We start from the raw sequence: 227,717 nt of genomic DNA, 5'->3' as shown, positions 1-227,717 counted from the left end.
TCAGCGGCGCATCGGCCGGCGGCATCGGATAGTCGCGCATCTGCTTTGGCCGCACCCATTTCAGCGCCTGCCCCTCCCTGGGCTGGGCGATGCCGCGAAAGCGGCGGCAGATGAACAGCGGCATCAGCAGGTGGAAATCATCATAGGAATGACTGGCGAAGGTGAGCGGCGCCAGGCAGGGGATGTCGGTCTCGATGCCGATTTCCTCGTGCAGTTCGCGGATGATGCATTGTTCCGGCGTCTCGCCGGGCTCGACCTTGCCACCCGGAAATTCCCACAGGCCGGCAAGTTGCTTGCCCTCGGGGCGCTGTGCCAGCAGCACCCTTCCATCGGCATCGACCAGCGCACAGGCGGCGACCAGCAGCAGGCGCTTGCCGGCGATCGTCACATCACTCATGCCCAATTTCACTCCTGAACAGGCGGCCGGCGATAGTGGTAGCGATAGACCTCGTCGAAGCCGAGCGAGCGATAGAGCGCCAGCGCCGGCACATTGCCGGCCTCGACCTGCAGCCAGGCGTCGCGTGCGCCACGCAGCCGCGCCCATTTCAGCGCCGACAGGATCAGGTTGCGGCCGTGGCCCTTGTTGCGCGCCGACTTGTCGGTGGCGATCTCGAACAGGCCGGCAAGATCGCCGTCGTGCACGCAGATCAGCGTCGCCAGCGGCTCGGCTCCGTCTTCGAGCGCGAACAGCCCGGCCTCGGGCTGGATGGCGCCGATGATCTCCGACAGGCCGGGTCGCAGCGAAACGTCCGAACCGCTGACCTTGAGCGACGCGCCGATGAAGCGGCTGATGTCCTTCAGCGGGATCTGGTCCATGGCGGCGTCGAGTTGCGCGTCGGCCAGCGGCAGCCGCATCACCAGCGACTCGTCGAATCGGCTCCAGCCCTCGCGGTCGAGATGACTGGCGAGATCGGGACCCGACAGTGGCGACATGCGGAACGTCAGCGGCCTGCCATAGGCGTCGAAACGGCGGCTGGCCCGGCCGATCCGGTCGGCAATGTGCTGGGTGTCGCCCGGATCGAGCGGATTGACCGAATTCAACCGCTTGGCCGGATGGCCGGCGGTCAGCCGTACAACCCAGGTGCCGTCATAGTGGACCGCCGCTGCCGGCCAGGCGCGGAAGCCGGCCGCCTCGTAGCGGCGCACGATCGCCAGCATGCTTGCAGGATGCCTGGAAGCCAAAGCCATCAGCTCCGGTAATCGCCATTGATGGCGACATATTCCTTGGTGAGATCGCAGGTCCACACCGTCGCCTTGCCGCGGCCGATGCCGATGTCGGCGCGGATGCGGATGTCGTCGCGCCTCATGTAGGCCGAAGTCGCATCCTCGGAATAGCCGGGGTCGCGCTCGCCCTCATGCGCCAGCCGGTTGTCACCGAACCAGATCGACAGTCGGTCGCGATCGGCGGGCTCGCCGGCCTTGCCGACGGCCATGACGACACGGCCCCAATTTGCGTCCTCGCCGGCGACCGCCGTCTTGACCAGCGGCGAATTGGCGATCGATAGCGCGATGCGCTTGGCCGAGCGCGCCGATTTGGCGCCGGTGACGGTCACTTCGACCTGCTTGCGGGCACCCTCGCCGTCGCGCACCACCTGCAGCGCCAGCGATTTCAGCACCTTGCCGAGCGCCCGGCGGAACGCGCCGAGGCGGGCATCCTTCGGGTCGGTTATCTCTGGCGCGCCGCGGCTGGCGGCCTTGCCGGTGGCGAAGATCAGCAGCGTGTCGCTGGTCGAGGTGTCGCTGTCGACAGTGACCGCGTTGAAGGTCTTGGCGGTGCCGCGCGACAGCAGGTCCTGCAGGACAGGGGCAGCGATCGGCGCGTCGGTGGCGATGAAGGACAGCATCGTTGCCATGTCGGGCGCGATCATGCCGGCGCCCTTCGATATGCCGTTGATGGTGACGTCGGTGTCGCCGAGCTTGACGGTTGCGGTCGCGACTTTCGGATAGGTATCCGTGGTCATGATCGCCTTCGCCGCTTCGGTCCACAAATCAGGCTTGCCGTTGCTGACCAGCCCGGCCAGCAAATGGCGGAACTTGCCGGTGTCGAGCGGCTCGCCGATGACGCCGGTCGAGGCCAGGAAAACCTCGCTGGCCTTGCAGCCGGCCGCCTTGGCCGCGGCTTCGCCCGTCAGCGCGGTGGACTCGCGACCCTTCTTGCCGGTGAAGGCGTTGGCGTTGCCGGAGTTGACGACCAGCACCCGCGCCTTGCCGGCGCCGAGATTCTGCCGGCAGAAATCGACCGGCGCCGAGGGGCATTTCGATTTCGTGAACACGCCGGCGACCGCGGTGCCTTCATCGAACACCATGGTCAGCAGGTCGGTGCGGTTCTTGTATTTTATCCCCGCCTCGGCGGTGGCTATGCGCACCCCCTCGATGGCCGGCATCTTGGGGTATTTCTTCGGCGCAAGCGGCGAAATCGTCGTGGACATGGGGACCTCGGGCGGGAAAATCGCAAGGGAAGGCCGGTTTGCCCGATACGACGCGCGGGCGCAAGGGCGTTTTCGCATGTCACCTGGGCGGAAACCCGATCGGAATTAAGCCTGCATTTCAAATCCGTTGGCATCGCCGGCGCCGATGGCATTATGATCTTCCCCATGGGCAGGCTTGCGATACTCGCATGGGCATTTCTGGGACTTTTGCTGCTGAGCGCCGATGCACAGCCGCAGCGGCGCGTGGCGCTGGTCATCGGCAACGGCACCTATTCCGAAGCCGGCACGCTGGCCAATCCAGTCAACGACGCGCTCGACATCGCCGACAAGCTGCGCTCCATCGGCTTCGAGGTCATCGAAGGCAATGATCTCGGCAAGCGCGAGCTTGAACGCAGCATCGGCGAGTTCTCCGATGCCCTCGAAGGCGCCGGCGTCGGGCTTTTCTACTATGCCGGCCACGGCCTGCAGGTCGAAGGGCGCAATTACATCGTGCCGGTCGACGCCAGGCTCGACATGCCGGTCAAGCTGCAGCTCGAGGCCGTGCCGATCGATGAAGTCCTCGACATCATGGAACAGCAGACCAAGGTCAGCCTGGTGTTTCTCGATGCCTGCCGCAACAACCCGTTTGCCCGCAGCCTGAGCCGCACCGCCACCACCCGCTCGGCGACGGCGCTGGCCGGGCTGGCGCAGTTCGATTCGACGCGCGGCTCGTTCATCGCCTTCTCGACAGCACCCGGTGCGGTCGCCATGGACGGAAGCGGGCGCAACTCGCCCTTCGCCGAAGCCTTGCTGCGGCACATCGCCGAGCCCGGCCAGAGCATCAACGACATGATGATCGCGGTGCGCCGCGACGTGGTGTCGCAAACGCGCGAGGCGCAGCGCCCCTGGGAGCAGGGATCGCTGCTCGAGCGCTTCGAATTCGTCCCGGGCGGACAACCCGCCCAGCCGCAGAAGCCGGCCGCGGCTCCGGCGCCCCCCACGGAAGTTGCAGCACTCGAACGATCCGTCGGTGACGACAAGGGATCGATCGAGAAATTCCTGCGCCACGATTATCTGGCGCCGGACACCAAGGCGATGAACGAGACCGTCAAGCGGCTCTACGGCCCCTCCGCGACCATTTTCGGCACGCGCTACGACGCCGACGCCATCGCCAGGGTCAAGGCCGACTGGTTCGCGCAGTGGGTCTCGTGGTCGCTCGGCCTGGAGCCCGGCAGCCTGGAGGTCACCCCGCACGGCGAGGATCGCGTCGAGGCCGTCTTTGCGATGCGCTATGACTATGTCCCGAAGGACAAGTCGGCGGCGCGCCTGACCGGCAAGGCACGCGTCACGCTTGGCCTGGTCAAGGCAGACGACGGCTGGCGCATCGAGTCCGAGACATCACAAGCGATGCAATAGAGATCGGCGGCGGCCAATCCAGCGGTGTCGGCAGCTCTTGTGCCGCGCGCGCTTCATGTCGATAGGAATTTTTTCTTGACCCGGTGAGGGCAACTATGCTACATATTTGTCGATGGTGTTGATTTGCGCCACTGACCCGCCGCCCAGGCGGGTTTTTTGCTTTTTGGTGCTTCGTCAACCAACGCTCCGGGATCGTTGCCCCTGCAGCCGCCACTGCCTGTAGCAGCTTGAAAACGGGCCGTTCCGTTTGATGACCCGGTCGGGTATATTGCCGGCGAAATTGTTGGCGAGGACGACAGAGATGGGCGTAGACGTCGATCCGGCGCGCAAATCGATCGGTGCGCGGCGCAACCCCGACAGCGCCGACGCCATTCTCGAAGCCGCCGAGGCCGTGCTGGTGGAGGCCGGTTATGCCGGTTTCTCGATCGAGGCGGTGGCGCGGCGGGCTCGCGCCGGCAAGCCCACCATTTACCGCTGGTGGCCGAGCAAGGCCGCATTGCTGCTCGAAGTCTACCAGCGCCAGAAACGCGTCGATGTTCCCGATACCGGGCGGCTGGAGGAGGATCTCGTCGGCTTCCTGAAAAACCTGTTCGCCCACTGGCGCGAGACATCGTCTGGCAGCGTGTTCCGGTCGCTTGTCGCCGAGGCACAGTCGGATGACGCGGCGTCCGCGGCACTTGCCGGCTACGCGCTGGGCCGAAGGTCGCATACCGGCCAGATCATCGAACGCGCCAAGGCAAGGGGCGAAATCGGCGTCGACATCGATTCAGCGCTGGTGGCCGACCTGATCGCCTCATTCGCCTGGAAGCATCTGTTGACCAACCAGCTCGACGAGGACGAAGCCACGATAAGCAAGACGGTCAGCTACGTGATGCGAGGCATAGCAGCGCCTGGGAAGTAAAAGCGGCCGGCGCCGGCCGAAAAAAAAGAGCGCGGCAACCCTTGGCTGCCACGCCCTTCAAAAAATTTCTTCAGGCTTACTTCCTTCAGACTTACTTGGCGCTTTCCAGCGTATCGACCGCCTTCTTCAGCTTCTCATCCGGGATCTCGACCTTGGCGCCGCCGCGCAGCGACTTGACCAGCGCAAAATACTTGTCGCGGATGACCGCCTGCCTGGCCTGATCCTTGACGTCGTCGAAGGCCGGCGGCTGCTTGGTGCGCTTGTCCTCGAGCTTGATGACATGCCAGCCGAACTGCGACTGCACCGGCTGCTCGGTGTATTTGCCGACCTCGAGCGCGAAAGCCGCCTTGTCGAACTCCGGCACCATCTGGCCGGGTCCGAACCAGCCGAGATCGCCGCCGCTGGTCTTGCCGGAGGGATCGCTGGTGTGCTCGTTGGCAAGCTTCTGGAAGTCGGCGCCGCCGTCGAGCTGCTTGATGATGGCCTCGGCCTCTTCCTTCGTCTTCACGAGGATGTGACGGGCATGCACCTCATTGGTGGGCGGGGTGTTGGCGATCTCCTGGTCGTAGCGGGCGCGAACCTCGGCGTCGGTGACCTTGTCGACGACGCCCTTCTCGACCATCTCGCCATGCAGCGCACGCTGCTGCAGGAAGGCCATGCGGCGCTGGAAGTCGGGATCCTTGTCGAGGCCGGTGGTGACCGCCTGGGCGGCCATGACGCGGATTTCGATGGCCGCCGAAAGGGCCGCGGCGCGGCGCTGCTCGGGCGGCAGCTGCGCGAACTGCTGCGACAGCTCGCCTTCGGCAAGCACAAGGTCGGCTTCGGTCAGGGGCTGGCCGTTGATCGTGGCGATCACGGTGTTCGGATCGACCGGTGCCGCGGCAGGGGCTGCCGCATCCGCCGGGGCGGCGGGAGCGGTCTGCTGGGCCATCAGCGGCGACAGCGAAAATGCCGACAGGCCGAAAGCCAGGCCAAGGCTGGCGAGCGACGCACGGCGGAACAACAAGGACATAAGATGACTCCGGTAAAGGGATTATGAGGGCGGGAAGGTTTCCAGATCAGCCGGATTGTGGCGGAATTTGGCGCGACCGGCAGGGCCAGCGCGGCGTTGACATCAGTTGAGCCCCCTCTTATCTGTCCAACGACTTTGCGTCCAGAACCGTTTTCCGGGCGCTTTTTGTGTTTGCCCGTGTTCAGGCGGTGCGGTCACGTGGATTTGATGGGGCCAGCCGGCGCCCATCTCAAGATTGAGAATTCTATCGAAAGGACCATTGTATGGTCAGTCTCGGCGGTCTCGCCCGTAAGGTTTTCGGTTCCTCCAACGACCGTCGGGTCAAATCGACCCGGCCCCGTGTCGAGGCGATCAACGCCATGGAAAACGAGATGCGGGCACTCTCCGACGAGGAGCTGGTCGCCCGCACCGCGAAATTCCGCCAGGACATCGCCAACGGCGCCACACTCGATGACCTTCTGGTGCCTGCCTTTGCCACCGCCCGCGAGGCGGCACGCCGCGTGCTTGGCATGCGCCCCTTCGACGTCCAGCTGATCGGCGGCATGGTGCTGCACAATGGCGGCATTGCCGAGATGCGCACCGGTGAGGGCAAGACCCTGGTCGCGACGCTGCCGGTCTACCTCAATGCGCTCGCCGGCAACGGCGTCCACGTCGTCACCGTCAACGACTATCTCGCCAGCCGCGACTCCGAATGGATGGGTCGCGTCTACAAGTTCCTCGGCCTTTCGGTCGGCGTCATCGTCCATGGCCTGTCCGACGAGGAGCGCCGCGTCGCCTATGCCGCCGACGTCACCTACGCCACCAACAACGAGCTCGGCTTCGACTATCTGCGCGACAACATGAAATACGAGCGCGCCCAGATGGTGCAGCGCGGTCACAATTACGCGATCGTCGACGAGGTCGATTCCATCCTGGTTGACGAGGCGCGCACGCCGCTGATCATTTCCGGTCCGCTCGAGGACCGTTCGGAAATGTACAACACCATCGACACTTTCATCATCCAGCTGCAGCCGCAGGATTATGAGATCGACGAGAAGCAGAAGACCTCGATCTTCACCGAGGAAGGCACCGAGAAGCTGGAGAACCTGCTGCGCGATGCCGGCCTGCTCAAGGGCGAGTCGCTTTACGACGTCGAGAACGTCGCCATCGTCCACCATGTCAACAATGCGCTGAAGGCTCACCGGCTGTTCCAGAAGGACAAGGACTATATCGTCCGCAACGACGAGATCGTCATCATCGACGAATTCACCGGCCGCATGATGCCGGGCCGCCGCTATTCGGAAGGCCTGCACCAGGCGCTCGAAGCCAAGGAGCATGTGGCGATCCAGCCGGAGAACCAGACGCTCGCCTCCGTCACCTTCCAGAACTATTTCCGCCTCTACAAGAAGCTCGCCGGCATGACCGGCACGGCGCTGACCGAGGCCGAGGAATTCGGCAACATCTACAATCTCGATGTCACCGAGATCCCGACCAACCTGCCGGTCATCCGCAAGGATGAGGACGACGAGGTCTACCGGACGGTCGAGGAAAAATACAAGGCGATCGTCAAGGAGATCCGCGAAGCCAGCGCCAAGGGCCAGCCGACGCTGGTCGGCACCACCTCCATTGAAAAGTCCGAGCAGCTGGCCGAACGCCTGCGCAAGGAAGGCTTCAAGGATTTCGAGGTGCTGAACGCCCGCCACCACGAGCGTGAGGCGGCGATCGTCGCCCAGGCCGGCAAGCCGGGCGCCATCACCATCGCCACCAACATGGCCGGCCGCGGCACCGACATCCAGCTCGGCGGCAATGCCGAGATGCGCATCGCCGACGAGTTGGGCGACATGCCTGAAGGCCCCGAGCGCGAGGCCAAGGAAAAGGCCATCCGCGACGACATTGCCAAACTGAAGGAAAAGGCGCTGGCCGCCGGCGGCCTCTACGTGCTCGCCACCGAACGCCACGAATCGCGCCGCATCGACAACCAGCTCAGAGGCCGTTCCGGCCGCCAGGGCGACCCCGGCCGCTCGAAATTCTTCCTGTCGCTGCAGGACGATCTGATGCGCATCTTCGGTTCCGAGCGCATGGACGGCATGCTGCAGAAGCTCGGCCTCAAGGAAGACGAGGCGATCATCCATCCATGGATCAACAAGGCGCTGGAAAAGGCGCAGAAGAAGGTCGAGGCGCGCAACTTCGACATCCGCAAGAACCTGCTGAAATACGACGACGTCTCCAACGACCAGCGCAAGGTGGTGTTCGAGCAGCGCATCGAGCTGATGGACGGCGAAGGCCTCTCGGAAACCATTGCCGAGATGCGCGAGGGCGTCATCGACGAGATCGTCGCCAAGGCCATTCCCGAAAACGCCTATGCCGAGCAGTGGGATGTTGCCGGGCTGAAGGCCGAGGTCGCCGAATTCCTCAATCTCGACCTACCGGTCGAGGAGTGGGCCAAGGAAGAGGGCATCGCCGAGGACGACATCCGCGAGCGCATCACGCAGGCCGCCGACGCCGCCGCCAAGGAGCGCTCCGAGCGCTTCGGCCCCGAGGTGATGAACTATGTCGAGCGCTCGGTGGTGCTGCAGACGCTCGACCATCTGTGGCGCGAGCACATCGTCAATCTCGACCATCTGCGTTCGGTCGTCGGCTTCCGCGGCTACGCCCAGCGCGATCCGCTGCAGGAGTACAAGGGCGAGGCGTTCGAGCTGTTCCAGGCTATGCTGGGCAATCTGCGCCAGGCCGTCACCGCGCAACTGATGCGCGTCGAACTGGTGCGCCAGGCCGCCGAAGCACCGCCGCCCGAGGCGCCCGACATGTTCGGCATGCATATCGACGGCACCACCGGCGAGAATGATTTCGACGGCGGCGAGACCGCGCTCCTGGTCCGTCCGGAGACGACCGCCATTGTCGCCCCGGAAAACCGCGACCCAAACAACCAGGCGACCTGGGGCAAGGTCGGCCGCAACGAAGCCTGCCCCTGCGGCTCCGGCAAGAAATACAAGCACTGCCACGGGGCTTTTGCGTAAGCGCGCCCTCTCCCCTTCTTCCCGTCTCTATACGGGGAGAAGGACAAGCTCACCCAACCGTTTCTTAATGTGTCTTTGCTACACAACAGCCTGAAAAGAAGCGGAAAACGGAGAGTAATCGGGGTGCGCTTTTCCGCGGCCACGACAGCCGGGCGGTTCTTGCCGCAGCGCTTGGCGCTGCGCATCGGGCCGTTGCTTGGCCGCATCGATGCCGTGCTGTTCACCGCCGACGAGCGCGGCGAGGCCGGCCGCATGTCGGTCATCGCTTTCTCCATCCGCATCATCAGCGCCGTCATCGCCTTCGTCAGCCAGGTGCTGATGGCGCGCTGGATGGGCTCGTTCGAATACGGCATCTTCGTGCTCGTCTGGGTGACGATGGTCATCGTCGGCAACCTCGCCTGCCTCGGCTTCCACACCTCGGTCATCCGCTTCATCCCCGAATACCGCGAGCGCGGCATGCTGGCCGAACTGCGTGGCATCGTGCTGGCCAGCCGGCTGTTCGTGCTGATCGCCTCCACGCTCATCGCCGGGCTCGGCGCGCTCGGCGTCTGGCTGGCCGCGCCATGGATCGAAAACTATTACGTGGTGCCGTTCATCCTCGGCGTCATCTGCCTGCCGATGATCGCCATGTCCGATTTGCTCCAAGGCCTGGCGCGCGCCAATTCATGGGCGCTGTTCGCGCTGTCGCCGACCTATCTGGTACGCCCGGTGCTGATCCTGCTGTTCATGGCGCTGATGCTGATCGCAGGCTATGCGCCCGACGCCAGGACCGCCATCTTCGCTTCGATCGCCGCCACCTATGTCACCACGCTCGGTCAACTCATCGGCGTTACCCAGCGCATGGAAAGGCGGATCCCGGCCGGGCCGATGAAGGTCCATTTCGCGCAATGGTTCCTCGTGTCGCTGCCGATCTTCCTGGTTGAAAGCTTCTTCTTCCTACTCACCAACGCCGACGTGCTGATGGTCGGCGCCTATATGGATCCCAACGACGTCGCCGTCTATTTCGCCACCGTCAAGACACTGGCGCTGGTGCATTTCGTCTATTTCGCCGTCAAGGCCGGCGTTGCCCAGCGCTATGCGCAGTTCACCCATGGCGAGCCGCAAAAGCTCGCCGCCTTCGCCCGCGAGACTGTATCGTGGACGTTCTGGCCCTCGCTGCTGATGGCGATGCTGGTGCTGGCGCTGGGTGAGCCGATGCTGGTGTTGTTCGGCCCAGAATTCAGCAGTGGCTATCCGCTGCTTTTCCTGCTGGTTTTCGGCGTCGTGGCGCGGGCCGCCGTCGGTCCGTGCGAAAGCCTGCTGACGATGAGCGGCAACCAGAACATCTGCGCAGCCGTCTATGCCATGACGCTGGCCTTCAACATCGGCCTCAACGTGATGCTGATCCCGCATTTCGGCCTGTGGGGCGCGGCGATGGCCACCGCCTTTGCCATGATCTTCGAAGCCTGTGCGCTATCCTTCACCGTATGGCGCAAGCTCGGCATCGTCATGCTTATCTTCGTGCCTGCGAAAGGAGCCGCGTGATGGCCGCCATCCCGTTGCTTGAGGAAACCAGCGGCGGCACGGCGGGCGCCATGGTGTCCGGCCTTGCCGGGCTGACTCGCGACCCCGACCCCGCCCATATCGAGATCCTCGCCAACAACCGGCCGGAGCGCAAACTCGCCATCTACCCGGCATCGGCCGGCTTCGACCTGGTCGAGGAGCTGGATTACCTCTGCACCCGTACCGTCGAGCCGAACGTCTTCTTCAACCCGCGTTTCCTGGCGCCGGCCATGCCCCGGCTGGAGGATCGCGAGGTGCGGCTGGCGGTGATCCGCGACGGCGACGAATACCGCAACCGGCTGCGCCTTCTGGTGCCGTTCTCGGTGGAACGACCGGGGATGCCGCTCGGCGTTCCGGTCATGCGCACATGGTCGAGCCCGTTCGGTCCGCTCGGCACGCCGCTGGTCGACCGTGACGACCCGGTGGGCGTCGTCGAGGATTTTTTCTCGATGCTGTCGCGCCCACACCTGAAGCTGCCGAAAGTCTTCGTCCTGCCTGACATCCGGCTTGATGGCCCGGTGGCGAGCCTGTTTGCCACCGTGGCCGAGACGCGCGGCCTGATGCTGGTCACCACCGGCCAGAGCCAGCGCCCCGCGCTGGAGAGCCAAGCCGACGGGGACGAGTATCTGAAGGCCTCGCTGCGCGCGCACCATTTTCGCGAGTTTCGCCGGCTGAAGCGGCGCCTCGGCGACCTCGGCAAACTGGAGCATGTCGTGGCGCGCGGCCCTGAAGAGATCCGCCACGCCATCGAAAGCTTCCTGACGCTGGAAGCGGCCGGCTGGAAAGGCCGCGAACGCACCGCCATGGCGATCGACCGCTACCGCGCCGCCTTCGCCCGCGAGGCCGTGCACCGGCTGGCCGAACAGGACATGTGCCGCATCCATTCACTCACGCTGGACGGCCGCACCATTGCTTGCCTGATCGTGTATGTCGAAGCCAGCGTCGCCTACACCTGGAAGACCGCCTATGACGAGACGCTGGCTGCCTATTCGCCCGGCACATTGCTGATGATCGAGGTGACCAGGCAGCACCTCGACGATCCCAACATCGTGATGACCGATTCCTGCGCCATGCCCGACCATCCGGTGATGAGCCGGCTATGGACCGAGCGCAAGCCGATGGGCACGCTGGTGATAGGCCTGACGCCGGACGCCGACCGCCTCACCCGCCAGGCCGCCTCGCAACTGCACCTCTACCGCGAGACCCGCAACATGGCCCGCCTGCTGCGCCTCCGGATGAAGAGCTTGCTGGGACGGCGGTAAGGGCGAAGGGGTGCCGTGCTGCCTAGTCTGAGCGTCAAGTGCCCAGGAGGCCAACCCTGTTTTGAAAGCTAATGTGATCGACCTCTCCGCGAAAACAGTTCGGCAGTGATTTCGTCTCTGTCCCCATTATGCCTAGCAATCAAAGCCAGCGCTTCCTGGCGGCCAATGTTGCCGAGCTTCATGAGGTACGGAACCTCAAACGTTCTCTTGTTGAGGCGCCACTCTGGCACACGCCGTTTTCCTGCTTTTCGCGCTGTTGTTCCATCTTGACGCATCATCTTTCACTCCTCTCCCCTACATGATGATGCCGTCGCATATTCCGCGCCACGTCCCGCTTCGGAGGTAAGGCAACGTGTGGTCGCAATGACATTCTACCGCCAATAGGCGTAATTGCGCAGTTGCTAATATACCCATAAATTAATCAGTGCGGCAGTAACAAACCCACCGGAGTGGCCGGTACGCTGCATGACTTTGGCAATTGGCATTGGAGATCTGGTGGGAGTCACGGCCACTGTGCGCAGGCGGATTGACGATGAGCGCGTCAGCGTGTCGGTCCCGAACTATGATTGCCCGCAATCGATCCGAAGCTATGATTTTGCGCATTCGATCCGCACCGAGGTGCAGCGGGGAGATCAGATCGAACTTGTTGGCGAGGTCACCCGGATCGATGGCGAGACGGTGACAATCGACCTGGGGCCACTGGTGACGGTCGAAATCGATATGGTCAGGCTCATCGAGAGATACCGGCCAAAGCAGCGCAGGACGCCACTCTGAGGCCCTTTCTTTCTACGGATTCCTCAATCGATCCGCAACGCCAGCATCGTGATGCACGATGGGCCTGATCCTGCTTCGACCTCGTACGCACGGCTATGGGTTTGAGCGATCCTTCGCCAAAGCGTTGAAAAGCACCGTGCACGCCAACAGCGATACGAGCCCGGCCAACAGGTCGTCGCCCGTCAGGCCGAAAAGATAGACCGTCTCAAATGCCAACGCTGCCATTGCTTTTCACCCAGGCGCGAATTGATCAGCCTTCCTGTCCATCACCAGGGCTACACCGCGAGCCGCAGCTATCTTTGCGATAAGAGCCTCTAAATCGGCATCCGATCGCATCGATCCGGTTTTCTGTCGGAGTCGGGAAACCGCCAGTGTGACAGAAAGGGGAGCCTTCCCCTTCGCCTCGCTCATAATTTCGTCGGCCGCCGCCGCAACGTTACAGAGCTCTGGTGCAACTTTGATCCTCATGGCTAGCCACCTCCTTACAAAGGTCGCGCGCCATAAACTCTCGAACCCAATCCAAGTTCCAACCAAACCGAGCCGGCTGGTGTCGCGCCTCGGAGCGGCAGCGGGCCAGTCACGGATGCGGGGGATCAAAACCAGCATAGGGTCATCGAGCCGCTGCGCGGTTGGTTGCGGACCGATCATTTTAGAGAAATTGAATATTCGAATAAACGGCCTATAATTTGCCAGCCGGCAAACCCACCCCTCTTTGCCGGTAAGGCCCGGCGGTCAAACCCCGAGCCACCGCTATGGCCGCCGGACCGCCGGAAGACGGTCGGCAACGCTACGACGTTGTGCCGGGGTGAGGCAGGCACGAATCGGTGGCGGCGCCCAGCCAAGGGAGGTTATTCGCATGCACACGGCAGCACTGCAGCTTCGATCGCTCCGAGAAGCTTTATTGCCAATGATGGGGTTTACCGCCTGGCACGAAAGCGTCAGCGAAGAAGGCAGGCCCATTTGGACACGTTACATCGCGAAAACGGACTCATGGGAGGTCCGTCCGATGACGCCTGAAGAGGAAGCCAAGGCTTTCTGGTGGTATTGTCCACCATTTATTTGAACCCGTCCGAGGCGCCGCAGCCACTGTCTGGCCTCAAAGCCCGCGCCACGGAGGGACCGCTGGCGCGGGCCGGCCGATGTGCCCACCAGCCTGCGACGGAGCCAAGCAGCGGCGTCCGAAGCATGAACTCAACAATTCAAGCCAGCTAATGTTCCAGCCTCTTTTGTCGGGTTCGATCCAACCAGGTATCTGCCAACGCAAAAGGCCGCCACCTTGCGGCAGCGGGCCAAGTCATGGGCGACCGGCGCGCAAAACGAAATCGTCAAGGTGATCTCGGCCAATTTCGGCAGGCTGTGGACAGCGCCGTTGGCGAAATAACTGACAAAATCAGCGCCTGAAAAATGGGGTGGTGCCCCTAGCCGGGATCGAACCAGCACTCCTTGCGGAACTCGATTTTGAGTCGAGCGCGTCTACCAATTCCGCCATAGGGGCTCAGGCCGGGCGGCCTGGATGGGCGCGGACTATACGGTTGGAGGCCTGTTCGTCAACTGGCCAATTGTCGATGGCCCGGATGCGACCAAACTTCACCTTTCGATTTCGTGACGGCGCTGCCATTGTGCAGCGCGGAAAATCTTTCTAGACAGGCGGCGCATCAAAGTGCGGCGCGTCTGACGGGATGGATGGCGCGCGCTTTGGGTCTTTGTTTTGTGCATGCCCGTTGGTTGTGCATGCCGATGTCCCGAAACCGCTGCGCATTTTTGGGCGACACGCATAGGAGTGCCGATGCTTCGCGGACTTTACGACTGGACCTTGTCGCTGGCGGCAAGGAAATCCGCGGAATGGTGGCTTGCCATCATCGCCTTCATTGAAAGCTCGTTCTTTTTCGTACCGGCCGATGTGCTCTATCTGCCGATGGCGTTGGCACGCCCCGCCCGCGCCTACCGCTATGCGCTGACCGCCACGGCCGCCTCGGTGCTGGGCGGCATCGCCGGCTGGATGATCGGCTACTTCGCCTACGACGCCGTCGCCCGTCCGATCCTGGAGCATTTCGGCGGCCTGTCGACCTTCGAGCGCTGGCAGAATTCTGGCACCGGCCTGATGCTGGTGCTGCTCGTTACGTCCGGTCTCGCGCACCTGCCGCCGATCAAGGTCGTCACCATCCTTGCCGGCGCCCTGCACGTCAATTTGCTGATCTTCATCGTCTCGGCCATCGTCGCGCGCGGCGCGCGCTTCCTGCTGCTGGCCTGGCTGCTGCGCCGCTATGGCGAGCCGATCCGCGAATTCATCGAAAAGCGTCTCGGACTGATCGCCGGCGCCGGCGCAGCTGCCCTGATTTTGCTCTATATCCTCGTCAAATACGCGTTCTAGTCCTTTCGCCCAAAAGTGCCCGGCGCTGTTGGGACAAGGACAGGGACAAAGAGCGCGGCGAACTCAACGGACGAAGAACACGATGACAGCGACGATGAATGCCGACACCGGACGCCAGCGGACGCGCACCGCCTTGTTTCTCGCCGTCGCGATGGCCGCTACCGTGGGCTCGGCGCTGGGCTTCCAGTATCTCGGCGGCTACATCCCCTGCCACCTCTGCCTTGAACAGCGCACCCCCTACTACATCGGCGCACCGCTGATGCTGCTGGCGGTGATTGCATCGATGCTGCGCGCGCCAGCCTGGCTGACGCGCGGCCTGCTGGCCATAGGCGGCCTGCTGATGCTCTACGGCCTCTATCTCGGTGTCTATCACTCCGGCGTCGAATGGCAGTGGTGGGCCGGCCCGACCGATTGCACCGCCGGCGCCGGACCGGTGGACACCGGCGGCAAGGGCGTTCTCGACGCGCTCGACAAGTTCGTGCCGCCTTCCTGCGACAAGGCGGCGCTGCGCATCCTCGGCCTGTCGCTGGCCGGCTGGAACGCCATCGCCAGCCTCGTCCTCGCCGCCGTCGCCTTCCGCGGCGCCCTCACCCGCGACTGAGCAAATTCGTTTGGCCGGGGCGACGCAGAGTTCGCGCAAAAATTCGGCAGGCTGAGTCGGATGGAGCGGCTTTCGACGTCCGAGCCAGATCGACCCCCACTCCGTCTCGGCTTCGCCGTGCCACCTCTCCCCCGATCGACGGGGTAGAGGAAGGGCGCGAGGCTATTGTTGCCAGCGCCCATCCAACAGGCTCCCTTCCTCCAGCCTCCAACAGGCTCCCTTCCTCTCCCTCCGGGGGGAGAGGTGGCGCTGCGAAGCAGCGACGGAGTGGGGGAAGACGGTCCTTACCCGCGAAGCCGCTGATAAGTGAGCGCGACCGAGCTGGTTCGATATCGAGGAGTGTCAGGTCTGCTAGGCATGCGAGCATCGGAAGCGCAGAAAATTGCTTCAGGCGACCAGCCTCCCGAATTCTCGGATGATCTCAAGGCTCCAGTTCGACATCCCAGTAGAGATAATCCATCCAGCTTTCATGCAGATGGTTGGGCGGGAACAAGCGGCCATTGTTGTGCAAATCGTGTACCGTCGGCTGGAAGGGTTTCTGCAGCGGCCACATCTTGGCATGCGCGGGCATCAAGCCGCCCTTCCTGAGATTGCAGGGCGAACAGGCGGCAACGACATTCTCCCACGTCGTGGCGCCACCGCGATGGCGTGGGATGACGTGATCGAAGGTCAGGTCCTCCGGCGTCCCGCAATACTGGCACTGGAAGCGGTCGCGCAGGAAGACGTTGAAGCGGGTGAAGGCCGGGTGCCTGGACGGCTTCACGTAGGCCTTCAGGCTGACGACGCTCGGCAGCTTCATCGAGAAGGTCGGTGAGGAGACCGCGTGCTCGTATTCGGCGACGATGTTCACCCGGTCGAGGAACACCGCCTTGATGGCATCCTGCCAGGACCAGAGCGACAGAGGGTAATAGCTGAGCGGACGGTAATCCGCATTCAGCACCAGTGCTGGAAGCCCATCCGGAGATACGGCGACCGTCACGTGTTTACCTCCTTGGTTCTAGACCCGAACGGCGCGGATACTGTAAGCCTGACATGACAGGGATGTGAAGCGGATTGTCGCGTCGCTGAAGCGCCAAAAATGCGTGATTTTCATGCCTTTTTGCGGATTAAGCCGGCGGCGCGGCGTCCCGCCCTCTGGTTTCGCGATAGTAGGACCAGAAAAGCCGTGATGCGACACCTCGCCACGGACTCCATGATTCGGCCAGCGCGATCAGTATTTTCTCCGGCGGACGCGGCTCGATGCCGAGCGCGTGACCGACCGCGCTCTGCAAGGCGACGTCGCGCGCTGGAAAAATGTCGGGGTGGCCGGCGGCGAACAAAAGATACACTTCCGCCGTCCACGGGCCAATTCCGGACACCGCCGTCATCGTCGTGATCGCCTCCTGGGCGTCGAGCGAACAGAGATGATGGAGGTCAAGGCCATCGGACACCGCCTGGGCAATGGCGATCAGCCCACGCTGCTTCGGCCGCGACAGGCCGGCCTCGCGAAACATGTCTTCGCCGGCGGCAAGAATCGCCTGCGGCGTCAGCGGATCGACCAGTTTGACCAGCCGGCCGAAGATCGCATCGGCGCTGGCGCGGGACACTTGCTGCGAGACGATGATCGAGGCCAGGCTCCGGAACCCCGGCTCCGAAAGCCGCAGCGGCACCTCGCCGGCCATGCCGCGCACCTTTTCCAGGCGCGGGTCGATCACGCAAAGCGCGTCGAGCCCCCTGGCAATGTCGTCTGATGTGGCGATGCGCTGCATGTTTCTTGTTCCTTGACCCTCGACAGGGTAGCAATTGGCGAAGCGCCGCAAAACCTGATTGCCGCCGGACAAATGACACTCCTGACATTCCGTTTCGCCCCCAGCCCCAACGGCGACCTGCATCTCGGCCACGCCTATTCTGCGCTGCTCAATCAGAAATTGACTGACGCCACCGGCGGCCGGCTGCTGCTGCGTATCGAGGACATCGACACGACGCGCTGCACGCCGAAATTCGAGGCCGGCGTGCTTGCCGATCTGAAGTGGCTGGGGCTTGGCTGGGAACAGCCGGTGCGCCGCCAATCCGAGCATTTCGCTGAATACGAGACGACGCTTGACTGGCTCATTCGGGACGAACTCGTCTATCCCGCCTTCATGAGCCGTGGCGAGATCCGGGCCTTCATCACCGACAGCGAAGAGCGCGGACGCGACTGGCCTCGCGATCCCGACGGCGTGCCGCTCTATCCCGGCGCCGACAAGGCGCTGCCGCTGAAGGAACGCAAGCGACGGATCGCCGATAACGCGCCCTTCGCCTGGCGGCTGGATATCGACGCCGCCCTGGCGCGTGCCGGCAAGGACCTCGCATGGGCCGAATTCAGCGACGAGACGCTCGTCGCGACACGCGCGATCGAAGCCCGGCCGCAGGACTGGGGCGACGTGATCGTGGCGCGCCGCGACATCCCGACCAGCTATCACCTCGCCGTCGTCATGGACGATGCCCTGCAAGGCGTCAGCCATGTCGTGCGCGGACAGGACCTGTTTTCCGCCACCGGCGTGCAGCGCCTGCTGCAGGAACTCCTCGGACTGCCGCAGCCGGCCTATTTCCATCATCGCCTTATCCTAGGGCCGGATCGACGGAAGCTGTCCAAGAGCCTCGGCGACACCGGCCTTGCCGCGTTGCGCCATGCCGGCGCATCTGTGGACGACGTCAGGCGGATGGTCGGGCTTTGAGCCTGGCGAGGCCAGAAGAAACCGCGTGGCGAATTCGGGTCATGTCGGTTTGGAATTTACCGCGTCGTCATCGCCATCAACCGATTGTCGCGTGACGGCCAAAACTTCTGTATGCTTGGCGCAAAGCGGTGGAGGCTTCCGTGAAGCGACATCTGACTGATGAAGAAAAGGCGCGCGTTCGCGACAGGCTGACGGCAATCGAGGGCGCCAAGTACCCGGACCATATCATTTCGGTCATGGTGAGCAACGAGACCGACGACAACGGCGATCCGGTATGGTCGGTGGTCAAGTCGTTTGACGACAGGGAAGCTGTCTATGGGCACAGCCCGCTTATCAAGTGGCCGGGGTGCAACTGGTAGCAAAAAATCAGTCCCCGAAATCTTAGCAGAGCCGAATTCGCCGTCGGTTGAATTCCAGTGATGTATGGATCAATCGTTTCGTTTTGCGCGCCGGCTTGAACCGCATTAGAGCAGCGCCACGATCAACTCTCCCCAGCGCGGCGGCCTCCCGAACATGCACAGCATCAAGCGGTTCATCCCCGCCACCTTCGTTGTCCTGTGGGCAACCGGCTTCATCGGCGCGCGCTACGCCATGCCGTGGGCCGAGCCGTTCACCTTTCTTGCCGCGCGTTTCGTGCTGGCAGCGATCCTGCTCGCCGTCCTGATGCTTGTGCTGGGTTCGACGAGAGCCACCCGCACTGAAGCACTGCACGCCACCGGCGCCGGCATCCTGATGCATGGCGTCTATCTCGGCGCCGTCTTCTGGGCCATCCACCGGGGCATGCCGGCCGGATTCTCAGCCCTCATCGTCGGCCTGCAGCCGCTGATCACGGCCGTGCTTGCCGGCAAGTTCCTCGGCGAGGCGATCCTGCCGCGTCACTGGGCAGGCCTTGGCATCGGCCTCATCGGCATCGTCATCGTGCTGTGGCCGAAACTGGGCGCGCTCGGCGGCGGCGTGACGGCGGCGACGCTGACCGCCTCGCTGGTCTCGGTGCTCGGCATGAGCGCCGGTACCATCTGGCAGAAGCGTTTTGCCTCCGGCGGCGACCTCGTCGCGGCGACCATGTGGCAATATGTCGGCGGCGCCTCTTTGATGATCCTGGCTTCGCTCGCCTTCGAGACACGCAGCGTCGTCATCAACGGCGAATTGATTTTCGCCATGGCCTGGCTGGTGCTGGTGCTGTCGCTCGGCGCCATCTTCCTACTGATGGTGATGATCCGCGACGGCGAGATGTCGAAAGTGGCCTCGCTGTTCTACCTGGTACCGGCGGTGACGGCCATCATCGCCTGGGCCCTGTTCGACGAGCAGCTCAATGCGCTGCAGATTGTCGGCATGGCGATCACAACATTCGGCGTCGGCCTGGCAACGGCTCGTCCGGCCAAGCCTCGGCCTGTCAATCAACCGACCCGGGCGCGCGCCTCCAGATAGCGGCTGATCGCGGCATTGAGTTCGCCGCCGAGGATGAAGATCGCCGAGAGCATGTAGAGGAAGACCACCGCGATCATGATCGAGGCGAGGCCGGCATAGGTCGTCACATAAGACGAGAAGTGATCGAGATAGGTGGCGAAGACGGTCGAACCGACGAGCCATGCCGCCAGCGTGAAGATGATGCCCGGTACGATCGAGACCAGGCGGCGCCTGCCCGCCGGCAGCCAGAAATGCACGGCAAACAATCCGCCGACGATGACTGCCGAGGCGATGACATACCGCCACAGCGTGATCGTGCCCATATAGGGCTTGATCCCTTCGATATGGGCTTCGGCTAGCCGCGCCAGCAGTGGCGCGAACACCAGGAGCACGCTGATCGCCAGGAAACCGGCCGTCGCGATCAGAACGAAGATGATGCTCTGCACCCGGCGGTAGATGATGCCGCGCGTTTCCGAGACGCGATAGGCGCGGTTGAGCGATGTGCGCAACGCCTCGATGCCGTTCGAGGCAAAGTAGGCGGCAAGCAAAACGCCGTAGGTCAACAGGTCGGTGCGCCTGACGGTCAGCACATTGAGCACCTCGCGCGCGATCGGCTTGGCGATCTGCTCGGGCCAGGTGTCGAAGACCAGATGCACGGCCGTGTCTGAGAATGCCTGCGCACCGAGGAAGCTCGCCAGCGTCGTGGCGAAAATCAGGAATGGAAACAGCGCCATCAGCGAGGTGATCGCCAGATGGCTGGCCATCGCCCAGCCGTCATCGGTGTTGAAATGGCCGAGCGCGTCGTAGAGCACGCGGCGCAGGGCGACAATATTCCGCAGCAAGAACCCGCGCTCCCTTCGATTGTCTCGACGCCGCGAATATGGGAAGGGATTGCGGCAAATGGCAACCCTTAGCGAAACCACGAACAGTCAGGCGCAAGCGATGCGCTCGATCATCGTCACCGGCGCCTCTTCGGGAATAGGCGCCCACTGCGCCCGCGCGTTGAAGGCGGAAGGCTGGCGGGTGTTCGCGACGGCACGCAAGCCGGAGGACATCGCCGCACTAGAAGCGGACGGCATCGAGGCCTTCTATCTCGACTACAGTGAAGCCGCATCCATTGAAGCGCTGGTGGCATCGGTTCTGGATCGCACAGGCGGCCGGCTCGACGCCTTGTTCAACAATGGCGCCTACGCGCAACCCGGCGCCGTCGAGGACCTGCCGGTGGCCGCGCTCAAGCAGCAATTCGAGGCGAATTTCTTCGGCTGGCATGACCTGACCCGGAGGCTGGTGCCGGTGATGCGCCGCCAGGGGCAAGGCCGCATCGTCCACTGCTCGTCGATCCTCGGCCTCGCGCCGGTGCGCTTTCGCGGCGCCTATTCGGCTTCGAAACACGCGCTGGAGGGTCTGATGCTGTGCCTGCACCAGGAACTTCGAGGGAGCGGCATCCATGTCTCGCTGATCGAACCCGGGCCGGTAACGTCGAAGATCGCCAGCAATGCGCTGCCATGGTTCCTGCAGAACATCGATCACGAGAATTCGGTCCACCGCCTCGACTATGAGACGCAACTGGCAAGGCTGCGGGCCGGCGGCAGCCAATCGGCACTGAAGCCGGGGCCGGAAGTGGTTCATGCGGCGCTGCGCCATGCGCTTCTGTCGCGGCGCCCGCGCCCGCACTATGTGGTAACAGTGCCGGCTAAGATCGGTGCGGCTCTCAAACGCATCCTGCCCGCATCGCTGCTCTACCGCTTCCTTGCCAAACGCGCCTGAACCAACCGAACTGGGAACACACCATGGCAACCGTCTTCAACATCCTCGCCATTCTGGTCATGGTCGCCGTGGTGATCGTGCTCGTTCGCGGCCTCGTCAACATGATGCGTGGCGGGTCCGGCGTCACCTCGAACAAGCTGATGCAGGCGCGTGTTCTGCTGCAGGCCGTGGCGCTGGCGCTGATCCTGCTGGCGGTGTATTTCACCCGCAAGTGAGGCCGTTCGGGAGGCGATGTGGTCAAGTTAAACAAGATCTACACCCGCACCGGCGATGACGGCACCACCGGTCTCGGCACCGGCGAACGGCGGCTGAAATCGGACCTGCGGGTGGACGCCTACGGCACGGTCGACGAAGCCAATGCCTGCATCGGCATCGCCCGGGTCCACACGGCAGTCACCCACCCGGTGATCGACGCCATGCTTTCCCGCATCCAGAACGATCTCTTCGACCTCGGCGCCGATCTCGCCGTGCCCGATGACGGCAACCCGCTCGGCTATGAGCCGCTGCGCATCATCGCCACGCAGACCGACCGGGTCGAAAAGGATATCGACCTGCTCAACAAGGATCTTCAGCCGCTCAGGTCCTTCGTGCTGAACGGCGGCACGCCGGCCGCCGCCGCCCTGCATCTCGCCCGCACCGTGGCGCGGCGGGCCGAACGGCTGATGGTGGCCCTGGCCCAGGATCCCCGCGAGCACGTCAACCCCGACGGGCTGAAATACATCAACCGCGTCTCGGATTTCCTGTTTGTCGCCGCCCGGGCGGTCAATGACAATGGAAATGCCGACGTGCTATGGGTTCCCGGCAACAACCGCTGAACTGTCCGAAAGCGCGAGGGGGCAGGGGACCGATGTTCATCCCGCTTTACGACACCAACAGGCTGCGGCACATCCGCCTGCAATATGTGACGATCGGGTTGATCGTGGTCAACGCCCTGGTCTACTTCGCTACCGCGCTCGGCGGCGAGAATTTCTCCAATGCCGCCGTGCTCGGCCTCGGCTTCATCCCGGCCGTCGTCCATGACACCGCTGAGCTCGATCCTCGCTTTGTCGTCGTCCCCGAAAGCCTGAGCTACCTCACCTATTCCTTCCTCCATGCCGACATCTTCCACCTCGGCGGCAACATGTTGTTCCTGTGGGTGTTCGGCGACAATGTCGAGGACGCCCTCGGCCACGTCCGCTACCTCATCTTCTATCTGTTGTGCGCGACCGCCGGAGCCGCCTTCCAGGGCCTCATCGCCTGGGATTCGCAGGTGCCGCTGATCGGTGCGTCCGGCGCCATCGCCGGCGTGGTTGTCGCCTATCTGATCCTTTATCCGCGCGTGAAGGTGTGGGTGCTGGCCTTTGCCCGCATCCCGCTGCGCATTCCGGCCTTCATCCCGCTGATCCTGTGGGTGGCGTTCCAGGTGGTGATGTTTGCCGCCGGCGGTGAGGACCGGATTTCATGGGCCTGCCATATCGGCGGCATCATCGCCGGCGCCATTTTGGTGCTAGTCTTGCGCAGCCGCGGCGTGCCGCTGTTTGCCGGCCCCGACGAGGATGTCACTGTCGCTCCCGCCGACCAGCCTGCCGTCGCCGCCGAACCGGTGACCCCCGACCCGCCTGCCGCGACGCCGCGCTGGGGGCGGGGAAACGCTTCCGGCTCGGACTGAACCGATTTGAGCGCCTTGCAACGTATTGACGTGCAGGGTTGCCGCAACTACGGAAACGTCTCCGTCCCAGCCTAAGGCGGTCAAAGACCAGAATTTCCATCCGGAATGTCGGCTTTCGACAACTCAGAAAGGGCGCAGGCTGTTATAGCGCGCCTAATTATCTTGAAGAGGTGACAGGCAATGAAGATCCTTGTGCCCGTAAAGCGGGTTGTGGATGCGAACGTCAAGGTTCGCGTGAAGGCTGATGGTTCGGCGGTGGAACTCGCCAACGTCAAGATGGCGATGAACCCGTTCGACGAGATCGCGGTTGAAGAGGCGATCCGGCTGAAGGAGGCCGGCAAGGCCGAAGAGATCATCGTTGTTTCGATCGGTCCGCAGCAGGCGCAGGAAACCTTGCGCACCGCGCTTGCCATGGGTGCCGACCGCGCCATCCTGGTCAAGACCGACGAACAGACCGAGCCGCTCGGCGTCGCCAAGGTGCTGAAGGGCGTTGTTGACGCCGAACAGCCCGGCCTCGTCATCCTCGGCAAGCAGGCAATCGACGACGATTCCAACCAGACCGGCCAGATGCTGGCGGCCCTGCTTGGCTGGGCGCAGGGCACCTTCGCCTCCAAGGTGGTGATCGACGGCGACAAGGCCAAGGTGACGCGCGAAGTCGACGGCGGCCTGCAGACGGTGGAGCTGAAGATGCCGGCGATCGTGACCGCCGACCTTCGCCTCAACCAGCCGCGCTACGCCTCGCTGCCCAACATCATGAAGGCCAAGAAGAAGCAGCTCGACGAGAAGAGCCCGGCCGACTACGGCGCCGACGTCAAGCCGCGGCTGAAGGTCATCAAGACCGAGGAGCCGAGCGGCCGCAAGGCAGGCGTCAAGGTCAAGAGCGTCGCCGAACTGGTCGACAAGCTCAAGAACGAAGCCGGCGTTTTGTAAGCGATCGGGAAAGGAACACGAAAATGGCTATTCTTCTGATTGCTGAACACGACAACGCCACCCTTTCCGACCAGACCGCCAAGGCACTCTCCGCAGCCCTGCAGATCGGTTCGGACGTGCATGTGCTGGTTGCCGGCAAGGGCGCCAAGGGTGCGGCCGACGCCGCAGCCAAGCTGAAGGGCGTGAGCAAGGTGCTGCTGGCCGAGGCCGAAGAGCTTGCCGAGCGCCTCGCCGAACCGACCGCAGCACTCGTTGTGTCGCTCGCGGGCGGTTACGACACCATCATCGCGCCGGCGACCTCGTCGGGCAAGAATGTCGCGCCGCGCGTGGCGGCCCTGCTCGATGTCGCGCAGGTTTCCGAGATCATCGAAGTCGTCTCGCCCGATACGTTCAAGCGGCCGATCTATGCCGGCAACGCCATCCAGACGGTGCAGTCGACCGACGCCAAGAAGGTGATCACTGTCCGCACCGCCTCCTTCCAGGCAGCCCCCGAGGGCGGATCGGCCGTTGTCGAGACCGTGAAGGCGGCGGCCAACCCCGGCCTCTCCACTTTCGTCGAGAACAAGCTCTCGGAGACCGACCGTCCGGAACTGACTTCGGCCAAGATCATCATCTCGGGTGGTCGCGCGCTGGGCTCGGCGGAAAAGTTCCAGGAGGTCATCCTTCCGGTCGCCGACAAGCTTGGTGCCGCGGTCGGTGCTTCGCGCGCCGCAGTGGACGCCGGCTATGCGCCGAACGACTGGCAGGTCGGCCAGACCGGCAAGGTCGTCGCTCCCGATCTCTACATTGCGGTGGGCATCTCCGGCGCCATCCAGCACCTCGCCGGCATGAAGGATTCGAAGGTCATCGTCGCCATCAACAAGGACGAGGAGGCACCGATTTTCCAGGTCGCCGACTACGGCCTCGTCGGCGACCTCTTCGTCATCCTGCCGGAACTGCAAAAGGCGCTTTGACGCTGTCTGCCAAAGCGTATTAAATAGTGAAGGGTGGGGTAGACGAAGTCGCCCCGCCCTTTTAGTTTGCACCGCACAAAAAGCAGGCCGCAAAGGCCTTTTGACGGGATCGGTGTAATGAGCAAGATCGAGACGATCGGCATCATCGGCGCGGGCCAGATGGGCGGCGGCATCGCCCATGTCTCCGCCCTTTCGGGCTACAAGGTGCTGATCTACGACATATCGCCCGACCGCATCGAGAAGGGTATCGCCACCATCAGCGGCAACATGGCCCGCCAGGTAGGGTCCGGCAAGCTCGACGAGAAGGTGCGCAACGATGCGATGGCGCGTATCGCCTCCGCCCCGGCGATGGCCGATCTTGCCGGCGCCGATCTGGTGATCGAGGCCGCGACCGAGGACGAGACGGTCAAGCGCAAGATCTACGCCCAGCTCTGTCCGCAGCTCAATCCCGAAGCCATCCTGGCGACCAACACCTCGTCGATCTCGATCACGCGGCTTGCCGCGCAGACCGACCGGCCGGAGCGCTTCATCGGCATCCATTTCATGAACCCGGTGCCGCTGATGAAGCTGGTCGAGCTGGTGCGCGGCATCGCCACCGAGGACCAGACCTTCGAGGCGGCAAAGACCTATGTGAAGCAGCTCGACAAGACGATCACGGTCTCGGAGGATTTCCCGGCCTTCATCGTCAACCGCATCCTGCTGCCGATGATCAACGAGGCGATCTACACGCTCTATGAGGGTGTCGGCTCGGTCGACGCCATCGACACCGCCATGCGGCTCGGCGCCAACCATCCGATGGGCCCGCTGCAGCTGGCCGATTTCATCGGGCTGGATACCTGCCTGTCGATCATGCAGGTGCTGCATGACGGCCTGTCGGATTCGAAATACCGCCCCTGCCCGCTGCTGGTCAAATATGTCGAGGCCGGCTGGCTCGGCCGCAAGACCGGGCGCGGCTTCTACGACTATCGCGGCGAGCATCCCGTTCCGACGCGCTAATCAGGTCTGAGGCTGATCGGCCGGGATCACGAGGCCGCGGCCAGCGGCTCGGGCGGTTCCATCCTGTCGTCCATGACCTCGCCGTCCAGCGCCACGCAAACGCAGCCGCGGCCGGCCGCCTTGGCCGCATAGCAAGCGGCGTCCGCCCTGGCGATGATCTCGTCGACCTCGCCGCAACTGGCACCGATCGCAGCCAAGCCGATGCTGGCGCCGATTACGTGAGGACGGCCATCCCAGGCGAAGTCCAGGCCGCGTATCGCATCGATGATGGAACGCGCCGCGATCTTGGCGCCGGCAGCCGAACCCGATTTCAGGATGACCGCGAATTCGTCGCCGCCCAGGCGCGCGACCATGTCTTCGGGACCAAGCACGCCGCGAATTGCCTCGGCAACCCGCTTTAGCAAGGCGTCGCCGGCTGCATGGCCGCCGGTGTCGTTGACCAGTTTGAAGTGGTCGAGGTCAATGAACATGAACTGATGTCCGCTGCCCGAGGTGCCTTCCTTGCGCGCCTGATCGACCAGTTCCTCCATGGCGCGGATGAAGTTCGAGCGATTGGCAAGGCCGGTCAGTGCGTCATGCGCCGCCGCATGGGCGAGCTGACGCTGCAGCGCGCGCGCATCGGTGAAGTCCTGGAAGACGATGACCAGTCCGCAGAATTCGTTCCGCTCGTTGATGATCGGCGACACCACCTGGCGGATGCTGCAGCGTGTATCGTCGCGCCGGATCAGGACGGCTCGACTGTTCTGGTCGGCGGGCGCCTGGCCGCCGATGGCCGGCCGGGTGACGCCGATCCTGTGCCCCGTCTCCTCGTCGACCGCCCAGTAGACATGTCCAAGCATCTTGCCGAGGGCCTCGCCGCCGGCAACCCCGGTCAGCTTTTCGGCGACCGGGTTCATGAAGGTGACGCGGTTTGCGGCATCGGTGCAGATGACTGCATCGCCGATCGACTGCAGCGTCACCCTCAGCCGCTCCTTCTCATCGGCCAGCATCGCCGCCGATACGGTGAGGCGCGCTTCCGCCTCCTTGCGCCGGGTGATGTCGGTCAAGCTGCCGATGGCCCTGACCAGCCGCCCCTCCTCGTCACGCTCGATGGCCTTGCCGCGGTCGAGGATCCATATCCAGTGGCCATCCCTGTGGCGCATCCTGAATTCGGCTTCGAAGTAGGGCGTGTTGCCGTCGAGATGGGCGCGATCCGCCTCGGCGACGGTCTCGCGATCGTCGGGATGGATCATCGTCAGCCAGCGGTTGGGATCACCGTCGAGCTCACCATCCTCAAAGCCCAGCATCTTGCCCCAGGTCTCGGAGTACGTCGTCCCGCCCTTGCGCATGTCGAGATCCCAGACGCCCTGGCCGGCGCCGGCAAGCGCAAAATTCCAGCGCGTTTCCGCTTCGGCAATGCGCGCCTCGGCCTGCTTGCGCGCGTCGATGTCCTCGATCTGCGAGACGAGATAGAGCGGACGGCCGCTCCTTTCGTCGCGGATGACGGAGCCCGCAAGATGCGCCCAGACGGGTGTGCCATCCTTCCTGAGATAGCGTTTCTCGAAGTGGAAGGAATTGACCGTGCCCGCTTTCAGACCAGCCATCGTTTCCCGGCCGATCTGGATATCGTCGGGATGCGTGATCTGGAAGAAGGTCAGCGCCTCGATCTCCTCGCGGCTGTAGCCGAGCATAGCGGCAAAGGCCGGATTGGTTTGGAGAATGCGCCCGTCGAGGCCGACAACGGCGATGCCGATCGCCGAATCCTCCATGGCGCGGCGGAAGCGCTGCTCGCTCTCCGCGATCTGCCGGCGGTCCTTGCTGATCCGGCGGTTGAACAGGGCTGCGAGGCAAAGCGCACCCACCGCCACCGCCACCGATATCTGCAGGCAGAATTTCAGCACCTCGGTGCCGGGATCCAGTCGCGACAGCAGAATCGAGGCTGCCCCAACACAAAGGCCGGCCACGAGCAGCACCAACCCTGCGTGCCCAAAAGATCTTCGGCCGGTCAATCCTCGCCCCATCACGATACGTGCCACCCCCGTGCGCAAACGCATGTTGTCCCGCCGACCTTGGCGGATCGATTTTAAAGAATGGTTGCGTGCGGCATGCCGGCGCGATCAGTAACCGACAAACAATTGCCGGCATGATTAAGGATCGGTGAGCAGGGGGGCGCGACCGAGCAATCCCAGGAAAAGTGTGAAGCGCTTTTCCGTCCGGAATTGCGTCAAACAAAAAAGATGGAGCGGTTCGGCGTTTCCGTGAACCGCTCCGGGCGCCACACTACCAGCGTACGAAAAACCGCCCGCCGAGCGCGCCAAGCAGCGCGAGGATCGCGATCGCTATCGTGTACCAGGTGGCGACGAAAAGCGGCGAATCGTCGAAGCAGTGCGCGGCGTAGAAGGTTGCCGCCAGCCCGCCCGCAAGCAGCCCCGCGACCGCACCGGCAAGGACCGGCCGTGTCGGCGCGCCGTAGCGCAGCATCCATAGGAAAATGGCAAGCGGGCCAATGCCGATCAGCGGAATGAAGCCCATGCAGATCATCATGTTGGAGCCGACCATCCTTGTGCCCCAGTCGGCCTCGGGCAAGGCAAACAGCTCAAGAACCACGGCCAAGGCTACCAACAGCGGCGCGGCGATCATCCCAGCCATTGCCCTGCCGGTCGGCGCACCGGGTGTCGACAAGGCGCGGATCAGGGCAAATGCGCTGACGGCAAGCACGATGGTGAAGACGAATTTGGAAAGAAAGCGCATCGTGTGCGCGGCCGCCATGAAGTCGGGGCGCGGGCCGATCGTCAGCAGGAAAACGATGGCCGCGATCACCGCTGCCACACCGGCCGCCATCCACCAGGCCGATTGCAGCGGCATCGCCTTGCTGCGGGCATCGGCGTCCAGCGCCTTGATGAGATCGTCAGTCCTCATGTCATTCCCGCCCGAATCGCCCCTGCCCGAATCGCTTGGCTATCGCGGCAAGCCCCCGATGCAGCGACACCCGCACCGCCGTTTCGCTGATACCGAACTTGGCCGCCGTCTCGCCGATCGACCGCCCCTCCACCGACACGGCAGAGACCACGGAACGCTGTGCCGGTGACAGGCCGTCCAATGCCCGGTTGATGTCGCGTTCGCTAACGCTCTCCTGTTCCGGTTCGGCGAAGGTCTCGGCGATATCGTCAACATCGATCTCGATGCGCCGTCCGCGCCGCCGGAACGCGTCGATCAGCTTGAAGCGGGCAATCGCATAGACCCACGGCAACACCGGCGCATCCTGGCGCCAGGTATGTCGTTTCACATGAATGGCCAGCAAGGTTTCCTGCACGACATCCTCGGGATCGACCCCGCCCTGCACGATCTTGCGCCTGACAAAACCGCGAACCAGCGCGGCAATCCGGTGCAGAAAGTCGGCGTAAGCCTTTTCGTCTCCCGCGATCGCGGCCCGCATCAGCCGGGAAAGCTCGGCCTCATCCTTGCCGGTCACAAGAGTTACTCCCCGATTTTCGCGTCTCGGCGGTGATTTGTTACGTGGCCGGCGAAATAATGTCCAAGCCAAATTACCGGCAAATCACGAAAGTTTGCGTCTCGGCGCTTGATCAAAATACGCAAGACAATGTTGACTATCCCTGTCAGGTATTGATAGGTGCAGCCGTCGCAGACGCAAGACCCCGAAATCCGAGGACAATGCCATGAAATATGCTCTTTCCACCCTCGTCGGCGCCGCCGCGCTGGCAATCAACCTGATCGCCGGCCCGGCGATGGCGGAAGATGATGGCATCATTGTCTACAACGCCCAGCACGAGAACCTGACCAAGGCGTGGGCCGAAGGCTTCACCAAGGAAACCGGCATCAAGGTCACTGTCCGCAATGGCGGCGACAGCGACTTTTCCAACCAGATCGTCGCCGAAGGCGCTGCCTCGCCGGCCGACGTGTTCCTGACCGAAAACTCGCCGGCCATGGCGCTGGTCGAAAGTGCCGGCCTGTTCGCGCCGGTAAACGCCGACACGCTGGCGCAGGTTCCCAACGACTATCAGCCGGCCAGCGGCAAATGGGTCGGCGTCGCCGCACGCAGCACCGTCTTTGCCTACAACAAGACCAAGCTGACGGCCGACCAGCTGCCCAAGTCGATGCTGGATCTCGCCGGTCCGAGCTGGAAGGGCCGTTGGGCCGCCTCGCCGTCGGGCGCCGATTTCCAGGCCATCGTCAGCGCGCTTCTGCAGCTCAAGGGCGAGGCCGCCACGGTGGACTGGCTGAAGGCGATGAAGACGAATTTCACCGCCTACAAGGGCAACAGCACGGTGATGAAGGCGGTCAATGCCGGCGAGATCGAAGGCGGCGTGATCTACCACTATTACTATTTCGGCGATCAGGCCAAGACCGGCGAAAACAGCAAGAATGTCGAACTGCACTATTTCAAGAACCAGGATCCGGGCGCGTTCGTCTCGATTTCCGGCGGCGGCGTGCTGGCCTCGAGCAAGCATCCGAAGGAAGCCCAGGCGTTCCTCAAGTGGGTGACCGGCAAGGGCGGCCAGGAGATCTTGAAGACCGGCGATTCCTTCGAATACGCGGTCGGCAAGGGCGCCGAGTCCAATCCGAAGCTGGTGCCGCTGGCCGATCTGGAGGCACCCAAGGTCGATGCCACGACGCTGAACTCCAAGAAGGTCACCGACCTGATGACGGCAGCCGGCTTGCTTTAGTTGCCATTCCTCCTAAAAGGACAACCAACCACGCTCCCGCGGGAATTGGCCTTCCGCGGGAGTGATTTTGTTTTTCGAGATGGCATTCGTCGATGACGACACGCTGTGTTCCCGACCGCAATTGCGGTCCCTCAACTGCTGCCGCTGGACGGCACCGGCACGGCGTCTGACCTGATGCAGTCTGCGGTCGATCTCGCGCGCTCGGGCCTGCCTGCGGGCACAGGCCGCAGAGCTAGGCGACGCGCGGCACCCTGGCTGGTCATCGCCGCCATCTTCGTTTCGCTGCTGGCGCTGCTGCCGCTCGCCTTCATCATCTGGATCGCGGTGCAGACCGGTTGGGAAACAGTCTCGGCTCTGGTCTTCCGGCCGCGTGTCGGCGAGCTTCTGGTCAACACGGTCCTGCTGGTTTTGCTGGCCGTGCCGATCACCGTCGTGCTGTCGGTGGCGCTGGCCTGGCTGACCGAGCGCAGCGACCTGCCTGGCGCCCGGCTCTGGGCCTGGCTGTGCGTGGCGCCGCTCGCCATCCCGGCTTTCGTGCACAGCTACGCATGGATCACCATGGTGCCCAGGCTGCACGGCCTGTGGGCCGGCGTGCTGGTTTCCGTCATCGCCTATTTCCCGTTCCTCTATCTGCCGGTGTCGGCGGCGTTGCGCCGTCTCGATCCCGCCCTCGAGGACGCCGCGGCGGCACTCGGCCTTGGCCCGTGGCGCGTATTCTGGCGCGTCGTGCTGCCGCAACTCAGGCTCGCCATCTGCGGCGGCTCGCTGCTGGTCGGGCTGCATCTGCTGGCCGAGTACGGCCTCTATGTCTTCATCCGCTTCGACACCTTCACCACCGCGATCGTCGACCAGTTCCAGTCGACCTTCAACGGACCGGCGGCCAACATGCTGGCCGGCGTGCTGGTGAGCTGCTGTTTCGTGCTTCTGGGCCTCGAAGTGCTGGTGCGCGGCGAGGAGCGTTATGCGCGCGTCGGCTCCGGCGCCGCACGACACCAGCAGCGCGCGCCGCTCGGACGCGCCACAATCCCGTGCCTGGCCGTGCTTGTCGCAACCACGCTGCTGGCGCTTGGCGTGCCTTTCGTCACCATCGGCGGCTGGCTGGCCGCCGGCGGCACCGCCGTCTGGCGCTTCGACGAGATCGGCCTGGCGCTCGGCCAGACGCTGTTCCTGGCGCTCGCCGGCGCATTGCTCGCCACCGTCGCCGCCATGCCGATGGCCTGGATATCGATCCGCGCGCCCGGGCCATTGCAGCGCCTGCTCGAGGGCTGCAACTACATCGTCGGCTCGTTGCCCGGGGTCGTCATCGCGCTGGCGCTGGTCACCATAACCGTGCGCATCGCCATGCCCCTCTACCAGACCTTGTTCACCATCCTGGTGGCCTACGCGCTGATGTTCCTGCCGCGCGCACTGGTCAGCCTGCGCGCGTCGATCGCGCAGGCGCCGGTCGAACTCGAGCGCGCTGCTTCCAGTCTCGGCCGGCCGCCGCTGCAGGCGCTGTGGTCGACGACGATCCGCCTGTCGGCGCCAGGTGCCGCGGCCGGCATGGCGCTGGTGGCGCTCGGCATCATGAACGAACTGACCGCCACCCAGATGCTGGCTCCGAACGGCACCCGCACGCTGGCGATGGCGTTCTGGTCCTACAGCGGCGAGATTGATTACGCCTCGGCGGCCCCTTACGCCTTCATCATGGTGGCGATGTCGCTCCCCTTGACCTGGCTGCTCTATGTCCAGTCGAAACGGATGGCCGGACGATGAGCTTTCTCGAAATCAGCGGCCTGCACAAGCATTACGGCCCGGTGGCGGCACTTGCCGGCGTCGATCTGAGCGTCGTCAGCGGCAGCCGCACGGCGATCGTCGGCCCATCCGGTTGCGGCAAGACGACCTTGCTGCGGCTGATCGCCGGCTTCGAGGCGCCGGACCAGGGCCGCATCACGCTCGACGGCGAGGTGCTGGCTAAGGACGGCAGCGCGGTGCCGGCGCATCGTCGAGGCATCGGCGTGGTGGCGCAGGACGGCGCCCTGTTCCCGCATCTGACCATTGGCGACAATATCGGCTTCGGCATGGGTCGCGGCGAGGACAAGCGCGCCGAGCGCATCGTCGAACTCGCCTACATTGTCGGGCTCGACAAGGCGATCCTCAAACGCCGCCCGCATCAACTCTCCGGTGGCCAGCAGCAGCGCGTGGCGCTGGCCCGCGCGATGGCGATGAAGCCGCGGCTGATGCTTCTCGACGAGCCGTTCTCAGCCCTGGATACCGGCCTGCGCGCCTCCATGCGCAAGGCCGTGGCCGAACTCCTGGAGGCAGCCGGCATCACCACCATCCTGGTGACACACGACCAGGCCGAGGCGCTTTCCTTCGCCAGCCAGGTGGCGGTAATGCGCGACGGCAAGTTCTCGCAGGTCGGTACGCCGCGCGAGCTCTATCTCAAGCCGAAGGACAGGATGATCGCCGAGTTCCTCGGCGACGCCATCATCCTGCCGGCAAAGATATCAGGCGGCTTCGCCTATTCTCCGCTCGGCCGCATCGCCGTCGATACACCGGACAGCCGCGATGTCGTCCGCATCATGCTGCGGCCAGAGCAGATTGCCTTGAAGCGCACATCGCGCGAAGGCATGTCGGGCACCCCTGACATGCTGTTCGGCGAAGTGACGGAATCCGAATTCGCCGGCTCGATGTGCACGGTCGCGGTGCGGCTTCTGAACAGCGCCGATCCGCCCGACGCCGCCGCGATCGGCAACACGCCGCTGATCCTGCGCAAATCGGGCATGGACGCGCCAACGGTCGGCGAGATCGTCCGGCTGACCGTATCGGGAACGGCGCACGTGTTCGCCTGAAAGGTCGAAGGCTTAGCGACGCTGCGCCTCGACGCAGCGTAAGCGGACTCACGCCGTGATGCGTTCGCCGGTTTCGCCGGAATAGATCGGCCATTGTTCAAGAAAATCGCAGCCATGCACGACCACGCGCCCGTTGGCGCTGTCGACGAGGATGACCGCGTAGGAGGGTGGCGCCTGCTCGACGATCTCGCTCGATCTGTCGAGGGCGAGCTCGAACCTTGCATGCAGGCCGCGCTGCGCCGAGAACGGAATGCCGGCGACCGTGCCGGCAATGTCGCGATGGACGTGACCGAAGAATATGTGGCGGACGTTGCCGTGGCGCCGTAGCAGGCCGAGGAAGCGTTCGGGCTGCTCGAGCGCCAGCGGATCGAGCTGCGGCAGGCCGAGCGCGACCGGCGGATGGTGCATGAAGACATAGGCAGGCCTGCCTGCGGTCTCTTCGAGCCGGGCGTCGAGCCAGGCAAGCCGCCTTTCGCACAATTCGCCTTCGATGCGTCCTTCCGCCAGGCAGTCGAGGAACAGAAGCACCTCGTCGGCCATCTGATGCGCCGACTGCACGAAACCGTTCTCATCGACCGGAACTTCAGGAAATGCCGCGGCAAGATTGGCCCGCCGGTCATGGTTGCCCGGCAGCAGTCGCCAGGGCACCGACAGCGCGTTCAGGGTTGTCCTGAGATCGGCATAGCTCTCGGGCGCTCCGGTCTCGGTCAGGTCGCCAGTGAAGACGCAAAGCGCCGCGTCGGCGTGATTTGCGTTGATGTGCGCGATGCATGAAGCCAATCGCTGATGCAGGTCCACGCCATAGCGGCGCTCGCCCTGCCGGCCAAGATGGACATCGGTGACCTGGATTATTTTCATCGTACAACCGTCTTGCCAGTGCCGGCTGCCCCATCTTCGGCGACAGCGACTGCCTTCAGAAATCAGAGTGCCGGCTCCGGCACCGAGGCCTTGAAGACCTCGAGACGGGTTCCCGTCTCCGACGAGAAGAAATGCAAGTCATCCGGCGAAAACCGCAGACCGACAGTGCTGCCTGGTTCGGGGTGGACGGCCTCCGAAGTCATGACGGAGAACGACGCGCCGTCGAGATCGACATAGATGACCCGTCCAGCGCCCAGCTCCTCGACGAGGTCGACGGTGGCGTCGAGCGCGCCAGCGGTGCCGGGCGCCACCAGACGGACGGCCTCCGGCCGGATGCCGACGGCCACCTGCGTGCCGACAGCCAGACCGGCGCGTTGAACGGCAAGGCGCCGGCTGCCGCCGAGCAGCGAAAGCCCGTCGAGCTCGACCGTGCCTTCGAGCATGTTCATCGCCGGCGCACCGACGAAGGTGGCGACGAAACGGCTGGCCGGACGGCTGTAGACCTCACCGGGCGTGCCGACCTGTTCGACACGTCCGCCATTCATCACCACCAGCCGGTCGGCCAGTGTCATCGCCTCGACCTGGTCATGCGTGACGAACACGGAGGTGGCGTTCAAGCGGCGATGCAATTTGCGGATCTCCGAGCGCATCTGGACGCGCAGTTTGGCGTCGAGGTTGGACAGCGGCTCGTCGAACAGGAACACCTTGGGTTCGCGGATCATCGCGCGGCCCATGGCAACGCGCTGCCTCTGGCCTCCGGAAAGCGCCATCGGCTTGCGGTCGAGCAGATGTTCGAGCTCCAGCGTACGGGCAACCGCCTGGATGCGCTGCGTACGCTCGGCGGCTGGAACACCCGCGACCTTGAGCGAATAGCCGATGTTCTGCGCCACGCTCATATGCGGATAGAGCGCATAGTTCTGGAACACCATGGCGCAGCCGCGCTCGCGCGGTTCCAGCTTGTTGACGACGGTGCCGTCGATCGCGATCGTGCCGCCGGAGATATCTTCCAGTCCGGCGATCATGCGAAGCAATGTGGACTTGCCGCAGCCGGACGGCCCGAGGATGACGACGAACTCGCCCGACGCGATGTCGAGGTCGACGCCGTGCACGACCTGCGACTTGGCGTAGCTCTTCTTGACGTCGCGAATGGTGATGGAGGCCATTGGCCGTCTCCTTGTTACTTTTCGGTGGCGATCAGGCCGCGCACGAACCAGCGCTGCATGGCGACCACGACTATCAGCGGCGGTAGCATGACGATAAGCGTTCCGGCCATGGCGATGTTCCATTCCGGGATGCCACCGACATTGGGGATAAGCTGCTTCAACTCGGTGACCGCTGTCGCATGCGACTGGTCGGTGGTGATGAGCAGCGGCCACAGATACTGGTTCCATGCCCACAGGAACATGATGGTTCCAAGCGCGGCCATGTTGTTGCGCGACAGCGGCAGCAGGATGTCGATGAAAAAGCGCAGGGCACCGGCGCCGTCCATGCGCGCGGCCTCGGTCAGCTCATCGGGAACCGTCAGGAAGAACTGCCGGTAGAGGAAGGTGCCGGTTGCCGTCGCGATCAGCGGCAGGATAAGTCCGGAATAGGAATTGAGCAGCCCGAGGCTGAGCGAGACCTGCACGCCCGAGACTTTCTCGATGAGCCAGCTCAGACCAGTCAAATCCAGGATGGTCTGATAGGGCGACAGAACGTTGGCGACCACTGCGTAGGTCGGCACGATGCGCACTTCCAGCGGCAGCATCAGCGTGACGAAGATCAGCCAGAAGATGAAGGTGCGGCCGGGGTAGCGGAAATAGACGATCGAAAAGGCGGTGAGCGCCGAGATCATCACTTTGCCCGCCGCGACGCCGGCAGCCATGATGAAACTGTTCAGAAGCTTGGGGCCAAGGTCGGCGGTCGTCCAGGCCGTCTTGATGTTGAGCCAGAAGTCGCTGCCCGGCAGCAGCGACATCGGCACGTCGTTGACATCCTTGAGATTATGCGACGCGGCAATGGTGACGACCACGAACGGCGCGATGCAAAGCACGAAGCCGACGAACAGGATCACATGTGTGAAGAAATTGAGGAAAGGGGTGCGCTCTACCATATCAGCCTCATCTGTAGTGCACACGCCGCTCGATGAAGCGGAACTGGAAAATGGTCAGCACGATGATGAGCAGCATCAGGATGATGCTCTGCGCGGCGGCACCCGAGTAATCGAGCCCTTTGAAGCCGTCGGAATAGATCTTGTAGACCATCAGGTTGGTGGCGTTGGCCGGGCCGCCGGAGGTCATGATGTCGACGATGCCAAAGGAATCCTGGAAGCTTTCGGTGATGTTGATGACCAGCAGGAAGAAGATCGTCGGCGTGATCAAGGGGAACTGGATGTCCCGGAAACGCCTCATGACGCCCGAGCCGTCCATCGCCGCCGCCTCGATCAGCGAACGCGGGATGGCTTGAAACGCGGCGAGGAAGAAGATGAAATTATAGCCGACATATTTCCAGGAGAAGGCGATGATGATCGAGGCCATGGCGTCGGCGCCATCAAGGCCAGGGTCCCAGAAGCCGGGCCAGACCTGGTTGACGACGGCCATGAAGCCTGCTTCCGGCGCGAGGATGAATCGGAACGCCATTGCCAGCGCCGGAGCGGCGATGCCATAGGGCCAGATCAGAACCACGCGATAGAAGCGCGAGCCGGCAAGCTGCCGGTCGGTCAGCGCCGCGAGCACCAGCGCGATGAACATCGCAAGCCCGGTGCTGATCCCGGCAAAGACCAGGCTGGCGGTGATCGAGTTCCAGTAATCGGCGTTGGACAGGATCGAGCGGAAATTGTCGAGCCCGACCCAGATGTTGCCGCCGCCCCAGGGCTGCTGCAGCGTCAGCGACCAGTAGACCGCCTGACCGGCCGGCCAGTAGAAGAACGTGAAGATCAAGAGGAGCTGCGGCACCGCGAAAAGGATGCCGATCGTCCAACTGCTGAAGGTAACGCGTTTTTCCATCGGTCCGCCGACGCCGCTTTACAGCTAGCTTAGAGCAAGGGAGACTAGTCTACGAAATGGCCGCCCGTCGACCCAAGCATGATCCCGAAAGTGGAGACCGGTTTTCGGAAAAGATCATGCTTGGACAAAACCGCAGGGCGGCCACGTAGATCCGAGATCAGGGCAGGGTCTTGCCCGGATAGGTCTGCTGGAAGCGGTCAAGGATGGCATCGCCATTCTTGACCAGCGTGTCGAGGCCTTCCTGGACGCTGACCTTGTTGGCGAAGATCGCCTGCATCTGCGTGCCGAACTCGGCGCGGATCTGGGTGAAATTGCCCAGACGGATACCGCGGGTGATTTCGGTCGGCTCGGACGCGGTCAGGCTGGCGATCGCGGTTTCACGGCCCTTGAAGGGCGCCTTGTCGTAGAAGCCATTCGACTTCATGTAGTCGAAGCCCGACTTGGTCACCGGGATGTAGCCGGTGTTGGTCGACCAGAACAGCGCGGTCTTGGGATCGTGGATGAAATTGAGGAACGCGGCCGCGCCCTTGTATTCCGCGTCCGACTTGCCTGAGAGCACCCACAGCGAAGCGCCGCCGACCAGCGAATTCTTGCGCTCTGTGCCGGCGTAGGCCGGCAGTTCGGCGACATCCCAGTTCATGCCTTGTTTCTGGGTCTTGCCGACGGTGCCGTGGTCGCCGACCGAGGTCATGATGACCTGGCAGGTGCCCGAGGCGAAAGCCTGGACCATGTCTTGGCCAAGGTCCTTCGACTTGATCTTGATCAGGCCGGCGTCATACCACTTCTTGAGGTCGGTGACGTACTGGACGAACTTGGTCTTGTTGACTTCCAGGCGGGCGTCGAGGCCGTCATAGCCGTTGTTCTTGGTGGCGATCGGCTGGTTGTGGATGGCCGAGAACTGCTCCATCAACTGCCAGCTTTCATTGGCCGAGATGTTGATCGCCATCGGGCATTCGTAGCCGGCGTCCTTCATCGCCTGCAGGTCGGCGCCGACATCTTCCCAGGTCTTCGGCGCCTCGGTCTTGCCGATCTTGGCGAAGGCGTCCTTGTTCCAGTACATCAGCGCCGTCGAGGAATTGAACGGGAACGACAGCATCTCGCCCTTCGACGTCGCGTAGTAGCGCGCGATACCGGGGAAATAGTCGGCGTAATCGATCTTGTAGCCGTTTTCTTCCATCAGCTTGTCGGCCGGCTTGTAGGCGCCCGACAGCATCATCGTCGCGGTGCCGACGTCATAGACCTGGACGATGGCGGGCTGTTTGCCGGCGCGGAAGGCGGCGATGGTGTTCTGCAGCGTGGCGTCGTAATTGCCCTGGCTGGTGCAGACGACTTCATAGTCGGACTGCGAGGCGTTGAAGTTCTTGCAAAGCGTGTCTACGACACGTGCGAGGTCGCCCGAAAGGCCGAACCAGAAATCGAACTTGGTGGGCGCGGCAGCCGCTGGCAGCGCCATCGAAACGCTGATTGCGCCGGCGGCAAGAGCCGCCAGGCCATTTTTGATCATCGACATGAATCTCATTCCCTGTTGAGTGGCTCGTTTCAAGGATCGTTGCGCAGGTCCCGGGCCGTCTCATAGAGAAAGTATGTGACAGTTCTGCTGTGCCTTTTCAGGCCTGTGGACAGCCAATCTCTCCTCCCTCGACGGCTTGCACCGGCATGAAATGAAACCGTCATATCGGCGCCCTAGGTACCTAGGGCGTCGAAAACTGGCGTAAAGGCCCGCATCGTTAACCGGCTAAAAATGGATAGACGAAATGCTTGTCTCGCAGCTGACACATGTGCCGATCGCCGACCGCGAGGCGATGCGCAAGGGGCCGCGTGATAGCGCCACCCATCTGCGCCTCGCTGCAGCCATTCCCGCGCTCGGTCAGATCGAGATCGGCGGCAGGGCCTCATGCGAAAGCGCCAGCGAGACGCTCACCGTCGTGGCCTGGAACGTCGAGCGGCTCCGCCACGGCGACGCCATCGCGGCCACGCTTATCGGCCAGTCTCCCGACGTCGTGCTGCTATCCGAGGTCGACGAAGGCATGGCGCGCTCCGGCAACGGCCATCCACTGCGCGCGCTTGCCGACCGGCTCGGCCATGCTTTCGCCTATGGCGTCGAGTTCGTCGAGCTCGGTGCCGGCAACGCGGTGGAACGGTCGGCGGCCGGCGGCGCATCCAATGCCGAAGGTTTTCATGGCAATGCGGTCGCCAGCGCCGTCCCGCTGCTTCGTCCTTTCCTGGTGCGTCTCGACGCCGCCGGCGGCTGGTTTCGGCCGGAGCGCGGCCAGCCGCGCATCGGCGGACGCATGGCGATCGGTGGTCAGGTGCAGATCGGCAACCGCAGGGTAACGGTGGTCTCGGTGCATCTCGAAAACCGTACCGATCCCGCCGGCCGCGCCGTCCAGACCCGCCATCTCCTCGATGCCATCGACAAATATGATCCACAGGCACCGGTGCTGCTGGGCGGCGACTTCAACACGCTGACGGCCAGCCATGAGGACCGCCACGTCGATCTCCAGGCCTGGGCGGCCCGCATCGCCGCCGAGCCCAACCGGCTGATCGATGTCGAGCCGCACGAACCGCTGTTCGCGATCCTCGCCGGACGCGGGTACGACTGGAAGGCCGCCAACAGGCTCGACCTGCCTACCCAACGACGCGAGGCCGGCGATCCCACTCCCATCGGCCACATCGACTGGTTCTTCACACGCGGCCTCGTCGCGAGCGCTCCCGCCATTCTTCCGGCCGTGCTGCCGGATGGCCGACCGAGTTCCGATCACGAGGCACTCGTTGTGACGGTTCGCATCACGTGACGGGCCAGAGCTTTTAAGAATCGTGGGCTCAATCTGCGACCGGTTGGCCGGCCTCTGAAGCATCCGGCCCATTGAAACCGCATCCACCCGGACGACGGCCTGATTTCCCGCAGCCGCCCTGCCCTTGAAAGGCACGCCAGAGTTGCAGGCCCGCTTAATCGATCCTTCAACCGCCAAGGGCTAGTCAATCATATTGCCTTGTTTTATTTCCGATAAATCAGGTGAAATAAGATGCTGACGGTCTACAATTGTATCGTCAACGAACACGATTTGAGACTGGTCGCACTCGCCGCGCTGATCTGCGGGATATCTTCTTTTTCTGCCGTCAACCTGCTTCACCGTGTCGGCAGGTCGACAGATCGAAACCGGCTTGCCTGGCTGATGATCGCGGCGACGTCGACCGGCTTCGGTATCTGGGCAACGCATTTCATCGCCATGCTTGCGTTCACGCCGGGAATACCAAACGCATACAATCCGGAACTCTCGGTGCTCTCGCTTGCCGCCGCCGTTGTCCTGACAGCCGCCGGCATGTGGGTCGCCACGCTGCGCAACGGGCTCGACCACTATCTCGTCGGCGGCGCCATTCTGGGCGGTGGCATTGCCACCATGCACTACATCGGCATGGCGGCATTCGAGGTGCAGGGCCGGATAGAATGGAACCCGCTGCTTGTGGCGGCTTCCCTGCTGGCGGGGATGACGCTTGCCGCGCTGGCGCTTGTTGTTGTCCTGTGTCGCCCATCGCTGTCTGCGACACTGGGCGGAGCAGTGGTGCTGACGCTGGCGATCTGCACCTTGCATTTCATCGCAATGGGCGCGGTGTCGATCGTTCCGGATTCCTCGATCGAGATCTCGCAATACACGATCGCGCCCACTTCGCAGGCCTTTGCCGTGGGTGTCGAGACGCTCGGCGAGCTGAAATTCCTGGATGCCGAAGCCTGCGAGATCGGCCAGGGTTACTATATCGGCAGGCCTGGCCTCATCGAGGAGTTCGGCGAGCTGACCGGTGTCGACGCAGCCACGGTCAGCAACGACGCCGTCGGCCAGCGCAACAGAAGCGTCCTGGCCTTCGCACCCGCGCCTGCACTGAGTGTGGACAGAGCCTAGCTTTCGGGCTGGAGCGCGGCCTCGACCAGTCGCTTTGCGTCCGGCCCCGACCATTCGGCAGGGCCGTTCATATGAGCGATCAGGCAGCCTTCACCGTCGATCAGCATAGTGGCGGGAAGGCCGAGCGCCAGGCCGCGCGTCTTGAGATCGTTGAACACGGCCATCGTCGAATCCCGGTAGTAGCCGAGCGTCTCGACGCCTGTCTCGCTGAGGAACTTCTTCGGCTTCACATCGTCGCCGGCATCGACATTGACGGCGACCACCTGAAAGGCGTCGCTGCCCTTTTCCTTCTGCAGCGCATCGAGCGCCGGCATTTCGGCACGGCACGGCGCGCACCATGTCGCCCACAGATTGAGCAGCACCGTCTTGCCGGCAAGGTCGGCGAGCGTCATCGGCTTGCCGTCCGGCCCATTGAAGGCAAGGCTCTTCAACGATTGCGGCGGATCGGCCGGCAACAATGCCGCGACCTCGCCGGTGGCCGCTGCCGCCACCTTCTTGGCGCGCTCGCCCTTGGCGGCGCAGGCGACATCGTTCTTGCTGTCGCCGACAGCCACCTGGTGCTCGGCGTTGTTGCCAGACCGGCTCTCGCTGACATATACCGCGACCGCGCCGGCCAGCGCGCCCGCCACCAACGCGGCGAGGATCAGGCGCGGGGCCGGGAAGAATCTATTACCGTCTGCCATTTTCTCAAAACTGCTCCGAAGCACGGGTTATAGCCATGAGCGACAAGAAGACCAGCAACCAGATGTGGGGCGGACGTTTTGCCTCGGGTCCGGCCGCGATCATGGAAGCGATCAACGCGTCGATCTCGTTCGACCGCAAGCTCTATGCGCAAGACATCCGAGGTTCGATCGCCCATAGCGAGATGCTGGCGCAAACGGGCATTATTTCGGCGGCCGATCAAGAAAAAATCGCTCACGGGCTGAACACGGTTCAGAAAGAGATCGAGGCCGGCACATTCGAGTTCTCGACCCGGCTGGAAGACATTCACATGAATATCGAGGCTCGCCTCGCCGACCTGATCGGACCGGCGGCCGGCCGCCTGCACACCGCCCGCTCGCGCAATGACCAGGTCGCCGTCGACCTGAGGCTGTGGGTCAAGGACGAGTGCCTCCGCGTCGCCGGGGCGTTGAAAGGGCTGATCGAGGCGCTTCTGGCACGCGCCGAGGAGCATGCGGCGACGGTGATGCCGGGCTTCACCCATATGCAGGCGGCGCAGCCGGTGACCTTCGGCCATCACTGCATGGCCTATGTCGAGATGTTTGCGCGTGACCTTTCGCGGGTTCGCGACGCGATCGAACGGATGGACGAGAGCCCGCTCGGTGCCGCGGCCCTTGCCGGCACCAGCTTCCCGATCGACCGCCACAGAACCGCCAAGGCACTCGGCTTCCGCGAGCCGATGCGCAATTCGCTGGACAGCGTTTCGGATCGCGATTTCGCGCTTGAGTTCCTCGCCTTGGCGGCAATCTGCGCCACGCATTTGTCGCGGCTGGCAGAGGAGATCATCATCTGGTCGACGCCGCAATTCGGCTTCGTCAGGCTGTCGGACAGCTTTTCCACCGGCTCGTCGATCATGCCGCAGAAGAAGAACCCCGACGCCGCTGAATTGGTGCGCGGCAAGACCGGCCGCGTTACCGGCCATCTGGTCGGCCTGCTAACGGTGATGAAGGGCATGCCGCTGACCTATGGCAAGGACATGCAGGAAGACAAGGAATCGGTGTTCGATGCCGCCGAGACGCTCGACCTGATGCTGGCGGCGATGACCGGCATGGTCTCGGACATGACAATCAACGCAGCGGCGATGAAAAAGGCGGCCGGCTCGGGCTACGCGACCGCCACCGATCTTGCGGACTGGCTGGTGCGCACGCTCGGATTGCCGTTCCGCGAGGCGCATCATGTCACCGGCCGGGCGGTGGCGCTGGCCGAAGACAAGAAAGTGGGGCTGGAGAAGCTTTCCCTGGAAGACCTGCAGGCGATCAATCCGGGTATCACGGCGGATATTTTTTCGGTGCTGGCGGTGCAGAACTCGGTGAAGAGCCGCACCAGTTTCGGCGGCACCGCACCGTCGGAAGTTAGAAGGCAGATCCGCGGCTGGAAAAAGCGCATCGCCAAGGCATGATCCGGGATATTGCGACCAGCAATATCCGGGGTGCAATGCTCTGAGAACTCGGCTAAAAGCGGCGGCTGGAAAAAGTTTCGGACGGATGGATCGATGACCGGAAGCAGGATTTTGGTGACGCTGACGCTGCTGGTGGCGATTGCGGCCGTCTCGGCCTGCGGCAGGAGGGGCGCCCTCGACTCGCCCTATGAGGCAGCCGTCCAAGCGCGCAAGGATGCTTCAAAGGCGCACCAGCCCGTGCCGCCGGAGCCGGAAAAACCGGTCATGGACAAGAAGTTCTTCCTCGACCCGCTGATCTAGGCCGATGACACCCGGGTTGTTCGTTTAAAACCCGGTCTCATCGTGCTCCAACTTCCGGAACCACTCTCGTGAACCATTTCGACTACCGCGACGGCGTGCTGCATGCCGAGGACGTGGCGATCCCCGATATCGCTGCACAGGTCGGCACCCCATTCTACTGCTATTCGACGGCCACCTTGACCAGGCACTACCGGGTGTTTGCCCAGGCCTTTGCCGGGCTCGACGCGCTGGTCTGCTATGCCATGAAGGCCAATTCCAACCAGGCGGTGCTGCGAACGCTGGCCAGGCTCGGCGCCGGTGCCGACGTGGTGTCGGAAGGCGAATTGCGGCGGGCGTTGGCGGCCGGCATCCCGGCAAGCAAGATCCTGTTTTCGGGCGTCGGCAAGACCGCGCGCGAACTGGACTTTGCCCTCGCCGCCGGCATCCTTTGCTTCAACGTCGAATCCGAGCCGGAACTGGAGCTGTTGTCGGCCCGTGCCGCCGCCCTTGGCAAGGTGGCGCCGATCTCGCTGCGCATCAATCCGGATGTCGACGCCAAGACCCACAAGAAGATTTCCACCGGCAAGGCCGAGAACAAGTTCGGCATTCCGTGGCAGCGGGCGCGTCAGGTCTATGCCCGTGCTGCACAGCTGCCGGGGGTCAAGGTCACCGGCATCGACACCCATATCGGCAGCCAGATCACCGAGCTGCAGCCCTTCGACGACGCCTTCGCCCTGCTTGTCGATCTGGTCGGCGCGCTGCGCGCCGACGGCCATGCCATCGAGCATATCGATCTCGGCGGCGGCCTCGGCATCCCCTACCGTATCGACAACAACCCGCCGCCCTTGCCCGACGCCTATGCCCAGATCGTCAGGAAGCATGTCACCAAGCTGGGGCTCAAGGTGATGTTCGAGCCCGGCCGGCTGATCGTCGGCAATGCCGGCATCCTCGTCTCCGAAGTGATCTTCGTGAAGGAAGGCGACGCCAAGAATTTCCTCGTCGTCGACGCCGCCATGAACGACCTGATCCGGCCGACGCTCTACGATGCCTTCCACGACATAAGGCCGGTGGTGCAGCCGCCGGCCGACACGCCGCGCATGATGGTCGATGTCGTTGGCCCGGTCTGCGAGACCGGCGATTATCTCGGCCTCGACCGTGACCTGCCCAGGCTGAAGGCTGGCGACCTGATTGCCGTTTCCACCGCCGGCGCCTATGGCGCGGTCCAGGCCGGCACCTACAACACGCGCCTGCTGGTGCCCGAGGTGCTGGTCGACGGCGACCGTTTCCACATCGTGCGCCCGCGCCTGACCTATGACGACCTGATCGGGCTGGATTCGGTACCCGACTGGCTAAGGTAGACGCTGCCCGGTGTCGAAGCCCGGACGGCGGCGCTACAGCCGATTCTGGATGAGCGCCCTGGTGGCGGCGATCCTGTCCTCGTCGCGGCGGTAGAACGTCCACTGCTTGATGCGCTTGGCGCGCAGCAGGCCGGCCTGGGTGAGCACGCGCATGTGCTCGCTGAGCGTCGCCTGCGTGATGCCGAGCTTCTCGGCGATCAGCAGGGCGCAAACGCCGTCGTCGACCAGATCGCCATCGGCTTGGCGCGGGAAATGCGCGCACGGATCCTTCAGCCAGTCGAGAATCTGCAGCCTGCGTTCGTTGGCGATCGCCTTGAAGACGTCAACCTCTTGCATTTAGCCATTTTGCCAAGTTACTAATTGCTGTCAATCCCGAGGAGACGTCGATGAGCAACGGCAACACCGTCACACGCGAACGCATTGCCGCGATGGAACCGCGCATCCGGCCCTATGTGCGGCACACACCGGTGCTGCGCGTCGACATGGCCGACTTCGACCGCCCGCCGCTGACCGTCGACCTGAAGCTCGAATGCCTGCAGCATTCCGGCTCGTTCAAGGCGCGCGGCGCCTTTACCAACCTGCTGGAGCGAACGGTTCCCAAGGCCGGCGTCGTCGCCGCGTCGGGCGGCAACCATGGTGCTGCGGTCGCCTACGCCGCCATGCGGCTCGGCCACAAGGCGACCATCTTCGTTCCCGAGGTGAGCCCGCCGGCCAAACTTGAGCGGATCCGCAGCTACGGCGCTGAACTCATCGTCGGCGGCGCCCGCTACGCCGAGGCGCTGGCCGCCAGCGAACGCTTCGCCGAGGAAACCGGCGCCTTGCAGATCCATGCCTTCAACCAGGAGGAGACGCTGGTCGGCCAAGGCACGCTCGGGCTGGAAATCGAGAGCGATTTGCCTGAGATCGACACGCTGCTGGTCGCCGTCGGCGGCGGTGGCCTGATTGGCGGCATCGCCGCCTGGTTCGCCGGCCGCATCCGCATCATCGCCATCGAGCCGGAGGGGGCGCCAACGCTTTACCGCGCTTTCGAGGCCGGCCGCCCCGTCGACGCGCCGGCCGAGGGCATCGCCGCCGATTCGCTGGCGCCCAAGCGCGTCGGCGAAATGATGTTCCCGATCGCCGAGGCCTTTGTCGAACGCTCGATCCTGGTTAGCGACGACGACATCGTCGCTGCCCAGAAGGCGCTGTGGAACCGGGTGCGCATCATCTCGGAACCGGGCGGTGCGGCCGCCTTCGCGGCCCTGCTGTCCGGACGGTACGAGCCTGCGCCCGGCGAAAGGGTCGCCGTACTGGTCTGCGGTGCCAACGCGAACCCCACCACGTTCTGACAGCGACGGGTCCGGCAGCTTCACGTTTTCTCAAACTGCCTCGCCTTTGCCGTGTTTGCTGGTATTCTTCGAGTCGTGAGGATCGGGCTATCCTGCCCGCCCATGGAAGGGCCGATGACGCAACGACCCACCTTCAGCAGCCATCGCGGCCTGGCCCGGCGCCTTGCCTTGAGCCGGATGGCGACGCGGGTCTCGATGATGGTCGAGCGTGGCTGGCCGTTGCTGCTTCCGCTCGTCATCGTCGCCAGCCTGTTCCTCAGCGTCTCCTGGCTCGGCATCTTCTCGCGCCTGCCGGACGTGGCGCGCATCGGCCTGGTCGCCGCATTCGGTGTGGCGGCGCTTGCGGCACTCTATCCGCTGCGTTTCTTCCGCTTGCCGGGCGCCGCCGAAATCGACCGCCGGATCGAAGCGGCCAATCAATTGCTGCACAGCCCGGTGCTGGTGCAGACCGATCGGCCGAGCGGCAGGGAAAGCAGCTTCTCGCAGGCACTGTGGCGCGAACACCAGAAGCGCATGGCCGGAAAGCTCGACAGCCTTGGCGCCGACCTGCCGCGAACGCGCGTGCCGGAGCACGACCGCTGGGGTCTGCGCGCGGTGGCCGCACTTTTGCTGGTGACCGCCTTTGCCTTCTCCTTCGGACCGAGCGGCGGCAGGATTGTCGACGGATTCAGCGCCCATGGCGTCCACGATGCCATACCACCGCGCATCGACGCCTGGGTGACGCCGCCGGCCTATACCGGCAAGCCGCCGATCTTCCTGACCGCCGACGTCAACCAGGCGACGCCGACCTTCATCATTCCCGAAGGCAGCGACGTCTCGCTGCGCGTCACCGGCGGCTCGGGCGGGGAAACGCTCGCCTATGCCGACAAGAACGGCAATTCCCGCGCCATCGACCCCGCCGGCCCGCAGGCCCCCTCGGCCAAGCCGGCGGCAAACCCGGCAACGCCATCCAAGGTCCGGCAGTTCACCGGCAAGCTCACCGGCGACGGCACCCTGACGCTGACGTCGGGCGAGGACCAGCTCGGCCGCTGGGCCTTCTCGGTCATGCCGGATAAGCCGCCGCAGATCCGCTTCGTCGGCGAGCCGAAGCGTGCCGCCAACGGCGCCTTCGAGCTCAACTACCAGATCGACGACGACTATGGCGCCGCCAATGCCAAGGCGGTTTTCGCGCTCGCCGATCCGCAGGCGCCCAATGCACATCCGCTCTATGGTCCGCCTGAAATGCCGCTGTCACTGCCGCGTCGCGGCGGCAAGTCGAATGCCGCCCGGACGACGAAGGACCTGACCGAACATGTCTGGGCCGGCAGCAGCATCAAGCTGACGCTGGTCGCCACCGACGATGCCGGGCACACGGCGTCGAGCGAAACCAAGACGCTGGTTATGCCGCAGCGGCCTTTCGCCAATCCGCTGGCGCGCGCGGTGATCGAGCAGCGCCGCCTGCTGGCGCTCGACGCCAACATCAAGTCGCGCGTGCTCGACCTGATGGACGCGATCACGCTGCGGCCAGAGGACACGTTCGACAACATGTCCCACTACCTTGCCATCATGAGCGCCCGCAGCCGGCTGAAGATGGCCGTCAATGACGACCAGCTGCGCAGCGAGGTGTCCTATCTCTGGGAAATCGCGCTCGGCATCGAGGAAGGCAATCTCTCGGCCGCGGAAAAGCGGCTGCGCCAGGCGCAGCAGGCCCTGCAGGACGCCATCAAGAACGGCGCCAGCGATGCGGAGGTCGAAAAGGCGATGAAGGAACTGCGCGAGGCGATGAACCAGTTCCTGCAGGAATTCGCTGAACGCGCCAAGCAGAATCCCAACGCACCGCAGATGCAGCAGAACGGCCAGGAACTGCGCCAGAGCGATATAGATCGCATGATGGACCAGATCGAGAACCTGGCGAAGTCGGGCGATCGCGACAAGGCGCAGCAATTGCTATCGCAACTGCAGGACATGATGAACAACCTCCAGGCCGGCCGTCAGCAGCAAGGCGGTCAGCAGGACAGCGAGATGCGCCAGCAGATGGACAAGCTCGGCGAGATCCTGCGGCGCCAGCAGGAGATGATGAACGACACCTTCCGCATGGACCAGATGCAGCGCGGCGAGCGCCAGCGCGGGCAGAACCGCGAAGAGCAACTCGGCCAGGACGGTGAGCAAGGTCAGTCGGGCGAAAACGGCAAGCCCGGCGAGGATGGCCAGCAGAAGCCGATGACGCCGCAGGAATTCGCCGATGCGCTGAAGCAGCTGCAGCAGGGCCAGGGCCAGCTGAAAAGCGACCTCGAGCAGCTGAAGAAGGGGCTCGAAGGCATGGGCATGGAGCCCAATGAGGGATTTGGCGAGGCCGGCAAATCCATGGGCAATGCCGAACAGGCGCTCGGCGAAGGCGATGGCGATCAGGCGGTCGGCCACCAGGGCCGGGCGCTGGAAGCGCTGCGCAAGGGCGCCAAGGACATGATGAAGCAGATGCAGGCCATGCAGGGCGATCAAGGCGGCAGCGAGGAAGGTGGCCGCCAGCAGAACGCCGACCGTGACCCGCTGGGCCGGCCACGTGCCAGCCAGGGCCCTGATTTCGGCGATTCGGTGAAAGTGCCCGACGAGATCGACGTGCAGCGCGCCCGCCAGATTCTGGAAGCGATCCGCAAGCGGCTCGGCAACGCGCTCAGCCCCGACATCGAACGCAGCTATCTGGAACGCCTGCTCGAGCTGAAATAGGGATCGCCGCCCCGCTTCCAACCTCACCCGAAGACACTCGAACGGTTGCAACACCATGCCGAAACTTGGCGCCGTCACGCCCATCCTGCGCATCTTCGACATTGCCAAGGCGCGTGAATTCTATGTCGGCTTCCTGGGCTTCGAGGTGCAATGGGAGCATCGTTTCGACGACAGCGCGCCGCTCTACATGGCGGTCGGCCGCGACGGCTGCGTGCTGCATCTGAGCGAACATCACGGCGACGGCGCGCCCGGCATTGCCGTGCGCATCAAGGTCGAGGACATCGCCGCACTTCATCGCGAACTGATCGGCAAAAACTACCGCTTCGCCAGGCCGGGCCTGGAGGAGACGCCTTGGAAATCCCGCGAAATATCGGTTGCCGATCCGTTCGGCAACCGCCTACATTTCTACGAGGAAGTGGCCGCCTGAGTCTTTGTTTTGTGCATGTCGTTATCCCAACACCGCTGCACATGGACGACAGGCACTAAATCTGCCTGTTGACGAACGCCTCGCGGATTGCCTCTTGCATGCCGTCGATCGCCTCGCCGGAGGCATTCGGGTTGCGGTGCATCACCACATTCGAGGAATCGATGTCGCCGAACCCGTCCGCCGACGTCAGTTCGCGACAGCCGGCCGGAATGTTGCTGCGTGAGATCGGCGCGATCGCCAGCCCGGAGGTGACGGCGAGCTTCAAGCCGCCAGTGGTGTCGCTGGTATAGGCGACGCGGTAGGCAAGACCGCGCTGCTCCAGTGATTTGACGGCAAAATCCTTGCACCAGCCGGCCCGATTGTAGAGCGCGATCGGCACCGGCCGCTCCTCATGCATGTGGTGCAGCGTTGATGTCACCCATACGGTCGGATCGTGCATCAGCACTTCCCCGCCGGACGGATCCTGCCATTCGAAGACCACGCACAGATCGAGTTCGCCGGCGGCGAGCGCTGCCATCTGCGCCCCCGAATGCGCATAGCGCACGGTGACCTCGACCTGTGTGTGTCGCTTCGAAAAAGCCCCGAGCGCGCGCGACAGGATCGCGTGGCCATACTCCTCCGGAATGCCGATGCGCACCGGCCCTCCAAGCGGCGCCGCCGCCATCGACGCCGCCGTCTCGTCGAGCAGCGAAACGATGCGGCGAGCATTGACGATGAGTTCGCCGCCGCGCCGCGTCAACACGACCCCGCGCGAGCCGCGCTCGAACAGGCTGTCGCCGATCAGGTCCTCGAGCTTCTTCATCTGCATCGACACCGCCGACTGGGTGCGGCCGGCCTGCTCTGCCGCCCTGGTGAAATTGCCGGCTTCGGCAATAGCCACGAAGGTGCGCAGGAGGTCGCTGTCGAGGGTCGGTCGCATGAAATCCGCCATAAGCAAATTTGATCGCTGATATCATTCCAATTCGTTTGCAACATGTCAAACGCCGAACGATAGTCGCTTCACCCATTGGATATGCGGCTGCCAAAATCGGCCGCGGACCAATTCGAAGAGTCCTCACTCATGCCCGCTGCCCGAAACGGTGGCGGGTTCTTTTTCGCTTGCAGGGAGCCCCGAAGGCACATGCAGAACCGGATGGTGCTTGGCATCCTGAGCCTGTGCCTTGGCGTGCTGGTCTTCTCGCTGCAGGACCCGCTCGTCAAAGCCGTGTCGAGCGGCTATCCGGTGACCGAGGTGATGGCGATCCGCTCGATCGTCGCCTTGCCGATCCTGATTGTTCTCGTCCATGTCGATGTCGGCTTGCCGGCGATCCTGTCGAGGCGATTCGGCATGCTGACGATGCGCGCCTTCATCCAGTTCACCTCCTATACGGTGTACTATCTGGCTATCGCCGCACTGCCGCTGGCCGACGCCGTGGCGCTCTATTTCATGGCGCCGCTGTTCATCATGGTGCTGGCCGGGCCTTATCTTGGCGAGCGCGTCTCCTGGCAGACGCTGGCGACCGTGCTGATCGGGCTGTTCGGCGTCCTCGTGATGCTGCGCCCGGGTGCCGGTCTGTTCGACTGGGCGGCGCTGCTGTCGCTGGGCTCGGCGGCGCTCTACGGTTTTTCGCAGCTGATGGCCCGCAAGATCGGCGATACCGAATCGTCCACCGTCATGGCCTTCTATCAGAACGGCGCCTATCTGGTCGGCGCCGCCGTGGTTGCCGGCGCGTTTCACCGCGCCGGCATCACCCACGCCGTCCACCCGAGCCTCGAATTCCTGGTGCGGCCCTGGCTCTCGCCGACACTGCCTGATTTTCTCAAGATGGCGGCCTGCGGTTTCGTCGCCTCCGCCGGCATGATCCTGCTGTCGCAGGCCTACCGGATGGCACCGGCCAACCGCGTTGCCACCTTCGAATACACCGGCATCCTGTGGTCGCCGCTGTGGGGTTTCCTGTTCTTCGCCGAGGTGCCACGGTCGACGACCGTGATCGGCGCGGCGCTCATCATCGGCGCCGGCCTGCTGGCGCTCAACCTCGAACGCCGCAAGGGCGCTCTGCCCGTGCTCGCTGCAGCCGATCCAGCCTGATCAGGCGAAGCAGATCAGCGCCCGTTCGACGCGAGAGCGGATTTCGGCAAGCGTAAACGGCTTCTGCACGACATCGAGGATAACGCCGTTCAGTTCCTCGGCGCGCTCGCGCTGGTCGGCATAGCCCGTCATCAGCATGATCTTCATCGACGGGAAGAGGGCCGCCGCCGCAATCGCCATCTCGATGCCGTCCATCTCCGGCATGCGGATGTCGGAGACGACGAGATCATAGCCGCCATTGGCTGCTCGGATCAGCGAAAGGCCTTGCGCGCCGTCCGCGGCGATATCGATTGTGTGTCCGGCGCGTTCAAGCGCGCGGGCGGCCAGGGTGCGAACGGACTCATCGTCCTCGACGATTAGAAGCTTTGCCATGGCAGGCATATTTGGCTGCGAAAAGTTGACTTTTTCTGAAGGCGCCGGAGGCCAACAAGCCTTTTTGGACGTCGCTTACACGTCGCCTTTGACGACACCGACAAACGGCAATTCGCGAAAGGCATGCGCAACGTCCATGCCGTAGCCGACGACGAAATAGTCGGGACAGTCGAAGCCGACATAGTCGGCGTTGAGTGAGGTCTGGCGGCGCATGCGCTTGTCGAGCAGCACGGCGATGGCGCAGCTCTTGGCGCCGCGCGACAGCATCAGGTCGCGGGTGAAGCTCAGCGTCTTGCCCGATTCGAGAATGTCGTCGATCAACAGCACGTCGCGGCCGGCGACCTCATTGTCGATGTCGCGCAGCACCCTCACCTCGCCACTGGTCGTGCCGGCGCCATAACTGGAAATGAAGATGAATTCGACCTCCGGCGACAGGCCGACATCATGCATGGCGCGGATCAGGTCGGCGGCGAAGATGAACGAGCCCTTCAGTACCGAAATCACCAGCAGATCATGGTAGTCGTGGCCGGCGATCTCCTTGGCGAGCTCTAAATTGCGCCTTGCGATCGCTGATGCCGAAAACAGGACCTCGATGTCCTTGCCGCGTACGATTGGCATTGGTGGTCTTCCCCGGTGATCGCCTATTGGGCGAAAGTGACCAAAACGGTTCTTACGCCGTTCTTAGGCACGTCGAGCCGGCTGGCAAAGCCGAATCTTTCGCCTGACGCCAGCGCCCGACCGGATGTCCCCAACGTATAGCGCGTCGTGCGCCCGTCATTGCCGGTCACCCGGATTTCGAGCGGCGGCAGCGGTGCCGGTTTCGCTCCGTCATTGCCGGCCTCGCCATCGACGAACAGCACCGGATTCGGCCCGGAGGTGTCGACGCGTGAGGTGACGCCTGAAATGCTCAGCGCCGACGCCTGCGCGCTGGACAGGAACGGCGCCTGGCGCACCAGCGCATGCCCTCCGGAGACCCAGAAGGCGGCCAAGGCGGCGCCAATGCCGGCGATCCAGAAGATCGGCCCGCCGCGTGAAGCCGGTGGCCGCTCCGCCGGGGCCTCGGGCTTGCGCAGCATGTCCATTCCCTCGATGGGCGGCGTGACGATCGCGCGCGGCAGCGGCGAAACGCTTTCCGAGGCCGGGACAAGGCGCGGCATCACCACATAGTCGGCATCGACGATGTCGGACGTTGGAGCGCGCATGAACCGGTCCGTTGCGGCAATTGCCGCCGGATCGGTCATGATTTCGCCGGAAACCGGGCGCGCGGTTCTATCGTCAGCCATCATGGCCCCAGCATTGCAGCAGGTGTTCGCTTTTCGTTTCTTTTGCGTAAACACAAATGGTTAACGCTTCCCCACCGGAGCCCTCGTGAAGAGCCGAAAAAGCCCAAGAATTAACCGCCGGTTAACCATGCCGGCCGATGGTCATTGCCCAGAACAGGCTGGCTCGCTGCCGCCGCGAATTTCAGGTCGCCGAAATTGATTCGCTTCGAAAATGTCGGCCTCCGCTATGGCATGGGTCCGGAAATCCTCCGTGACATCTCCCTGCACATTCCGGAGCGCTCCTTCCAGTTCCTGAGCGGGCCTTCGGGTGCCGGCAAGACGACGTTGCTGCGCCTGCTGTTCATGTCGTTGAAGCCGACGCGCGGGCTGATCACCATCTTCGGCAAGGACCGCTCGCGCATCTCGCGCGCCGAACTGCCGCATCTGAGGCGCCGCATCGGCGTGGTGTTCCAGGATTTTCGCTTGCTCGACCATATGACCACCTACGAGAACGTGGCCTTGCCACTGCGCGTGCGCGGGCGCGAGGAGGCGAGCTACCGCACCGATGTCACCGAGCTGTTGAAATGGGTCGGGCTGGGCGAGCGCATGCATGTGCTGCCGCCGGTCCTGTCCGGCGGCGAGAAGCAGCGCGCGGCGATCGCCCGTGCGCTGATCGAGCAGCCGGAGATCCTGCTGGCCGATGAGCCGACCGGCAATGTCGATCCGCCGCTGGCGCGACGCCTGCTGCGGCTGTTCATCGAGCTCAACCGTCTCGGCACCGCCGTGGTGATCGCGACCCATGACCTTGGCCTGATGGAACAGGTCGACGCGCGCCGCATGATCCTGGCCGGCGGAAGGCTGGACATCTATGACTGAGCTGTCTGCCGAACATCTTGAACACCAGGAGCAGGACGCCGAGGCGACCGAAGCGAGGCCGCGTGCCCAGCGCCGGATGGCGCCGATCGTGCCGGCACAGAACATTGCCGGCCGGGCACTGGTGCTGGTGATCGCCATCATGACCTTCCTGTCCTGCCTGACCTTCGGCGCGGTGACGCTGGTGCGTGACACCGCCTCGGTCTGGGAGAACCAGATCTCGCGCGAGGCGACGATCCAGATCAAGCCGGTCGACGGCCTCGACATGGAAGCCGCCCTTGCCCAGGCCTCGCAGATGGCCAGCGAGTTTCCCGGCGTGAAGGCGACCCGGATCATCGATCGCGACGCGACCGCGAGGCTTCTGGAGCCGTGGCTGGGCTCCGGCCTCAACATCGATGAACTGCCGGTGCCGCGCCTGATCATCGTCACCATCGACGAGAGCAACCCGCCCGATTTCGCCGCCATGCGCGCCGCGATCACGCCAAAATTGCCAAGCGCATCGCTCGACGATCACCGCACCTGGGTCGACCGGCTGGTGGCCATGGCCCGCACCACTGTGACCATCGGTATCGCCGTGCTGGCGCTCATGCTGTCGGCGACCGTGCTGACCGTGGTGTTCGCGACGCGCGGCGCCATGGCAGGCAATGGCCACATCATCGAGGTGCTGCATTTCGTTGGCGCCGAGGCGAGCTTCATCGCGCGTGAATTCCGCAGGCATTTCCTGGTTACCGGCATGAAGGGTGCCGCCGCCGGCGGAGCCGCGGCTGTGCTCGTGTTCATCGTCTTTTCATGGTGGTCGTCGCGCAACATGGCGACGCCGCAGGCCGACCAAGCGACCGCGCTGTTCGGCAATTTCGCAATCGGGTCGGCAGGCTATCTCGGCGTCTTTCTCATGGTGCTGGTGATCGGCGCACTGACGGCGGCAACCTCGCACGCCACCGTCGTCGCCTATCTCAGCGACATCGAAGTTCGCCAGCCGGATGCCGGCTAATTCACGTCGTTTGAAAGCAGAAACCAGTTCGGGACAATGACATCGATAGAAACAGGATGATCACGGATGGAGAATTCGCGTAACGCAAAGTGCGTCTTTCTACTACCCAAAGCCACATTTGGGGATTAACCATATGGCGATGGACGCGCGGCAAACGACCGGGACGGCTGGGCAGATGCCAGTGGTGGTTGCCCATTCGCGCGACCACGGCAAGCTCAGCCGCCTAAAAGCTGTTCTGCGCCTCTCCGCGCTTTCCCTGCTCATCCTCGCAACTCTGTTTGCCGGCGGCTTTGGCTGGTTCGCCAACAAGGTCAGCCACCTGACGACTCCCGCCAATCCAGCCAAGGCCGACGCGATCATCGTTTTGACTGGCGGCCAGTCCCGCCTTGACGCCGCGATGGATCTGCTGGCGTCCGGCAAGGGCGAGCGGCTGTTGATCAGCGGCGTGCATCCTTCCGCCAGCCGCCGCCAGCTGCAGGCGGCGATCGGTGGCGACAAGCGCTTGTTCTCCTGCTGCGTCGACATCGACCGCGCCGCGCTGGACACGATCGGCAATGCCGAGGAGAGCGCCAAATGGGTGGAGAGCCATGCCTACGGCACGGTGATCCTGGTCACTAACAACTATCATATGCCGCGCAGCCTGCTGGAAATGGGCCGGCTGCTGCATGGCGCCAAGCTCGAACCGTATCCGGTGGTCAACACCAACCTCGACAATGGCAGCTGGCTGACCAAGCCGCGCGCATTGCGCGTGCTGTTCACCGAGTACAATAAATATCTGCTGGCGCTGGCGCGCGGCATCGTGCCGATGAAGCCGACGCCGGACGGCATCGCACTGGCCGAGACCGCGGCCGGCGGCTGAACCATCATTCCCCGGTGGCGGCGCCTGCCCCGGCTGCAGCGCCTGAAATCCCCATGAGGCGCGCGATCTCCTGTTCGAGGCGCTCGATACGCCTGTCCCGTTCACCAAGCGCCGCTGCCACGTCCGCCGCCTCGAACCGCTGCGGGATATGTTGCGGGCAATTGGAGTCCCAGGCCGAGACCGTGAACAGGATAACCTGCTCGGGGCGCGCCTTGTAGTCCTGCGGCATCAACCTCGCCATCAGCTCGGCATCGTTCTCGACGACGCGGGCCGTGCCCCAGATCTTGATGCGTTGCCGGTGGGCATAGTCGATCAGGAACAGGAAGGCCTGCGGATTGTCAGCTAGGTTGCCCTGCGTGATGAACTGCCTGTTGCCGGCAAAATCCGCAAAGCCGATCGTGTGTTGATCCAGCACCTTGAGAAACCCGGCGGGTCCACCGCGATGCTGGATGTAGGGCTGGCCATCGCCATTGGCCGTCGACAGAAAGACGCTGGTCTGCATCTCGATGAAGGCGGCAAGGTCGGGCGTGATATCGGCCTGCCAGCCACCACGCTCCTCGACGCGGGCATAGGACTGGCGTGAGCCCTTGCGGGCCTGGATCGCCTTGACGGTCGGCGTGAAGGCGACGTCGCTGGTGAAAGCATGAGCGTTCATGAAAGCCTCCTTGCCCGGGCGACCCTAGAGCCCAAGCTCCGATAATGACGGGTGGTCGTCCGGGCGCCGACCGAGCGACCAGTGATATTTGCGATCGGCCGCACCGATCGGCAGGTCGTTGATGCTGGCGATGCGCAGGCGCATCAGCCCGTGTTCGTCGAATTCCCAGTTCTCGTTGCCATAGCTGCGGAACCATGAGCCGCTGTCGTCGTGCCATTCATAGGCGAAGCGCACGGCGATGCGGTTGCCGTGGAAGGCCCAGACCTCCTTGATCAACCGATAGTCGAGTTCGCGGCTCCATTTGCGCGTCAGGAAAGCCTCGATGGCATCGCGGCCTTGCAGGAATTCGGCGCGGTTGCGCCAGCGGCTATCTGTTGTGTAGGCAAGCGCCACCCGGGCCGGATCGCGCGAATTCCAGGCATCCTCGGCCATGCGCGCCTTCTGCGCAGCGGTCTCGGCTGTGAACGGCGGCAGCGGCGGCCGGCTTTCGGACATGGTAGCTCCTTGCTCGTTGAGGCCACGCTGCAGGCAGGCCAAGGATACTCATATAAAGCCTTCCATCCCTCAAATGCAGATGACATATTCGCAATCCGTCCTTCCATTTTCTGGAAGAAGCTATGGATCGTCTCGAAGCCATGTCGCTCTTTGTCGCTGCGGTGGAAGCCGGCAGCCTTTCCGCCGCGGCCCGCCGTTTCGGCATTCCGCTGGCGACGGTCAGCCGCAAGGTTTCCGATCTCGAACGACATCTGAACACACGCCTGTTGAACCGCTCGACGCGCCGGCTGACGCCGACCGATGCCGGCCAGGCCTATCTTGCCGCCTGCCGCCGCATCCTCGACGATGTCGGTGAGGCCGAACGCACGGCGGCCGGCGAATACAGCGCTCCGACCGGCGAGCTGGCCATCACCGCGCCGGTCGTCTTTGGCCGCCTGCACGTGCTGCCGGTCGTCACCGGTTTTCTCGCGGCCTATCCCGACGTGAACATTCGCCTGACGCTAGCCGACCGCATAACCCAGCTGGTTGAGGACCATTTCGATCTCGCCATTCGCATCGGCCAGTTGCCTGATTCGAGCTTGGTCGCCATTGCTGTCGGCTCGATCCGCCGCATCGCTTGTGCGAGCCCGGCCTATCTGGCCGAGCATGGCACGCCGATGACCCCGCAGGATCTGGAAACACACAGTTGCATCACCTTCGAGGGACTTGCTTCCGCCGCCACCTGGAGCTTCGCCCAGGGCAGGACGGAAATCCCGGTTCAGGTCCGCTCGCGGCTTCAGGTCAATACCGCCGAGGCGGCCATCGATGCCGCGATTGCCGGCATCGGGGTGACAAAAGTGCTTTCCTACCAGATCGAAGCCGCGCTGCGGTCAGGCGCGCTGCGCATCCTGCTGCAGGAGTTCGAGCCTGAACCATGGCCGGTAAGCCTGGTGCATGCCGGCCACGGCCTGCTGCCGGTCAAGCTGCGGGCCTTTCTCGATTTCGCTGCCCCGCGTCTGAAGGAGCGGCTGGCGCGATTGACCTAGCTGAACGGGCCGCCCGACCATCGTTCTTCTTCGCCGGTCAGAGCTGCTTGCGGCCATTTCCTTTTTCGCCGCGCTTGGTGTAACCAACGCACACCTCTCACCGGGCCTCCCTCCATGCTGTATGTCCGATCGCTGGCGTTCAATTTCGTCTTCTACGTCAATCTGATCGTCCAGATGATCCTCTGGACCCCCTACTATTTCTTGTCGCCCCGTCACCGCGCCTGGTTCGTGCCGAAATTCTGGTCACGCACGTGCATGTGGCTCTATGACAAGATTGCCGGGACCAAGAGCGACATCACCGGCCTGGAAAACCTGCCCGACGGTTCCTTCATCCTGGCGCCCAAGCATCAATCGTTCTGGGACGCGATCGCCTTCTTCCCCTTCCTCCAGGATCCGCTCTACATCCTCAAGCGCGAGTTGACCTGGATCCCGTTCTTCGGCTGGTACATCATGAAGATGCGCATGATCCCGGTCGACCGCGGCAGCCGCTCGAAAGCGTTGAAGGCGGTGGTCGCCGCCACCAGGCAGGAAATGGCGCGCAACCCACGCCAGCTGATCATCTATCCCGAAGGGACGCGCCGCGCGCCGGGCGACGAACCGGCCTACAAATACGGCATCGTCGAAATCTATTCGCAGCTTGGCGTTCCGGTGGTGCCGGTCGCCCATGTCGCCGGTCTCTACTGGCCGCGGCGCAAATTCCTGCGCTACCCCGGCACGATCAAGGCGCGGTTCCTACCGCCGATCCCGCCCGGCTTGGGCAAGGACGAATTCATGGCCCGGCTGATCGGTGAGACGGAGGCTGCCTGTGACCAGCTTCTCATCGAGGCATCCCGCGCGCCCAACCCGCCGGCCTTGCCCTCGACCGCAGTGAACCGGTTGCGGGAACTCGGCGCGAAAGCCTGAAAAGCTCCGAGCCAACAATCAGCCGAACACGGCCAGCGCGGTGGTCAACACAAGCGTCGCGGCAAAGACCAGATTGATGATCCGCGAGGCAGCAGGCCTGCGCAGGAAGCGGGCGAACGCCGCCCCTGCGACGAGCCACAAAGCGTGGATGGCGACGATCATCAGCGTCAGAACGGTCAGCTTGAGCCACAGGCCAATATCGTCGGCGCTTTGGCTCGACGAAGCGCCGGCGAACACGGCGGCGATCGCCACATAGGCTTTTGGGTTGGCGACGGCCAGCAGAAACCCGGCCAGCCATGTTGGGCGCGTAGCCTCGGCCGCGTGCGCCGCCAATGGCGGAGCCGTGGCGATCTTGAACGCAAGATAGAGGATGTAGGCGCCGGATGCGAAAGCCAGCAGCGGCGCCAGCTTCGGCATCGATGTGAGCACCGCCAGGACCCCGGTGGCTACCACCAGCAGCACGGCGATCGTGCCGAGGACGATTCCCCAGGCGTACCGCAATGAATCACGAAAGCCGAAGGCAGCTCCGACGGCGGTGACGCTTATCGTTGCCGGCCCTGGGCTGCCCATCACCACTGTAGCGGCAAGCACCAGCGCGAACAGCTGGCGCCAAAGATCCGGCTGCGAAGGAAAAAGTTCGGCCATCTCACCCTCTGCCTTGCCCCGTGCGAAGGACGGTATGGCAAGACAGGAGCGTGGTCTTGGACGTTCGTGCGGCGGCGGCCGGATGTTTCAGCCGCTTGCCTTGTCGAGCTCGGCCATGTCGTCGGCGGTCAATTTCATCGACGCGGCCTTGATCAGGCTATCCATCTGCTCAGGCCTGGTGGCGCTGGCGATCGGCGCGGTGACGCCTGGCCGTGCGATAACCCAGGCAAGCGCCACCTCCGCCTGCTTGGCCGAATGTCTGGCCGACACCGCATCGAGTGCCGCAAGGATGCGCGTGCCGCGCGCGTTGAGGTAGTCTTTCACCCCGCCGCCACGTGGGCTTTGGCCAAGATCGGCCTCGCTGCGGTATTTGCCGCTCAGGAAGCCCTTGGCCAGGCTGAAATAGGTGATGACGCCGATATCCTCGGCCACGCACAGATCGCGCAACGGCCCGTCGAAGGAGGAGCGATCGTAGAGATTGTATTCCGGCTGCAGCACCTCGTAGCGCGGCAGGCTGCGCAGGCTCGCCACATCGAGTGCCGCGCGCAACTGGCCGGCGTCGAGGTTCGAGCAGCCGGCATAGCGGATCTTGCCCTTGGCGAGCAGCTTCTCGTAGGCGCCGAGGGTTTCCTCATAGGGCGTGGTCGGATCCGGCCAGTGCGACAGATAGAGGTCGATGACGTCCGTCTGCAGCCGCTTCAGCGACGCGTCGACGGCTTTTTCGATATAGGCGGCGGACAGGTCCTTGTGGCCTTGTCCCATATCCGAACCAACCTTGGTGACCACCACGACATGATCGCGATTGCCGCGGTCCTTCATCCACTTGCCGATGATGGTTTCCGATTCGCCGCCCTTGTGGCCGGGCACCCAGCGCGAATAGGCGTCCGCCGTGTCGACGGCGTTGAGACCGGCCCCGACGAAGCGGTCGAGCAGATCGAACGAGGTTTTCTCGTCGGCGGTCCAGCCGAAGACGTTGCCGCCCAGGACCAGCGGCGCGATGGAAAGATCGGTGCGACCAAGACGGCGTTTCTGCAAGGCGTATCTCCGGGATGATTAGGGGGCCGGTGAATGCAGCCCTGGCTGAGGTTCAAAACCTAACCTAGTCCTTGCCATATCGAGGTCAAAGGCCTGGCGACGTTTTCCGCAGAGCCAGCGCTTCACAAAGGCGCTACCCGGCGCGCGACATCCTCCAGCCAGTGGTCGCTTATGCCCAGCGCCTCGAGGTGTTCCAGCGTGCTGATCACATAGTCCTCATTGTTGCCGGACAGGCCGACCGCGCCGCGCACCACGGCCGCTGCATGCGCCGCGTCGAGCGCGCCGGCATATTGCTCATGCTGGCGGTCGACGATGTAGGCCACGGCTTCGACCGTCCGGCCGCCGTCAAGGCGAATCTTGAGCGTACGTTCGAGATAGACGTTGGTGACCAGCTCGCGCTCGCGCAGATAGGCGATGACCTCATCGCGCAATTCGCCGGGCACGCGGAACGCCAAACCGACGCAGGAGCCACCACGGTCGAGACCGAGCACCAACCCCGGGCGCTGACGCGTGCCGCGATGCACGAAGGAATAGACGCACAGCGAGCGCCGGTAGCCGTGCAGGCGGGCGCGCTGTGTCTCGACATGCGCGAAACCCGGACGCCAGATCAGCGACCCATAGCCAAACACCCAAAAATCGCCCATATCGCCGCGCCTGATTGCAAAGAATGGCAGCACCACACCGGAATCGGTGTTTTTTCCGTCCGCCTCTGTCTACCTATTGTTGTCGGAATCGTGAGTCCGCCTGCAACACCCATGCGTTAACGAGAGCCAAAGCATGACGTCAAGTGACGAACGCCAACCGAAGCGCCGACGCCGCCTGTTCTGGCTTGCCGCGTTCATCGTCGTGTTGTTCGCCATTTACAGCGCTGGCTGGTTCTATCTCGCTGACCGGGTCAGAAGTGAAGCCGACAAGGCCGTTGCCGCGCTCAACAAGAGTGGTGTCGAGGCCGGCTGCGCCAATCTCCAGGTCAGCGGCTATCCGCTGAGCTTTGCCGTCTCCTGCGACAATCTCGCCTATGAGGACGATGCCAAGAACATCGCGGCCTCGGCCGGCAGCTTCAATGCGGTCGCCCAGATCATCCAGCCGCTGTCGCCGGTTGCCGATCTGCGCGGTCCGCTCAGGACCTCCGTTCCGGGCATGATGCCGTTGTGGATCGACTGGGACAACCTGCAAGCCAACGTCAAACTGTCATGGCCGCTGCCACGGCGGATTTCACTGCAGGCCGAGGGCCTGTCCGGCCAGACCGATCCCGCTGATGACACCGATCCGGTCGAACTGTTCAGTGCCGGCAAGGCGGACAGCCAATTGCAGCCGAACGGCGGGGATATCAACTATCTCGGCAATTTCAGCGATCTCGAGATCGATGCCGAGGCGATCGGCGGACGGGTGCTGCCGGCGCTCGATGCCAGCGGCGACGTGACGCTGAAGAATGGTGTCGCGCTGATCGGCAGGCAAGTGAAGAGCCTGCGCGGCCAGGCGATCGAGATCCGCAACCTCGACCTGTCGTCAGGCACGGCGCGCGTCACCGTTTCCGGACCGCTGTCGGTCGATGCCGATGGTCTCATCGACGCCGACCTGACGATCACGCTGAAGGATCCGAAGGCCGTGGCGGCGATCCTCGGCGGTGCCATCCCCGAGCAAAAAACGCAGATCGAGCAGGGCTTTGCTGGCCTGGCGCTGCTCGGCAACCAGCCGTCGATGCCGCTCAAGGTGGTCAAGGGCAAGGCCTCGCTCGGCTTCATTCCGCTGGGCAAGATCAAGCCGGTGGAATAGCGCATCGATGGCAAAAACCGTGAGACTGCTGAGTGTCGGCGCGCTGACGCTGGATACGATCCTGCGTGTCGAGACGCTGCCCGGCCACCAAGGCAAGTTCATCGCCTCCGACGGAGTCCAGATCGCCTCGGGCATGGCGACGAGCGCGGCCTGCGCTGCACGTCGCCTGGGCGCCGACGTATCACTGTGGGCGAGCGCCGGTGACGATTCCGTCGGCGATCAGTTGATCGCCGGGATCAAGGCGGAAGGGGTCGATTGCAGCTTCGTGCGCCGCGTCAGTGGCGCCCGCTCGGCTCTGGCCTCGATCCTGGTCGACGCGCATGGCGAGCGCATCATCGTGCCCTTCTACGACAGCCAGGCCCAGGCCGATCCCGAGGCTCTGCCGCTCGCAGACCTCTCAGCATTCGATGCCGTGCTGGTCGACGTCCGCTGGCCCGGTGCCGCAGCGCTTGCCCTGGAGGCGGCGCACGCCATCGGCCGGCCGGCGATCCTTGATGCCGATACCGCGCCGAGGGACGTGCTGGAACTGCTGCTCCCGCTGGCTTCCCATATCGTGGCTTCCGAGCCGGCGGCGCGCATATTGTGCGGCGCGGAACTGGATTCGCGCCAGGCCTGTGAGGCACTTGCCCGGCGCGGCGATGCGTTTGTCGCGGTTACCGGCGGCGCGGCTGGAACCTGGTGGTTCGATCGCGCGACGGGATCATCGCGCCATGTCTCGGCGCCAAAAATCAAGGCGGTCGACACGCTGGCCGCCGGCGATGTCTTTCACGGCGCCTTCGCCGTCGGGCTGGCGGAAGCCATGCCGGTGGAGCAGGCTTTGCGCTTTGCCAGTGCGGCCGCCGCGCTCAAATGCCTGCGCTTCGGCGGCAGGCTGGGCGCGCCGGATCGGGCCGAGACGCTGGCGATGATGAAAAGCCACTGGCCAGCAGGCTGAAGAACCGATCTATGCCTTCGCCGGGTGCTCGACCGCCTGACGGCCGAAATCGGGGACGTCGATGTCCTGGCCGGCCTCGATGATCGAACGGCGCACAGCGCGGGTGCGGGTGAACAGATCGAACAGCTTTTCGCCGTCGCCCCAGCGGATCGCCCGCTGCAGCGACGCCAGATCTTCCGAGAACCGCGCCAGCATTTCAAGGATGGCGTCCTTGTTGTGCAGGCAGACGTCACGCCACATGGTCGGATCCGAGGCGGCGAGACGGGTGAAATCGCGAAAACCTGAAGCCGAATATTTGATCACTTCGGACTTTGTCACCGACTGCAGATCGTCGGCGGTGCCGACGATGTTGTAGGCGATGATGTGCGGCAGGTGCGAGACGATGGCCAGCGTCATGTCGTGATGCTGCGGATCCATGGTGTCGATGTTGGCGCCGCAGCGGCGCCAGAATTCCGACAGCCTTTCCAGCGCATCCGGATCGGTGTCGGGCAGCGGGGTGAAGATGCACCAGCGATTGTCGAACAGGTCGGCGAAGCCGGCATCCGGGCCGGATTTTTCCGTGCCCGCCAGTGGGTGGCCGGGAATGAAATGCACGCCATCGGGCACATAGGGCTGCATCTGCGCAATCACCGATGCCTTGGTCGAGCCGACATCGGTGAGGATCGCGCCCTGCTTCAGAGCCGGCGCGATTTCCTCGGCCACAGCGCCCGACGAGCCGACCGGCACCGAGACGATGACCAGATCGGCATCGCGGACCGCTTCCTTCGCATCGGTGGAGTAGGAGGAGCCGAGCCCAAGCTCTTGCGCCCGCGCCAATGTCGCGGCACTGCGGGTCGAGATGGCGACGTGGCGGGCGAGGCCCTCGCGACGGATGACGCGTGCCAGTGACGAGCCGATCAGGCCGATGCCGACCAGCGCGATCTTTTCAAACATCGGTGATGCCATGGTGTTCTAGCTTTTCAGGAATGTCGTGAGAGCAGCGACAACGCCGCGATTGGCCTCTTCGGTGCCGACGGTCATGCGCAGCGCGTTGGGAAAGCCGTAGCCGGAAACGCGCCGCAGGATATAGCCGCGCGCCGTCAGATAATCGTCCGCCGCGGCAGCCGAATGGTTCTGGTCGTTGGGAAAATGGATCAGAATGAAATTGCCGACGCTTGGCGTCACCCGCAGCCCGAGCTTGCCAAACTCCTCGCTCAGCCATGTGAGCCACGTTTCGTTGTGCATCACGCTGCGTTGGACGTGGTCGCGGTCACGGATCGCGGCGATGCCGGCCTCGATCGCCGTCGCATTGACGTTGAATGGGCCACGCACACGGTTGATGGCATCGACGATGTGCATCGGCGCGTACATCCAGCCGATCCGCGCCCCGCCGAGGCCGATCTTGGAGAAGGTGCGGGTCATCACCACGTTCTCGGCGCCGCCGACCAGTTCGATGCCGGCTTCATAGTCGTTGCGGCGGACATATTCGGCGTAAGCCGCGTCGAGCACCAGAAGCACATTTCTGGGTAAGCCGGCATGCAGGCGGCGCACTTCCTGGAACGGCACATAGGTGCCGGTCGGGTTGTTGGGATTGGCGAGGAATACGATTTTCGTGCGCGGCGTGACGGCGGCCAGCATCGCATCGATGTCGGCACGCTCATCGGTCTCCTTGACCGCGACCGGAGTTGCGCCGGCCGACTGGATGTAGATCTTGTAGACCATGAAAGCGTGTTCGGTGAAAATCGCCTCGTCGCCGGGAGCGAGATAGGTCTGCGCCAGAAGGCCGAGAATTTCGTCGGAGCCGTTGGAACAGATGATGTTCTGCGCGTTGAGACCATGCACCTCGGCGATCGCCTCACGCAGCCGCCTGGCGGTGCCGTCGGGATAGACGTCGAGCTTCGCAGCAATCTCCCGCGCGGCCTCGATCGCCTTCGGTGACGGACCCAGCGGGTTCTCGTTCGACGACAGCTTGTAGACCTTGGCGACGCCGGCGGGCGCGGTGCTCTTGCCCGGCACATAGGCGTCGATGTCCATGATGCCCGCGCGCGGGGTTGGACGTGCCTTGTCCGGTGTCTGGCTCATATCGCAAAATCCGTCGAGAACGCTTCCGTCTGGAAGCCGCAGCGGAAATACAAGCCACGGCCCGCAATGTCGAGAGGTGGCAATCTCCGGACCGCGGCTGGCCGTTGACGCGGGCGCGCCACAGTCCTAGAAGAGGTGCGAAATTCCGTGGTGATTTGGCCGGTCGGCTTGCAGCCACGTTAAACAACTTGCTAAAGGGCCGTTTGCATCCTGTAACCGGCTTTGCGACAGCAATGCCGGTTTTTTGTTGTCCGCGCCGGCCGGACACCGCATTGGCCTCGAATTTCGAAAGCACCGTGCGGAATTCAAAGTGTGAGATGGATGCAATGGCCGCTCTGCGCGCTGGAAAAACCAACAACGAGGCTGATCAACCGTCGAGCCCGGTTCTCCGTTTTGGGCCCGACAAGCCGCTCAAACTCGATGCAGGCACGCTGCTGTCGCCGTTCCAGATCGCCTACCAGACCTACGGCACGCTGAACGACGCCCGCTCAAACGCCATCCTCGTCTGCCATGCGCTAACCGGCGACCAGCATGTCGGCAGCACCAATCCGGTGACCGGCAAGCCGGGCTGGTGGGAAGTGCTGATCGGCCCCGGCAAGATCATCGATACCAACCGATTCTTCGTCATCTGCTCCAACGTCATCGGCGGCTGCCTGGGTTCGACCGGCCCGGCCTCGACCAATCCCGCCACCGGCAAGCCCTATGGGCTCGACCTGCCGATCATCACCATCCGCGACATGGTGCGCGCCCAGCAGATGCTGATCGACCATTTCGGCATCGAAAAACTGTTTTGCGTCCTCGGCGGCTCGATGGGCGGCATGCAGGTGCTGGAATGGGCGTCGAGCTATCCGGAGCGCGTCTTCTCGGCGCTGCCGATTGCCACCGGCGCGCGCCATTCCTCGCAGAACATCGCCTTCCATGAGGTCGGCCGGCAAGCCGTGATGGCCGATCCGGACTGGCACGGCGGCAAATATTTCGAGCACGGCAAACGCCCGGAAAAGGGCTTGGCGGTGGCGCGCATGGCCGCCCACATCACCTATCTGTCGGAAGCCGCCCTGCACCGGAAGTTCGGCCGCAATCTGCAGGATCGCGAGGCGCTCACCTTCGGCTTCGACGCCGACTTCCAGATCGAGAGCTATCTGCGCCACCAGGGCATGACCTTCGTCGACCGCTTCGATGCCAATTCATATCTCTACATGACGCGGTCGATGGATTATTTCGACCTCGCCGCCGACCATGGCGGCCGGCTGGCGGATGCGTTCGCCGGTACGAAAACCCGCTTCTGCCTGGTGTCCTTCACCTCGGATTGGCTGTTTCCGACCGAAGAGAGCCGCTCGATCGTGCATGCGCTCAATGCGGCCGGCGCGTCGGTGTCCTTTGTCGAGATCGAGACCGATCGCGGCCACGACGCCTTCCTGCTCGACGAGCCGGAACTGTTTGCCGCCATCAATGGCTTCATCGGCTCCGCGGCACGGGCGCGAGGGCTGGCCTCATGAACGTCACCCGCAACCAGCGCGTCGACCTCGAAGTCGTCGCCAACCTCATCCCGCCACAGTCGCGCGTGCTCGACGTCGGTTCGGGCGATGGCTCACTGCTCGAATTGCTGCAGGACACCAAACAGGTCGACGGCCGCGGCCTTGAACTGTCGCAGCGTGGCGTCAACGAATGCGTGGCACGCGGCTTGAGCGTCATTCAGGGCGACGCCGACAAGGATCTCGAGTTCTATCCCGACAAGGGCTTTGACTTCGTCGTCCTGTCGCAGACCTTGCAGGCCACCCGCAACCCGAAGCTGGTTCTCAAGGAACTGCTCAGGATCGGCAATCGCGCCATCGTGTCCTTCCCCAATTTCGGCCATTGGCGGGTCCGCATGTCGCTGTTCCTCAATGGCCGCATGCCGGTGACCACGGACCTGCCCTATTCCTGGTACGACACGCCCAACATCCATTTCTGCACCATCCGCGACTTCGTCAATCTGTGCGACGAGCTTGGCGCCACCGTGGAAAAAGCAACCGCGCTCGACGCCAATGGCCAGAAGATCGGCCTGTCGATGCCATGGTGGTTCTGGAACTTCTTCGGCCAGCAGGCGGTGTTCTTGCTGAAACGGTAATCTCGCTGCTCTATCTCTTTGTTTGGACGCAATTCCCTCAGGGAAAGCGCTACGCGCTTTTCCTGTCGACTTCACGCTGGGTCAAGGACATCCGTGGCCTTATGCGGATGTTCTACGCCGTCAACGAAGATCACATCGGCTTCCGAGTTGTCGGTCCTCAACGACAGTATCGCCTGGTAAGCGGCCGAATTGTACCATCCGCATACGTGCTGCCTGTCAGGAAATTCGATGATGATCAGGTGGCCCGGCCAGGTGTTTTCGATGACCTCGACATCGCCGCCATGGACCAGGAAACGGCCGCCGAAAGGGGCCAGCGTTGCATCGATCCTTTGGAGATATTCAACGAGTTGGGGACCCCTCCCGGCTTGGCGCATATGGGCAACGGCGTAGGCTGTCATGACAGGTACTTCCTCTGGAACCGAAGCCGACCAGCCGACCTCGCCACGGCAATCTGCCCAAACACCGGCCGCGATGCGATTACGTCTTACGTAGTGGAATGCATTCGGATTCTAGACGCGTCATTCATCGCAAGAGCGATTCGCAAGCAAAACGCGCGGCAATAGTGTTGCAGTTGAAGCGCTAGATTCTGGAATTCGTCATTTCACGCGCATTGAGTAGCATCCCGGTGGGGTGACAGGTGCGCTTGTTTTTTGTAGCGTCGTGACCAATACGGGGGATATGGAAGGGGGAGTTCGATCCATTTGACCGTCCTGAAGATCGAAAGATCTGGCAGGAAGCGTATTTTTTGCGCTGGAAATGGCTGACGCAGTATGACCGGGAAGACAGTGCACGCTCCTCTCATCACGGTGATTACGCCGACTCACAACAGGCGTGAGGCGGTATTGCGCGCCGTGGAAAGTGTACTTTCCCAGAGCATGCCGAGGTACGAGCATGTTGTCGTCGACGATGGCTCGACGGACGAAACAGCGGCGGCGCTGGCCGGCATTCGCGATCCGCGACTGATCTATGTCGGCGCGAAATGGCGAGGCGCCAATGCCGCCCGCAATGCAGGCATCGAGCGCGCGCGCGCGCCCATCGTGACGTTCCTCGATTCCGACGATGTCTATCTGCCGCACAGGCTCGAACGGACACTGACCTTGTTCGATGCCGATCCCGCGCTCGAAGTGCTGATCAGCTCCTATGTCTCCCTGAAGGGCGGACACGCCACCAATTGCATCAATCGCGATGCATTCCTTAACTCTGCCACGCTGGAGCGAACGCTGGTCGCGGAGACAATCTTGATCGCAGGATCGGCAATAACCGCCCGCCGTGAGGCGTTGCTAGCCATCGGCGGCTACGACAGCGACATCGCCCGGATGCAAGATCGGGAATTGCTGCTGCGTCTTGCCCTGCGCTTCGGTGCGCAATTGTCTCAGAACATCGACTGGACGAAGCACAATTCGGAGAATTCGATTTCGCGACGCCGCCACGGCTATGTCGAAGCCTATGCGAACCTGATGCGCAAACACCCGAATATTGCCCGCTCCTACCCGCATATTCCGCCCTACATGATCACGCGACAGATCATTTCCGATATTCTGAAGTGCCGGATTCCGGAAGCTTTCTCGGGCTACATGGCCAACCGCTCGTCGAAAGATCTCGGCTACTCGCTGCCCGAACTGATCAATGGCTATGTGCATGGCCGGCGCTGGCGCCGCGACCTTCACGATGAGTTTCGGCAGCAGTTCGAGGCCCGTCCGGCCTGACCCCTGTCACTACGACGAAAGCTATCGGTCGAGTTCCGGAAAATACGGGTCCGAAAAAAACCGTCTGTCCCGCTCGCCTTTCAGGCAGTCGACAGGCGCGGCAGCGTCGACGGGGATGACCCTCGTCCTCTCTTGAATGCCGCTCACTTCGAGGATCAGCTTGCGCCGGATGGCGGTCGAAAATTCGGCGGCCGCGTAGATCGGCAACACGAAGGAACCAGGCCCTCCGGTCACGCACTGCGCATAATACTGGTCGAGATGGCTGAAGGTTGGTGACGGATTGATCAGGATCGGCAGGCCGTTGATGACGATGCCTTTGGCGGTTGCCGCATCGCGCGTCGCTGTGACCGGCGGCCCGATATTGTTGGGACCATCGCCAGATATATCGATGACGCGGCGTTCGCCCTCGAAAGAAGGGCGATCGAAAAGCTCGGTGCCGAAAGCCAGTGCACTGGAAATCGAGGTGCCGCGGAAGCTGCGGAACGGTCGGGCCGCAACCTTGTCGGCAAAGCTGTTGGCGCTCTCGGCGCTGTCGATGATTTGCCAGTCGATGATCGCGTCGTCGCGCACCGTGCCGGCCCATTCGAAATAGGCGAGCGCGATGCGACCCGTCTTGCCGGCGCGGACCGCCTGGATGAAATCGGGGTGCCGCAGCGCCTCGACATAACCGGCGCGCTGCAGGGCGAACTCCTTCTCGTCCATCGACAGCGAAATGTCGACCGCCAGCACCAGTTCGACATCGACCGCCAGCGCATCCGGCGGCGGAGCGACGGGAGTAGCCTGGGCACAGGCAAGACAGGCAAGCAGGCGCAAAGCATCAAGCATGGCCGACGCCAGGGTTGTTTCTTTGGGAAATCTTCCTTCGCGATCACGGCAAAATAAAGCTTGGAGCCCGTAGCCCCGGGAAAACAGCCTATTTCTTGCGGCGGGCGGTCGCCGGCGGCGGGTCGATCGCACCGGCCCTGACGCGGACGGGTTTCAGCGCCTGCGCGCCGGTATCCTTGACGATCGTCAACGCGCGCGGAAAGAACTGATTGTTGTGCAGGCCGCGTCCGATGTTGAGGATCGCGGTCCCGGGCAAGCGCTTCTCCAGTGTCGACAGCACGCGCCGCAGCGAGGGTCCGTCGAACGCGTCCAGGGCTTCGTCGATGATCACCCACTTCGGCTGCCGCAAGGCCAGCCTGGCGAAGGCAAGCGAACGCTGTTCGTCATCGCCCAGCTCATGCTCCCAGCGCGCGCTGCGATCGAGTGAGGATGACAGCCGTCCAAGCCCGACTTCGGCAAGCACCGCCGAAATGTCGGCGTCGCTCGCCGGCGCAGGTCCGTTCGGGTGGTCCAGAACCTCGCGCAGCGTACCGGTCGGGAAATACGGGACGCGCGGCACGAATATGGGATTTTCTCCCGCCGGCAGGCCGATCCGCCCGCCCCCCCATGGCCACAGGCCGGCAATGGCGCGGAAGAACAACGTCTTGCCGGCGCCCGGGTCGCCGGTGATCATGACGCGCTCGCCGGGGCGGATTTCGACATGCTGGTCGGCAAGTTTGGTGCAGCCGTCCCGCGAGGCCACTTCAAGCTTCTCGAAAGTCAGGCTGCCATTGGCGTTCTCGCCGAAGGCAATGCGCCTTTCCTTGTCGTGCAGCACATCGGTCTCATTGAGCGCGATGCGGAAGTCGGCGACGCGCATCAGCGTGGCACGCCAGTCGGCGATGCTGCCGATGTTATTGATGAACCAGCGCAACGAAGAGTGAACCTGATTGAAGGCGCCGACCGCCATCATCAGCCCGCCAAAGCTGATTTCGCCCGAGAAATAGACTGGCGAGGCGACCAGGATGGGTGCCACGACGGTGATCCAGCCATAGGTGTCGGTCACCCAGGACAGGTTGATCTGGGCGGTGTAGATGCGGCGCATGGCGCCCAGCACCGTGCTGAGGTCAAGCCCGAGCCGTCGCCTGGCATCGGCCTCGCCGTGGTACAGCGCGATGGCATCGACATTCTCGTTGACGCGCACCATCGATGAGCGCAGCTCGGCTTCGCGTGTGTAGCGGTCGCTGTTGAGGCGGATCAGCGGTCGCCCGACCAGCCAGCTCAGCCAGGACGCGGTGCCGGCGTAAAGGATGGCGGCCCAGACCATGTAGCCCGGTATGGCCAGGGAGGTGCCGCCGACATGGAACACGAAGCCCGAAGACAGTTCCCACAACACGCCGACAAAGGACACGAGCAGGATGCACGACTGCAGCAGGCCGACCCCGAGATCGGTCGACAGGTCGGACAAATGCGCGGCGTCCTGCTGCATGCGCTGATCGGGATTGACGCCGATGGCGCCGGCATTGGCAAGACGGAAGGCCCGCGCTGGCCGCATCCACTGGTCGATCAGATCCAGCGTCAGCGCCTCGCGCAGCTTCAGCCTGATCATCTGGTTGAGCCAGGTCTGGCCGATATTGAGCACTAGAAGTCCGCCGGCGATTGCCGCAAAGACGAAAAGCTGGTGCAGGAAGGCCGCCATGTCGCGGCGCGCAAGCGCATCGTAGAAAGGCTGGTTCCAGCGGTTGAGCAGGACCTGGCCGATCGACGTTGCGATGATGACGGCCATGATGCCGACCGATGTCCAGAGCAACCAGCTGCGAACCGGTGATCCCGTCAGCGCTTGCCTGATCGTCGCCACCTGATCACGCAGGCTGCTGGCTTCGACCGCCATGGCAGCCGGCTGAACCGTGGCTGCATTGTCCAGTTGATCAGCCATAGCTGAGGTCCTTGCGTTCAGTGCTGAAACCGGATGGAGAGAATTGATCGGATCCGTCGTTCAAATGGGCTGCGAGCCCCCTTGCGACAGATAGGGTGGGACAAGGCCCCAGGCGTTCTTGTCGCGATCACGAAGCCGTCACCCCCGCAGCCGATGGCCTGGCATCCCCGGCCTCATTCTGACGGCCGAGCCGCGTGGCGCCATGCGGCGACAGCACCGGCACGAAGACGCGACGCGAGGCACGCTGGGCGACCGGAACGCCTTGATAGAGCCGCTTCTGCGCCTCGACGACGATGACACCGGAAAAGATCGGCCACAGCCGCCGGCCGGCGCGTTCCAGCACGTTCTGGAAGCGCATCATGAAGCGCCGCCGCGATGGCGGGAAGAACAGCGCATCGGACCAGGCTGCCGGCGTGAAATTCGTCTCGCGCAGCAGTTCGGTGAGCTGGCCGCGCGAGAACGGCCGGCCATTGCCGAACGGCGTATGCTCGAAGCGCGCCCAGACGCCACGCCGGTTGGGCACGACGATGACGACGCGGCCAGCCGGCGACAGCACCCGCCAGATCTCGTTCAGCGTTTCGCGCGGATTTTCGACATGTTCGAGCGAATGGACCAGCAGCATGCGGTCGATGCAGGAATCGACCAGCGGCAGTTCCTCGTCGAAGACCAATGCCGTCGCCGTCGGCCCCGTCGCCGGCCACACCACGGCGCCTTGCGTTGCCGGCATGAAGGCGAAGACCCGCTCGGCATCGGTGCCGAAGCGCTCCAGCCACGGCAAGGTGTAGCCGAGGCCGACCAGCCGCTCATTGGGCACGGCCGCCCAGATCGACGACAGCGCCATGGTGATCGAGCGCTCGGCGAACCGGCCGAGCGTTGTCGAATAGAAGGAGCGAAGATCGACGATGTCGGAATGCATGCGAGGGATGTAGCCGTGATATCGGCGGGTTTCAACAAAAGGCCTCGACGAGGTCGACATTCCGGGATGACATCGGCGCCTTGGCGCCCTATGTCTGCGGCGACAATGGAGAGATGCGATGCCGGTCGAAATCGAACAGTTCATGTGCCGCAGCGACAATTTCGGCGTGCTGGTGCATGACCCCAAAAGCGGCCAGACCGCGATCATCGATGCGCCCGAGGAAGCGCCGATCCTGGCCGCGCTCAAGCGCACCGGCTGGACGCCGACGACGATCCTGACCACGCATCACCATGTCGATCATGTCGAGGCCAATCTGGCGCTGAAGGAGCGCTTCAAGCTGCGCATCATCGGCCCGGAAGCGGAAAAGGCCAAGATCCCCGGCATCGACGAAACCGTCGAAGACGGTTCGGTCGTTCATCTCGGCGATGAACGCATCGAGGTGATCGCCACGCCTGGCCATACCGCCGGCCACGTCTCCTACTACTTGCCGGCATCGAAGGTAGCGTTCACCGCCGACACGCTGTTTGCGCTGGGCTGCGGGCGGCTGTTCGAATGCAAGCCGCCGGTGATGTACGAGTCGCTGAAAAAGCTTGCAGCGCTTCCCGCCGCGACCGTCATCTATTGCGGCCACGAGTACACGCTCTCCAACGCCCGTTTCGCGCTGACCGTCGACCCGACCAATTCGGCGTTGAAGGAACGTGCCGCCAAGATCGAGGCGTTGCGGGCCGACAACAAGCCGACGCTGCCGACGACGATCGGCGAGGAACTGTCGACCAATCCGTTCCTGCGCTGGCACGACCCGGCGATCCGCAAGCATCTTGGGCTGGAGAAGGCCTCGGACGCCGAGGTGTTCGCCGAAATCCGCAAACGCAAGGATAATTTCTAAGCACAGGATGGTCCGGAACCCATGACCAGCGCAGCCGAAATCATCGCGATCCTCGGCCTGAAGCCGCATCCGGAAGGTGGCTGGTATGCGGAGACGTTTCGCGACGGCGCCGGCGGCGCGCGCGGCCATTCGACCGCGATATATTTCCTTTTGGAACAGCACCAGGTTTCGGCCTGGCACCGGGTCAAGGACGCCACCGAGGTCTGGCATTTCCACGCCGGAGCCCCGCTGGCGTTGTCGATGAGTGAGGAAGATGGCGCCGTGTTCGAGCAGGTGCTCGGCATCGACCTGGCGGCGGGCGAGCGGCCGCAGGTCGTCGTCCCGGCAGGCTGGTGGCAATCGGCGCGCAGCCTGGGCGAATGGACGCTGGTCGGCTGCACAGTCGCTCCAGGCTTTGAGTTCGCCACCTTCGAATTGGCAGAGCCCGGCTGGCAGCCGAAACAACCCCAACTCAGCAAGAACCCCTAGCTCAGCAGGAATCCTAGGGTGATCGCGAGTTGGGCGGCGTAGTAGAGACCCCAGACGGCCAAACGCATCCAGACGCGGTGCGGCGAGATGGCGGCCGCCAGGAATTTTTCCGCGGCGAGCAACCCGTCCGATGCCATGAACAGCAGCGCGCCGCCGACAATCGAGACGCTGCCCGTCGTCAGTGCCGAAACGCCCATGGCGAGGATGGCCGCGACATAGGCGACGATCGGAATGCGCAGGCCGGGACCGACACGCCGCCAGAGCGCCGCCAGCATGACGATCGCGAACGCCGCCATTGCCAGCGCAATCGCCCCGCGCCACGACTCAGCGCCAAGCAATTCCAGGCCACCGCCACTGCGCAGGAACAACGCGACATAGACGATGTGGGCCACGAGGAAACTGGCCAGCCCGCCGAGAAAGGCCCTTTCGCCGTCGCGCGACAGGAAGGCATCGCCAACGGCACTGAGCGTAAGGGCGATGACCAGCAGCGGCGGGCCGCCTTGCAGCGCCGCCAGCACGGCAAGCATCGCCACGGCGAGTGTCTTTGCCGCCGAGCGGGCGAGCGTCGGCGGCATGCCTGATGTGAAGGCGTAGATCACCGCCGCCACCAGCGAAAAGATCAACGTCGCATTGGCATTGGCGTCGATGCCGCCTGCAAACGGCATCGTCATGCCTTGGCTCCGCTTTCGGTCACGACCGGCTTGCGCAGGAACAGCGATTTTGCCGCCAGCGCCGCCCCGCCGGTGATGAGCACACAGGCCGCGAGGACGCGCAGCGACGGCTCGGCGACGCCGGCCGCGATCAGCACCAGCGTCGACAATAGCGGCGCCGCATAGCTTGCCGCGCCGAGCACCTGGATGTTGCCGCGTTTGACGCCGATATCCCAGGCGTAGAAGGCCGCGCCGACAGGCATCAGGCCAAGCCCGAGCACGGCCAGCCACTGGCCGGCACCGTTCGGCAGCACGGTCTGTTCCAGCGTCAGATGGCAAGCGAGCGACAGCACCGCGGTGGCGGCGCAGAACCAGGTGACGATGCTGGTCGGCACCGACGGGAAGCGCCGCGACAGAAGCGAATAGGACGACCACAGCACCGCACAGACGGCGGCCATGGCATAGCCGAAGGCGTAGCGGGCGTCGAAGGCGAGGCCGCCGCCCTTGGTGACGATAAGCACGGTGCCGGCAAGGCCGAGCAGCGCGCCGACGACATGGTTCCAGGCCAGGCGCTCACCCGGCATCAGCGCCGAGCCAAGTACGATCAGCAACGGCCACAGATAGGCGATCAGGCTCGCCTCAACCGCCGGCGCATTGCGCAACGCGGTGAAGTAGAAGAAGTGGTAGCCGAACAGGCCGGCAATGCCGATCAGCCAAACCTGCGGCGGTATCTTCTGGCTCTTGTCGGCGGCCGGCATGACCAGCCGCGCGACAAGCCCGACTCCGGTGCCGATCGAGAACGTGATCGCCGACAGCAGGAACGGCGGCACCTGGCCGGAGGCATCCGTGAGCAGCGCCAGCAGCGCCCACATGGCGACCGCCGAAAAGCCGATGAGTGTCGCGCGCCCCATTCTGTCTCCAGTGGCGCGCCCCATTCTGTTCCGGTGGCGCGCCTGACCTATTGTACCGCTTCGAAACGCCTGGCGCTGATGGTCAAGGTGCCGATCTGCGTTCCAACCGTGGCGTGGATCGGCGCATATACGCCGGTTTGGCCGAGCGGCGCAAACGTCACCATCATGCGGCTGCGGTCCTTCAGGTAGTTGAGCGCCTTGCGGCCCTTGCGATAGCCCGCCACCGGATCGAAGCCCATCCGGCAGGTGATGGTATCGCCCTTGTAACCCGGCACCGAGATCGTGCCTTTCGACGCGTAGGTCAGCGTCAGATCGGCGCGCATCTCGCCATCATAGAATTTCACCGTGCGGCCGCAGACCTGGTCTAGGCTGTCGGCGTGGATGACCGTGGCGGCCATCGGATCGAGCACCGATGCCAGGTCGCCGGTGCCAATCGGCACCCAGCTCTTGGGATCGCGCTTGTCCGGCGCCGGGATGACCTGCGTCGAGGTGACTGTGCCATTGGCAAAGCGGATATCGACCACCGATGCCTTCTTGCCGGAGGTGTAATCGGCACGAAACGCCTGCGGCACCATCTTCTTGCCCGAGATCGTGCCCTTGGACGAGACCGTACCCTGGGTATCGTCGAACAGCCTGGCGAGACCGGCAGCCCTGACGCTGCCTTCGATCGCGTAGGCGCCGTTCTCATAGTGGCTGGAAAACGTTGATTTCGCTATCGAAAGACCAAGGAACGACACGATGTACTCGCCCTTGAATGACTGCGGCGAGGCAGCTGCGGCGGCGGACGGCAAGGCAATGGCGAGCACGGCAGCAAGGGCGTGAGAGGAACGAAGCATGGCGGCATCGGGTCCTTGATTCTTGGCCGGAGGCGGGCAACTCCGGGCTGGCATGTCCCTGTCAGACCGCTTATAGGATGAATTCCGGCCTTAATATGAAATGCCGGGCGCGTCCGTGGGCATGCCGGAGCTTGACGCACCGGCGAAATGCAACTATGGAACGCCAACTTTTTCCATAAGGCCGCCTGACCATAACCGCGCGCCACCCGGCGTGGGCATAAAGGTTTGGCAGACCCGAGAACTGAAGGTTAGAACTATGTCCCGCACCTGCGAACTCACTGCCAAGGCAGTCATGTCCGGCAACAATGTGAGCCACGCCAACAACAAGACCAAGCGTCGCTTCCTGCCGAACCTCGTCAATGTGACGCTGATCTCGGAAGCGCTGAACCAGAACGTGCGCCTGCGCATTTCGGCCAACGCCCTGCGTTCGGTCGAACATCGCGGCGGTCTGGATGCCTTCCTGGCCAAGGCCGACGTCAAGGAACTGTCGCAGCGCGCGCGTCTGTTGAAGAAGCAGATCGCCAAGAAGCTTGCCGATCAGCCTGCTGCCTAACATCGTTTAAAGGCGGGGGACGACCGCCTTGGGCATCGGATCCAAGCCTTTCAAAGTGGCTTCCGATGCTCAAACAAAGCGAGCGTGATTCGGTTTCGGAATAACGCTCCGCTGGTTCCATTACCCAGGATAAAAAAATGAGTTCCTTCTCGCGATACCTGCCCTTCGTGGCCGCCATGGCACTTGTCGTCGTGGCATCGAACATTCTCGTGCAGTTCCCGATGCAGGGGCAAATCGGCGGCCTGTCGCTGGCCGACCTTTTGACCTGGGGCGCCTTCACCTATCCCTTCTCGTTCCTGGTCACCGATCTCGCCAACCGCCGCTATGGGCCTGCCGTGGCGCGCAGAATCGTCTTTGTCGGCTTCATGACTGCCGTCATCTGCTCGATCCTCGTCCCGCCCTTCCTGTTCCGCCACGGCCTGATCGAATTCGAGACCGCCGCCGACCGGCTGGTGCGCATCGCCGCGGCGTCAGGTGCGGCGTTCCTCTGTGCGCAATTGCTCGACGTCACCGTGTTCAACCGGCTGCGCCGGCAGAGCTGGTGGCGGGCGCCGATCGTCGGCACACTGGTCGGCTCGGTGTTCGACACCGCCGTGTTCTTTACCGTCGCTTTCTCGGCCGCTTTCGCCTTCGCTGGTCCCAACGACAGTTTCGCGCTCGAAACCGCACCACTGATGGGTGTGTTCCATGTCGACGCCATGCGCTGGATCTCCTGGGCTCTCGGCGACCTCAGTGTGAAGCTGATCATCGCCATTGTGGCGCTCATCCCCTACCGGCTTCTCGCCGCCCGCTGGAGCCAGCCGGCTGTCGCGGTCTAGGCCGTTTCGGATAAGGTCACGGCCAAACAGAAAGAAAGACCGTGATTCCCTGGGTCCAGCTCGACTCTGCGAAGACACCCGACGGCGGACAAGAGCTTCGCCTCAAGCGGCGCGGTTCCGAATTCTCGATCATGCTCGGCACCAACGAGCTCATGAACAGCCGCCTCAGCGGCTCCGAGCAAGCGCTGGCAAAACTGTCTTGCCAAAGGATTGCCGACCATCGGCAGCCGAGGATGCTGATCGGCGGGCTCGGCATGGGTTTTACCTTGCGCGCCGCCCTCGCCGAACTCGGCAATGATGCCGGCATCGTCGTTGCGGAGCTGGTGCCGGCAGTCGTCGCCTGGGCACGCGGCCCGATGGCCGAGGTATTTGGCGGCTGCCTCGACGATCCGCGCGTCACTGTCGAGGAGGCCGACGTCGGCCAGTTGATACGGTCGGAGCCGGCTGCCTGGGACGCCATCCTGCTCGATGTCGACAACGGCCCGCAAGGCATCGTCCACAAATCCAACGATGCGCTTTACAGCCTGCGGGGGCTGGGAGCCGCGCGCACGGCCCTCAGGCCGGGCGGTATCCTGGCGGTGTGGTCGCAAGGCCCCGACAGCGGCTTCACCCGGCGGCTGAAGCAGGCAGGCTTCGTGGTCGAGGAGGTCAACACGCGCGCCAACGGCAAGCGTGGCGCCCGCCATGTCATCTGGATCGCAACCAACGGCCGACGATCCTGAGCGAGCCGGGCCGCGGTCCGGTCTACCTCGACTTCTGGAGTTCCGCGGCAAGAGCTTCCAACAGCCCGCGTGTCCCCTCTTCCCGCCCTTTCGCGGAATCGACACCGTCGAAAAACGCGCCCTGCTCGGTATAGGTCAGCCGCGTGCCACTACCCGAGGGGGTCAGCTCGACAGTGGTGAGGGATGCCGACATTGGCTGGGGCCCGATCGCCATCCTGTAGGAGAACACAATGCGCTGGTCGGCAACGATGTCCTGGAACTGCGCGTCGAGCCTGATCTCCGGACCGCCGGCATAACTGAATCGCGACACCTCGCCGCCGCCGACGCGGAAGTCGAAGCTGAATTCGGCGATGGCAAAACCATCGCCATCGATCCGCCAGCGCCGCACCGTCGCCTTGTCGGCGAAGGCATGGAAGACTTGGGCAGGCGATTGCGGATAGGTCCGCTCGATGGTGAACGTGGAGTGGATGACGGAATGCTCGTCTTTCACGGGGGCGATCTGGTTCATGTCTGTTCGTCCTTTCCCTGATCTTGAACTTTCGGGGGCGATTGATCTGTTTCGGCCAGGATCTGGCCAAGACGGTCGAGGTGACGTTCCGCCGGTATGCGGCGTTCAGCAATCCAGTCTGCGAGCGGGGCAAGCCCGCCCGGTTCGATCCGGCAGGTACGCACCCGTCCGATCTTTTCGCTGCGGATCAGCCCGCAGGCTTCCAGCACCTGCAGATGTTGCAGCACGGCGGCGAACGTCATCCCGAACGGTTCCGCCAGCTGGCTGACGGTGGCCGGTCCGCGGCTCAATTTTTCCAGGATCTGGCGGCGGGTGGGCTCGACCAGAGCCCGCAAGATGCTGTCGATCTCGGAATAGTTAAGCATGGACTTGAGTATTGCGGGGTCGCCGTTAATTGTCAAGTCTAGACTAAAGTATTTTGACGCGCGAACGCGCCGCTTGGAAAACCGTTGAGTGTCAAGGACTTGGCAGGATGAAAGCGGAGCAGATCAATCGCGTCATCGAAAATTGTTGGCGAGTGTCAGCTGGTGAGGCGTTGTTCAATCCTGATGCAGGATGAATTCCAGATAGAGGTTGCGCTGCAGGATCGAGTGGTTGTCGTCGGAGATCAGCGACACCATCAACGCGCCGTCGTCGCGGGTCCAGACGTCGAGCCCTTCCATATTGTCGATCTGGTAGCCCATGTCGGCCTCCAGCAGCACCGGCCCGTCGGCGACGGCGCCCTTCTCGACGCTTTCGCCATAGATACGCCGCAGCCGCATCTTGACGCCGCGGGCCATCGAGAAGCTGCGCTCCAGCAACAGCAGGTCGCCATCCGGCAGGAAGGCGCCGTCGGTGATGTCGAAGTCGCCGTTGCGCTTGACGGTGAACACGCCCTTGTGCGGCCCTTCGATGATGGCGGCGTAGATGTTTCCGGCCTTGTCGAGGCTCTTTTCGGAGACGACGACCAGCCCGCCCTCATGCTGGCCGTTGGCATTGGCGTGGGTGACGGTCTCGAAACCGCGGTTCTGGCGCAGTTCCCGGGCCGGCACCAGGAAATCCAGCTGCTTGAACGGCGCCTTCATATCGTTGGGATCGATCTTGAACTGGGCGACGTGATGACTGCGCTCGAAGCCGACAGTGGCGATACCGTCCTTGACGGCGAGGCCTTCGGCGTCGACCTCCCACTTTTCGTCTATCGCCCGCCCCGCCACGTCGACCATCTGCTGGATGCGGAAATCCTGGATGCCGGACGGCCGCTTGTCGGCGTCGCGGACCACCGTTCCGAAGAACCAGAAGCCGGTGTCGGCAACGCCGATGAAATCGCTGCCGCCTTTGAGAAAGCGGAAGGCCGACAGCGCCCCGAAATCGCGCGTCGGCGAGGTCATTTCCAGCCCGCCGACAAATTCGAATGGGCCGAACTGTTTGTCGGCGCGGCCAATTTGGAATTCGGTGATCGGACGGGCCGAGATTTGGACCGGTTCGACCGAAGTCGTGTCGGCCGATCCGGCTTGTGCCGAAGCCACGCCGGCAAGCAGGGACATGGCGGCGAATAGCGTCTGCTGGAAGCCGCCGCGCGAAAAGATCATCCGGCGCGCCGCATGCCGCCGCGCCGCGTGTCGCGCGCGCTTTCCTCGGCGAACAGCGAGGCCAGTTGCTCGGTCATGGCGCCGGCCAGTTCCTCGGCATCGACGATGGTGACGGCGCGCCTGTAATAGCGGGTGACGTCATGGCCGATGCCGATGGCCAGCAACTCCACCGGCGAGCGCGTCTCGATCAGTTCGATGACGGCGCGCAGATGACGCTCGAGATAATTGCCCGGATTGACCGACAGCGTCGAATCGTCGACCGGCGCGCCGTCCGAGATCATCATCAGGATCTTGCGCTGTTCCGGCCGGGCAATCAGCCGGTTGTGCGCCCACAGCAGCGCCTCGCCGTCGATATTTTCCTTGAGCAGGCCCTCGCGCATCATCAGGCCAAGGTTGCGCCGTGCCCGCCGCCACGGATGATCGGCGGATTTGTAGATGATGTGGCGCAGATCGTTGAGCCGGCCGGGGTTCGGCGGCTTGCCGTCCTTCAGCCACTTCTCGCGCGCCTGCCCGCCTTTCCAGGCTCGCGTGGTGAAGCCGAGGATCTCGACCGAGACGCCGCAGCGTTCCAGCGTGCGCGCCAGGATGTCGGCGCAGGTGGCGGCGACCGTGATCGGCCGGCCGCGCATCGAGCCGGAGTTGTCCAGCACCAGCGTCACCACCGTGTCGCGGAATTTGGTGTCGCGTTCCTGCTTGAAGGACAAAGGCTGCATCGGGTCGATGACGACGCGCACCAAGCGCGCCGGGTCGAGGTAACCTTCTTCCAGGTCGAAATCCCACGACCGGTTCTGCTGCGCCATCAGCCGCCGCTGCAGCCGGTTGGCCAGCCGCCCGACGACGCCGGACAGATTGGCAAGCTGCTTGTCGAGGAAGGCGCGCAGCCGGTCGAGCTCTTCCTCTTCGCAAAGCTCCTCGGCACCGACCGTCTCGTCGAAGGCCGGGGTGAAGACCTTGTAGTCGATTTCCTTCGGCAGATTGGTAAAGGGATTGTCGTTGCGGCGCGCCTCGCCGGGCGTCTCGGCATCCGCATCGTCATCGTCGGACAGGTCGTCGGCGGTGGCGTCGGAGGCTTCGGTCTCGGCCGACTGCTCATCATCGGCGGACGCCTCGGCATCCTCGGACTGCGACTGCTCGGAGCCGGAATCCTCTTCGCCGCCCTCCTCGCTCTGCTCCTCGCCTTGCGGCTGGTTGTCGTCATTGTCCTCGGAATCTTCCGTCTCCTGGTCGTCGCCGAGTTCCTCCGCCATTTCCATGGAGGCGAGCATCTCGCGAACGACGCGGGCGAAGGCCTGTTGGTCGTCGAGCTTGGCCGAGAGACCGTCGAGGTCGGCGCTGGCCTTTTCCTCGACCCAGGGCCGCCACAGCTCGACCAGTCGTTCGCCGCTCTTCGGGATCGGGCGGCCGGTCAGCTTCTCGCGCACCATCAGCGCCAGTGCTTCCTCGATCGGCGCGTCGGCCTTGTCCTTGACGTCGACGAGGTTGGCCTTGGCGTATTTGTCCTCGAGCATCGAGCCGATGTTGTCGGCGACGCCTTGCATGGCGCGGCTGCCGATCGCCTCGACACGGGCCTGCTCGACCGCGTCGTAGACGGCGCGGGCCTGCTTGCCTTCGGGCGCCAGCTTGGTGTGGATGCGCACGTCATGGCAGGCGCGCTTCAGCGCCATGGAATCGCCAAGGCCGCGGGTGATGGCGATGTCGGCCTTGGACGCCTTCTTCGGCAGTTCGGGCAGCCGGGCGCGGCTGCCGGCAAGTGCCGGCCGGTCCTTGGCGAAGCCGACTTCGAGCTCCTTGTCGCCGGCGATGGCGCGCATGCAGACGGTGACGGCGCGCTTGAAGCTGTCGGCTTCAGACCCCGTCTTCGACTTGTTGCGCGTATTGTCGCCCGGACCCGCCATTATCTATCTCTATTTCACCGCTGGCTGTTGGCCAAGCTGAGTGCGTAGGAGGCCGACAATCTCTTCCACCGAGATTGTAAAGTAGCCTCCTTTCCCACTGTCATATGCCTGTCTCCACAGACTGTATCCGTGGTCAAAGCCATCAGGAATCGGACCAATCCCCTCAAGTTCAACCACACTTTCTTTCAGTACGCTGGCGGCTACAGGGAGGTGAGGAATGGTTTGTAGCTGCTTTCCATCATTAGGTATTGGCGCATCAGTGACTGAAATCGAAACGATCGGCTGGCTTTCGCCCTCCAAATTATCGACCGCGCCTATGATCACCCGCGATGATACCGGTGTCGCTCCACGGTAAGTCCAAGTCTGCCCAGGTTTGAATGGTTCGTTCTGGGCCATAGCCGCCTGACAGATACCAAAGCTCAGGATTGAAAAACTCCACAGGAACGTCCGGCGGGTTGTTCCCATAGAGCGGTGTCATCCCAGCACGACGTTGGCGGCGCTTTCCGGCAGATCCTCGCCAAACGCGCGCTGGTAGAACTCGGCAACCACCGAACGCTCCAGCTCGTCGCACTTGTTGAGGAAGGTCAGCCGGAACGCCATGCCGATATTGCCGAAGATCTCGGCATTCTCGGCCCAGGTGATGACGGTACGCGGGCTCATCACGGTCGACAGATCGCCATTGATGAAGGCCGAGCGCGTCATGTCGGCGACGCGCACCATCTTGTTGACGATGTCCTTGCCCTTGCCGTCGCGATAGTGCTTGGCCTTGGCCAGCACGATGTTCACTTCATTGTCGTGCGGCAGGTAGTTCAGCGTGGTGACGATCGACCAGCGGTCCATCTGCGCCTGGTTGATCTGCTGGGTGCCGTGGTAGAGGCCGGTCGTATCGCCGAGGCCCACCGTGTTGGCGGTCGAGAACAGCCGGAAGGCCGGATGCGGACGAATGACACGGCTCTGGTCGAGCAGCGTCAGCCGGCCCGACGATTCCAGCACGCGCTGGATGACGAACATCACGTCCGGGCGGCCGGCGTCATACTCGTCGAAGCACAGCGCCACATTGTGCTGGTAGGCCCAGGGCAGGATGCCGTCGCGGAATTCGGTGATCTGCAAGCCGTCCTTGACGACGATCGCATCCTTGCCGACGAGATCGATACGGCTGACATGGCTGTCGAGGTTGACGCGCACGCAAGGCCAGTTGAGGCGGGCTGCGACCTGTTCGATATGGGTCGACTTGCCGGTGCCGTGATAGCCCGACACCATGACTCGGCGGTTGTAGGCGAAGCCGGCAAGGATCGCCATCGTCGTGTTCTTGTCGAACAGATAGTCCGGATCGATGTCGGGCACATGCTCGCTGGTCACCGAATAGGCCGGCACCACCATCTTGGATTCGAACCCGAATTTCTCCTTCACCGACACCGTCGTGTCGGGCAGGTTGGCGATGTCGCGATCGACCTTGTTCATATCTCTCAACGTCTCCACGGGCGAAAAGCCTGATTTCGCCGGCAATCGATTTTGTCCGGGGGCGGTCTTAGAGCCTTTTCCAACCTTATGAAAGTTGGAAAACGACACGAACCGTATGGTCGCTCAGCACAGGCCCGCCTGTTTGAGCACGCGATAGGCCTGCAGCACATCGCGGAACCGGTCTTCCGAACCTCGGTCGCCACCATTCGCATCCGGATGGTGACGCTTCACCAGTTCCTTATAGCGCGCCTTGATCTCCTTGCCAGTCGCCTTTGTATCAAGGCCAAGCGTTTCCAGCGCCTTGGCCTCAAGCGGCTTGGCCTTGCGCTCGCGCGCCTCGCGCGGATCCTTTGGCCCCTTGAACAGGTCGAATGGGTCGCGCATGCGATTATAGTAGCCGGCGCGGCCCGAGCGCATCTGGGCCACATCCGGCGACGAACGCGTCGAGGCGCCGTTGACGCCCATCTTCCAGGTCGGCCGGTGGCCGGTCATGGCTTCCTTCTGGAAGCGCGCGACCTCGGTGTCCGGCACGCCGGAGAAATAGTTGAAGCCCTTGTTGTACTCGCGCACGTGGTCGAAGCAGAAGCGGAAATACTCGCCCTCCTTCATGCGCCCGACGGGCGCACGATGGGTGCCCGCTTCCTTGCAGCCGTCCCACTGGCAGATCGGCGAGTGCGACTTCAGCTCCGCATCCTTTTCCGGGCGGATGCGAATCTTCTCGAAATATTTGGGATACGGCTTCATCTCACCCATTTATGGGGCGTTCGCAAATGCGAAACAAGAATTGACATTTTCGCGATGATCGCCCTAACCGCTGAATCGCGGCATAAAGCAGGCGAATGGCGGATTTTGTTGCACGGCAGCGGCTTTTGCGAGACCGATTTTGGTTTTGCCGGCTGCTGCGCCAGCCATATGTGGTGAAGGGAGACGGCGATGTCCATACAGGCAACCATGGAAGACAAGCTCAACAAGGCTTTTTCGCCGGACCGGCTGGTCATCATCAACGAGAGCCATCTCCATGCCGGCCATCACCATCACGGCTCCGACCATCACGGCGCCTATGATGGCACCGGCGAGACACATTTTCGCGTCCGCGTCGTCTCTTCGGCCTTTGCCGGGATGAGCCGTATCGACCGCCACCGCGCCGTCAACGAATTGCTTGCCGACGAACTGAAGGCCGGCGTGCATGCCCTGGCGATCGAACCGGCGGCTCCCGGCGAAAAGACCCGCTGGTAGGTTTGTTTCGCCTTGACTGTGTTCAGAGCACTGCTTCGATAAGGAACGGTCCGCGCCGCGACAAGGCGCTCTCCAGCAGCGCGTCGAACCGCTCGCAGGTATCGGCGCGAGCCGCCTCCACGCCCATGCCTTTGGCCAGGCAGACCCAGTCCAGCGACGGCTGGTCGAGATCGAGCATGCGCCTGGCGTTCTCGCCGATCGCGCCAACACCGACATTGCGCATCTCGCCATGCAGGATCGCATAGGTCCGGTTGGAAAAGACGATCGTCACCACGTCTAGATTTTCCCTGGCCTGCGTCCACAGCCCCTGCACCGTGTACATGCCACTGCCGTCGGCCTCCAGATTGATCACCTTGCGGTTCGGACAGGCGATCGCCGCCCCGGTAGCAAGCGGAATGCCTCCACCGATCGATCCGCCTGTGGTCATCATGTAGTCGTGCGGGGCGGCAAAGGCCGACAGCGCGAAGAAACGCCGTGCCGAGGTGACCGCCTCGTCGCAGACGATCGCATCGGCCGGCAGCTTGCGCGCCACCGACACCGCGATCGCGTCTTCCGTCAGTTTGCCGCTCGGCGTTGCCTCGTCGGGAAAGGCGGTTGCGAACACCGGCTGTTGCGACGGCTTGATACCGAGTTCGTCGCGGAGCGCTTCCAGAGCCGCATTGAGATCCTCGCCATGAGCGGCCAGCGTCAGCACTTGGCAACCTTCCCGAACAAGCCGTCCCGGCTTTCCCGGATAGGCGAAGAAGGCAACCGGCTCCCGCGCGCCGACCAGCACCAGAACATCGATATCCCTGAGCAGCGCTGTCGCCGCATCGATCGGATAGGGAATGCGCGTCGGCGCCACACGCCCGCGCCCGCGTTGCATCCGGGCGATCAGCACTTCGCTGAACAGACGGACATCGCTGCCCGTCGAAATCTGCCCGGCGACGGCAAGCGCATCGGCTCGCGCGGCCTGCCCGCTAACGATGATGCCGGCCCGACCCGGGGCGGTACGGATGGCTGCCGCGACCGTGCGCACGGCGTCCATATCGACGGTGGGCGATGGCGCCAGCGTCACCTTGCCGATCGAGGCGGCGCCGACTTCGCCCCAGGCGGCATCCGCCGGCAGGATCAGGGTGGTTACGCCGGGAGGCGTCAGCGAGGCGCGGAAGGCCGCCTCGGTCGCCGGCGCAACATCGTCTGGGCCAGCGATGCGGCGCACCCAGTTCGACATCGGTGCCGCAAGGCTCTCGATATCGCTGGTCAGCGGAGCATCGAGCGGCAAATGATAGGATGCATGGTCGCCGACAATGTTGATCATCGGGCTGAGCGCGCGCCGGGCATTGTGCATGTTGGCCAGGCCGTTGGCCAAACCGGGGCCGGTATGCAGCAGCGTCGCTGCCGGCCGATCGGTCATCCGCGCATAGCCATCGGCGGCACCGGTCACCACGCCCTCGAACAGGCCGAGCACGCAACGCATCTGAGGTTTCCGGTCAAGCGCTGCGACGAAATGCATTTCGGATGTACCGGGATTGGCGAAGCAGACCGTCACATCATTGGCCAGAAGCACGTCACACAGCACATCGGCGCCGTTCATGGAATTCTCTCCCGCTTGACGATCGAAGAGAGCAGTTGCACCGGCAAACGCCCGCGCAGCAATATCCCGCCAGCACTTTTGATCTGATCCAGTCCCTCCGATGCCTGTGCCTCGTCGGGGTCAGTTGACGGACGATTTCAGGAACGCCAGCGCCGCGGCGGTCAGCGCGTCGCCATCCTCGCCGAAATCGCGATTGATCGACATATGCGTATAGGCGCTGCCGTCGAACACAGTGACCTTGGTGCCGGTGGCACGCAGGCGCGCGGCAAAGGCCTTCGAGGCCTCGCCCCGGTCCGCGGCGCGCGAATAGGCGATGAAGGTCGGCGGATGCTTGCGGCCGTCGACATAGCTGGCGGGCGACAGCGCGGCCCATTGCGTGGGTTCGGAAAAGACGCGGGCATAGGCCCTGACCATGCCGCCATTGCTGGAAAGCGCGTCAAGATCATAGGCCCTGGTATCGTCGAGGATGAGTGCCGCGACGCCAGGCAGGCCACCGCGCATGCCGGTCAGCGCAATCAGATGGCAGCCGGCCGAGTGGCCCATGCCGACAATGCGATCGGGATCGCCGCCATGCTGCGCGATGTTGGCGCGCACATAGGCATAGGCCTTTTCGACGTCGCCGGCCTGGGCGGCGACGTCGGCCTCGGGCAACATGCGATAGTCGATGGAGACGAAGCAGAACCCATTGGCGAGCAGGAAGGCCGGCTTGGCGTTGACCTGGCTGCGTTTGCCGAACTGCCAGGTGCCGCCATGGACGAAAAAGACGACCGGCAGGCCGGTTGCACCCTCAGGCGCATAGATGTCGAGCTTGGCCGGGCCGTAATCGAAGGTTTTTGGCGCGGGTTGGCGCGGGCGCCGCGCGGCCGATGCTCCCAATGGCAGCATCGCCGCCACGGAGGCCAGAATGAGGCTTCGTCGATCGATCATCATGGTCTCCCGACCGTGTGGGCCAACAGTGCCCGCGGGCGCAATGAGCGTCCAGTTAAGGATTGGTAATACCGCAGGCCTGGCTCGGTGATCGATCATCGATCCGAATCTTGAATGGCACTCGGGCTTTAGGGGCTCCATCCGCTGTCGAGGGGGCCGGATCAACTGGATTCGCCGACCTCGCGTCGGGTCGCAGTTGTCGCAGCATCAGGCCGTGTCACATGCACTGTCTTGCAGTTAAGTTCATGAAATCAATATCTGCCCCTTGACGGTCTCATCTGGCCATCACCACCTAAGTATTTGGGCAAGCATTTTAGCCACATGGGTGGTGCCCGGGTTTCAATGCCAGATGCACTCGCTCTCCTTCATGTGAAGGGAACCACAATGCATTCCGGCAGTTGAATATATGATGAGCCGGAAGGCAGCCAAAACGGCTCTGAGGGCAGAGTATCATGCGCGAGAATCAATCCGACGTCTTCGATCTGTTTTCGGAGATTTATGCGAACGCGGCCCAGGAAGAAATCAGCCTCCAGCAATATCTCCTTGCCTGCCGAGAGGACAGATCGATGTATGCCTCGGCGCCTGAACGGATGGTCGAGGCTATCGGCGAGCCGAACCTGGTTGACACCAGCAAGGACGAACGGCTCGGCCGGATTTTCTCGAACCGCACCGTCAAGATCTATCCCTCCTTCTCCGACTTCTACGGAATGGAGGACACGATCGAACGCATCGCTGGCTATTTTCGCTATGCTTCCCAGGGGCTCGAGGAGCGCAAGCAGATCCTTTATCTCCTGGGCCCGGTTGGCGGCGGCAAATCCTCCCTTGCCGAACGGCTGAAGAAATTGATGGAGCAGCGCCCGATCTACACGTTGAAGGTCGGCAACCAGGTCAGCCCGGTTTTCGAATCGCCGCTTGGCCTCTTCCATCCCGATCGCATGGGCGACCTGCTGCAGGACAAATACGGCATAGCCCGACGCCGGCTGAACGGGCTCATCTCGCCATGGGCGGCCAAACGCCTCGACGAACTCTCGGGCGACATTTCCAAGTTCAGCGTGGTCAAGCTGATGCCTTCGCGGTTGCGCCAGATCGGCATCGCCAAGACCGAGCCCGGCGACGAGAACAATCAGGACGTTTCGGCCCTGGTCGGCAAGGTCGACATCCGGCTATTGGAAAATTTCAGCCAGTCCGATCCGGACGCCTATTCCTATAGCGGCGGACTGAACCGGACCACCCAGGGCCTGCTTGAATTCGTGGAAATGTTCAAGGCGCCCATCAAGGTCCTGCATCCGCTGCTGACCGCCACCCAGGAGGGCAGCTACAACGGCACCGAAAATTTCGGCGCCTTTCCCTACCAGGGGATCATCGTGGCCCATTCCAACGAGTCGGAGTGGCAGCAGTTCAAGAACAACAAGAACAATGAGGCCTTTCTGGACCGCATCCTCGTGGTCAAGGTGCCTTATTGTCTGCGGATCACCGAAGAGAGGCAGATCTACGAAAAGCTGCTGCGGGAGAGCGAATTGGCCGCCAGCCCGTGCGCGCCCGAGGTGCTGGACATTCTCAGCCGGTTCACCGTCTCGACCCGCCTGGCCGAGCATGACAACTCGCCGCTCTACACCAAGATGCGTGCCTATGACGGCGAGAACCTGAAGGACGTCGACCCCAAGGCGAAGTCGGTTCAGGAATATCGCGATGCCGCCGGGGTCGATGAGGGCATGAGGGGCGTCAGCACGCGCTTCGCCTTTAAGATCCTGTCGCAGACCTTCAACTACGACACCAAGGAAGTGGCTGCCGATCCTGTGCACCTGATGTACATTCTGGAAGAGGCGATCAAGCGCGAGCAGTTTCCCAAGGAATCGGAAGCAGCCTATCTTGATTTCATCAAGTCGGAGATCGCCACGCGGTATGCCGAGTTCATCGGCCACGAGATCCAGAAAGCCTATCTCGAATCCTATAGCGAATACGGCCAGAACCTTTTCGACCGTTACATCGCCTATGCCGATGCCTGGATCGAGGATCAGGACTACAAGGACCCCGACACCGGCCAGATCTTGAAACGCGAGGTTTTGGAAAACGAACTGTCGCAGGTCGAAAAGCCGGCCGGCATCGCCAACCCCAAGGACTTCCGCAACGAGGTGGTGAAGTTCACGTTGCGCGCGCGCGCAAGGAACCACGACCGCAACCCGTCATGGACGAGTTATGAAAAGCTCCGCGAGGTCATCGAGAAGCGGATGTTCGGTCAGGTCGAGGACCTCTTGCCGGTCATCAGCTTCGGCTCCAAGCAGGACAGCGTTACGGAAAAACGGCACAACGAATTCGTTCAACGCATGGTCGAGCGCGGCTACACCCAGCGGCAGGTGCGTCGCCTGGTGGACTGGTACATGCGGGTGAACAAGGCGGGCTGAGGGAGCCCGATGGGTCCATGCCGATCTTCATCGACCGTCGCCTGAATCCGAAGGACAAGAGCCTCGGCAATCGCCAGCGCTTCCTCAAGCGTGCCCGCGAGGAACTAAAGCGGAGCATACGAGATCAGATCCGCGCTGGCAGGATCGCCGACGCGGATGCCGAGCACACCGTGCCTATGCCCGAAAGAGGCACAGGCGAGCCGAGCTTCAACAACGCCCGCAACAGCGGCAGGCGCCAGCACATCCTGCCGGGCAACAAGCATTTCTCCCCTGGAGACCTGATCCCCAAGCCCGGCCAGGGTGGCGGCGGGGGAGCGTCGTCCCCGGGAAACACGGCGTCTGAAGACGACTTTCGTTTCGTGCTGTCACGCGAAGAGGTGCTCGATCTTTTTTTCGAGGATCTCGAACTTCCGGACATGGTCAAGCTCAACCTCAAGGAAATCCTTGCCTTCAAACCGCGCCGGGCTGGTTTCGCCGCTACCGGTTCACCGACCAACATCAATGTTGGGCGCACGATGCGCAACAGCCATGGCCGCCGAATTGCGCTGAGGCGTCCCAAGCAGGCGGAGTTGGACGCGGTCCTCCAGGAAATCGCTACGCTTGAGTTGGTGACATCCAGCGCAGCGGCAAGCCAGCGCATTGCGGCATTGCGCGAGGATCTCGACCGGCTGGAACGCCGCCGCCGGCGAATTGCCTATGTCGATCCGGTCGACATCCGCTTCAACCGCTTCGATCCCCAGCCTGTGCCGAACGCCAACGCCGTCATGTTCTGCCTGATGGATGTGTCCGGCTCGATGGGCGAGCGCGAAAAGGATCTGGCCAAGCGCTTCTTCGTGCTGCTGCACCTGTTCTTGAAACGGCGCTACGACCGCATCGAGATCGTCTTCATCCGCCACACGCACCTGGCCCAGGAGGTCGATGAGGACACATTCTTTTACAACACGCAAAGCGGCGGCACTGTCGTTTCCACCGCGCTGGAGGAAATGCATCGCATTATTGAAGAACGTTACCCGGCCCGCGAATGGAACATCTATGCCGCCCAGGCCTCGGACGGCGACAATTTCGCCGGCGATTCCGAGCGATGCAAAGCCTTGCTCAACGGCAAGCTCATGCGGCTGTGCCAGTATTTTGCCTATGTGGAGATCATCGACGAGCGTGAGGCCCATATCTTCCGCACAACCGAAAACGGGACATCGCTATGGCGTGCCTACAGCGAAATCGACCTGAGATGGCCGAACTTCCAGATGAGCCGCATCGCCACGCCCGCCGATATCTACCCGGTCTTTCGCCACCTCTTCGGCAGACAGCCGGCTCCCCTTAAGAGAGCGTGAGGGGTACGATGGCCAGACAAGCCAGTAAATCCAGCCTGCTTTTTTCAGGATCCGACTGGGATTTCAAGACATTGTCGCGGGCCTATGACGCGATCGAGGCAATCGCGGTCGAAGAGCTTCATCTCGATACCTACCCCGTGCAGATGGAGATCATCTCCTCCCAACAGATGCTCGACGCCTATTCGTCGGTCGGCATGCCGCTGATGTACCGTCACTGGTCTTTCGGCAAACATTTCCTCTACCAGGATCTGCTCTATCGCAAAGGCGGGCGAGGGCTTGCCTATGAACTGGTCATTAATTCCAATCCCTGCATCGTCTATCTGATGGAGGAAAACACCATGGCCCTGCAGGCCTTGGTGACGGCCCATGCTGCGCTCGGGCACAACCATTTCTTTAAGAACAATCAGTTGTTCAAGCAGTGGACGGACGCCGGCGCGATCCTCGGCTACCTGGACTTCGCCAAAGGCTACATTGCCCGTTGCGAGGAGCGGCACGGCCTCACCGCCGTCGAGGCCGTTCTCGATTCCGCCCACGCGCTGATGGCGCAGGGCGTGTTCCGCTATCACCGGCCGCCGAAGCTGTCGTCGGAGCGGCAGCGCGAAGGGCTTCGCGAGCGCCTCGAATACGAGGAGCGCTCCTATAACGATTTGTGGCGCACGCTGCCGCCTTCTCAGCAAAGGATCAGCGATAAGGAGCAAGAGCCGGAGCGGAAGAAATCGCTCAACCTGCCCGAGGAAAACCTGCTTTATTTCCTGGAAAAGAACAGCCTGGTCCTGGAGCCTTGGCAGCGGGAGATCATCCGGATCGTTCGTGTCATAGCACAGTATTTTTATCCGCAGGGGCAGACACAGGTGATGAACGAGGGCTGCGCCACTTTCGTGCACTATACGCTGATGAACATGCTGTTCGATCGCGGCCTGATCAGCGAAGGCGCCATGCTCGAAATCCTGCGCAATCATTCCAACGTGGTCTTCCAGCCGGGATTCGACGATCCGCGCTTTTCCGGCATCAACCCCTACGCTCTCGGCCTCGACATGATGCAGGACATCCAGCGCATGTCGACAAAGCCGACGGCCGAGGACCGGGACTGGTTTCCCGACATCGCCGGCCACGGCAACTGGCGCGAGATCCTGCTCGACGCCTGGGCGGATCACCGCGACGAATCCTTTATCCGCCAGTACCTCAGTCCGACTTTGATCCGAAAATGGCGGTTCTTTGTGCTCGGCGACGTTGCCGACCAACCGCATTGCCAGGTCGCCTCGATTCACAACGAGCGCGGCTATGACAAGATACGCGCCGCGCTCGCCCACAGCTACGACGTCGGTGCGAACCGACCGGACATCCAGGTGATGGATGTCGATCTGCTCGGCGACCGGCATTTGCGACTGCAGCACAAGGTCAATGACGGCGTCCTTCTCGAGGATGCCAGCCGCGACGCCACGCTTCGTCACATCCGCAGGCTTTGGGGTTATGAGGTCAGCTTGGCCGCCGTCGACGCTCAAACGGGGGCGACGATCCACGAACGCTCGACGAGCCAGATCACAGAATAAGGCTCCGTAGATCCGCTGGTTCTCACGGCGCCAAAAAGTGCGCGCCGGTCTTGGGGACATGCATCAAAACAGCGGCTTGAAGTAAGTCGCCTGAATTCGTTCAACGCGACACGCCCTAGAGCAATTCCAGGAAAAGTGTGGAACGGTTTTCCGTCCCGAATTGCGTCGAAACAAGGAGTTAGAGCCATTGGCCGTTTCCGTGAAACGGTGAACTGCTCTAAGCGTCGCCGGCTGGCCGTATTCTCAACCTTGCGATCCGGTTCTTGTCGCGCTTCATCACGACGAAGCGTTTGCCATGGAACGTGAAAGCCTGTTTTTCCTCGGGGATAGACTGCGTCTCGTGAATGACGAGACCGGCAATGGTGGTGGCCTCCTCATCCGGCAGGTTCCAGTCGAGCGCCCGGTTCAGGTCGCGGATCGGCACCGTGCCGTCGACGACGACCGAACCGTCGGCCTCCTGCTTGACGCCCTGGATGTCGACATCGTGCTCGTCGGCGATCTCGCCGACGATCTCCTCGATGATGTCCTCCAGCGTCACCAGCCCTTCGACCTCGCCATATTCGTCGACGACGACGGCAAAATGCGCCTTGCGGCGCAGGAAGGCATTGAGCTGTTCCTGCAAGGTCGTGGTGTCGGGCACGAACCACGGTTTCGAGGCGATCTTCATCACATCGATCTTGGAAAAGTCGTTGCCGACGTCGTTGAGCGCCCGCAGCAGGTCCTTGGCATGCAGCACGCCGACGATGTTGTCGAGCGACCCCTTCCACAGCGGCATGCGGGTGTGCGGGCTCTGCAGGATCTCGCGCACCACCGCTTCCGGCGCATTGTCGGCATTGACCGAGCGCATGTTGGTGCGGTGGACCATGATGTCGGACACTTCGAGTTCGGCAAGATCGAACAGGCCGCCGACGCGATCGCGATCCTCGCGCACCACCTGGCCGTCGCGCCGGAAATCGTCGACCGCGCCGCGCAACTCGGCCTCACTCGAGCGCTGCGGCCCGATGCGCGACAGTTCATAGCCGAAAGCGGCAAGCAGGCGCGTACGCAAGGCAACAGCCAGCAGGATAAGGACGGCAAGGACAGCGACGACGATCCAGCCGGTCTCGTTGGTCATCTCGGCCGCATCTTCTGCTGGCCCGGCCGGCTTTCCTGCTCGCCCGGATGGCTCTCCTTCAGGAACGACAGCACTTCCGAAGCCGGCACATCCTTGGCGATAAAGGCCTGGCCGATGCCGCGCGTCAGGATGAAGGTCAGCGCGCCGCGCGACACCTTCTTGTCCTGGGCGATAAAGGAAAGCAGCGCCTCGGCATCGGGCAAATCACCCGGAATGTCGGCCATCCGCCACGGCAGCCCGACGGCGCGCAGATGCGCCTCGACGCGTGCCGCATCGTCGGGGCTGGCGAGGTTGAGCCGAGATGAGAACCGATGCGCCAGCGCCATGCCGATGGCGACACCCTCGCCATGGACGAGCCGGGTTCCGTCATACTGGGTGGCGGCTTCCAGCGCGTGGCCGAACGTGTGGCCGAGATTGAGCAGCGCACGGTCGCCGGTCTCGAACTCGTCACGGGCAACCACATCGGCCTTGGCGCGGCAGGCCTCGGCAATGGCCTGCGCCCTCTCCGGCCCGCCGGCGAACACTTGGGACCAGTTCTCTTCCAGCCAGGCGAAAAACCCCGGCCGGTCGATGAGCCCATATTTGGCAAGCTCGGCATAGCCGGCGCGGAATTCGCGGATCGGCAGCGTGTCGAGCACCTCGGTATCGGCCAGCACCAGCTTCGGCTGATGGAAAACACCGACCAGGTTCTTGCCGCGCGCACTGTTGATGCCTGTCTTGCCGCCGACCGAGGAATCGACCTGAGCCAGCAGCGAGGTCGGGATCTGCACGAAATTCATGCCGCGGCGCACGATACCGGCGGCAAAGCCGGCAAGGTCGCCGATGACGCCGCCGCCAAAGGCGATGACGATGTCGCCGCGTTCCAGTCGGGCGGCCAGCACGCCGTCGACCACCTCGTCGAGATGGGCGAAGCTCTTGGTCTTCTCGCCGGGCGGTAGCGTGATGATAGTGGGCTGGATGTCGTTCTTTTCGAGACCCTTCTTCAGTGCATCGAGATGCACTGCCGCGACATTGGCATCGGTGATGACCGCGGCGCGTGTACCAGGCAGGCGGCGCGAAATCTCCTCACCGGCGCGCGACAGCAGACCGGAGCCGATCAGGATGTCATAGGCCCGGTCGCCAAGGCCGACTTCGACGGTGACCGGCTGATCCGCGCTCACGATCGCACCTCGTCTGTAGGGACAGTCTCATCAATTCCGAAATGCCGGCAAAGCGCATCCACCACCTCGGCCGCGATGACCTCCTTGCGGTCGTCGCGGGTCGGCACGGTGACGTCCGATGTCGCGTAGACGGGGTAACGCTCCTGCATGAGCCGCTCCAGCACGGCGCGGGGGTCGGCGCTTTTCAGGAGCGGCCGGTTCTGCTTCTTCGAGACGCGCTCCATCAAAAGGTCGAGCTCGGCCTTCAGCCACACCGACACGCCATGGCCGGCGATGGCATCACGCGTGTGGGCGTTCATGAAGGCGCCGCCGCCGGTCGACAGCACCTGCGGGCCGTTCTCCAGCACGCGCAGGATGACGCGTTGCTCCAGGGCCCTGAACTCGGTCTCGCCATAGCGCTCGAACAGCTCCGGAACGGTCATGCGCGAGACGCTTTCGATCTCCTGGTCGCTGTCGATGAAGGGCAGCGCCAGCATTGCCGCCACCTTGCGGCCAATCGCCGTCTTGCCGGCGCCCATCAACCCGACAAAGACGACAGAACGGCTGCCCAGCCGCCCAAGCAGCGCGGCGTGGTTCTCGTCTGGAGGATTTGATGGCAGCGCGTTCATCTGATGCTTCGAGTGCCCCCTTTGCCGGCGTATCGACATGAAAAGCCCGTTTTCGTCAAGCGTGGCGAGCAGCCCTGAGCCTGATATGGGCTGGCCGTGCATCATCAGAAGTTGCTAACAGACATCAGCTTCTTCCTTGAATTGGGCGGATTGGCGTCCCATAAGGGCGCAGGTTTGGAAACGCAGAACAAGAAGACGGGCGAATATTGATGCCGACACTGTTTCGCTTTGTCGTGATCCTCGCGATTCTGGCCGGCATTGCCTATGGTACGATGTTCGCGCTGGTGATGTTCGTCGAGCCCAGGAAGGCCGAAATGACCGTGCGCATCCCTCCCGAAAAGCTCAATCCCAAGAAAAGCTGATCCTGCCGATAAAAAGCCCGCCAAGAAAACCCGAATGAACAGCGCCGCCCGCATCGAAGCCTTCCTGGAAATGATGAGCGCCGAGCGGGGTGCCGCCGAAAACACGCTGTCCTCCTATCGCCGCGACCTCGAAGACGCTTCGGACGCGATCGATGGCGGGCTTGCCGGTGCCGCCGCCGCCGATATCCGCGCCTATCTCGACGATATCGCCGCGCGCGGCTTCGCGCCGACGTCGCAGGCGCGCAAACTGTCGGCGATCCGCCAGTTCTTCAAGTTCCTCTACGCCGAGGGCCTGCGCGCGGATGACCCGACCGGGACGCTGGACAGCCCGAAAAAAGGCCGCCCGCTGCCGAAGACGATGAGCGAGGCCGACACCGGCCGGCTGATCGACCGCGCAGCGCTTGAGGCCGGCGATCCCAGGCTCGGCAACAATGCGGCGCCAAGCGACAGCGATTGGCTGGCGGCACTGCGCCTGCATGCGCTGGTCGAGGTGCTCTATGCCACCGGCCTGCGCGTTTCCGAGTTGGTCGGCCTGCCGGTGACGGTGGCGCAGCGCGACGACCGCTTCTTCATGGTGCGCGGCAAGGGCGACAAGGAGCGCATGGTGCCGCTATCGGCCAAGGCCCGCACGGCGATGCGGAGCTGGCTTGCCGCCCGCGCCAAGGTGCCTGCCTTCGCCGACAGTCCGTTTCTGTTTCCCGCCGCCTCGGACAGCGGCTATCTCTCGCGCCAGGTCTTTGCGCGCGACCTGAAAGGGCTGGCGGCAAGGGCCGGCATCGCCTCTGCGAAGATCTCGCCGCACGTGCTGCGCCATGCTTTCGCCAGCCATCTCCTGCAGAACGGCGCCGATCTCAGGGCCGTGCAGCAGTTGCTCGGCCATGCCGACATATCGACGACACAGATTTACACCCATGTGCTGGAAGAGCGGCTGGTGCGGCTGGTCAACGATCATCATCCGCTTGCCGACTAGGCCTCATATCGCTATGTGAGGACGACATTCCACCGCCCGGAGCCTTGGATTTCAGGGTTCTGCCAGTCTTCGCCTTCCGACGTATCGGTCCGCTCACGCATGTACAATTACCTCGATTTCGAAAAGCCGGTGCAGGATCTCGAGGGCAAGATCCTCGAGCTGAAGAAGCTTGCCGAGAGTGGCGAGGCGGTCGATGTCGGCGACGAGATCAGCCGTCTCGAGAAGCGCTCCCGCGATGCGCTGCGCGATGCCTACAAGGCGCTGACGCCGTGGCAGAAAGTGCAGGTGGCGCGCCATCCCGACCGGCCGCACTGCGTCGATTACATCAAGGGCCTGTTCAACGATTTCACGCCGCTGGCCGGTGACCGCAATTTCGGGGAGGACCAGGCGATCGTCGGCGGTTTCGCCCGCTTCCGCGGCGAGCCGGTGGCCATCATTGGCCAGGAAAAGGGCTCCGACACGACCAGCCGGCTGAAGCATAATTTCGGCTCGGTGCGGCCGGAAGGCTATCGCAAGGCAGTGCGGCTGATGGAACTCGCCGACCGCTTCAATATCCCGCTGCTGACGCTGGTCGACACCGCCGGCGCCTATCCCGGCGTCGGCGCGGAGGAGCGCGGCCAGGCGGAAGCGATTGCCCGTTCGACCTCGGCCTGCCTTGGCCTGAAAGTGCCGTCGATCTCGGTGGTCATCGGCGAAGGTGGCTCGGGCGGCGCCATCGCGATCGCCACCGCCAACCGCGTCTACATGCTCGAACACGCCATCTACTCGGTGATCTCGCCGGAGGGCGCCGCCTCGATCCTGTGGCGCGACACGACACGATCGAAGGACGCGGCGACCAACATGAAGATCACCGCGCAGGATCTTCTGGAGCTCAAGATCATCGACGCCATCATCCCCGAGCCGCTCGGCGGCGCGCATCGTGGCGCCGAAACCGTGATTGCCGCGACGGGCGACCTCATCGCCAAGACGATGAAGGATTTTTCCGGCGCCAACACCGACTTCCGCGAGCAGCGTCGCGAAAAATACCTGGCAATGGGCCGCAGTCTCTAAACCAAGGCCCCGCCCCCCGCCGCAATGTGGCGGCGCGGAGCATTTTTGCCACAAAAATGCCGCTGCATTCGGCTCAATGAGACTGCCGCAGGGGGACGCGTCGACACTTGCGGTAAGGAATTTTCAAGGTTAACGGGCTTAGTGTCCGTACACGTTCAGTGCAGTAGCCTTGGCATGAATTGCCCTGGCGCCAGAGAAAAGACGATATCCGCAGCCATGTTCGCCAAGCTTGCCCGCACTGGAATCCTGATCGCTGCCCTCGGCGTTGCCGGCTGCAACGATTCGTCGATGAAGGATTTTGCCCCGGAGGCCAACAAGCCGCTGCCCGACAAGATCCTCGCCGACATGAGGGCCAAGGGCATGGTCCGCACCTCGTCGGTGATGGCCCGCATCTTCAAGGAAGAGGGCAAGCTCGAAATCTGGAAGGCCAAGACCAACGGCCGCTACGACATGGTGGCGAGCTACGACATCTGCAAATGGTCGGGCAAGCTCGGGCCGAAATACACCGAAGGCGACCGCCAGGCGCCGGAAGGCTTCTACACGGTGCGCCCGTCGCAGATGAACCCGCGCTCGAACTACCATCTGTCCTTCAACATCGGCTTTCCCAATGCCTATGACCGGGCCAATGGCCGCACCGGCGCCAATCTGATGGTGCACGGCGCCTGCTCGTCGTCGGGCTGCTATTCGATGACCGATGCGCAGATCGAGCAGATCTACGCCTTTGGCCGCGATGCCTTCCAGGGCGGCCAGACCGAATTCCAGATCCAGGCTTTTCCGTTCCGCATGACCGCCGCCAACATGGCGCGCTACCGCAACGACCCGAACTATGAGTTCTGGAAGATGCTGAAGGTTGGCTACGACAATTTCGAGGTCACCAAGGTGCCGCCGAAGGTCGACGTCTGCGAGAAGCGCTATGTCTTCAACCAGGTCGCCGCCGACGGCCAGACATTTGATCCGACCGGCACCTGCCCGGCGACCACACAACCGGATTCCTTGAAGAGCGCCTACAACGCCTATCAGAGCACCTATGACGCGGCGTTCAACGGCGCGCTCAAGGCCAGCGCGCCGCCGCCGAAGCCGACCATAGCCGGCGTCAAGGAAGCCAGCATCGTCTCCGACTGGTCCAAGCGCCGGGCGCGCGGCGAGCGTGTGCCGATCGATCCGCCGTCGCTCAACACCGATGGCTCGGTGACCGAGACGGCGCGCATGGGCCGCATCGATTCGCCTGCCGGCCGCAAGATGGCGGCACTCGACGCCGAAAAAGCCGCCAAGCAGAAGGCCGAGGAGCAGAGGCTTGCCGCCATAGAGGCAGCCAGGCAAGCCAAGGAAGCCGCCAAGGCGCAGGCCCTGGCCGAGAAGGAAGCCGCCAAGGCCCAGAAAGAGGCGGCCAAGGCCGCCAAGGAAGCGCCAGTAGCCACCGCCACAATCGCAGCCCCCATGGAGGCCGCGCCTGAAGCTGAAACGCAGGCGGCGAGCGCCGACGAGAGCAGGGTCACCAGACTGAAGAACAAGCTGCTCGGCATGTTCGGCGGTTGAGGCTTTTCGCCAATGCATGTCACCGAAAGGTGCGTAGCGGTTTTGGGACAACGACATGCTTGAAAACAAGCTTGCCAAGCCTGCGAGCGTCTACGATCTCAAGGGGCTGAACTGCCCTTTGCCTGTGCTGAAAGCAAAGAAACGGCTGGCCGGAATGCAGCCAGGCAGCCGGCTCTGGCTCGAAACCACCGACCCGCTGGCCGTCATTGACATCCCGGCATTCTGTTCCGACAGCGGCCACCATCTCGTCGAAACGGCGGCGGTGTCAGGCGGTCATCGCTTTCTGGTCGAGCGCGGCGAGCAGCAATCGTAGAGTTTACCGCCCCGCGATCGCCAGCGGATTGTTTTCCAGCGCCGCGCGGTCGGGCGTGTCGATCGACGGCCGATTGGTGAACGCGGCGAACAGCCGACGCACATAGTCTTCCGGCATGTCGAGCGTGATCAGCACCAGCCGCGTGCCGCGCTGGCCATCCGGCCAGGACGGCAATTGCACCGGCGGATGCAGGATCTTCTGCACGCCATGGACCACCAACGGCCGCGACGGGTCTTCGCTGAGCTCGATGACGCCCTTCATCCGCAGCAGACGCTCGCCATGTGCCGAGCGCAACAGGTCGAGAAACATCTCGATCGCTGAAAACGGCACCGGGCCGTCGTGGACCAGCGAATAAGAACGCACGCGCTGATCGTGGCCGTGGCCGTGGTCATGCTCCTGATCATGGTCGTCATGATGATCATGATCATGCGCCTCGCCCAGCCAGCGCCGCACATCGGCGGATTTGGTCGCCGGATTGTAGAGACCGCAATCAAACAGCGCCGCCACGCCTGTCTTCGTGTCGGCAACGTCAAGCAAATCGGCGCCCGGATTGATCTGCCGCAGGCGCGCCCGCAGCATTTCCAGTTCGCTGGCGTCGGTGACCAGATCGGCCTTGCTGAGCACGATGCGGTCGGCAACCGCCACCTGCTTGACCGCTTCGACATACGCGTCGAGCGTGGCATTGCCATTGACCGCGTCGACCAGCGTGATGACGCCGTCGAGCCGGAAGGCCTGGACCAGCGCCGGATGCGCCATGATCGACTGCAGCACCGGCGAAGGATCGGCCAGCCCGGTGGTTTCGACGATGACGCGGGCCAGGCGGGCGATGCGGCCGGTCTGCAGCCGATCGACCAGGTCGGCCAGCGTGTCGACCAGTTCGCCGCGCACCGTGCAGCACAGGCAGCCGTCCGACAGCTGGATGATGCCGTCGGACGCCTGCTCGACCAGCAGATGGTCGATCGCCACTTCGCCGAATTCGTTGATGATGACCGCCGTGTCGGCCAGCGCCGGATCTTTCAACAGCCGATTGAGCAGTGTCGTCTTGCCGGCGCCGAGAAAACCGGTCAGCACCGAGACAGGGATCGGGAAGCCGCTCATCCGGCTAGTTCGCAACCTTGACCGGCTGGTCGCCTTGCGCGGCGGGACCGGCAACGACCGGGCCTGTGCCGGCCGGCGCCGGCTGGTCGGGACGCCAGCTCGGGATCGGCACGTCGGCATACTCCTGGCCGCCCTGGTCGAGCATGGCCTTCGGCGCCGGACCGGTGGCGCCGCCGAGGCCTACGGCAACCAGCGTCGGCACATGGTCGAGCTTTTCCTGGTAGGGCGATTTCGGCACATCCTTGGCGGCAGCGGCGGCGGGCGGTGCCTCGGACTGCTCCGCCCGCGCCTTCTTCTTGCAGATCTCGTCCTGCATGTCGTTGGGCGACACGGTGTCACCATAAGGCGCCAGCGTGGCGATGGTGGCCGAGCCCACGGCCTGCGTGTCAAAACCCTGGTCGAGCAGTTTCGCCGCGGCCTCGGCGCGGGTGATTGCCGACTTCTCGCCAAGCACGACCGCCACCAGCGTGCGCCCATTGCGGGTCGCCGAGCCAATCATGTTGAAGCCGGAAGGGCAGACGAAGCCCGTCTTCATGCCGTCGGCGCCGGGATACCGGCCGATCAGCAGATTGTAGTTCGGAATCGCCTTCTTGCCGACCGCAAGCCCCTCGATCGAGAACCACGGCGCATATTGCGGAAATTCACGCCGGATGGCCATCACCAGCACGGCGAGGTCGCGCGCCGTCGTGTACTGGTCCGGCGAATAGAGCCCGTTCGGATTGACGAAATGCGTGCCGTTCATGCCGAGCCTGGTCGCCTCGGCGTTCATCCGTTCGGCGAAGGCTGCCTGTGAGCCGCCGACATTCTCGCCGACGGCCATGGCGATGTCATTGGCCGACTTGACCAGCATCATCTTCAGCGCGTTATCGAGCCGCATCACCGAGCCCGGCTTGAAGCCCATCTTGCTTGGCGGCTCGGCGGCCGAGTGTTTCGTCACCTTGATCGGCGAATCGAGCTGGACCTCGCCGGCCGCGATCGCCCGGAAGGTCACATAAGCGGTCATCAACTTGCTCAGCGACGCCGGATACCAGCGCTTGAACGCGTCCTGATGCTGCAGGATCTGGCCGTTGTTGAGGTCGAACACAACGACCGGATTGGCCTGCGCCGACCCGGCCAGGACCGACAGCACGATTGCGCCAGCCGAGAATAGTTTGAGGAAATGCCTGTGCCGCATGATCAAATCCGAAATCGCCTCTTGCCGTAGTCGCCCCTGGCTCCGTAAGATTTCGTTACGCGATCGCCAGCACCCTGCAGTCCGACCCTCAAAAACCGGACTGCGTCGTTGCGGTGCTATTTACTCTATGTGACGCCAACATGGCAAAGTGCCTGACGATCACAATTGCAAGGCAGCGGACAACACCCGCCTGTCCCAACAGCGAAATGGAACCATCATGCCAATCCTGAACCGTGCCGCCGAAATGCAGGACGAAGTTGCCGGCTGGCGCCAGCATCTGCACCAGACGCCAGAACTGAACTTCGACGTCTTCAAGACCGCTGCCTTCGTCACCGACAAGCTGAAAGCCTTCGGTTGCGACGACGTGGTGACCGGCCTCGGCAAGACCGGCGTCGTTGGCATCATCCGCGGCCGCCAGGGCGAAGGCCCCACCATCGGTCTGCGCGCCGACATGGACGCGCTGCCGCTCAACGAGATCTCCGGCAAGCCCTATGCCTCGACCATCCCCGGCAAGATGCATGCCTGCGGCCATGACGGTCACACGGCGATGCTTTTGGGCGCCGCGAAATACCTTGCCGAGACGCGCAACTTCACCGGCTCGGTGGCGGTGATCTTCCAGCCGGCCGAGGAAGGCGGCGGCGGCGGCAACGAGATGGTCAAGGACGGCATGATGGATCGTTTCGACATCTCCAAGGTGTTCGGCATGCACAACATGCCCGGCCTGCCTGTCGGGCAGTTCGCCATCCGCCCGGGCCCGATCATGGCGGCGACGGCCGAGTTCACCATCACCGTGCGTGGCAAGGGCGGCCATGCGGCGATGCCGCACGGCACCATCGACCCGATCGTCATCACCAGCCAGCTGGTCGGCGCCTTGCAGACGATCGCCTCGCGCAGCACCGATCCGGTCGAGGCGGTGGTGGTGTCGGTGACCAAGTTCCACGCCGGCGATGCCTACAACATCATCCCCGAGACGGCCGAAATCGCCGGCACCGTGCGCACCTTGCGCAAGGAAATCGCCAAAAAGTCTGAAGAGCGCATCCGCACCATCTGCGACGGGCTGGCGACCGCGTTCGGCGCCAAGATCGAGGTCGATTATCAGGCGAATTACCCCGTGACCTTCAACCACGCGGAAGAGACGGTGTTTGCCAGCGATGTCGCGGCTGGTGTCGCAGGCGACGCCCATGTCCACCGCGGCATCCAGCCGGTGATGGGCGGCGAGGATTTCTCCTACATGCTGGAAGCCCGCCCCGGCGCCTTCATCTTCATCGGCAATGGCGACACCGCCGGTCTCCACCACCCGGCCTACGACTTCAACGACGAGGTCATCCCGCACGGCATGAGCTATTGGGTGAAACTGGCGGAAACGGCACTCGCCGCCTGACGCCAGTCGCGCAAAGGGCTGGGCGAATTGCCTTCGGCCGGCCTCTTGGCGAAACGATCCGAAGCGGCTATGTGTCTGGCCGCGTGGTCCCGTAGCTCAGTAGGATAGAGCGGCAGATTCCTAATCTGTAGGTCACAGGTTCGATTCCTGTCGGGATCACCATTCAGTCTTTTTTATCAATGACTTAGTGGGTATCTCTGTGAGAACCATCCCCAAGATCGGGGTGATACAATACGCATCAGCCGACGACGGCTCTGACCACTTGTTCCTGCATTTTGGCCATTTTGTCTCTGTTTTGAACAAGTCCGAAAACCGGGCCTAATTCATTAAGGTTTCCGAGGCTTAGAAACGCTCGTAGGTCAACGGTTCGATTCCTGGTTGGATCACCACTCAGTCAATGGTAGTATTGGCTATGTCGACCGGCCCGAAATTCAGTCGACATTTCCGTAGGTTAGGCTGCGCTCCAATTAGACTGTCGGGCTCATATGCCCAGTCAGTCTCAGTTTCCGCCCAGTTTTCAAGGCCTGTCTCTCTGACCGGTTTCTGTGCCCTATTGTTTTTGTGACCGATGCAGAGAGATTGCCGACGTGACCCGCTTCTGGAGAGCGGGAAGTGACCAGACGGTGATTAGAAGCCTGGAACAGACTGTTGCTGGTTCCGATTAAGGGGACGGCGTCCGTGCGACCGCGACGATTCTGCGCCGTACGTTCCACGGGCAAATCGACAACGCATTCCCGCACACGTCTCGCAGTAAAGTTGGTATGCATATGCGAGGGAGAGGGTAACAGATGAAACATATTCTTGGCCTGCCATCCGACTCGACGCCGACGCTCCTGTTCCCGAAGACGTGATGCAAAAGCAATGTCAGATCTCATGTCTTCTCAAGATGTGACCGGCTCATTCCGCCCCGCGGGCTGGGGCTTGGCCGCAAAGCTGTTTACAACCCTCGTCCTTCTTGGCGCGACCGCCGTTCTGGTGACCGGGGTGCTCGGTTACTTCCGCGCCCGCGACGCCCTCGAAAAAGCAGTCTTCGACCAACTCACGGCCGCCCGTCAGACCAAGGCGCGCCAGGTTGAAACCTACTTCCGCACAATCCAGGCGGAGCTGCGCCTGCTTGCCACTTCCAAGATGGTGGTCGATGCGACACGCGAGTTCCGGATCGCGGTCGACCAACTCGACCGGGCAGGCGCGCCGCCTGACCTGCGGCAGAAGGTCGGCGTTTGGTACGCTGAGAACTTCATCCCCGGAATGACGGGCACCCTAGGCAGGGAACCAGCCCTGTCGGACTACCTGCCGGTCGGTGGTGCCCCCTACTATCTGCAGTATCACTACATTGTGGAGAATCCCAACCCGCCGGAGCGGCGCAAGCTTCTCGACGACGCCGGCGACGGAAGCGAATACACCAGGCTGCATGCCATATATCATCCGTTGATGCGCGCTGCGGCGACCACGGTCGGCTTTTTCGATCTCATGATTGCCGATCCCAAATCAGGTCGCCTGATCTATACGGTCGAGAAGGAGGTGGATTTCACCACGTCCCTTCAATTGGGTCCGTACCGTCGCACCAACGTCGCGGCCGCCGTCGCCCGCTGCTCGCAGATCGCAGATCCGTCAGCCATATGCCTCGAAGATTTCTCCTCTTATGCGCCATCTGGCGGCGCACCGATCGCCTTTATGGCAGCACCGGTGATTGCCCAGGGCGTCGTCATCGGCGCGCTGGTCGCGCAACTGTCGAATGATGAGATCGACAACGTTGTCACTGGTAACCGCCGCTGGCGGCAGGAAGGGTTCGGCGACACGGGTGAGGCCTATCTCGTCGGACCCGATTATCTGGCGCGCTCAGGCTCGCGGGCGTTCTACGAGAACCGGGAAAACTACTTCGCCGACCTCAAATTCGCCGGCGCTTCGGACGAGGAGATCGCCGCCATTCAGCGCTACGGGACACCAGTGCTGCATCAGCGCGCCGACACCAAGGCCACCCGTGCCGCGCTCGCCGGTGTCGAGGGCACGGGCGAGATCATCGGATACCGTGGCGTCCCGACGCTCGCTTCATGGGGACCGCTCGCGATTTCCGGTGTCAAGTGGGCTCTCGTCGCAAAGATCGACAGCGCTGAGGCCTTCGCACCGATCGCGGAACTCCGCCGGGATCTGCTGCTTGTCGGGGGACTGGCGCTGCTCGTGGTGGCCGCCATCGCCGCCTGGCTTTCGCGCGCGCTGCTCGGACCGCTCCGCGATCTCACTGCCGGGGTGAAACGCTTCTCTGCTGGCGACTATGCGACCAGCGTGCCGGTCCGCACGCGCGACGAGATTGGCGAACTCTGCTCGGCCTTCAATGGCATGGTTGAGGATCTGCACCAGAAGAATCTCGTGATAGAGAACAAGAACCGCGAGAACGAGCAGCTGCTGCTCAACGTCCTGCCGGCACCGATCGCCAATCGGCTGCGCGCTGGCGAGGAGAGGATCGCCGACGGCTTCGCCGAAGTCACGGTCGCCTTCGCAGACCTGGTCGGGTTCACGGCACTGACATCGGAAATGCCGCCGCACGATGTCGTGATGTTTCTCAACGGACTCTTCACGCGCTTCGACGTTGCCGCCAATGATCTCGGCATCGAAAAAATCAAGACGGTGGGCGACTCCTATATGGCGGTGTGCGGCCTACCCGTGCCGGTAGCCAACCACGCCGAGCGCATGGTCCGCATGGCCATCCGCATGGTCCACATTACCCGCGAGCACGCGATGGAGCACAACGTCTCGATGAAGCTCAGGGTTGGCGTCAACAGCGGGCCAGTGGTCGCCGGCGTCATTGGGAAGAGTAAGTACATCTATGATTTATGGGGTGACACAGTGAACCTGGCGAGTCGCATGGAGTCTGGCGGAGTTCCCGACTCTGTTCAGGTGACGCGCCCCGTCTACGAACAGCTCAAGGACCAATTCGCCTTCGAGACGCGCGGCGCTATCGAAGTCAAAGGCAAGGGAAAAGTGGAAGCCTGGGTATTGAGATTTTAGTTGCGGGGGAAGCTCCGATGCCGGCTTGCCCTCCACCTTTCCGCCGTCAATGGCTTTCGCCGCGGGCGCGACTGGCGCGCCCTGATGTCGGTCGTCCAGGCTGCGATGGAACATCGCTTATGGTCCGCCTCAGCAGCCGACAAAGCTGTGCCCCACTCAAAAAGTCGCCGACAGTAGATGCAGCCCGAGGCGGGCCGGCCCCGCCAGCCGCAAACAACTCAACCGCCTCCTTGGGAACACCATGGAGAAATCATGAAAACCCTTGTTCTCGCTTCTTTGCTTGCATTCGCCGCAACGTCTGCCGTCATCGGGCCGTACAGGTCGCGCAAATCATCATTCAGAACGACGATGGCGACAACGGCAACCAAGGCCATAGGCGTCATCGTCAGTAGAATGACGACAACGACAACAATTTCAGCAACAACGATGACGACGGCGGTCACCACCGTCACCACAGGCGCAATTGCCATACCGAGTTGGTGAAGCACACTGGCGGCACCATCATAAAGTGATCGAAAAGGTTACGGTCTGCGGTTAAGCAAGGCCGTTTAGCCCACCTCCCAACAAAGGCCGCCGTTATCATAGCGGCGCCCGCGCCTTCAACCGCAGCTATTGCGGCAAGGCGATCCTGAGTTGACCACGGCCGATGCCGAGTCGGAGACCGGTGCTCCGGGATTTCGCAGCAAGCGGCGGCATTTCCAAATGTGCTTGTGGGCGGATTTGGGCTGTTTTATCTATGGCTTCAAGAGGAGCCGATATGAGTGTTCCAAATGTTGATCAAACTATCACCGCAGGAAAGCTGGCGGAATTTGTAGCGAAGTCCGTAGAGGCCGCGCGCGCGGTGGAAGGGCCATTTTACCATCTCGAGTTCGACCGGGTCTTTCCGGAGGATGTTTATAAATCCATGCTGGCGGCGCTGCCGGTGTATGCGGATTACCGGCCGATGCACGGCCGGTCCAAACAGCGGGATGCGTTGGGTGCGTCCACGCGGGTGAAGATTGATCTTTTTCCGGAAAACATCCGACATCTGCCGTCGGCAAAGCGGACGGTGTGGAACGTGGTTGGCAAGGCGCTTTGTTCCGAGCCGGTGAAGAACGCTTTCCGTCGCCGGCTGGCACCGGCGATGGGGCGACGGTTCGGGCCCGGCTTGGCCGAGGTGGGCATGTTTCCAATTCCCATCCTAACGCGTGACATTCCGGGCTACGAAATTCCGCCGCACACGGATACACATTGGAAGGGCATCACGGTGCAGCTTTACCTGCCACCAGACGAGGCGCACACCAACATCGGGACGATCTTTCACGAGGAGCTGCCGGGCGGCGGGCTGGCGAAGAAGATGCAGATGCGTTTCGCGCCGAACACGGGCTATGCTTTCGCGGTAGACAAGGACACATGGCACTCGGCGGACATAGTGGGGCCGGAAGTGACAACACGGGACAGCATCCTGCTGACGTATTTTGTGGATAGCGGGTTGCTGCGCATCCTGCGTAACCGGGGGAAACGGGTGGGCAACTTTATCAGCAATGAGATCCGGAATTTGGGCTGGTTCATACCGGGCACATGAGTCCGGGGTTGCGGCCTCCGTTCGTTGCCGGTTGAGAAAGCGTTCCCGATACAATCATCCGCCGGGCGATGCCCCTTCGGAATCCGGAAGAAAAACGTCGGCTGACGAACGCCGCCGCTGCAGCTATTGGAGCTCCAGGCTGCTGCCGCGCAGGAGCAACGTTCCGAGTTTGACCGCAGCTTTGGCGCCGTCCACGAGGTCATAAAGCACCGGCATAATCGTCGCGATCGGGAGACCATCGGTAGCGGAGAGTGTCTCCAGACTTCGCACCCAGTGCTCTGGCTCAAACAGACCCGCCTCGGTGGGGATTCGTTTCATCCAATCAGCCGGAAGCGCCTCCGACAGGTAAGGAGAAAGTAGGGACAACCGGCGAATGCGATCCTGCGACAGGCCGTTGATCATCGCATCCGCGAGCGCTGCGCAGGTCTGGCCGGCGGGCGTGCTCAGGGCTGAAACGCCGCCAGCGAAATGGATCGGGAGACCCGCGTCCGCCGACAGGACCAGCATGCAACGCACGCGCCCAGCGAAGCGCTTCAACCACCTCCGCGCGTGGGTCCGCGCAAACCTCACAGATCAGATGTTCGGGTTCGGGAGGCTGCAGAGGCGTCTGATGTATCCTAGATCAGAGACCCTGAACTGCAAGGCTGCCCTATACAAAGCAGCGACAACCCTTTGAGATTGCCTGCCAACACGGCCGCGGGACCGTTTTCAAGTTTCGGCCCGATGATGCGGTGATTCATGTTGGAGCGGCAGCTTATTGGCAGTTCCGATCAAATAGCGGACTGACAGCTTGCAGCTAACTGCAGCATTTTCCACTTTGAGGCGAAATAATTCTCAACTATGGTCCGAAAGGCTTAAGGCATGGGGGATTGCCGATGGTTTTATCACGCAGGGGTGTCGTGCTCGGCGGCCTGGCGCTGGTCGCGGTCGGTGCAACCGGCAATATTGTTCAAGCCGCGACGGCAAAATCCTTTTTCGCCGGTACCGCCAGCGACAACAATTTTGTCTATCGCAAGACCAACTTCGCCAAGATCGACAAGAGATGGCATCGCCAGATCGTCAAGTATTTCAGCAGCGAGCCGGTCGGTACCGTCGTGGTCGATACCCGCCACCACTTCCTCTACCTCATCATGGAAAACAAGACCGCCATCCGCTACGGCGTCGGCGTCGGCAAGGACGGCTTCAAATGGTACGGCCGCGCGACGATCGACCGCCGCGCGCTGTGGCCGCAATGGGTCCCGCCCCCCGAAATGCGCAAGCGCAGGCCGGAGCTACCGCCCATGATCGCAGGCGGCGCGTCCAACAATCCGCTCGGGCCGCGCGCGCTCTATCTGTACCGCGACGGCGCTGACATCGGCTACCGCCTGCATGGCACGCTGGAGCCATGGAGCATCGGCACCGACGCTTCCAGCGGCTGCATCCGCATGTTCCCGGAAGACATCATAGACCTCTACCAGCGGTGCCCGATCGGCACCGCGGTGGAGGTCCTGCCGCACATCGCCGACCAGGCGCCCGCTTCCACCACTGTCGAATGATTGGCGCCTCATGAGCCGCATGATTGAAAACACGCGCCGGCTGCTCGCCGCCAGCCTGCTGGTGCTGGCCGCATCCTGCTCGACGAGCAACACGCTGGCCCCTCCCACGCCCGACGTCACCAACGCCGAGGTTGCCGGCTTCCAGAACGTGCAGCCGGGCAGCGAGGAGGATTTTATCCTCAATGTCGGCCGCCGCATCTATTTCACGCAAGGTTCGGCCGCGCTCGATTCTGTCGCCAAGGCCACCCTTGACACCCAGATCGCCTGGTTGGCAAAGAATCCGCGCTGGCTGCTCAAGCTGCAGGGTTTCGCCGACGATCCCGGCGCAAGCGAAACAGCGCTGTCGCAGCAGCGCGCCGATGCGGTGATGGACTATCTCGCAGCCGGCGGCATAGACCGCAACCGCATGTGGGCCAAGGGCTACGGCAAGGACAGGCTCGTCCGCGACTGCCCCAACTCCGCCTGCAGGTCGCAGAACCGCCGCGTTGTGTCTAATTTGCGCGATGAGAGGGACGAGTCGTAGGGGCTGCTGTTTTGCTTGTCACCAAATCAGAGTCTCACAAGGCGACGGCGGCATGGCTGTTTTGCGCCTCATGTCGGCCGAAGAGATTGGCTCAACCGCTGCCTGAAAGCAGACGTGGCCAGCGACAGGGCTGGACGTCTTGATTGCGCCAATTGCCGACGTTGGCATTCAGCTTCCTCAGTGCCGCGAGGCGATCCCGTCGCGGACTGTCAAAATGATCCCGAAAACAGTCATGGTCACCGGCGCCACACCGGAGTGGGAATTTACCCGTCTCTGCACTCCTACCTGTATCATCCGCCGCCGCCCGCTTTGGCTTCCGGCATAACTTGCAGCAACGGCTGCGGCGACACTGCGATCTCTCCCGTGAAGGGCCGATCGTGGGCGAGAATCAAGAGAACGGATGCCGCCACGCCGGTCGCAAAACTTCCAAGAGCGATCGCCGATGCCATTCGGTTATCACTATGAACGACCGCGATCGCGAGAAGAGCACAGAAGGCTTGCAGGATCAGGCAGGCCCACTTCGTGGGGTTGACTTGTGCGGAGCTGACGAGAATCCGTTGGCGACGCGCCTCAAAGGCGTCCTCAAGCCACCTCGTAATCTCGCGCTGCGCGATCTCCTGGCCGGGATTGCTTGGCGTCAAAGCCAGCGTCGTTCGCAGCGCCTCGTTAAGCGCCGGCGGGATTATGGTGAGGGTCGCCGCGCTCTCGGCCATCAGCGGCCACTCCTGGCTCGTCGTTTCCTCGATATAGCTGCGCACCAGCGTCAGTAAGCGCGCCTCGGGCTCCCCGGGAAAGCTGCTCGCCAGAACCACGACCGACCGCAGTGCACTGGCCTCGCGATTGACTGCCGCATTGGCGTGATCGTTGTCGCTCCAGACCTGAGCCGCGGTGAACGCCACAAACAGGCCAAAGATGATACCGAGCGGCGGCAACATGCCAGGCGAAAGCGCCTTGAATGACCGCGCCGTGGAGCCCACAGAAAGAGCGGCGATGCCTTGGTGCAAGATGAACGCGACGATATAGGTGGCCCCGAACACGACGAGAGCCATCCAAGCGAGTGGAAGAGTATGCAACCAGCCACTCATGGTAGCGCTTGCCCTCCTGAGAATTCGTCGTCAGGCGTTTGTAAGGCCGTCGTTCCACTCGTGGCAATGCCACTGTGTTCCATCGTGTCTACAAACTCTATGCACGGGTGCAATCGGCTGCCCACGCCGGTCGAAAGACCTGCCTTATTAATCGCATCGCAGTGGGTGCTTGCGACGGGAGGATTGCCCGCCGATGCGGCGCTCCTCCGGCACGTCGACATTGCGCTCGTGCATCCGGCGCTGGATGTCAGCGGCGCACGCCACTGCATTCACCACGGTCGGGAACTCGACCAGCATGCCGTCGCCCGTGAGCTTGACGATGCGGCTCTGGTGTTCGGCGATCTTGCCGTCGGCCATCTCGCGCCGATGCGTCTTGAGCGCCAACAGCGTGCCGGCTTCGTCAAGCCCCATCAACCACGTCGGTGGCCAATATTGCGGTCGGGCGTCGTTCCATTGCTATCTCGCAAGCTCCAGCACCGTCTGCCAGCGCGGAAGGCTGTGCAGCGGGTCAAAATCCGAGTCTTGCAGAACCCACGCTTTCATCTCGTGGTTGGCGCGCGGCATCACGCTCTCGAGCATGTCGAACGTCCGGTCGAAATCACCGAGGAAGCAGTGGAAGCAGGCAAGGTTGTATTGGGTCAGGACATCGTCGGGGTCGATCGCGAAAGCGCGCGCGGCCCACTCCTTCGCCCGATCGAACTCGCCAAGTCCGGCGAGCGCGTTGGCGCCGAGGTACGCAGGCCGGGGATTTTCCGGATTCCTTGCAAACTCGCGCTCGGCTCGTTCAACACCCTTGCGAGCCGTCTCCCTTTGTTCCTCATGCCGTCCCAACGTGCGATAGATCTGAATCAGCAAAAGCAGGGATTGGTAGTCGTTGGGGTCTATCTCGGCGGCGCGCTCCCAGTGGACGGCGGCCTTTTCGAGCTTTCCCCGCGCATAACAGCTGCGGGCGTAGAAATAGTGAGTTTCGAACAGGTTGGGGTTGCCCGCGATCGCCTGCTCGAATTCTCGATCCGCTTCGTCGTACAGCTGGCCGATCGAGAGGGCCAGTCCGCGCGAGGCATGCGCTTCGGCCAGTCCGCTTTCGATCTCGAGCGCCTTGGCGGCGTTGGCCAGTATGCCGTCGAGCGACACCTCCTCGCTGTAGTCGAGGAACAGGAAGGAGTCGCAATCGGCGCTGCCGGCATAGGCGCGCGCATAGAGAGGGTCGAGTTCGATCGCCATCGTGAACATCCGTCTGGCGAGACGGTAGTTCAGCTTTGTGCCGCGGTGGAAAAACTCACGGCCTCTCAGATAGTAGGTGTAAGCCTCGACACTCTCGGTCGGCGACGCCTCGATCGCCTTCTTTTCTTCCGGCAGCAGCCTGACCTTGAGCTGATCGACGATCGTTTTTGTGATCTCGTCCTGAATCGCGAAGATGTCCGTCAGGTCACGGTCGTAACGATCAGCCCACAGATGCGTGCTGTCCTTGCCGTCGATCAGCTGCGCGGTGATGCGCACGCGCTGGCCGGCCTTGCGGACGCTGCCTTCAAGCACCGTTGCGACATTGAAGCGCCGGCTGACCTCCTGCACGTCGACGGACTTGCCCTTGTAGGTGAACACCGAATTGCGGGCGATCACCGACAGGCCGGAGATCTTCGACAGGTCGGTGATGATGTCTTCGGTGATGCCGTCGGAGAAATATTCCTGCTCCGGGTCGCCGCTCATGTTGTTGAACGGCAGCACAGCGATCGACGGTTTTTCCTTCGCCGGCGCTGGCTTGGGCGACGCCGCGCCGGCGAAGAGGTCGACATTGTAGACTCGAACCGGCCGGTCGATGTTCTTCAGCGTCTGCTCGCCGGTGTCCTCGAAGGAGAGATCAAGCCGGTTGCCGACATTGTCGCGGACCGAGCCGGACACTGCGACGCCGCCGGGCTTGGCGATGCTTTCGATGCGCGCCGCGATGTTGACGCCGTCGCCATAGATGTCGTTGTCCTCGAAGATGATGTCACCGAGATGGACGCCGATACGGAACTCAATGCGGCGCTCCTCCGGCACGTCGACATTGCGCTCGTGCATCCGGCGCTGGATGTCAGCGGCGCACGCCACTGCGTTCACCACGCTCGGGAACTCGACCAGCATGCCGTCGCCCGTGAGCTTGACGATGCGGCCCTGGTGTTCGGCGATCTTGCCGTCGGCCATCTCGCGCCGATGCGTCTTGAGCGCCGACAGCGTCCCGGCTTCGTCAAGCCCCATCAGCCTGGAATAGCCGACCACGTCGGCGGCCAATATTGCGGTCAGGCGTCGTTCCATACTCGGTTGCCCCGCTTCCTTCGGAAGCATACCTTAGCAGTTTCCCCGTGTCGCAAGCAGCTTTTCGCCGACCAGAGGAAGAATACCGGCGTTCGCACAAGGCCAAACTGGCAAACCACTGCTCGAATGTCCGTTCATGCCGCGATCCGCGCCTATCGCGATCGATGCATTCGAAGCAAAGCCTTGTTGCGAGCGAATTCGCTGCTTTCCAGTTTTCGGGAATTCAGGCGGAGACTGGCTAGCGCGAGACTGCCGCCTTCACCACTCAGTCACGGCAAAACTGGACTATGCTAGGTAGCTCGAAATTCGCTCGACTTATCCATAAGATAGGCTGGACCGTCTCTGATCAGTTGGGCTTGGTCGCCCAGCCGGTCTCTGTTACTCCCGAGTAATCGCGACCCGTCTCTGTGACCCGTTTTCCGTGACCTATTGTTTTCAATAGCGATGCAGTGACGACTGACTTGGACTATCGACTATGAGTATTTCTCGCCGAGCCTTCGCGGAACCTATTGCAATTGTCCGGATCGGGTCATTCTCGTCGGTTTGTGGCCTGTCTGTTCACGTCCGGTCACGAAGCAATCCCGGACATCTGGGTTCACCACGGTGACGCACATCGCAACGCCAGCAAGCACCTTTGCGCTTGCCTTGAAGGCATTCTATTCTGGAGGTAGAAGCGGCTCGTGGGCACAGAATGTCGGTACTGCCTTTCTTAAGAATCTACGCGCCGCTCAACGCGGTTCTGGCTGCGCCTGGGCTTTTGGCGGTGGCTGCGCTCACGATACCGGTCATGTCCGGACGAAGCAGACTGGCTCTGGTTGTCGTACTCGCAGTCATTTGGGGCGCCTATCTCCTGCAACTGGCCGCGACGCTGCTCAAGCGCCGGGCGGGAGACGTTCGGGACAGGACGCCGGCAATCGCCATTGATGTGCTCGCGGTTTTGGTTCCACTCGCCGCATTTCTGCTTGTCGGCACGCCCGACCGGAGCCTCTACTGTGCTGTCTGGCTGCTGAAACCGCTGCGCGACTCGACTTTCTTCCCGGTGCTGGGCAGGGTGCTGGCCAACGAAGCGCGCAACCTGATCGGCGTCACCACGCTCTTCGGCGTCGTTCTGTTCGCTGTCGCGCTCGCCGCCTATGTCATCGAGCGCGACATCCAACCGGAAAAGTTCGGCAGCATCCCCCAGGCAATGTGGTGGGCGGTGGTCACGCTGTCCACTACCGGCTATGGCGACGAAATTCCGCAAAGCTTCGCCGGCCGCGTCCTTGCCGGGATGGTCATGATGAGTGGCATCGGCATCTTCGGGCTCTGGGCCGGCATTCTTGCCACCGGCTTCTATCAAGAAGTCCGTCGCGGGGATTTCCTCCGTAATTGGCAATTGGTCGCCACCGTGCCGTTGTTTCAGAAGCTCGGCCCAGCCGTGCTGGTCGAGATCGTGCGCGCGTTGAGACCTCGCATGGTGCCGGCGGGCGCCGTGATCTGCCGCATTGGCGAGCCCGGCGATCGGATGTTCTTTGTCGTTGAGGGGCGCGTCAGCGTCGCGACGCCGAACCCGGTAGAGCTTGGCCCTGGCGCCTTCTTCGGCGAGATGGCGCTGATCAGCGGCGAACCGCGTTCGGCGACCGTCAGCGCTGCAACGGTGGTCTCGCTCCTTTCGCTGCACGCGGTGGATTTCCAGATGCTGTGCAGCAGCAGCCCGGAGATCGCGGAAATCATCCGCAAGACCGCGCTCGAGCGGCGCGGCGCGGTACCGACGGCTTGACCGTACCTCTGGTGTGCAGTCCCGGACTGTGATCGTGTACCGTCGATCTGTGCGGCACCGACAGCGGCCACGGTTTCGCGGGTGGCGAGGGCGACCGCAGCGACATTCGGTAGTCGCCGCTGCCTCGGTGGCCTCGGTCCTAAGATAATATCTGGGAACTGTGCTAGGATGGCCGCCGCGCGGCGCGACTTGTCATGCTTCAAAGCGGTCAGGAACGATTGTCATGCTCAATCCAATCTCCATCATGGCCGACCGGCTCGGCGACTATCTGTCAGACCTCTATCTCCAGTATTTCTCGCATCGCAATCCGGAATATGCGAGCTACATAGGTGGAGCGGCCCGCCTTGTCCTGGAGCGCATCGGCAATTCGAACGCCCTCTATCACAACATCGAGCACACGCTGATGGTTACGCTTGCTGGCCAGCAGATCATCCGCGGCCGGCTGCTTTCGGAATCCCTGACCCCCGATGACTGGCTGCATTATACCTGCGCGTTGCTTGTCCACGACATCGGCATGGTCCACGGCGTGTGCCAGGGCGACACCGAGGACAGCTTCGTCATTAACGAGGCCGGCGACTTCTTTACGCCACCGCGCGGCGCCTCCGACGCAGTGCTTGCGCCATACCATATCGAGCGCGCCAAAATCTATGCGCGCCAACGTTTTGCTTCCTCGAAGTTCGTCAATGAGGAGCGCATTGTCGCGGCGATCGAGATGACGCGCTTTCCGGTGCCGAACGATCCGGCCTACCAGGTCACCAACACCGAGCCGGCGCTGGTCAGGGCGGCAGACCTGATCGGCCAGCTCGCTGACCCCTTCTACCACCGCAAGCTGCCGGCGCTGTTTGCCGAGTTCTCTGAGATCGGAATGGTGGAAAAGCTCGGCTGCAAGACCGCCGCCGATCTCGGCGCCATCTTCACCGATTTCTTCACGCTGCAGGTCGAGCCCTATATCGGCGACGCGATCCGCTATCTGGAGCTAACGACGGAAGGCAAGCAGTGGATCGCCAACCTCCACAGCAACCTCTTCCAGTCCGGGCATCGCGCCAGGATCGGCCCGTTCCCCGGCGTGTTGCAGCCGGCGAGCCTTTCGGTGGTAACTTAAGAGCCTGGGATTGTTTCCTCTTTTCCGCCGGTGCCGAGCCGGCTGCGAACCAGTGATGGGTCGACGCGGAGTGGATCTCGCCGTCCCTGGCCGCGACTCGACAATCCCCTCCCGCGCTTTGCGCACGCCGGCCAAGTCCGCTTGGCGCTGCGAAATGCTGACATTCAGCATAGCCAAGGAAACGAACCTTTGCCGCAGAACGGGCACAACTGATTTGCCTTTCGTTCCGCCAGCCAACGCGACCGAGGTGCGTTTGCCCGCCACTGTGTTGATGTGCGTCAAATGCGAGACGGTCTACGGCCCCTACCATGGTCACGGTCAGCAATGATTTTGGAGACAGCAGATGGACGAAGAGAGCAGAAACAAGATCGAGACGTTGTTGGATCAGCATCGGATCATGACGGTTGCAACGCTGAGACCGGACGGCTGGCCGCAGGCGACGACAGTCGGCTACGTGAACGAAGGCCTTACCCTTTACTTTCTCTGCGGTCTGGAAAGCCAGAAGGCTGCGAATCTGGCGCGCGACGATCGCGTGTCCTTGACCATCGATCACGACGCGCCACAGGTGATGGACATCACCGGACTTTCTATGGCGGCGCGTGCGCAGCCGGTGGTGGACCGGGCCGAAGCGGAAAAGGTCCTGCGGATGCTGCCGCTGAAGTATCCGGAGCAAGTTTCGTTGCCGGGCCCGATGCCGACGCCGGAGCAGGTGCGCATATTTCGCGTGATGCCCACGGTTATCTCAGTGCTCGATTACTCCAAGGGCTTTGGCCACACCGAGCTCGTCACTTGCTGAGCGCGCTCCTCCCAAGATAAGCTTTGGGTTATGCGGGCGAGGCCGGCAAATCGCGGGCAAAGTCTGCGCATTCGGACCTGGGGCTGGCACCTCGTCGGATGACCGCCAGTAGCACATCCCTGACAGTCGATCGTTCGAGTGATACCGGGGTTGATGATCCTACCCATAGGGTGTTTTGAACGGATTCTCGTTTTGTTGGTGATGGGCGATCATGCGAAACCGTCACGCTAGCGACTTTGCCTATTGGCCGTCCTTTAGCGCCCGGGATGGTAAACCGCGATCAAACGCTCGAGTTCGTCGATGGCAGAGGACTGCGGAAGCTTCCCGCCCTGGAGTTCCGGCCGCACCCTCCAGGCCGGATCCACGCCCTCCATACTCGGCAACTCATGCGCGATGCCTTTATGAAAGGCAGTGACCTGTTGCCACCCCACAAAGAGACGTAGAGCTCAACCACGGGATTCTCAGCTAATTTCTTCGCGCGCCCGCTCGGATAAGGTGTGCAGAAACTCGACCATCGTCCTCATCATGACTGCGAAAATCCTGGTGAAGATCAGAAAATATGGCGGCGCGGCCTCAAGACCTCGCTCGTCCGCTAGAATCGGCATTGTGGGGTTCTATGGTGGAGCTCTCTAAATTCCTGGACGCGTAGCCATGCCGGCCGTCGCAACCATGGTCATTGAGTTTGTCTGCGGCGCTGCAAGCGGAATTGCGCTCGGCCGCTGGGTGCCAAGTTTCAGCCTTGGCCGGACAGCCGACGGCATAATCGGCGGCATTGGCGGTCTGCTTTTCGTATGGCCCTCCGCCCGGATCGCAGGTGTTGGGCCCCTCATCGGCCACCACGCCGATGGCCTGACGCCGACCATGTTGATCGGAGCGGGAATAGCAGGGCTGCTCGGAGGTGTTGTCCTGATTGTGCTGGCCGGGTTCGTTTGGGCACTCATGAAAGGCTGACAGCTGCGAATGAAGACGATGGCCCTAACGCACTGCGCTTTCCGCCCCATCCGGGTGCGCCATCGCTGAAGATTGCCAGGTAGCTATGAGGAGACCATTATGAGGAAATTGGCTCTTGCGCTTGCAGTCGCCTCAGGTTTGGCAGGCTGCACCAACGCGGAAAAAGGCGCTGTGATCGGGGGGGTTGGCGGCGCCGCGCTCGGAACAGCAGCTGGCGGTAGCGACGTGCGAAATGCGGTCGTTGGCGGTGCAATCGGGGCCGTCGCGGGCACCTTGATCGGAGCGGCGGCCGACCGTCGCGGATATTGTCGATACCGGGATCGGCACGGGCGAATCTTCGAGGCGCCATGCAGGTGATCCCGTTTCGTATCTTGCTCCGCCGTAACGCTCGCGGGGCGCGAACGACGCATGACCCGTTTGGCCCAGGAGAACAGGTCAGGAAACCCACTTCCAATGCCGCTTCATGCAGACCTCTGGATACGGCTGCGTACCATTGAGATGAAGTAACTGCCTGCGGTGATCCGGCGCAAGTCGAAGCCGTTCCGTCGTCTTGGGCTGCAATCAAAAAGGGACGGACCGCAAAGGCGTGGGATTCCCGGCTAATTTCTTCGCTGTGGCAGAGACCTAAAATGGCATCCCGCAATCTTGTGAGCGCATCTCGATCCCATCGAAATTCGCAGTGGAGGCCCCATGTCCGACCTGGTCGTCATAGTCTACCCCTCCGAAGCCAAGGCTGAAGAGGTGCGCCAGCGCCTGTTTGCATTGCAGAAGGAATATCTCATCAACATCGGCGACGCCGTGATCGCGACCAAGACGGAAGCTGGCAACGTAAAGCTCAACCAGATCATGAACACGACCGTCACTGGTGCTGTGTCCGGTAGCTTCTGGGGGCTGCTCATCGGTGTCATTTTCCTCAATCCAGTCATCGGTGTGGCGATTGGCGCCGCTTCCGGCGCGCTTGGCGGCGCACTGACCGACGTCGGAATAAACGATGCTTTCATGAAAGATCTGTCGGCCACCTTGCAGCCGGGAAATGCTGCATTGTTCGTGCTCGTTCACGGAATGACCGCCGATAAGGTGCTGAGCGCAATCAAGGGATTTGGTGGCGTCGTACTCAAGACATCGCTGGACGAGACGAAGGAGCAGATCCTTCGTGAGGCGCTTAGTCAGGCGTCCAAAGCTGCATAAGGTTCAACGCCGCTCAGGAATCGCGTGAGCCGATCGCCTAGCAAAGTGGACAGAACGATGGGCGCATTCGAGACTGCTGTCGTACTCGCTATAGAGGTCATCTGTGGTGCAGCGGCCGGCCTCGCCCTGGGGCGATGGACGGGTCTTCGTCTGGGCGCAAAAGCCGATGCCTTGACGGGCGCGATCGGCGGACTGGCTCTGACCTGGCTGGCCGGACAGCTGCCAGGCGTCGCCCGTGTTGTCGGAAAGGTGGAAGGCGCGGTGGAAGCCGCGGCGCAAGGCGTTGGCGTCCTTACCCCGGCAATCCTTGTCGGGGTTGGCATCGCAGGGTTGTTAGGCGGCCTCGTCCTTACCGCGTGCATTGCCTTTGCCGTAGGCGGAGCCCGGCGTCGAGGGCGGTCCGAAGGAGAAGTGAGGTGAAGCAGGTGCAATGCCTGTTTGCTCACCCGAGCACGTGCTTGCTGGTCGCTGCATTGTTGTCGGCATGCACTGTCGTCGTCGATCATCCTCGTCCTGTTCCCCCGCGACCTCAGGCCTGCACCTTCCAGCATGCACCTGTTTGCGGTCGACGAGGTGAAAGGCTGCAGACATTTGGCAACGCGTGCATGGCTCGCGCCCAAGGATTCCAGGTGGTGAGCAATGGCCAGTGTCGCATATCGCGGCCCACCCAACCGATAGCCTGCACTCGAGAGTTTGCTCCGGTTTGTGCGAGCAGGAGTGGGCGCCTGCGCACCTTCTCCAACGCTTGCCTGGCCCGTGCGGATGGTTTTCGGCCAGTTCATGCCGGCCGCTGCCGTTGAGGTTTCCGGCAGGAATTTGAGCTTGGCTTCTTTCTCGACCGTGAACAATTCCGTTCCGGAGATTGCGACCGTTGCGCTCGATAGACGACAAGTCAGAAATGACAGAAACGACCGGTCGCGGGGCGATTCATCCTGTTGCAACCGGCATTCTCGTCCTCGCATTGTTGTATTTCGCCAAATCAATCTTTATGCCAGTTGCATTCTCATTGTTCGTTCTCGCGCTGGTCTTGCCCGTTCAAATGGCTTTGCAAAGTCGGATTGCGAAGCTGGCGGCGATGCTGATCACACTGTTGCTCACGGTTACTGTGATCATAATCGTAGGATCCGCCGTCGTCTGGGGACTGGGCGAACTGTCGCAATGGCTGTTCTATAATACTGGCCGGCTTCAGGCGACATACACGCGCTGGGCGGTCTGGCTGGAGAGCCATGGCATCGCAATCGTTGGTCCGCTTGAAGAGCATTTCAATCTGACCTGGCTGATCAGCTTGACACAAGGCTTTCTCAATCGGCTGAACAGCATGGCCGGCTTTGCCATATTGACCTTCATCTTTGTCATGCTTGGCCTGCTCGAAGCCGACGATTTCCAGCGTCGTCTTCGCCTGAGTTCGGCTCAACCTCAAGGCGAGATGCTCTTGCATATCGGCCGCGAAATTGGCGCCAAGGTCCGCCGTTTCATGGTGGTGCGCAGCATCGCATGCGTGCTGACGGGCTTGGTCGTGTGGGGGTTTGCCTTGGCTGCCGGGCTAGAACTCGCAAGCGCTTGGGCGGCGATCGCTTTTGCGCTGAACTATATTCCGTTCGTCGGACCGTTGGTGGCTACAATCTTTCCGACCTTGTTCGCCGTCGCGCAGTCCGGGTCGTGGCAGCTGGCCCTGATTGTGTTCCTCGGCCTGAACGTCATTCAGTTCGTTATCGGCAGTTATCTGGAGCCATTCCTGACCGGCGCATCGCTGGCCATCTCGCCTTTTGCCGTGATGTTTGCCATCTTCTTCTGGAGCTTTTTATGGGGTCTGCCCGGGGCTTTCATCGGCGTCCCAATTCTGATTGTTGTAGTCACATATTGCATGCACCAACACTCGACACGCTGGATTGCTGCGCTGCTGTCCGGAGGTCCTGTCGAAAGATTTGGTGCTTCTTAGCTGTATTAACTATGCTTCATGGCCAAGCGGGGGCGTCGAAATCCAACGACCTTGTAAAACGGGAAAAATCGGTTTAAATTGGCATTGTGCGGGGAGATATTCTTGTCATTGAAGGATATCTCTGATGAGAGTGCTCTTGCTAACAGTCGCCGGCTGCGCGAAGACGAGTGTACATAACGCATCTCTAATGCATCTTTGCTTTCGGCGTGCCGACGTTGTGGACTGGTTGTTGAAGACCCTGAGCGGGAAATCTAGCCCCGTCAGGGCTTGCGCCCGTTAGGAGTCCGATTGTGACCGCTAACGCAGCGAGGGCCCTTCCTGCCCACTTCGCCGAACCGTCGCCTCAAGCAACAGCGGTCGCCCCCAAGAATGATCTGCGTCCGGTTGTCCCGGAACCCGTTCCGGTTCCCTGCTTTGAATTCTCGACTAGGGAGTTGCCTCCGAGGGACCAGTTTGCGGCATGGCGCCAGAACTTCGCGACTATGCTCGACTTTGTCGAGCCGAGCGATACTGCGGCGGGTTTCGCCGGCACGCAGCTTCTCTGGGATCTAGGCGATCTTGCCTTGGCTCAGATCAGCACCAATGGCTTGGATTTTTCCAGCCTGGCGGGTCACATTCGCCGAGACCCCATCGATCATTGGTTGGTGACCCTTATCCGGGACGGCAGATCGCAAACGACCACTCCATCCAGGTCTTTCGACGCGGAGGCCGGATCGGTGCAAGTGCATTCGCTTGGCCGGGTCTTCGAGGGCAGCGTTACAGACTGCGAAATGCTGTTGCTCTTCGTACCCCGCGACTTCTGCCGCGACATGGGGTGGGGTCTCGACATGGCCGAGTTCACCGTGCTCGGTGGAGGCATGGGGACGCTGCTTGCCGACTATCTGGCCAGCCTCGCCCAGAGGCTTCCTACGATTAATGTTGGCGATCTTCCTGGCTTGCTCGGTGCGACCAGAGCGATGCTACAGGGTTGCATCGCGCCATGCTCTGACCATCTCGCCGAAGCCCATGATCCAATTTCCGCCACCTTGCTCGAGCGCGCCCGTCGATTCGTGCAACTTCATCTGTTTGAACCGGATCTCGGCGCCGAGCGTCTGACACGCGGACTCGGGATATCGCGTTCACGTCTCTACCGACTTTTCGAGGCTTCCGGAGGGATCGTGCACTACATCCAGCATCGGCGGCTCCTGGCGGCCCACGCAGCGCTCGCTGATCCGAATGACCGCCGTCGAATTCTCGACATTGCTGACGAATACGGCTTCTGTGATGGCGCTGAATTCAGCCGGGCTTTTAGACGCGAGTTCGGATACTGCCCAAGCGAAGTGAGAGCTGGTGTCAAGAACGGACCATCGAACTGGCATATACATGAGGTGCAGACCGCTGCCCCGTCCGAGCGTCTGAGCCAGTTGCTTCTTCGGCTCCAGGCGCAATGACCGGCATGGGTCGATATCGCTGATATCGGGCAACCCCGATCCAATCCTATCAAGCAGTGCGAACACCATCTGTATTGACGGACCGATCCGCGGCTCCGCAACGCAGCACCGCGCAGCGATCAAGCAAATCGGCGAGCCCGGCCGCCGTGAGAATTCACGCTGTCTTGGCCGCAGATACCCAGCCGTTTGTCAGCCAGGCAATGCCATGCGAAATGAGGTCGATACCCAGCAAGAATCCAAGCACCCAAAGGCCGGTCGTGGGCCATCCAGTCAGGATAACAAGTCCGGCCAGAAATCCGAATGTTCCGGACAGAACCATCGCCCAGCCGACGTCGCTCCAGTGCCTGACGCCGACAAAGAGGCGCATGATACCCGAGGCCACAAGCAGCAGTCCGAGGACGTAGGTCAGGACAAGGGCGCCTGACACAGGCTGCCTCACCACCATGGCACCAAAAACAATATACAGGATGCCGAGGAGGAATTGCCATATGAAGCCGCCCCATCCCTTCATCCAGAAGGCGTGCATCATCTCGAACGCACCCACGACGATGGCCGTAACACCAATGACAATGGCGCTGATCACGGTAGCCAGCGCCACGTCACCCAAGACGAATATGCCCCCGACAATCAGCACGAGGCCAAGGAGAAGACGAACCGATGTGGGTGGCAAAGTCGACGCGGTTCCATTCTCATAAGCAGTCATGGCTTCCTCCTCGATTGCTGGACTCCGTCATTGGTGTCGATCCCTGCCTTCGTCCGGACAGGGGCCCATTCCGCAATATGCTGGATCGCCGCGAATAGGGCCGGGATGATGAAAAGGCCGATCGTCGTTGCGGCCAGCATGCCGCCAAAGATCGTGACGCCCACCGCCTGGCGCGCGCCGGCTCCGGCGCCGGTGGACACCGCCAGTGGAATAATGCCCAGAATGAAAGAGAGAGCAGTCATCATCACGGCACGGAAGCGCTGCTCGGCGCCAAGTCTTGCCGCTTCGGCGATCGGTTGCCCCTCCTCGCGACGTTCCTTGGCGAATTCGACGATCAGGATGGCGTTCTTCGACGCCAGCCCGATGAGCAGCACGATGGCGATCTGCACATAAAGACTGTTTTGCAGTCCGAAAAGCATGAGCGCCCCAGTGGCGCCGAACAAGGCGGCTCCAAGGGACAGAATTACGGCGATTGGAAGCATCCAGCTTTCGTACTGCGCTACCAAGAACAGATAGGCGAACAGGAAGGCCAGTCCGAAGATCATGGTCTCCTGTCCGGCGCTGCGCCGTTCCTGGAACGACAGGCCGGACCACTCGTAGCCATAGCCGGCCGGCAGCGCCTCGGCCGCGACGCGTTCGATGGCATCCATCGCCGCTCCGGAACTGCCGCCTGGCGCGACTTGGCCGTTGATCTGTGCCGCTACCGAGAGGTTGTAGCGGGAGATGACGAAGGGCGCGAGCACCCTGCTGGTCGATACCACCGCCCTGAGCGGCACCATCGCGCCCGTCCGGCTGCGAACATGGAGATTGAGGATATCCTCGGCGTCCCCGCGATGCTCGGCGTCAGCCTGCAGGTTGACCTGGAAGACTCGCCCCTGCAGCGTGAAATCGTTCACGTAACGCGACCCGAAGCTGGCGCCGATCGTCGAATAGATGTCGGACACGCTCACTCCAAGCGCTTCGGCGCGGGTCCGGTCGACATCGACATAAATCTGCGGCACGTCGGCGCTGAAGGTAGTCGCCACACCGCCGATTTCCGGCGCCTGGTTGATCGCCGTAACGAATGCACGTACCACCGCCGCGATCTCTTCCGGCGGCTGGCCCTGCAAAGCCTGGAGGCGCAGATCGAGGCCACCGACCGCCCCGATGCCGGAAATGGCCGGTGGTGAAAAGACTGCAACATTGGCGCCCGGAATGGTTGCGAATTGTGCGCGCAATCTTGCGAGGATGGCGTCCAGCCGCAGATCCGGCGTGTTGCGCTGATCCCAAGGGTCCAGCGCCGCAACCACCATCGCTCCGTTGGGAGATTGTGTCCCCTGCACGATGCTGAAGCCTGCGACCGAAATAACGTTTTCGACGCCTTTCGTTGCCAACAGAGTCCGTTGAACCTCGCCGACAATCGCCCGCGTGCGATCGAGCGAGGCGGCGTTGGGAAGCTGGATATCGACAAACAGGGCACCCTGGTCCTCGTCCGGGAGGAAGGTGGAGGGGAGACCGCTGAACAGCAGGTACGCGCCCAGGAAGCAGGCGGCGAGTGCGGCGAGAGGTATGATCCACAGGCGCACCAGGAAACCGACCAGCCGACCATAGCCGACACGCGTCGCGTTCATGAAGCGGGCGAACCAGCCAAGCGGACCGCGCCGGTATCCGGTCTTGCCGCGCCTCAGCAGGATCGCGCTGAGTGCCGGGCTGAGCGTGAGGCCGACTACGGACGAGATAACCAGCGCCGCCGACAAGGTGACCGCGAACTGACGATAGAGCTGACCGCTTATGCCGGATAGGAAAGCTGTCGGGATCACCACGGCGAGGAGGACGAGCGTGGTGGAAATGATCGGACCCGTGATCTGCCCCATCGCCTTGCGGGCGGCCGCCGCCGTTTCGACCGCGGGGTCTTCCTCCATGACATGCTTGACGTTCTCGACGACAAGGATGGCATCGTCGGCGACCAGTCCGATCGCCAGCACCAGGGCTAGCAGCGAGATCGAGTTTATCGAATATCCGAACGCCAGCAGGATGGCGATGGCGCCCAGCATTGCGACGGGCATGGCCAGCGCCGAGACCAGGGTGGCGCGCCAGTCCTGCAAGAACAGGTAGGTGACGACGAGAACGATCAGGAAAGCCTCGCCGAGGATCCGCACGATGAGCGAGAGGCTCGTACGGACGAACCGTGTCGCATCGTAGACGACCTGGTATTGGAGGCCGGGCGGAAACGTGGGCGCAAGACGCTGTAGCTCGGCGAGCACGGCGTTGGCGGTCTGGATCGCGTTGGCTCCCGGCGCCTGGTTTATCTGAAGCATCGCCGTGTCATGCCCGGCGAAGCTCGCGCTCGATGAATAATTGCGCGCGCCGAGTTCGATGCGGGCGATGTCGTGCAACCGCACGATCGCTCCGGCCCCGCCGGTGCGCACGACGATGGCCCCGAATTCATCCGTGCTCATGAGGCGGCCGCGGGCCACGAGCGTATATTGCAGCTCGGTGCCTTCCCGCGCAGGTGGAGCCCCGGCCTGGCCAAGCGAGGCCTGGATGTTCTGCCGCTGAATGGCGGTGGCCACGTCATCGGCAGTTATGCCGAGCGCATCCATGCGTGCCGGATCCATCCATATGCGCATCGAGTATTCGGACGCGCCGACGACAGAAGCCTCACCGACACCGGTGACACGCGAGAGCGCATCGGCGATCGTTGTCGAGGTGAAATTGGTGATCTGCAGCACGTCGAGCTTGCTGTCCGGAGAATAGAAGGCGATGCCGAGCACGAAATCGGGCGATCTCGACCGCACCGACACGCCTTGCTGGGTGACCGCGACCGGCAATTGAGAAATCGCCAGTTGCGCCCTGTTCTGCACATTGACCTGCGCAATGTCTGGATCTGTGCCGACTTCAAACGTCACGGACAGCGAATATTGCCCGGCATTCGAACTTGTCGACGACATGTACATCATGTTGGGGACGCCATTGATGGCCGTCTCCAGAGGCCCACCGACGACATCGGCTATTACTTCCGCGCTCGCGCCGGGATAGATGGCCGAGACGCTGACGGTGGGCGGCGTGATCTCTGGATATTGCTGCACCGGCAGCGAAAAAATGGCGATCGCGCCTGCAATCGAAATGACGATTGACAAGACGATCGCCAGCCGGGTCCGGGTGATGAAGAGATCGGAGATCATGGGCCATCGCCAACGGGCTGGCCTTGGCTCGGCTGAACCGTCATGCCTTCGACAAGACGCTGGATTCCCTGAACGACAACCTGCTCGCCGCCGCTGAGGCCAATGGTGACCGCCCAGCCATTGTCGACGCGTGCGCCCGTGTCGATGCGCCGTTGCGAGACGGTGTTGCTCTTGCCGAGCAGATAGACGAAGCGCCCCTCGCGATCCTGCAGCACGGCTGTCTGAGGTACTACCGGCAAGCGGGGCGCGTCTTTCTCCCGCACGTACAGGGTGACGAACTGTCCCGGCAGAAGGATATGGCGAGGATTGGGGAAAACTGCGCGGGCCGCGACCGTCCCGGTCTGCGGGTCGATCTCGTTCTCGATAAATTCGATTCGGCCAGGCGTGTCGTAGTCCGTCCCGTTGGCAAGACGCAGCGAAAGCTTCAACGTGCCCGGATCGACGTTGCTGCCGCTCGCCTCCTGCTGCCGGATCGTCACAAGCAACCCTTCGGTCACTGCGAAAGCCACGCGGACCGTGTCCAGGCCGACTATGCGTGCCAGCGAACCGGAATCCGATCCGACCAGATTGCCCGTCGTGAACGTCGCGCGGCCGATGTTGCCGGAGATCGGAGCCGTGATACGAGCATAGGACAGGTTGAGTTCGGCGGTAGCCAGGGACGCCTGAGCAACCTGCACGTCCGCGGCAGCGACATCAAATGTCGCCTGGACCTCGTCTAGAGCGGCCTGCGAGATCGTTCTTCGGGCGAACAGATCCTGGTTGCGCGCCAGGCTCCGTTCGGCCGATATTCGTGTTGCCTCAGCACGCGCCACCTGCGCCCGTGCCGACGCAACCAGGACATTAAGTTGATCCGGCTCAATCTCGAACAGCGTTTCCCCAGCCTTTACCGCTTGTCCACCGTTGAAATCGACGGAGTGCAGAAAGCCTGTGACACGCGCCCGGATGTCGACTGCCTCTATCGCTTCCACGCGGCCGGTAAACTGCACGGGAGTGCTGACCCGCTGAACCTCGATCTTCTCGACGACGACAGCGGGCGGCGGCGCCTGCCTTCCGCCAGGCTGCTGGGCGAATGAAATCGAACTGATGAAAGGTGGTTCGGCGCCGCCCAAGCAAGCAGCCATCAAGCATGCCCAGGAAGCGCGGCTGATCCACCGCCGCCTCGCGACCGGACGATGTCGCTCGGACGTTTCGCACGGCGCCTTCATGACCGGGCTCTACGCATCGTCAGAGCAATGGCAATGTAGGCGCCGCCAGCGACAAGGAGGGAAATGCCAGCGATCGTACCTGGTGTGTAAATGCTGGTATAGGGCAACTTCAATGCAAGCGTCGCACTAGCGGCAAGGGCGACCAGGCCCGATACTCCGAACCAATGCCAACCATCTTGATCGCGCACCCGGAACGCGAGGGCGACTTGCAGGATGCCCTGCACCAGAAATACCAAGGCGATCAGAAGCGTGATCGCGAGAGCGCCCTTGAAGGGATTGAAGTATATTAGGATGCCGCCGACCAACTCGACCGCGCCCGTGAGCTCTTGCCAGATGAATCCGCTCCACTCCTTGACTCGCAGGGATTGAACCATCTTCACAATGCCCGCGAGCGAAAGGACGATTCCAAGGACAACGCTTGCAGCGAATGTGGAAACCACGGGCAACGCGACGGCCAGCACTCCAGCCGACGCCAGGCCGATGCCCAGCGCCAAAAACCAACCCCATTTGGAACGCAGGGAGTCCGCTTGATGCTGGTGATCGGTTCCGCTCGTGGATGCGCCGCTCATCGTCGATTGCCTAACCGGAATTGCTGCAGGAGCGGCGCCCATCTCCGATCTCCGAGAACGCTCTCTTGTCAGTAATCCACCGGATCACGGATTATCGGACAGGTCATGCAGTGGCCGCCGCCACGACCGCGGCCTAGTTCCGCGCCGATGATGGTAATGACCTCTATGCCCTCCTTTCGCAGCAGCGTGTTTGTATAGGTGTTGCGGTCATAGGCGTACACGACGCCCGGCGATGCACAGACCAGATTTGCGCCACTATCCCATTGGGTGCGCTCGCGGACGTAGGCATTGCCGCCGGTCTCGACAACACGCATCTTTTTGAGGCTGAGCGAGTCGCGCACCGTCTCGACGAAGGTGCCTTTGTCCTTGTGCAGTTCGACGCCGCCCTTGCCGTCCGGCCGGTAGGAGAACGCCTCGATGCCATTGACGATATCGGGGTAGAGCAGCACACAGTCGCGGTCGGCAAAGGTGAACACCGTGTCGAGATGCATCGCCGCGCGCAGTTTCGGCATCGCCGCGACGATGACGCGCTCGGCCGCGCCCTTCTCGAACAGCGTCGCAGCGAGCTGGCTGATGGCCTGACGCGAAGTGCGCTCGCTCATGCCGATCAGAACATTCCCCTTGCCGATCGGCATGACGTCGCCGCCCTCGAGCGTGGCGAGGCCCCAATCCTTGGTCGGGTCGCCCCACCACACGTTGACGTTGCCGGCGAAGTCGGGATGGAACTTGTAGATCGAGGTGGTGAGGATGGTTTCCTCATGCCGCGCCGGCCAGTAGAGCGGGTTCTGCGTAACGCCGCCATAGATCCAGCAGGTGGTGTCGCGGGTGTAGAGCGTGTTCGGCAGCGGCGGCAGTAGATACTCGTTCACCCCGGCCGCGTCACGGATCAGCTCGAGCTGTTCGCCGCCGATGGATTCGGGGAATTCATGGGTCGAGAGACCACCGATCAGCGTCTCCGCCAGATCGCGGTTGGAGAGCCCCTCCAGATAGGAGCGCACCTCGTCGACGAGGCCGAGGCCGATCTGGTTCGGCACCACCTGATTGTCGAGGATCCATTTCTTCGCCTCGGGGACGGCGACAGTTTCGGCGAGGAGGTTATGCATCTCCAACACCTCGACGCCGCGATCGCGCATCTTGGTCATGAAGTCGAAATGGTCGCGCTTGGCGTTGTCGACCCACAGCACGTCATCGAACAGCAGTTCGTCGCAGTTGGTGGGCGTCAGGCGCTGATGGGCGCGGCCGGGCGCGCAGACCATGACCTTGCGAAGCTGCCCGACTTCGGAATGCACGCCGAATTTCGTTTCCATCGCCATGGCTTGTGCCTTTCTCGTCAAGGTGTAATGGCGCCGGTCAACAGGCCGACGAAACCGGCGAGTCCAGCGACCAGTGTGACGGCGAAGATGATGAGTTCGACCGATGTGAAGAACCGCGCGTTCTGCTCGCGCCGCGCCCAGAGGTAGAGGACGGTTCCCGGCACGAAGAGCACCGCCACCAGCAGGACGTATTTCAAGCCGGCGGCCACAAACATGACAAGCGTGTAGACGACGGCGATCCAGGCGAATAACTGGTCGCGCCCGCGCTCGCCGGGCGAGGTCTCGTACCCCTCGCCGCGGCGTGCGATCAGCACGCCATAGCCCGCGACCAGCAAGTAGGGCAGCAGCGCCGTCACGCTTGTCATGTCGAGCATGACGTTGAAGGCGTCACGCGACCAGAAGGTTGAGATGACGAATAGCGAGACGACGATATTGGTCAGCCAAAGCGCGTTGGCGGGAACCCGGTTGCCGTTCTGCGCCGCGAAAAGCTTGGGCATGTCCTGCGACTTCGCTGCGGCAAACAGCACCTCGGCGCAGATCAGCGACCAGGCGAGATAGGCGCCGAGCACTGACACCAGCACGCCGATGGAAATGAACACCGCGCCCCAATGGCCCACGACCAGTTCGAGCGCGCCGGCAAGCGAGGGCTGTTGGACTCCGGCGATGGCCGCACGCGTAGCCGTGGCGTAGGGCAGAAGGGTGATGGCCACCATCAGGCCGGTGACGCCGACAAAACCCAGAATGGTGGCGGTGCCGACATCCGAACGCTTCTCGGCGAAGCGCGAATACACGCTCGCCCCCTCGATGCCGAGGAACACGAAAACGGTGATCAGCATGGTGTCGCGCACCTGCGCCAGCAGGGTCTTTTCCGGCATGCCCACGCCGCCGAGAAAGTTCTCGGAGAATTGCGTGTAGTTGAACGCGAATGCCATGGCGAGGATCGCCACTATGATCGGTACGATCTTGGCGACCGTCACGACGCTATTGATGAAGGTGGCCTGCTCGACGCCGCGCAGGATCATGAAATGGAAGGCCCAGATGCCAACCAGCGAGACGATGATCGCGGTCGCGGTGCTGCCATCCCCGAAAATCTCCGGGAAAAAGCGTCCGAGCGTCGATCCGATCAGCACCCAGTAGAAGACGTTTCCGAGGCAGCTTCCGAGCCAATAGCCGAACGCCGAGAGGAAGCCCATATAGTCGCCGAAGCCCGCCTTGGCATAGGCGAAGACGCCGGAATCGATATCGGGTTTCTTCTCGGCCAGCGCCTGGAACACCCGGGCCAGCATGTACATGCCGGTTCCGGCTATCGCCCAGGCGATGATGGCGCCGAACGGGCCCGTCGCGGTGGCGAACCTGCCGGGCAGATTGAAGATGCCGGCCCCGATCATCGACCCGACAACCATTGCGATCAAGGCGAACAAGGACAGCTTCTGCTCGGACTTACTTGCCACGTGCCTCTCCCGAGTGATCGGAATCATCTGTCCGTGAGCCAACAAGCGGGCTGGAATTTCAGTACAAACCAAACCCTATGCTTTTGGCGCGGTCGTGAAATTAGCTGAGAGTCTCATTCCTGTGCATCGCGTCTCTATTTCGGAGCCTCGACGCAATACACCGCCGCAGTGGAGTTACATCGGCTGGACTTGTGACTTTCTCCGATGCAGCATCGGGTGAGCGACCTGGACCGGTTTAGCAATTCGGACGGATTTCGCTTGTGCAATTGACGACCGGCTCGAGACGCGGCCATGGCATCCCAGACCTCGCAGAAGCTTTCGCTCGCGGCGCTAACGGCGATGGTGGTCGGATCAATGATCGGCGCCGGCATATTTTCGCTGCCTCGTACCTTCGGCAACGCCACCGGACCAGTCGGCGCAATCATTGCCTGGTGCATCGCCGGGACCGGGATGTATACGTTGGCTCGTGTCTTTCAAGCGCTCGCGGAGCGCAAGCCAGAACTCGATGCCGGCATCTTTGCCTACGCAAAAGCCGGCTTCGGTGACTACGCTGGTTTCCTTTCTGCGTTTGGCTATTGGTTGGTTGCCTGCATTGCCGACGTCTCATATTGGATTCTGATCAAGTCGACGCTCGGCGCGTTCTTCCCGGTTTTTGGTAATGGTGACACGGTCCCGGCGGTTGTGGTCTCGTCGATCGCACTCTGGCTGTTCCACTTCACGATCCTGCGCGGGATCAAGGAAGCTGCCGTCATCAACACCGTTGTTACGGTCGCAAAAGTCATTCCCATCCTTGCCTTCATTTTCATTCTGGCCGGAACGTTCAAGGCGAACATCTTCGTCAGCAACCTATGGGGCGGAGAGCTGGCATCGCGAAGCGGTCTCTTTGAGCAAATCCGAGCGACCATGCTGGTCACAATCTTTGTGTTCATTGGGATTGAGGGAGCAAGCGTCTATTCTCGCTATGCCAAGGAACGCTCCGATGTCGGCAGGGCGACGATCGTCGGTTTTGTCGCCGTTTTGTTCCTGCTGGTGCTGGTGACGCTTCTGCCGTATGCCGTACTTACACAGGCGGAAATCGCGGGAATGAGGCAGCCATCCATGGCTTCCATTCTCGAGGCTGTCGTCGGTACATGGGGCGCGGTTTTCGTCAGCGTAGGGCTGATTGTTTCTGTGCTAGGCGCTTATCTCGCGTGGTCGTTGATCTGTGTCGAGGTGCTGTTCGCGGCCGCAAAGAGCGGCGACATGCCAAGGATTTTTGCGCGTGAAAATGGCAACCGCGTCCCAGCCGCCGCGCTGTGGCTGACCAATATCGTCATTCAAGTCTTCGTCATAAGCACGCTTTTCTCGCAAGATGCGTTCGCGCTCATGGTGAAGCTGAGCAGTGCCATGGTGTTAATTCCTTACCTGCTCGTGGCTGGATACGGCTTCCTTCTGGCTTTACGCCGAGAGACCTATGGAACCCAACCGGCACAGCGATCCCGCGACTTGATCCTGGCTGGCATTGCCACATTGTATGTTGCGTTCATGATCTACGCAGGCGGCCTGAAATTTCTGTTGCTGTCATCCATTCTCTACGCACCCGGTACGTTGCTCTATGTTCAGGTCAGACGGGAACAGAACAAGCAAGTGTTGGTCGGCGTAGAATGGATAGTGTTGGCGGCTGCGGCAATTGGTTGCCTCGTTGGCATTTACGGAATTGCCAGCGGCGACATCATTATCTAGCTGGGCGAGCGGGGTACTCCACTCGCCGAAGTCGGTCACATAAAGAGACGTCCAGCTGCCCTCGGAGAGACGTTCGATAGCGCTCGCGCCGCAACGGCGTGCCCGAGCAAGCGCCTGTTCGGCTCCGCGTATCACGTTCAAACTAAGTCCTACGGATCGGGTGTACCCTTAGGTCGATTTGTTATGGCAGAGTCGATCAGCGCTTCAACAGCGGAAACCTCTCGAACCCGGTCTCCCAAGGGAGCGCCCAGTTGTTGGCCGACAAGACATACCAAGGAATGTCTGGCCTAAATCAAGTGCGTAATCCGGTTACCCTCCGTAGAATGTCGCCGCGAAGTGCCGTCGGCTATTCATCCCTGAAGTGACAATCAGCCTGCCAATCGGTCCTGGTTGGCAACGCATGGGAGACGTCATGGGTATCGCAGCGCGCTTTCTGGCCACGACGACAGTTGCGATCCCTTCAACCAGACCGCAGTTGCCGCGCCTTGCGGCTCTGAAATGTGGAACCAGCCTGCTCGGCGCGGAAGGATCGCGATCATGAACGACAGCCTCTCGCCGCGCGAAATCGTGCGGGCAATGGTGGATCTCGGCGCCGCTAAAGCCGCTCACAGCGTTCCTGATCTTTTGATCCGCGGCATGCTTTCCGGGGCGCTCCTTGCCTTCGCGACGAGCATGGCCCTGGAGGGCGCACTTCAGACAAATGTCGCGCTCGTCGGCGCTCTCATCTTCCCGGTGGGATTTGCGATCATCATCATCCTTGGCCTCGAACTCCTGACCGGGAATTTTGGTCTGGTACCCCTGGCCGTCCTCGCTCACCGCACGACGGTCGGCCGGATGTTGGCCAATTGGTTCTGGGTTTTCGTCGGCAACATGCTCGGTTCGCTCATCTTTGCCGGGCTGTTCTTTGTCGTCCTGACCGATGTCGGCAATGTTGGGGCGAGTGCGCTCGGAGATCATCTGCGTGCGCTCGCCGAAGCGAAGACGATCGCCTATGAGCCGTATGGATACGACGGACTGGTGACTGTCTTCGTCAAGGCCATGCTCTGCAACTGGATGGTCTGCCTCGGCGTCGTCATGGGGATGAGTTCGAAGTCCACCCTCGGCAGGATCGTCGGATGCTGGTTGCCCATATTCGCCTTCTTCGCGCTCGGTTTCGAGCACTGCGTCGTCAACATGTTCGTCATTCCCATGGGGATGATGCTCGGGGCCAAGATCAGCTTCGCAGACTGGTGGTACTGGAACCAGATACCCGTGACCTTGGGCAACATTGCCGGCGGTTTCCTCTTCACCGGACTTCCTCTCTATTGGACCTACCTGAAGGGCGGTGCAGAAGACGTGCCTACCCCTGCGGCGAGGATGTCACTCGGCCCTGCCGAGTGACATGCCGGCATTCCGGCGAACACATCTTCTTCCTCGGCATTGGGCCGCCCACATTGCTTCGCGAAAGAATGTAGTCGTTTTGAAAAGAAGGCCTCAGTCGGGTCCGCCATGGTTGCGCCGACAGCACCCCAGCCGAACAGCTTCGATTGGACACAGCTAGAGCCAGGAAAGGCGCCGGCACATGCCTGACAGACCAGATGTGCAGTCCCGAACCAGAGGATGGCTGTGGCTGTCTGGTTCGCGGCCGACCGAGTTCAGTCCGGATCACAAATTGCAATCGCCGCTATTGCGCATCGCCTGATGACCACGAACATGACACAACTCGAACTTCCGCCCGATGTTTTGCCGCAGCCGAGTTTTCGCTCGGCTGACACTTCTTTTTCGGCAAGCGGCGCGGCGGCCGAGATCACTGACGAACGCAGGCGAGCGATCGTCGCGGAGATTCCACGGCTGCGTGGTTATGCGCGCGCGCTGTTGCGGGACCGCGATGCCGCCGACGACCTTGTGCAGGACAGCCTCGAACGGGCGCTGTCGAGGATGGCGAACTGGACGGCCGGCGATACGCCACGCCGCTGGCTGCTCACGATCATGCACAATCTGTTCGTCGACCAGTTGCGGCGCGCCAAACGCCACGCCCAGGCGGTGACCACGATCTCAGAAACGATAGATGCGATCGCGACGTCGCCACAGGCCGACAGGCTCGTATTCGTGGACGTATTCTCGGCGCTTCAGCAGATCAATCCCGAACGACGCGCAGCACTCGTGCTTGTCGCGGTCGAAGGCCTCTCCTATGCCGATGCCAGGAAGGCGCTGGGCATTCCCGTGGGGACGCTGACGTCGCGGATCGCCAGGGGCAGAGAGGAGCTGCGATCGATCCTCGAAGGTGTCTCGCAGCCAGGCCAACCAGGGTGAGCAAAGAATGAACCGTCACCATTTTCAATGATGAACCAAGGCACCTGCCGTCCACACCGGCGCGGCGTCACGGGGTCATATCCGGCGAACGGCGGAGGGTCGAGAACCGCTGGAGCGAGCGGGCGGGATCGATAGATTTTCGCGCGATACCGGATGACGACTTTGCCATCGCTATTGATTTGCCCTTCGAAGGCCCAACCGTTCTGCAATCCGTACCAGGTCGGGCAAGGTTCGCACCGCCATCTTCCGCATGAGATGCCCGCGATGGATCTTGACCGTAATTTCGCTGAGGCCCATCTCGCCCGCGATCTGCTTGTTCATCAGGCCCTTGGTCACGAAGAACATGACTTCCTTTTCACGAGAGGTCAAAGTTTGGTACAGGGCTGATATCGTCGCCGCTTCCTGGTCGGATTCCCACCTTATGCGGTCGTTTTCGAGCGCGCCGAAGACCGCATCAAGCATGTCCTGGTCCCGGAACGGTTTGGTCAGAAAATCGATCGCTCCGGCTTTCATCGCGCGCACCGACATCGGAACATCCCCGTGTCCGGTCATGAAGACGACGGGCATTTGAATGTTCGACTTTGCAAGATGAGCCTGGAAATCGAGGCCGCTCACGCCGGGCAACCGGATATCGAGCACGAGGCAGCTAGGCGTTTCCGGCAGCTTGCCCTGCAGGAATTGGCTGGCGGAGGCGAACAGTTCGACATGCAGCCCCACGGATCTGAACAGCCCACTCAGGGCATCGCGCACAGCGTCGTCATCATCGATGATATAGACTGTCGGCGCGAAAGCGGTCGACGCGGTTTGGCCTGGATTGGAACCTGCTGTCACGATAGCAATCCGCTCTCACGATTCCTGCTCCGCACGGCCCAGGAATGGCACAACGCCATCTTAGCATATTAATTTGGCAACAAGCCCCGCCACCAGGCGAGACGTGGTCGCGACTGTCGGTAATGCCGAGGGGGCTGGGATGGCTTCCGCGCGCTACACCATCAATATCACCAATCCACCCATCGGCGCATGTCCGCTGATGTTTCTGCCGTCGCGCCCTCTTGTGCAGCGGGGCCAGGCAGGCGATCACCGAAACCTGCCTGGAATTCAACCGCACAGGTTGGTGGCAATCTTCCCGGAACGAACGCAAAATTCCGATTTGGAACGCACGCGACTTCGCTCCGAAAGCAATGGCGGTGGCAGCGCTCGGCTCACCACGAAGAGGTCATTCCGGCTTGATTTCGCGTGGCCAGTTCAGCGCATCGTCGATGCACCGGATCATGGCGGCGGCGTCAAAAGGCTTGTAGAAGAAGCCTGCCGCCCCTGCAGCGAGGGCATTTTGCCGGGTCCGTTCGTCAGGATAGGCCGTGATAAGAATCACCGGAACGGTGTGGCCACGTGCCAGGAGCAACGTCTGCAGTTCCAACCCGTTCATTTCCGGCATCTGCACATCGGTAATGACACAGCAGGCGTCGGCGAGCCGTGGCGAACGCAAGAGTTCCTCGCCAGAGGCAAACAGGTTCGCGGCAAAGCCGCAGGAACGTATCAGATTCGCGGTGGACGTGCGGACCGCCTCGTCGTCGTCAACTATGGCAACCATCGGAATTTTCGGCACATCGGTGTCCCCCGGAGACTGTGTCGCCCGGCGTCGCCCGGCGCGATCTCATCTCGGCGCCACCATACAAACGTAGAGCCAAGATCGAAATCATACAGAGGTTTGACTGAGCTGAGCTTTGCGGGCAGCGATGCCGCGACCTGGGACCGGTCGGAAAATCGTACGGCTACACAGCGGCGTCAAGGTTCAACCGCACGGTGGGATCATTGTCGCACGGCACCGGCGGCCTCCCTGCACAAGGTTGCCGACATCGCCAGACGCGCCCAAGGCGCCGCCGCCAATAGTAGATACCATCGTATACGCAGCATAGCTGATGATATGATTCATTCAGACGGCCATTCAATGGAGCAGATTTCCCACCCGTGTACCTTGGCCCAGCAAGCAGAAGAAAATTCTGAGGCTAGAGGAGCACGGGCCCAATGCAGTTCCACTCATTGTCTGCATCCGAATATTACGATCGGCAACCGGCAGAGGATCTGCCCATCCTTCCTCGACGCGACGGCATGGTCCGACCTATGCATGTCGCCGGCCCGCCTCGAACGCCTGAAGTCGGCTCGTCATTGTCCGACCCATTCGACGCAGGCAACGGCGCCTACCCGGTGGCGCCAGACTGCCGCATGATTTCGATCCCCCTCACTCATATGAATGTGGTTCTCTCGGTGTCCGCTGCAGCGATGCCGCAACCCCGTCGCGGCGGTCTAACGATGCATGCAAATGCGGCGGCAGACCCTGATCCTACGGCGGCGCCCAGTGGGGCCATGGCGCAATTTGCCCAAGCAGGCCAAAGCGCGATCGACGGTCTGAATGTTTTCCACGCGCCTCGGGACCTAGGCCTTGCCGAACTGGTCCCGGAACGGCACTCCTCTGATCCGGTCGTCCAGCGTCTTTCCAGGGCGCTCGAGGCGGCCGAAGACAGCCATGATGGATTTGGCAACCTCTATGCCGATGCAGTCCGCCTTGCCATCGTAACCCGCTTGCTCACGCTGCGCTCAGATCCGCAGCCAGACCCGGATAAGCCGGCGACACGCTCTGCGGCCGCCCTGTCCAAATGGCGATGGAAGCGCGTCGTCGAATACGTCGATTCACATCTCGATGAGACGATTACGCTCGCCGACATGGCAGCAGTGGCGGGGCTCAGCCGAATGTATTTCGCCGCACAGTTCCGGGCGGCCACCGGCATTCGCCCGCATGAATTCCTGCTGCGGCGACGGATTGACCGTGCCAAGCAGATGCTCATCGAGACCGAGATGACCCTGGTCGACGTGGCGCTGAGCGTGGGCTTTCAGAACCAGGCCCATTTCACCACGGTCTTCGGACGTTTCGTTGGCGAGACACCCTATCGCTGGCGTTGCGGCAATCGCAGGGATGTCGCAGATCGCCCTTTCGACCGCGATCCCGTCGGTTGGCGCCACCCGCCACGTGTGTCGGACACGCGGCCCATTCAGCTGGCAGCTCCGGGAGAGTTGCCGCCCCGCAGCGCTGCCGGCGCAACATAGTCGACATCGCTGGCGGCAGCACTGCGATGGAAAGATGTTGCTTGCCGGAAGGCTTCTTGCCCGCACAGGATTCTTCAGCTCTTCGTAGAGGCGTCTCCAATGGCCAATGACATTCGTCCTTACAATGCCCCGGCCGGCGGATGGGGAGCGCTCAAGTCGCTAGGCGAACACCTTGTCGAGCAGGGAATCCCGATCAAGGGGGCCGCCACTCTGGGGCGCATGAACCAGCCGGAGGGATTTGATTGCCCCGGCTGCGCCTGGCCAGACCCCAAGCACACTTCATCCTTCGAATTTTGCGAGAACGGGGGCAAGGCGGTTGCCTGGGAAGCCACGGCGAAACGCTGCACGCCGGAGTTTTTCGCCGCCCATACCGTTGCCGAGCTTTCAAGCTGGAGCGATTTCGATCTCGAGATGGTCGGACGCCTGACCCATCCGATGGCCTACGACGCCGCATCCGACCATTACGTGCGGGTCGGTTGGGAAGAGGCCTTTGCAACCATTGCCCGCCACCTCAACGGATTGCCGGATCCCAACATGGCCGAGTTCTACACATCCGGCCGCACCTCGAACGAGGCAGCGTTCCTCTACCAACTCTTCGTGCGAGAGTTCGGCACCAACAATTTCCCCGATTGCTCGAACATGTGCCACGAGGCTACCAGCGTCGGCCTGCCGCACTCGCTCGGCGTCGGCAAGGGTACCTGCCTGCTTTCCGATTTTGACAAGACGGACTGCATCTTCATCTTTGGACAAAATCCGGGCACGAACAGCCCTCGCATGATGACGAGCCTGCGCAACGCCTCACGGCGCAGCGCAACCATCATGGCCTTCAATCCGTTCCGCGAGCGCGCCCTGGAGCGCTTCCAGTCGCCCCAGAGCCCGGTCGAAATGGCAACCCTTACGTCGACACCGATCAGCGCCAAGCTTTATCAGGTGCGTGTCGGCGGCGACGTCGCCGTCGTCAAGGGGCTCATGAAAGTTCTCATGGAAGCAGACGATGCGGCACGCGCCGGCGAGCTGCCGGCGATCCTCGACTGGGATTTCATCAAGGGCCATACGACGGGTATCGAGGCTCTCGCCGCCGACCTGCGGGCGACGCGATGGGACGACATCGTCTCTCAGTCAGGGCTCGCTCGCGAGGACATCGAATACGCCGCTCGCGCCTATATGCAGGCCGAACGAGCGATCATTGTCTATGGCATGGGCATCACGCAGCACCGGCGGGGAGCACAAAACGTGCAGCAGCTGGCCAATCTCGCGCTGCTGCGCGGTCATATCGGCCGCGAGGGCGCCGGACTTTGCCCGGTACGCGGCCATTCCAACGTCCAGGGCGATCGCACGGTCGGCATCACCGAAACGCCGACAAAGGAATTTCTCGAACGGCTTGAGCACCGCTTCGGCTTCAAGCCGCCGTCCGAACATGGCCACAACGTCGTGACCGCGCTGGAGGCCATCAAAGACGGCAAGGTGAAAGTGTTCTTCGCCGTCGGCGGCAACTTCGTGTCAGCCATTCCCGACTGGGAGGTGACCCGCGCTGCCTTGCGCAAGCTCGACCTGACGGTCCAAGTGTCAACCAAGCTCAATCGCAGCCATCTGGTACACGGGCGCGACGCGCTGATCCTGCCTTGCCTCGGGCGCACCGAAATCGACGTCCAGGCAACAGGGCCGCAGTCGATCACGGTCGAGGATTCAATGTCGATGGTGCACGCGTCGGCGGGCCGCAATGTTCCGGCGTCGGAGCACCTGATGAGCGAACCTGCAATCGTCGCCGGCATTGCGCGGGCGACGCTGGGTGCAGGTTCCGTCGTCGACTGGGAAAGCTTCACCGCCGACTACGACCTTATCCGCGACGCGATCGAAGACGTGTTCCCGATCTTCCAGGGTTACAATGCCCGCATTCGCATCCCGGGCGGCTTCCATCTGACATCGAACGCGCGCGAACGCATCTGGGCGACAGTTTCCGGCAAGGCGAATTTCCTCGTCTTCGACGGCCTCGGCGAGGATCCGCCCCTGGACAGTCTCGACGCTCTATGGCTGACGACGGTGCGCAGCCATGATCAGTACAACACCACGATATATTCGATGTCCGACCGCTATCGCGGTGTCTTCGGTCAGCGCGACGTGATCTTCCTCAACGAACAGGAGATGGAAAGGCGTGGCCTCCAGGCCGACGACCGCGTCGACTTGATCACTCTGTCCACCGACGGCGTTGAACGCCGCCTGTCCAATTTTCGGATCGTCCCGTATGCCTTCCCGAATGGCAGCTGCGCGGCCTACTATCCCGAGGCAAACCCCCTCGTGCCGCTCTATTCGCACGATCCGATGAGTTTCACGCCCTCCTTCAAAGCAATTCCGATTCGCATTTCGCGCTCCCGTACCGAGGCGGTTTGATCATGGGTGAGGTCGAACTCGCGCGCCTTGATAACCAATGCCGATCCTATCCCTGGCGGCTGGACCGCGGCGATCTTCGGGCCGCGTCGCGCTGGGTCGCAGGCAAGTGGTCGGACGGGTTCGGTCGCGACACCGAAGGCGCGAGCGGCAGTGTCGACCTGGCGCAGTTTGGGGTTCTGGAACCCTATCTTGCCGAAGCAATCGTGCTTGAGCGGGGAGCAGACTTCATGTTTGCGAGATGGGGCGCGGCGCTGGACGCGCTTTGTGGCGGGGACGGTGGTGGTCACAGGCTGTCTGCGCTCCCCCAACCCAGCCGCGGGCAGCTGCGCCGGCTGTGTGTGCGGGCAGTTGCGGAGCAGGTGCCGCAAGCAAGACAGGCGACCTGGGCACTCGATGGACGGATCTGGCAGTGTGCGATGCTGGCGCTGCCGACGGCCGGCGACGAGCTTTCCGCCACGCGACTTCTTGTGGCCCTGCTCTTTGCCCCTCACTCAATGTTTGCTGCCCAACCTCTTCCACGTGGCGAAGCGTTGCGTTGGAGGCGAAGCTCCCACGCACTCCGCGCACGCGCCATTCTGCCGAACTCCTGAGGCGCCCGTCCCCTCCTCCCGCGGGCGCCTGAACTGGCGGTGGGTCGCATCAGCGATCCGCCGCCCTTTTTGGTGACCTTCGGTCGTTGCGGACGGCTGGCGCGCCCGTCCGTCACATCGCCATCGGACCTGCCCGTTCGTGCGCGACGAGAAAGGCAGGGGCGTTTCTGAAAGACGCCGAACCGCGAAATCGGGATTGTCGCAACGAGCTGCCTCCGCAAACGCCTAGGCCACGGAGCCCGCAGGATTTGCTACCGCATCGCTGGCCTTCATCTCGGTCATCGGCGCATTCGATTGTTTGAAAAAGGGAAGGAAGAGACCCGTGCGCGAGATCGTCAATGCCATCGCAATTGCCCTCACTCTTGGCCTGTCGGGAGTCGCCGTGGCGGCTGACAATCCCACGCCCAAGCCCGCGCATACCGTGGCGCGCAACGTCGTGCTCGTGCACGGAGCGTGGGCGGACGGATCGAGCTGGGCCGAGGTGATCCCGCTCCTCCAGGCAGCCGGCCTCAGAGTAACCGCGGTGCAGAATCCGCTGACGTCGCTGGCAGACTCGGTCGCGGAGACGCGACGGGCGCTGGCGCTGCAGGATGGGCCAACCGTGCTGGTAGCGCATTCCTGGGCCGGCACCGTCATCAGCGAAACGGGGACTGATCCCAAGGTCACATCGCTGGTCTATGTGGCTGCACGAGCACCGGACGCCGGTGAGGACTTCGTCGCTCTTTCCGCAAAGTTTCCCGCAGGACCCGTTCGAGCCGGCATCCAGGTGAATGATGGCTTCACCAGATTGTCCGAAGAGTCATTCCTGAAATACTTCGCGAACGGTGTCGCGCCCCGGCAAGCCAAGATCCTGTATGCGGTGCAGGAGCCCACCGCTGCGACCATCTTCGGCGGACGAACCACCGAGGCTGCATGGCATTCCAAGCCATCGTTCTATGCGGTGTCGAAGCAGGACAAGACGATCAACCCTGATCTCGAACGGTTTCTCGCCAAGCGCATGCATGCGACGACGGTGGAGATCGATGCGGGCCACCTGTCGCTGGTTTCCCATCCCAAGGAGGTCGCCGACCTCATTCTGGCTGCCGCGGGCCGATGACATTGGATTTGTCCCGGCGAAGCTATGCGGACGGGCCTGACGGCCTGGGCGGGCCGTCCCGGCGACGGCCCGCCTCCCGCGCGCGGCATCCACATGCTGGTCGCAATGGTCTCGCCCACTGCACCGATGTTGCCCAAACCAGCCCGCCATCGGGCGCCCGGCGATGAGCTTGGCGACGTCACCGGGCAACGCTCGGTGCCGACGCCTTTTGGGCGCAAGGACCGGACATTCGAGGCAATGGGCGCAAAGTCATTTCGGAGACACTGAAAGAAAATCCGGCAATACGGCGACGTTCATCGCTCGAGCCGTTCCGACTAACGTTGCCAGGAAGGTCATCGGCTGAGACATGGGTATCGTTCGGTTCGCGTTGCGATTTCCGCACACGTTCTATGTGCTGGCTGCCTTGATTCTCTTTCTCGGCGGCGTCGCAAGTCGCGAGATGCGGTTGGACGTCTTTCCGGAAATCAACATTCCGGTGGTGACTGTAATCTGGAGCTATGGCGGCCTCAGCACACCAGAGATGGAACAGCGTGTCACCACGTACAGCCAGTATGCGATCAGCTCCAACGTTAATGGCATCAAAAACATCGAGGCGCAGACCTTAGGGGGACTGTCGGTCCAGAAGATCTATTTTCAACAGGATGTGAATCTTGATCTCGCGATCGCGCAGATTGTTTCGGCAACAAACGCCATTCGCGCCCTCCTGCCACCGGGAATCCAGGCACCGCTCGTGGTGCAGTTCAACGCCTCCAGCGTGCCGGTCCTGCAGATCAGCCTGAGCTCCGACACCCTCAACGAACAGCAGCTGTACGACTACGGCATCTATCGGATCCGTCAGCAACTGGCCCCGATCCCGGGTGTCACCCTGCCAACACCCGCGGGCGGAAAATATCGCCAGATCATGGTCGACCTCGACCCGTCGAAGCTCCTGGCCAAGGGCCTGACGCCGCTCGACGTCGTCAGCGCGGTCAACGCCCAGAACCTGACCTTGCCGTCGGGCACGGCCAAGATCGGCAACACACAGTATGTCGTGCGCACCAACGCCACGCCAGCAACCATCGACGAGCTCAACGATATTCCGATCAAGGTCGTGAATGGCGCTACGGTGTTCGTCAAGGATGTCGGCCAAGTCCATGACGGATGGCTCGTTCAGCAGAACATCGTTCGCGAGAACGGCCGGCATTCGGTTCTGCTCAGCATCATCAAGAACGGCAATGCCTCGACGCTGGAGGTGGTCAATGCCGTTCGGGATGCCTTGAAGACGGCGCGCGCCGCGGCGCCTCCCGGCATGGAAATCAGAGAGCTCTTCGACCAGTCGGTGTTCGTCAAGCAATCGATCGCCGGCGTGCTGCGGGAGGGCGTGATCGCGGCCGCGCTCACCGCTCTGATGATCCTGCTGTTTCTGGGATCATGGCGATCGACGCTGGTCGTCATGATCTCGATCCCGCTGGCGATCCTGTCGTCGGTCGTGGCGCTGTATTTCCTGGGCGAGACGCTCAACACGATGACGCTGGGGGGCCTGGCGCTGGCGATTGGCATCCTCGTCGACGATTCGACGGTGACGCTCGAGAACACCCATCGCCTGCTCACCGAGGAAAGACAGACGCTGCCGCAGGCGACGCTGCATGGAGCCGCCGGTATCGCCGTGCCGACCCTGGTGTCGACGCTGGCCATAAGCTGCGTGTTCACATCGGTGGTCTTTCTGGAAGGTCCGGCAAAATATCTGTTCACGCCGCTCGGTCTTGCCGTCGTGTTTGCGATGCTCGCATCCTATGGACTTTCGAGGACGCTCACTCCGATCACCATCGGATTGCTGCTCAAAAGCGAGCGCCACGGCGCCTCGACGGGCTGGTTCGGCAGGTTTCACGCCAGGTTCGAACGTGGTTTCGAGGCCATGCGCCTGCACTATGCCGAGCTGCTGGCCGTACTCCTCAGGCGGCGGTTCATCGTTCCCGTCATCGCAGCCCTGGTGCTCGCATTGGGCGCAGTGCTGACAATGCTCGTCGGTCGCGATTTCTTTCCCGCGATCGACGGCGGCCAGATCCAACTCCATGTTCGGGCCCCCGCGGGAACCCGGATCGAGGAGACGGAGAAGATCTTCCAGGCTGTCGAGGACAAGATCCGCGAGATCGTTCCCGATCGCGACCTCCAGCTTGTCGTCGACAACATCGGCCTGCCGGCGCGTTCCTACAATTTGGCGTTCACGGATGGATCGACCATCGGCGTGAATGACGGTGTGATCCAGGTCGCATTGAAAGACGGCCACGCGCCGACTGCCGACTATGTGCGCAAGCTGCGCACGGCGCTGCCAAGCACCTTTCCAGACGTTCTGTTCTACTTCCAGTCGGCCGACATCGTCACGCAGATCCTCAATTTCGGATTGCCGGCGCAGATCGATGTCCGTACGGTCGGCTATGATCGCGTTACCAATCTGCGGGTTGCATCGGAGTTGCGGCGCCGCATTGCCGCCATTCCCGGCGTGGTCGACGCACACCTGCAGCAGGAAGTCGACGCTCCGGCGTTCTATGCCGATATCGATCGCACGCGGGCGGCGCAACTCGGCCTCAATGCCAGCACGATCGCCAACAACATCAATGTGAGCCTGAGTTCCTCCGAGCAGGTGTCGCCGAACTTCTGGACCGACCCGACCACGGGCATTCCCTACTACCTCGCCGTTCAGACACCGGAAAACAAGATCGCGTCATTGAACGATCTCGGCAACACTCCCGTGTCCTCAACCATCAACACCGCCGGCGCACAGGTTCCCGGGCAACTCAGCAACGTCGCGACATTCAAGCGCGACAGTCTCCCGACCAACGCCAACCAGGCGAACGTCCAGCCAGTCTACGAAGTCTATGCAAGCGTCCAGGGTCGTGATCTGGGAAGTGTCTCCAGCCAGATCAGCACGATCGTCGCCGACCTGCAGAAGCAGCTTTCGCCCGGAAACACCATCCAGGTCATAGGGCAGATCCAGAGCATGAACGATGCTTTCTGGGATCTCGGCATCGGCATCCTGTTCGCCGCCGTGTTCGTCTACTTGCTGATGGTGGTGAACTATCAGAACTTCGGCGACCCCTTCGTCGTCATCCTTGCCTTGCCGGCGACCTTTTGCGGCATCGTGACGATGTTGTTCATCACGGGCACGACGCTCAACGTGCCTTCACTGATGGGTGCGATCATGGCGGTCGGGGTCGCTTCGGCCAATTCCATCCTGCTCGTGACTTTCGCCCGGGACCAGCAGTTGGCAGGCAAGTCCGCGTTCGACGCGGCGATCGACGCCGGTCATACCCGGATCAGACCTGTGCTTATGACCGCGGCCGCGATGATCGTCGGCATGGTTCCCATGGCGATCGGCGGAGCGGGCGAAGAGCAGAATGCCGCACTGGCGCGCGCGGTCATCGGAGGACTTTTATTTGCAACGCCCACGACGCTCCTCGTCGTGCCGTACCTGTTCGCGATGCTGCGTAGCGGACAGGACGGCAAGACGGCTCACGGCGTCTTCGAAGAGGAAATCGGATGAAACCTAGGCATCGTTTGGATCAGGCCGACGACACGGTGATGGATGTTGCAATGGAGCGGCCGCCGCGCCGAGGCGGAGGCCGGCTGCTTGCATTGGGCGCGCTCGCTCTGCTGATGACGGGACTGGCCTATGGCGCCCAGGGATATTATTCGCGCAACCGCGAACTCGCGGCTGCGGCCAAACAGGCGCGTGACTTCATCCCGCAGGTGCGTGTTGCGGCGGTAAGGCCGAGCGACGACATCGTGAAAGTCAGTCTGCCCGCCACCACAACTGCCTTCGACGTCGCTGACATCTTCGCACGAGCCAGCGGTTATATCGAGACGCGCGAGGCCGATATCGGGGACAAGGTCAAGAAAGGACAGTTGCTAGCCAAGATTGCCGTGCCGGAACTCGATGACCAGATTTTGCAGGCCCAGGCAACCTTGGGACAGTTCAAGGCGGCGCTGCAACAAGCACAAGCCAATCTCGATCTCGCCAAGGTGACGTGGCAACGAGACAAACCCCTGGTGGACCAGGGCTGGATCACCAAGGAACAGGGTACGATCGACGTCCAAAGCCTAAAGGCACAGGAGGCGGCTGTCGGCGTTGCGCAGGCCAACGTGAATGCGCAGCAGGACCAGTTGCGCGTTCTCGACCAGCAACAGGCCTACCAGCAGGTGGTCGCCCCGTTCGACGGCGTCATCACTCAACGCAACGTCGATATCGGTAGCCTGGTGCAGGCCGACACGACCAACAGCACTTTCCTGTTCGCCATCATGCAGGGGGATGTGATCCGTGCCCAGGTCTACGTCCCCCAGGACCAGGCCTTTGGACTGGCCCCGGGGGTCAAGGCCGTGCTCCAGGTCCCCGAAATCCCCGGCCGTACCTTCCCCGGCACGGTGACGCGGATTGCAGATGCGCTGGCACCGGGCACACGGACCTTGCTGACCGAAATCGACATTCCGAACCCTGACGGTGTTCTCACGCCCGGCACTTATTGTACTGTCGAGCTCCAGATCCCGCGCAAGACACCCAGCTTTTCCGTGTCCGCAGATGCGATCATCTTCAACGCGGATGGTTTACAGGTTGCGGTGGTCGAGAACGGCATTGCGCATATCCGGAAAATATCGGTGGCGCGCGATCTCGGAAACGAGGTCGAGGTCCGTGACGGCGTCAAACAGGGCGACCTTGTGATCCTGAATCCGCCGGTCGAACTTGACGAGGGCAGCAAGGTGCAGATCAGCCCTGCAGCCGTCGGGCCAGCTTAGTTCAGTTCCGGACGCCCGGGATGAAAATGAAGCCCATTTCCCCCTTGGCACCATATATGCATCACAAATTGACGATCCATACTATGTCATGCATCAATGATACTTTGATATACTACATATTACTTCCGAAAATTGCTAGTTAAGTAATGCAGGACGAGAACGGAAGCGGCGAGATCAACTTCGCAACCCGAAAGTTCCCGAGTGCCTGCGGCTCGGAATGCGCGGTGAACAAATAGCCGCCATCCTCATCGAAAAGGATATCTAATCATGCGTTCTATCCCTCTGAAGGCGGTGCTTGCCGCGATGATCGTCACCGTTCCGCTCACCGGGGCCTTTGCCGCCTCGTCGCACGGGGGAGACCGCGATAGCGGTCGCGACCGTGGCGATCACAGCAGCAATTACAGCGACTTCTCCCAGAATGGGTGGTTTGACGGCATCCATTCGTTCAAGGCCCATCCGGCTGCAGGCAAGGACTTCCTCCAGCAGCTCAAGGGTGAATGAGAGGTTCCACCGTCTCGCCGCAGCCCCGCCGTCACTCAGGAGCGGCGGGGGTCTGCGGTGTGAAGCCTTATGGACATGTCACAGGCGCGCCGCCTGTCGATCAAGGCAGGCCATATTGCTCAAGGCAGGCATGTTTTCCGACTTCCCACGCCGCCGAACGCGATCATCAAAATGGAGCGCCGCGAAAAAGCCCTTCGACCTGGCGGTTCGTTCGCATCGTCCGCCGGCATCGACTCGATCCGACCGAGTTCGGCTCAACTCTCTTTGGGATGACGAATTGGAAAATGCTGCCATGCGGAACATCGGGTGTGGCCCAGAGCCGACCGCCGTGGGCTGCGACGATAGAGCGGCATATCCACAGCCCCAATCCCATGCCCTCGCGCTTGGTCGTAAACAGGGGATCGAAGATGCGATCGATAAGTGCCGGATCGAGCCCTGTGCCCGAGTCCCCGACTGCAACCAGCACATCGCCATTCTTGTCGAGTTGGGTGATGATGCGCAGCTTTCGTTGCCGGTCCTGCACCATGCTCATCGCCTCGATGCCGTTCGCGACGAGGTTGGCGACGACCCGCTCCAGTTGACAGCGATCGCCCCTGATCGGCTCCAGGTTCTCAGCGAGTTCCACCTCGACCGTGATGCGATGATGGCGCAGATCGAGGCTCACGAGATTGAGGAGACCTCTGATCAAGTCGTTGATGTCGAGGTTGTTCGGTACGGGCGGGGATTTTCGAGCAAGATCCCGAACGCCTCTGACGACATCGGCGGCGCGAAGGCTGTTGCCGATAATCCGTTCAATGGCCCGTTTCACCTCATCGAGATTCGCCGGGTCTCTCGTCAACCACCGCAAGGCGGTTTCCGCGTTTGTCAGTATTGCCGTAAGTGGCTGATTCACTTCATGCGCAATGCACACCGCGCGCTCGCCTATCGTTGTCGATTGGGTGCTAAACATAAGCTGCGGACTCCTGCGCCAAGAGGGTTCGATTTGGTCGTGGGCGGTACCTAGGGCTGCGGGCGATCGATCCGCCTGATTTTGCAAACGCGCGCGCCAAGACTATTCCGCTGCCAGGGAGGAAATGTTCCGGAGCGTTCGGTGCGATGAAGCCACGCGAATGTCCCAATTCTGACTCCCTCCAGCGTGCCGATTGCCTGGTACTCCATGGAACTATCCGCTCTATGAGCTGTGAGGCGAGTTCAGCGTTGCAAATAGCTGTAAATATTCGCGCCCAAGACAGGCTGTGGATAGGCACATGCGTGGGGCATCGCTCCAGGCGCCTGGCGCGAGCACGAAAGAGCCACGGGGTTGAAGGCGGACCGCGACTGGTTTGCAGAACTCAGTTGGTCGAGCTCAGTTCGTCGAGAAGTCGGCGCGCGGCAACCAGATCTTGGGTTCCAAATCCCTCTTTGAACCGTTGGTAGATGTGGTCGAGCATGGAGCGGGCGTCCCCGCTCCGGCCGCGTTCCCGCCACACGCGGGCCAGAGGAATTGCAGCTCTCAACTCCCAGCCCAGGGCGGATTGCTTGCGGGCACGATCGATCGAGCGGAGCAGCGAACCCTCTGCTGCTGGAAGGTCCGGTCTCGGCCGCGCCAGCAGGATTTCGCCTCGGGCTCGCAGCAGGTCGGGCAACCACAGTATCTCGCCGACTTGCTCCGCATGCGCCACAGCCTCGTCTATGGTGGCCAGCGCTTCCTCCGGCCGACCGGAAAGGGCCAGGCCCTCGGCCAAGGCACGCGATGCCGGCAACGTCACGATGCGGTACCGATTGGCATCCATCGCTTTCAGTCCTGCCCGCAAGATTTCGACGCCCGATGCCGCATCGCCGCGCGCGACCATGAATTCACCTTTCAGCGCTAGGCCAACGGCGTGATAGGGGGCAAGGGAGTATTTGATGGCCTGCTCGATTACGATTTCGGTATGCTCTTCCGCTGCTTTAAGATCGCCACTCCAGTGGAGAACAGGGATGAGATAGATGAGAGCAATGCAAGATGAGACCGGGTGATCGTAGCCTTGCGCAGTCTTGATTCCCTGACGTGCAATTTTGCAACCCTGATCCGCGAAGCCGCACAGCCACAAAGACCTGGCGAGCGTTGCGAGCCCTGATGCACGGTGGTCGTGGCCAAAGAAGCTCACCCTCCCCAGCTTGAAATCTGACGCAAGCCTCATGCCTTGTTTGCAGTGACGCAGCGCAGCCGCCTGATTGCCGGTCAGATGATACGATCCACCCAAGATCCATTCGGTCATTGCGTTTTCGGTCGGGCCGCCGCTCGCCTTGGCAACGGTGTCGCTTCGTTTGGCCGCCGCCAACGCGCCGCTGAAGTCGCCCTGGCGCGTGAGAAAAATGTAGAGTCCAGAAAGCAACTGGAGTTGACGTCCTCCATCCCGCAAAGTCTCGGAGAGGTCCAGGCCGCGCTCGATGCCGGCCCTGACTTCCAAGCTGTTGCCGCGGGCGTACATGGCTGACATCGCCAGAGCTCCCTGGAGCTCCAGTTCCAGTTGCATCCCGTGATCCGTCTCGTGCAGCGAGCCCAGTGCTCGCCGGCACCATTGTTGACACTCATCCAACAGTGAAAGCCCCAGGAATAACGCAGCCCCATGCGCAGCCAGCTTAATGGCGATGGAACGGTCGCCCGAGCTTGAAAAACTCCACGCGAGCGCTTTGCGGACGTTGCCGATGTGCGGAGCGTAGGCGGCTACGTTGTGGGCATCAAAAGCCGACCCTTTGGCCAAGCCTTGCTCCAGCAAGTCGACGAAGTAGCAAGAGTGACGTCTTTCGGCCGCGTCCGCCTCCCCGCCTTCCGCGAGCTTGGCCGCGGCATAGGCGCGTGTTGTGTCCAGGAGCCTGTAGTAAGCAGGCCCGCTTGTCGACAATACCCCAATGAGAGACTTGTCGATCAGGCTGGCGATCGTGTTGGTGACCATTTGCGTCTCGCCATCGTCCCCGGCGACTGCATGGGCCGCCGCCAGCGTGAATTGGCCAACGAATACGGACAGCCTGCAGAGGGTTCTCTGCTCATCCGCTGACAGGAGCCTGAAGCTCCAGTCGAGCATGGCCTGCAGCGTCTGATGCCGGGGCGACGCGCATCGCCGGCCCTGCAGGAACAGCCCGGCGCCGCTGTCCAGGAGATCGGCGGTTCCTTGAATACCGTTGGTGCCCACACGACTGGCAACCAGCTCGATCGCCAGAGCAATTCCATCAAGCCGGCGGCAGATATTCGCAACGATTGGAGCTTCCGTGTCGCTGAGCTCGGCACGGTGCCCGCTCGATCCCGCCCGCTCCATGAAAAGCTGCACGGCGGGCGAAGCCAGCGCCTGAACGGCAGATGGCGTGTCGTTAGGCGGACTGTCGAGAGGCATCAGCAAATACACATACTCGCCCTCAACGCGCAACGACTCGCGACTGGTCGTCAACAAGTGCAGCGACGGCGCTGCGCGAAAGAGGCGTTCGCACAGCGGCGCAGCCGTCTCGATCACATGTTCGCAATTGTCAAGAACGACCAAGGTCCGCTTATCGGCCAGGAAGGCGCTTATGTACGGCTCGGGGTCGGGCTCCTGGACAAAGCAGCCGAGTGCCGATGCGACGGCAGCGGGAACGTCTGCTGGAGCGGTGAGCGAACCGAGATCAACGAAGCAAACCGCATCGTCGCCTAATTCCCGACGCAGCGCGTGGCCGACCGCGACGGCGACGGTCGTCTTTCCTATTCCGCCTGGCCCGACCACACTGACGAAGCGTCGCGACAACAGCAGCGACGACAGGGTGGCGACGGTCTCGTCCCGTCCGACCAGCAGTTGCAAGGGCGCCGGGAGACTTGGGGGCAGCACGGGACCGTCAGGAGCGACAATCAGGTCGGTGCCGTCCGCGTTTGAGCGCCGAACCGGTGCAACGAAAGTGTAGCCCCGGCCAGGAACATTGACGATGTATCGACACCCGTCTTTGCCGTCTCTCAGCACTCTGCGAATGGCGGCGATGTGCACACGAAGATTGGCTTCCTCTACGAAGACGCCCGGCCAAACGAGATCGATCAGTTCTCGCCCGCTCACGATCTCACCCGCTCGGCCGGTCAACGCAATCAGAACGTCGAGCGCGCGGCCGCCGATGGCGACCGGTGTGCCATCCTTGACCAGCAATCGCTCAGTCCCGATCAAGCGGTAGGAGCCGAAAGACAGGATTTCTCCGATCCCTAATTCACCGTCACTTGCCGTGACAGTCGTCCTGGCCGCTGCCGGCCTCATGCTCGAAGATCCGGGCGATCTTCTTTGCATCTTTTTGCGACCTTTAACTCGTCGGGACCGGCGCTCCGGGATCATATTGGGCCGTGTCCGAAAGACGTGGCGAACCGGAGGCGCCAGCGCATCTTGGTGCCGTGCTCTGCGCGAAGCGAAGAAACCGCAATTCTCTTGGCGGCATCATGTGCAATGTCATTGTGCCTAGTTCCTTGTTGTTGGACTCCATTCGAGGCTGAAAGGCGCGGTCGGCGGCAAGGGATTTTGCTCAGGCACGTCTGCATTGGACCGATCGTGTCGCTGGCAGGTCGGCTTTCTGACGATGTCTTCGGCGGGAGTACCGGCATCGAGCTTGCCGCGATCGACAAGGGTCATGGCAGCGGTCGCGAAAATCGATGCCGATATCGAGAAAATACGGAAAAGCGCGTCCTCCGCGGCCCTGCCCACCGGAGACGCTTCACTGGCTGAGCCGGAGCAGCGAACGCCGTTTCGGCCGACAACGAAGGGCAAATCTCCTTCGGCCACGCTCCAGTCGAGAATGTTCTGCAACATCGACATCGATGATACCGCTCCCAGACCCCCCTCTATTGCGATCGGGCAGAATGTCTTTCTGCGCGCTGCCGCGGAGAGAAGCGCAAGGATAAAGGAAGCGTATCCGAGCCTCCATTCTGGCTTGGTACAGTTTCGTATTCGTTCGGCGCGTTGGACCACTACTTAGGTCTATCCAAAATAGCCCTGAGGCTAGTTGTGGGAGCAGGTGCCGAGCGCAGCAACTCGGCCATCCTGACCAAATCGGCCAGGGATTGCGCGCCCATCCTTCTCATGACTTGAGCACGATAAATCTTAACCGTAGATTCTACCACGCCAATCCTTCCGGCAACCTGCTTGTTCATCAATCCTGCCGTCACCAGATCCATCACCTCGCGTTCACGCTCGCTCAGCGTCTGAAATCGGGTGAACGTCTCGATCGCCCGCCGATTGCTATCGAGGCGCATGCCGTCCAGCTCGATGGCCCTTGTGACGGCATCCAGCATTTCCTGTTCGCGAAACGGCTTCGTCAGAAAGTCGACTGCACCAGCCTTCATGGCTCTCACCGCCATCGGAACGTCGGCGTGGCCGGTCATGAATATGATTGGAATACGGACGCCGGCTGCGACAAGGCGAGCCTGAAAGTCGAGACCGCTGATGCCAGGCATACGAATGTCCAGCACGAAGCAGCTCGCAAGATCGGGCAATTCCATGTTCAACAGCTCGGTCGGGGACGAGAAGGCCTGGCTCTGCAAACCGACGGATTCCAACAAATCGACCAGCCCTTCGCGCATCGCAACATCGTCTTCAACGATGAAGACGAATGCATTTTGGGTAGTCCCAGCATAGATGGGGGCAGCCACCGGACGGGCGTATGACTGCGTCGGCTGCAGCAGCTGGCGTTCATAATCTCTGGTCATCAGATCACTTGTCATCATTACTCCCCTTGCGATGAGGCCAAAACGGCCAGGGCGACCGCCGCAAGCAATGCTGAAGCATCGAAGGGCTTTCGAAAGAACCCATGATGACTTTCAGCAGCCGCGCGCCTTTGGTCTGCGGCTTCATGGCGCGCCGTTATGAAAATGACGGGCAAGTCGGGGCGCACAATTCGCGCACGCCGGCGAAGCTCGAAGCCGTCGACAACTGGCATGCCGATATCGGCAATCAGGCAATCTATCTTACGCAACTCGTCGCGTTCGAGGAAAGACTGAGGGGATGAGAACAGACGCACCGAGTGCCCCGCCGACTCCAGGAGATCCTCGATCGACTCGAGGACCCGAACGTCGTCATCGACAACCGCGATCGTTGATTTCCGTACAGTTTTCATTTCGAAGATGTTCCTGCGCGCCGAGAATGAGTTACTGGTACTTGCAGCCTTTGGGCGATCCTCACGAGATCGGCCAGCGATGCTGCCTGCATCTTGTGCATGATCTTGCCGCGGTGGATTTGCAGCGTCACCTCACTGATCCCAAGTTCGGCAGCCGCCTGCTTGTTGAGCAGACCGCTGACGACCAGCGGCAGAACCTGGCGTTCGCGAGAGGTCAAGGAGGAAAGGCGGCGCTGTAGCGCCACAAGCTCGGCCCGCTCCAGGCGGACGCCGCAATCCCGATCGATCGCCCTGTGGATGGACTTCATCAACTCGGTTTCGCTGAACGGTTTGGTGAGGAAGTCCACGGCGCCGCGCTGGATGGCGCGTACAGAAGATGGAATGTCGCCGTGTCCGGTGATGAAGACGATTGGCGGATGTTGCTCGTGGCCGGTCTGTTTCTGGAATTCCAGCCCGTTGATGTCCGGTAGTTCGACATCGAGGATCAGACAACCGGGCAGGTCCGGCCGGGGAAAAGCTAGATATTCGGCAATCGAGTTGAAGGCAACAGAAGCCAGGCCTCTTGCCGCCAGAAGGTCGCACAGCGCGGCGCATATGCGCTTATCGTCATCAACGATGAAAATGATACAGTCGTCCTGGGTCATGCCGGATCGCCCGATTGGATCGGCAGCGTAAACGAGAACACCGTTCCCCTTGGCTCGATGCTCTCTGCCCAAAGCCGGCCGTCGTGTGATTCCAGTATCGAGCGACAGATTGCCAGGCCCATGCCCATCCCCTCCGCCTTCGTGGTGAAGAACGGTTCGAAAATTCGTTCTGGTTCGGCAATTCCGTCGCCGTTGTCGCGGACGTCGACCAGGATCTCGTTCTCCCCATAGCGACGTGATCCAAACTTCAGTGATTTCGACACGTCGATTGTCGACTTCATTGCGTCGATCCCGTTGCGGACCAGATTGACCAGCACCTGCTGCATCTGCACGCGGTCGGCGAGCACCAGCGGCAGCGCCGGATCGAGATCCGTCCCAACGAAGATGTCCTGCGAGACTATTTCGTCGAACAAAAGCTGACGCACCTCGCCGATCACCTCGTTGAGATCGATTGAAGTTCTGGACGAGGCGGTCTGTGTGAAGAGTGCTCGTATTCGGCTGACGACCTCGGCGGCGGCCATGGAATCGCGAACGATTCGCTCCGCGGTAATGCGTGCCCGCTGCAGGTTTGGAGGATCCGCCGACAGCCAGCGTTGGCAGGCATGACTGTCGGTGATGACAGCCGCCAAGGGCTGATTGACCTCATGCGCGATCGAGGCCGACAGCTCGGCGAGGCTCGCAAGCTGCGAAGCGCGCGAAAGCTTGTCCTGGGTCGCACGAACGGCGTCATGTGCTCTCATCTCGTCATCGATGTCTATGATGACGCCGTACCATTTCACGATGCGGCCATCGTCGTCCCGAAGTGGCAGGGCGCGATTGTCAACCCAGCGATAGACGCCGTCGCCCCGGCGGTTGCGGTACCGCATGGCGAAAGGCTCCCCGGTCTTCAATGAGTGCATCAGGTTCCTCTTCACAGCCTCCAAGTCATCGGGATGCATAAGGCGTCCAAGTGCCCCGTCCAGCTTGGAACCCTCCTTGGGCTGACTGGGGTCGATCTTGCGGCCGTAGTAGGTTTCCAATTGCTTGTTGATGTAGGCTGGTTCGCCCTCGGGAGTGACGGACCAGACGAGTGTCGGTATGGTGTCGATAAGTTGCTGGAGTTCATACTGTCTGGCTCGCAATGCCTCCTCGGTCCGCTTGCGATCGTCGATGTCGGTGTTGCTCCCGAACCACTGGACCACAGTGCCGGAGGCATCGCGCACTGGCTCGCCTTGGAAAAGGAACCAGCGGTACTGGCCATCGAAGCGGCGTAGCCGGGCCTCGATCTCGCCCGCCGCACCAGCTGCCAGGAGAGATCGCCAGTATTCGACAAGCCGGTCTCGATCGTCCGAATGTATGGCGGCAGTCCAACCCCAGCCGGCTGCCTGCTCCTGAGACAGCGCCGTGTATTCGTGCCATCTCCGGCTCAGGAATTCGGTGGAACCGTCTGGGCGGGCGGACCAGACCAGTGTCGGAAGAGCGTCGATGAGCCGCTGGAGCTGGAACTCTCTGGCCTCCAAAGCCTGTTCCACTTTCTTCAAGTCATCGATATCGAGCAGGACACCATACCACCCGATGAACTTGCCGTTCCGATCGTGCCTGGGGCGAGCCGCGACACGGAACCAGCGGTAAGTCCCATCGTGGCGACGAAGCCGGCATGCGCCATGGAATTCCTGGCCATTCTCCACGCATTGCGACATGAGGCCTGCAGTTCGGTCGAAGTCCTCCGGATGAATAACCTGCCGGCAAGGGAGATTGCTGGTGTCGACGGTGCCGAGATAGGCCCGAAGGCTCGTGCTCACCTCGGTTAACCGGCCTTCCGTGTCGACGATCCATGCCGGTCCGGGAATGCTCTCCAAGAACTCATGCGCGTCATACCCAGTGCGATCCAACGCACCCTGCCCTTGCGGCCCTTGAATGAGAAAGCCGGTCAAGATCGCAGTTGCGGCGAGGAGGGTCAAACTCACGTAAATATTGGGTCCGGCCGTCTCAGCCAATTCGCTGGACAGCCAGAATACCGACAAGCCGGCGCCGGAAATGGCTATTGTCGAGCCATACTTCCGCAGCGGCGGCTTTGCTTTCATTTTTGGACACCTCCGGAGGCGGCTACTGCTGCCGCGTAAATCGGCATCAGGACCTCGCCCTGCCAGAAGACGACGCGATCGGTCCCCCGAGATATCGGACTTCTACCACACTATATCAGAACAGAATGCCGCCCGGGCATAATGGAAAGATGTGATAGACGGCCGGTCGCCCGCCGCTGCCGTAACACGGCAAACTGGGCGGGCAGCACCAGCGAGCCCAGGGGTGATAACCGCAAGGAAGGGCCAGCCGCCGCAAAGCAGACAAAGCCGTCCACAAACCAGCGGGTATGCTGGCCGTCGAACGCGATGGAAGGCGGCCCAAGAATGGCACGTAGATGAATGTCGGGCTGGCGGCGACCTGTCGGAGTCGGTCACGATGTGAACGTCTACGACTGACGTCTTCCAAGATCGAAGCCACCAATTCTGCGGTAGCGGTTGCCGGCGGAATACGAAGAGGAGACTACAAATGGGCAGCAATCGAGCCCTGGTGCAGATTTCATCCATTGGCGCCAGCGTTTTCTTGTCGATCTGTCTCGCCGGCACAGCCACCGCTGCAGCCAAAGACCAGGACACCGTGGCAAGCGTGGTTGCCGACCAGGTGCGAAGCCAAGGCTTCCCTTGCAGAAATCCAAGTTCTGCCAAGCGCATTGCGGCCGAGTCCGTACCAAATCAAACCGCCTACCTGCTCCGATGCGAAGGGACAAGCTACCGGGTGCTCTTGATTCCAGACCAGGCAGCTGAAGTGGCCAGAGTTGACTGAAGCCTTATGCGCGCCTCCCGCAAGGAGACATGTCGACAATCGACGTGGTCGATCTCGAAAGACACTGCGTCGCACCGCTAGTAGCCCTCGCATGCTTGCCAACAAAAGCACAAACCGGAAGCAACCAGTACCAGCCTAGTAAATCGGCTTGATCGGAAGCTAATCAGCGAGGCTAGCGCATCCGATCGGCCGTACGCCGGATAGACGGTTCCGCACGAGGAACACGCCACGGCGCCAGGACCAAAGCCTCGCACGGGTCGCGACCATGTCAACTTTCAACATCCTCCGCAGGCACCGCGCCGTGCTGCTTTTCTCCGCCGTCCTCGCAGCGCCGCTCGTCGCTGGGGTTGCTCTGAACGCGAGCTTGGCCGATACGAAAATGGACTCCTCCCCGGAGGCCTCCGGCAATCGCGCTCCGGCCACCTCCTATGCTCCGATCGTTGCGGGCGACAAACCGGCAGTGGTGACGATCACGTCGATCATGAAAACTTCATCGGCGCCCGATGGCCAAACCCAGCCCTCGGACAGCGGTCTGTCGTCCGATGAACGGCTGCCTCGATTCTTCAGCAATCGGGGGATTCCGGCGCCCAAGGCACCACCGCAGGGAGCGACGCAACTGGCAGAGGCCCTCGGCTCCGGCTTCATCATCAGTTCAGACGGCACCATCGTCACCAACAACCATGTCATCGACGGAGCTTCGGATATCATGGTGACACTTGACGATGGAACCGAGCTGCCGGCAACCCTTGTCGGCCGCGACGCAAAATCAGACCTTGCGGTCCTGAAAATAAGGGCTGGGAAGCCTCTTCCCACTGTTGCCTGGGGCGATTCCGACAGACTTAGGGCAGGCGACCCCATTCTGGCGATTGGCAATCCGTTCGGCATCGGAACGACAGTCACTGCGGGAATCGTTTCCGCCCGCGGGCGCGACCTAAACAGTGGTCCCTACGACGATTTCCTTCAGATCGACGCGCCGATCAACCACGGCAATTCGGGTGGACCTCTTGTCGACACCAACGGCACTGTCGTCGGTATCAACACCGCGATCTACTCGCCCAATGGCGGCAGCGTCGGCGTCGGATTTGCGATCCCTTCCAATGAGGCCGAAAAGATCGTCGCCAAGCTGGTGAAGAACGGTTCGATCGAACATGGGCTGCTCGGCATCGAGATGCAGCCGGTTACAACGGACCTCGCCAACGCCCTCGGCCTGCCGACGCCTGAAGGTGCTTTGGTCGCTGATGTCGGCGACGGATCGCCCGCCGCTCATGCCGGCATCGAGACCGGCGACGTCATCACCGGATTTGCCGGTCAAACCATCAACGAGCCCAAGACCCTGTCTCGAGCCGTGGCGGATCTCCTGCCGGGAAAAAGGGAGGTACTGTCCGTTTGGCGCAATGGGAAGACAGTTGCGTTGTCGGTGGTCATCGGCGGCAATGACGCCAGCGTCAAACCGGTGGCCGCAATCAATTCTTCGCAGCCGCTGCATTCCAGTTTTCCAACACTTGGTCTGGCGCTTGGTGACCTCGATCGAACCGTTCGCCAGGCCTTGAATGTGCCTTCACACGTTTATGGTGCCGTGGTCGAGGGTGTCGATCCGGACCAGCCGGCAGCCACCTCCGGCATCGAATTGGGCGACATCATCATCTCGGTCAATGGCGTGCCGGTGAAGACGGCGAAGGACACCAGCCAAGCCATTAGTGTCGCAGCAAAATCCAGCAAGAAGTCGGCGCTGCTGCTGGTCAAGCGCGGCGACCAGCAGACGTTCATCGCTGTGCCATGCGGCAATGGTTGAAATGTGCGGATGCCAAAACCGCCGGAATGGTACGTCATATTGACGCGAAACGATTTCAGGACGAAATGCGGTCACCAAGTTGCCCCCTCGGCGAGAGCGATCAAGCGGAAGTGGCGGATCGGGCGGAGAAAACTCGCCCGTCAATTGCGCCAGAACCCAGATCTCCGATCAAGGCCGGGGAAGGTGAGAGCCAGAACGAAGTCTCGATCGAAGAGCGCCGACTTCAGGGGCGAATTTCAAGGACTGCGCAATTCCCAGCCAGGCCGGGTCCCACCCAGCCGGGCCGTCCAGGGCCTATCCGAGGCTCCGCTGGTAAGCACTCGGGGTCAGGCCAGTCGCCTTGCGAAAAGCGGCCGTGAATGAGCTGGTTTCGCTGTATCCGACAGTCAATCCGATGTCCGTCACCGAATGAGCCCGCGTCGCAAGGAGACCCTTGGCATGCTCGATTCGACGGTTGATATGATACCGATGCGGAGGCATCCCAAAAGAAAGCTTGAAGGCGCGGCAAAAATAACATGGGCTCAACCGAGAAAGCTCGGCGAGAGTGGCGAGCGGTACCGGTTCGCCCAAATGCGCCTCGATATGGGCCTTTACTATCCGCTCCTGCCAAGCCGCAAGTCCGCCTCGAAGCTGAGGTTCGGCTCTCGGCGTCCTCTCGTGGAAACGGACCAACTCATGAGCCAGGACGATGCCCAGTGCTTCCAGGTAACGCCAATTCTCCAGGTTTGGACTTTCGAGCGACCTCATCAGTTTAAGGGCGGTGCCCAAAAGCGTTGCGTCCTCAAAGAAGAGCTTCGCAACGAACGTCACATCGGTCATGCCAGCGTTGAACGGAACTTGCAGCTTGGCAGGATCAAGATAGACAAACATGAGACGTGCAGCCGTCCGCGGTGCATGCCATTCGAGATATTCGCGACCGGCGGGCACCAAGGTAAGCCGGCGACCAAAATCCCGCAGTTTCGACCGTGGCAAACCTTCGACGAAGGTGTCACCGTCTCGGCGCGTGCCCTGCTCGTAGACCACCAGCAAGTGCATGGGCGCTCGAAACCGGAATTCGAATTTGTCATGACCGGCGGCTTGGACCACCTCGGCAACTATCCCATCTGAAATCACCGTGCGACTGCTCACCGCGTCGCCTGAAGATATCTCGACACGGCAATCGGCCCCATCGGCGCTCCGGCGCCCGAACTGCGCATGCGCCACGGAGTTGGTACGCTGTGCCTTTCCGCCGTTGAACGGAGCGCGCCAATCCGCCGACAAGAATGGGTCCGTTTGCTCCGGTCGCCTAGCATTGGCCGCGAAGGCAGCAATCGCGGGTAAATCGATGTCGCGGGAGGCAGGATTCATCAACATGGCTTGGCGCACATCCTTCGGGTTATCCCATCTGATGTCAGCGTAGAGCGCCGGTGATGATTTACTCCATTCTACATCCGTAGGTGGACTTAGAGTATTGGTCTGAACTGCTCATACTTTGGTTTGTGATTGGACGTCGCGATCGATTGTAATGGTGCATGTACCGAGCTGACCAATGGGCCGGTTCTTCAATTGCGGCCGATCCCAGGTGATTGGTCGATTTGGCGCGGCTGTGCGTCAGGTCTTGATGACCTTGAGCGGGGTCCCCTGCTTGGCCTGGGCTTTTTGACGTTCCGCGCGAAATCCGCAAGCTGGATGCAAAGCCGGCAAGAACGACGAAGCACCGGCAGCAATAACCACTAGCTTGTGGGTGGGCGTTGCGATCGGTGGTTTCGATCCGTTTTCGTCACCATCGTGGCAGCGCTCCAACTCGTGCCAGATTGGTTCTCCGGGCCCCTCCCACGCCCGCCGATCGATTGTGAAGGCGCTCCTCCCCCCGGGAGCGTTTCTCACCGCTCGAGTTATTGGGCCGATGACATGTCGTCATCGGCCCATTTTTCCCTCCTGCCTTCCGAGCAGGAACCGATTCACGGTCGATCGCCTGAGCGTTGCCGGCGTCGGGACCTTCGGCGATGCGACTTGCTTGCGGCGCGATGCATCGCGCGGTTTCGGAGACAAGATCCGACGTCGCAACTGGGGCTCGTCTGTCGCAGGTGGGCCCAACTCGAGTCGACGGGGCGGTCAAGTCAGCCTCAACCGCAATCACCGTGTCGTGAGAGGCGCAACACCTCTCATCAGAACCGGTTCATGCCTGAAAAAAGATCGGTCGGGGGATACTTGTCCCCGTCGTTGTCGAGCTGCGATGCCGGCTTCTTGGCCGATCTGGTTGTCGGTACTTCACCGTGCCTCGGCAACGAAGTGTGGTTGCTGTTCGTTTTTCGTTCGACACGATCGAACTTTGCCTGCATGCGTCCTGGAGGCGAAGCTGCGGCAGCGGCCCAAGCGGTTGGCAGAAGGACTGCCGCGATTGCAGCCCCTATTGAAAGAGAACCCATGCGATTCACCTGTTGTGTCGTTCTGTTGCACAGCGCGGCAAATTCCGAATTGGCGATAGAGATATCGCTATGCCCGCAATCCTTATATAGGTTTCGAAATACGTTCTGAACAACTATACAAAGCACATTAAGCATGGCTGCAATTGTTTATTTACTTAATCTTCAAGTATCATTCCACACATAAGAAATGATCTGGTGCATAGGGCCAGAAGTTTATTCCTGCCGCCAGCTTTCGCCGATTGGCCCGAGGTCCTCGCGTGGCGGCTACGTCCCTGGCCGCGGAGACCTGGACAGACTCATGCAAGGCGCGGCGCGCGATCAGTCGAAGATCGGCTTTCCGATTCCGTTCGAAAAAATGTTGCCGAGATAGAGGTGGAGCTGTGCACGCACGCCGATGTCGCGGCCCGAACTCGCATTGATCGGAACGATCGCCTCCACCCCGAGTTGGGCGTACTCGCCCACCCAGATAACGCCAGGATTGATCGTGCCCGTGGTCTGTCCAGCCGACGGCCCGTTCAGCGGCGTCTGCATTGCGAATTCCACCAGCGGCACAAAGCCCTCGGCGAAGCGATGAGCATTACCCTTGTCAGCGGAATGCGCATTGGTGAGCAGGCTGTATTCCAGGGCAAAGCCCCATTGCAAGGTGTCTGGGTTGTCGACCGCGGTGGCGCCGGTCAGGGTGGTGGATTCGGTCGGCAGCGCGACTCCTAGAGTCGCGGTGACATTGACCGGACGCAGCCACGCCAGCGAATCCGACAGATCGCCGAAGCCCTTGCCGACGTAAAGGGTCGGTGTCAGCGTCGAGAACGACTTGGCACCGATGTCGGACGATCCGGTGCCGCCCAGCGCCAGCGTACCGCCTGCCGAGAACACGAACTCATGCTCGGCATTGGAATAGACTTCATATTGGGTGCCGAGCACCCAATCGTCGAAGCCCGAGCGCGTGCCCCCCCGATCGACCATGCGGTAGTTTGCGGTGAACGACACGGACCAATCCGGGGTGATGAGCTTGCTGTAGGAGAAAGGAAAGTCGATCTCGCGCGAGCCGGTGTCGGGCAACTGCATCAATTGGGGAAAATTGACGAAGTCAGCCGGGGTGGGGACCACGGTCGCAAGCGTCGAGGGGAAGAAGCGATCCCCAACGTAGGACGCCGATGCTTCCGAACATGCAACGAGAGGCACTAGGAAGCTGGGCACCACAAGGTACCGCGCCCGATTAGCCATCCCACTCTCCTGCTTGACGCGCCCGACGCCGGTCGCATCGTCGACTATGGGCTTCGCTTGCATCCACTGGCTGTAGGAACTGGGGATGATCATCCCCTTGGCCCTTCACGCAAGGAACGATGCGCTTGGGGCGTGGATGAGACTGGGTCGGTTCAGTCTGGGCATCGTCTTTCTCCGCAAACCAAAGCAAGACGATCACCAGGTCTGAATAGATGGCGAAGAAAATCAAAAACGATCTGGCGACCACGTCCGCGGTTGAGCCCGCGAGCACGACGAAAAGGCAGAGCGGTCCCGTCATGGCGAGGAATTCGAACCAGTGCGTCTTACCGATACGGTCGCGCCACGACAACGCATCGATGATCGCCGAGTCGAGTGGGTCGATGCCGGCGGAGATCGCGGAGCCAGGCACCGAAGCATGCCGACGGCGGCCCAGAGGGAAGGAGCATCCGAGTTGGACAGTGCCCGTTGCTCTCGGCCTCCAGGCCGTCGCCTCGCGAGCTGCGGATCCGACTGGTCGAACTGCGATCGCCGTCCAGGGTGGCGTGAGATTCATGTGCAGCAGCGTCGTCGAGCCGCCAATGGCGATGCCCTGCTCCGTGAGGGCTGTTCCGGTCACCAGCAGCGCGCGCCCGCCGCCAGCGGCGGACTCGCAAGGCCGCATCGACTTCCTGGGTGCCATGCGTTCAAATCCTCGGTATCGAGCGCCGAATGTTGCGTCCAAGCAAAGAAATGTCTTTCGCAAACGCCACCCCAATTCGCGTTTCGCCCGTTGCGCCGATTGGCTTCTTCATTGGTTTCCAGGCGAAGCCGGAGACCAGCGTGCCAATTGCGGATCGCGCAGCGACCCCACTGTGTTCGTCGTTCTCGTCAAAAACGGTGTCCGTCGGACGCCTCCCAACAGACAATCCAAAGTAACTTCTTTGCCATTTGGGTTATGCAGCCATACCAATGGATTATTCATGCCAACGGCAAAATCTATGCATGCTTCCCCAACCGCGAAGGAGCAAAAGAATGAAATGTTTGAACTGCGTCGGCGCGGTGAAAATACCCCACCAGTACTACTTCTGCTCCCAGGAATGTTTCGGAGAGACAATCCGTAACACCAATTGGAGGATGTTGAGTAATGGCCTTCCGCCTACTGGTTTTCCTGCTGGTGGCCAGCCCCGCACTGGCCCAGGACCACACTTCCCACGTCCCCATTGGCCCTCCCGAGGGCAATTACGGCCAGGGGCACGAGAAGTGGCACAGCATCTACATGGGGATGCATAACACGCTGGGTGGCTCATGCTGCAACGGCGGCGACTGTCGGCCAACGGTCGCCAAGTTCGAAGGGGGAAAGTGGTGGGGCAAACTCAACGGAGTATGGACGCCGATCGAGCCGTCCAAAAGGGTGCCTGAACACCCCTACTCATGGAACGAAACGGCCCACATTTGCGCGGCTGGGAACAGCGTCTACTGCTTCATACCCCCTGACAACGGGACCTGAACCTCTCGCCTAGCCGGCTGGGTGCCTCGTTTCGGAGAAGAGTTCGCCCTGCTCGGGCTCCACAGGCGGTGTTTTTGCGCCTCGCAAGCCACCCAGGAATTTGCCGAGCCGCTCAAGATACAAGTAGACCACCGGTGTCGTGTAGAGCGTGAGAATCTGCGACAGCGCCAAGCCACCCACGATCGTGTAGCCGAGCGGCTGGCGGATTTCCGATCCGGCGCCGGTGCCCAGCATCATCGGCACGCCGCCTAGCATCGCCGCCATGGTGGTCATCAGGATCGGCCTGAAACGTATGGTGCAAGCGCGGTAGATTGCCTCCTGTGGACTGAGACCTTCGTTCCTCTCGACCTCGAGCGCAAAGTCGACAAGCATGATGCCGTTCTTCTTGACGATGCCAATCAGCAGGATAACGCCGATCATGGCGATGACGCTGAAATCCATATGGACCGCCATCAGCAAGAACAAGGCGCCGATAGCGGCTGAAGGCAGCGTCGATAGAATGGTGATCGGATGGATCAGGCTCTCATAGAGCACGCCAAGGATGATGTAGATCACCACCAGCGCCACTCCGATCAGGATTGGGGTGCCTGACAGCGCCGCCTGAAAGGCTTGCGCGTTGCCCTGGAGGCTGGTTGCAAGCGAAGCAGGCTTTCCGGCATCGCGTTCGAACTGCTGGATCGCGGCGACCGCATTTCCCAGCGCCGCCCCGGGTTTTAGATTGAAGGAGATCGTGACCGCCGGAAACATGCCTTGATGATTGATCACGATCGGCGCAGCCTTCGTCATGCTGGTTACCAGGGCGCTTAACGGCACCTGCTGCCCTGTCGAAGAATTCAGATAGATATCCTTGAGCGCCTCGGGACCGTACTGGAATTCCGGGCTGACCTCGAGAACCACGTGATACTGATTGAGCTGTGTGAACATTGTGGAGACGATGCGCTGGCCGAAAGCATCGTCGAGCGTGTTGTCGATCGTCGACGGGAGGATTCCGAAGCTCGACGCGACTTCGCGATTGACGGTCACATCGAGCAGTGGTCCTGCATTCTCCTGATCGGTGGCCACGTCAACGATTCCCGGCATGGCTCTAAGCTTATCGAGGAATATCGGGGCCCAATGGTTGAGCTCGTTGGAATCGGCATCGGTCAGAGTATATTGATACTGCGTCTTCGAAACCCGACCGCCGACAGTGATGTCCTGTGCCGCTTGCATGTAAAGCGCTATGCCTTGAATCTTGGCGAGTTGGGATGACAGCCGGCTGATCACCTGATCGGCGTTGACGTCACGTTGGTTGTTTGGCTTCAAGGCAATGTACATTGTCCCGCGATTGAGCGTGCTCCCGCCGGTTGCTCCTATCGAGGCTCCGACCGAAGCTACCGCCGGATCCTTCAGCACAATGTCGGTTACCGCCTGCTGACGCTCGGACATAGCCGGGAACGAAATATCCTGATCGGCCTCGGTGACGCCGATAATCAGGCCGGTGTCTTGTTGCGGGAAAAAGCCCTTCGGGATGATGAAGTAGAGATAGCCGGTGACAGCAATCGTTCCGAGCATGACGAGCAGCGTCACGAAAGTGTGCCGCAGGACGATCCTTAGGCCGCGTTCATACAATCCAAGCAGCGCGTCGAAGCCGCTTTCGCAAATGTTATAGAGCCGCCCGTGCCTGACGTCCGCCTCATTCTTGAGCAGACGCGCGCACATCATTGGCGTCAGCGTGAGCGAGACCACCAGCGACAGGATCAGTGAAACGCTCACCGTTACGGCGAATTCCTGGAAGAGTTCGCCGACATAGCCTCCCATTAGAAATAGTGGAATGAACACTGCGATGAGCGACAGCGTAATCGAAATGATGGTGAAGCCGATTTCGCTCGAGCCCTTCAGCGCAGCCTCCATCGGAGTGAGGCCATCTTCGATGTGACGGACGATGTTCTCGATCACGACGACTGCATCGTCGACGACAAAGCCGACCGCGATAGACAAGGCCATGAGCGACAGATTGTCGAGGCTGTAACCAAGCACATAGAGCACTGCAAAAGTACCGACGAGCGAGAGGGGCACGGTTATTGCGGGAATGACCGTTGCCCAGAAATTGCGCAGGAACAGGAATATCACCATCACCACCAGAGCGACGGTCAGCATCAACGTGAACCGCACGTCTGCGACCGAGGCACGGATGGTTTGTGTGCGGTCTGAAACGACCGATACCTTGATGCCGGGCGGGATCGACGCTTGCAGTTGGGGCAACAGAGCCTGAATGCGGCCAACCGTCTCGATCACATTGGCACCGGGCAGGCGCCGGATAGCCAGCAAGATGGCGGGCTTCTTGTCGAACCAGCCGGCGACAAAGTGGTTCTCCGGCCCGTCTATCGCGGTGCCGATGTCGCGGATGCGTACAGGGGAGCCATTGCGATAGGCGACGATAACATCATTGTAGGCGTCAGGTTTGAGCAGTTGGTCGTTTGTGTTGAGCGTGAAGGTTTGACGCGGGCTATTGAGCGTGCCCTTCGCAATATCAACATTGGCCTCGCCGAGCACGTTGCGAACATCTTCAAGGCCAATGCCGCGGGCCGCGGCCGCTTGCGGATTGACCTGAACACGGATCGCCGGCTTCTGCTGGCCGCCAATGCCTACAAGACCCACGCCGGAGATTTGCGAGATCTTCGGCAGCAGGATGTTTTCCGCATAGGCATCGACCGTCGTCAGTGGAAGGGTGTCGGATGTCAGCGCGAGCACCAGGATCGGAGTATCCGCCGGATTAACCTTACGGATGGTCGGCGGGTAGGGGATGCCCAGCGGCAGATCTGGGCTTGCGGCATTGATCGCCGACAGCACGTCAACCGCGGCGCTGTCGACGCTGCGGCTGAGGTCGAACTGAACGGTGAGCTGCGTGCTGCCAAGCGCGCTGGTCGAAGACAGCTGGGTCACGCCGGGGAGTTGGCTTATCTGTTGCTCAAGCGGGGTGGCTACCGACGACGCCATGGTTTCGGGATCGGCGCCGGGCAACTGCGCTGACACCTGGATCGTCGGAAAGTTGACGTTCGGCAAGGATGCGACCGGCAGAAGCTGGTAGGTAGCCAGCCCACACAGCAGCAGACCCACCATCAGCAGGCCTGTCGCGATCGGCCGGCGAATAAAAGGGGCCGAGACATTCACGGGATTGCCTGCTGCACGGCGCTTTGCAGGGCGGCTTCATCAGCGGCTTTGCCCCGCAGCACTTGAACGGGGGCGCCCTCCTCGAGCCTGTACTGCCCGTCGACCACGACCGTTTCGTTCGCCTCGAGACCCGAATCGATAAGAGCTTGTCCCTCGGTCAATTGGGCAACGGTGACAGGCCGTATCCGCGCGGTTCCATCAGGCGCGATCACGTAGACATAGGAGCCGTTTGGACCTTGCTGCACTGCCGACCCGGCTACCGTCAGCCCCCCAGTGCGGGTATCAAGAAGCAAACGTACATTCACGAGCGCACCCGGCCAGAGTTGGTTCCTGGCGTTAGGAAACGTGGCTCGGAGGCGGATCGTGCCCGTCGTCTGGACAATCTGGTTGTCGAGAAGCAAAAGTTTGCCTTCGTCGAGCTTGGTCTTGTCGTCCTGGCTGTACGCAAAGACCGTAAGCTGCTGCCCCTTGGCCATCTGCTTCTGGATTTGCGGGAGCGTGTCCTCGGGCAACGTAAAGATCAACGAGATCGGTTGGACCTGAGCTACGTCGACCAGACCAAAAGTATCGGTCGGGTGAATGATATTGCCTTCGTCGATCTGCCGGATACCCGTTACACCGTCGATCGGCGAGGTCAGACGGGTGTAGCTCAGATTGATCTGCTCGGCCTGTAGCAGAGCCTCGTCTGCCTTGATGGTCGCCTGGAGCTGGATCACTTGAGCCTTCTGCGTGGCTACCAGTTGGGACGTGGCAAAGCCCTTCGCCAGCAGTTGCGTGTAACGGTCCAGGTCTGCCTGCGCATTGACGAGCAGCGCCTGGTCGCGATCGCGAGTGGCGGTTATCTGATCGATTTGTGCCTGATAGGGATCTGGGTCGATCTGCGCCAGCAGATCGCCCTTTTTCACGGTCTGACCTTGCGTGAATGTGACCTTCGTAATCGGTCCCGAGATCAGGCTGTGCACTACCACGTTGTTGTAGGCGATTACCGTTCCTACACCGCGAAGGTAGATCGGCACATCGTGACTGGCTACCTTTCCGGCAATGACCGGAACCGCCGGGGCAGGACCGGAGGCCGCCGCAGGTTCGGAATGGTCGTAGACGTGTTTGGCTGCAAGCCCAACGCCGCCGATCATGATCAGCAGCGCAGCAACAATGAAGGGTCGCTTGCGCATCGAGGGCTCCTACGACAGACGGCTCTAAAGGGATCAGTCTTTTTCAGCAGCCGGATGTCGACGGCGTGAGGTTCATGCCCGTCAGCCCCGTGCTGCCGCAGGATGTGCCTGATACATTGATCGTAGGAATCGCTACCTGTGGACTTGTTACCGGATCGGCCAACGCGGGTGTTGGAATGCCAATCGGCGAACTCACTCCCAAATTGCTGAGCTCCGAAGACCCAAGCGGAATCCCAACTGCGGCTCCAAGACTCGTGGACGATGTCCCGGTGGTCATTGATGGTGTCGCTGTGGTGCCGAAAGACGACGTGCTCGACGCCGTCGAGTTGCAGGTGCCCGACGCCGTTGAAACCGTCGGGTTCACAAACGACGTCCCGCTCGTGGATGTGGTTGCGTTCATGCCTCCGCCGTCGAAAGTGGAAAGGGCGGAAGTGGCTGCGGCAACTTCGGAACTTGACGCCAAAACACTTGGCGCCAAGGCATTGGTACACCCGGAGTCGCTCACGGAACTATTCCCGATGCCCAGGGTGCTACCCGTCAAGCCACCCGGATCGAGTTCGACCGCGCCCAGGGGAATAGCAACCGGATTGAGGGGCGAACCTATTGCAGAAAGCGGCGATGTCATTCCTGTCGCGGGTATGGTGCTGATTTGAGCCAAGCTCGGCCCGCTGCACAAGAGAGCGACCGCAACGGTAATCAGCAAGATTGGCATCGCAACATCATTCTCATTTCGCATTGGAACTACCGTCGTTTCATGTGTCTAGGTAGGGGCAGAGAACATCGTACTAATCCCACCGCCCTGACTGCCTGAGGCCAAGGATTTCATATGTGCAGGCAGCACTTCCTCGGGTCGTTGGGAGGGTCGGATTTCGCCCGGTCAGATGGAGACGATGCCAGATGGAGGGGAAGCGCTCTTCCCTAAAGGCGGCTGGATTTCCCTATTCGCACGCCGACCCCGAGCATTTGTGAGATTTGGACAAGATCGCGCTCCTTGTCGGAGTGGGCCTCGCCCTTTCATCAACCCTACGATGCGCTGACTGCTCAATATGAACATGTGCTAACCGCGACAGGGCGCGGGGTCGGACCATGGATTGGCGGCTGGAAAGGTCTACGAAAGCGGCGCCGAGCCTGCCAGCATTCCTTCCGATCTCGCGCGACGGCGCCCGGATATTCACGCGGCCACCGCCGACATCGGGGTGGCGGTGGCGGAATTCTATCGATTAAGTTGAATGGATCGGCGGCCTTCGACGCCCAAGGCTGGGAACCAGCTGACGGCCAATGCGATCACAACCAATCTCGGCCCGAGCATTTCGATACCGATTTTCCAGGGGCGGCCGGCTGAATTGGGTTACAGGCAAGAGTGCCAGATACCATTGGATCCGTAGTAACTCGGGTTCACAGCGTCGAACGAGCAGTAAGCAGTGTCGGTGTCGTCGTTCAACCAGAGCTGGCTATCATATTCCCGGTCGCCAGCTTCCCGACCGCCAAAAATGACTTTGTGGTGCTGGCGGTTGCCAATGGCGCCGCTGCTGAAGTGTACGGCATGACCATCCCTGCCGTCGCTGCGCGCCATGGAGACCGTCGCCGAGCCGGTGGCCAGCATCACGCCCAAAGTAATCTTTGCCAATATTGCTGCTGATTTTCTCACAATATACTCCTTCGGGTTGAGAATTCATGGAATATTGAACAGTACTTCCAGTCAGGCCGCGGTTCGGCAGACGTGCGAACCAAAACCTTCAGTGTTCGAATCCGGTCCCCACTCGCACCGTGGAGTCCGGATTCGAAGAGGCCGTGGTGGTTCACGGACAATATGGATAAAGGTCGCGATACTCATAGTATGGGTACGGGTAACCGCAGTAGCCGTCGTCATAAAAGTCACTGCCGAAACCGCGGTCCCTTCTGAACCTATGACCGTCGCCGACATGGACACCACGGACATGGGCGCCACCGCCCATGATTGCGACACGACCGCCATCGGCAAAGCCTGCACCGCGGCCACCGCCCATGCTCATACCATGACCGCCGCCGCCAAAGCCGCCGCCACCGCCATGGCCGCCGCCACCGCCGTGCGCCATCGAGACCGTCGCTGAGCCAGCCGCCAGCATTGCGCCCATGACGATCGTCGCCAGGAATGATGTTGATCTTTTCATAATACGCTCCTGCAGTTGAAGCTTTCTTAGATTACTGAAAGCAATATTAATATAGATACAGGAGACGCTCTTCAGCATGATACGCTTGTTTGATTTTTGTATATCTTATAACTACAAACATTCTCTCTTGATTGCATGTGAGGCCGTCAGTGTGCTCTGCGGGCAGTCCTTCACGGCCTCGGCTGCAAGGTGTCCTGCCCAGTTTTGCGCGACAGGTATTTGGTGCCGGGTTGATTGGCATTGCTCAGCGCCGATTTGCGCTCCGCAGCCGACCCTTCTCCCGTCGTGTCATTTCACACTGACAACGGCCGGGTGTTGTCCCGTTTCGCATAGCTAACCTTCACTGCGTTTTGCAATTTTTCGAAGGCGCGCATCTCAATCTGGCGCACACGCTCGCGCGAAACGCCGAATTCGCTGGAGAGATCTGCCAGGCTCCTCGGATCATCCGCAAGCCGACGCGCCTCGAGGATGCGCCGTTCGCGTGTGTTGAGAACGCCAAGCGAGTCGATCAGCGCCCTGTGCCGGCCGGAAGCTTCCTCGAACTGAACGAACTTGTACTCCTGGCTGTCCTCGCCCTCGACCAGCAAATCCTGCCATTGGCCTTCGGCCTGGCCCCGCAGGGGCGCATTGAGCGACCTGTCCCCGTCCATGCGGCTGTTCATGTAAACAACTTCTTGCTCCGTCACGCCAAGGTTGCTTGCGATGAATTCCACGTGCTCTGGACGCAGGTCACCGTCGTCCAGTGCCGAGAGGCGAGCCTTGAGTCGCCGCAAGTTGAAGAACAGCTTTTTTTGATTGGGCGTCGTACCGACCTTCACCAGTGACCAGGAGCGCAGGACATATTCGCGAATGGACGCCTTGATCCACCAGATCGCATAGGTAGCCAAACGAAAGCCGCGCTCCGGTTCGAAGCGATTGACCGCCTTGATCAGGCCGATGCTGCCCTCTGATATCACCTCTGACATCGGCAGCCCGTACCCGCGATAGCGCATGGCAATTTTGGCAACGAGGCGAAGATGCGACAACACCAGTTGGTGAGCGGCCTCCGGATCGTTGTCGTCGCGCCAGCGTTTTGCCAGCGCTTGTTCCTGCCCCAGCGTCAGCATGGGGAGATGTTTGATCTCGCCGAGATAACGGCGAAGCCCGTCTTCGTTTGCCAAATTTGTTATTGCTGCGCGCGCCATGAAGCACTCCTTGCCTACCTCGCAGGGGATCAGTTGTTTTTCGACGCCCATAGACGTTCGATGTTGGCTTCTCTGTTCAGCGCTGCCGCTGTTTGCAGCGTTGTTCGCCTGAATCGCGAAGGTGCACCCAGGTGCCGCTAGCGCGCGCCATGAAGCGCAGAATCGATACAGTTGATCATGGCCTGGCTGTCCAACGGCTTGCCGAAGAAGCCGATGGCGCCCGTTTCCCGAGCGCGTTTGCGGACACGCTCCTCTGGAAAGGCGGTGATCAAGATTGTCGGTATGTGATAGCCATGTTCGATCAAATGATCCTGCAGTTCTATTCCTGTCATTCCGGGCATCTGGATATCGCAGATCAGGCACGACGTAGTTTCCAGATTAGATGACATCAGGAAATCCTCGGCCGATTCGAATGCAAATGCGATGAAACCCAACGATCTGACGAGGCTTGCAGTGGCAAGTCGAACGGACTCATCGTCATCGACGATCGAGATCATCGCGCTGCGGGTCAATTCACTATTCCTCCGTGCTTGCCGATGACCCAAACATTGCTGCTTCAACGACTGCTTCTCGGCCAGATATTGCGCCCGCGCTTGCGAAAGCGAAAGTTATACAGAGGTGTAACAAGCTTATTTACCGGGAGCGTCTATCCCCAGGGCGCCGGCCATCTTCACAAGGTCGGCCAGAGTTCTGGCGCCCATTTTCTTCATCAGGCGACCGCGGTGGATTTTCACCGTGATTTCACTGAGTTGCATCTCGCCAGCGATTTGCTTGTTCATCAATCCAGTCGCGACAAATGCCATCACCTGGCGTTCCCGAGGGGTCAGGGTGCTCAGAAGGCTCTGCAGCTCCGACAGCGCCCGGTCTTTGTCTCGCCGTTGCCTGTCGCGCTCCAGAGCGCCGGCGACTGCATCGAGAATATCCTGATCTCGGAAGGGCTTGGTGAGGAAATCGACCGCGCCGGCCTTCATGGCTCGCACGGACATGGGAATGTCGCCGTGGCCGGTCATGAAAATGATCGGCAAGTGAATGCCTGCCTTGCTCAATTGCGTTTGAAATTCGAGTCCGCTCACCTCCGGCAGCCGGATATCGAGCACAAGGCAGCTTGGACCGTCGGGAAGCCGACTGTTCAGCAGTTCGGGAGCAGAACCGAAAAGCTCGACACGCGTTCCAACAGATCGGAAGAGGCTGCTTAAGGCTTCACGCAACGACGGATCGTCGTCCACGACCAGGACAGTCGGAGGCATGGCGCCATTGCCGACTTGTGGTTGAGAGGGAGAGGCGGGGCGTTGGATCATGAGCCGGCATCCTTTTCGACGCGTGGCAAGGAAAATTGGAATATCGCGCCGCCGCCTGGATTGGGCTCGATCCACACATGGCCTCCATGTGACTCAACGATCGACCGGCAGATCGACAGTCCCATGCCCAATCCCTCCGCCTTGGTGGTGAAGAAGGCCTTGAACAACTGACGCGCACTATCGGGATCGATGCCTGGTCCCGTATCCTGGACCCTCACATTTGCCTGGTTCGATTCATCGATCGAAGTCGTAACGAGAATTTCGCGCAAGTCGCTGTTGCCAGAGGCCATTGCCTGAATCGCGTTGATCAAAAGATTGATCAGGAGCTGTTGAAGCTGGATACGGTCGCCAAGTGCCGGCAGCGCCCGGTTGGCTAGATCCAGTTTCAGGGCGATGCGATTTGCAACGAACTCACGATGCACCAACGTGAGCGATTCGTTGACGATCTCGTTCACGTCGACAAGGGCCATCTGGATGTCGCCCTTCTTGGACAACGCCCGGATTCGATGGACGATATCGCTGGCGCGTTGGGCGTCAGCGATGCTCCGCTTGACCGCGCTGCGGACCTCATCCAGATCGGGCTTGTCTCGATCCATCCATCGCAGGCACGCCTCGCCGTTCATAACGATGCCGGCAAGCGGCTGATTCACCTCGTGCGCGATCGAGGCCGTCAATTCACCCAATGTGGTGAGGCGTGTCACATGGGCGAGTTCCGCCTGGGCCTTCAGGACCTCGGTTTCGGCTCGCCTGCGCTCTGATATGTCCGTATTCGTTTCGAGAACCGCCAACGGTCTGCCGTCGGCATCCGTCTTCAGCGACCACCGGCTGGAAACGATAACGACGGATCCGTCGCGTTTCGTGTGCAAGAGTTCACCTTCCCAGCGGTTGGAGCTGAGCAGTTCCCGATTGATCTCGTCGAGCCTGGCTGGAAAGACCGTCTGCAGGAGCTGATGGGTGGACTTTCCCGCCGTCTGTTCGGCCGACCAGCCGTAAATGGCTTCTGCACCACGATTCCAATAGGAGATCAGACCGCCCATGCCGCGTACGAAAATCGCGTCATGCGTCAAATCGAGCAGTTCGGCCTTTTCGGATAGATCGGTCGAGGTCGACTGGTTTTTGAGAACCAAAAGGGCGGTAATGACAATGGTCGCGATGCTCATGACGCAGCGGCTGAGGGCGCCACCACTGGCTTCGTGTCCGTGAACAAGCCAGAAGCTCAGCACGGTGAGCCCAACACAGGCGAGCGAACAAAAGACGATGCCACGCCTGCGAAAGGCGGTGGACGCGAGCAGAACAACGACCACATAGAGGACCGAGACAGATCCCGCAAATGGATCAAGAGTATCGACAGCGAATATTCCGGCGGCAAGAAGGTTGGCAAGAGGCGCCACCAGCCGCGAATTGCTCGGTGTTCGCGGAAATAGTCCATGCCGCATAAGGTCTCTGCCCAGCTTCTGGTCGACGCTTGCGCGCTGATCGACCTCCGTGTCGCACAGTGTCCAGGTCCAGCTTAAGCAGCGAAATCCTTTCTGCTTGTTCGAAATTGCGGTCGTCGGTGCCTGATTGCACCTTTGTCACGGCAAGCGCGCCGCGAACCAATTCTGGGGATCGAGCGACCCATCGGCGGCACAGCTTGAGAGCGAGCCTACAGCATCAGATCCGGCGGAAAGCACGCAGGCAAAACACAACGCACAGGTTCTGGCAGCAACACGAGAGGTACGACGACACAGGGTCGGGTGAGCCACGGCCACGATCATCGTGCGATTCAGCTATACGATGCGTCAACAGGAAAGACCTCGTCAGCGCCCGATCAATATCGTGAGCCTTGCGTGCCAATCGGACAACTCATCCGGTCCGTGGCCGAACCAATTCGCGCAGTCGAGAAGCACACCGCAGCAAGGAATGAAACAAGATGAGCATAGCCACCGATAAGATATCCCGTCGAACCATGTTGGCTGCGACAGCTGCTGGCGGCTTGCTCACGACGGCGACACTGGCCCAAGCGCAAAACGGTGACCCGCTAGCCAACGGCCGCGGCGGCACCAACCCCGGTCCGATGAATCCTTCCCGAATAGCTCAGAATCCGGACCTGATGGTCCCACCGAGCACGGATGCGGGCAGCCTGCCGAACCTGCGTTACTCGTTCGACGATGCGCATATCCGACTGTCTGGCGGCGGCTGGACCCGGCAGGTGACCGCACGCGAGCTCGGAGTCTCCAAGGACATTGCCGGCGTGAACATGCGCCTGAATGCCGGCGGCGTGCGCGAACTGCATTGGCACAAGGCCGCCGAGTGGGCCTATGTCCTCTACGGGAAAGCACGCATCACGGCAGTCGATGCCAATGGCCACAATTTCGTCGACGACGTCGGCGCGGGTGACCTTTGGTATTTCCCGCCGGGCATTCCACATTCGATCCAGGGCCTTGATCCAGACGGGACGGAATTCTTGCTGGTGTTCGATGACGGCGACTTCGACGAGGATAACACCTTCCTGCTGAGCGACTTTCTGAAGCACACTCCTCCCGAAGTGCTCGCCAAGAATTTCGGCGTTCCGGCATCGAGTCTTGCGAACGTCCCCGATCCCAGCGAGCTTTACATGTTTCCCGCGCCGGTTCCGGGGCCGCTCAGCGCAGACAAGATCGCGGGCGCGGTTGAGGTCCCGCTGAGCTTCAGCCACCGCATGACGGCACAGGCTCCGATGAGGATGAAACACGGAACGGTGCGAATTACCGACAGCGCCGTGTTTCCTGTTTCCAAAGCAATCGCGGCGGCCCTTGTCGAGGTCGAACCGGGAGGGATGCGCGAGCTGCATTGGCATCCGAATACGAATGAATGGCAGTACTACATCCAGGGCCAGGCCCGCATGGGCGTGTTCGCGGCGTCGGGCGAGGCCCGAACATTCGATTTCCAGGCCAACGACGTCGGATACGTACCCTTCGCTATGGGGCACTACATCGAGAACACAGGCAATACGACACTGCGATATTTGGAGGTGTTCAAGAGCACCTACTTCGCCGATGTGTCACTGAATCAGTGGCTCGCCCTCACACCGCCGGAATTGGTCCGCGCCAGTTTGCGCGCCGACCCGCAGTTTCTGCACGCCTTGCGTAAGGGGAAGTCGCCCATCGTGCCGGCCTAGAGCAATTCCAGGAAAAGTGTGAAACGGTTTTCCGTCCGGAATTGCGTCGAAACAAAGAGTTAGAGCCGTTCGCCGTTTCTGTGAAACGGTGAACTGCTCTAAGCGCATCGCGTCGAACGCATTCGATCGACGCATCGTCCCAAAACCGCTGCACGTGCGTTCGCGAGCGAGGGCATGCTTTTGTGGTCCCTGCAAGTTGGTGGCGAGGTTAGCCGCCCACCGTCAAAATAGCTGCTCCATGGCACGCCGACGTCTCGAGATTCACTTGCTTGAGTGATCTTTGAGCCAAGCGCAAGCGCCCTGAAGAGTTCTGAAGTCTTCCAGGCTTCGTGCTGGGATGTCGCCATACGCGCCCACTGCCATTTCGCTCAGCGCCCGCCCGGGCCCGAGTTCGAGGAACGCCGTTGCACCGCCTTCGACGCAACCCTGCACGCAATCGGCCCATTGCACCGTTTGAGATATTTGCGCCGCCAGCTTGTCGAAACCTGCCTTGGCGTCGATGACAGGAGATCCGTCGACTCCGCTCAAGACACGCGCGCCGTCAGTCGGAGAGCGCATCAGGCGAACATGGCGCAGGCTCGCGCGAAACGCGGCAGACGCCCCGGCAAGTCGTCTCGTATGGGAAGCAACCTCCACAGGTAATTCGACAACCCTGGCTCCGTCCGCCTTCGCTTCGCCGGCAAGGGCTTCGAATGTCGCGCGGCTCCCGCCGAGGACGAAGGCGTTACCCGGATTGACGATAGCGACTGCGGCATTGTGTCGTTCGCACAGTCTCTCGATGGATTTGCGGGAAAGGCCACGAATGAAAAGCAGCCCGTCTCCACCGGGGGAAGCAGCATCCATGGCTTCCGCCCGACGCGCGACGAAGTCCAGCGTGTCGGTCGCGCTGAACAGACCTGCAACACCCCAAGCCGCCACTTCGCCGACGCTATAGCCGGCGACGGTCGGCCGGTCGGGCAGCGTGTCCCGCAGCGCCGCCGCGGCTGCCAGCGCCTGCAGCGAGCAGAGGATCTGGCCAGTGCGGTTGCGGTGCAGGACGTCGCCCGATCCGGTCCGCACGATCTCGCGCGGATCCCTGTCGCCGAGCAACGTTGCGGCATGGGCAAATAGACCGGCAGCTTGCGGCGCATCGGCGGTCAGGGCGAACATGTCCGGATGCTGCCGCCCCTGTCCGGAGCAGAGAATTGCAAGGACCATCGCCGCTATGGAAACATAATGGCGATGGCGATCGCCATCGTCACGATGCTCACGATGGTGCTGCCAATGACCATGGAGCCGACCGTCGAAGAGTCGAGCCGATAGCTCACGGCGAAAAAGATGCCGAAGAACCCTGCCGGCAGGGCAGCGAACAGGATCGCCGTCCTGGCGATCTCAAAGGGAACCGGCAGCAGGAGCACGATCGCGACCATCAGGAGAGGTCGAACAATGTCGGCCAATGCGGTCGCGCCCACGATCTTCCAGTTAAACTCGAACGATTGAGCCGACAAGACCAAGCCGGTCAGGAACAGCGCTACGCCGGCTGCGGCCTGCCCTATCACCATCAGACAGGCTTCGATGACAGGATTGAGCGTCACGCTGCATAGCGAGAGCAGGATTCCAAGCGCGGGGCCGAGAACAATGGGCTTTGTCAGCGCGCGCCTCAGCGCGTCGAACATCTGAGCGCCTGGCGTCTTGACGGCGCCGTCCTCCTTCAGGCTGCCCATTTCGGCGACAACCAGTGTGATCGGAGTGACCAGGATCGAACCCGCGGCCATGGCAACGGCGACCGAGACCGGCCCCGTCGCTCCGAGCAGCGAGGATGCAATCGGAAGTCCGACACCGCCAAGGTTTGGGAAGGCAACGGTCAGAGCCTGTACCGACGCGCCCACCTTGCCCGTCGCCAGGAAAAGCCGCGCGATGTAGTACCAGGCGAAATAGATGAGCAGCATGACCCCGCCGAAAATGGCAAAGAGCGGCGCCTGGACAAGCAGTTCGCCACGCGGGGCCGAAGCGGTCGCCGCGAACAGCGATGCCGGCAGCGCGAAGCTCATGACGAGCGTGTTGAAGCCGTCGACATGATGGTTTTCGACGATACCGAATCTTCCGGCTCCATAGCCGAGGGCCATCACGAAAAAGACCGGGGCGAGCGCCAGCAGGATTGTATTGGCCATCAGGCAAGCATCCTTTCCTGCGCGTCGACGAACAGGGTCATGGCAAGGAGGTCCGCTGAGCCCCCGGGACTGAGCCGACGGGCAACGAAGCTCTTATGCACAAAATGGGCGCGGTCTCGCCAGCCGGGTGCGCCGACGCCGCCCTGGTCGAGAAAGCAGCGCGCGGCTCGACGCGCAAAGCCGAGACCGGAGAGGCCGCCGCGGTGCAGCAGAGTGGTGTCCTCGACAACCGCAATGAGCGCGAAACATGTTTCGATACGCTGAGCTTCGGCGTCGTCGGGAGCCTCAAGGACGCTCTTTCGCAGGGTGGGCAGGCCGACATGATAAATGCTGGGGAATCCGAGGGCAGCCTCGATCCGCGCACCACCAGCGCCGAAGCGGCGACGGGCCACCTGACCGTGGCTATGCGGAACCATCGGTCCTTCGAATATGCCGCGGGCCCATAGCCGCAGGACCACAGTTCCCAACGACAGCGTGGGATCCACCTGACCGCCGATCCTGGCGCCGGCGGCCGCGCATAGCAGGCCCAATCCGAATATGGCGCCGCGATGCGTGTTGACCCCCGACGTCGCCGCAAGCATGGCTGCCTCGGCATCGAGACCGATTTCCCTCAAGGCGCCCATCGCGCGGCCGGCGGCGCCGGCTTCCGCCAAAGCCTGGAAGTACGGCCCGATGGCCGCGGCGCTGGCGCGAAATGTGCCGGCATCCATGTCTTCATGGCTGCCGGAATCGATGTGGCTTACAAGGCCCGGTTTGGGCCACGTCTCCAGCTCGTCGAGAAGGCAACGCACCGCGCTCGCGGCGATGGCCCCGGCATCCGGAAAACGTGGTACCAGCGCCTTTGACGCAAGCGGCCGCCCCGTGCCGAAAGCAAGGGCGACGGTCACGATGGCATCCCTTCAGAAAGAAAAAGCTGCGCGTCGAGCAACGCGACATCGCTGACGGTCTTGACCAGAACCTCTCGCGGGCCGGCGTGAAGCTCCCGCCAGTTCGCGGCCGCGCCGTCATGGCGGATCAATTCACCATCCAGCCGCATCGGCGCGGCCGCCTCGATCCGCGCCAGATCGGCGGTCAGGCGGCTAAGATCCGTGTCGCGATTGACCTGCAGCAGGAGGTCGAGATCGGAGCGGTCGGTCAGATAGTCCAATCCTGTGACGACAGCCAAGGCAAGGCTGCCGAACACCCTTGCTTCCACACGATGCCGTGAAGCGATATCCTCAAGCCTGGCGAGCGTGGGTCGCCAGGCGCGTGGCGCCGACGGGCCGGCGGACCGCAGCGAGGGCGGCGGAGACGTCGACAGGATATCCTCGTGCCGCATGAGAAACGAAAATCGCTTCTTTCCGGCGAAGTACGGCAGCGCAAGGCCCAAAGGCACGCCATGCCCCTCACCCGGCATGGCACGTCGTCTAATGAGCGGCCAGCCTCTATCGACCCAACATGAGACGAGCGCGTTCGCGGCGACATCGCTGCGTGTCAGCAACAGCGAATGCCACGCCGCCGGCCCGACGAATATCAGATCGTGACGCCGCATCGGCAGTTCACAGAGCTTTAAGTGCGAGTTCACGGACGCGCTCCGCGATGGCGTATGCCTTCGGCCGACCGCCGCGCTTCAAGCCGAGCGCATCTCGGCGGTCGCGCGCATCCGGCATGTTCGCCAGAAGTGTGTCCAGCTGCTCAGCCAGCGGGGTGGCGTCGTCCCAGGTGAGATGAACCGCGCCTGTCTGAGCAAGATTTCGCAAGCCCGGAGCAAACACCGGCGTGGACTTCGCCTTTTCCTGCAAAACCTCGATCGACAACTTCGTCACCCTGGCCATGGATGGCAGATCCATCACCGCCGGATCGGCGGACGGCAGCCCTACCAGCACGCGGGTGGCCAGCGCCGTGGCGAGAAGGGCGCCGGCTGCGGAGTGGCCGTAGAGAAGACCGATGGCGGGTCGCCCGTGCATATCCGCATAGATGAGGGACTTGGCGAGATGAGCTAGGAACTCGTTCAAACCCAAAAGCTCGTCCCGCTTGCTCATGCGCTGGCTGTCACCGTCCGCCAGGACGAGGATCGGGGCGTTTCCGTTTTCAAGCGACGCCAGGACGTAATTGGAAAGGCGGATGGCCTCGTCCACGCCGAGCGCGGTCCGGTCCGCGACGCCGATGACGAGCGCCCGGCCACCCGATCGCAGTGCACCCGAACCTGACAGAACTCCGCCGCTGTTTTTCACGTCGTGGCCGTCGGGAAACAGCGAGGCGAGAATGTCATCGAGCGTCACGGCTGGACCTCCGGACTTTGTCAGCGAGAGTGATGAACTGGTCAGCGGGCAGCGCGGGAATGGAAACGGCGTCAGGAATGCCCTCTGCCGTCCAGATATCGACCGCATCCGGACAGGCGCCGAAGCGCCGCAACCGATCTTCAAGGCGAGATTGCTCGGCCTTCAAAGTGTCGATGCCGAAGGCGCGGATTGAACTGAGCAGCTCCAGAACGGCGTCGCGAAAGTCCTGGACAGTATCATCGACGAAGACTTCGGCGCCGCCGAGGAGCCGGCGATGCTTGCCGCCCATGGTCCGCCAGACCAGAGCCCGGTCACGGGAGTCGAACTCCTCGACACCACGATTGGTCTCGATCACCTCGGGACCAGACACCGAAATGCGACCCTGCTCGGAGACCGCCAACGCCGAACAGCAGCCAGCGATCAAACCGCCGCCGCCATAGCATCCGGACCGGCCGCCGATCAGCCCGATCACTTTCACACCTGCGGTTCGCGCCTCGATCACGGCGCGCATGATTTCGGCAATGGCAAGCTCGCCTGCATTGGCCTCCTGCAGGCGCACGCCACCCGTATCGAACAGGATCAACACCGGAACAGACCCAATATCGCGCGCGGCGCGCAACAGGCCGGTCAGCTTCGCACCGTGAACTTCACCGAAAGCACCACCCATGAAACGGCCCTCCTGTGCTGCGACAAACACCGGCGAACCGTCGAGCCTGCCGAGTCCCACAACGATGCCATCGTCGAACTGCTCGGGAAGATCGAAGAGTTTGAGATGCGGACTGACCTCGCGCTTCTCCGGTCCGATGAACTCGACAACGCTTCCGGGATCGAGCAGCAGCCGGACCCGTGTCCGCGCCGAGGCCTCGTACCAGCTTGCGGCGCGATCCAGTTCCGCCGAGAACTTGGTCCTCTGTGTGTCAGGGGCGCTCATTGGTCGTCCTCCTGCATCAGCCGGGCCGCTTGCGCCAGCCTAAGGGACACGGTGTCTGGGCGCGCTCCGCCGTCATTGATGGAGAACCGGAGCCCGCCAGGCGAATAGCTTTTGACGAAGTCTACGATCACGGCATCCCACACTTCGCCGAAGCCCGCGGCCGCAGTCCTGATCTCCACCAGGCATTCGGAGTCGGGCAGCACGCGTTCGGCCAGAACTTCGAGATTGCCCGACGCCACCACGCCGATGACGGCCAGTTTCTTCGTGCCGGCCGCGCGCTGGCGGGTGGCATGGCGGAAGCTCAGGTCCTCCATGGCGGCTGTCCTTCTCACCAGTTGCGGAATCTTGAGGGCGGCGCGTAGAGCCCGCCCGACCAATGGACAAGATCCTTGATGGAGCGCGCCGCCAGCATGCTCCGGTCGGCGTCGAGCGGATTGATACCGATATCTTCAGGACGGCGGATGGCACCGCGCTCGCGCAGGTGCTGGACCATCTTAGCGTCGCGGCCACGGCCGACGTCGGTGTATCCCGCTACCCCGCGGATCGCCTGCTCGCGCTCCCTGGCATCACGACAGAGCAGCAGATTGGCGATGCCTTCCTCAGTAACGATGTGCGTTACGTCGTCGCCGTAGATCATCACCGGCGCCAGCTCGAGATTCAGCCTTTCGGCGAGTTCCAGAGCATCGAGCCTCTCGACGAACAGCGGCACGTTCTTTTCGCCGAAGGTCTCGCCGATCTGCACGACCAGCTTGCGGCCACGGCGCAGCAGCGTTGCCCCCTCGGGATCGGCCTCCCTGCCGGCCTGCAGCCACGGCTCGCTCGGATGTCGCCGCCCGCGCGCATCAGAGCCCATGTTCGGCGCCCCGCCAAAGCCGGCGATGCGCGACGTGGTGACGGTGGAGGAATCGCCCTGAAGATCGATCTGCAGCGTCGAGCCGATGAACATGTCACAGGCATAAAGGCCGGCCGTCTGGCAGAAGGCCCGGTTAGAGCGCAGCGAACCGTCGGATCCGGTAAAGAAGATATCGGATCGGGCGCGGATGTACTCATCCATGCCGACCTCGGAACCGAAGCAGTGGATCTGCTCGACCCAGCCGGATTCGATGGCCGGGATCAACGCAGGATGAGGGTTTAGCGCGAAATGGCTCGCCACCTTGCCCTTCAGTCCGAGTTTCTCGCCATAGGTCGGCAAGAGGAGTTCGATCGCGGCGGTGTTGAAGCCGATCCCGTGGTTCAATCGCTTGACACCGTAGGGCGCGTAGATGCCCTTGATCGCCAGCATGCCGGTCAGGATCTGCGACTCGGTGATTGCAGCGGGATCGCGCGTGAACAGCGGTTCGACGAAGAACGGCTTGTCGGCCTCGACAACGAAATGCACCCGGTCCCCCGGTATGTCGACGCGCGGAACCTTGTCGACGATCTCGTTCACTTGAGCGATAACGACGCCGTTCTTGAAGGCTGTGGCCTCCACGACGGTGGGCGTATCCTCGGTGTTAGGCCCGGTGTAGAGGTTGCCGTCACGGTCGGCGCTGACTGCAGCGATCAGCGCGACGTTCGGAGTGAGGTCGATGAAGTAGCGCGCGAATAGCTCAAGATAAGTGTGGACCGCACCGAGCTCGATCTTGCCGCCGAACAGCATCTTCGCGATGCGCGCCGACTGCGGGCCGGAGTAGGCATAGTCGAGCTTCTTTGCCACGCCGCGGTCGAATAGATCGAGATGCTCCGGCAGCACGACGCCGGACTGCACCATGTGCAGGTCCCGCACCTTGGCTGGATCGACAGCAAGGAGGGCGGCGCAGAGCAGATCCGCCTGCTTCTGGTTGTCGCCCTCCAGGCAGACGCGATCGCCAGGGCGGACCACCGCTTCCATCAGTCTGGTGGCGTCGCGCGCATCGACGACCTTGCCCTTCGCCAGCCTCTCGCCGGCTTGGATACGGGCGTTGCGCGCTTCCCGGCCACGCTGCCAGGTCGTCATCGTCGTTGCTCCTCCAGCAGGCTCCGGATTGCTGGCCGAAATTATTCGCGGAACTCCCTGGAGTATTTCCTCAAGCAACCATGTTTTCGACTTCGCACGCTGCCGAACCCGGCAATTGCATAACAGCGCGAACGTTGTCCGGTCGCTCGGCTTCGCAACCGTCTTCTGATCGATGCCACAGCGCTTGGCTACAGGGGCTGAAGGCCGATCAAAAGCATGCCATTGTTGGTCGGAGTGGAGCGATCAACGTGGAACCGGCAGCGCTTTCGTCTTGCCTGACAGTCTGGCTCCGATCGCCAGACTTTGGGGAAACCAACTGACGAAAGCCCTCATCGCCGCAGCGGATTGAGGGAGGGCTGCAATGCGTGCCAAAACGGTGGCGGTGCGAATGCGGGTTGCGAATTGTCTGTTCCAGGCCTTTGAGTAGCGACTGCCGGCGGTAACGCGCGCCTCGCGATCCCACCGGTCGAACCTGGCCAATTCGGTGGCCAACAGCCAGCCGGACTGCAAGGCCATGGAGATGCCTTCGGCGATGATGGGATGGGACTCGCCGGCAATGTTGCCGACGCGAAATATATCGTCGGCAAAACGCGGACGAATGCCAGGGCGTATAGGCCCGGCGGCAAGCCATTCGCCATCGAGCGTTGCGCCCCCGATCGCGGAAACCGTACCAGGACAGGATGCCACGATGTGCGCGTGAACGGCCTGGCCCGCCGACAAGGCACCACTTTTCTCACGCAACCTGGCCAATACGTCGCGGCGTATGCAGCAGGACAGCGACATCCTGTTCTGATCCGTCCACACCATGCCGCCATAGCCGCCCGGAAATACCAGGAGAGGCATGAGGTCTCGGGCGAGCGAAGCTCCTTTGAAATGCGCCTTGAAGCCAAACAGATCGTGAGGCGCACTGCTTTTTGGGAGGTTGGTTGGAAGCTTTCCCTGCTCCCAAGAGCCATGCGCGGCTATCACGACTGGCGCAGCGAGAACCCTCTGATCGCCTTTGCCGCTGATCCGGACTGCGGCGTTCTCCCCATCGCTGATGATCTTCACCGCGCGGTAAGGCTGAAAAACTTCGGCTCCGGCGCTGCGGGCGGCGTCCAAGAGGATGCCATCCAGAACGTCGCGACCAAGTGCACGCCCAAAAGCGTCTCCCGCTGCCCGGGGCATGCCCGCGTCAATGCCAGGGCCCGACGCAAACAATGCAACTCGCCTGACTTCCGGGCCTGCCTTGGCGCGAATCGCGGCACCCGCCCCCAAACGGTCCAACAGCTCCAGATTGACTGCCGACATGAACTCGCCGCAGACTTTTCGGCGCGGGAATTCGCTTCGTTCGATGATGGCGACCGCGCGCCCCTGGCCGCACAAAGCCAAGGCCACGGACGAGCCACTTGGCCCGGCACCTATGACGATGGCGTCGTACATCGCGGGAGCGCTTCCTTAGGGATGACGCTGAAAGCGTGGGTAAACGGGCCAATCCTGCGTTCTTCACACTGCTGGCTGGAGCCCGATGGCCACAGGCTGGAAAGTTCATTGCCCGCGAACCCCGCGCGGACGCTCGCGGCTGCATCGTGCATGGTCACCTCGTTTGCGCCAATGACGCGTAGGAGGGAGCACATTCTCAAGGCACTTGCGTTCCGGCTTGGCTCGGTGGCGAGGAACACCGGTGCCTGCGAACGAAGCGCTGCAAACAGAACCTTCAAGTCCGCGTCGGAAAAATGGTGGAGGAACAGATTGGCCGAGACAACGTCGTACGCGCCCGCGCCGGGCTTTGCGATCCAGTCAAAGACGTCATCGGTGACGGTTTCAACTCGCCATCCGAGTGCGGCGAAGTCCGCGCGCCGTTTGTCTGAGATGAGGTTGACCTGGTCAAGCATGACCAGGTCCACATCGGTCCATCTCCTGGCGAAACGTCTTGCAACCGAGAGCATGAATGCTCCGTCGCCGGAGCCGAGTTCCAGAATCCTGGTAGGCGTTTTGCGCACGTTCGCCTTCAAGAGACCAGACATGATCGCGCTCTGAAACATCAGCGCGTTTATCCAATTGAGGTCGCGCCGGGACCCGATTGCCCTCGGATCGTCGGGGGGCAGCATATCGAGCAGTTCCGGCTCGATCCGACGGCGGTCGAGATCTTTGGTCAACTCAGGCATTGCCGGCCGTATGGAACATCATCGTCTCAGCCGTAAGGCCGGGTCCGAATGCCATGGCACAACCCACTCGGTCTTCCGTGAACTCGCGCAGCATTCGCTCAAGCACGAACATGACCGTGGCTGAAGACATGTTTCCGTTTTCGCGAAGGACCTCGCGCGAAATCGACAAAGCACGGGGATGGAGATTCAGCGCGCGCTCCACGGCATCGAGAATCGAGCGCCCGCCTGGGTGGACAGCCCAAAGATCAACGCTTCCGACGCTGCTGGCTCCCAGAATGCCGCCGATACCTGTGGCGAGCACACCTTGAATTGCGCCAGGGACTTGTCCCGACAAAACCATGTCGAAACCGTCGTCGCGAATGCCCCAGGTCATCAGGTCGCGGCTGTCGGCGGCGACGATCGCGTGAAAACTATCCAGGCCGATCCCGAATGGGCGGGCAGTCACCGACGCGGCCGCGCAACCATCACCCCAGAGGCAGAAGGACAGCAGTTTTTCGAGATCGCTGGTCTCCCTGAGATGGAGCGTACAGAGTTCAATACAGACGATTACAACGTGAGCCTCGGGTTCGGACCGGATGATGTGCCGTGCCAGCTTGAGCGCGTTGATTGCCGCGTAGCATCCCATGAAGCCGATGATCGTGCGCTCAACGGTGGTCGGTAAATTGCATCGAGCAATTATCTCCAGATCGATACCGGGGGCGGAGAAACCGGTGCACGTCGTCACGATCAAATGCGTGACGCTCGTCCTGTCCTTATCCTGGAGGAGCCGCTCCACGGCTTGCTGGGCTAGAACCGGCGCAGCGGCCGAAAACATCTCCATGCGTGTCGCCGTTCCTGGAAATGCACCCCGCTTGAAAACGCCCGCCATGTCCACACTCGGACCCTCGGGATCGTCGGCAGGCGCAAAGCACGAATAGCGATGCTCGATCCCGCCCTTGTCCGCCATGCGATTGAAAATCGCGCGGCGACGGGGGTTTGCCGTCAACTGAGAGCCAGCAAACTGCAGGAAGAACCTGTGAACGCTATGGTCAGGGACGGCCGTCGCAATTCGGTTGATGAAAGCTTGAGCGCACATTTTTTTCCTTGGCTTGCCGCCGCAAGCCCTGTGGTCACCGAGGAAAGCGCCACGTGTTGGAGGCTCGCAGCGGATCTGCGCCTTCGACGGCAATGGCAAACTCTATTGTGGTAAACGCTCAGAACCCACAAATGCTTCCCTTGGACCCTGCTCTTCGCCAAATTTCAGGCCCATGCTGTTGGATCGCAACCGAAACTTCGCTGGACAACGAGTGTTTTGCGCGGTTGCCCACAAGCACCATGAACCCCGGCAAACCGATCTCGGGAGGTTTGCGGCGTTCTATAAAAGGATTTTTGGCGAGGTCCCTTCAGAGACACGCTTCAAAGCGACGAGCCCGTTTGGTCGCCGGTCACGCTCACAGCGCGGTACGGCCTTTCCGCTTGTCCAAGATCAGGCTGCTCCGGGATTAGATGTCAGTGGCTTTGGGACGGCCTTAATGCCGTTTTCCTGAAATGCCTGGTGCACGGCGATCAAAGCGGCGCGGCGGATCATGAAGTGTCTGCCCGCTTTCGCCTTGAATTTGGCCCGGATAACGAGCGTGCCGTCCTCGACTTCGCCAATTCCCTGGCTCTTGAACGGCTCGAGCATATCTGCGGCAAGTTCCGGGTTGGCTGACATATCCTGGCCGATCTTCTTGAAAATCTTGCGGACTTTTTCGACATCGGTGTCGAATGCAACGCGAAAGGTCAGTTTCTCGATCATCCAGTCGCGGCTGAAATTCTGAATCTTGCCAATCTCGCCATAGGGGATTGTCGCCAAGGCACCGCGCTGATGGCGCAGGGAAACCGACCGGACCGAGATTTTTTCCACGGTCCCCTTGGCGCCTGACGATTCGATATATTCGCCGAAGCGGAATGCATCGTCGATCAGGAAAAACAGCCCGGAGACCAGGTCCTTCACCAGCGTCTGCGAGCCGAAGCCGATGGCCAGCCCGAACACGCTCAAGCCGGCGATCAGCGGCCAGACATTGACCCCGATCGACACCAGGATCGAGAGTAGCGCCAAGGCCACAATGCTCGATTTGCCGACCGCGCTGATCAGCGGCACCAGCGTGCCCAGCCGTGAACGCGGCGCACCCAGCGCCTCCTCGTCATCACCTGCGGCGGGCAACTCCGCGCGCAAGGCGCGAACCGCCACTGCGCCGACCACGTTCCACAGAAACGCCGCCACCAACATGATCAGCGCCACACCGGATGCGCCCTTGACGACCTCTCGCAGATCTATGCCGAACCCGGCAGCCAGCGGTGTCGCCCACAGCGTTCCCAGCATGGCAATCATAATAGCCACAACGGTGAAGCGGGCGGTCTGTCGCCCTGCCGCTGCCAAGATCGAGATGTCAGGAGACTCCAATCCGCGTTGCGCCCAGTTCCCGATCATTGCGTCGAGATGCGGTGCGGCGAGAAATATCAACCCGGTCAGCAGAACGGCCGACCCACGAAGCGATGCTCCCATGGTTAGCGCGGCCTGAGTGGTGAGAAAGGTGATTATAAGGAACGCGATCACGATTGCCGGCCACACTTTGGCGAGACGGGTGCGCCAGCGGCTTCTGGGGCGCGGACCGGCGACGGCGACTGCCATTGTGCGTCTGTGCCGCCATACGGCCCATGCAAACAGAACGTAGATCGGAATTGCGAAGCCTGTTCGCAGCAGATCCCCCAAGGCCGGCCCGACGGTCCAGAGCCGCAACGTCGCGATCAGCGTAGTGCTGATGATCGCCAAGCCAATGGCAAGCGAGAGGTCGCGCACGAGCGCCGCCAGATGGGCGGAGCGCTCCTGCGCGAACTCGGTTCGCCGCGATGCCATCAACAGTGATCTGACGGCGGCGAGAATGACGAAGCCGAGCACGGTCACCACCGTCCAAAGGTGAAGGGTTTGCAAAGGCACGCCAGAACCGGCCAGCAGCCGCGCAGCAATGAAGCCGATCACCAGCGCCACTACAATAGCCGCCACGCCCGCGAAGAATCTGCGCGATGCACTGCTTGTCCCACTCGCCTTCGCGAACCGCCGGGCAAGCAGGATGTACACGCCGGCGACGAGCGCAACAACCAACACAATATCGAACAGGAGCCCAAGAAGAGATGTTCCCCCGGTCGCAAGCGAGGCCCTCAGGTTTTCAAGCTCGACGGGGACGTTGCCCAAAGCGGCAAACCGCGCGGACAGTCCGGAGACGAAACGATCGGCGAGCTGTTCGAAGCCCGAAATCAATGAAGTAACGTCCGTATCCGCCGTCTTGTCCACGATTTCCCCCTCTTCAGCGCCTCGGAAGCCAGTTCTGGCGGTCGCGGCCGTGTCTCGCTATCCAGCGCTCGACCGTCGCACAATTCAAGCTTCTTTTCTGCCCTGACCTTTTGCCCCGCGCAGGGTCTGGGCGCACTGAACGTGCCGGCCCAAAGCGCAACGACCGCGCCGATGTCGTCGGTCTGATTGGTGATGCCTATCAGGCGTTTTCTGTGGCTTTCTTCTGGCTCGACTTTTGGAAAACCAACATCTCATTCCGCTCTCGATTTGACGCCTCGCCGTAAGCAAGTATGCAAACGACAATGGCCCATTCGACGGGTGTGTTTCATCGTAGCGGAGCGGGCGTGTTGAGAGACGTTTGGGCGACATACCATCGCTAGCTGGGAGGCATCGCCGCGAGGAAGTCACAGGCCAACAGATATTCATAAAGATGCCGTAGAGGCGGTGCGGGACGCAACTGATCGGCAGTTATCCATGGCCCGCTGCCGTCAACCTCCCATCCGCGTCCCAGGTCGGTGTTGAGCAGGTGAAGCAACTCCTCGCGAGGGCACGGATAGGCCAGCACGCGCACGTCGGAGCCGAAAAGCCGTGCGATACCCTCGAGCAGGCGGCCTTCCAGGTGCTGGTATCTCACCTCGTCGAAAATCCGTATCAACGCAGGCAGCGGCACGGCAAAACGCAACGGAGCCTGCGTATATCGACGCACGAATGCGGTCGTGCGGTACAACTGGCGATGCTGCGTCATCATCGCTGCACCCTTGCCCAGTGCAGGAAGCGGCGCGTTGGAATCGACGACCGTCAGGCGTACATCGATGACATCCTTCACGTCAGGATTGCTCGCGACCTCATGGCGGAGCGTTTCCAGACACTCTGCAACCGCCTCGGGAGAAAGGTCGTCACGCGAGTCGCTTGCCAACGGCACGATTACCACAGACTTTTTATACAGAAATTCGTTGGCAGCGACGGCCGCACCATCACCGTCCAGCGTCACCGCCTCGGCCCGGCCGCCGCGTGCCAAGGCCGTGTGCAGTTCGTGCATGTCGCAACCCGCGAACGCGCTGCCTCGCATCACGATCTGATCAATTTCGAGGCGATCATCTGCAAGGTTGTCGAACATCCTCGCAGGCAAATCTCCGGGCGCAGCCCGCTCATTCAGCAGCGCATGCAGCAGGTTCACACCCAGAATGCCCACCGCCTCCTGCTGAAGCAGGTTGGCGTTGTCGCGAAGGTTTGCGTGCAGCAGAATGTCGCTCGCCTCAGCCCTCGGCTGATCCTGAAAGCGGACGCCGATCCAGCCGTGGCAATCGTTGGTGCCGGCAAAGTTGCGGGCCGCGATGGTATCGGCGAAAGCGAACAAACGCGTGTCTTTGCCCCGGGCCTCACCGACCTGTTGCACAAGCGACTTCCATTCACGATCGAGCATCGCCTTAAGCCGCTGCCCGGACACGTAGCGCGTTCCTGAGCCGTAAAGGTCGTCGCTCACTTCCTTGTCGTAGGCTGAGATGGTCTTGGCCACCGTGCCCGACGCGGCGCCAACGCGCAGAAACCATCGTGCCACTTCCTGACCCGCGCCGATCTCGGCGAATGAGCCGAAACTCGTCGCATCGAGATTGACCTCCAGCGCCTTCTGATACGTATTCACAACGTTATCATCGGATCGATCGGTCACATCGGTAGTGGCAGAATGATGCATGAGGCCTCTTCTCTTGTAGGAAGTAGCAACACTGCCCTCGACGCTAGTGCAAATTGATCCGTCCGGCCAGTTGCTCGCTCTCCACCAATCGGCACGCCCACCTGCGAGCCCCTTCCCAGATCAATTGCCAAGGCCTGGAGACGGCACGCCAACCCGAATTAATCTCGAAAAATCCGGCGAAAGGCCCGACTTCCGCGCACGGTCGTCTATGTGGGCCAACTCCCGCAAGGTCGACAATGGCAAGCGAGTGTCGAGTGCACCGCGGTCGTACGCATAATCAGGAAGATAGCCGTTAACAATGAGCCGCCAGTCGAATGGAACTACGTCGCCGACTGCTCGCATCATCTTGACGATCGTCGTCGTGCAGTTCGTCGTGATGGAATTGTAGAATGCAGGCTTCGTGGAAAGCGCGTTTGCGTCCGAGACGTATTCCAGCAGAAGCGCGCGGGCCGCGTCAGGCGATGCTTTCAAGCGATAGATCTGGACATCCTCTCCCCGAACATTTGACCTGACGCCGACCACATCTCGCTCGTCGGCTGCAACAATGACCAAGGGATTGCTCTTGAACAGATCCGCTACGGGCGAAAACTCGCCGCCGACACGGCGCCGCACCTCAATAGACCAGGCAAGATAGTCACCGCCGGAGAAGCCAAAGCTCATGATGACATGGGCCATCTTCGGTCCAGCCCAATAGGACATGAAGAGGTCGGCGGTCTGAACCGAGGAAAGGTCGTAGGTTCGGGTTGTCCAATGTTCGGTGAAATCGGTGTCGCTGCGCCATTCGAAATCACGCACGTCTTTCAGGGTCAACAGGTTTCCATCGCGGGTGCCGGTTACCTGACGGGCCACATCAGGAGCCCAGTCGGCGTCGCCGAAAGGCTTGATGGTGCTCCACCAGACCAGAACCGCAGCAAACGCGGCGAGAAACAGGGCAAGCGCCCGGAAGCGAAAACGGCTGAACAGCGCGATGATCGTGCCGAGGCCGAACAAGATGAAAAGGGCGCAGGCCGCAGCCCGGCCGAGCTCTCCCGCAGGCAGGCGATACCACATGGCAAATCCGGCCCAGGCAGCTACGGCGGCAATGGCGAGCGACAAGATAATGGCGAACGAGATTCGAGCGATGCGATGCATCATTCCCCTTCCAGCCATGCAAACCAACAGCGGCGTCTCTTCAGGGGCGGCCGGAGTCGCGTGCTGCGGTCCGAATGCCATTCTCACGGGCGTTGGAAGCTACTTCGAGATGGAGCATCCATAGAGCTTTGTTGCCGGCCCTGGCCCGGAATAACTACTTCTTGCAACCTTTCGTGGAGGCCGCCGGTAACGTACAATCCTTGTTTGTTTTGTTGGCCTGTCTGCTTGGAGAGCCGGTCAAATTCTCGACCTCGTTGCCGTAGTTTTCCCTAGTGTTCTGATCGACCACTGCAACAGGTGCCGAAATCACCAACCCTGCAGCACTGCCAGCCGCAGCCGCAGCGCCGGTCGTCGCTTGCACGATCGTGTCGCCAAGGCCGACCCTGCTGTCGGTCAGGGTCTGGCCGGCAGCCATCCGCGCCCCAATCAATTGCACGATCTGCGGTGACGAGGCGAACTTGCCGTGGTTCAGACTGTCGCCGGATTTGACCTTCGTCAGGTCGATGACGGTTACATTGTTGCTCGAGAGTTCTTCCTTGTATGGAGCCTCTTCCGGATTGATGGAGCCGAGCCGGGGGATGTTGCCCCAGACCCGTCGCGAAAATGCGAGCGCCCGGTCATCCTGCGAGACAAAGAGGGTGAACTGGGGGTGCTGTTTGCCCATGTCGGCAATCTGTGTGCGGAACACGTCGACATCGACGTCTGGTGCGGCCAGCATGACGTTCTTGAACTTCGCCGGCAGGCCGCCATTGCGGATGGCCATCTGGCGCAAGGATTCCAACGCAAGCCAGTTGCCCATCGAATGGGCGAGGATCGAAACCTCTTTTACTTCGGGATCGTGAGCGAGATATTGGAACAGCGTCTCGAGCGCATCTCGCGTGTAGTTGGTGCTCTCGCGATCGTAACCATAGGCCAGAGTACTGCCTCGGGAAGGCCATGTGACCAGGATCGGTGCGCTGTCGGTGCCCGTGTCGTGGGCGATCTGCGCAAAGCGATAAAGGGAGTCTTCGAAGCGGTTGTTGAAGCCATGGATGAAGACCAGCACGCTGTGGTCCGGGCTCTTCCTGACAGTGGCGTGCAGCCATTCCTTCGCGCCATCCCGTGTTAACTCTTCGGCTTTCACCACCGCGAAATCGGTTGCAGGGTTTGACGGCAGCTTCTTGGGCCAGGCGACTTCGCCGACCTTGCGCACCGATGCTGGTGGGATAGACACCGTAACGTCCGCGAATGAAGGAGCCAGTCCGCGCTCGCCCGTATACATCTCAGCCGGATTGGTGGATCGAGCGCGCGTCGTCGTCACCAGCATCTCCACCTTGCTGGATGACGGGGACGTATCGGCCACGGGCAACAAGACATTCGTCGGGCGGGACGCGCAGCCGAAAAGCAGGCCGACCAATGCAAATGCCAGCAATGCGTTGATGGTACGCCCGACTTTTGATTTACTTATGACGCCGGTTCTCAAAACGCCCCCAAGTGTGCTACCTCGACAAGGTGGTTAGAACCGTTGTCGCCAACCGATCAGTCGATACAGATTGCCACGACAGTGGCACCCGAGGACTAATGGGCGTGCCGCTCCACACTCCCAAATGAAGTATCGGAATCCTCCGTTTTGCGCAACTGCTGGCGACTTTACTTGATGCGGGCGATGCCATCCGAAATCTCGATCGTTTCCGACCCCGTCAACGGTTCGAGGTCGCCATTGGGCCAGGTGACGAAACAACCGTTCGGGCAGAATTCCACGGTTTCGCCGGCGTGCAGCGCCAGCTTCGTCTTACCCCCGCCTTCCGTCACGATCAGCGTGCGGACCTTAGTATCCTTGTTAACCACGCTGGCTGCCAAAGCCGAACCCCCCACGGTAAAAACGGCAATGGCAGCGACGAGCGACTTCCACATTTGGAACATTGGTGTTTCCAACGAGCGGGTTGATGCCATAAGTTCCGGTGTACCGAATGATGGCAGTAAATCCCTCGGCCTCAAGATTGTCCTTCAGTTCGTTCTCATCGTAGGTTTTTCGGTAAGCCCTATACTCTCTCTTGCATTCCTTCTCGGACATGAAGGGGCCTTTCACAGCAAGGCCGGGATTGGCAACAGGACCCACAGTTTCAAATTGACGCTAGTCACCGGTCAGCTGCCATTTGTCATCAGGATTGAATAGCTTTATCGCGCGGGCCACCGCCTCTGTGTTTGGGCCAAGATCGGCCTCGTAGACGATGCCTTGCTGATTGACCACAAAGGTCTTGACGCCTGTTTCGGCATATTTCACCGGCCAGGCCACAAGCGCGAAGCCTGCGATCATGTTGCCGTTGATGATGTAGTTGTAGGCGCCACCGGCGATATTCGCACCTTGGCCGGTGAGGATGCGGAAACGATAACCGAAATAGCCATTGCCTTTTTTCGCCTTGTCGAAAGCTGCCTGCTCGATGAAGTCGCCTGCCGGACTGACGCCATGCGCTTCGTCGGACGGCCAATACAGTCCGTCGGCCTGACCCTCACTGCTGACCAGCTTCTGGGCGTACTCCAGCACGCCATCGCCATCGCGGTCTTCGGCAGCGTAATCACGTTGAGCGTCCACGTAGGCGCGGACCGTTTCGATTGCTGTGATCTCATTTTCGCCGACGCGCCGATTGATGATCTCTTCGATGCCGGCATAGGTATCGAACGCCCATTTGCCGTCTTTACCCTTTGTGATGGGGAATGGCAGCGGCCATAGCTTGTCGCCAATGTCGAGTTCCTTGCGGTCGCCAAGATCACGCACGATCACCGTCTTCGCAGCGCCTTGCTGGATCTGCGCGTAGGTATCCATCACGCCTTCGCTTGTCCGCAGCTTCGCGGCATCCAGCCCAAGCAATACCGCCAATCCATCGAAATCGTCCTTCGCCAGGACCGATTTGAACGCTTCCACTGCCGCTGAGGGATCATCGAAAAGCGGCGGATCCTTCTTGGCCACATAGTCCGAGAGGCTGTGCACCTCCTGAGCGATGGCAAGATTTGCAGATCCCGCGCCAGCGCTCAAAACTATTCCGGCACCGAGCAGCGAACGTAGAACAAGACTCCGGACGCACGTTTTCATGGTCTTTTCCTCTGCCAAAGTTTAACCCCTGCGCCCGCCACCGCCACCGCCACGGCCCCCGCCGCCGCCGTGCCTGACCTGCTTGTGCCCGCCGCCGCCACGCGCTCCGCCTCCCATGCTCTTCGCACCTCGGTTGGAGGAAACCTTTTGACTTTTCCCGGAGCTGACGTTGCCAAGCCCGGAAGGCTTCTTCGGCCTGTTGTCCACCTTGTTTGCCGGTTTCGGCTTGCCAGCCGGGCGGTCGACTTTCCCTGACTTATTTGCCCCTGACTTATTTGCGGTCGGCTTTTTTTGGCTGGTTGGTTTTTTGTTGGTTGGCTGTTTGTTGGTTGGGTTTTTGACTGCCTTTGCTGCCGGTTTCTGGCCAGGCTTGGCCTTCAAACCCTCTTTGATTTCGCTCTGGCGGACGTCCTTCACCTTGCCAGAGTTTCCGGCAAGCGTGTTCGTGCGGTCCTTTTTGAGATCGGACGCCTTGTTGCGCATATTGTTGCGATCGTCGGATTTGACCCGGTTGCCGATGTCCGCTTTGTCGATTTTGGTGAACTGGGCCTTGTCGAAGTTTATTTTCGAACGATCGACATTCTTCCAGTCGACGTCGTTGAAATTGACCTTGCCGTTTATGTTGTTGAAGCAATTGTTGCAGTCGATATCGATATCGTTGCCGTTCCAGCGGCCGCCCGACACACCCCAATTATCCCAATCCACTGCCGCTGCCCAGACGGCGCCAGTCACAAAGGCCGCGAAATAGGGTGCGGAGGGATAGTAGTAACTAGGGTAGGGATCGGGGTAGTACGAGATCGGAGCAACTGGATAGTCGGTGACATAGAGCATTTCCGGCTCATACCGTGGAACATAGATCGTTTCGGCGCTGGCGGACCGGATGACGACATTGTCGTTCTCCTCGACGACCTTGATCTTGTCATCGGACTTGATCACGCCTTTGGCCACAGCTACGTCGCGCAACTGCTGAATGGCGACCAAAACGTCTTTTTGCTGATATGTCAGTGCGTCGCTAAGGGTCTGGGTCCATTCCAGATCATCGCTCATCATCTTGACGATCTCGGGATAGTTGAGCAGTGAGATGACGCTGCCATCCCAGCTTTCCTTCGGTTTCAGGTCTGGCTTCTTGGCGACCTGATCCAAAAACCGGCTCGCCTCCACGATCTGCAATGGATACAGCGACGCCTCGGAAATCACTGCGACAAGCTCGTCGGGGTACAGCGCAATTCGCGCTACCAGGATTTCGAGTTCGTCCTCGTCGAGCGGTTCGGGAGCTTGGGTTGCCGCTGCGCTTTCGGCAGCAGCCGCCTTATCCTGAGCAACCGCGAAGGAGATCTGACCGGAGCACATCAAGATCGCGATCATGACCACGGCGCCAGCATGCCAGCGCGGAAACTTGATCTCCATTGTCATCCTCCAGGTTGTGCCATCCCGGTTGTCGGCGACGCCGTGTCGCCAAGTCCAGGGCAATTGATCTTGTGTTGGCGTAACGTTGGCGCATTGTCTGCCGATGCGGAAGGTAACTAACTGTATGCTACGTGCAGAACTCTTGCGGGAAATCTGGGAATGGCGCGACGCGGACTTCGCTCTGCCGCGCCGCACCGCTCCAGTAGGATCAAGGCCGTAGCGAACCTGGGGTACTTTTGACACTCATTCGGGATCTCCGTTGAGGATTGCCAAGAAGCATCTAGTGAGAGTGCCTGTGAGAATGATGTAGGCCGCTGTCGTGCTCATGCGTATGGACGTGGGCGCCAGCCCTGGCGTCGTTTGCCTCTTTTATTCGTGTTAGCTTCCACAAGACCACCGACGCGGCCCAGGCAGCGAGGAAGATGCCGACGATGACGTAGCCGAGGTGGCTGATATCGAGTGCAGCGATGAACTCGAAGATGCGCCCCTCCGGATGAACCAAGATGATGTAGACCTGGAGGAGTTCGATCGTGCCAATGAGCATTGCAACGCCGACTGACAGTCCCGTCGTGATCAGGTTGTAAAATACCTTCCGTAGAGGATTCACCAGCGCCCAGTTGTAAGCCTTGACCATCAACACGCCGTCGGTCGTGTCCATGGCCGACATGCCGGCCGCGAACAGAAGCGGCAGCGCCAATACTGCGCTCAGCGGTAGACTGCCGGCCGACGCCCCCGCCGTCATTGCAAGAAGACTTACCTCGGACGCCGTATCGAAGCCGAGGCCAAACAGCAGACCGAGTGGATACATTTGCCAGCTGTGATTGATCATTCGTGGCAGCCGCCCTCCGAAGAGGCGGGCAAGCAGACCGCGTTTCGCTAGAAGTTCTTCTAAGTGGTCGTGTCCATGCTTTCCACTCCTAGCCTGGTGCCATACTTTGACGATATCCCGTAGTATGAACAGGTTCAGGATCGCGATAAGCCACAGGAACGTGCCTGAAACGGACGCGCCAATGATGCCGCCCCAATCGTGCAACTGGGGAATCATCTGCCGGACAGTTGTTGCCGAAATCCCGACCACCACCGCGAGACCAACAACGATCGTTGAATGACCCAGTGAGAAGAAGAAGCCGACGCCGAGAGGCCGCTTCCCCTTCTGCATCAGGAACCGCACTGTATCGTCGATCGACGCAATGTGATCGGCATCGAAGGCATGCCGCAAACCGAGCAAATAGGCCGCAAGTCCGAGGCCGACCAGTGCGGTGTGCTGGGCCGCGTAGTGGAGATACAGTCCCCACCCTGCAACATGAAGACCGGCGACAAAGCCGTAGATCCCGGCCAGCGTCCACCATTCATCAGCGCGGAACACGAGAGGCATAGTGCTTGCGTAACTCTGGGCTACGGCAAGCGCATCGCAACCCGTTGCATTCCCCCCGTCTGGCAAGGTTTCAATGGGGGGGTTCACCATCAGCCTCCTGCATGTATGTGCAGCGCTCTGCACTGCCGGAGAACTCGCCACATCCCCCAACCCATCGTGATCCACAGTAAGGCGCTATGAAAAGGCAACAAGGCAAGGCAATCTCGAAGCACTACACTCGAGGCATTACTTCAAGACACCAAGTCCGACAGTCATTTCGTAGCGCGCATCTGGCGCCGACTACATCAATAGGTAGGACAGCCGCGTATCCAAATTAGTCAAAACTACACCTCCTAGAACCTTATTGAAGGCCCTAGTAATTCCCGTGCGCTAACCTTGTTTTCGCAGCAGCAACCAGCAAGCGCAGATAAGTTTCCGATCTCCGCTTGACTTACTCCCAATCGGGAGCATTATCAAGCGTCGTCAACGCTTTTCGGGAGGGGAGCGAGTGACTGAGATGCTCCACACCAACAGCGATATATTCGCCGCTAACCGCGCCACTGGCCGCATTGCTCTTAGCGTTGTGAGAGCCGGCGCTCGCACACGCCGCCAACGCGTGTATGAGGACGGTTCGCTGCGCGTGCGTTTTCCCAATGGCGCGCCGGAGTCCTTGGAAGCGGTGATCGTCAATACCGGCGGCGGCATGACCGGCGGCGACCGATTTACCATTGAACTGGTTGTGGGCGACGGCGCTAACCTGGTCGCCGGCACGGCAGCGGCGGAAAAAGTCTATCGCTCCACCGGCCCCGACGCCGAGATGGCTGTTCGGCTCGAACTGGGCGCGGGCGCACACTTGGCTTGGCTGCCGCAGGAAACGATCATGTTCGACAAAGCGCGGTTGTCGCGCCGCATCGACATCGACCTTGGACCGGGCGCCTCGTTGTTGATGGCGGAAGCGGTGGTGCTCGGGCGCACCGCCATGGGCGAGGCGGTGGACAATGGTTCGTTCGCTGACCGCTGGCACGTGCGCCGGGAAGGCCGGCTCGTATTTGCCGATGGCGTGCGGTTCGATGGAGCCATCTCCTCCAATCTAACACAAGCCGCCGTTACCGCGGGCGGAATTGCAATGGCCACGTTGCTGATCGCGCCGGGAGGCGACGAGGCGCTTTCTATACTTAGGTCGGCGTGCAATTCTATCGAGTTATACAAAGGGTCCGAAGTCGAAGCGGGAGTTTCAACTTGGAACGGGGTCTTAATTGTTCGGCTATGCAGCAAGAACTCTGCTGCGTTGCGGTACGGTTTGATCTCGTTGTTGGCGGCGCTTAGACAGGACATTCCACGGCTCTGGCTCCAGTGAGGACACCATGAATCTGACTCCCCGGGAAAAGGACAAATTGCTGATCGCCATGGCGGCGATTGTGGCGCGGCGGCGCCTCGAACGCGGTGCCAAGCTCAACCATCCGGAAGTGGTGGCGCTGGTCAGCGATTTCATCGTCGAAGGCGCGCGCGACGGAAAGACTGTCGCGCAGTTGATGGAGGCTGGTGCCCACGTTGTCACCCGCTCGCAGACGATGGAGGGCATCGCCGAGATGATTCACGACATTCAGGTAGAAGCGACGTTCCCAGACGGTACCAAGCTGGTCACCGTGCACGAACCTGTCCGATAGGAGACGTGACATGATCCCTGGCGAAATGTTCATCAAGGACGGCGAGATCGAGCTCAATGCGGGACGCAAGGCTGTGACGATTACCGTCTCCAACAGCGGCGACCGACCAATTCAAGTTGGCTCGCACTACCATTTTTTCGAAACCAACGCGGGCCTGAAGTTCGAGCGCAAGCAAGCCCGAGGCATGCGCCTCGATATCGCTGCCGGCACCGCGGTGCGGTTCGAGCCCGGACAGACGCGCGACGTCACGTTGATCCCGTTCGCAGGCGAGCGGAAGGTCTTTGGTTTCCGCGGCGATGTGATGGGAAAGCTCTGAGCCATCGGCAGATAATACGCCGTGCTTAAGAAAGCTTAGCACGAGCAGACGTCGTCGGCCCGTGAACAAGAACACCAATTGGGAGGTTAGGCCATGCCGGCTAAAATGAAGCGCGCGATCTATGCTGACATGTTCGGGCCGACAACCGGCGACAAGGTGCGGTTGGCGGACACGGATCTTATCATTGAGGTGGAAAAGGACTTTACGGTCTATGGTGAGGAAGTAAAATTCGGTGGCGGCAAGGTGATCCGCGATGGCATGGGCCAAAGTCAGATGACCAACCGCGAAGGGGCCGTCGACACCGTCATCACCAATGCGCTGATCCTCGACCACTGGGGCATCGTGAAGGCCGATGTCGCCATCAAGGACGGCCTCATCGCGGCTATCGGCAAGGCCGGCAATCCTGACGTCCAGCCGGGCGTCACCATCATCATCGGTCCCGGTACCGAGATCATCGCCGGCGAGGGCAGGATACTTACCGCCGGCGGGTTTGATACCCATATTCACTTTATCTGCCCGCAACAGGTCGACGATGCGCTGATGTCAGGCGTTACCTCCATGCTCGGCGGCGGCACCGGACCGGCGGCCGGCACCAATGCCACCACTTGCACGCCCGGCCCATGGCATCTCGGCCGAATGATGCAGGCCGCCGACGCGTTTCCGGTGAACCTTGGATTTGCCGGCAAGGGCAATGCCTCGCTCCCGGCGGCTCTGGAGGAGATGATCGAGGCCGGCGCCTGCGCGCTCAAGCTGCACGAAGACTGGGGCAGCACGCCGGCGGCGATCGACAACTGCCTTTCGGTGGCCGAAAGATACGACGTGCAGGTGATGATCCATTCCGACACGCTGAACGAAAGCGGCTTTGTCGAGGATACCATCAAGGCCTTCAAGGGTCGCACCATTCACGCATTTCACACCGAGGGTGCTGGCGGCGGCCATGCGCCTGACATCATAAAGGTTGCCGGTCTTGAGAATGTATTGCCGTCGTCGACCAATCCGACGCGACCGTACACCCGCAACACCGTTGACGAACATCTCGACATGATGATGGTGTGCCACCATCTCGATGCGTCGATAGCGGAAGATCTGGCATTTGCCGAAAGCCGCATTCGCAAAGAAACCATTGCGGCCGAAGATATTCTGCAGGACATGGGCGCGCTTTCGATGATGTCGTCGGACAGCCAGGCGATGGGAAGGCTGGGCGAGGTCATCACCCGCACGTGGCAGACCGCCGACAAGATGCTGAAGCAGCGCGGCCAGCTACCGGGCGAGAAGGGCAACAGCAACATACGAGCCAAGCGCTACGTCGCCAAGTACACCATCAATCCGGCGATTGCCCATGGCGTGTCCAAGCACATCGGTTCGGTCGAAAAGGGCAAGCTCGCTGACCTTGTGCTCTGGTCGCCGGCTTTCTTTGGCGTGAAACCCGAGATGGTGATCAAGGGCGGATCCATCGTCGCGGCGCAAATGGGCGATCCCAATGCTTCGATCCCGACTCCGCAGCCTGTGCATTACCGGCCGATGTTCGGTGCTTTCGGCAAGGCCCGCACCGCATCGTCGCTGGTGTTCGTGTCGGCGGCTGCGGCCAGCGGCGATTTGCGCAGTAAGCTTGGTGTCGAGAAGCGGTTCGTCGCGGTCGAGAACACCCGCTCGATCAACAAGAAGAGCATGATCCACAACGACGCCACGCCAAACATTGAGGTCGATCCCGAGACCTATGAGGTCAGGGCGGACGGTGAGCTTCTGACTTGCGCGCCGGCCGATACGCTGCCGATGACGCAAAGGTATTTCTTGTTTTGATGGTCTCGGCGGCGCGTCGCACTCCGAGAAATGAACAGTCCAATAATGACGGCGGCTACATGATTGCACCCGAACAAGAAATCCGATGGGGTACACTGCCTGTGCGGAATGCGACGGTATCGTCATGAAACGCGCGCGGTCCATTGTGCCGGCCACAGACTGGAGTGATGCAACAGCCATTGACCACGTCGTGCTCGATGCTACCGAGCGTCATCGGCGACGGATTGTGATGCACGGCGAGCATGGCACTGAGTTCCTGCTAGACCTGCCCCACGCCATCTCGCTGCGTGACGGTGACGGGCTCGTCTTGGACGACGGCTCTATCGTGCGCGTTAATGGCAAGCCCGAGCCCCTGATCGAAATCGCGGCAGTCTCGGTGTCGGAACTGGCGCGCGTCGCCTGGCACATCGGCAATCGCCACACCGATGTGCAGGTAGTCGGCGACCGTCTACGTATCCGGTGTGACCATGTGCTGGAAGACATGCTGCGTGGGCTCGGCGCCACGTTCACGCGGCTCGATGCGCCGTTCGATCCTGAGGGTGGCGCCTATCATGGCGAGCATGACGGCCATGAACATCACACCTGACCGGCACTTTGTTCATAGCGAGCGCCTTGACGCCGCAGCCCTCTATCGCCTGATGGCGTGGTTGTCGCCGGCCTATCCGGTCGGCGCGTTTTCGTATTCAAGCGGCATCGAATGGGCGGTCGAGGTCGGTGATATCAAAAACGCCGAGACGTTGCGGGGATGGCTCGCAGTGATGATCGGACAGGGCAGCGGATTTTGTGACGCTGTGTTCTTCGCATATGCCCATCGCGCGGTGGTGGCGGAAGACGACGCCGCATTGCGCTCGGTGGCCGAGCTCGCCGCTGCCTTCGCGCCTTCGAAGGAGCGGCATCTCGAAAGTACTGCGCAAGGCAATGCCTTCGTTGTGGCAACGCGCGCGGCCTGGGGCTGCGATGCGATCGAGCGGCTCAAAAAAGTCTGGGACGGACCGGTGGCCTATCCGATAGCTGTGGCAGTCGCGTCCGCCGGCCACTCCGTTGCCCTCGAGCCGGCGTCGGCGGCTTACTTGCAAGCACTCGCCGCCAATTGGGTGTCGGCTGGGGTGCGGTTGATCCCGCTCGGCCAAAGCGACGGTCAACGGGTGCTGGTGGCGCTGGAGGCGGTCGTGGCTGCGACCGCGAAGCGCGCGCTTGCCGCGACGATTGAGGACGTTGGCTCGTCGGCCTTCCGCGCCGACCTCGCCAGCGCTCGGCACGAGACGCAATACACTCGACTGTTTCGGTCGTGAGCCGAGTATGAGGCCGCGGGAACGCGTTCTCGGAGTAACGAAAATTTGGTGTGTTGGAGAGGACGCAAACAATAATGAATAACCACCATGGACCCTTGCGCGTCGGTGTGGGCGGACCGGTTGGCTCCGGCAAGACCACTCTGATGGACCAGCTGTGCAAGAAATTGCGCGAGCGATACGAAATCGCCGCCATCACCAACGACATCTACACCAAATGGGATGCCGAATATTTGGTGCGCTCCGGGGCGCTCAGCCCAGATCGGATCGCCGGTGTGGAAACCGGCGGATGCCCGCACACAGCCATTCGCGAAGATGCCTCGATGAACCTCGCCGCCATCGCCGAGATGCGAGCGAAGTTTCCCGACCTCGACCTGGTGCTGATTGAATCCGGCGGCGACAATCTGGCGGCGACATTCTCCCCCGAGCTGGCCGATCTGACTATCTACGTGATCGACGTCTCCGGCGGCGACAAGATCCCGTCCAAAGGCGGACCCGGCATTACACGCTCGGATTTGCTGGTCATCAACAAAGTTGACCTGGCGCCTTACGTCGGGGCCTCGCTTGAGGTGATGGACCGCGATGCCAAGAAGATGCGCGGGGCCCGCCCCTTTGTATTCACCAATCTGCGCGATGGAAATGATGCGGATGAGATCGTCCGCTTCATCGAACAACGAGGCGGCCTTGCTGCATGAGCCCTGCGTCCGCCCGCAAGCAGATTGAAGCCGCCACGCGCGTCGACGACGGCAATGGAATCTTCATGACTGTGCGGCGAGGAAGGATGTTCACATGACAACCAACACTAACGTGAACGCTGCGCGAATTTGGTGGGATGCGCCCACTTTCGTTCTGATCGCGTTGCGCGGCATCGGCCAGGTGATGTTCCAGGAACATGCGGTTACCGGGCTTCTGTTTCTGATCGGCATTGCGATAACATCGCCGTGGATGGGGGTAGGTGCTTTCATCGGGGCGATCATCGGTCCGGTGGTCGCAACCTTGGCCAGATTCGACCGAAAGGAAATAGAGGCGGGAATTCACGGATTCAACCCGGTGCTGGTGGGCACCGGAACGGCCTTCTACTTGAAGCCTGAAGAGCCCCTGACATGGGTGCTTGTGCTCGTCGGCTGCGTGGGGGCGACATTCGTCACCTACCTGATGCGCAGATATCTGAAATTTCCGACCTACACAGCCCCATTCATTGTCACGACCTGGGTGCTAATCATCATTGCGCATGCCATCGCCGGACCCGCGATCGATGCGATACTGGGGGGCGGGGTGGAGACGCCACCTGCTCTCTTCCAAGGCTTGTTGTTGAAAGGTGTGGCGCAGGTATTCTTTAGTGCAAACATCATGGCCGGAATATTGATGCTAGTGGGGATTGCTATATCCGACTGGCGGCATGCCGTGATCGCGCTGCTGGGATCGTTCGTGGGGACGCTTCTAGCCGCTTATCACAACGACCCGAACACGGCGATCTCCATCGGCATCTACGGCTACAATGCCTCGCTTGCAGCAATGGCAGTATACCTGTGGAGGAAGTCACTTTTGCTTCCGATTCTGGCCGCCGCGATATCGATCCCGTTGACGGAGTATTTCCCCACCTTGGTAGGGGGGCCGCTGGGAGTTCCCACGCTGACAGCCACCTTCGTCTTGTCGACCTGGATTGTGCGCGCCATAGGCCGGATCGAAACTGTCTTCGTGGGAGAGGAGCCGTCTGTGTAGGGTCTGACGGTTTGTTGAGTTGCTAGTCCTTCTGATGCTGAATTTTCTCTGGCGCGGGAAAGAATGAAAATGGCGAACGAAAAAGTGACAGTTACAAAGGAATCGCTTTACGCGGACTTTCAGCGAGATGCCAATAAAGTTGGTCTCCTCCTCGTTGCCGCGTGGCTCTGGGCGGTATTCTCGTTCTTTACTTCGACCAACTCGGGTACCTGGTTTGCGCGGTCGGGCTCGGTGATGTGCTTGATCGGTGCGATCGCTACCTTCTGGCTGGTCGACAACTACGCTCGTGCACTCACAACTGCGGTCGAACAAGGCATAACGCTGGCCAGACGGGTGGAACTCATGGCCAGTCCACCCAAGCTATACCAATCCGTTCAGTACTTCGCCTATATGACCGGTATCGTCGGTACCGTGATCTGGGGCTACGGGGACATACTGGTCCGTCTCGTATACCCGGAAGCTTCGGCACCCTGATCCAGGATGCGCGCGCTACCGGTTCGTCTTGTTTCGTCAGGTTATCCGTCGCAAGATGGGCGAGCTCGGTGCGAAAAGACCAGATCGACATTTCGAGGCCCTGGAGCGTAGCCGCTGGCGTAAACCTCTTGTGCGAGATGGCCTTTACTCGGAGATGGCTCGTCTTCTTTGACGTAGGCCGTGCTCGCTAAAGCTGGCTTTGTCGTCGCTGTCGGGCGACCCGCTCGGCGGTAAAGCAGTTCGACCGAGTTACCGAACAGTAGCCCAGGAGCATCGATCCAATGCCGAGGGAAAGCGCGGCAACAGAACGCCTATTGGGGTGGTCCGGCCGCTTGTCCCGGATGACCCTAGGCGTCGGCCTCATCGTCGTCGGCGTCCTGGCGTTCGCGGCGCCGTTCGCCGTCGGGACCTGGTCGCTGCAGTTCCTTAGCCTGCCCATGCTGGTCGTGGCTACGGTCGATCTCTGGACGACGATCTCGAGCCCGGAGCTTCGCCCGCGACCGGCGTCCTATGCGACGGGGGCTCTCGCGATAGGCGGAGCCTTGCTCCTATATCTTAGCCCATCTTTGATTCCCACGGGCGTCATTGCGCTGCTGCTCGTATTTCTCGCGCTCGATGGCGTGATCAAGATTGGTCAGGCGCTAATCGGAGCCACCGCCTCGCGAACCGTGTCCGCAGTGAACGGTGCGTCCAACTTTCTAGTCGCTCTCACTGGCTGGTGGTTGTGGCAGAGGGTCGGTCTCGAGGTAGCCGTTGGCTTCGCCATAGCTGGATTCGCAATGGGCGTGGGTTGGCGAATGCTCGTTTCGCCCATTCCCCCCCAAGCAGACACCGGTGCCCCCGATCTGACCCGATTTCACCCCTATGCGAAGCTCGGCCTCGGGGATCATGAACTATTCAGCGCAGCGAACGCATTGAGGGCCGGGACTGAAGGCGCTGTCCGGCAGACCGAATCTTATTGGCTCGCAGTCGCAGTCTTCGTCCTGTTCGCCACCCATGTCGGGCGAATGCGATCGGGCGACACCTGGCTCGGGCTGATTTCTCCTTTCGTGGCCACGATAGGCGACTTCGTCATGGCCATATTGCTCGGTGGGCTGCTGGTGCTCCCTTTACGACTGATATGGCGACGGCTGACCATTCCGCTCGAGAGAAAGGCTTGGCAACTCCGATTTTCTGGGGAAGACGCAAAGCTGCGACCCCTCCCGCGTCGTCTGATCTCAAAATGGACCGATTCACGCCTCTGCTTTTCGGGCTCGCTTCGTGATGCGCGCGCATCGCTCGTCTCTACAGGAGCAGTGGTCACCCGGCTTGGGCTGCCGCTCGCGGTGCTCTTTGTCACCGTCAACACGATCTGGGGCTTCACTTGGTATTTCAACACCGAAAGCTGGGCGAGCGCCTTCTACCAGAAAGTGACCGAGCTTCGCGTCGACAAATGGCGGGCCGCCATGATCGACGGGGTCAATGCAGTCAATGGCGGTGGGGCCGACCACCTTTTCCGCGTAGCGCCGCCGGGGATCGAGGCTGGCGACTTCAGCTTTATCGTCATCGGCGATCCTGGCGAGGGAGATCAATCGCAATATGCTCTGGTCGATCGGTATCTCGCTCTTGGGCAACGAGAGGATGTAAAATTTCTCGTCATTGCGTCGGACGTCATTTATCCGGCCGGTGCCATGGCCGATTATGAGAAGAATTTCTACTTGCCCTTCAAGGGGTTTTCCAAGCCTATCTACGCGATTCCCGGCAATCACGACTGGTTCGATGCACTTGAGGGGTTCAGTGCCAACTTTCTCGATCCGCGAGCGGCGTTCGCGTCGCTCGCCGCGCGTGCCAAAGTCGATCTCAACCTGACCAGCACCGACAGAAACCGGATCGATCTGCTCATCGCCCAGGCTCAACGGTTGCGCGATCTCTACGGAACAAAGATCGGCCTGCAGCACGGTCCTTTCTTCGAGATCCAGACCCACGATTTCGCGCTAATAGCGATCGATACCGGCATTCGCCGCACTCTCGATGATCGGGAACGCGCTTGGCTCGCTGACGCTACCGGCCGCGCGCGCGGCAAGTTTATGATGATCATCCTCGGACATCCGAAATATGCAGCCGGCGTTGACACGAGCATCGGCGATGCTGAGTTCGCCGGTCTCTATGCGACGCTCGAACAAGCCGGCGCGGACGTGCTTATGGCCGGAGACACGCACGCCTTCGAGTATTATGTCGATTACGTGGACGGCGCGACCGGTTCGCGACCGGTCTATCACTTCGTCAATGGTGGTGGGGGTGCATATCTCAGCATTGGCGGTGCGCTCGGTTGGCCTAGTGATCCGCCTACCGAAACCTGGGCCTTCTATCCGGGTCCCGATGCGATCAGGGCCAAGCTCGACGCCGAGACGCCGAGATGGAAGCGGCCGATCTGGGCGTGGATCAAGCGCTTCGGCGGCTGGCCCGTGTCAACCGAGACGTTGTCGGGTATATTCGATTTCAATCAGGCGCCGTTCTATCAAAGCTTCGTAGAGGTCCGCGTCGAGCGGTCACGGCGGCGGGTCGTGTTTGCGTTGCAGGGTGCGAACGGTCCGGTCCGTTGGCGCGACCTCGCCGCTTCGTTCCACGACGAATTGGCCGCCAGACCTGACGATCCCGTCGAGTTCATCGTAAATATGCGATCGTGACGCTGTCTGGCCGCCCCATCGGGCGCTTCGATGGAAATCAATTGTGGTCGCTCTATCGCATGAGAGCCTTTGACCAACATAAAGTAACCCTAGGCCTGAACGACCGAACGACCTTCGTCTTGCGAAGTTGAAGGAACTGACCCGATGAACTGGATAGCGAGCCCGCTTTTGTCTGACACCCGAACGTCCCGCGGCGTGCTCGACCCGGTGTCGCGCGCGAGCGAGATCCTGTTCGGCCTCATCATGGTCCTGACTTTCACCCTCTCCCTCGCCGCAACCGAAGGCGGCCGGGCCGATGTGCGGGCCGTGCTGGTCGGTACGCTGGGCTGCAATCTCGCGTGGGCGATCGTAGATGCCGTCATGTATCTGATGGGCGCGCGCGGCGAGCGTCGGCTGGCCATCTCCACCGTCCACGCGATCCGCAATGCTGAAAGCTCCGCGGCCGGCAGGGCGATCGTTGCGGACAATCTCCCGCCCGTGGTTCTGCCGGCCCTGACAGGCTCTGACCTCGAGCGCATCCGTCTCCACCTGGGCAGCCTGCCTCCCGAGAGCCTCGAGACCAGGTTCAGCCGGGAAGACTATCTCGCCGCCATCGGCGTCTTCCTGCTCGTTTTTCTGTGCCTATTCCCGGTCGCCGCGCCGTTCCTGCTCATCGATGATGTCGCGCGCGCCATGAGGCTTTCCAATGCCGTCGCCGTCGGCATGTTGTTCCTCACGGGCTTTACCTTCGGCCGGCAGGTGGGGAGGCCGTGGCGCACAGGTTTCCTGATGGTGACAATTGCCATTGCTCTGGTTGGCGTCGCGATGGCCCTTGGAGGATGAGCCGGCATAAGTGACCCGGGAAGCTGTTGACCGTTCGGCGATGCGCTTACTCCAATAGCGAGCCGCTAGTAAGCCGCCGAACGGTCGCAGAAGCTCTTAAGGACGCCTGATCGACCTTACGAATCCAAACTTACATCATGGCCCGCTTGTTCAGCGAAACCCTTCGGAATAGCCTTGACGTGGTCGCAGACCTGGACGGCCGCAGCCGTCGTCCTGCCCAAGGCGATGGCCTACGCGCGGTTGCGGCCCTGCCCTCAGTATCGGACCTACCCGCCTATCGTTGTATTGCTCGGCTTGTTGTCTTCCTTTCTATCAACTGCATCGCGGTAGCTGCGTGCGGGCGAGCCCAAGTGAGGCTCGCGCACTATGCGCTCGGAATTTTCAGCGCCCGAGCGATTTCGCCAAAGCTTCCAGATTCTGCGGGCTGACTCGGATCAGGCCATGCCTGGGAGCGTCGATGTCGGAAATCAGAACGAAGGCCGTCGAGATGATAAAGGGCATGACCAGCGCAAGTCTTCTTGTATATTTGCCATCCCGGGCCCGATAGCCGAACAGTAAGTTGGAGCAAAGTGCGATGGCCGCCATGAGCCACCACACGGCGCGGGGAATCCGGTTCCAGAGGGCCGCTTGGGAATAGCCCTGTGAGTTGATCACGTCGTTCATGCCGGCGAGCACCAGCGCCGCAACTGGATTCGGCTCCACCGCAACTGGTCCACGAACGGCAACCCAAAGATCGGTCTGCAATTGGCTAGTCGACTGATCGATCTGCGTTTGTCGAGTGCTGTCCTGACGATAGTAGAACAGGATGCGCTGATCGAGGTAAGCGCGAAGAAGGCGACGGACATTTGCACCATCCGCTGGTGGCAGAAGATCTGCACGAAGCATCTCAGTCCCGATCGCGTTGGCTTCATCTTCTTCAAGGTTCTTGCGCTGATCGTACCGACCGCTGGCCATCGAGACGCTGAAGCCGATCATCAATGCCAGCAGTGTCAGGTTGGCCCCAAGGAGGATGCCTAGATCCTCGTGCTGCTCATCGTCGACGCTCGGGGCGCGTCGGCGAAGCCACGAACCCATGACCGATGCGAGCCAAAGCCCTACGAAGACCACCGCGAAAACCAGCAAAGGATATTGCACGATGAAAGGGTCTTGCATCGGGATTTCCGTGCCGCAGCAGAGCCAATTGCGGGCGTGAGCCTGTGGAGTGGAATACCGCTAAGACGAAGCCAGGATGAAACGGCGGTTGGCAGCAAGTGCCGGCCGTGCGTTCATCGGGTAGAGTGCGGTGAACCTTTCGATGTCGGCAGCCGCCACCTCGATCGGCTTCATAGCTACCATCCAATCGACGATCTCGCTGCAGGGCGGCGTCGTCAACGAGCCTTCATAGGTCCAGTACTTTAGCCTCTTCGGCAGCAGTCGACGCGGATCGACATTCTTGGCTGCAGCTTTTTCGCCTTCCTTGGCCGGGAAAGCCGCGGCAAGCCCAGCGAACCCTGCATTTGATGCGCCCGGCTTGAGAAACACGCCGAGCACGCCCAGCGCGCCGCTCTCGGCCTTGTGGACGAAGTGCACCTCCATCGGAAAGGCCTTGCCATCGACCAGATGCTCGCTCGGCGCGTGGAAATGGAACTGCAACAGTTCGTAAATCTTGTCGCCGCGTTTGAGCTTGCTGCCCGCAGGCGAGTTAACTTGAATGGTGTGACCATTGTTGACGATCTCGCTGTCACCCTTCTTCCAGTTGATCACAATGGCAGGGAGGTTCGACTTGACCGCGCCGACAATGTCGAGCGGCGATTGCTGCGAGCCGGCCGAGCAAACCGCATTCTCATGACCCAAGTCGCCCCAATGAGCGGGTCCGGCTTCGCCTTCGTAGCTCCAATGTCCACCCTCCGCTGCAAAACCCGACTTGGCGCAGAGAGGGCACAGGCCAAGCAGGGCCAAGCCTTTAATGAAATGGCGCCGTTCCATCATTTCCTCCAATCAGATCCGTCGATGAACCTTCGGCGAGCCGACCAGCCTGTCTGCTCGGCAAACGACAGCACGCCGCGACGTCAAGTCAACACTGCCGTCGCAACATGTTGCGGCAACGTCACCCCCAGCGGAAGGTAACTAACTGTATTCTACACGCGGAATTACGGTCAGCCCTCGATGTCGACGCCGGCTTCCTCGGCCAGCAATGACGAACCTGGGGAGCGGATAGTCGGGGCAACCAATACCGGCAGCGACGGCATGCGGCATGACGCTCGATTTTCGCCAGGCTCGCAACGGAGCAGCGCGCCACCGACGCGCTGGCCGAGCATCTTTCAGTGCCCACCCAACACGAGCGTCTGGGCCGGCAGCAAGAGTGCCTGAATTCGAAGGATCATGGCATGCACGAGAGCTACAGTGTCTACCACATGCAGGAACACCCAGTTGAGCGTGCTGATGTCCTTCGCCGCGAGCGCATCATGGTTGTTGGTGTATGCGTTGGCAATGCAGCTGCTTCCCGGCGGCAGGCCGTCGAGCTCCCCCGGATAGAGCGGCTCGAGGTAGACGGTGAGCGTCCCACCCTTGGCAAGCTGTTGAACATCGACAAGCTGATCTGTCGGCCGCATTTGTCCAGCGGCAATGACATCCTGTACCTGGGTCACGACCATGGGAAGGATCGTAAATGGCTTGCCGACGCATGTGGCCTCGGCAATCATCCCCACTTTCATCACCTGCGCCTCGATTTGGCCAAAGCCGGCAATCAGAGCGACACGTCCGGCTTCCTCCGGGACCAAGATGCCGGCGGGCCGCACCATTGCGTTTACGATGTCGCCGGGTCGAAGGGTGAACTGCTGGAGGCTTCCGGCGACGCCAGCGCGAACCAGGGTTTTGTCCAGCTCGACCTGTGCCTGCGCGAGTGCCGCCTCCGCACTGGCTTTCTGGGCCGGCAGCAGCGAGGCTATTTTCGTTTCGAGGGTCCGCTTGCTTGCGATGGCGGCGTCAACACCACCTTTGCGACCATCGACGGTGTTTTGCAGCCGCTCGATCTCACGAACCGAAACGACGTTTGCATTCTTTGCAATCAGCTGCTGCTTGGTTTCCAGTTCGTCCAGAGCCTGCTGGTAGGCGCCCTGAGCCTGCTGTATGAGCCCATCGGCCGCCGCCAGTTCCGTTTGCGCTACCGCGGCTTCGGCGTCGGCTTCGGCAATCTGGCGCTGCGCCGTCTCTCGCGCGGCTTCCTGCTCGGAACTGTCAAGGCGAAAGAGCGGGTCGCCAGCTTTGACCTTTGCATTTATGCCAACAAACACCTCGGCAACACGGCCGGTGGTTTCGGGAAGGATGGTAACGGTACGGAAGACCGTCGAGGCGTCTTTCGTCGAAGGATGATAGTAAAAAATGAGAGTGATCAACGAAATGGTCAGCAGCAGGCACGCCGTGATGCCCCAGCGCAGCTCGTACCACATCGTATAGAGGGTAATCTCGCGCCCGATGCGTTTACCTTGCACAAAACGGCGGAAAAGATAGTCCGGAAGGATCGTGAGCAACGAACAGAGAGTTAGCTCAAGCATGACCGATACTCCCGTCCGCGGCGTCGATTTTTTGCTCAGGTCCAGCCTGCAGTCTCGCCTCCTCCTCTGCCCGGTCCTCGGCAGCGGGATCGCGTCCGGACAGTTTCTCGAGCGAGCGTGCCATTGAAGACACCGGCGTCCTGAAATCCGGCAGATCGATGAACGCCAGCAACAGACCCGCGATCCAGAAAAGATGGTTGTGGGTGAAAAGCGAGATCAGACAAAGGACAGCCACAATCTCCATTTGCACTTTCTTCGACCCATGCGACATCCGTTCCGGAAGTGCATGAAGTTTAAAGTAAAAGTTGCCGAGTAGGAGAATGATTGCCAAAATCATGACGATGGTCACATTGAACAGCCAATCAGTCTGGCCAGGAGCAGTGACGAAGACTGGCAAATGCTCAATCGCCGCAGGGTGTATCGCGTCTGTCATTCCGCCCCCCTCTTCAAGGCTTTAACTCCGCCTGGGCCGTCATTATGCACCATTCTCATTTACCATTCTCCCGATTGACTGTCGATGGTTGGAGGAGCGCGCCTGCGCCAGCAAGCCGACCAAAAGAACCGTGATCACGCCGCCGGACCCTCGATCTGTGGCCCGCCTTCGACCGGGGGCTGGCGCAGCCATTCATTGAGCAGCACATAGCCGACGGCCAGCAGCACGGGGCCGACGAACAGACCAAGCAGGCCGTCGACCAGCATGCCGCCGATGACACCAAGGAGAATTACCGGCATCGGCGCTTCTAGTCCGCGGCCGAGCATCAATGGCTTGAGGATATTGTCGCTGAGCCCGGCGAACAGGGTCCAGACCGCAAAGATGATCGCCGGCGTGGTTGCTTCCGTCGCAAAGACATAGGCCATGACAGGCAGGGTCAGCAGGAACGCCGGCACCTGCACGATGGCCAGCAAAAGCGTTGCGAGCGTCAAAAGTCCGGCTGCCGGAAGGCCTATGGCAAAGAGGCCGACCCCGACGAGCAGCGCCTGGATCACCGCCACGCCGACAACACCTACTGCCACGCCGCGGATCGTGGCGGCGGTCAGCGTAACCAGGCGGGCGCCGCGCGCCTTGCTGCCGGTGACACGCTCCAACAGGCGCCTGGCGAATTCGGCGGCACCCTTGCCGTAGGCGATGAGCACCGTGGCAATCACGAACGAAAGAACAAACGATAGTTCACCGGCGGCCAGACTGCCAGCGAACGACATCAGTGATGCCGCAGGCCCGCTCAACATCTGGCCATATTTGGCAAGCGCCGCCGGCATGTTGGTGGCTACGAGAGCCCAGGTCTCCGTCAGTTTCTGGCCGACCAGCGGAAAATCGGCGAGCCATGGCGGCGGCGGCGGCACGATCAGACCGTGGTTCTGCCAGCTCGAGACAAGCGAAAATATGGAAGACCCAAGCGACGTAACCACTGTGACCATCGGCACCAGCATCACCGCAACGCTGGCCAGTCCGATCAGCAGCGCCGACCATCGATTGCCTATCCGGGCGGCCAGGCGGACGTGCAGCGGATTAAGCATCACCGCCAGGATCACCGACCAGAGCAGGATGCCGGCAAAGGGCAATACGATCCGGCCGCAGGCGTAGACCAGCAAGGCCAAAAGTCCGAGTCTAAGTGCAGCATCGATTAGGGTCGAACGCCGACGCGCATGATCGGAGTTAGGCGCGTTCAGGAGCATTGTTTATGCCTCGTTGCCCTGTCGTACATTGTCGCCAATTCCCGTCGCTGGAGCGATCGCCCGAGATCCCGCCCGAGTGGCTCAGATGGGTTCAACAGATTTGACGTTGCCTTCAGTATCCACCAGGCAGCTTGTCTTCTTGCCGCCAGCATCGAGCTCGACCTGATAAGTTTTGGAATCGATCTTGCTCGAGGAGATCGGAAGTATCTTGGCGCTGTTGACGCCGCTCGACTTGGCGACCGCGTTGGCGCAAAGAAGCTGCAGATCCGCCGGAGCCGTCTCAACCTGCGTCCTCGACATCTGCTCCGGAGCAGGCGGCGGCGTGCTGACGCAAGCGCTCAAGCTCTGCGCCATGAATCCAAGAGCTACAATCAGGATCGATCTTCTCACTGCACGTTTTTCCGACATTGCTTGTCCCTCTCCGAATGCCGCTTCAAACGCCCTTGTAAAGGGCCGCCCCCTGCATCAGAACGATGACCTTGGCTCCGACCTTGACGCGCGACGCCAAGTCAGTGATGTCGTCGTTCCTCATCCGGATGCAGCCTGACGACACGTCGAGCCCGATCGTCCAGGGCTCCGGCGTGCCGTGTATCCGGTAGATCGTGTCCTGATCGCCCTCGTAGAGATAGAGCGCCCTGGCGCCGAGTGGATTGTCGGGACCTCCCGGCATGCCTGCCGCATATTTGACCGCGTTCGGATCACGAGCGACCATTTCGACCGGAGGCGTCCAGGTCGGCCATTCCGCCATGCGGCCGACGCGCACGATACCGGCCCATCCAAAGCCTTCCCGGCCGACGCCGATGCCGTAGCGCATGGCCTGCTGACCGGGCTGCACAAGATAGAGAAAATGCTTGTTGCCATCGATGATGATCGTACCGGGAACCTCCGCGGTGCGGAATTTGACCATCTGCGGGCGAAATGCTTCGGGCACCTCCTTGTGAGCGGCGTAGTATTTTCGCGCTTTCTTCTTGTCGTAATCGACCCACTTATGCGTCTGGGGATCGAATACCTGTGTCTGAGCGGCATACGCCAATGTCGCGCCGATCGTGGTCATGACAAGCGCGGCGCCAAGAACGAGGCAGCGGCCAGCCATTCCGCGATCATTGCTTTTCGACGTGACGGACCGGTTTGCGAGCGAAAAGGTCATGGTCGTCCCTGCCTCTACTTCGACCAGGCGCTAAGCCGGTCTTGATGCTTTGCAACCCAGGCCTGCGCGTACTTGGCGGGATCTTGCCGATCGACCTGCAATGCGTAGCTCATCTCGGTGACCTCGTCTGAGCTGAAGTCGACATGAGAGAGGAAGGCCGCCACTTTCGGCAGGCGCTTGGCCATCGATGAGGCAAACCCGATGTAGAAATGGGATGCGTCCCACGCCACCGGCGCCTCAGATTTCGTAAGCCAGTCAGGGTCGTCGCTCGGCATCACGATGTGCCACTTGGCCGGATCGTATTTCGGCTCGGTCAATTGGACGATATCATGGAGCTTGAACATATGGTGCGGACTGTAGCAGTAGAATGCAATCGGTTGCCCCGTTGCCGCGGCCGCGTCGACTGCAGCCATTGCCATGTCTTCAGGCATTTGAAGGAGCGTCATCGTTTTTTCGTAACCGTAGCTCTTGGCCCGGATCTTCTCGATGCTCGTCGACGACCAGCCCAACGCGCCAATCCACATTTCGCCCTTGCCATCGCCGTCGGTATCGAACACGGCCGCTTTTTTCGGATCGGCCAGATCTGAAATGTCCTTGACGCCATATTTGTCTGCCGTCTCGCGCGTCACGCAGATGCCCTGCGTAGCCGACACACCCTTGGGACTGAGGTCCACGGTCTTGCGCCCGTCGACATATTTCTTGACGAGTGAATCGAGATTGGGAAGCCAGACTTCCGGATAGACGTCGACCTCCCCGGTATCCATTCCGGCGAATGCGGTCATGGAGCCCATCTCGCGCACGTCGGCGTCCAGATTGAGTTTTTCCTTCAATCCGTACTTGATTATGTTGGCCGCGGCCTGGCCTGATGGCCAGTTCGGCATTGCAATGAGGAGGTCAGCCGCAAGGGACCGGCCATGCACCGCCAGCATCGTCAGAGCCGCCAGCGACACTTTCAGCAGATGTCGACGAAATCGACTGTCCATTGTCTCCCCCTTGCGTCGGGACTGAAACGCTGCGGCAACGAGGCGACTCCCGATCTGCCGCGGCAAAGCACCAGCCTGTGAAACCAATCATCGTTAGAGAAACTGCGGAACCGGCGCACCGCCGTGAAGACCGCTTTTTCTGCCAGCCGGGGGCGTTCCATCCCGTTGATGGTTCGTATTGTCTCCAAGACTACCGGACCGGAGCCGGGAGCGGAACGTAAGTTACGTGGAGGGCGGGGCAATATTCTGACTGCAAGACCGTTCGAAGGAGATCCAATTTATCCTCGGGACAGCAGGGAAGGCTCGCCTCGCTACTGACGACTGAACCGAACTCCTGGAGTAGGATACAGTTAGTTACCTTCCCTACCGAGGAGCTACGCGCTAGGTCGAGAACCCACAATTGGCATCATCAACAAGGTCGCTCGATTGATGAGCGCTGACAAAACGACGTGAGAAAACCCTCGGCTGTTGCAATCCAACGCCTTGACGTGGTCGCAGGCCTGACGGCCGCAGCCGTCATCCTGCCCATAGCGATGGCCCACGCGACGGTTGCGGGCCTGCCGGTGAGAGTCGGGCTTTACACGGCCTTCGTGCCGATGATCGTCTACGCGTTGCTCGGCACATCGCGTGTCCTCAGCGTGAGTTCGACGACCACCCTTGCAATCCTCGCCGGGACGCAGCTCGGGCTTGCGGTTCCTGACGGCGATCCGGGCAAGCTGATCATGGCGACTGCGACGCTTACCGTGCTGACCGGAGCCCTGCTGATCGGGGCCTCAGTGCTTCGCCTCGGGTTCGTAGCCAATTTTATTTCGTCTCCCGTTCTGACCGGCTTCAAGGCCGGCATCGGCCTTGTGATCGTACTCGATCAGGTGCCGAAGCTGCTTGGCGTGCATATTACGAAGGAAGGCTTTCTGCGCGACATTCTGAGTGTGGGGCACCATTTTCCCGACACGTCTGTGCTCACTCTGGCCATCGCCATCGCGGCAATACTCGTGCTGTTGGCGATGGAGCGGCTCTGGCCCCGTTCGCCGGCTCCCCTCGTCGTGGTGAGCGCCGGGATTGGGCTCTCATGGTTTTTCGGTTTGGATTCCTTGGGCGTCGCCATCGTGGGGTTCATTCCCCAGTCGCTGCCGCCGATCACCCTGCCCAGCCTCGGCCTCGTCCAGCAACTCTTGCCCGGCGCCCTCGGCATCGCATTGATGAGCTTCACCGAAACGATCGCAGCCGGCCGAGCCTTTGCCGCCCCCGCGGACCCGCCTACCAAGGCCGACCGCGAGCTACTTGCAACTGGTGTCGCCAACCTGGCAGGTGCTTTGTTCGGCGCCATGCCGGCAGGCGGCGGTACTTCACAGACCGCCGTGGTCCGCGCAGTGGGAGGGCACACGCAGATGGCATCTCTCGTCACGGCCGCCGCCGCGGTGGCCACCATGCTGCTGGTCGCCCCGCTGCTCAGCCTGTTGCCCCAGGCCGTGCTGGCGGCAATCGTGATCGTCTACTCGATCGGACTAATTCAGCCGGCCGAGTTCATGTCGATCCGCAGGGTCCGGCGAATGGAATTTCGTTGGGCGCTGGCGGCCTTCCTTGGCGTGCTTGCCTTCGGCACGCTACAGGGCATTGTCGTGGCGATCGTTCTGTCGCTCGTTGGCTTGGCCAGTCAGTCGGCCAACCCAAATGTCTACGTGATCGGCCGCAAGCGGGGGACCGACGTAACCCTTCCGTTGTCACCTGAGCACCCGGACGATGAGACCTTCGAGGGCCTGCTGATCCTCCGTCCAGAAGGCCGGCTCTTCTTCGCCAATGCCCAACGGGTCGCGGATCAGATCCAGGCCCTGGTCGTCGAGCACAAGCCACTCGTCCTAGCGCTCGACATGAGCCGGGTCTTCGACATCGAGTATTCCGCCCTGCAAATGATGATGGAGGGCGAACGCCGCATGACCGAGCAAGGCGTGACGTCTTGGATGGTGGGGCTGAACCCCAGCGTACTCGAATACATCCGGGCCTCTGGCTTCGCCGATCGACTAGGGCCCGAGCGATTGTTTCCAAACGCGCAGGCAGCCATCCAGCACTACACGGCGAGCTTCAAGACTAAGGGAAAGTAGCCTACTGTGAATCGAGTATAATTCGATGACCCGCGCCTGAGTGGAAGGCCGGGGATCCTGAGCCTCGGGCTAGCGGTGCTCCTGCCCTGCTGTTCGCCTACGGGCTCTCTACAGCGAGCGTCGGCCGTGGCGAGGCGGCCTGACCGATGCCGGTCGCATTCGTCACCCTTATGCTGTGGCAACTAGTAGCAATTGCCGGAATCGGCTTCCCTGGGCGAGCATCGGCGATAGAACCTGTTTGAGTGATACCCATTGCTGTAATAGCGGTCACCATAATACGGATCGACATAGTACCGGTCGTGGTAATACGGATCGGCATAATACCGGTCGCGGTAATAGGGATCGCCATAGTACGGTTCGCCGTAATACGGATCGCTGTAGTAGCCGCTTCCGTAGTACCCGCCGTAGTAGCTGTTGTTGTTGGCGAACACGCTGCCGAGCAGCGCCCCGGCGACAAATGCACCGCCGGGGACCCAGAAGTCGTTGTGCCGGTGGTAGTGGCGGTGGTCCGGATAGCCCCTGTACCAGCCATCCCGAACCTGGATGACATCGGACTGTGCGCCTTGTGCCCTGGGCACGAAAATCGGTGCGGCATCAACCGGAACAGTGCTGGTTAATGCAAAAGTCGCGACCAGGGAGGTCGCAACGCCTGACAAGAACCTCATGATAGAGTCCTCGCTGGTGGCAATTTGGCGTATGCGATACGTCGTGATCAATTAAGAAAAACGTCGTCGATCCAAATTTGTTCCAGACGTGCCAATTGCCGGAAGCCGCTCCTCACGTTGGACAGGCTGGCAAGGCCGCCGACCATCGGAATCCGTTGTAGCAGACTGAATTTGAGCAGCCTGAAAATTATCTGGTGCGGCCGGATGCCGAGGAGTGGTCTTCTCGTGCCCTGCCCAAGCGTTCTATTTCGAGCGAATAGCAAAACAGACTGAACAGAACCAGCAGGACTTCCAACAGCCTGACTGCTCCCTGAATGAAGGAGGGGGATTGATCGAGTTCCGGAACGTGGCGAAAAAAGAGGATCGAAAACAAAGCGCCACCAAAGAAGAAGCTGACCCGGCTGGCAAACAGGAACAGGTGCCGGACCAAGGCATTGCGGAACGGTGCGGGGATCGCAACCCAGCGAAATCTGATCCAGTAGCAGGCCTGCAGAACGAGCGCACCACAAGCCACCGCGACCTGCTGATAGGGGCCGACGTCCTGCGGTTGTCCCAATTGGGTGACCACTTGCCGGAAGATTGGGAAAATCGTCAAAAACAAGAACATCGCCGCAGCCGTCTCAACGGCCATCAATAAGACGTAGCGGATGTTATTGCTGGTCATGCTGGACTATCCCCGACTCAGACATGGCGCCTTTGGTCGTATTGCCACCGACCGTGCCCTTCCCGGTAGAAAATGCAACTTCAACGTATCGCCTCTGGTCGGCTTGACGCCGACCAGATTGCCGCTGTGTATCCCTAGCCGCCTCATCAGCTTAAGCCGGGTTGCGGCGATCAGGTTCGCGCATGATTAGCATCCAGAAGCCGAATTTGGGGTGCTGTGTTTGGTCTATGGGAAAGTCCGGGACATCGAGACGTCGAGCGACCACTGCCGTCCGGATGGAATTCCGGAATTCGCCGAAGTCACCTTCGCCAGGCCCGCTTCGAGGGTCAAATCCAGGTTCTCAAAGGGCGTGTAGGTCAAATTGGCCGCACCTCTTGTCGCCAGTACGGAGCCGGTTCCGAAGACATCGGGTAACTTCAAACTTGTGAAGCTCGCGAACGCAGCCGAGCTCCACTTGCTGGACCAGGCCCAACTGAAGACAGCAGCGCCATTCCATCCGGTGGCTCGTTCGGCATTCTTGGCGCCCAGAGCGCCGGGCAGACTGATCTTGAATGCGCTCGTCCGCGTATTGATCCCGAGATAGCCTGGCGCATCCCACGCACGGGCGAGTTGGAAAATGACGTAAGACTTGTCACTCTGATGATCATTGGCAAAAGCGTATCTGGCATAACCTTGAATAGCTGCTCCCCAAAGCGCGGGGCTTGCATCAAAGAAGGTCGTTTGATGCGACGCTGCGTTTGCGATGAATTGCCAGTTTCCACTCGTGTAGCGAAAGCGGCCAACTAGGTCAGGAAACTGTTGCGATTCATAGCCGGAAATAGCGACGCGGCGGAACGTCGGATCCTACAGCGACAGAGTCAGTGTCGTATTTGGCGTCGGCCTCGAAACATAAGCGGCCAGAAATGGCGATTGGCTGGAAGCCAGTGCTCGGAACGAGAACTCGTCAGCCTGCCAATCATCAAAGAAAGAGGTCTCAATACCGATGATGCTCCTCCCGAGCGAAATCGACGCCGAGGAAATCGATAGGTCCTTGTTTTGATCGCCCTCGACACCAAGACGCGTGATTAGATCGCCGTATTCCGTCTGAGAATAATGCGTAACGTTCGCAAGCTCTGTCAGCTGCCATTGGGTCTTGCCCGATTTCTTCGGTGACGTCAGCCGAGATCCTGTTGCCGTAACACCTGTTGCCTCAACGCCGGAACTGACGGAGCCATCAAACAGAATGCAGCCGTAGCCAGGTATGTAAAATCCGGGGCCTGAACTGCTGTCGGTATCGCCTGGTCCGGAGGGGTCCGACGTGCTGGAATCGTCGGTCGACGTGTCCTCGTTTTCTTCTGCATCCATCTGCACTTGCGGCTTGTCGATTGCGTCGACGTCCGGAGGCGTCCAGGGACAAGCCAGAACACGCTCGGCAGGCGGAGCATCAGCACTTTGTGCACTCGCCGCCATAACCTGCAGCGCAATCAGGCCGAAGAGGAGGCCGGCGTAGCTGACGAATTTTTTCGCATCAAACATTCGGCGATTCTTCCACCCTCTGGGCGCCTCGCTTTTCCTCAAATGCTATCAGGTTGAAATAACCCAATGCCGAATTTGTATTCCAGTGATTGTAAAGCCACAGCCGTTCAGAGCTGGCCTTCTCGATCAACTGCCGGACGAAGTCGCTTGGTTATCGAATCGCTGCTAGGCCTCAAGCACCTCGTGCATCAGCACCGATTTCAGCTGTCAAACCATGATCGCCGCGCCGACACACACTTTCGCGTATCTGCTTCATTCGGGATTTTGGGGCCGGTGCCCTTCCGGCCGCCCAACGTCGGACGCCTTTCATTGAAGACAGTCGCGAACGACCTCAGCGTTCCCACTCTCCGAGGAACATAGAACTGCAGGGAACCGCCACATGAAAGCCTAGCCTCGCCGTCGGCGCTGGGTCACCGCGCTAACCTTGAATTCACATATCCCTGAAGCGGTGCCGGCTGCGGCAAGTGCCAGAGATAGGTGGGACTATTGCCGGGCGGGCGGTCAGTGCTTGAGGCACTTGCGGCCCACTGCCATTGCCTTGAAAGTCCCCTTCAGATCGACGACAAAGGCCCCTTTGGTGTCCGGAAAGACTGTCATTTTGTATTTCTTCGCCACGTCGCGCTTAAACTTCGGGTCGTCGGTCAAGATGTAGCCGCCAGAATATCCGCCCTTGAGTTCGCCGCTCGTGCTGGTAGCCACACCCTTGTAGAGATGGCCGTCCATGGAGACGAAGATGTCCGACTTGGTCCCGTTCTGAAGGCCGATATCCACCTTCGTGAATACGCCAAGATACCCGACCTCTTGATTTGCGGTAACGCCCATTTGCACCGCACTTGGTCCATCTTGGCGCACGATCAAGCAATCTCCGCGGGTTTGATTTGCATAGACCGTCCAGCCCTCGACGTCCTCCCCGTATCGGACAAGCACATCGCTGGCCTTGGGGAGGGGATTTTGTGTTTGTGCGTAGGCTGCTGTCGCAGACGAAAGTGCTACTGTCGTTGCCGTGATGAGTGTCATGAAATTTCGCATGGTATTACCTTCCCTTTGTTTGCCGTTCTTTGCATGAATGTTCGTTTTTGTGGATCGTCACAGCCGTGCTCATTCTGGAGCGTTGCTCGGAGGTCATTTCAGGCGCCTTACGCACCGTTTGGTCGCACGCATTCCTGTTTGGGGACACGCCCGCCGCATCGAAAGGTGCGGCAAGCCCTTGTGGCCTCCAGTCGCGTGGAGGCTGTTTAGCCGGCCGGCGTGTACCAGATCGGCGACGTGTAGGCCCGCTCCTGTGTTGTCATCGGCACGTCTGGTGTCATTTTGATGCCGAAATATTTCGCGTCGTATGCGGTCCACCGCGGCGTCGGGATCTCGAGGACGCGGCCGTAGTAGAAAGCACGCTGAGCCGGGTCGAAATTTGGATCCTTCCACACCGTGATCAACTCAGGTACTCCGATCGTGTTTGTCCAGGTGGCATTGGGCACGTCCACAGTATTGCCGACCGGCGGCAGCTTGCCGTCGGCGCCCGGCTTGCGGTCACCGGACCAGGCGACATCATAGACCTGTTCATGCACCTCACCGGCAGCGTCGAGCCAACCCTTGATGATCTGATAGCGGTCGAGATTGGCACCGATCGGATCCTTCAGCGCAGCAACGAGGAAGGTCGGCACCTTGCCGGCTCGCGCCTGAGTGAGATCGCCGCCCATCGGCACGCCCTTGGTGTAGCCGGCGATAGCCGGGCTGCGGGTATTGGCGTCGGCCTCGTCGAAATCGAAGCCGCCGAAGAAGCGAACCACCATCCGCGGCCCGGTCGTTGCATAGGTCTCGCGGCGCTTCATGGCGTCGAAGATCGAGGCGCGTGTGTTCTCCTGCGCCCAGACGGCGGCATAGCCCGACGCGGTCGTCTCCCAGCCCATAATCTTGAGTCCGAGCTTGGGGTTCGCTATGAAGGGATGCGACCAGCGCTCCGCGCTCGGCTCGGAGGTCGACACTTTACCGAAGAAATTGTCGTCGTCGGCAGTCGATAGCCCCGTATGCGAGTCGGTGCTGCCGACTAGGCCGAACTTGTAGGGATTGACGCCGAGCTTGGCTTCCAGCTTCAACCCGTTCTTGAGCGCCGAGCGCGTATACTCGAACTCCAGCATGTCCGGCGTCTTCTTCGCGCTGAGGTCAAGATTGCCCTTGTCCCATTTCTCGAAATTGGCGAATTCGTCATTGGGAGAAAGGTAGGGGTGGCTCTCGCCATCACCCTTCATCTGGGTGGTCTCGTAAAGCACCTCCCAATGGGCGCGCTGCTCGGCGTATTCGCGGTCGATCTCCTTGCCCGTGAAGGATTCGATGATCGGGAACATCGTTCCGTTGCTCAGATTGCCGTTGTGGGCGATGGCAAGCACATCTCCGCCGGTCTTGTCCTCATAGTTCTGCAACCATTTCCACAGGTCGCGCGGGTTGTTGCTGCCGACGGGCGGTTGCGTCGTGTACGGCTCGACCAGACTGGTCTTGGCGCCACCGTCGCGAAAGATGACGTTGCGGTGTAGATTGTTGCCTTTGGCGAGAGACGTCCACTCATAGCCGATGAAAGCGGTGAAGCGTCCCGGATCGTTGGCCTCCTCGGCTGCGGCGATAATGCCCTCCCAAACCGACCGATAAGCCGGCGTGCCCGGAGCGTATACGAGCTCCTTCGGGAACGTTCCCTGGGAGAAGGATTTAATGATGTCTACGGCAGCCGCGCCGCCCTTTCCTGACTTAAGCATGTCGTACCAGACGCGCCCTTGCGCGCTCTCCAGGATTTCGGGTTTTCCAGCGATCAGATCACTGAAGAACCCCATCTGGTCGGAATGGTCGGCAACGACCAGGAAATCCAACGGACGCGACAGTTTGGCTGGCTGTCCGCTTGACGAATTGACCTCTTCGCCCTTGGCGAATTTGTAGGCATCCCGCGGACCAATGCGCGCACCGAACGCGGCGGCATCGAGCGAGAGCGCCGTATGCAAATGCGTGTCGCCGAAGAGCGGCCGCGTCGGGAAATTGCGTCCCGCATACGGTGAATAAGGCCGTTTCGTCGGAAAGGCCTTGGCGACGCTTGCCTGGTCGATGTCGCCTACGTCGGTGTTCACGACCTCCTGCGCCCAGGCCGGACAAGTCGCCAATAACAAGCCCGCGACCGTGGCGCTCCGAAGAAGAGCGTCTCTCAGATGATAGACGTTCATGAATTTTCTTCCTCCTATGAAAACATCGCGTCCAGCCGCTGGACGCTCCAGAATGCCGCGATGATCCCGATGGCATAGGCCGACGCGACGATCGCCTGCCGCGGGATCATGACGAACCGCATCATCGAATAAACTGCGGTCAGCAAGACGGCGATGAAGGCCAGTTGCCCGAGCTCGACGCCGACATTGAAGGCCAGCAGCGCCAGCGGTATGTCGCCCTGCGGCAGGCCGAGCTCAACCAGTGCACCGGCAAAGCCGAAACCGTGCAGCAGGCCGAAAACGAAGGCCACCATCCACGGTCTCACAATAGCCAGGCTGAGTTGCCCGCGCTCCATCCGCACAACGTCGGCAGCGACCATGACGATGCTGATGGCGATCATCGCCTCCACCGGCCGCGATGGCAGCGTCAGCCATCCAAGGGTGGCGCAGCTCAAGGTGATTGAATGAGCAGCCGTGAAGGCGGTGATCGCTTTCACCAGCTTGCGCCAGTCGCGCACGATCAGCATCAGCCCGGTGACGAACAGCAGATGGTCGAAGCCGAAGGCGATGTGCCCGATGCCGTGACGGACGTAGGTGACGAACACCGCCCAGGCGCTCTGCGACGCCGGAATGACTGCTGACGGCTCGCTTGGGGTAAGTCGCGCCGTCCAACTGTTGCCGTTCGCGAACACCACGTGGACCAGCGCGTCGGTCATGGTGTTCTGCAACCCGTCGATCACGACGTTCTGGCCTGCGAGCGGTTCCAGCGTGCGCATGCGCCAAGTCTGCACCATGGCATCGCCGGTCGGGTGCGAGATGATCGGCGTCACCGTCTCGATCTTGCCGGAAAAGAGTGCCGACAGCGCCAGTCGCGCATTGCCCTGCATTGGCGTTTTGAAAAGAACGCTGAACTCGTTCGGCGCCTCCTCCTTCAGGCTGAGATAGGCGGGGCGCACCTCGTGGGAGTAGGCAGCTTCGCAGAACAGCGCAGCAATGGCTGCCGTCAGCAGGATCAGTCGAACGCACTCCAACGCGGAGCGGGTTCCCCGCACGAGATCAGGCCACTTGGCCAGCCGTCTCATCGTGCGGCCACGTTCGTTGCAGGCCCTGACCCCAGTGTCGCTTTCGTACTCTCGTCAAGCTCGACGCCGTACTTGTTGCGCAGCTCGACCAGATACTCTTTGCTCAGTTCGGTCTGCTTCGCGGAGCGCCACTCAGCCAGCACGGCATCTTTCACGGTCTCAAAGGGCTTCGGCGCGGTCGCCGTGCGCTGCGTGACGAGGACCAGATGAAAGCCATAGCCGGATTTCACCGGACCGCGCCAGCCACCCGGTTCGAGTGCAAACACCTCGCGCCCAAAATCGGCACCGAACATTCCCGACAGCGCCTGTTCGTCAGTATCGGCAAAGCTGTCGCCGAACAGCAGCCGGTCGCCCTCGATCGAGTCGCCCTCGGCATTCGCTGACAGCGCACCCAGCGCCGCGGTCGCGTCCGCCGCGGCATCCTTGCGATGCTCCGGGTTGAAGTAGACCTGCCGGAACGACAGTTTTCCGGGCGTCTCGAAGTGCGCAGGGTTGGCGGCATAGAACCGCCGCAGCTCTGCTTCGGTCGGCACGGCAAGCTGGGCCGTATCCTCGACAAGGAATTTGAGCTTTTGCGCCAGGCGGCGGCGGATGATGGTGTCGTCCTTCTCGAGGCCCATCTCCTGCGCTTCGCGCGCCATCACTTTCTCGTTCAGCAGATCGTCGACAAGACCCTTGAGCTCATCGGCGGTCGGCTCGCGCAGCCACTGGCTCGACCAGGTCTGCTTGAGCCAGCGCACATCGCCTTCCCCGATCCGGACCGGCTCGACGGCTATTGCTTCGACATGCCTGTCGTTCAGCCAGGAATAGCCGCCAAACAGGATCGCGCCGACGGCGGCAAAATGCAGCAGAGGCTCCCTGAGCAACGTCATACGCTTTCCTCCGCTCCGGCTACGGCAGCATCTCGCACGCGGGCATTGTCAAATGCCGCATTGCCTTCGGCGCCGAAAACCAGCGGAACCGCCAATGGAAAAATCGATACGACGTCGCCCATGTTTGCCTCTAGTTGCGAAGGCTCTCCGGCAGCCGACAACGAGAATGCTTTCAATTACCCGTGCAACGCCATTCGGGCGTGATACTCGATGAGCACTTCCTGCATTCCTCATGGATAGTACGCCCCAAAGAGCTGGCGCTGGAATGTAAGTTACGTGGGGTAAGCATGTAATCGCTACACAGCCGCTGTCGTTGGCGGGCGAGCGCGGCTTGCGGACCGGCGCGTCGGGACAGCGCTTCGCCTTCCGCGCGCGGAACTTCGCAGAGCGCCGCGCCATCGTTGAGCAGCTTGCCCGTGCTGGTCAGATGCGATGTGTCGCAAGCCAACTACTTTCCAAGGATCGGCTCCTTGGTTGTCACCGGTTTCCTAGCGGAGTTTCGCTCGGAATGCCCCGCAGAAGCAGACCGCCCCAGACGGCAACAAATGCGTGAAATGCAACCCTGGGCAAAAGCATGACGCCGGTCATCTTTAAGACCGCAGCCGCGTAGACGAGGAGAATCGATACGGCCGTGTTGTAAATCAGGATACCAACAAGCAATCCGAATAGTGAAGGATTCAACTCGTCTTTCCTCGCCATCCAGCTTGCGACACCTATGGCAAGCAGCGCAGCGCCCGCAATGCGGCCGACAAAAATTGCGTCAACCGTGGCGCTTTCCAATCCAAGCAGGAGAGCAAATGGAACGGAAGGCAGCAAAAGAAGAGCGAGACCTGTCGCCGTTTCGACCGCTGCAATTACGAACAGAAATAGATTTCGTTTCGCGTTCATTTGCTGCCTTTGCCCATAGCTGGGCCGCCGATTGGTGGTGGCGGTATCCGAGCGCACGACCCGCGTTGCTCGGACGATCGTGTCGCCCGAGGCCGACTGCTGTCGGTCAGGTCTGGCCGGCGGCCATCCGCGCCCCAATCAGTTGACGTGGACGACTACGTACTTCGAACCCGAGTGCTGATAATATTTCCCGCCGCAATGCCAGATTGCCGTCCCATTGACCGAAGTCTTGACGCAACCGGCAGGCAGCCTGGCTACGTACACGCTTGTTCTCCGGATGGTTCGCCGGGTCGTGCGTCGCGCGACGCCCGCTGCGCTGTCGGGCGTAAGAGGCTGGCCAACCTTGGCAATCGCTTCAGACGACATCGATCCTCGCGTCACCAGGGAGACCGGATCAAGTTGCACGAAAGTCGCCAAAGCCAAGGCCATGACGATGCAGTTGCGCGGGGTAGATTTCGTTGTCATCAGTTCCTCCCTTATTTGTCGGATGTAGATCCTGGGTCTAAAAACGCATGACCAGTCCCATGATCGGTCCTTGCTGGACGACATCGAAGACGAAGCCGTCATTGCGGTAGTTGACGCCGAGCGCGCGGTAGCCGGCGACGGCAGAAAACCGCTCGTTGAACCGGTAGCCCAGTGCGGCGGCGACATCCCAGTCGACATTGGCGCCGCCTGCACCAACCATACCCCAGCCCGTCAGATAGACTTCAGGCGTGAGCGAGTAGTTCGCTCGAACGCCAACCAGCCCGTCCACCCAGGTCGCTCCGTCGCTGCCGGATACGCCGTCCAGGATACCGCCATGGAAGTCGAGGTCGGTGTCTACGGACCAGACCCTCATGGCGCCGACAAAATCGAGACGTCCGGCGTCACTCTGGAGGATCGAATAGCCCGCTCCGACCAGCCCTGAAAATGTCTGCGACGAGACCTCGACACTGTTGGCGACGACGCCTCTTGGTGTGCCGCTTTCTCCCGACAGTTTTACGTACATGAGGTCGCCGAAAATGCTGTAGCGGTCGTAGCGAGCCTCGGC

212 protein-coding genes, 2 tRNA genes, 2 pseudogenes and 1 riboswitch (1 of these 217 running past the window's edge) are annotated in these 227,717 nt (G+C 61.7%); of the genes and pseudogenes, 97 read left to right on the top strand and 119 right to left on the bottom strand.

The window, feature by feature from the left end; genetic code table 11:
• The 3 genes in view from AC0ZT5_RS16205 to argJ are tightly spaced (at most 29 nt apart) and all read right to left on the bottom strand, a layout consistent with a single transcriptional unit that may run on beyond the window.
• Positions 1–397, bottom strand: the 5' portion of a protein-coding gene (locus AC0ZT5_RS16205) for a (deoxy)nucleoside triphosphate pyrophosphohydrolase (RefSeq protein ID WP_378983720.1). Its footprint begins 26 nt before the window's first position; only the first 397 of its 423 coding nucleotides appear in the window; it begins with the start codon at positions 395–397; its stop codon lies beyond the left edge, outside the window.
• 8 nt (positions 398–405) lie between these two features.
• Complete coding sequence (locus tag AC0ZT5_RS16200) at positions 406–1,158, bottom strand: GNAT family N-acetyltransferase (RefSeq protein ID WP_488497266.1); 753 nt, start codon at positions 1,156–1,158, stop codon at positions 406–408.
• Positions 1,159–1,187: 29 nt separating this feature from the next.
• Complete coding sequence (gene argJ / locus AC0ZT5_RS16195) at positions 1,188–2,429, bottom strand: bifunctional glutamate N-acetyltransferase/amino-acid acetyltransferase ArgJ (protein ID WP_488497238.1); 1,242 nt, start codon at positions 2,427–2,429, stop codon at positions 1,188–1,190.
• A 165-nt stretch (positions 2,430–2,594) separates the two neighbouring features.
• On the opposite strand from argJ, the gene AC0ZT5_RS16190 reads away from it, so the two are divergent.
• Together AC0ZT5_RS16190 and AC0ZT5_RS16185 are read left to right on the top strand one after the other, a co-directional pair.
• The gene (locus AC0ZT5_RS16190) at positions 2,595–3,824 is read left to right on the top strand and encodes a caspase family protein (RefSeq protein ID WP_488497237.1); all 1,230 of its coding nucleotides are present in this window, start codon (positions 2,595–2,597) and stop codon (positions 3,822–3,824) included.
• A 301-nt stretch (positions 3,825–4,125) separates the two neighbouring features.
• Positions 4,126–4,725: a TetR/AcrR family transcriptional regulator gene (locus tag AC0ZT5_RS16185; protein ID WP_488497236.1), complete on the top strand. Its 600-nt coding sequence runs from the start codon at positions 4,126–4,128 to the stop codon at positions 4,723–4,725.
• Between the two features lie 91 nt (positions 4,726–4,816).
• Here the strand turns inward: AC0ZT5_RS16185 and AC0ZT5_RS16180 are convergent, their stop codons facing one another.
• The gene (locus AC0ZT5_RS16180) at positions 4,817–5,737 is read right to left on the bottom strand and encodes a peptidylprolyl isomerase (protein WP_477290981.1); all 921 of its coding nucleotides are present in this window, start codon (positions 5,735–5,737) and stop codon (positions 4,817–4,819) included.
• 263 nt (positions 5,738–6,000) lie between these two features.
• On the opposite strand from AC0ZT5_RS16180, the gene secA reads away from it, so the two are divergent.
• The 4 genes from secA (at position 6,001) to AC0ZT5_RS16160 (ending at position 12,311) form a co-directional block, all read left to right on the top strand.
• Positions 6,001–8,733, top strand: coding sequence for a preprotein translocase subunit SecA (gene secA / locus AC0ZT5_RS16175; protein WP_488497235.1), 2,733 nt, complete (start codon positions 6,001–6,003; stop codon positions 8,731–8,733).
• Between the two features lie 123 nt (positions 8,734–8,856).
• Positions 8,857–10,257, top strand: coding sequence for an oligosaccharide flippase family protein (locus tag AC0ZT5_RS16170; protein WP_488497234.1), 1,401 nt, complete (start codon positions 8,857–8,859; stop codon positions 10,255–10,257).
• Entirely contained in the window at positions 10,257–11,537 is a 1,281-nt protein-coding gene (locus AC0ZT5_RS16165; RefSeq protein WP_488497233.1) for a GNAT family N-acetyltransferase, read from the top strand. Before AC0ZT5_RS16170 ends, AC0ZT5_RS16165 begins: the two co-directional genes overlap by 1 nt.
• 495 nt (positions 11,538–12,032) lie before the next feature.
• On the top strand, positions 12,033–12,311 hold the full coding sequence (locus tag AC0ZT5_RS16160) for a KOW domain-containing RNA-binding protein (protein ID WP_245331098.1): 279 nt from the start codon (positions 12,033–12,035) through the stop codon (positions 12,309–12,311).
• Between the two features lie 93 nt (positions 12,312–12,404).
• On the opposite strand, the gene AC0ZT5_RS16155 is transcribed toward AC0ZT5_RS16160, so the two are convergent.
• Positions 12,405–12,536: a hypothetical protein gene (locus AC0ZT5_RS16155; RefSeq protein WP_488497232.1), complete on the bottom strand. Its 132-nt coding sequence runs from the start codon at positions 12,534–12,536 to the stop codon at positions 12,405–12,407.
• 6 nt (positions 12,537–12,542) lie between these two features.
• On the bottom strand, positions 12,543–12,779 hold the full coding sequence (locus AC0ZT5_RS16150; RefSeq protein ID WP_488497231.1) for a hypothetical protein: 237 nt from the start codon (positions 12,777–12,779) through the stop codon (positions 12,543–12,545).
• A gap of 388 nt (positions 12,780–13,167) precedes the next feature.
• On the opposite strand from AC0ZT5_RS16150, the gene AC0ZT5_RS16145 reads away from it, so the two are divergent.
• On the top strand, positions 13,168–13,374 hold the full coding sequence (locus AC0ZT5_RS16145) for a hypothetical protein (RefSeq protein ID WP_488497230.1): 207 nt from the start codon (positions 13,168–13,170) through the stop codon (positions 13,372–13,374).
• Between the two features lie 347 nt (positions 13,375–13,721).
• Here the strand turns inward: AC0ZT5_RS16145 and AC0ZT5_RS16140 are convergent.
• A tRNA-Leu gene (locus AC0ZT5_RS16140) sits at positions 13,722–13,806 on the bottom strand.
• Positions 13,807–14,097: 291 nt separating this feature from the next.
• Between AC0ZT5_RS16140 and AC0ZT5_RS16135 the strand changes: the two genes are divergently transcribed.
• Both AC0ZT5_RS16135 and AC0ZT5_RS16130 read left to right on the top strand, forming a co-directional pair.
• Positions 14,098–14,682, top strand: a complete 585-nt coding sequence (locus AC0ZT5_RS16135; RefSeq protein WP_488497229.1) for a YqaA family protein — start codon at positions 14,098–14,100, stop codon at positions 14,680–14,682.
• A gap of 82 nt (positions 14,683–14,764) precedes the next feature.
• The gene (locus AC0ZT5_RS16130; protein WP_488497228.1) at positions 14,765–15,283 is read left to right on the top strand and encodes a disulfide bond formation protein B; all 519 of its coding nucleotides are present in this window, start codon (positions 14,765–14,767) and stop codon (positions 15,281–15,283) included.
• 421 nt (positions 15,284–15,704) lie between these two features.
• Here AC0ZT5_RS16130 and AC0ZT5_RS16125 read toward each other — a convergent pair whose 3' ends face one another.
• Complete coding sequence (locus tag AC0ZT5_RS16125; RefSeq protein ID WP_488497227.1) at positions 15,705–16,262, bottom strand: HNH endonuclease; 558 nt, start codon at positions 16,260–16,262, stop codon at positions 15,705–15,707.
• 127 nt (positions 16,263–16,389) lie between these two features.
• The gene (locus AC0ZT5_RS16120; RefSeq protein WP_488497226.1) at positions 16,390–17,031 is read right to left on the bottom strand and encodes a DNA-3-methyladenine glycosylase family protein; all 642 of its coding nucleotides are present in this window, start codon (positions 17,029–17,031) and stop codon (positions 16,390–16,392) included.
• 72 nt (positions 17,032–17,103) lie between these two features.
• Here AC0ZT5_RS16120 and gluQRS point away from each other — a divergent pair, with 72 nt between their 5' ends.
• The 3 genes from gluQRS to AC0ZT5_RS16105 all read left to right on the top strand — a co-directional run bounded on the left by gluQRS (position 17,104) and on the right by AC0ZT5_RS16105 (position 19,407).
• Entirely contained in the window at positions 17,104–17,979 is an 876-nt protein-coding gene (gene gluQRS, locus AC0ZT5_RS16115; RefSeq protein ID WP_488497225.1) for a tRNA glutamyl-Q(34) synthetase GluQRS, read from the top strand.
• Positions 17,980–18,119: 140 nt separating this feature from the next.
• Positions 18,120–18,338 carry a hypothetical protein gene (locus AC0ZT5_RS16110; RefSeq protein WP_488497224.1) on the top strand — a complete coding sequence of 73 codons (219 nt, stop codon included), beginning with the start codon at positions 18,120–18,122 and terminating at the stop codon, positions 18,336–18,338.
• Between the two features lie 154 nt (positions 18,339–18,492).
• The gene (locus tag AC0ZT5_RS16105) at positions 18,493–19,407 is read left to right on the top strand and encodes a DMT family transporter (RefSeq protein ID WP_488497223.1); all 915 of its coding nucleotides are present in this window, start codon (positions 18,493–18,495) and stop codon (positions 19,405–19,407) included.
• On the opposite strand, the gene AC0ZT5_RS16100 is transcribed toward AC0ZT5_RS16105, so the two are convergent.
• Positions 19,377–20,228, bottom strand: coding sequence for a YihY/virulence factor BrkB family protein (locus AC0ZT5_RS16100; RefSeq protein WP_184876259.1), 852 nt, complete (start codon positions 20,226–20,228; stop codon positions 19,377–19,379). The genes AC0ZT5_RS16105 and AC0ZT5_RS16100 overlap by 31 nt on opposite strands.
• A 58-nt stretch (positions 20,229–20,286) precedes the next feature.
• On the opposite strand from AC0ZT5_RS16100, the gene AC0ZT5_RS16095 reads away from it, so the two are divergent.
• The 7 genes from AC0ZT5_RS16095 to AC0ZT5_RS16065 all read left to right on the top strand — a co-directional run bounded on the left by AC0ZT5_RS16095 (position 20,287) and on the right by AC0ZT5_RS16065 (position 25,680).
• On the top strand, positions 20,287–21,153 hold the full coding sequence (locus tag AC0ZT5_RS16095) for an SDR family oxidoreductase (protein WP_488497222.1): 867 nt from the start codon (positions 20,287–20,289) through the stop codon (positions 21,151–21,153).
• A 23-nt stretch (positions 21,154–21,176) separates the two neighbouring features.
• Positions 21,177–21,368 carry a twin transmembrane helix small protein gene (locus AC0ZT5_RS16090; protein ID WP_184876255.1) on the top strand — a complete coding sequence of 64 codons (192 nt, stop codon included), beginning with the start codon at positions 21,177–21,179 and terminating at the stop codon, positions 21,366–21,368.
• An 18-nt stretch (positions 21,369–21,386) separates the two neighbouring features.
• The gene (locus AC0ZT5_RS16085) at positions 21,387–21,968 is read left to right on the top strand and encodes a cob(I)yrinic acid a,c-diamide adenosyltransferase (RefSeq protein WP_488497221.1); all 582 of its coding nucleotides are present in this window, start codon (positions 21,387–21,389) and stop codon (positions 21,966–21,968) included.
• Positions 21,969–22,000: 32 nt separating this feature from the next.
• Positions 22,001–22,801 carry a rhomboid family intramembrane serine protease gene (locus tag AC0ZT5_RS16080; RefSeq protein WP_488497220.1) on the top strand — a complete coding sequence of 267 codons (801 nt, stop codon included), beginning with the start codon at positions 22,001–22,003 and terminating at the stop codon, positions 22,799–22,801.
• 180 nt (positions 22,802–22,981) lie between these two features.
• On the top strand, positions 22,982–23,731 hold the full coding sequence (locus AC0ZT5_RS16075; protein WP_095084857.1) for an electron transfer flavoprotein subunit beta/FixA family protein: 750 nt from the start codon (positions 22,982–22,984) through the stop codon (positions 23,729–23,731).
• 23 nt (positions 23,732–23,754) lie between these two features.
• The gene (locus AC0ZT5_RS16070; RefSeq protein ID WP_488497219.1) at positions 23,755–24,684 is read left to right on the top strand and encodes an electron transfer flavoprotein subunit alpha/FixB family protein; all 930 of its coding nucleotides are present in this window, start codon (positions 23,755–23,757) and stop codon (positions 24,682–24,684) included.
• 117 nt (positions 24,685–24,801) lie between these two features.
• The gene (locus AC0ZT5_RS16065) at positions 24,802–25,680 is read left to right on the top strand and encodes a 3-hydroxybutyryl-CoA dehydrogenase (protein WP_488497218.1); all 879 of its coding nucleotides are present in this window, start codon (positions 24,802–24,804) and stop codon (positions 25,678–25,680) included.
• 26 nt (positions 25,681–25,706) lie between these two features.
• Here AC0ZT5_RS16065 and AC0ZT5_RS16060 read toward each other — a convergent pair whose 3' ends face one another.
• The 3 genes from AC0ZT5_RS16060 to AC0ZT5_RS16050 form a co-directional block, all read right to left on the bottom strand.
• Complete coding sequence (locus AC0ZT5_RS16060) at positions 25,707–27,623, bottom strand: PAS domain S-box protein (RefSeq protein WP_488497217.1); 1,917 nt, start codon at positions 27,621–27,623, stop codon at positions 25,707–25,709.
• 316 nt (positions 27,624–27,939) lie between these two features.
• Entirely contained in the window at positions 27,940–28,578 is a 639-nt protein-coding gene (locus AC0ZT5_RS16055) for an NrsF family protein (RefSeq protein ID WP_488497216.1), read from the bottom strand.
• A 1-nt stretch (position 28,579) separates the two neighbouring features.
• Complete coding sequence (locus AC0ZT5_RS16050) at positions 28,580–29,131, bottom strand: sigma-70 family RNA polymerase sigma factor (protein ID WP_184876241.1); 552 nt, start codon at positions 29,129–29,131, stop codon at positions 28,580–28,582.
• A gap of 205 nt (positions 29,132–29,336) precedes the next feature.
• On the opposite strand from AC0ZT5_RS16050, the gene AC0ZT5_RS16045 reads away from it, so the two are divergent.
• The 3 genes from AC0ZT5_RS16045 to AC0ZT5_RS16035 all read left to right on the top strand — a co-directional run bounded on the left by AC0ZT5_RS16045 (position 29,337) and on the right by AC0ZT5_RS16035 (position 33,178).
• Positions 29,337–30,344, top strand: a complete 1,008-nt coding sequence (locus AC0ZT5_RS16045) for an iron ABC transporter substrate-binding protein (RefSeq protein ID WP_488497215.1) — start codon at positions 29,337–29,339, stop codon at positions 30,342–30,344.
• A 174-nt stretch (positions 30,345–30,518) separates the two neighbouring features.
• A complete protein-coding gene (locus AC0ZT5_RS16040; RefSeq protein WP_488497265.1) occupies positions 30,519–32,099 on the top strand; it encodes an ABC transporter permease in 1,581 nt (526 codons plus the stop codon).
• Positions 32,096–33,178 (top strand): ABC transporter ATP-binding protein, encoded by a 1,083-nt coding sequence (locus AC0ZT5_RS16035; protein ID WP_184876237.1) that lies wholly within the window; start codon positions 32,096–32,098, stop codon positions 33,176–33,178. The genes AC0ZT5_RS16040 and AC0ZT5_RS16035 overlap by 4 nt, the downstream gene beginning before the upstream one ends.
• Positions 33,179–33,226: 48 nt before the next feature.
• On the opposite strand, the gene AC0ZT5_RS16030 is transcribed toward AC0ZT5_RS16035, so the two are convergent.
• From AC0ZT5_RS16030 to AC0ZT5_RS16010, 5 genes are all read right to left on the bottom strand, one after another.
• Positions 33,227–34,036 (bottom strand): phosphodiesterase, encoded by an 810-nt coding sequence (locus AC0ZT5_RS16030; protein WP_488497214.1) that lies wholly within the window; start codon positions 34,034–34,036, stop codon positions 33,227–33,229.
• A gap of 62 nt (positions 34,037–34,098) precedes the next feature.
• Complete coding sequence (locus AC0ZT5_RS16025; RefSeq protein ID WP_488497213.1) at positions 34,099–35,199, bottom strand: sn-glycerol-3-phosphate import ATP-binding protein UgpC; 1,101 nt, start codon at positions 35,197–35,199, stop codon at positions 34,099–34,101.
• A gap of 14 nt (positions 35,200–35,213) precedes the next feature.
• On the bottom strand, positions 35,214–36,128 hold the full coding sequence (locus tag AC0ZT5_RS16020; protein ID WP_095084868.1) for an ABC transporter permease subunit: 915 nt from the start codon (positions 36,126–36,128) through the stop codon (positions 35,214–35,216).
• Between the two features lie 7 nt (positions 36,129–36,135).
• Entirely contained in the window at positions 36,136–37,020 is an 885-nt protein-coding gene (locus AC0ZT5_RS16015; protein WP_095084869.1) for a carbohydrate ABC transporter permease, read from the bottom strand.
• Positions 37,021–37,177: 157 nt separating this feature from the next.
• Positions 37,178–38,530, bottom strand: a complete 1,353-nt coding sequence (locus AC0ZT5_RS16010) for an extracellular solute-binding protein (protein WP_488497212.1) — start codon at positions 38,528–38,530, stop codon at positions 37,178–37,180.
• A gap of 244 nt (positions 38,531–38,774) precedes the next feature.
• Between AC0ZT5_RS16010 and AC0ZT5_RS16005 the strand changes: the two genes are divergently transcribed.
• Entirely contained in the window at positions 38,775–39,815 is a 1,041-nt protein-coding gene (locus AC0ZT5_RS16005; RefSeq protein ID WP_488497211.1) for an endonuclease/exonuclease/phosphatase family protein, read from the top strand.
• A 231-nt stretch (positions 39,816–40,046) separates the two neighbouring features.
• Positions 40,047–40,721, top strand: a pseudogene (locus tag AC0ZT5_RS16000) (MHYT domain-containing protein); the annotation flags it as partial.
• 194 nt (positions 40,722–40,915) lie between these two features.
• Here the strand turns inward: AC0ZT5_RS16000 and tlpA are convergent.
• Positions 40,916–41,602, bottom strand: coding sequence for a thiol:disulfide interchange protein TlpA (gene tlpA, locus AC0ZT5_RS15995; RefSeq protein WP_488497210.1), 687 nt, complete (start codon positions 41,600–41,602; stop codon positions 40,916–40,918).
• A 35-nt stretch (positions 41,603–41,637) separates the two neighbouring features.
• Between tlpA and argH the strand changes: the two genes are divergently transcribed.
• From argH to lysA, 3 genes are all read left to right on the top strand, one after another.
• Positions 41,638–43,038: an argininosuccinate lyase gene (argH, locus tag AC0ZT5_RS15990; protein WP_488497209.1), complete on the top strand. Its 1,401-nt coding sequence runs from the start codon at positions 41,638–41,640 to the stop codon at positions 43,036–43,038.
• A gap of 93 nt (positions 43,039–43,131) precedes the next feature.
• Positions 43,132–43,338, top strand: a complete 207-nt coding sequence (locus AC0ZT5_RS15985; protein WP_488497208.1) for a lipoprotein — start codon at positions 43,132–43,134, stop codon at positions 43,336–43,338.
• Between the two features lie 68 nt (positions 43,339–43,406).
• Positions 43,407–44,675: a diaminopimelate decarboxylase gene (lysA, locus tag AC0ZT5_RS15980; protein WP_488497207.1), complete on the top strand. Its 1,269-nt coding sequence runs from the start codon at positions 43,407–43,409 to the stop codon at positions 44,673–44,675.
• Positions 44,676–44,708: 33 nt separating this feature from the next.
• Here lysA and AC0ZT5_RS15975 read toward each other — a convergent pair whose 3' ends face one another.
• The gene (locus AC0ZT5_RS15975) at positions 44,709–45,011 is read right to left on the bottom strand and encodes an ArsR/SmtB family transcription factor (protein WP_488497206.1); all 303 of its coding nucleotides are present in this window, start codon (positions 45,009–45,011) and stop codon (positions 44,709–44,711) included.
• Between the two features lie 50 nt (positions 45,012–45,061).
• Here AC0ZT5_RS15975 and AC0ZT5_RS15970 point away from each other — a divergent pair, with 50 nt between their 5' ends.
• The 3 genes from AC0ZT5_RS15970 to AC0ZT5_RS15960 all read left to right on the top strand — a co-directional run bounded on the left by AC0ZT5_RS15970 (position 45,062) and on the right by AC0ZT5_RS15960 (position 49,133).
• Complete coding sequence (locus tag AC0ZT5_RS15970) at positions 45,062–46,003, top strand: threonine/serine dehydratase (protein WP_488497205.1); 942 nt, start codon at positions 45,062–45,064, stop codon at positions 46,001–46,003.
• A gap of 114 nt (positions 46,004–46,117) precedes the next feature.
• The gene (locus tag AC0ZT5_RS15965; RefSeq protein WP_488497204.1) at positions 46,118–48,706 is read left to right on the top strand and encodes a TIGR02302 family protein; all 2,589 of its coding nucleotides are present in this window, start codon (positions 46,118–46,120) and stop codon (positions 48,704–48,706) included.
• A 55-nt stretch (positions 48,707–48,761) separates the two neighbouring features.
• Positions 48,762–49,133: a glyoxalase superfamily protein gene (locus AC0ZT5_RS15960; protein WP_488497203.1), complete on the top strand. Its 372-nt coding sequence runs from the start codon at positions 48,762–48,764 to the stop codon at positions 49,131–49,133.
• A 55-nt stretch (positions 49,134–49,188) separates the two neighbouring features.
• Here AC0ZT5_RS15960 and AC0ZT5_RS15955 read toward each other — a convergent pair whose 3' ends face one another.
• Positions 49,189–50,052 (bottom strand): LysR family transcriptional regulator, encoded by an 864-nt coding sequence (locus tag AC0ZT5_RS15955; protein ID WP_478353894.1) that lies wholly within the window; start codon positions 50,050–50,052, stop codon positions 49,189–49,191.
• A gap of 201 nt (positions 50,053–50,253) precedes the next feature.
• On the opposite strand from AC0ZT5_RS15955, the gene AC0ZT5_RS15950 reads away from it, so the two are divergent.
• The gene (locus AC0ZT5_RS15950) at positions 50,254–51,201 is read left to right on the top strand and encodes a DMT family transporter (protein ID WP_488497202.1); all 948 of its coding nucleotides are present in this window, start codon (positions 50,254–50,256) and stop codon (positions 51,199–51,201) included.
• Here the strand turns inward: AC0ZT5_RS15950 and AC0ZT5_RS15945 are convergent, their stop codons facing one another.
• The 3 genes from AC0ZT5_RS15945 to AC0ZT5_RS15935 form a co-directional block, all read right to left on the bottom strand.
• Entirely contained in the window at positions 51,202–51,573 is a 372-nt protein-coding gene (locus AC0ZT5_RS15945) for a response regulator (RefSeq protein ID WP_477228458.1), read from the bottom strand. It abuts the gene before it with no gap.
• Between the two features lie 75 nt (positions 51,574–51,648).
• Positions 51,649–52,191: a hypoxanthine phosphoribosyltransferase gene (gene hpt / locus AC0ZT5_RS15940; protein WP_184876202.1), complete on the bottom strand. Its 543-nt coding sequence runs from the start codon at positions 52,189–52,191 to the stop codon at positions 51,649–51,651.
• A gap of 23 nt (positions 52,192–52,214) precedes the next feature.
• Complete coding sequence (locus AC0ZT5_RS15935) at positions 52,215–52,859, bottom strand: hypothetical protein (protein ID WP_488497201.1); 645 nt, start codon at positions 52,857–52,859, stop codon at positions 52,215–52,217.
• Between the two features lie 192 nt (positions 52,860–53,051).
• On the opposite strand from AC0ZT5_RS15935, the gene ftsE reads away from it, so the two are divergent.
• The 3 genes from ftsE to AC0ZT5_RS15920 all read left to right on the top strand — a co-directional run bounded on the left by ftsE (position 53,052) and on the right by AC0ZT5_RS15920 (position 55,558).
• On the top strand, positions 53,052–53,711 hold the full coding sequence (gene ftsE, locus AC0ZT5_RS15930; RefSeq protein WP_027023302.1) for a cell division ATP-binding protein FtsE: 660 nt from the start codon (positions 53,052–53,054) through the stop codon (positions 53,709–53,711).
• On the top strand, positions 53,704–54,699 hold the full coding sequence (locus AC0ZT5_RS15925) for a cell division protein FtsX (protein WP_488497200.1): 996 nt from the start codon (positions 53,704–53,706) through the stop codon (positions 54,697–54,699). The genes ftsE and AC0ZT5_RS15925 overlap by 8 nt, the downstream gene beginning before the upstream one ends.
• A 133-nt stretch (positions 54,700–54,832) precedes the next feature.
• Positions 54,833–55,558 (top strand): YdcF family protein, encoded by a 726-nt coding sequence (locus AC0ZT5_RS15920; protein ID WP_488497199.1) that lies wholly within the window; start codon positions 54,833–54,835, stop codon positions 55,556–55,558.
• A 4-nt stretch (positions 55,559–55,562) separates the two neighbouring features.
• Here the strand turns inward: AC0ZT5_RS15920 and AC0ZT5_RS15915 are convergent, their stop codons facing one another.
• Positions 55,563–56,213 (bottom strand): pyridoxamine 5'-phosphate oxidase family protein, encoded by a 651-nt coding sequence (locus AC0ZT5_RS15915; RefSeq protein ID WP_488497198.1) that lies wholly within the window; start codon positions 56,211–56,213, stop codon positions 55,563–55,565.
• A 24-nt stretch (positions 56,214–56,237) separates the two neighbouring features.
• Positions 56,238–56,708 carry a nuclear transport factor 2 family protein gene (locus tag AC0ZT5_RS15910; RefSeq protein ID WP_488497197.1) on the bottom strand — a complete coding sequence of 157 codons (471 nt, stop codon included), beginning with the start codon at positions 56,706–56,708 and terminating at the stop codon, positions 56,238–56,240.
• A gap of 122 nt (positions 56,709–56,830) precedes the next feature.
• Between AC0ZT5_RS15910 and AC0ZT5_RS15905 the strand changes: the two genes are divergently transcribed.
• Both AC0ZT5_RS15905 and AC0ZT5_RS15900 read left to right on the top strand, forming a co-directional pair.
• Positions 56,831–57,733, top strand: coding sequence for a LysR family transcriptional regulator (locus AC0ZT5_RS15905; RefSeq protein ID WP_488497196.1), 903 nt, complete (start codon positions 56,831–56,833; stop codon positions 57,731–57,733).
• Between the two features lie 114 nt (positions 57,734–57,847).
• Entirely contained in the window at positions 57,848–58,636 is a 789-nt protein-coding gene (locus AC0ZT5_RS15900) for a lysophospholipid acyltransferase family protein (RefSeq protein ID WP_488497195.1), read from the top strand.
• An 18-nt stretch (positions 58,637–58,654) separates the two neighbouring features.
• Here the strand turns inward: AC0ZT5_RS15900 and AC0ZT5_RS15895 are convergent, their stop codons facing one another.
• From AC0ZT5_RS15895 to AC0ZT5_RS15885, 3 genes are all read right to left on the bottom strand, one after another.
• A complete protein-coding gene (locus AC0ZT5_RS15895; protein ID WP_488497194.1) occupies positions 58,655–59,281 on the bottom strand; it encodes a LysE family translocator in 627 nt (208 codons plus the stop codon).
• 87 nt (positions 59,282–59,368) lie between these two features.
• The gene (locus AC0ZT5_RS15890; protein WP_488497193.1) at positions 59,369–60,316 is read right to left on the bottom strand and encodes an aldo/keto reductase; all 948 of its coding nucleotides are present in this window, start codon (positions 60,314–60,316) and stop codon (positions 59,369–59,371) included.
• A gap of 122 nt (positions 60,317–60,438) precedes the next feature.
• The gene (locus tag AC0ZT5_RS15885) at positions 60,439–60,960 is read right to left on the bottom strand and encodes a gamma-glutamylcyclotransferase (RefSeq protein WP_488497192.1); all 522 of its coding nucleotides are present in this window, start codon (positions 60,958–60,960) and stop codon (positions 60,439–60,441) included.
• A gap of 133 nt (positions 60,961–61,093) precedes the next feature.
• On the opposite strand from AC0ZT5_RS15885, the gene AC0ZT5_RS15880 reads away from it, so the two are divergent.
• A complete protein-coding gene (locus tag AC0ZT5_RS15880) occupies positions 61,094–62,092 on the top strand; it encodes a DUF2125 domain-containing protein (protein WP_488497191.1) in 999 nt (332 codons plus the stop codon).
• Positions 62,093–62,099: 7 nt separating this feature from the next.
• A complete protein-coding gene (locus AC0ZT5_RS15875; protein WP_488497190.1) occupies positions 62,100–63,026 on the top strand; it encodes a sugar kinase in 927 nt (308 codons plus the stop codon).
• Positions 63,027–63,035: 9 nt separating this feature from the next.
• Here the strand turns inward: AC0ZT5_RS15875 and AC0ZT5_RS15870 are convergent, their stop codons facing one another.
• Together AC0ZT5_RS15870 and hisC are read right to left on the bottom strand one after the other, a co-directional pair.
• Positions 63,036–63,971, bottom strand: coding sequence for a prephenate/arogenate dehydrogenase family protein (locus AC0ZT5_RS15870; RefSeq protein WP_488497189.1), 936 nt, complete (start codon positions 63,969–63,971; stop codon positions 63,036–63,038).
• Positions 63,972–63,977: 6 nt separating this feature from the next.
• Complete coding sequence (gene hisC, locus AC0ZT5_RS15865) at positions 63,978–65,087, bottom strand: histidinol-phosphate transaminase (protein WP_488497188.1); 1,110 nt, start codon at positions 65,085–65,087, stop codon at positions 63,978–63,980.
• 137 nt (positions 65,088–65,224) lie between these two features.
• Positions 65,225–65,302: riboswitch (SAM riboswitch) on the top strand.
• 111 nt (positions 65,303–65,413) lie between these two features.
• On the opposite strand from hisC, the gene metX reads away from it, so the two are divergent.
• The 4 genes from metX to AC0ZT5_RS15845 all read left to right on the top strand — a co-directional run bounded on the left by metX (position 65,414) and on the right by AC0ZT5_RS15845 (position 68,900).
• Positions 65,414–66,583, top strand: a complete 1,170-nt coding sequence (gene metX / locus AC0ZT5_RS15860) for a homoserine O-acetyltransferase MetX (RefSeq protein ID WP_457153179.1) — start codon at positions 65,414–65,416, stop codon at positions 66,581–66,583.
• Positions 66,580–67,194 (top strand): methionine biosynthesis protein MetW, encoded by a 615-nt coding sequence (gene metW, locus AC0ZT5_RS15855; RefSeq protein WP_095084894.1) that lies wholly within the window; start codon positions 66,580–66,582, stop codon positions 67,192–67,194. The genes metX and metW overlap by 4 nt, the downstream gene beginning before the upstream one ends.
• Positions 67,140–67,757, top strand: coding sequence for a hypothetical protein (locus AC0ZT5_RS15850; protein WP_488497187.1), 618 nt, complete (start codon positions 67,140–67,142; stop codon positions 67,755–67,757). Before metW ends, AC0ZT5_RS15850 begins: the two co-directional genes overlap by 55 nt.
• 207 nt (positions 67,758–67,964) lie before the next feature.
• Complete coding sequence (locus tag AC0ZT5_RS15845; RefSeq protein WP_488497186.1) at positions 67,965–68,900, top strand: glycosyltransferase family 2 protein; 936 nt, start codon at positions 67,965–67,967, stop codon at positions 68,898–68,900.
• Positions 68,901–68,921: 21 nt separating this feature from the next.
• On the opposite strand, the gene AC0ZT5_RS15840 is transcribed toward AC0ZT5_RS15845, so the two are convergent.
• The 3 genes from AC0ZT5_RS15840 to AC0ZT5_RS15830 form a co-directional block, all read right to left on the bottom strand.
• Complete coding sequence (locus AC0ZT5_RS15840) at positions 68,922–69,725, bottom strand: DUF1194 domain-containing protein (protein ID WP_477289996.1); 804 nt, start codon at positions 69,723–69,725, stop codon at positions 68,922–68,924.
• An 88-nt stretch (positions 69,726–69,813) separates the two neighbouring features.
• The gene (locus tag AC0ZT5_RS15835; protein ID WP_488497185.1) at positions 69,814–71,640 is read right to left on the bottom strand and encodes an ABC transporter ATP-binding protein/permease; all 1,827 of its coding nucleotides are present in this window, start codon (positions 71,638–71,640) and stop codon (positions 69,814–69,816) included.
• Between the two features lie 127 nt (positions 71,641–71,767).
• The gene (locus tag AC0ZT5_RS15830; RefSeq protein WP_477289998.1) at positions 71,768–72,556 is read right to left on the bottom strand and encodes a class I SAM-dependent methyltransferase; all 789 of its coding nucleotides are present in this window, start codon (positions 72,554–72,556) and stop codon (positions 71,768–71,770) included.
• Positions 72,557–72,674: 118 nt separating this feature from the next.
• On the opposite strand from AC0ZT5_RS15830, the gene gloB reads away from it, so the two are divergent.
• On the top strand, positions 72,675–73,442 hold the full coding sequence (gloB, locus tag AC0ZT5_RS15825; RefSeq protein ID WP_488497184.1) for a hydroxyacylglutathione hydrolase: 768 nt from the start codon (positions 72,675–72,677) through the stop codon (positions 73,440–73,442).
• Between the two features lie 21 nt (positions 73,443–73,463).
• Complete coding sequence (locus AC0ZT5_RS15820) at positions 73,464–73,910, top strand: cupin domain-containing protein (protein ID WP_488497183.1); 447 nt, start codon at positions 73,464–73,466, stop codon at positions 73,908–73,910.
• Here the strand turns inward: AC0ZT5_RS15820 and AC0ZT5_RS15815 are convergent.
• The 3 genes from AC0ZT5_RS15815 to AC0ZT5_RS15805 are packed head-to-tail and all read right to left on the bottom strand — an operon-like array spanning position 73,907 to position 76,307.
• On the bottom strand, positions 73,907–74,581 hold the full coding sequence (locus AC0ZT5_RS15815) for a lysoplasmalogenase (RefSeq protein WP_488497182.1): 675 nt from the start codon (positions 74,579–74,581) through the stop codon (positions 73,907–73,909). The two genes, AC0ZT5_RS15820 and AC0ZT5_RS15815, sit on opposite strands and share 4 nt — an antisense overlap.
• The gene (yddG, locus tag AC0ZT5_RS15810) at positions 74,578–75,471 is read right to left on the bottom strand and encodes an aromatic amino acid exporter YddG (protein ID WP_488497181.1); all 894 of its coding nucleotides are present in this window, start codon (positions 75,469–75,471) and stop codon (positions 74,578–74,580) included. Before yddG ends, AC0ZT5_RS15815 begins: the two co-directional genes overlap by 4 nt.
• Positions 75,472–75,518: 47 nt before the next feature.
• The gene (locus AC0ZT5_RS15805) at positions 75,519–76,307 is read right to left on the bottom strand and encodes a DUF3108 domain-containing protein (protein ID WP_488497180.1); all 789 of its coding nucleotides are present in this window, start codon (positions 76,305–76,307) and stop codon (positions 75,519–75,521) included.
• A gap of 256 nt (positions 76,308–76,563) precedes the next feature.
• Here AC0ZT5_RS15805 and rpmB point away from each other — a divergent pair, with 256 nt between their 5' ends.
• From rpmB to AC0ZT5_RS15790, 3 genes are all read left to right on the top strand, one after another.
• Positions 76,564–76,860: a 50S ribosomal protein L28 gene (gene rpmB, locus AC0ZT5_RS15800; protein WP_091585249.1), complete on the top strand. Its 297-nt coding sequence runs from the start codon at positions 76,564–76,566 to the stop codon at positions 76,858–76,860.
• Positions 76,861–76,997: 137 nt separating this feature from the next.
• On the top strand, positions 76,998–77,678 hold the full coding sequence (locus tag AC0ZT5_RS15795; protein ID WP_095084906.1) for a queuosine precursor transporter: 681 nt from the start codon (positions 76,998–77,000) through the stop codon (positions 77,676–77,678).
• Positions 77,679–77,719: 41 nt separating this feature from the next.
• Positions 77,720–78,400, top strand: coding sequence for a spermidine synthase (locus AC0ZT5_RS15790; protein ID WP_488497179.1), 681 nt, complete (start codon positions 77,720–77,722; stop codon positions 78,398–78,400).
• A 22-nt stretch (positions 78,401–78,422) separates the two neighbouring features.
• Here the strand turns inward: AC0ZT5_RS15790 and AC0ZT5_RS15785 are convergent, their stop codons facing one another.
• From AC0ZT5_RS15785 to AC0ZT5_RS15755, 7 genes are all read right to left on the bottom strand, one after another.
• Complete coding sequence (locus AC0ZT5_RS15785; protein WP_488497178.1) at positions 78,423–78,908, bottom strand: SRPBCC family protein; 486 nt, start codon at positions 78,906–78,908, stop codon at positions 78,423–78,425.
• On the bottom strand, positions 78,905–79,273 hold the full coding sequence (locus AC0ZT5_RS15780; protein ID WP_488497177.1) for an ArsR/SmtB family transcription factor: 369 nt from the start codon (positions 79,271–79,273) through the stop codon (positions 78,905–78,907). The genes AC0ZT5_RS15785 and AC0ZT5_RS15780 overlap by 4 nt, the downstream gene beginning before the upstream one ends.
• Before the next feature lie 174 nt (positions 79,274–79,447).
• On the bottom strand, positions 79,448–80,476 hold the full coding sequence (locus tag AC0ZT5_RS15775; RefSeq protein ID WP_488497176.1) for an esterase-like activity of phytase family protein: 1,029 nt from the start codon (positions 80,474–80,476) through the stop codon (positions 79,448–79,450).
• On the bottom strand, positions 80,473–82,371 hold the full coding sequence (gene cobT / locus AC0ZT5_RS15770) for a cobaltochelatase subunit CobT (RefSeq protein WP_488497175.1): 1,899 nt from the start codon (positions 82,369–82,371) through the stop codon (positions 80,473–80,475). The genes AC0ZT5_RS15775 and cobT overlap by 4 nt, the downstream gene beginning before the upstream one ends.
• A gap of 9 nt (positions 82,372–82,380) precedes the next feature.
• The gene (locus AC0ZT5_RS15765; protein ID WP_488497174.1) at positions 82,381–82,836 is read right to left on the bottom strand and encodes a hypothetical protein; all 456 of its coding nucleotides are present in this window, start codon (positions 82,834–82,836) and stop codon (positions 82,381–82,383) included.
• Positions 82,837–82,845: 9 nt separating this feature from the next.
• Positions 82,846–83,832: a cobaltochelatase subunit CobS gene (cobS, locus tag AC0ZT5_RS15760; protein WP_095084912.1), complete on the bottom strand. Its 987-nt coding sequence runs from the start codon at positions 83,830–83,832 to the stop codon at positions 82,846–82,848.
• Positions 83,833–83,955: 123 nt separating this feature from the next.
• Positions 83,956–84,585 carry a J domain-containing protein gene (locus AC0ZT5_RS15755; RefSeq protein ID WP_184876143.1) on the bottom strand — a complete coding sequence of 210 codons (630 nt, stop codon included), beginning with the start codon at positions 84,583–84,585 and terminating at the stop codon, positions 83,956–83,958.
• Between the two features lie 180 nt (positions 84,586–84,765).
• On the opposite strand from AC0ZT5_RS15755, the gene AC0ZT5_RS15750 reads away from it, so the two are divergent.
• Complete coding sequence (locus AC0ZT5_RS15750) at positions 84,766–85,068, top strand: BolA family protein (protein ID WP_095084914.1); 303 nt, start codon at positions 84,766–84,768, stop codon at positions 85,066–85,068.
• 22 nt (positions 85,069–85,090) lie between these two features.
• Here the strand turns inward: AC0ZT5_RS15750 and AC0ZT5_RS15745 are convergent, their stop codons facing one another.
• On the bottom strand, positions 85,091–86,644 hold the full coding sequence (locus AC0ZT5_RS15745) for an acetolactate synthase large subunit (protein WP_488497173.1): 1,554 nt from the start codon (positions 86,642–86,644) through the stop codon (positions 85,091–85,093).
• A gap of 120 nt (positions 86,645–86,764) precedes the next feature.
• Positions 86,765–87,571, bottom strand: a complete 807-nt coding sequence (locus AC0ZT5_RS15740; RefSeq protein WP_488497172.1) for an alpha/beta hydrolase — start codon at positions 87,569–87,571, stop codon at positions 86,765–86,767.
• Between the two features lie 452 nt (positions 87,572–88,023).
• Between AC0ZT5_RS15740 and AC0ZT5_RS15735 the strand changes: the two genes are divergently transcribed.
• From AC0ZT5_RS15735 to AC0ZT5_RS15725, 3 genes are read left to right on the top strand one after another with little or no spacing between them, the layout of a single operon-like run.
• Positions 88,024–89,973 (top strand): PrkA family serine protein kinase, encoded by a 1,950-nt coding sequence (locus AC0ZT5_RS15735; protein ID WP_095084916.1) that lies wholly within the window; start codon positions 88,024–88,026, stop codon positions 89,971–89,973.
• 17 nt (positions 89,974–89,990) lie between these two features.
• Positions 89,991–91,304, top strand: coding sequence for a YeaH/YhbH family protein (locus AC0ZT5_RS15730; protein WP_488497171.1), 1,314 nt, complete (start codon positions 89,991–89,993; stop codon positions 91,302–91,304).
• An 8-nt stretch (positions 91,305–91,312) separates the two neighbouring features.
• Positions 91,313–92,854 carry a SpoVR family protein gene (locus tag AC0ZT5_RS15725; protein WP_488497170.1) on the top strand — a complete coding sequence of 514 codons (1,542 nt, stop codon included), beginning with the start codon at positions 91,313–91,315 and terminating at the stop codon, positions 92,852–92,854.
• Positions 92,855–93,071: 217 nt separating this feature from the next.
• Here AC0ZT5_RS15725 and AC0ZT5_RS15720 read toward each other — a convergent pair whose 3' ends face one another.
• Genes AC0ZT5_RS15720 through AC0ZT5_RS15710 form a run of 3 tightly spaced genes read right to left on the bottom strand, consistent with a single transcriptional unit; the run spans position 93,072 to position 95,736 of the window.
• The gene (locus AC0ZT5_RS15720) at positions 93,072–93,968 is read right to left on the bottom strand and encodes an HlyC/CorC family transporter (protein WP_488497169.1); all 897 of its coding nucleotides are present in this window, start codon (positions 93,966–93,968) and stop codon (positions 93,072–93,074) included.
• Positions 93,965–95,128 carry a 3-dehydroquinate synthase gene (aroB, locus tag AC0ZT5_RS15715; protein ID WP_488497168.1) on the bottom strand — a complete coding sequence of 388 codons (1,164 nt, stop codon included), beginning with the start codon at positions 95,126–95,128 and terminating at the stop codon, positions 93,965–93,967. Before aroB ends, AC0ZT5_RS15720 begins: the two co-directional genes overlap by 4 nt.
• Complete coding sequence (locus AC0ZT5_RS15710; RefSeq protein ID WP_477290034.1) at positions 95,125–95,736, bottom strand: shikimate kinase; 612 nt, start codon at positions 95,734–95,736, stop codon at positions 95,125–95,127. The genes aroB and AC0ZT5_RS15710 overlap by 4 nt, the downstream gene beginning before the upstream one ends.
• A 209-nt stretch (positions 95,737–95,945) precedes the next feature.
• Between AC0ZT5_RS15710 and AC0ZT5_RS15705 the strand changes: the two genes are divergently transcribed.
• The 5 genes from AC0ZT5_RS15705 (at position 95,946) to AC0ZT5_RS15685 (ending at position 99,967) form a co-directional block, all read left to right on the top strand.
• Complete coding sequence (locus tag AC0ZT5_RS15705) at positions 95,946–96,098, top strand: histidine kinase (RefSeq protein ID WP_184876125.1); 153 nt, start codon at positions 95,946–95,948, stop codon at positions 96,096–96,098.
• Between the two features lie 34 nt (positions 96,099–96,132).
• A complete protein-coding gene (locus tag AC0ZT5_RS15700) occupies positions 96,133–97,068 on the top strand; it encodes a site-specific tyrosine recombinase XerD (RefSeq protein ID WP_488497167.1) in 936 nt (311 codons plus the stop codon).
• A 99-nt stretch (positions 97,069–97,167) separates the two neighbouring features.
• Complete coding sequence (locus AC0ZT5_RS15695) at positions 97,168–98,118, top strand: acetyl-CoA carboxylase carboxyltransferase subunit alpha (RefSeq protein WP_457154042.1); 951 nt, start codon at positions 97,168–97,170, stop codon at positions 98,116–98,118.
• A gap of 216 nt (positions 98,119–98,334) precedes the next feature.
• Complete coding sequence (locus AC0ZT5_RS15690) at positions 98,335–99,654, top strand: L,D-transpeptidase family protein (RefSeq protein ID WP_488497166.1); 1,320 nt, start codon at positions 98,335–98,337, stop codon at positions 99,652–99,654.
• A 55-nt stretch (positions 99,655–99,709) separates the two neighbouring features.
• Entirely contained in the window at positions 99,710–99,967 is a 258-nt protein-coding gene (locus tag AC0ZT5_RS15685; protein ID WP_477290039.1) for a sulfurtransferase TusA family protein, read from the top strand.
• A 3-nt stretch (positions 99,968–99,970) separates the two neighbouring features.
• On the opposite strand, the gene AC0ZT5_RS15680 is transcribed toward AC0ZT5_RS15685, so the two are convergent.
• Both AC0ZT5_RS15680 and AC0ZT5_RS15675 read right to left on the bottom strand, forming a co-directional pair.
• Entirely contained in the window at positions 99,971–101,065 is a 1,095-nt protein-coding gene (locus tag AC0ZT5_RS15680; protein WP_488497165.1) for a CobW family GTP-binding protein, read from the bottom strand.
• Positions 101,066–101,069: 4 nt separating this feature from the next.
• Entirely contained in the window at positions 101,070–102,239 is a 1,170-nt protein-coding gene (locus tag AC0ZT5_RS15675) for a D-alanyl-D-alanine carboxypeptidase family protein (protein WP_488497164.1), read from the bottom strand.
• A gap of 217 nt (positions 102,240–102,456) precedes the next feature.
• Between AC0ZT5_RS15675 and AC0ZT5_RS15670 the strand changes: the two genes are divergently transcribed.
• The 3 genes from AC0ZT5_RS15670 to AC0ZT5_RS15660 all read left to right on the top strand — a co-directional run bounded on the left by AC0ZT5_RS15670 (position 102,457) and on the right by AC0ZT5_RS15660 (position 106,626).
• Positions 102,457–103,620 carry a M20 aminoacylase family protein gene (locus AC0ZT5_RS15670; RefSeq protein ID WP_488497163.1) on the top strand — a complete coding sequence of 388 codons (1,164 nt, stop codon included), beginning with the start codon at positions 102,457–102,459 and terminating at the stop codon, positions 103,618–103,620.
• Between the two features lie 85 nt (positions 103,621–103,705).
• Positions 103,706–103,782, top strand: a tRNA-Arg gene (locus AC0ZT5_RS15665).
• A 711-nt stretch (positions 103,783–104,493) separates the two neighbouring features.
• The gene (locus AC0ZT5_RS15660) at positions 104,494–106,626 is read left to right on the top strand and encodes an adenylate/guanylate cyclase domain-containing protein (RefSeq protein ID WP_488497264.1); all 2,133 of its coding nucleotides are present in this window, start codon (positions 104,494–104,496) and stop codon (positions 106,624–106,626) included.
• A gap of 218 nt (positions 106,627–106,844) precedes the next feature.
• Here the strand turns inward: AC0ZT5_RS15660 and AC0ZT5_RS15655 are convergent, their stop codons facing one another.
• Positions 106,845–107,069 carry a hypothetical protein gene (locus tag AC0ZT5_RS15655; protein ID WP_488497162.1) on the bottom strand — a complete coding sequence of 75 codons (225 nt, stop codon included), beginning with the start codon at positions 107,067–107,069 and terminating at the stop codon, positions 106,845–106,847.
• 314 nt (positions 107,070–107,383) lie between these two features.
• On the opposite strand from AC0ZT5_RS15655, the gene AC0ZT5_RS15650 reads away from it, so the two are divergent.
• On the top strand, positions 107,384–108,190 hold the full coding sequence (locus tag AC0ZT5_RS15650; protein ID WP_477285396.1) for a hypothetical protein: 807 nt from the start codon (positions 107,384–107,386) through the stop codon (positions 108,188–108,190).
• 123 nt (positions 108,191–108,313) lie between these two features.
• Here the strand turns inward: AC0ZT5_RS15650 and AC0ZT5_RS15645 are convergent, their stop codons facing one another.
• A complete protein-coding gene (locus AC0ZT5_RS15645) occupies positions 108,314–108,697 on the bottom strand; it encodes a hypothetical protein (protein ID WP_488497161.1) in 384 nt (127 codons plus the stop codon).
• Positions 108,698–109,065: 368 nt separating this feature from the next.
• On the opposite strand from AC0ZT5_RS15645, the gene AC0ZT5_RS15640 reads away from it, so the two are divergent.
• Both AC0ZT5_RS15640 and AC0ZT5_RS15635 read left to right on the top strand, forming a co-directional pair.
• Complete coding sequence (locus tag AC0ZT5_RS15640; protein WP_488497160.1) at positions 109,066–109,725, top strand: L,D-transpeptidase; 660 nt, start codon at positions 109,066–109,068, stop codon at positions 109,723–109,725.
• Positions 109,726–109,735: 10 nt separating this feature from the next.
• Complete coding sequence (locus AC0ZT5_RS15635) at positions 109,736–110,248, top strand: OmpA family protein (protein WP_488497159.1); 513 nt, start codon at positions 109,736–109,738, stop codon at positions 110,246–110,248.
• 290 nt (positions 110,249–110,538) lie between these two features.
• Here the strand turns inward: AC0ZT5_RS15635 and AC0ZT5_RS15630 are convergent, their stop codons facing one another.
• The 3 genes and pseudogenes from AC0ZT5_RS15630 to AC0ZT5_RS15620 all read right to left on the bottom strand — a co-directional run bounded on the left by AC0ZT5_RS15630 (position 110,539) and on the right by AC0ZT5_RS15620 (position 113,625).
• Complete coding sequence (locus AC0ZT5_RS15630; protein WP_477285388.1) at positions 110,539–111,333, bottom strand: bestrophin-like domain; 795 nt, start codon at positions 111,331–111,333, stop codon at positions 110,539–110,541.
• A gap of 192 nt (positions 111,334–111,525) precedes the next feature.
• A pseudogene (locus AC0ZT5_RS15625) lies at positions 111,526–111,787 on the bottom strand (adenylate/guanylate cyclase domain-containing protein); the annotation flags it as partial.
• 2 nt (positions 111,788–111,789) lie between these two features.
• On the bottom strand, positions 111,790–113,625 hold the full coding sequence (locus AC0ZT5_RS15620; protein ID WP_488497158.1) for a TPR end-of-group domain-containing protein: 1,836 nt from the start codon (positions 113,623–113,625) through the stop codon (positions 111,790–111,792).
• A 691-nt stretch (positions 113,626–114,316) separates the two neighbouring features.
• Here AC0ZT5_RS15620 and AC0ZT5_RS15615 point away from each other — a divergent pair.
• From AC0ZT5_RS15615 to AC0ZT5_RS15580, 8 genes are all read left to right on the top strand, one after another.
• A complete protein-coding gene (locus AC0ZT5_RS15615) occupies positions 114,317–115,384 on the top strand; it encodes a cyclic nucleotide-gated potassium channel (protein ID WP_488497157.1) in 1,068 nt (355 codons plus the stop codon).
• 223 nt (positions 115,385–115,607) lie between these two features.
• Complete coding sequence (locus tag AC0ZT5_RS15610) at positions 115,608–116,486, top strand: metal-dependent phosphohydrolase (protein ID WP_477285382.1); 879 nt, start codon at positions 115,608–115,610, stop codon at positions 116,484–116,486.
• A 343-nt stretch (positions 116,487–116,829) separates the two neighbouring features.
• Entirely contained in the window at positions 116,830–117,282 is a 453-nt protein-coding gene (locus tag AC0ZT5_RS15605; RefSeq protein ID WP_477285380.1) for a pyridoxamine 5'-phosphate oxidase family protein, read from the top strand.
• 651 nt (positions 117,283–117,933) lie between these two features.
• A complete protein-coding gene (locus AC0ZT5_RS15600; RefSeq protein ID WP_477285378.1) occupies positions 117,934–118,233 on the top strand; it encodes a hypothetical protein in 300 nt (99 codons plus the stop codon).
• A gap of 99 nt (positions 118,234–118,332) precedes the next feature.
• Positions 118,333–118,590, top strand: a complete 258-nt coding sequence (locus AC0ZT5_RS15595; RefSeq protein ID WP_488497156.1) for a YMGG-like glycine zipper-containing protein — start codon at positions 118,333–118,335, stop codon at positions 118,588–118,590.
• A gap of 333 nt (positions 118,591–118,923) precedes the next feature.
• Positions 118,924–119,421, top strand: a complete 498-nt coding sequence (locus AC0ZT5_RS15590) for a DUF1269 domain-containing protein (RefSeq protein WP_095089034.1) — start codon at positions 118,924–118,926, stop codon at positions 119,419–119,421.
• 898 nt (positions 119,422–120,319) lie between these two features.
• On the top strand, positions 120,320–121,360 hold the full coding sequence (locus AC0ZT5_RS15585) for an AI-2E family transporter (RefSeq protein ID WP_488497155.1): 1,041 nt from the start codon (positions 120,320–120,322) through the stop codon (positions 121,358–121,360).
• A 482-nt stretch (positions 121,361–121,842) separates the two neighbouring features.
• A complete protein-coding gene (locus AC0ZT5_RS15580; protein WP_488497154.1) occupies positions 121,843–122,790 on the top strand; it encodes a helix-turn-helix domain-containing protein in 948 nt (315 codons plus the stop codon).
• Between the two features lie 154 nt (positions 122,791–122,944).
• Here the strand turns inward: AC0ZT5_RS15580 and AC0ZT5_RS15575 are convergent, their stop codons facing one another.
• From AC0ZT5_RS15575 to AC0ZT5_RS15550, 6 genes are all read right to left on the bottom strand, one after another.
• A complete protein-coding gene (locus AC0ZT5_RS15575; protein ID WP_488497153.1) occupies positions 122,945–123,493 on the bottom strand; it encodes an HdeD family acid-resistance protein in 549 nt (182 codons plus the stop codon).
• Positions 123,490–126,657, bottom strand: a complete 3,168-nt coding sequence (locus AC0ZT5_RS15570) for an efflux RND transporter permease subunit (protein WP_488497152.1) — start codon at positions 126,655–126,657, stop codon at positions 123,490–123,492. Before AC0ZT5_RS15570 ends, AC0ZT5_RS15575 begins: the two co-directional genes overlap by 4 nt.
• Complete coding sequence (locus AC0ZT5_RS15565; RefSeq protein ID WP_488497151.1) at positions 126,654–127,766, bottom strand: efflux RND transporter periplasmic adaptor subunit; 1,113 nt, start codon at positions 127,764–127,766, stop codon at positions 126,654–126,656. The genes AC0ZT5_RS15570 and AC0ZT5_RS15565 overlap by 4 nt, the downstream gene beginning before the upstream one ends.
• 92 nt (positions 127,767–127,858) lie before the next feature.
• A complete protein-coding gene (locus tag AC0ZT5_RS15560; protein ID WP_488497150.1) occupies positions 127,859–128,473 on the bottom strand; it encodes an HdeD family acid-resistance protein in 615 nt (204 codons plus the stop codon).
• Between the two features lie 26 nt (positions 128,474–128,499).
• Complete coding sequence (locus AC0ZT5_RS15555) at positions 128,500–129,744, bottom strand: arginine deiminase (protein WP_488497149.1); 1,245 nt, start codon at positions 129,742–129,744, stop codon at positions 128,500–128,502.
• 17 nt (positions 129,745–129,761) lie between these two features.
• Positions 129,762–131,195 (bottom strand): basic amino acid/polyamine antiporter, encoded by a 1,434-nt coding sequence (locus AC0ZT5_RS15550; RefSeq protein ID WP_488497148.1) that lies wholly within the window; start codon positions 131,193–131,195, stop codon positions 129,762–129,764.
• 291 nt (positions 131,196–131,486) lie between these two features.
• Here AC0ZT5_RS15550 and AC0ZT5_RS15545 point away from each other — a divergent pair, with 291 nt between their 5' ends.
• The 3 genes from AC0ZT5_RS15545 to AC0ZT5_RS15535 all read left to right on the top strand — a co-directional run bounded on the left by AC0ZT5_RS15545 (position 131,487) and on the right by AC0ZT5_RS15535 (position 135,209).
• Positions 131,487–132,917, top strand: coding sequence for a basic amino acid/polyamine antiporter (locus tag AC0ZT5_RS15545; protein ID WP_488497147.1), 1,431 nt, complete (start codon positions 131,487–131,489; stop codon positions 132,915–132,917).
• 537 nt (positions 132,918–133,454) lie between these two features.
• Positions 133,455–134,297: a formate/nitrite transporter family protein gene (locus tag AC0ZT5_RS15540; protein WP_488497146.1), complete on the top strand. Its 843-nt coding sequence runs from the start codon at positions 133,455–133,457 to the stop codon at positions 134,295–134,297.
• Between the two features lie 300 nt (positions 134,298–134,597).
• The gene (locus AC0ZT5_RS15535; RefSeq protein ID WP_488497145.1) at positions 134,598–135,209 is read left to right on the top strand and encodes a sigma-70 family RNA polymerase sigma factor; all 612 of its coding nucleotides are present in this window, start codon (positions 134,598–134,600) and stop codon (positions 135,207–135,209) included.
• Positions 135,210–135,380: 171 nt separating this feature from the next.
• Here AC0ZT5_RS15535 and AC0ZT5_RS15530 read toward each other — a convergent pair whose 3' ends face one another.
• On the bottom strand, positions 135,381–136,040 hold the full coding sequence (locus tag AC0ZT5_RS15530; protein WP_488497144.1) for a response regulator transcription factor: 660 nt from the start codon (positions 136,038–136,040) through the stop codon (positions 135,381–135,383).
• 385 nt (positions 136,041–136,425) lie between these two features.
• Positions 136,426–136,815, bottom strand: coding sequence for a response regulator transcription factor (locus tag AC0ZT5_RS15525; RefSeq protein WP_478349459.1), 390 nt, complete (start codon positions 136,813–136,815; stop codon positions 136,426–136,428).
• Between the two features lie 419 nt (positions 136,816–137,234).
• On the opposite strand from AC0ZT5_RS15525, the gene AC0ZT5_RS15520 reads away from it, so the two are divergent.
• From AC0ZT5_RS15520 to AC0ZT5_RS15490, 7 genes are all read left to right on the top strand, one after another.
• Complete coding sequence (locus tag AC0ZT5_RS15520; protein WP_488497143.1) at positions 137,235–138,311, top strand: helix-turn-helix transcriptional regulator; 1,077 nt, start codon at positions 137,235–137,237, stop codon at positions 138,309–138,311.
• 99 nt (positions 138,312–138,410) lie between these two features.
• On the top strand, positions 138,411–140,699 hold the full coding sequence (locus AC0ZT5_RS15515) for an FdhF/YdeP family oxidoreductase (protein WP_488497142.1): 2,289 nt from the start codon (positions 138,411–138,413) through the stop codon (positions 140,697–140,699).
• 2 nt (positions 140,700–140,701) lie between these two features.
• Entirely contained in the window at positions 140,702–141,289 is a 588-nt protein-coding gene (locus AC0ZT5_RS15510; RefSeq protein WP_488497141.1) for a hypothetical protein, read from the top strand.
• A 367-nt stretch (positions 141,290–141,656) separates the two neighbouring features.
• Entirely contained in the window at positions 141,657–142,385 is a 729-nt protein-coding gene (locus tag AC0ZT5_RS15505; RefSeq protein ID WP_425352318.1) for an alpha/beta fold hydrolase, read from the top strand.
• Between the two features lie 346 nt (positions 142,386–142,731).
• Positions 142,732–145,905, top strand: coding sequence for an efflux RND transporter permease subunit (locus AC0ZT5_RS15500; protein WP_488497140.1), 3,174 nt, complete (start codon positions 142,732–142,734; stop codon positions 145,903–145,905).
• Positions 145,902–147,152, top strand: a complete 1,251-nt coding sequence (locus AC0ZT5_RS15495; RefSeq protein WP_488497139.1) for an efflux RND transporter periplasmic adaptor subunit — start codon at positions 145,902–145,904, stop codon at positions 147,150–147,152. The genes AC0ZT5_RS15500 and AC0ZT5_RS15495 overlap by 4 nt, the downstream gene beginning before the upstream one ends.
• 267 nt (positions 147,153–147,419) lie before the next feature.
• Positions 147,420–147,653 (top strand): hypothetical protein, encoded by a 234-nt coding sequence (locus tag AC0ZT5_RS15490; protein ID WP_143748849.1) that lies wholly within the window; start codon positions 147,420–147,422, stop codon positions 147,651–147,653.
• A gap of 166 nt (positions 147,654–147,819) precedes the next feature.
• Here AC0ZT5_RS15490 and AC0ZT5_RS15485 read toward each other — a convergent pair whose 3' ends face one another.
• The 7 genes from AC0ZT5_RS15485 to AC0ZT5_RS15455 form a co-directional block, all read right to left on the bottom strand.
• Positions 147,820–148,602 carry a sensor histidine kinase gene (locus AC0ZT5_RS15485; protein ID WP_488497138.1) on the bottom strand — a complete coding sequence of 261 codons (783 nt, stop codon included), beginning with the start codon at positions 148,600–148,602 and terminating at the stop codon, positions 147,820–147,822.
• A 382-nt stretch (positions 148,603–148,984) separates the two neighbouring features.
• The gene (locus AC0ZT5_RS15480) at positions 148,985–151,882 is read right to left on the bottom strand and encodes an ATP-binding protein (RefSeq protein WP_488497137.1); all 2,898 of its coding nucleotides are present in this window, start codon (positions 151,880–151,882) and stop codon (positions 148,985–148,987) included.
• Between the two features lie 195 nt (positions 151,883–152,077).
• Positions 152,078–152,431, bottom strand: coding sequence for a serine hydrolase (locus tag AC0ZT5_RS15475; protein WP_488497136.1), 354 nt, complete (start codon positions 152,429–152,431; stop codon positions 152,078–152,080).
• Positions 152,432–152,583: 152 nt separating this feature from the next.
• Complete coding sequence (locus tag AC0ZT5_RS15470; RefSeq protein ID WP_488497135.1) at positions 152,584–153,336, bottom strand: response regulator transcription factor; 753 nt, start codon at positions 153,334–153,336, stop codon at positions 152,584–152,586.
• A gap of 2 nt (positions 153,337–153,338) precedes the next feature.
• The gene (locus tag AC0ZT5_RS15465) at positions 153,339–153,728 is read right to left on the bottom strand and encodes a response regulator (RefSeq protein ID WP_477285334.1); all 390 of its coding nucleotides are present in this window, start codon (positions 153,726–153,728) and stop codon (positions 153,339–153,341) included.
• A complete protein-coding gene (locus tag AC0ZT5_RS15460; RefSeq protein ID WP_488497134.1) occupies positions 153,725–154,372 on the bottom strand; it encodes a response regulator transcription factor in 648 nt (215 codons plus the stop codon). The genes AC0ZT5_RS15465 and AC0ZT5_RS15460 overlap by 4 nt, the downstream gene beginning before the upstream one ends.
• Entirely contained in the window at positions 154,369–156,435 is a 2,067-nt protein-coding gene (locus tag AC0ZT5_RS15455; protein WP_488497133.1) for a PAS domain-containing protein, read from the bottom strand. The genes AC0ZT5_RS15460 and AC0ZT5_RS15455 overlap by 4 nt, the downstream gene beginning before the upstream one ends.
• A gap of 466 nt (positions 156,436–156,901) precedes the next feature.
• Here AC0ZT5_RS15455 and AC0ZT5_RS15450 point away from each other — a divergent pair, with 466 nt between their 5' ends.
• Both AC0ZT5_RS15450 and AC0ZT5_RS15445 read left to right on the top strand, forming a co-directional pair.
• On the top strand, positions 156,902–157,195 hold the full coding sequence (locus tag AC0ZT5_RS15450) for a hypothetical protein (protein ID WP_488497132.1): 294 nt from the start codon (positions 156,902–156,904) through the stop codon (positions 157,193–157,195).
• 265 nt (positions 157,196–157,460) lie between these two features.
• Positions 157,461–158,987, top strand: a complete 1,527-nt coding sequence (locus AC0ZT5_RS15445; RefSeq protein ID WP_488497131.1) for a DegQ family serine endoprotease — start codon at positions 157,461–157,463, stop codon at positions 158,985–158,987.
• A 294-nt stretch (positions 158,988–159,281) separates the two neighbouring features.
• Here the strand turns inward: AC0ZT5_RS15445 and AC0ZT5_RS15440 are convergent, their stop codons facing one another.
• The 5 genes from AC0ZT5_RS15440 to AC0ZT5_RS15420 all read right to left on the bottom strand — a co-directional run bounded on the left by AC0ZT5_RS15440 (position 159,282) and on the right by AC0ZT5_RS15420 (position 168,427).
• Positions 159,282–160,340, bottom strand: a complete 1,059-nt coding sequence (locus tag AC0ZT5_RS15440; protein WP_488497130.1) for a helix-turn-helix domain-containing protein — start codon at positions 160,338–160,340, stop codon at positions 159,282–159,284.
• Between the two features lie 1,373 nt (positions 160,341–161,713).
• Positions 161,714–162,619: a hypothetical protein gene (locus AC0ZT5_RS15435; protein ID WP_488497129.1), complete on the bottom strand. Its 906-nt coding sequence runs from the start codon at positions 162,617–162,619 to the stop codon at positions 161,714–161,716.
• Positions 162,612–163,298, bottom strand: a complete 687-nt coding sequence (locus tag AC0ZT5_RS15430; RefSeq protein ID WP_488497128.1) for a hypothetical protein — start codon at positions 163,296–163,298, stop codon at positions 162,612–162,614. The genes AC0ZT5_RS15435 and AC0ZT5_RS15430 overlap by 8 nt, the downstream gene beginning before the upstream one ends.
• An 816-nt stretch (positions 163,299–164,114) precedes the next feature.
• Complete coding sequence (locus AC0ZT5_RS15425; protein WP_488497127.1) at positions 164,115–167,255, bottom strand: efflux RND transporter permease subunit; 3,141 nt, start codon at positions 167,253–167,255, stop codon at positions 164,115–164,117.
• Positions 167,252–168,427 carry an efflux RND transporter periplasmic adaptor subunit gene (locus AC0ZT5_RS15420; RefSeq protein ID WP_488497126.1) on the bottom strand — a complete coding sequence of 392 codons (1,176 nt, stop codon included), beginning with the start codon at positions 168,425–168,427 and terminating at the stop codon, positions 167,252–167,254. Before AC0ZT5_RS15420 ends, AC0ZT5_RS15425 begins: the two co-directional genes overlap by 4 nt.
• Before the next feature lie 74 nt (positions 168,428–168,501).
• Here AC0ZT5_RS15420 and AC0ZT5_RS15415 point away from each other — a divergent pair, with 74 nt between their 5' ends.
• Together AC0ZT5_RS15415 and AC0ZT5_RS15410 are read left to right on the top strand one after the other, a co-directional pair.
• On the top strand, positions 168,502–169,080 hold the full coding sequence (locus AC0ZT5_RS15415; protein WP_488497125.1) for a hypothetical protein: 579 nt from the start codon (positions 168,502–168,504) through the stop codon (positions 169,078–169,080).
• Positions 169,081–169,518: 438 nt separating this feature from the next.
• Positions 169,519–169,656, top strand: coding sequence for a hypothetical protein (locus tag AC0ZT5_RS15410; protein WP_488497124.1), 138 nt, complete (start codon positions 169,519–169,521; stop codon positions 169,654–169,656).
• A gap of 119 nt (positions 169,657–169,775) precedes the next feature.
• On the opposite strand, the gene AC0ZT5_RS15405 is transcribed toward AC0ZT5_RS15410, so the two are convergent.
• The 6 genes from AC0ZT5_RS15405 to AC0ZT5_RS15380 form a co-directional block, all read right to left on the bottom strand.
• Complete coding sequence (locus AC0ZT5_RS15405) at positions 169,776–170,075, bottom strand: hypothetical protein (RefSeq protein WP_488497123.1); 300 nt, start codon at positions 170,073–170,075, stop codon at positions 169,776–169,778.
• Positions 170,076–170,226: 151 nt separating this feature from the next.
• Complete coding sequence (locus tag AC0ZT5_RS15400; RefSeq protein ID WP_488497122.1) at positions 170,227–170,655, bottom strand: hypothetical protein; 429 nt, start codon at positions 170,653–170,655, stop codon at positions 170,227–170,229.
• A 215-nt stretch (positions 170,656–170,870) separates the two neighbouring features.
• Complete coding sequence (gene rpoH, locus AC0ZT5_RS15395) at positions 170,871–171,761, bottom strand: RNA polymerase sigma factor RpoH (protein ID WP_488497121.1); 891 nt, start codon at positions 171,759–171,761, stop codon at positions 170,871–170,873.
• 137 nt (positions 171,762–171,898) lie between these two features.
• Entirely contained in the window at positions 171,899–172,273 is a 375-nt protein-coding gene (locus AC0ZT5_RS15390) for a response regulator transcription factor (RefSeq protein WP_246462152.1), read from the bottom strand.
• A 117-nt stretch (positions 172,274–172,390) separates the two neighbouring features.
• Positions 172,391–173,059, bottom strand: coding sequence for a response regulator transcription factor (locus tag AC0ZT5_RS15385; RefSeq protein ID WP_477285306.1), 669 nt, complete (start codon positions 173,057–173,059; stop codon positions 172,391–172,393).
• Complete coding sequence (locus AC0ZT5_RS15380; protein ID WP_488497120.1) at positions 173,056–174,219, bottom strand: sensor histidine kinase; 1,164 nt, start codon at positions 174,217–174,219, stop codon at positions 173,056–173,058. The genes AC0ZT5_RS15385 and AC0ZT5_RS15380 overlap by 4 nt, the downstream gene beginning before the upstream one ends.
• A 752-nt stretch (positions 174,220–174,971) precedes the next feature.
• Here AC0ZT5_RS15380 and AC0ZT5_RS15375 point away from each other — a divergent pair.
• On the top strand, positions 174,972–176,198 hold the full coding sequence (locus AC0ZT5_RS15375; protein WP_488497119.1) for an oxalate decarboxylase family bicupin: 1,227 nt from the start codon (positions 174,972–174,974) through the stop codon (positions 176,196–176,198).
• 261 nt (positions 176,199–176,459) lie between these two features.
• On the opposite strand, the gene AC0ZT5_RS15370 is transcribed toward AC0ZT5_RS15375, so the two are convergent.
• The 19 genes from AC0ZT5_RS15370 to AC0ZT5_RS15280 form a co-directional block, all read right to left on the bottom strand.
• Positions 176,460–177,395: a malonate decarboxylase subunit epsilon gene (locus AC0ZT5_RS15370; RefSeq protein ID WP_488497118.1), complete on the bottom strand. Its 936-nt coding sequence runs from the start codon at positions 177,393–177,395 to the stop codon at positions 176,460–176,462.
• A gap of 5 nt (positions 177,396–177,400) precedes the next feature.
• Positions 177,401–178,348, bottom strand: a complete 948-nt coding sequence (locus AC0ZT5_RS15365) for an AEC family transporter (protein ID WP_488497117.1) — start codon at positions 178,346–178,348, stop codon at positions 177,401–177,403.
• Positions 178,348–179,235 carry a triphosphoribosyl-dephospho-CoA synthase MdcB gene (gene mdcB, locus AC0ZT5_RS15360; protein ID WP_488497116.1) on the bottom strand — a complete coding sequence of 296 codons (888 nt, stop codon included), beginning with the start codon at positions 179,233–179,235 and terminating at the stop codon, positions 178,348–178,350. Before mdcB ends, AC0ZT5_RS15365 begins: the two co-directional genes overlap by 1 nt.
• Positions 179,232–179,879, bottom strand: a complete 648-nt coding sequence (gene mdcG, locus AC0ZT5_RS15355; protein ID WP_488497263.1) for a malonate decarboxylase holo-[acyl-carrier-protein] synthase — start codon at positions 179,877–179,879, stop codon at positions 179,232–179,234. The genes mdcB and mdcG overlap by 4 nt, the downstream gene beginning before the upstream one ends.
• Before the next feature lie 7 nt (positions 179,880–179,886).
• A complete protein-coding gene (gene mdcE, locus AC0ZT5_RS15350) occupies positions 179,887–180,609 on the bottom strand; it encodes a biotin-independent malonate decarboxylase subunit gamma (RefSeq protein WP_488497115.1) in 723 nt (240 codons plus the stop codon).
• Positions 180,596–181,540: a biotin-independent malonate decarboxylase subunit beta gene (locus AC0ZT5_RS15345; RefSeq protein WP_488497114.1), complete on the bottom strand. Its 945-nt coding sequence runs from the start codon at positions 181,538–181,540 to the stop codon at positions 180,596–180,598. The genes mdcE and AC0ZT5_RS15345 overlap by 14 nt, the downstream gene beginning before the upstream one ends.
• A complete protein-coding gene (gene mdcC, locus AC0ZT5_RS15340) occupies positions 181,537–181,854 on the bottom strand; it encodes a malonate decarboxylase acyl carrier protein (RefSeq protein WP_488497113.1) in 318 nt (105 codons plus the stop codon). Before mdcC ends, AC0ZT5_RS15345 begins: the two co-directional genes overlap by 4 nt.
• Before the next feature lie 14 nt (positions 181,855–181,868).
• Positions 181,869–183,515 carry a malonate decarboxylase subunit alpha gene (mdcA, locus tag AC0ZT5_RS15335; protein ID WP_488497112.1) on the bottom strand — a complete coding sequence of 549 codons (1,647 nt, stop codon included), beginning with the start codon at positions 183,513–183,515 and terminating at the stop codon, positions 181,869–181,871.
• Between the two features lie 243 nt (positions 183,516–183,758).
• Positions 183,759–184,937: an NAD(P)/FAD-dependent oxidoreductase gene (locus AC0ZT5_RS15330; RefSeq protein WP_488497111.1), complete on the bottom strand. Its 1,179-nt coding sequence runs from the start codon at positions 184,935–184,937 to the stop codon at positions 183,759–183,761.
• On the bottom strand, positions 184,916–185,653 hold the full coding sequence (locus tag AC0ZT5_RS15325) for a class I SAM-dependent methyltransferase (RefSeq protein ID WP_488497110.1): 738 nt from the start codon (positions 185,651–185,653) through the stop codon (positions 184,916–184,918). The genes AC0ZT5_RS15330 and AC0ZT5_RS15325 overlap by 22 nt, the downstream gene beginning before the upstream one ends.
• Position 185,654: 1 nt before the next feature.
• On the bottom strand, positions 185,655–186,830 hold the full coding sequence (locus tag AC0ZT5_RS15320) for a type III polyketide synthase (protein ID WP_488497109.1): 1,176 nt from the start codon (positions 186,828–186,830) through the stop codon (positions 185,655–185,657).
• Between the two features lie 297 nt (positions 186,831–187,127).
• Entirely contained in the window at positions 187,128–188,975 is a 1,848-nt protein-coding gene (locus AC0ZT5_RS15315) for a mechanosensitive ion channel domain-containing protein (RefSeq protein WP_488497108.1), read from the bottom strand.
• 376 nt (positions 188,976–189,351) lie between these two features.
• A complete protein-coding gene (locus tag AC0ZT5_RS15310) occupies positions 189,352–190,668 on the bottom strand; it encodes a hypothetical protein (RefSeq protein WP_488497107.1) in 1,317 nt (438 codons plus the stop codon).
• A 120-nt stretch (positions 190,669–190,788) separates the two neighbouring features.
• Complete coding sequence (locus AC0ZT5_RS15305) at positions 190,789–191,799, bottom strand: Lnb N-terminal periplasmic domain-containing protein (protein ID WP_488497262.1); 1,011 nt, start codon at positions 191,797–191,799, stop codon at positions 190,789–190,791.
• Positions 191,800–191,953: 154 nt separating this feature from the next.
• Positions 191,954–193,246 carry an alpha/beta hydrolase gene (locus AC0ZT5_RS15300; protein WP_488497261.1) on the bottom strand — a complete coding sequence of 431 codons (1,293 nt, stop codon included), beginning with the start codon at positions 193,244–193,246 and terminating at the stop codon, positions 191,954–191,956.
• 182 nt (positions 193,247–193,428) lie between these two features.
• Positions 193,429–193,692 carry a hypothetical protein gene (locus tag AC0ZT5_RS15295; RefSeq protein WP_488497260.1) on the bottom strand — a complete coding sequence of 88 codons (264 nt, stop codon included), beginning with the start codon at positions 193,690–193,692 and terminating at the stop codon, positions 193,429–193,431.
• Positions 193,693–193,912: 220 nt separating this feature from the next.
• The gene (locus tag AC0ZT5_RS15290) at positions 193,913–194,869 is read right to left on the bottom strand and encodes a DUF2950 domain-containing protein (RefSeq protein ID WP_488497106.1); all 957 of its coding nucleotides are present in this window, start codon (positions 194,867–194,869) and stop codon (positions 193,913–193,915) included.
• 21 nt (positions 194,870–194,890) lie between these two features.
• On the bottom strand, positions 194,891–196,276 hold the full coding sequence (locus tag AC0ZT5_RS15285) for a DUF3300 domain-containing protein (RefSeq protein WP_488497105.1): 1,386 nt from the start codon (positions 196,274–196,276) through the stop codon (positions 194,891–194,893).
• 280 nt (positions 196,277–196,556) lie between these two features.
• Entirely contained in the window at positions 196,557–197,738 is a 1,182-nt protein-coding gene (locus AC0ZT5_RS15280; RefSeq protein WP_488497104.1) for a HoxN/HupN/NixA family nickel/cobalt transporter, read from the bottom strand.
• A gap of 409 nt (positions 197,739–198,147) precedes the next feature.
• On the opposite strand from AC0ZT5_RS15280, the gene AC0ZT5_RS15275 reads away from it, so the two are divergent.
• From AC0ZT5_RS15275 to AC0ZT5_RS15225, 11 genes are all read left to right on the top strand, one after another.
• Complete coding sequence (locus AC0ZT5_RS15275; protein WP_488497259.1) at positions 198,148–198,987, top strand: urease accessory protein UreD; 840 nt, start codon at positions 198,148–198,150, stop codon at positions 198,985–198,987.
• A 7-nt stretch (positions 198,988–198,994) separates the two neighbouring features.
• Positions 198,995–199,297: an urease subunit gamma gene (locus AC0ZT5_RS15270; RefSeq protein WP_488497103.1), complete on the top strand. Its 303-nt coding sequence runs from the start codon at positions 198,995–198,997 to the stop codon at positions 199,295–199,297.
• Positions 199,298–199,307: 10 nt separating this feature from the next.
• Positions 199,308–199,613: an urease subunit beta gene (locus AC0ZT5_RS15265; RefSeq protein WP_488497102.1), complete on the top strand. Its 306-nt coding sequence runs from the start codon at positions 199,308–199,310 to the stop codon at positions 199,611–199,613.
• A gap of 93 nt (positions 199,614–199,706) precedes the next feature.
• Positions 199,707–201,413 (top strand): urease subunit alpha, encoded by a 1,707-nt coding sequence (ureC, locus tag AC0ZT5_RS15260; protein WP_488497101.1) that lies wholly within the window; start codon positions 199,707–199,709, stop codon positions 201,411–201,413.
• A gap of 124 nt (positions 201,414–201,537) precedes the next feature.
• On the top strand, positions 201,538–201,999 hold the full coding sequence (locus AC0ZT5_RS15255; protein ID WP_488497100.1) for an urease accessory protein UreE: 462 nt from the start codon (positions 201,538–201,540) through the stop codon (positions 201,997–201,999).
• Complete coding sequence (locus AC0ZT5_RS15250; RefSeq protein WP_488497099.1) at positions 201,974–202,705, top strand: urease accessory protein UreF; 732 nt, start codon at positions 201,974–201,976, stop codon at positions 202,703–202,705. Before AC0ZT5_RS15255 ends, AC0ZT5_RS15250 begins: the two co-directional genes overlap by 26 nt.
• 74 nt (positions 202,706–202,779) lie before the next feature.
• Positions 202,780–203,397 carry an urease accessory protein UreG gene (gene ureG, locus AC0ZT5_RS15245; protein WP_488497258.1) on the top strand — a complete coding sequence of 206 codons (618 nt, stop codon included), beginning with the start codon at positions 202,780–202,782 and terminating at the stop codon, positions 203,395–203,397.
• 94 nt (positions 203,398–203,491) lie between these two features.
• Complete coding sequence (locus AC0ZT5_RS15240) at positions 203,492–204,424, top strand: urea transporter (RefSeq protein WP_488497098.1); 933 nt, start codon at positions 203,492–203,494, stop codon at positions 204,422–204,424.
• A 69-nt stretch (positions 204,425–204,493) separates the two neighbouring features.
• Positions 204,494–204,898, top strand: a complete 405-nt coding sequence (locus AC0ZT5_RS15235) for a hypothetical protein (protein WP_488497097.1) — start codon at positions 204,494–204,496, stop codon at positions 204,896–204,898.
• 341 nt (positions 204,899–205,239) lie between these two features.
• Positions 205,240–207,564 carry a metallophosphoesterase gene (locus AC0ZT5_RS15230; RefSeq protein WP_488497257.1) on the top strand — a complete coding sequence of 775 codons (2,325 nt, stop codon included), beginning with the start codon at positions 205,240–205,242 and terminating at the stop codon, positions 207,562–207,564.
• 144 nt (positions 207,565–207,708) lie between these two features.
• Positions 207,709–208,386 (top strand): VIT family protein, encoded by a 678-nt coding sequence (locus AC0ZT5_RS15225; protein ID WP_488497096.1) that lies wholly within the window; start codon positions 207,709–207,711, stop codon positions 208,384–208,386.
• Positions 208,387–208,767: 381 nt separating this feature from the next.
• Here AC0ZT5_RS15225 and AC0ZT5_RS15220 read toward each other — a convergent pair whose 3' ends face one another.
• From AC0ZT5_RS15220 to AC0ZT5_RS15185, 8 genes are all read right to left on the bottom strand, one after another.
• Positions 208,768–209,538, bottom strand: a complete 771-nt coding sequence (locus AC0ZT5_RS15220) for a bestrophin-like domain (RefSeq protein ID WP_488497095.1) — start codon at positions 209,536–209,538, stop codon at positions 208,768–208,770.
• A gap of 60 nt (positions 209,539–209,598) precedes the next feature.
• A complete protein-coding gene (locus AC0ZT5_RS15215) occupies positions 209,599–210,351 on the bottom strand; it encodes a carbonic anhydrase (RefSeq protein WP_488497094.1) in 753 nt (250 codons plus the stop codon).
• 335 nt (positions 210,352–210,686) lie between these two features.
• Positions 210,687–211,919, bottom strand: coding sequence for an HlyD family secretion protein (locus tag AC0ZT5_RS15210; RefSeq protein WP_488497093.1), 1,233 nt, complete (start codon positions 211,917–211,919; stop codon positions 210,687–210,689).
• Complete coding sequence (locus AC0ZT5_RS15205; RefSeq protein WP_488497092.1) at positions 211,912–212,352, bottom strand: hypothetical protein; 441 nt, start codon at positions 212,350–212,352, stop codon at positions 211,912–211,914. Before AC0ZT5_RS15205 ends, AC0ZT5_RS15210 begins: the two co-directional genes overlap by 8 nt.
• 134 nt (positions 212,353–212,486) lie before the next feature.
• The gene (locus AC0ZT5_RS15200; RefSeq protein ID WP_488497091.1) at positions 212,487–213,509 is read right to left on the bottom strand and encodes an AI-2E family transporter; all 1,023 of its coding nucleotides are present in this window, start codon (positions 213,507–213,509) and stop codon (positions 212,487–212,489) included.
• Positions 213,510–213,674: 165 nt separating this feature from the next.
• The gene (locus AC0ZT5_RS15195) at positions 213,675–214,001 is read right to left on the bottom strand and encodes a hypothetical protein (RefSeq protein WP_488497090.1); all 327 of its coding nucleotides are present in this window, start codon (positions 213,999–214,001) and stop codon (positions 213,675–213,677) included.
• Positions 214,002–214,026: 25 nt separating this feature from the next.
• Positions 214,027–214,686 (bottom strand): L,D-transpeptidase, encoded by a 660-nt coding sequence (locus AC0ZT5_RS15190; RefSeq protein WP_488497089.1) that lies wholly within the window; start codon positions 214,684–214,686, stop codon positions 214,027–214,029.
• Positions 214,687–214,754: 68 nt separating this feature from the next.
• Positions 214,755–215,723: an ABC transporter substrate-binding protein gene (locus tag AC0ZT5_RS15185; protein WP_488497256.1), complete on the bottom strand. Its 969-nt coding sequence runs from the start codon at positions 215,721–215,723 to the stop codon at positions 214,755–214,757.
• Between the two features lie 449 nt (positions 215,724–216,172).
• Here AC0ZT5_RS15185 and AC0ZT5_RS15180 point away from each other — a divergent pair, with 449 nt between their 5' ends.
• Positions 216,173–217,822 (top strand): SulP family inorganic anion transporter, encoded by a 1,650-nt coding sequence (locus AC0ZT5_RS15180; protein ID WP_488497088.1) that lies wholly within the window; start codon positions 216,173–216,175, stop codon positions 217,820–217,822.
• Between the two features lie 182 nt (positions 217,823–218,004).
• Here the strand turns inward: AC0ZT5_RS15180 and AC0ZT5_RS15175 are convergent, their stop codons facing one another.
• The 10 genes from AC0ZT5_RS15175 to AC0ZT5_RS15130 all read right to left on the bottom strand — a co-directional run.
• On the bottom strand, positions 218,005–218,487 hold the full coding sequence (locus tag AC0ZT5_RS15175; RefSeq protein WP_488497087.1) for a BA14K family protein: 483 nt from the start codon (positions 218,485–218,487) through the stop codon (positions 218,005–218,007).
• A gap of 187 nt (positions 218,488–218,674) precedes the next feature.
• Positions 218,675–219,151 (bottom strand): hypothetical protein, encoded by a 477-nt coding sequence (locus tag AC0ZT5_RS15170; RefSeq protein ID WP_488497086.1) that lies wholly within the window; start codon positions 219,149–219,151, stop codon positions 218,675–218,677.
• 843 nt (positions 219,152–219,994) lie between these two features.
• Entirely contained in the window at positions 219,995–220,666 is a 672-nt protein-coding gene (locus tag AC0ZT5_RS15165) for a hypothetical protein (RefSeq protein WP_488497085.1), read from the bottom strand.
• A 501-nt stretch (positions 220,667–221,167) separates the two neighbouring features.
• Positions 221,168–221,695, bottom strand: coding sequence for a hypothetical protein (locus tag AC0ZT5_RS15160; RefSeq protein WP_488497084.1), 528 nt, complete (start codon positions 221,693–221,695; stop codon positions 221,168–221,170).
• A 206-nt stretch (positions 221,696–221,901) separates the two neighbouring features.
• Complete coding sequence (locus AC0ZT5_RS15155; RefSeq protein ID WP_488497083.1) at positions 221,902–223,866, bottom strand: DUF3604 domain-containing protein; 1,965 nt, start codon at positions 223,864–223,866, stop codon at positions 221,902–221,904.
• A 14-nt stretch (positions 223,867–223,880) separates the two neighbouring features.
• On the bottom strand, positions 223,881–224,927 hold the full coding sequence (locus AC0ZT5_RS15150) for a HupE/UreJ family protein (RefSeq protein ID WP_488497082.1): 1,047 nt from the start codon (positions 224,925–224,927) through the stop codon (positions 223,881–223,883).
• Positions 224,924–225,799, bottom strand: a complete 876-nt coding sequence (locus AC0ZT5_RS15145) for a peptidyl-prolyl cis-trans isomerase (protein WP_488497081.1) — start codon at positions 225,797–225,799, stop codon at positions 224,924–224,926. Before AC0ZT5_RS15145 ends, AC0ZT5_RS15150 begins: the two co-directional genes overlap by 4 nt.
• Before the next feature lie 477 nt (positions 225,800–226,276).
• Positions 226,277–226,687, bottom strand: a complete 411-nt coding sequence (locus tag AC0ZT5_RS15140; protein ID WP_488497080.1) for a hypothetical protein — start codon at positions 226,685–226,687, stop codon at positions 226,277–226,279.
• A gap of 138 nt (positions 226,688–226,825) precedes the next feature.
• Positions 226,826–227,152 carry a hypothetical protein gene (locus tag AC0ZT5_RS15135; protein ID WP_488497079.1) on the bottom strand — a complete coding sequence of 109 codons (327 nt, stop codon included), beginning with the start codon at positions 227,150–227,152 and terminating at the stop codon, positions 226,826–226,828.
• 37 nt (positions 227,153–227,189) lie between these two features.
• A partial coding sequence (locus AC0ZT5_RS15130) for a hypothetical protein (RefSeq protein ID WP_488495282.1) occupies positions 227,190–227,717 on the bottom strand: 528 nt, incomplete at its 5' end.

This window comes from Mesorhizobium sp. CNPSo 4670 (genome assembly GCF_057784235.1).
The sequence above is the reverse complement of the archived record's forward strand: the minus strand, read 5'-3'. Positions and strand labels throughout refer to the sequence as shown.

Coding starts and splice junctions, on each gene's coding strand:
- AC0ZT5_RS16200 (WP_488497266.1), bottom strand. CDS start 1,158: ATGCTGGCGATCGTGCGCCGCTACGAGGCGGCCGGCTTCCGCGCCTGG.
- argJ (WP_488497238.1), bottom strand. CDS start 2,429: ATGTCCACGACGATTTCGCCGCTTGCGCCGAAGAAATACCCCAAGATG.
- AC0ZT5_RS16190 (WP_488497237.1), top strand. CDS start 2,595: ATGGGCAGGCTTGCGATACTCGCATGGGCATTTCTGGGACTTTTGCTG.
- AC0ZT5_RS16185 (WP_488497236.1), top strand. CDS start 4,126: ATGGGCGTAGACGTCGATCCGGCGCGCAAATCGATCGGTGCGCGGCGC.
- AC0ZT5_RS16180 (WP_477290981.1), bottom strand. CDS start 5,737: ATGTCCTTGTTGTTCCGCCGTGCGTCGCTCGCCAGCCTTGGCCTGGCT.
- secA (WP_488497235.1), top strand. CDS start 6,001: ATGGTCAGTCTCGGCGGTCTCGCCCGTAAGGTTTTCGGTTCCTCCAAC.
- AC0ZT5_RS16165 (WP_488497233.1), top strand. CDS start 10,257: ATGGCCGCCATCCCGTTGCTTGAGGAAACCAGCGGCGGCACGGCGGGC.
- AC0ZT5_RS16155 (WP_488497232.1), bottom strand. CDS start 12,536: ATGGCAGCGTTGGCATTTGAGACGGTCTATCTTTTCGGCCTGACGGGC.
- AC0ZT5_RS16150 (WP_488497231.1), bottom strand. CDS start 12,779: ATGAGGATCAAAGTTGCACCAGAGCTCTGTAACGTTGCGGCGGCGGCC.
- AC0ZT5_RS16145 (WP_488497230.1), top strand. CDS start 13,168: ATGCACACGGCAGCACTGCAGCTTCGATCGCTCCGAGAAGCTTTATTG.
- AC0ZT5_RS16135 (WP_488497229.1), top strand. CDS start 14,098: ATGCTTCGCGGACTTTACGACTGGACCTTGTCGCTGGCGGCAAGGAAA.
- AC0ZT5_RS16130 (WP_488497228.1), top strand. CDS start 14,765: ATGACAGCGACGATGAATGCCGACACCGGACGCCAGCGGACGCGCACC.
- AC0ZT5_RS16120 (WP_488497226.1), bottom strand. CDS start 17,031: ATGCAGCGCATCGCCACATCAGACGACATTGCCAGGGGGCTCGACGCG.
- gluQRS (WP_488497225.1), top strand. CDS start 17,104: ATGACACTCCTGACATTCCGTTTCGCCCCCAGCCCCAACGGCGACCTG.
- AC0ZT5_RS16105 (WP_488497223.1), top strand. CDS start 18,493: ATGCACAGCATCAAGCGGTTCATCCCCGCCACCTTCGTTGTCCTGTGG.
- AC0ZT5_RS16095 (WP_488497222.1), top strand. CDS start 20,287: ATGGCAACCCTTAGCGAAACCACGAACAGTCAGGCGCAAGCGATGCGC.
- AC0ZT5_RS16090 (WP_184876255.1), top strand. CDS start 21,177: ATGGCAACCGTCTTCAACATCCTCGCCATTCTGGTCATGGTCGCCGTG.
- AC0ZT5_RS16080 (WP_488497220.1), top strand. CDS start 22,001: ATGTTCATCCCGCTTTACGACACCAACAGGCTGCGGCACATCCGCCTG.
- AC0ZT5_RS16075 (WP_095084857.1), top strand. CDS start 22,982: ATGAAGATCCTTGTGCCCGTAAAGCGGGTTGTGGATGCGAACGTCAAG.
- AC0ZT5_RS16070 (WP_488497219.1), top strand. CDS start 23,755: ATGGCTATTCTTCTGATTGCTGAACACGACAACGCCACCCTTTCCGAC.
- AC0ZT5_RS16065 (WP_488497218.1), top strand. CDS start 24,802: ATGAGCAAGATCGAGACGATCGGCATCATCGGCGCGGGCCAGATGGGC.
- AC0ZT5_RS16055 (WP_488497216.1), bottom strand. CDS start 28,578: ATGAGGACTGACGATCTCATCAAGGCGCTGGACGCCGATGCCCGCAGC.
- AC0ZT5_RS16045 (WP_488497215.1), top strand. CDS start 29,337: ATGAAATATGCTCTTTCCACCCTCGTCGGCGCCGCCGCGCTGGCAATC.
- AC0ZT5_RS16040 (WP_488497265.1), top strand. CDS start 30,519: ATGCAGTCTGCGGTCGATCTCGCGCGCTCGGGCCTGCCTGCGGGCACA.
- AC0ZT5_RS16035 (WP_184876237.1), top strand. CDS start 32,096: ATGAGCTTTCTCGAAATCAGCGGCCTGCACAAGCATTACGGCCCGGTG.
- AC0ZT5_RS16030 (WP_488497214.1), bottom strand. CDS start 34,036: ATGAAAATAATCCAGGTCACCGATGTCCATCTTGGCCGGCAGGGCGAG.
- AC0ZT5_RS16025 (WP_488497213.1), bottom strand. CDS start 35,199: ATGGCCTCCATCACCATTCGCGACGTCAAGAAGAGCTACGCCAAGTCG.
- AC0ZT5_RS16020 (WP_095084868.1), bottom strand. CDS start 36,128: ATGGTAGAGCGCACCCCTTTCCTCAATTTCTTCACACATGTGATCCTG.
- AC0ZT5_RS16015 (WP_095084869.1), bottom strand. CDS start 37,020: ATGGAAAAACGCGTTACCTTCAGCAGTTGGACGATCGGCATCCTTTTC.
- AC0ZT5_RS16010 (WP_488497212.1), bottom strand. CDS start 38,530: ATGTCGATGATCAAAAATGGCCTGGCGGCTCTTGCCGCCGGCGCAATC.
- AC0ZT5_RS16005 (WP_488497211.1), top strand. CDS start 38,775: ATGCTTGTCTCGCAGCTGACACATGTGCCGATCGCCGACCGCGAGGCG.
- tlpA (WP_488497210.1), bottom strand. CDS start 41,602: ATGGCAGACGGTAATAGATTCTTCCCGGCCCCGCGCCTGATCCTCGCC.
- argH (WP_488497209.1), top strand. CDS start 41,638: ATGAGCGACAAGAAGACCAGCAACCAGATGTGGGGCGGACGTTTTGCC.
- AC0ZT5_RS15985 (WP_488497208.1), top strand. CDS start 43,132: ATGACCGGAAGCAGGATTTTGGTGACGCTGACGCTGCTGGTGGCGATT.
- AC0ZT5_RS15975 (WP_488497206.1), bottom strand. CDS start 45,011: ATGCAAGAGGTTGACGTCTTCAAGGCGATCGCCAACGAACGCAGGCTG.
- AC0ZT5_RS15970 (WP_488497205.1), top strand. CDS start 45,062: ATGAGCAACGGCAACACCGTCACACGCGAACGCATTGCCGCGATGGAA.
- AC0ZT5_RS15965 (WP_488497204.1), top strand. CDS start 46,118: ATGACGCAACGACCCACCTTCAGCAGCCATCGCGGCCTGGCCCGGCGC.
- AC0ZT5_RS15960 (WP_488497203.1), top strand. CDS start 48,762: ATGCCGAAACTTGGCGCCGTCACGCCCATCCTGCGCATCTTCGACATT.
- AC0ZT5_RS15955 (WP_478353894.1), bottom strand. CDS start 50,052: ATGCGACCGACCCTCGACAGCGACCTCCTGCGCACCTTCGTGGCTATT.
- AC0ZT5_RS15950 (WP_488497202.1), top strand. CDS start 50,254: ATGCAGAACCGGATGGTGCTTGGCATCCTGAGCCTGTGCCTTGGCGTG.
- AC0ZT5_RS15945 (WP_477228458.1), bottom strand. CDS start 51,573: ATGGCAAAGCTTCTAATCGTCGAGGACGATGAGTCCGTTCGCACCCTG.
- hpt (WP_184876202.1), bottom strand. CDS start 52,191: ATGCCAATCGTACGCGGCAAGGACATCGAGGTCCTGTTTTCGGCATCA.
- AC0ZT5_RS15935 (WP_488497201.1), bottom strand. CDS start 52,859: ATGATGGCTGACGATAGAACCGCGCGCCCGGTTTCCGGCGAAATCATG.
- AC0ZT5_RS15925 (WP_488497200.1), top strand. CDS start 53,704: ATGACTGAGCTGTCTGCCGAACATCTTGAACACCAGGAGCAGGACGCC.
- AC0ZT5_RS15920 (WP_488497199.1), top strand. CDS start 54,833: ATGGCGATGGACGCGCGGCAAACGACCGGGACGGCTGGGCAGATGCCA.
- AC0ZT5_RS15915 (WP_488497198.1), bottom strand. CDS start 56,213: ATGAACGCTCATGCTTTCACCAGCGACGTCGCCTTCACGCCGACCGTC.
- AC0ZT5_RS15910 (WP_488497197.1), bottom strand. CDS start 56,708: ATGTCCGAAAGCCGGCCGCCGCTGCCGCCGTTCACAGCCGAGACCGCT.
- AC0ZT5_RS15905 (WP_488497196.1), top strand. CDS start 56,831: ATGGATCGTCTCGAAGCCATGTCGCTCTTTGTCGCTGCGGTGGAAGCC.
- AC0ZT5_RS15900 (WP_488497195.1), top strand. CDS start 57,848: ATGCTGTATGTCCGATCGCTGGCGTTCAATTTCGTCTTCTACGTCAAT.
- AC0ZT5_RS15895 (WP_488497194.1), bottom strand. CDS start 59,281: ATGGCCGAACTTTTTCCTTCGCAGCCGGATCTTTGGCGCCAGCTGTTC.
- AC0ZT5_RS15885 (WP_488497192.1), bottom strand. CDS start 60,960: ATGGGCGATTTTTGGGTGTTTGGCTATGGGTCGCTGATCTGGCGTCCG.
- AC0ZT5_RS15880 (WP_488497191.1), top strand. CDS start 61,094: ATGACGTCAAGTGACGAACGCCAACCGAAGCGCCGACGCCGCCTGTTC.
- AC0ZT5_RS15875 (WP_488497190.1), top strand. CDS start 62,100: ATGGCAAAAACCGTGAGACTGCTGAGTGTCGGCGCGCTGACGCTGGAT.
- AC0ZT5_RS15870 (WP_488497189.1), bottom strand. CDS start 63,971: ATGGCATCACCGATGTTTGAAAAGATCGCGCTGGTCGGCATCGGCCTG.
- hisC (WP_488497188.1), bottom strand. CDS start 65,087: ATGAGCCAGACACCGGACAAGGCACGTCCAACCCCGCGCGCGGGCATC.
- metX (WP_457153179.1), top strand. CDS start 65,414: ATGGCCGCTCTGCGCGCTGGAAAAACCAACAACGAGGCTGATCAACCG.
- metW (WP_095084894.1), top strand. CDS start 66,580: ATGAACGTCACCCGCAACCAGCGCGTCGACCTCGAAGTCGTCGCCAAC.
- AC0ZT5_RS15850 (WP_488497187.1), top strand. CDS start 67,140: ATGGTGGTTCTGGAACTTCTTCGGCCAGCAGGCGGTGTTCTTGCTGAA.
- AC0ZT5_RS15845 (WP_488497186.1), top strand. CDS start 67,965: ATGACCGGGAAGACAGTGCACGCTCCTCTCATCACGGTGATTACGCCG.
- AC0ZT5_RS15840 (WP_477289996.1), bottom strand. CDS start 69,725: ATGCTTGATGCTTTGCGCCTGCTTGCCTGTCTTGCCTGTGCCCAGGCT.
- AC0ZT5_RS15835 (WP_488497185.1), bottom strand. CDS start 71,640: ATGGCTGATCAACTGGACAATGCAGCCACGGTTCAGCCGGCTGCCATG.
- AC0ZT5_RS15830 (WP_477289998.1), bottom strand. CDS start 72,556: ATGCATTCCGACATCGTCGATCTTCGCTCCTTCTATTCGACAACGCTC.
- gloB (WP_488497184.1), top strand. CDS start 72,675: ATGCCGGTCGAAATCGAACAGTTCATGTGCCGCAGCGACAATTTCGGC.
- AC0ZT5_RS15820 (WP_488497183.1), top strand. CDS start 73,464: ATGACCAGCGCAGCCGAAATCATCGCGATCCTCGGCCTGAAGCCGCAT.
- AC0ZT5_RS15815 (WP_488497182.1), bottom strand. CDS start 74,581: ATGACGATGCCGTTTGCAGGCGGCATCGACGCCAATGCCAATGCGACG.
- yddG (WP_488497181.1), bottom strand. CDS start 75,471: ATGGGGCGCGCGACACTCATCGGCTTTTCGGCGGTCGCCATGTGGGCG.
- AC0ZT5_RS15805 (WP_488497180.1), bottom strand. CDS start 76,307: ATGCTTCGTTCCTCTCACGCCCTTGCTGCCGTGCTCGCCATTGCCTTG.
- rpmB (WP_091585249.1), top strand. CDS start 76,564: ATGTCCCGCACCTGCGAACTCACTGCCAAGGCAGTCATGTCCGGCAAC.
- AC0ZT5_RS15795 (WP_095084906.1), top strand. CDS start 76,998: ATGAGTTCCTTCTCGCGATACCTGCCCTTCGTGGCCGCCATGGCACTT.
- AC0ZT5_RS15785 (WP_488497178.1), bottom strand. CDS start 78,908: ATGAACCAGATCGCCCCCGTGAAAGACGAGCATTCCGTCATCCACTCC.
- AC0ZT5_RS15780 (WP_488497177.1), bottom strand. CDS start 79,273: ATGCTTAACTATTCCGAGATCGACAGCATCTTGCGGGCTCTGGTCGAG.
- AC0ZT5_RS15775 (WP_488497176.1), bottom strand. CDS start 80,476: ATGATCTTTTCGCGCGGCGGCTTCCAGCAGACGCTATTCGCCGCCATG.
- cobT (WP_488497175.1), bottom strand. CDS start 82,371: ATGGCGGGTCCGGGCGACAATACGCGCAACAAGTCGAAGACGGGGTCT.
- AC0ZT5_RS15765 (WP_488497174.1), bottom strand. CDS start 82,836: ATGGGAACAACCCGCCGGACGTTCCTGTGGAGTTTTTCAATCCTGAGC.
- cobS (WP_095084912.1), bottom strand. CDS start 83,832: ATGAACAAGGTCGATCGCGACATCGCCAACCTGCCCGACACGACGGTG.
- AC0ZT5_RS15755 (WP_184876143.1), bottom strand. CDS start 84,585: ATGGGTGAGATGAAGCCGTATCCCAAATATTTCGAGAAGATTCGCATC.
- AC0ZT5_RS15750 (WP_095084914.1), top strand. CDS start 84,766: ATGTCCATACAGGCAACCATGGAAGACAAGCTCAACAAGGCTTTTTCG.
- AC0ZT5_RS15745 (WP_488497173.1), bottom strand. CDS start 86,644: ATGAACGGCGCCGATGTGCTGTGTGACGTGCTTCTGGCCAATGATGTG.
- AC0ZT5_RS15740 (WP_488497172.1), bottom strand. CDS start 87,571: ATGATCGATCGACGAAGCCTCATTCTGGCCTCCGTGGCGGCGATGCTG.
- AC0ZT5_RS15735 (WP_095084916.1), top strand. CDS start 88,024: ATGCGCGAGAATCAATCCGACGTCTTCGATCTGTTTTCGGAGATTTAT.
- AC0ZT5_RS15730 (WP_488497171.1), top strand. CDS start 89,991: ATGCCGATCTTCATCGACCGTCGCCTGAATCCGAAGGACAAGAGCCTC.
- AC0ZT5_RS15725 (WP_488497170.1), top strand. CDS start 91,313: ATGGCCAGACAAGCCAGTAAATCCAGCCTGCTTTTTTCAGGATCCGAC.
- AC0ZT5_RS15720 (WP_488497169.1), bottom strand. CDS start 93,968: ATGACCAACGAGACCGGCTGGATCGTCGTCGCTGTCCTTGCCGTCCTT.
- AC0ZT5_RS15710 (WP_477290034.1), bottom strand. CDS start 95,736: ATGAACGCGCTGCCATCAAATCCTCCAGACGAGAACCACGCCGCGCTG.
- AC0ZT5_RS15705 (WP_184876125.1), top strand. CDS start 95,946: ATGCCGACACTGTTTCGCTTTGTCGTGATCCTCGCGATTCTGGCCGGC.
- AC0ZT5_RS15700 (WP_488497167.1), top strand. CDS start 96,133: ATGAACAGCGCCGCCCGCATCGAAGCCTTCCTGGAAATGATGAGCGCC.
- AC0ZT5_RS15695 (WP_457154042.1), top strand. CDS start 97,168: ATGTACAATTACCTCGATTTCGAAAAGCCGGTGCAGGATCTCGAGGGC.
- AC0ZT5_RS15690 (WP_488497166.1), top strand. CDS start 98,335: ATGTTCGCCAAGCTTGCCCGCACTGGAATCCTGATCGCTGCCCTCGGC.
- AC0ZT5_RS15685 (WP_477290039.1), top strand. CDS start 99,710: ATGCTTGAAAACAAGCTTGCCAAGCCTGCGAGCGTCTACGATCTCAAG.
- AC0ZT5_RS15680 (WP_488497165.1), bottom strand. CDS start 101,065: ATGAGCGGCTTCCCGATCCCTGTCTCGGTGCTGACCGGTTTTCTCGGC.
- AC0ZT5_RS15675 (WP_488497164.1), bottom strand. CDS start 102,239: ATGCGGCACAGGCATTTCCTCAAACTATTCTCGGCTGGCGCAATCGTG.
- AC0ZT5_RS15670 (WP_488497163.1), top strand. CDS start 102,457: ATGCCAATCCTGAACCGTGCCGCCGAAATGCAGGACGAAGTTGCCGGC.
- AC0ZT5_RS15660 (WP_488497264.1), top strand. CDS start 104,494: ATGTCTTCTCAAGATGTGACCGGCTCATTCCGCCCCGCGGGCTGGGGC.
- AC0ZT5_RS15650 (WP_477285396.1), top strand. CDS start 107,384: ATGAGTGTTCCAAATGTTGATCAAACTATCACCGCAGGAAAGCTGGCG.
- AC0ZT5_RS15645 (WP_488497161.1), bottom strand. CDS start 108,697: ATGCTGGTCCTGTCGGCGGACGCGGGTCTCCCGATCCATTTCGCTGGC.
- AC0ZT5_RS15640 (WP_488497160.1), top strand. CDS start 109,066: ATGGTTTTATCACGCAGGGGTGTCGTGCTCGGCGGCCTGGCGCTGGTC.
- AC0ZT5_RS15635 (WP_488497159.1), top strand. CDS start 109,736: ATGAGCCGCATGATTGAAAACACGCGCCGGCTGCTCGCCGCCAGCCTG.
- AC0ZT5_RS15630 (WP_477285388.1), bottom strand. CDS start 111,333: ATGAGTGGCTGGTTGCATACTCTTCCACTCGCTTGGATGGCTCTCGTC.
- AC0ZT5_RS15620 (WP_488497158.1), bottom strand. CDS start 113,625: ATGGAACGACGCCTGACCGCAATATTGGCCGCCGACGTGGTCGGCTAT.
- AC0ZT5_RS15615 (WP_488497157.1), top strand. CDS start 114,317: ATGTCGGTACTGCCTTTCTTAAGAATCTACGCGCCGCTCAACGCGGTT.
- AC0ZT5_RS15610 (WP_477285382.1), top strand. CDS start 115,608: ATGCTCAATCCAATCTCCATCATGGCCGACCGGCTCGGCGACTATCTG.
- AC0ZT5_RS15605 (WP_477285380.1), top strand. CDS start 116,830: ATGGACGAAGAGAGCAGAAACAAGATCGAGACGTTGTTGGATCAGCAT.
- AC0ZT5_RS15600 (WP_477285378.1), top strand. CDS start 117,934: ATGCCGGCCGTCGCAACCATGGTCATTGAGTTTGTCTGCGGCGCTGCA.
- AC0ZT5_RS15595 (WP_488497156.1), top strand. CDS start 118,333: ATGAGGAAATTGGCTCTTGCGCTTGCAGTCGCCTCAGGTTTGGCAGGC.
- AC0ZT5_RS15590 (WP_095089034.1), top strand. CDS start 118,924: ATGTCCGACCTGGTCGTCATAGTCTACCCCTCCGAAGCCAAGGCTGAA.
- AC0ZT5_RS15585 (WP_488497155.1), top strand. CDS start 120,320: ATGACAGAAACGACCGGTCGCGGGGCGATTCATCCTGTTGCAACCGGC.
- AC0ZT5_RS15580 (WP_488497154.1), top strand. CDS start 121,843: ATGCTCGACTTTGTCGAGCCGAGCGATACTGCGGCGGGTTTCGCCGGC.
- AC0ZT5_RS15575 (WP_488497153.1), bottom strand. CDS start 123,493: ATGACTGCTTATGAGAATGGAACCGCGTCGACTTTGCCACCCACATCG.
- AC0ZT5_RS15570 (WP_488497152.1), bottom strand. CDS start 126,657: ATGATCTCCGATCTCTTCATCACCCGGACCCGGCTGGCGATCGTCTTG.
- AC0ZT5_RS15560 (WP_488497150.1), bottom strand. CDS start 128,473: ATGGGCGCCGCTCCTGCAGCAATTCCGGTTAGGCAATCGACGATGAGC.
- AC0ZT5_RS15555 (WP_488497149.1), bottom strand. CDS start 129,744: ATGGCGATGGAAACGAAATTCGGCGTGCATTCCGAAGTCGGGCAGCTT.
- AC0ZT5_RS15545 (WP_488497147.1), top strand. CDS start 131,487: ATGGCATCCCAGACCTCGCAGAAGCTTTCGCTCGCGGCGCTAACGGCG.
- AC0ZT5_RS15540 (WP_488497146.1), top strand. CDS start 133,455: ATGAACGACAGCCTCTCGCCGCGCGAAATCGTGCGGGCAATGGTGGAT.
- AC0ZT5_RS15535 (WP_488497145.1), top strand. CDS start 134,598: ATGACCACGAACATGACACAACTCGAACTTCCGCCCGATGTTTTGCCG.
- AC0ZT5_RS15520 (WP_488497143.1), top strand. CDS start 137,235: ATGCAGTTCCACTCATTGTCTGCATCCGAATATTACGATCGGCAACCG.
- AC0ZT5_RS15515 (WP_488497142.1), top strand. CDS start 138,411: ATGGCCAATGACATTCGTCCTTACAATGCCCCGGCCGGCGGATGGGGA.
- AC0ZT5_RS15510 (WP_488497141.1), top strand. CDS start 140,702: ATGGGTGAGGTCGAACTCGCGCGCCTTGATAACCAATGCCGATCCTAT.
- AC0ZT5_RS15500 (WP_488497140.1), top strand. CDS start 142,732: ATGGGTATCGTTCGGTTCGCGTTGCGATTTCCGCACACGTTCTATGTG.
- AC0ZT5_RS15495 (WP_488497139.1), top strand. CDS start 145,902: ATGAAACCTAGGCATCGTTTGGATCAGGCCGACGACACGGTGATGGAT.
- AC0ZT5_RS15490 (WP_143748849.1), top strand. CDS start 147,420: ATGCGTTCTATCCCTCTGAAGGCGGTGCTTGCCGCGATGATCGTCACC.
- AC0ZT5_RS15485 (WP_488497138.1), bottom strand. CDS start 148,602: ATGTTTAGCACCCAATCGACAACGATAGGCGAGCGCGCGGTGTGCATT.
- AC0ZT5_RS15480 (WP_488497137.1), bottom strand. CDS start 151,882: ATGAGGCCGGCAGCGGCCAGGACGACTGTCACGGCAAGTGACGGTGAA.
- AC0ZT5_RS15475 (WP_488497136.1), bottom strand. CDS start 152,431: ATGTCGATGTTGCAGAACATTCTCGACTGGAGCGTGGCCGAAGGAGAT.
- AC0ZT5_RS15470 (WP_488497135.1), bottom strand. CDS start 153,336: ATGACAAGTGATCTGATGACCAGAGATTATGAACGCCAGCTGCTGCAG.
- AC0ZT5_RS15465 (WP_477285334.1), bottom strand. CDS start 153,728: ATGAAAACTGTACGGAAATCAACGATCGCGGTTGTCGATGACGACGTT.
- AC0ZT5_RS15460 (WP_488497134.1), bottom strand. CDS start 154,372: ATGACCCAGGACGACTGTATCATTTTCATCGTTGATGACGATAAGCGC.
- AC0ZT5_RS15455 (WP_488497133.1), bottom strand. CDS start 156,435: ATGAAAGCAAAGCCGCCGCTGCGGAAGTATGGCTCGACAATAGCCATT.
- AC0ZT5_RS15450 (WP_488497132.1), top strand. CDS start 156,902: ATGGGCAGCAATCGAGCCCTGGTGCAGATTTCATCCATTGGCGCCAGC.
- AC0ZT5_RS15445 (WP_488497131.1), top strand. CDS start 157,461: ATGTCAACTTTCAACATCCTCCGCAGGCACCGCGCCGTGCTGCTTTTC.
- AC0ZT5_RS15440 (WP_488497130.1), bottom strand. CDS start 160,340: ATGTTGATGAATCCTGCCTCCCGCGACATCGATTTACCCGCGATTGCT.
- AC0ZT5_RS15435 (WP_488497129.1), bottom strand. CDS start 162,619: ATGGCTAATCGGGCGCGGTACCTTGTGGTGCCCAGCTTCCTAGTGCCT.
- AC0ZT5_RS15430 (WP_488497128.1), bottom strand. CDS start 163,298: ATGGCACCCAGGAAGTCGATGCGGCCTTGCGAGTCCGCCGCTGGCGGC.
- AC0ZT5_RS15420 (WP_488497126.1), bottom strand. CDS start 168,427: ATGCGCAAGCGACCCTTCATTGTTGCTGCGCTGCTGATCATGATCGGC.
- AC0ZT5_RS15415 (WP_488497125.1), top strand. CDS start 168,502: ATGCCCGTCAGCCCCGTGCTGCCGCAGGATGTGCCTGATACATTGATC.
- AC0ZT5_RS15400 (WP_488497122.1), bottom strand. CDS start 170,655: ATGCTGAAGAGCGTCTCCTGTATCTATATTAATATTGCTTTCAGTAAT.
- rpoH (WP_488497121.1), bottom strand. CDS start 171,761: ATGGCGCGCGCAGCAATAACAAATTTGGCAAACGAAGACGGGCTTCGC.
- AC0ZT5_RS15385 (WP_477285306.1), bottom strand. CDS start 173,059: ATGATCCAACGCCCCGCCTCTCCCTCTCAACCACAAGTCGGCAATGGC.
- AC0ZT5_RS15380 (WP_488497120.1), bottom strand. CDS start 174,219: ATGAGCATCGCGACCATTGTCATTACCGCCCTTTTGGTTCTCAAAAAC.
- AC0ZT5_RS15375 (WP_488497119.1), top strand. CDS start 174,972: ATGAGCATAGCCACCGATAAGATATCCCGTCGAACCATGTTGGCTGCG.
- AC0ZT5_RS15370 (WP_488497118.1), bottom strand. CDS start 177,395: ATGGTCCTTGCAATTCTCTGCTCCGGACAGGGGCGGCAGCATCCGGAC.
- AC0ZT5_RS15365 (WP_488497117.1), bottom strand. CDS start 178,348: ATGGCCAATACAATCCTGCTGGCGCTCGCCCCGGTCTTTTTCGTGATG.
- mdcG (WP_488497263.1), bottom strand. CDS start 179,879: ATGCGGCGTCACGATCTGATATTCGTCGGGCCGGCGGCGTGGCATTCG.
- AC0ZT5_RS15345 (WP_488497114.1), bottom strand. CDS start 181,540: ATGAGCGCCCCTGACACACAGAGGACCAAGTTCTCGGCGGAACTGGAT.
- mdcC (WP_488497113.1), bottom strand. CDS start 181,854: ATGGAGGACCTGAGCTTCCGCCATGCCACCCGCCAGCGCGCGGCCGGC.
- mdcA (WP_488497112.1), bottom strand. CDS start 183,515: ATGACGACCTGGCAGCGTGGCCGGGAAGCGCGCAACGCCCGTATCCAA.
- AC0ZT5_RS15330 (WP_488497111.1), bottom strand. CDS start 184,937: ATGTACGACGCCATCGTCATAGGTGCCGGGCCAAGTGGCTCGTCCGTG.
- AC0ZT5_RS15310 (WP_488497107.1), bottom strand. CDS start 190,668: ATGCATCATTCTGCCACTACCGATGTGACCGATCGATCCGATGATAAC.
- AC0ZT5_RS15305 (WP_488497262.1), bottom strand. CDS start 191,799: ATGCATCGCATCGCTCGAATCTCGTTCGCCATTATCTTGTCGCTCGCC.
- AC0ZT5_RS15295 (WP_488497260.1), bottom strand. CDS start 193,692: ATGTGGAAGTCGCTCGTCGCTGCCATTGCCGTTTTTACCGTGGGGGGT.
- AC0ZT5_RS15290 (WP_488497106.1), bottom strand. CDS start 194,869: ATGAAAACGTGCGTCCGGAGTCTTGTTCTACGTTCGCTGCTCGGTGCC.
- AC0ZT5_RS15285 (WP_488497105.1), bottom strand. CDS start 196,276: ATGGAGATCAAGTTTCCGCGCTGGCATGCTGGCGCCGTGGTCATGATC.
- AC0ZT5_RS15275 (WP_488497259.1), top strand. CDS start 198,148: ATGCTCCACACCAACAGCGATATATTCGCCGCTAACCGCGCCACTGGC.
- AC0ZT5_RS15270 (WP_488497103.1), top strand. CDS start 198,995: ATGAATCTGACTCCCCGGGAAAAGGACAAATTGCTGATCGCCATGGCG.
- AC0ZT5_RS15265 (WP_488497102.1), top strand. CDS start 199,308: ATGATCCCTGGCGAAATGTTCATCAAGGACGGCGAGATCGAGCTCAAT.
- ureC (WP_488497101.1), top strand. CDS start 199,707: ATGCCGGCTAAAATGAAGCGCGCGATCTATGCTGACATGTTCGGGCCG.
- AC0ZT5_RS15255 (WP_488497100.1), top strand. CDS start 201,538: ATGAAACGCGCGCGGTCCATTGTGCCGGCCACAGACTGGAGTGATGCA.
- AC0ZT5_RS15250 (WP_488497099.1), top strand. CDS start 201,974: ATGACGGCCATGAACATCACACCTGACCGGCACTTTGTTCATAGCGAG.
- ureG (WP_488497258.1), top strand. CDS start 202,780: ATGAATAACCACCATGGACCCTTGCGCGTCGGTGTGGGCGGACCGGTT.
- AC0ZT5_RS15240 (WP_488497098.1), top strand. CDS start 203,492: ATGACAACCAACACTAACGTGAACGCTGCGCGAATTTGGTGGGATGCG.
- AC0ZT5_RS15235 (WP_488497097.1), top strand. CDS start 204,494: ATGGCGAACGAAAAAGTGACAGTTACAAAGGAATCGCTTTACGCGGAC.
- AC0ZT5_RS15230 (WP_488497257.1), top strand. CDS start 205,240: ATGACCCTAGGCGTCGGCCTCATCGTCGTCGGCGTCCTGGCGTTCGCG.
- AC0ZT5_RS15225 (WP_488497096.1), top strand. CDS start 207,709: ATGAACTGGATAGCGAGCCCGCTTTTGTCTGACACCCGAACGTCCCGC.
- AC0ZT5_RS15220 (WP_488497095.1), bottom strand. CDS start 209,538: ATGCAAGACCCTTTCATCGTGCAATATCCTTTGCTGGTTTTCGCGGTG.
- AC0ZT5_RS15215 (WP_488497094.1), bottom strand. CDS start 210,351: ATGGAACGGCGCCATTTCATTAAAGGCTTGGCCCTGCTTGGCCTGTGC.
- AC0ZT5_RS15210 (WP_488497093.1), bottom strand. CDS start 211,919: ATGCTTGAGCTAACTCTCTGTTCGTTGCTCACGATCCTTCCGGACTAT.
- AC0ZT5_RS15205 (WP_488497092.1), bottom strand. CDS start 212,352: ATGACAGACGCGATACACCCTGCGGCGATTGAGCATTTGCCAGTCTTC.
- AC0ZT5_RS15195 (WP_488497090.1), bottom strand. CDS start 214,001: ATGTCGGAAAAACGTGCAGTGAGAAGATCGATCCTGATTGTAGCTCTT.
- AC0ZT5_RS15190 (WP_488497089.1), bottom strand. CDS start 214,686: ATGGCTGGCCGCTGCCTCGTTCTTGGCGCCGCGCTTGTCATGACCACG.
- AC0ZT5_RS15185 (WP_488497256.1), bottom strand. CDS start 215,723: ATGGACAGTCGATTTCGTCGACATCTGCTGAAAGTGTCGCTGGCGGCT.
- AC0ZT5_RS15175 (WP_488497087.1), bottom strand. CDS start 218,487: ATGAGGTTCTTGTCAGGCGTTGCGACCTCCCTGGTCGCGACTTTTGCA.
- AC0ZT5_RS15170 (WP_488497086.1), bottom strand. CDS start 219,151: ATGACCAGCAATAACATCCGCTACGTCTTATTGATGGCCGTTGAGACG.
- AC0ZT5_RS15165 (WP_488497085.1), bottom strand. CDS start 220,666: ATGTTTGATGCGAAAAAATTCGTCAGCTACGCCGGCCTCCTCTTCGGC.
- AC0ZT5_RS15160 (WP_488497084.1), bottom strand. CDS start 221,695: ATGCGAAATTTCATGACACTCATCACGGCAACGACAGTAGCACTTTCG.
- AC0ZT5_RS15155 (WP_488497083.1), bottom strand. CDS start 223,866: ATGAACGTCTATCATCTGAGAGACGCTCTTCTTCGGAGCGCCACGGTC.
- AC0ZT5_RS15150 (WP_488497082.1), bottom strand. CDS start 224,927: ATGAGACGGCTGGCCAAGTGGCCTGATCTCGTGCGGGGAACCCGCTCC.
- AC0ZT5_RS15145 (WP_488497081.1), bottom strand. CDS start 225,799: ATGACGTTGCTCAGGGAGCCTCTGCTGCATTTTGCCGCCGTCGGCGCG.
- AC0ZT5_RS15140 (WP_488497080.1), bottom strand. CDS start 226,687: ATGAACGCGAAACGAAATCTATTTCTGTTCGTAATTGCAGCGGTCGAA.
- AC0ZT5_RS15135 (WP_488497079.1), bottom strand. CDS start 227,152: ATGACAACGAAATCTACCCCGCGCAACTGCATCGTCATGGCCTTGGCT.